The sequence below is a fragment of the Streptomyces sp. ATCC 21386 genome (assembly GCF_018728545.1).
GTDB lineage: Bacteria > Actinomycetota > Actinomycetes > Streptomycetales > Streptomycetaceae > Streptomyces.
On record NZ_JAAVVL010000001.1, the window covers coordinates 4,077,618 to 4,308,303 of the forward strand.

The window sequence follows — 230,686 nt, forward strand, 5'->3', positions numbered from 1 at the left end:
GGAGTGAGGGGCGTCTCGTCCGTGGGCGGGGGAGGAGCGGACCCCGTGGGTGACGACACGTCGTCCGTGGGGGAGGAGCCTCCGCCCGAGGCGGTCGTGCCCGGGTCCGTCGGCGTGGACCTGTCGTCCGTCGGCGGTCCTCCCGGCGGCGATCCGCCCGACGACGAGCCGTCCGAGGACGAACCACCCGTGTCCGAGGGCTCTGTCGGCCCCGGATCCGTGCCCGAGGACCCGCCGTCGGAGTCCGACCCACCGTCCGTCGTCGCGCCACCGCCCGGTCCCGAGCCGCCGTCCGTGCCCGGTGCGGACACGGATCCGTCGGTGCCGTCTCCCGACGGCCCGCCCGGCCACTCCACGTGCAGGGCCACCGGGGCACCGAACTCCAGCCGGGCGCCCGGCCCGGGGTTCGAACCGGTCACCGGCGCGTCGCTCGGCGGCATCCCGTCCCCGGCGACCGTCACCGCCAGGCCCCGCTCCGCCATGGCCGCGCTCGCCTCGCCGAAGGTCATTCCGCCTACCTTCGGCACGGACTGTCGCGCACGTGTGTCGAAGGTGGTGTCGGACTCGCCCGTGGTGCCGACCTCGCGGCTGATGCCCCGGTCCGGGTCCTCGACGTCGACGAGCTTGATCTCCTTCAGTTGCTCGGGCGCGGGCTTGACGACGACCACCGCGGCCTGGTCGTAGCTCTCCCACTCCTTGTTGTCGCCCGTGAACGTCACCTTGATGCGGTCCGGGTCCGCGGCGAACGATCGCAACGGATTTCCGCAGCTGCACTTGACGGTCGGCAGCCCCTGATCGTCCACCAATACCGCGATCCCGGCTTCCAGCAGCGCGTCGAAGGGGACGGCCCTGCCCTTTTTGTAGTCGTGGTTCTTCACGAGGGTGTCGTGGCGCAGCAGAACAGGTGTGAGGTCGTCGAGATAATCCGGGATGCGGTCGACGCCGACGCCGACGATCCGGGCCCACTGTTGAGCCTTTTTCTTGTTCTCGGGATCGGTGAGGAAATCTTCCAGCTTGCCGACGTCACAGACCTTCGGTTTCCGTGTGCCCCCGTACAGTCCGGGGGTGCTGCCCTGCTGAAGGCCGCTGTGCGGCGCGAGTGACCGCAGGTCCGGCTCGTCCCGGCCGAGCCGTTGGCCCTCGTCGAAGAAAGGGGCGAGGGACGGCACCCCCGCGGCCACCGCCGTCACCGCGAGCAGAGACGGGCCCGACTCCCCGCAACCGCCGAGGACCAGTACACCCGCCAATAGCAAACATGTTCGCAAGCGCGCGCGAATTGTCATGACCGCTCCCCCTTGCGGTTTCCCCCGTCACCTCGCAGAGCGTATGCGAGGCTCGCGCATCATGCTACTGAAGGGCAAAGCCTTTCCGTCAAGAGAAATAGAAAGGGGCACGTTTCTGTGGCCAAAGAAAAGAATGGGAGCACAACTGGCAAGAAAAAGAAATGAGACTCAGCGACCACGTGCGTTGAGTGAGGCGAGGTAGGCGTTGTACGCCTCCAGCTCCTTGTCGCCGTCCCGGTCGGCCGCGCGGTCCGTGCGCCGGGCCTGCCGCTGCTCGGAGTTGTACCACTGGAAGAGCAGCGCCAGCAGCACGAGCACCGAGGGGATCTCGCTGAAGGCCCAGGCGATGCCGCCGGCCGCGTTCTGGTCGGTCAGGGCGTCGATGCCGAGGGAGGCGGGCGGGTTCTCGTACGTCTTCACCATCGGCGCGGACGCCATCATCAGCGCGATGCCGAAGAAGGCGTGGAACGGCATGCCCGCGAACAGCTCCAGCATCCGCATCAGATACCCGGGCCGGTGCGGGCCCGGGTCCACGCCCATGATCGGCCAGAAGAAGAACAGCCCGACCAGCAGGAAGTGCGTCATCATCACGATGTGCCCCGGCGTCGACCCCATCAGGAAGTCGAACAGCGGCGTGAAGTACAGCCCGTAGAGGCTCGCGATGAACATCGGGATCGTGAACGCGGGATGCGTGACGATCCTCATGTACCAGCTGTGCAGGAACATCAGCAGCAGCTCGCGCGGCCCCTTCCGCCCCTTCCCCGCCACCGGCAGCGCCCGCAGCGCCAGGGTGATCGGCGCCCCCAGCAGCAGCACGATCGGCGCCAGCATGCTGATCACCATGTGCTGCACCATGTGCACGCTGAACATGACCATGCCGTAGTCGTTCAGCCCGGTGCACGTCACGAGCATCACCAGCAGCACACCGACGACGAACGCGACCGTACGACCGACGGGCCACTTGTCCCCCCGCCGCACGAGCCGTACGACGCCCCAGGCGTACAGCCCGAGGCCCACCAGGCACGCGATCAGGAAGAACGGATCCGCCGACCACGAGAGCCCTCGCCCGAGAGTGAAGGGCAAGAGCCCCGTCCCGTGCCCGCTGTGATCCATCCGCCGGCTCCTGTTTCGTGGGGGTTGAGCGCTGTACGTCCGCCCCCAGACTAGAACCGCCCCCGGTCGCCTCGACGACCGGGGGCAGAGCAGCGACCGTAAGGGGCGCGGGGAACTGCGCGATCAACCACGAACGTCCCGCACCCCGCCGATCATCTGTTGGACCGAGCTCTCATCGGGCGCCCTAGAGCACACACTCCGCTTCCGCGTACCGATCCTCCGGCACCGTCTTCAGCGTCTCCACCGCCTCCGCGAGCGGCACCATCATGATGTCGGTCCCCCGCAGCGCGGTCATGTGCCCGAACTCACCCCGGTGCACGGCCTCCACCGCGTGCCACCCGAACCGTGTCGCCAGCACCCGGTCGTACGCGGTCGGCGTACCGCCCCGCTGCACATGCCCGAGGATCACCGGCCGCGCCTCCTTGCCGAGGCGCTGCTCCAGCTCGATCGACAGCTGACGCGCGATCCCGGCGAACCGCTCGTGGCCGTAGATGTCCTTGCCGCCCTCGTCGAAGTCCATCGACCCGGCCCTCGGCTTCGCCCCCTCCGCGGCGACGACGATCGCGAACCGCTTGCCCGCCGAGAACCGCTCGGCGACCTTCGTGGTCAACTCCTCGATGTCGAAGGGCCGTTCCGGTACGACGATGGCGTGCGCGCCGGCCGCCATGCCGGAGTGGAGCGCGATCCAGCCGGTGTGGCGGCCCATGACCTCCACGACCAGGACGCGCTGGTGGGACTCGGCGGTGGTCTTCAGCCGGTCCAGCGCCTCCGTCGCGACGCCCACGGCCGTGTCGAAGCCGAACGTGACGTCCGTGACCGCGATGTCGTTGTCGATGGTCTTCGGTACGCCCACGACCGGCAGGCCGCTGTCCGACATCAGCCGGGCCGCCTTCAGCGTGCCCTCACCGCCGATGGGGATGATCGCGTCGAGCCCGAGTTCCTCGACATGGCCCTTCGCCCGTGCCACCCCGTCCCGCAGGTGCGAGGGCTGGACCCGGGAGGAACCGAGGATCGTGCCGCCGCGGGCCAGGATGCCCGCCACGGCGTCCAGGTCGAGCTTGAGGTAGTCGCAGTCCAGCAGACCTTTCCAGCCGTCCCGGAAGCCGATGACCTCGTCGCCGTGGTCGACGACGGCGCGGTGCACGACGGACCGGATGACGGCGTTCAGCCCAGGGCAGTCGCCGCCGGACGTGAGGACACCAATACGCATAGCCCGAATACCTTCTCGACGTGGGCCGGGGACCGGACCGCACTGTCCGGCTGGAATCCCCGCCACCCTACCGGCGGCAGGGGGCGGGGCCGTAGCGGGCGTCCGCCTGCTGGACGGCCCCGCACAGGTGAGCGGAGCCCTGGTCAGAAGGGCTTTCACAGGTGAGCGGGAGCCCCTACGGATGGGCCTTTCGCACGAGCGGTGCTGAACCGTTTCTCAAGGGCCCCGGCCCTCGCCCGGACGCGCTACGCGGGCTGCTGGGCCGCCGAGATCCGCTCGTCGCGCAGCGCCTCGAACCAGCGGTCGTCGGTCGGCGGCAGCGCGTTCACGTCCAGCGCCAGCTTCAGCAGCAGGTCCGCGATCTGCGGGTTCCGCGCCAGCACCGGCCCGTGCATGTACGTACCGAACACGGTGTCGTTGTACGCGCCCTCCGTGCCGTCGCCCGTGCCGTTGCCCTTGCCGAGGCGGACCTGTGCGAGGGGGCGGGGCGGTACGACGAGGCCGTGGTGGAGGGGTTCACGGTGGACGGGGACCGGGTGCGGGTGTCGGGGAGCGGGTTCTTCGCGCGGTGTCTGCAGCACGAGTGCGATCACCTTGAGGGCCGGGTGTATGTGGACCGGCTGTCGGGGTGGCGGCGTGCTCGGGTGTTGCGGAAGGCCGCGCGGGCGCCGTGGGGGCGGTGAGTTCGAGGGCGGGCGCAGGCTCGTTGTGGCTGGTCGCGCAGTTCCCCGCGCCCCCGAAGGGGCGCGTCGCCCGACCATGTGATCAAGTGACCCTTTCAGAAACCCGGGCCGCCGACCTTGTCGCCCGCGGCCGCCAGGCGGCCCCAGAGGAGGTCTGCAAGGCTGCGGACCAACTCCGCCCTGGTGAGGGGGCGTTCGCCGAGCCACCAGTCGCCCGCGGCGTGCATCATGCCGACGATGCCGTGGCCCCATACACGTGCCAGCTGGCGGCTGTCGGGGCCGAGGTCGAGGCGGTCCTCGATGACCGTGCCGAGTTCCTCGCCCATGCGCCGCAGGAGGGGGGCCGAGTGCTTGCCGACGTCGAAGCCCTGGTCGCCGGGCTGGCCGCCCTCGGCGGGGTGCATGAGGAATCGGTACACCTGGGGGCGGGCCTCGATGGCCGCCAGATAGGTGTCGAGGGTCGCCTCGACGCGTTCACGGCGCTCCGCGGGGGCGTCCAGCGCGGCCCGCAGGGAATCGAGGAGCGCATCGGTGTGCCGCTGGGCGAGGGCGGCGTAGAGTCCGCCCTTGTCGCCGAAGTGGCGGTACAGAATCGGCTTGGTGATGCCTGCTTCGGCGGCGATGGCGTTCATCGACGCTCCGGGGCCGTCGCGGAGCACGACTCGGTCCGCGGCCTCCAGCAGCTCGCGCCGACGGCGGTCGGCGGACCGCTCCTGGTCGGTCCGCTGCGTGGTGTCCATGAGTCTCTCCCCCAGATGCTGATGACGGTGACGCCTTGCGCAAACTAACACTGATCGGCGTTACCCGATCGAACGGGCTACCGAGCACTGCTCGGGAGTTGACTTTTCCTACCGACCGGTAACAGACTCAAGTTACCGCAGGTAACATCTTAGTGCAGTGCTGGAGGCGCGTCATGGCCGAGTTCACCATGGAACTCAACGAGGAACAGCGAGAGGTCCGCGACTGGCTCCACGGATTCGCCGCCGATGTGATCCGCCCCGCGGCCGCCGAGTGGGACGAGCGCGAGGAGACCCCCTGGCCGGTGATCCAGGAGGCCGCCAAGGTCGGCATCTACTCCCTCGACTTCTACGCCCAGCAGTACTTCGACCCCACCGGCCTCGGCATCCCCATGGCCATGGAGGAGCTGTTCTGGGGCGATGCCGGCATCGCGCTGTCCATCGTCGGCACCGGCCTCGCCGCCGTGGGCGTCCTCGCCAACGGCACCGAGGAGCAGATCGGCACCTGGATCCCCCAGATGTACGGCGACGCGGGCGATGTCAAGGTCGCCGCGTTCTGCTCCTCCGAGCCGGACGCCGGTTCCGACGTCGCCTCCATGCGCACCCGCGCGGTGTACGACGAGGCAAAGGACGAGTGGGTCCTCAACGGCACCAAGACCTGGGCGACCAACGGCGGTATCGCCAACGTCCACGTCGTGGTCGCCGTGGTCGACCCCGAGCTCGGCTCCAAGGGCCACGCGTCCTTCATCGTCCCGCCGAACACGCCCGGACTGTCCCAGGGCCAGAAGTTCAAGAAGCACGGCATCCGGGCCTCCCACACCGCCGAGGTCGTACTGGAGGACGTCCGCGTCCCCGGCTCCTGCCTCCTCGGCGGCAAGGAGAAGCTCGACGAGCGGCTGGCCCGGGCCCGTGAGCGGGCCAAGGCCGGGGGCGAGCGCGTGAAGAACGCGGCGATGGCCACGTTCGAGGCCTCCCGCCCGGCCGTGGGCGCCATGGCGGTGGGCACCGCCCGTGCCGCGTACGAGGTCGCCCTCGACTACGCCAAGACCCGTGAACAGTTCGGCCGGCCCATCATCGACAACCAGGGCGTCGCCTTCCAGCTCGCGGACATGCGGACCTCCGTCGACGCCGCGCGGCTGCTGGTGTGGCGGGCGTCCTGGATGGCGATCAACGGCAAGCAGTTCACGGCGGCCGAGGGGTCCCAGTCGAAGCTGTTCGCGAGCGAGACGGCGAAGAAGGTGACCGCGCAGGCGATCCAGATCCTCGGCGGCAACGGGTACACGCGGGAGTACCCGGTCGAGCGGATGCACCGGGACGCGGCTATCTACACCATCTTCGAGGGTACGAGTGAGGTGCAGCGGCTGGTGATCGCCCGCACCTTGTCGGGGATGCCTCTTCGGTAGCGCCGTGGGGGGACTGTCTCGGTCGGGGTGCGGGTGGTTCGTGGTTGTTCGCGCAGTTCCCCGCGCCCCTGAGGGACGCGGGCTGCCGTCAAGTGCTGACGACACGTGCCCCCCGACAGGAGTGCTCAATGACGCGTACGGCCGGTGAAGTGCTCGAAGACATGACCGCGCGGCTCGCCCCGGGACCCGATGCCAATCCACTGCTGCCCCTGATCGCCTCCGGGGTCGCCGGTCTCGACACGCTCGCCGCGCTCGCCATGGAGCAGCGGCTGGTGATCGCCGCGGATCTGCTCTCCTTCCGCCGTCTGGCCGAGCGGTCGGCCGCTGAGGAGCCGGCCTGCGCCCCCTTCTTCGAGATGCTCGCGGAGGGGGAGGCGGTGGCGGCTCAGCGGCTCGGGGCGTTCGCCGAGGCGTGCGGGGTCGGTGGGGCCGAGGTGGGTGACGCCCTGGTGGTTCTCGAACCCGGTCAGCTGCGGCAGCCCGAGGCGCGGGTCGATGTCCGCGAGGACGTCGCCGACGCACCGCTCGCCCTCGCCCCGGGTCGTGGTCACGTCGAGCAGGCCGAGGCCCGGCTCACGCTGGCCGAGGTCGTTGACGAACTCGTGGCCGAGGATCTGGTACCCGGCGCAGACGGCGAAGACGATCGCGCCGTTGTTCACCGCCTGGTACAGATGCCGGTCACGGCGCAGGCGCTCGGCCGCCAGCCGCTGCGGCCGGTCCTCGCCGCCGCCGATCAGATAGATGTCGCCGGACGTCGGGATCGGCTGGTCACTGCGGACGTCCAGCCGGGCCACGTCCAGGCCGCGCTGCCGGGCGCGGCGCTCGACGACGAGGACGTTGCCCTGGTCGCCGTAGGTGCTGAGCAGGTCCGGGTAGACCCAGACGACCCGCAGACTGTTGTCGCTCATGTAAGTCGGTGCCCCTCGGAGTCGTTCGTGCTCGGTGCTCAGTTGCCCACGCGACGGCGCAGGTCCTGGAACGCGGTGTAGTTCGCGATGACCTCGATCCGGCCCGGCGGGCACATCTGCACCGCCTGGTCGAGGGTGTCGCAGACCTGGAAGTGCTGACCCGCCACTTCCAGACGCACCGCGAGGTCCAGCTTGCGGTCGCCGAGCACGAAGATCGGGTGGCCGGTCAGCCGGGTGTAGTCGACGTCCCAGAGCCAGGAGGTGTCGGTGCCGTCGGCGCCGCGCGCGTTCACCGACAGGATCACCGGCGACGGCGGCGGGTCGATCAGCGAGAACGTCTCCAGCCAGCCCGCCGGGTTCTTGGCGAGCAGCAGCCGCAGATCCCGCTGCATGAACTGCACCACGTCGTACCGCCCGGCGACCGCCTGCACCTGGTACATGCGTTCCAGGGCGACCTGCGGCGGCACCCCGAAGACGGCGGCGGTCGCGGCCGACGAGGCGGCGTTGGCCTTGTTGGCGCGACCCGGCAGCTGCAGATGGATCGGCCAGGCCGAACCGTGCGGGTCGAGGACGTGGTCACCGGAGAGCGCCCAGCTCGGCGTGGGGCGGCGGAAACCGCACTCGCCGCAGAACCAGTCGTCACCGGGGCGCTGCATCACACCACCGCAGGACGGGCAGGACCAGGCGTCGTCCTTCCACATCTGGCCGACCGCGACCCAGACCACGTTCGGCGAGGACGAGGCCGCCCACACGATCAGCGGGTCGTCGCAGTTGGCCACGACGACGGCCTTGGTGCCGGCCAGGCCCTCCCGCCACGCCTCCGCCATCATGCGGGTCTCGGCGGCACGGTCGAGCTGGTCGCGGGAGAGGTTGAGCAGTGCGATGCACTTGGGGTCGGTGTCCCGCGCGACACCGGCCAGGTACTTCTCGTCGACCTCGATGACCGCGAACTTCGAGTCCGAGTTCCCGGCGAGCGCCGAGGTGATGCCCGCGGGCATGTTGGCGCCGAGCGCGTTGGAGACGACGGGGCCCGCGGCCCGCAGCGCCTCGGCGATCAGCCGGGTCGTGGTGGTCTTGCCGTTGGTGGCGGAGACCAGGACGACGTCCAGGCTCTGCGCGAGCCTGGCGAGGAGGTCGGGGTCGAGTTTCAGTGCCACCCGGCCGCCGATCACAGATCCGCTACCGCGTCCCGCGGCACGCGATGCCGCCGCGACCGCCTTGCCCGCCGTCACGGCCAGCTTGGCCCGCGGCGTGAGCGGGTCCGAGTTGCCTGCCATCAGTTCTCGATCCTCCTTGCGTACAGCGCCGCGCCCAGTCCCGGCAACGTGTGGACCAAAGACTATCGAGATCCACTCACGCGCCCGAATCTCGACCGGGCCGTAACCCTGGTCGGACCGGCGATATCAGGTCTGAACGTACCCTTGCGGCCATGCGAAGCGGCTCGATTCCCGGCGCCCGAGGGCGCGTTCTCCCCATGACACTGCTCGGGGACCCCGTATTGCAGGCGCCCTGTGAAGAGGTGACGGAGTTCGGGCCCGAACTGGTGCGGCTTGTGGAGGACATGTTCGCGACGATGTACGACGCGCGGGGCGTGGGGCTCGCCGCGAACCAGGTGGGCCGGGGGCTGCGGGTCTTCGTGTACGACTGCCCGGACGACGAGGACGTACGCCATCTCGGCCATGTGGTGAACCCCCGGCTCGTCTCGACCGGGGGGATCGTGCTGCGGGGGCCCGAGGGTTGCCTGTCGCTGCCCGGCCTGGAGGCGGGGGTGGAGCGGGCGTTCGCCGAGGCGTGCGGGGTGGACGAGGGGAGGGCGGCGGCGTACGAGCCGCTGCCCGGCTGCCAGGCCTATCCGTCGTACGTCGCCCGGCTCGCGCTGGGCGCGGCCCCGACCGACGTGGTGCTCGCCCTCAGTGCCAACTTCTCTTCCTGGGGCGGCTATTGCGCGACGATCGCGAAATCCCTCCGCGATCACTACGCCTTCACCGACGAGGCCTGCGGCTTCTTCGACTTCTTCGCCGAGCCGGCCCCGGAACTGGAGGAGCGGGCGAAGGGGGCGGTACAGGCGGGGGCGGACACGGGGCGGATCGACGAAGAGGCGGCCCACCGCTACGGCCGACTGCTGCAGAGCTACGAATCGATGTTCTGGACCACACTGGCGCGCCCCTGAAAGGGGCGCGGGGAACTGCGCGACAAGCCACGACGTACCCGCAGACGCGTACGGTCGCGAGGGCTACGGTGCGCGGGCGAAGCGGCCCTAGCCGGAGGCGGCCCCGCTGCTGTGCGCGATGCACGCCACGTCGATCCGGTCCGCGAGCTTCGCCAGCTCGATCGTCAGAGCCGCCACCGTGTCCTCGTCGAGTTCCTCACCCGCCTCCACCAGGTGCAGCCAGCGCCCGCCCACCGTCCGCAGCAGCTTGCTCACATCGGCCGCAGACACCTGCAGGGTCCCGCGGTCGTCGACGATCAGAGGCAGAGTCACTTCGCGGTTCACAACGGGGATGGTAGCCGCGGAACGCTCACGCCCCGTGCCATACGGTGGTGATGTTGCAGAACTCCCGGATTCCGTGTCCGGACAGTTCACGCCCGTATCCCGACCGCTTGACCCCGCCGAACGGGAACGCCGGGTGGGAGGCGGTCATCCCGTTGACGTAGACGGCGCCGGCGTCGAGGTCGCGGACGAAGCGGTCCACCTCTGCGGGGTCCCGGGTCCACACGTTGGAGCTCAGCCCGAAGGGCGTGTCGTTGGCGATCGCGATCGCCTCGTCGAGGTCGGCCACCCGGTACAGCGTGGCGACGGGACCGAAGGTCTCCTCCTGGTGGACGCGCATCTCGGGGGTGATGTCGGCGAGGACGGTCGGCGGGTAGAACCAGCCCGGCCCGTCGGGGCGTTCGGCACCGCACAGCACGGTGGCACCGCTCTCCACGGCCTCGTCGACCAGTTCCTCCAGGTCCTTGCGGCCGCGCTCGCTGGAGAGCGGGCCGACGTCGGTGTCCTCGTCCAGCGGGTCGCCGACCTGCAACGCCTGCATGGCCTCGACGAACCGCTCGGCGAAGGCGTCGTAGACGTCGTCGTGCACGATGAACCGCTTGGCGGCGATGCACGACTGTCCGGTGTTCTGCACCCGGGCCGTCACCGCGATCCGGGCCGCCTCCTCGACGTCGGCGGACGGCATCACCACGTAGGGGTCGCTGCCGCCCAGTTCCAGGACGGTCTTCTTGACCTCGTCCCCGGCGACGGAGGCGACCGCCCGGCCGGCCGGCTCGCTGCCGGTGAGGGTCGCGGCCTTCACACGCGGGTCGCGCAGGATGTCCTCGACGGCGCCGGAGCCGACGAGCAGGGTCTGGAAGCAGCCCTCGGGGAAGCCCGCCCGGCGGAAGAGGTCCTCCAGGTAGAGCGCGGTCTGCGGGACGTTGGAGGCGTGCTTCAGCAGGCCCACGTTGCCCGCCATCAGGGCGGGCGCGGCGAACCGGATCACCTGCCAGAGCGGGAAGTTCCACGGCATCACGGCGAGCACCGGGCCGAGCGGGCGGTAGCGCACCAGGACCCGGGAGGCGCCCGAGTCCTTCACGTCCGCGTCGGACGGCTCCACGTCGGTGAGCAGCACCTCGGCGTGGTCGGCGTACCAGCGCATCGCCTTCGCGCACTTGGCGGCCTCGGCGCGGGCCTGCTTGACGGGCTTGCCCATCTCCGTGGTCATCGTCCGCGCGACGTCCTCGGCGTCCTCGTCGAGGAGGTCGGCGGCCCGGCGCAGCAGCCGGGCGCGCTCCGCGAAGGACGTGGTCCGGTAGGTGCGGAACGTGGCGTCGGCGGTGGCGAGGCGGTGCTCGATCTCCTCCTCGCCCAGGGCGTCGTACGTCTTGAGGGTCTCGCCGTTCGCCGGGTTGACCGTGGCGATGGGCATGCTGGCCTCCTGCGTGGGCTGTCCTTCGACCTTCCCGCGCGACGGCGCACGCCGCAACGCGGACTCAGGACGAGTGCTCCAGGAGACGGTCGAGAAACTCCGCCTGTGCCGGGACGATCACGGCTCGCGCCCGCTCGACGGTGAGCCACTCCACCCGGTCCAGCTCCGGGAACTCCTGGAGCTGCCCGGACCTCGGCGGCCACTCCATGCGGAAGGTGCCCGGCACGACGGTGGCCGGGTCGAGGTCCGCCTCGATCGCCCAGGCCGTCACGATCTTGCCGTTCTTCTGGCGTACCTCGCCCAGCGGTACGGCCTCCCCGTCGGGCGGGGCCAGCCCCAGCTCCTCCTGGAACTCCCGGCGGGCCGCGTCCCAGGCTGGCTCGTCCGGCTCGTACTCGCCCTTGGGCACGCTCCACGCGCCCGCGTCCTTGTGCGCGAAGAACGGGCCGCCCATATGGCCGAGCAGTACCTCGACGCCGTGCTCGGTGCGGCGGTGGAGCAGCAGGCCGGCACTGCGCTTGGGTGTGGTCAACGTGTCACCTCGGGGTGTGCGGCGAGCAGGGTCTCGACCGTATCGGCTTCGGCGGGGGTCTTGTCCTCGCGATAGCGGATCACGCGGGCGAAACGCAGGGTGACACCGGCCGGGTAGCGGGTGGAGCGTTGCAGGCCGTCGTAGGCGATCTCGACGACGAGTTCGGGGCGTACGGTCACGCCCCAGCCGTGCTGCTCCACGGCCAGCTCCGTCAGCCGTTCGGTCTGCCAGGCCAGCAGCGCGTCGGTCATGCCCTTGAAGGTCTTGCCGAGCATGGCGAAGGAGCCGTCGGCGGTGCGGGCGCCGAGATGCAGGTTGGAGAGCCTGCCCGTGCGGCGGCCGTGCCCCCACTCGGCGGCCAGGACCACCAGGTCGAGGGTGTGCACGGGCTTGACCTTCAGCCACGAGGCGCCGCGCCGGCCCGCGCTGTAGGGGGCGTCGAGAGCCTTCAGCACGACGCCCTCGTGTCCGCGTTCCAGCGTGGCGGCGAGGAAGCCCCCCGCCTCGTCGAGGTCGCCGGGGCCGTTCACCAGGGTGCGCCGGACGCGCATCGGCTCGGGGACCAGGCGGGCCAGCTCGGCGTGGCGGTCGGTGAGGGGCAGGTCCAGCAGGTCCTGGCCGTCGACGGAGAGCGCGTCGAAGAAGACCGGCGAGACGGGTACCTGCTCGGCCACCGTCGCCACGTCCAGCCGGGAGCCGACCCGTCCGGCGGTCTCCTGGAAGGAACGCGGCCGGCCGTCCTCGTCGAACGCGATCACCTCCCCGTCGAGGATGAACCGCTCGCCCCGCAACTCCAGTGCGGCGGCGGTGAGTTCGGGCAGCCGGTCGGTGATGTCGTCCAGCGTGCGGGTGTAGAGGCGCACCAGGTCGCCGTCGCGGTGGACCTGGACCCGGATGCCGTCGAGCTTCTCCTCGACCGCGCACGCGCCCAGCTTGGCCACGGCCTCCGCGACGGAGGACGCGCTGTGCGCCAGCATCGGCTGGACGGGTCGCCCCACGGTGAGCCGGAACCCCTCCAGGGCCGACGCGCCCTCCGTCAGCAGTGCTTGGGCCACAATCTGGAGCGAGCCGGCCAGCATCACCGCCCGGCGTACGTCGGCGGCGGGCGCCCCGGTGGCGCCGGCCAGCCCCTCCACGGCCAGGGCGTCCAGGGCGCCCTGGCGGACCTCACCCGTGAGCAGGCCGAACAGATAGCGCTGCTCCTCCTCCGTGGCCGCCGCCAGCAACTCGCCTACCAGGCGCCTTCGTTCGGCTTGCGCACCGGTGCCGGCGACCGCGCCGATCACCGTCAGCCGGGCGTCCACCTCGCGGACCGTGAGGGTGGGGGTGGTGGCCGGCAGGATCTGCTGGTCCAGGACCTTCCAGCCGATACCGAGTCTGCCCTGGGGCAGCCGGCCCGCGAGGTACGGGATGACGATCGGGACGTCCGCGGCGTCGGCGTCCCGGAAGAGTTCGGCGAGCAGGGCGGTCTTGCGGGACCGGGCCGAGGTGGCGGCGATCTCTTGCGACACGCGGGCGAGCCGGGCGAAGAGCATGGAGTCATGGTCCTACGGAGTTGGGCCGGGCGCCTATGGGGGAGTGGTTCGGGTGCGTTGGCGGGTGCGGGTCCGGTGGGGCTTCTCGCGCAGTTCCCCGCGCCCCTGAAGGGCTTACGGCCCTTCAGGGGCGCTCGATCAACCCGCGTCCAGGTCTGCCATCAGGAGGTCTCCGTTGATCGTGGCTCCCGCTCGGTAGCCCGAGGAGGCCGCGTTGATCACCTGTTCCGAGAAGCCCATCGCGTTGCCGGCCGCCCAGACTTCGGGGATCGAGGTTCGGCCGGTCGGGTCGACCACCGGGTAGGCGCCGAACGGGGTCTCGGTCAGCTCGGCGCCCAGTTTTTCCAGGAGGGTCGTCTGCGGGACCGGGCGGGGGGCGGTGAAGAGCACCGAGCGGGCGTGGGTCGTGCCGTCGGCGAGCCCGACGCCGGTGAGACGGTCGTCCGCCACGACCAGGCCCGCGACCTCGCCGGGGACCACCCGGACCCCGGCTGCCGCGAGACGGCGCAGGTCGTCGTCGGAGAGGTCGGATTCGGGGACGGTGTGCAGGAACAGGGTCACGTCCTTGGACCACTGGGAGACCATCAGGGCCTGGTGGACGCTCAGCGGGGTCGTCGCGAGGACACCGAAGGGCTGGTCGCGGACCTCCCAGCCGTGGCAGTAGGGGCAGTGGAGGACGTCCCGGCCGAAGCGTTCGGCGACGCCGGGGACGTCCGGGAGTTCGTCCTTCAGTCCCGTGGCGACGACCAGGCGCCGGGCGCGCACGGTCCGGCCGTCCGCGAGGGCGACGGTGAAGGTCAGGCCGTCCTCGTCCCGCGTCACGTCGGCCGCCCGGCCCCGGACCAGTGCCACGCTGTAGCGGGCGATCTCCTCCCGGCCGACGGCCAGGAACTCCGCCGGGGACATCCCGTCCCGCGACAGGAAGCCCTGCATGTGGGCGGCGGGCGCGTTGCGGGGCTCGCCCGCGTCGACGACCAGGGTGCGGCGCCGGGCCCGGCCCAGGACCAGGGCGGCGGAGAGCCCCGCCGCACCGCCGCCGATGACGATCACTTCGTACTGCTCGGCCATGTCGTGCTGCTCGGTCATGGTGACCACCTCCACGGCCGACGGTCGCGCGCGCACTGCCGTATTGACAAATGTCTTTGCCGAAACTGCAATGAAGGAATGACCGGTACGAGTGACACGAACGAGAGTGCGGGCGGCACGGACGAGGTGCTCGCCGGAGTCGGGCCGCGGCTGCGGCGGATCCGCAAGGAGCGGGAGGCGACGCTTGCCGGGCTGTCGGAGGCGACCGGTATCTCGGTGAGCACGCTGTCCCGGCTGGAGTCGGGGCTGCGCAAGCCCAGCCTGGAGCTGCTGCTGCCGATCGCGCGGGCCCACCAGGTGCCGCTGGACGAGCTGATCGGGGAGCCGCCGGTCGGCGATCCGCGGGTGCGGTCCAAGCCGATCCAGCGGCACGGGCGCACGTACTGGCCGCTCACCCGGCAGCCGGGCGGCCTCCAGGCCTTCAAGGTGCGTGTCGAACCCCAGGGGCGACAGGAACCGGAACCGCGCACCCACGAGGGCTACGAGTGGCTGTATGTGATGTCCGGCAAGCTGCGGGTCGTGCTCGGCGAGCACGATGTGGTGATGGTCGCCGGGGAGGCCGCCGAGTTCGACACCCGGGTCCCGCACTGGTTCGGTGCCGCGGGGGAGGAGCCGGTGGAGTTCCTCAGTCTGTTCGGGCCGCAGGGGGAGCGCATGCATGTCCGGGCCAGGCCCGCACGGTCGTGACGCACGCTACTGCGCCCGGACTGTTCCCCGGAGGGCAAGCGACCGCTTAGTATGCATGCGGCAGTCGGCCCCGGGCCGACGAAGCAGTCCGGAGCAGTCCGTGGAGGCACCGCATGCAGGCATGGCAAGTGCACGAGAACGGCGAGCCGAGCGAGGTGATGCGGCTCCACGACGTGGAGCGGCCCACCCCCGGTGACGGTCAGGTCCTGCTGAAGGTGCGCGCCGCGAACATCAACTTCCCCGACGTGCTGATGTGCCGGGGGCACTACCAGGTCCGGCCGCCGCTGCCGTTCACGCCGGGCGTGGAGATCTGCGGGGAGACGGAGGACGGGCGCCGGGTCATCGCCAACCCGGCGCTGCCGTACGGCGGCCTCGCCGAGTACGCCGTCGCCGACGCCGCAGCTCTGTTGCCGGCACCGGAGTCGCTGGACGACGCCGAGGCTTCGGCCCTGCACATCGGCTACCAGACGGGCTGGTTCGGCCTGCACCGCCGGGCCCGCCTGGAAGCGGGGGAGACCCTGCTCGTCCACGCTGCCGCCGGAGGGGTCGGCAGCGCGGCGGTGCAGCTCGGCAAGGCGGCGGGCGCGACGGTCATCGGTGTCGTGGGCGGCGCCGACAAGGCCGTCGTGGCCCGGGAGCTGGGTTGCGACGTGGTGATCGACCGACGGAGCGAGGACGTCGTCTCCGCCGTGAAGGAAGCCACCGGAGGCCGGGGCGCGGACGTGATCTACGACCCCGTGGGCGGCGAGGCCTACACGCAGTCGACCAAGGTCGTCGCCTTCGAGGGGCGCATCGTGGTCGTCGGCTTCGCGAGCGGGACGATCCCCAGCCCCGGCCTCAACCACGCCCTCGTCAAGAACTACTCGATCCTCGGCCTGCACTGGGGCCTGTACAACACCAAGAACCCGAAGCTGGTCCAGCACTGCCACGAGCAGCTCACCGAACTGGCGGCCCGGGGCGTCGTCAAGCCGCTGGTGAGCGAGCGCGCACCGCTCGACGGGGCCGCGGCCGCCGTCCAGCGCGTCGCCGACGGTGTGACCACCGGCCGGGTCGTCGTGGTGCCCTCGCTGGAGAACGGAGCCGCCGCATGACCGACGCGAGTGACCTCAGGCGCCGCACCGCCGAGTTGCTGGCCGCGTACCCGCCCGCCACCACCGACCGCCTGGACTTCCTGCGTGCCCGCTTCGACGCCGGACTCGCCTGGGTGCACTACCCCGAGGGCCTCGGCGGCCTCGGCGCCCCGCGCTCCCTCCAGGCCGTGGTGGACGCCGACCTGGAGGCGGAGGGCGCCCCCGACAACGATCCGCGCCGTATCGGCATCGGCCTCGGCATGGCCGCGCCGACGATCCTCGCCTACGGCACGGAGGAGCAGAAGCGGAAGTTCCTGCGGCCGCTGTGGACCGGGGAGGAGGTCTGGTGTCAGCTCTTCAGCGAGCCAGGCGCCGGATCGGACCTGGCCGCGCTCGGCACCCGGGCCGTCCGCGAGGGCGACGGCGACTGGGTGGTCAACGGGCAGAAGGTGTGGACGTCCAGCGCCCACGTCGCCCGCTGGGCCATCCTCATCGCCCGCACCGACCCGGACGTGCCCAAGCACCGGGGCATCACCTACTTCATCTGCGACATGACCGACCCCGGCATCGAGGTCAGGCCCCTGCGGCAGGTCACCGGCGAGGCCGAGTTCAACGAGGTGTTCATCACCGACGTCCGCATCCCGGACGCGCGCCGCCTCGGCGAGATCGGAGACGGCTGGAAGGTCGCGCAGACCACCCTCAACAACGAGCGCGTCGCCATCGGCGGCATGCGCCTGCCCCGCGAGGGCGGCATGATCGGCCCGGTCGCCAGGACCTGGCGCGAACGCCCCGAACTGCGCACCCACGACCTCCACCAGCGGCTGCTCAAGCTCTGGGTCGAGTCCGAGGCCGCCCGCCTCACGGCCGAACGGCTGCGCCAGCAGCTCGTCGCCGGTCAGCCCGGCCCCGAGGGCGCCGGCATGAAGCTCGCCTTCGCCCGTCTCAACCAGGAGATCAGCGGCCTGGAGGTCGAACTCCGGGGCGAGGAAGGCCTGTTGTACGACGACTGGACCATGCGCCGCCCCGAACTGGTCGACTTCGTCGGCCGGGACGCCGGCTACCGCTACCTCCGATCCAAGGGCAACAGCATCGAGGGCGGGACCACCGAGGTCCTGCTGAACATCGTCGCCGAGCGCGTCCTGGGCCTGCCCGGCGAGCCGCGCACCGACAAGGACGTCGCGTGGAAGGACCTGTCCCGATGACGACACCGAGCGCACAGCCCGACCTCCTGTACTCGGAGGACGAAGAAGCACTCCGGGCGGCCGTCCGCGACCTGCTGAGCGACCACTGCGACCCGGCCGGTGTCATCGCCCGCGTGGAGTCGGACGCCCCGCACGACCTTGAACTGTGGAAGCTGCTCGCCGACGGCATGGGCCTCGCCGGGCTGCTCGTCCCCGAGGAACTCGGCGGCCAGGGCGCCACCCACCGTGAAGCCGCCGTCGTCCTGGAGGAGTTGGGGCGGTTCGTCGCCCCGGTGCCGTACCTCACCAGCGCCGTCGTCGCCACCGAGGCGCTGCTGGCCGCCGACGCGCGCGACCTGCTCGGGGAACTGGCGTCGGGACGGCGGATCGGCGCCCTGACGGTCGCCCTGAACGTCTCCGCCGGCAGCGCCTACCAGGTCGTACGGTACGAGGACGGTGCCCTGCACGGGCGGCTGACCGGCATCGCGGACGCGGCCGTCGCCGACGTGCTGCTGGTGCCCGCCGACGACGGGGGCCTCTACGCGGTCGACGCCACCGCCGCGACCATCTCCCCGCAGGTCTCGCTGGACCTGACCCGGCCGGTGGCCGAGGTGACCCTCGACGGTGCGCCGGGCCGCCTCCTCGGGGACGCCGAGCCCGCCGTACGCCGCGCCCTGCGGGCCGGGGCCGGGCTCCTCGCCTCCGAACAACTCGGCCTCGCCGAATGGACGTTGACCGAGACGGTCCGCTACCTCAAGGACCGCAAGCAGTTCAACCGGCCCGTCGGCGGCTTCCAGGCGCTCAAGCACCGCCTCGCGCAGCTGTGGCTGGAGGTCGTCAACCTGCGGGCCACCGCCCGGAACGCGGCCGACCAGCTCGCCACCTCGGGCGACGACGCCGACCTCGCCGTGGCCGTCGCCCAGGCCTTCGCGGCACCCGTGGCCGTCCACGCGGCCGAGGAGGCGCTGCAACTGCACGGCGGGATCGGCATGACCTGGGAACACCCGGTCCACCTGTACCTGAAGCGGGCGAAGGCCGACTCGATCGCATACGGCACCGCGGGCTCCCACCGGGCCGCCCTGGCCGAACTGGTCGACCTCCAAGCCCCCTGACGTACAGCGGAAGAAGAGCGTGGAGAAGCCCGCCCCACCTGGGGCGGGCTTCTCCACGCGCGCCCCGCGGCCCGGTGAAAACGGGTGAACGCACGACGGCGGTCCGGCCAACTCCCCGCACGGACCTGCTCATCGGCCCCTTCCGGCTCGCATACTCGCTGGGTCCGCAACCGGCCCAACCGGGAGGCAGAGCATGGCCCTCACCACCCGCCGCAGAGCCCTCACCACCCTCGGCGCCGCCCTCACCGGCGCCGTCGCCCTGCCCGCCACCAACGCGCTGGCCGGCGAACGGCAGCACCGGCCGCGCCCGTTGTGGCGGGCCCACGCGCACAACGACTACGAGCACCCGCGGCCCGTCCTCGACGCCCTCGACCACCGCTTCGGCAGTGTCGAGGCCGACATCTTCCTCGTCGGCGACCAGCTCCTCGTCGCCCACGATCCGGCCGACCTCGACCCCGCCCGCACCCTCGAAGCCCTCTACCTGGAGCCGCTCGCCGCACGGGTGCGCGCCAACCGGGGGTCGGTGTACCGGGGGCACCGCAAGCCGTTGCAGCTCCTCATCGACATCAAGACCGAAGGCTCGTCCACGTACCTCGAACTCGACCGCCTTCTGCGGCGCCACCGGCACCTGTTCACGACGTACGCGCACGGCCGTGTGCACCCGGGCGCGGTCACGGCCGTGATCTCCGGGGACCGGGCCGCCCGGGTGCCCATGGAGACGCAGACCGTGCGGCGAGCCTTCTACGACGGGCGGCTCGCCGACCTCGCGTCCACGACGCCCGCGCCCGCCTCCTTCATCCCGCTGATCTCCGACAACTGGCTGCTCAACTTCACCTGGCAGGGCGTGGGTCCCTTCCCGGTGGCCGAGCGCGAAAGACTCCGGCAGATCGTCTCGACGGCGCACGGGCGAGGGCAGCGGGTGCGGTTCTGGGCGACGCCCGATCTGGCGGGGCCGGCGCGGGACGCGCTGTGGGGTGAGTTGCTGGCCGCGGGTGTCGACCACCTCAACACCGATGACCTCGCGGGTCTTGAGGCGTTCCTGGACGCACGCGGGGTGGCGTAGGCGCGACAAACCCCGACGCGCTCGACACCACTCGTTCGGCGGACGGCTCCGCCGCACGGGCGAACCCTCCGCTGCGCCACACTTGCGGCCGAATGCCGCGAAATGGGCGTGGCGGAGGAGGTTGACGATGGCCGTTTCCATCTCTGTGGTGGTGTTGCTCGCGATCCTGACGGTGGTCTTCATGCGTAACGGCGCGCTGAAGTTCTCGCACGCTGCGGTGTGCGTGCTGCTGGGGTTCTCCATGGCGAGCACGAGCCTGGCGCCGACGATCCACGACGGCCTCACGGCCACGGCGGACATCGTCAGCAGTGTGAAGCCGTGAGGGTGCGTCGTCGGCTGCGGCTGAGTGGGGGCTGGTCGCGCAGTTCCCCGCGCCCCTGAAGGACCCCGGGCGCGCCCCGCTCACGCCTTGGTGAACACGCCGATGCCGTTCGGGACGGCCCGCTCCGTGCCGTCGCTGGGGTGGTTGCGAACGGTGACCGCCGTCGTCCCCGGGGCGCGGGCCACGAGCGTGGAGGAGCCGCCGCCGTCCAGGCTGAACGCGTCGACCGCGCCCAATCCCCGCATGGTGGTGGCGACTTCGGCGATGGTCAGCCCGGTGCGGTAGGCCGCGGCACCGTCCAGGGCGAGCAGCAGCAGGCGGCGGCCACCGTCGGCGACACCCGCGGCCGTGCGGACCGCCGAGGTCGTGGCGTCGAGGCCGGGCAGTGGCAGGCCGCCCCGCAGGACCGGGTAGCCGCCGAGCGCGAAGGCGTACGGCGTGCCCGTCGAGGAGACGAGGAGGTGCCGTACCTCCACCGCGTCACCGGGGGCGAGCTTGCGCAGCTGTTGCGCGCCCGCCTCGCGTCCGACCAGGACGGTCGCGCCGGCGGCGATCGCCCCGCTGCCGGGGGTACCTGCCGTACCGACCACGCGGCCGTCCTCCACCAGCACCTCGTGCGTGTCGGTGCTGCACGGCGCGGCCCGGTCGGTGTCGGTGCCGCAGACCGCGCGCATCCGGGAGACGCTGCCCCAGTCCGACGTGAACGCGCCCACGGAGCCGACCGGCAGGGCGTACTGGTTGAGGCCGCGCAGCGGCAGATCGCCCTCGGCGGTGGTGACGGAGCCGTCCAGGGCGATGCTGTCGAGGCGGGCCGTACCGTCGGCGGTGACACCCAGCACGTCCGTGGTGCCGGTGCCCGGCGGCAGGGCCGGACCGAAGCGCTGCCCCTTCGGCACGGCGGCCTTGAGCGCGTGCCCGGCGGCGATCGCGGGGCCGACCGGCGCCCCGGTGGCGGCGACGCCGGGATGCTGGGTCTCGGTGATGTTGAAGAAGTCGCCGTTTACCCCGGCCACGGCACCCGCCGCGGTGGCCAGCCGGGACACCGTCGCGCGCGAGGCCACCTTCCCCGGGTACAGCAGCCCGACGCCCACCTGGGGATGGCTCAGGTCGACGCTCAGCACATGGGCGTGCGTCAGGCCCTTGGTCGCCTGGATGTCGAACTGGCTGTACTCCACGCCTGGTGCCACCGCGACGGCCCTGGGCGCGCCGCCGGCCGGCGGCGCACCCACGAGGGCAGCCCCGGCCAGCACGCTCCACGCCGAGAGAACCGTCAGTACCGTTCTGAACCGTCGAGCACGACGTGTCACGGTGCCCCCTGATGTCTCGCCAAATGTCCCAGGACTCAGGGGAAGTGCACCAGACGACTACCGGCCGGGCGGGGGCTCCGCCTCGACGACGCGGGAACGGATGAGAAAACGCACCCCTTTGGGTGCCTCCAGCGAGAACCCGCTGCCCCGCCCCGGCACGACGTCCACGATGAGCCGGGTGTGACTCCACACCTCGTACTGGCCGCGGGACATCCAGAACCCCACCGCCTCGTCGACCCCGTCCACGGTCAGCTCCGCGAGGAGGACGTCGGAGTTTCCTGTGCGGAACTCGCCGTCGGGATAGCACATGGGGGCGCTGCCGTCGCAGCAGCCGCCCGACTGGTGGAACATCAACGGGCCGTGGGCCGCCCGCAGCCGCCGGACGAGATCGGCGGCCGCGGGGGTCAGCTCTACGCGCGGGACGACATCCATGCGCACAGTGGACGCCCCGCCAGGTTGCGAGGACGTTGCGTGTCCCACAGCTCCGCGGTCCGCTCGCCCATGGCCCGCTCGGCCACGTACCGGGCGCCCTTGAGGAACGGTTGAGCCGTCCGGCTTCCTGTCTCGTGTGCGGGGGAGGCCGTCGGCCCAGCAGCCGCCGCACGGGGAGAGGTTGCCGTCGGGCGGCGCGCATTCCGGTCGGAGGGACGGAACTTCCGACCGGAGGCCAGTGGCCGAGAATCGACCCTCGGGCCGCGAAGGGAACGGTGCAATCCGCTCGGGTCGTGGCCGCGTCGGCCGTTGACACGTGTGCGCAGGTCAGCGTGGTGCTGTCACAGCAATACATCGATTTCGTTGTTCACTTGACTACCGGGCGTCACACGCGATTGGCTCCGCCCAGCGAAAGTCGGCCAGTCATCGCACGTCATCGCGGTGATGGCGGCTTACTCAGCTCTCCACAGACGTCCCACCCCGGTCGCACAGCGAGGTGCCGCGCCCCCATGAACCCACCCCCCGCGCCCCACAGAATCCGCACGGCGTTCCGTGCCACGGCGCTCGCCGCCGCCGTCTGTCTGACCGTCGCCGGCTGCTCGGTGTTCGGCGGCTCCCAGGCGGATTCGGACAGGGGAGCGTCGGGACCTTCGGGCGGGATGAAGATCGCGCTGATCACGCACGGCGCCGAGGGGGACGCCTTCTGGGACCTGGTCCGCAAGGGCGCGGAGGTCGCGGCGGCGAAGGACGGTGTCGAGCTGACCTTCGCCAGCGACCCCGACCCGGCCGGCCAGGCGGAGCTGGTGCGGGACGCGATCGCCGACAAGGCCGACGGCATCGCGGTGACCCTCGCCAAGCCGGCGGCGATGCGCGGCGCGGTCGCCGAGGCCCGCGCCGCCGGGATACCGGTGGTGGGCCTCAACTCCGGTATCGACGCCTGGCGGGCGCAGGGGCTGCTGGCCTTCTACGGCCAGGACGAGAGTGTCGCCGGCCGGGCCCTCGGCGACGAACTCGACGCCCGCGCCGCCAAGCACGCCCTGTGCGTCATCCACGAGCGGGGCAACGTCGCCGTGGAGGCCCGCTGCGCAGGTGTGCGCAAGACCTTCGCCGGGCAGACCGAGAATCTCTACGTCGACGGCACCGACCTGGACTCGGTGACCGACTCCATCGCCGCGAGGCTCCGTCAGGACCCCACCATCGACGAGGTCGTGACCCTCGGCGCCCAGTTCGCGCTCGCCGCCGTGGACTCCGTGGACGATGCCGGCAGCAAGGCCGAGGTCGCCACCTTCGACCTCAACAAGGACCTGGTAGAGGCGGTCAAGGACGGTGACGTCCAGTTCGCGGTGGACCAGCAGCCCTACCTCCAGGGCTATCTCGCCGTCGACGGACTCTGGCTCCACCGGACCAACGGCAACACCAGCGGCGGCGGAGTCGCGCCCGTGCTCACCGGCCCGGCGTTCGTCACCAAGAAGAACATCGCCGGCATCGCCGGGTTCGCGGCGAAGGGCACCCGTTGACACCGGCAAACGGAACCTTCCGTTCGGACATGACCGCGGCCCGGAAACCAAGCATCCGGAACGGTCGTGTAACGGCGACCCCAAACTTACGGCCACCCCTGCGACGTGCGTTCACTGGTGCGGATAACATCCTGCGCATCCCCAGTGCGCCCAACTGACAGGTGTCCACCCGCCACCCGCGCACCCCTGCCGCCCCCGCCCCCGATCCCTTCCGCTCTCCGCCAACCGCCCAAGGACGACGATGCCCCCACGGACCGGCGCCCGGCGCCGTCTCGGCTCCATACGTCTCTCGCTGATCCTCCTTGCTCTGATCCCCAGCGTCACGCTGGCCGCGAGCTGGGGTGTGACGACGACCCAGATGTTCTCGGAGGGCCTGCGACTGCGGACGCAGACCGGCCTGAGCAAGTCGACCGGTGCGATGGGCACCGACGCGGCCCTCGCCCTGCAGCGCGAGCGCGCCCTGTCGGCCGCCTACATGGGGGCCCGGGGCAGCTCCATGACAGCTTTGGAAAAGCAGCGCCGGGAGACCGACCGGGCGGTCGCCAAACTCGACCGTCGCGCCGGTGAGATCGAGGACGCCCCCGCCCGCATCGGCGATCAGCTGTACGCGGTCCTGGGCGCGTCGAACAGCCTGGAGTACTACCGAGACCAGGTGGACCACCCCACCGACATCACGCCCGAGCAGATCCTGGACCACTACAGCTCGATCATCGACGGCCAGATCCACGCCTTCCAGGCGCTCTCCCAGGTCGACGACGGCGATCTCACCTCGCAGGCCGGTCCGCTCGTCACCCTCGCGCAGGCCGCGGAGCTGGTCTCCCAGGAGGACGCGATCCTCACCCTCAACTGGCCCTCGGGCCGGTTCGACGAGCCGACCCGGGAGCGCTTCGCCCAGGTGGTCAGCGCCCGCCGCTGGCTCGTCGACAACCAGCTCGTCCCCTCGCTGGACGGCGAGGTGAAGAGCTACGTCGAGCGGATCGTCCAGGGCCGGGACTGGCAGCGGCTCCAGGCCATCGAGGACCAGGTCCTCGGGGCCCGTCCCACGGGTACCGGGGCCGCGCGGAAGGCCGAGCTGCCGGACGCCAAGGCCGGCTGGGACGCCTCGATGGCGAAGCTGTCCGTCCAGTACGAGGAGTTGATCCGCAGTCAGACGCAGGCGCTGCTGGACCGCAGTGGTGAGGAGGCGCGCGGGCTGCTGATCACGGCCGGTTCGCTGAGCGCCGGCGGGCTCGGCGCGCTGCTGCTGTGCGTCGTGATGTCCTGGCGCATCACCCGTTCCCTGTCCCGGCGGCTCACCGGCCTGCGCACGGCCACCCTGAGCCTCGCCGAGCACCGGCTGCCCGACGTCGTCGCCCGCCTCGACCGGGGCGAGAAGGTCGACGTGGACGAGGCCGCGGCACCGCTCGACTACGGCACCGACGAACTCGGCCAGGTCGCCAAGGCGTTCAACGCCGCCCAGCGCACCGCCGTGCACACCGCCGTGGAACTCGCCGACACCCGGCGCGGTTTCCAGCGCGTCATCCTCGGCATCGCCCGGCAGAGCCAGAACCTGGTCAACCTCCAGCTCTCCAAGCTCGACAAGCTGGAGCGCCAGCACCAGGACCCGGAGATCCTCAAGGGCCTGTACGAACTGGACTCCACCGCGAGCCAGTTGCGCCGCTACGAGGAGAACCTGGTCATCATCAGCGGCGAGCGCCCCGGCCGCAGCTGGACCGAACCGGTCGCGCTGATCGACATCCTGCGCAGCGCCGTCGGCGAGGTCGCCCAGTACCAGCGGGTGGAGGTGCACACCGACGACGAGGTGTGGATCGCGCCGCCCGCCGTGGCCGACGTCATCCACCTCCTCGCCGAACTCATCGACAACGCCACCTCCTACTCGCCCGCGCCCAGCCCGGTGAGCGTCCGCGCAGCGATCGTCGCCAAGGGCCTCGCGCTCGAGGTGGAGGACCGGGGGCTCGGCATGTCCGAGGAGGACTACGCCTCGTTCAACGCCCAGCTGGCGGTGCCCCCGCAGTTCGACGTGGTCGCGCTCGCCGAAGACCTCCGGCTCGGCATGTTCGTCATCGCCCGGCTCGCCAACCGGCACGGCATCACCGTCACCCTGCGCGCCTCGCCGTACGGCGGCACCACCGCGATCGTGCTGATCCCGGACGAGATCGTGGTGCGCGAGGCCCCCGTCCCCGACGAGGACGGCACCGAACCGGTCGAACCGCCGTCCCGTACCTCGCTGATGGCGGCCCGGGTCGCCGCGACGGCGGAGCCCCGTACCGAATCCGTACGGCAGGACACGGACCGTACGCCGGAGGAGCGATCCGCCACGCACGCGCGGGCCGCCGAGGCCGTCGAGGGGGCGAACGGGACGCGGCCGGCCCCCACGGGCAAGCCGCGGGCGGACAGGCCCCGGGGCGGGAAGAAGGGCGGCCTGATGCCGTTGCCCCGCCGGATACCGCAGACCAGTCTGGCGGCGGAGCTGAAGGAGGAGGCGGGGCCCTGCCCGGACGACGACGCCGACGACTTCACCGCCGAGCGGGCCGCCTCCTCGCTCGCCGGGTTCCAGCGCGGAACGCTCCAGGCACGTGACGACGACGCGGAACCCGATCACGCAGCAGGGGAGGAAACCGCATCCGAAGACCCAGGAGACCGAGTCCCCGCCTCCGGCACCTGACGTCCCCACGACTCCCTCCCCGCAGACCGCTCATTGAAGGACACACAGATGACACGCCCCATCCCCGCCACCCACAGCCAGCTCGACCAGCTGCTCACCGGTTTGGTGGACCGGGTCGCCGAGGTCGACCACGCCGTCGTGCTCTCCGAGGACGGACTGGTCGTCAGCAAGTCCACCGCGTTCCTGCGTGACGACGCCGAGCGGCTGGCGGCGACCGCGTCCGGCCTGATGAGCCTCAGCAAGGGCGTCAGCATGGACTTCCGCGGCGGCCCCGTCCGCCAGTTGCTCATCGAGATGGGCAACGCCTTCCTGATCCTCACCAACGCCGGACCCGGCGCCAACCTCGCCGTGCTGACCCGGCAGGGCGCCGACGTCGGCGTGGTCGCGTACCAGATGAACATGCTGGTGAAGAAGATCGGCGAGCACCTCAGCGCCGCCCCGCGCGCCGGTGTCGTCGCGGCCGACAGCGGCGAGTGAGGTGAACGGAGGCGACGCGGCGGGCCGGCTGGTTCGCCCGTTCACCCTGACGGGCGGCCGGACCCGGCCCGCCCGTGGCGACTTCACCCTCATCACCATGGTGACGGCCGTGGACCCGCAGCCGGCCGGGGGCGCCCGGCCGCAGCCGGAGCAAGCGCGGATCGTCAGGCTGTGCGCGAAGCCGATCGTGGTGGCGGAGCTGGCCAGCAAGCTCGACCTCCCGGTCAGTGTGGTCGCCATCATGCTCTGCGACCTGCTGGAGGCGGGCCGGATCAGCGTCCGCCAGCCACGGCTGATCGCCCGCGCCCCCGACCTGGACCTGCTGAAGAAAGTGAGGGACGGCCTTGGCCGGCTCTGACCCCACCGCACAGGGCACCGCGGCACCGGACACGGTGAAGATCCTCATCGCCGGCGGCTTCGGCGTCGGAAAGACGACCATGGTCGGGTCGGTCAGCGAGATCGTCCCGCTGCGCACCGAGGAACCCCTCACCACCGCCGGGCTCGGGGTCGACGACCTCGACGGCATCCCCGAGAAGAACGCCACCACGGTGGCCCTCGACTTCGGCCGGATCAGCATCGGCCAGGACCTGGTGCTCTATCTCTTCGGCACGCCCGGACAGCAGCGGTTCTGGTTCATGTGGAACGACCTCGCGATCGGTGCCCTCGGCGCGGTCGTCCTCATCGACGTACGCCGCCCCGAGTCCAGCTTCGCCGCGATCGACTTCTTCGAACGCCGCAAGATCCCCTTCGTCGTCGGCGTCAACGGCTTCTACGGCGAGCACCCCTACGAGCCCGACGACATCCGCGAGTCCCTGGCCCTCCCCGAGAACACCCCGGTCCTCCTCTTCGACGCCCGCGAACGCACCTCGTGCCGCGACGTCCTGATCGCCCTCCTGGACCGACTGATCGCGGCGTCGGCCCGCTGACGCCCCGGACCGGCCGTGTCGGAGCGCAGGAGCGCTCCTAGGGACGGACCTCCTCGCGCACCATCCCGGCCACGTGCTCGGTGATGGTGTCGAGGATGTCGGTCCACGCCGCGTCGTCGCCGAGGACCAGGAAGTTCAGGGTGAGGCCGTCGGTCATGGCGGCGAGGTAGCGGGCCAGGACCGGGACGGGCACGGTCAGTTCGAAGCCCATCGACCTGCGCAGCTGCTCGATGAGATCGGCGTAGGTGTCCTGGTACATCTCGTACTGGCGCCTGGCCAGGTGCTCGAAGCCGGGCTCGCGCAGGGCGTACTGGGTGAGTTCGTAGGTCAGCATGTGCTCGCCCGGGTGGGCCGAGACATGGTCCCAGTAGGCCTGGAAACCGGCCCGGACGGTCTCCCTGAGGGTGTCCCGGGGCCGGATCGCCTCCCGTACGAGGGTGACGTAGTGCCCGGCGATGGTGGTGATCACGGACTCGATCAGTTCCTGCTTCGACTCGAAGCAGTAGTGGAAGACGCTCAGTGACACGCCCGCCTCGGCCGCGATGGACCGGGTCGTCGTCCTGGGGACGCCGTCCCGGGTCATCGCGCGGATCGCGGCCTCGGTGAGCTGTCTGCGCCGCTCGGCCGACGGCAGGCGTGCCATGTGCGTTCCTCTTTCCCCCGTGGTGCGCGGTCAGCCGCTGTAGACGCCTACCTCGTAGAGGGAGTAGCCCCAGTCGGTGCCGCGCTCGGTCCCCAGCATTCGAACATATCTGGCCGGCACGGCGGTGAACCCGGCTGTGTCCAGACCACCGTCGCCGGAGGTCGTGGACCACACGGTCTTCCAGGTCGAGCCGTCGGTGGAGACGTCGATCCGGTACGCCTTGCCGTACGCCCGCTCCCAGTCCAGCGTGACCTTCTTGATCACGCGCGACGAGCCGAGGTCGAGCTTCAGCCACTGGCTGTCGCTCCAGTCGCTCGCCCAGCGGGTGGAGCCGTCGCCGTCCACGGCCCGGCCGGGCTGGTAGCTGGTGAAGGGGTTCGACTCGGACGCGCTGGCCGTCGCCGTCGCACCCTTGGCGAGGTTCACGCCCGCCTGGTGGGCCTCGGAGGCACCCCAGGTGCCCAGGTAGGACTCGGCGCCCTTGAACAGGTCGTCCACCACGCCCTGGCCGCCGACCAGCCGGATGTCCTCGATCCAGTCCGGCACCATGCCCACATGGGCGGCACCGTCGGTGTTGTAGTTCCAGGTGCGCTGACCCGTGGTCTGCCTGTCGATCGTCGAGCCGCCGTCGACGCTCTTGAAGGGGTACGTCACGGGGTTGGAGGTGTTCGCGCCGCGCGGGGCGGGGTGGTCACCGATGCCGTTGAAGTCCGTACCGAAGCCGTAGCCCACGTCGTACTTGGCCCGCAGCGCGTCGGTGCGCTTCGCCTCCTCGCTGAACTCCGCCGATCCGTGCATGTACTGGGCGACGAAACCGCCGAGGGAGTAGACCCGCTCGGTCCAGTTCAGGTCCATCCAGCTGTGCGAGGACAGCACGCCCGGGTAGGACGCGGCCTCGAACATGTCCAGCACCTGGCCGGTGGCCTTGACGCTCATGTGGTCGATCTCGAGCATCATCTTGCGCTTCATCATGCCCTGCACGGCGTACTCACCGAGATCGGTCAGCCCGCGCACGTTGCACTGCGCGTTGTCGTCGTACTCCGGCACCTCGGTGCCCTCCGGCAGGTCCTTCTCGGCCTTGGTCGCCGCGTCACCGATCGGGTTGTCCTTCTGCGGGCCCTTGCACTTCTCCGTCTGCCAGAACGTGCCGGTCGACAGGAACTGCCCGACGTTGATGGCCGTACCGAGCCCGTGCTCGTCGAAGCGGACGCCGCACAGGGCGTTGTCGAACTTGTGGCACAGGAACATGCTGCGCACACCCAGGTCGTACAGCTCGTCCAGGCCCTCGTCGATGTCCTCCTTGCTGCACTGCGGGATGTCGAGGATCTGCTTGCAGCCGAACGGCTCGGAGGTCTCCACGCCCAGGACGACGGCGAGCTTGCCCTGCTTGATCACCTCACGGGCCTGCGCGCTGTCGGTGACGATCCGGAACCAGCCCTTGCCCGTGCCGCCGTACTGCGCGTCGATGTACGCCTGGAGGTCGTACGTCAGCTTCGCCTGGAGCCGGATCGAGGTCATCTCGTCGCAGCTGCGGTCCTTGAACGGGTAGACCGAGCAGATCATCCCGTTGGTGACCAGGTCGTTGACCAGCACCCGCTGGCCGCCGCGCCAGGCGCGCTCGATCCAGGCGTAGTAGTTGGCCTGGTGGGTCATCGAGTCGTACGCCGGCCAGTCCTTGAACGTCGGGTAGCCGACCGGGTCGTGCTTGCCGTCGCCGCCGTGGGTGATGTAGTCGAAGATCGCGAGGGTGCCGTCCGGGTAGTGCTCGGGGCAGTCCTTCAGGGCGTCCGCGATGCCGGACGTCGAGAACACCTTGCCGCAGATGAGCCGGCCGCCGAACGCCTCGTTGGAGAACAGGTGGTTGTGCGCGTCGACGAACCCGCGCACGTCACCCGCCGCATCGGTGCCCTTGAACGGCTCGCCCGTCACGTTGATCTGGGAGTCGGGCGACGGTCGTGAGGTGGGCAGCCACCATTCGCCGGTGGCGGCCGAACTCGACGACGGGCTGAGCAGCATGCCCATCGTGGTCAGGAACAGCGCCAGCACCATGAGGGGTCTGCGGCTGCGATGGGCGCGTGGAGTCCTGGTCATACTCACGTCCTCGGTCGGGGGTGCGCGGTCGATCGGCCAGACCGTTCCGGGACACGGTGAACATTCACGACGCCTCAGGCCCGCCCGGGGCGTGTTTGTCATGGCTGGCACAAGCGATGTGACGAGAATCGCCACTGCGGTGATCCGAGTCAATAGTCCGGGACGGTTGACCTGGAGGCGCCCTCCGCCCTACGGCGGGGCGACGCGTCGTCGTATTCCCGTGCGGGGGCCGGGGATTGCCGGGCGGGGGTGGGGGAGCGCCGCGCGGCGGTGTGGGAGTTCGCGTGCGGAGTCGGGGGCTGTCCGAGGTGGTCGCGGCCTCCGCCCTGCGCGACGGGTGTCCACGTTCAGGAAAGCGGGCGTACCGACTGCCGGATCAGCAACTGCGTGCTCAGCACCACGTGGTCGTCGCCGCCCGGACGCTCCACGCGCTCCAGCGCCGACCGCACCGCCGTGCGCCCCGAGACCTTTCTGCCGGGGCCTGCGATCAGTGCGATGCTTCGCCGGCCGGGACCGCGGTGGGCGCGATGCCGTCGGTGATGTCGGCGGCGTCGGTGGGGCCGGGTGCGGCGGGGAGCGGGGCGGGGGTGCGGCGGCGGCCCGCCAGGCGGCAGCCCAGGCAGTCGACGTGGCCGCCGCGGGCGGAGCGGTCGCGGACCCGCAGGCTCCACTGGTCGCGGGGGCGCGGGCCCGGGGGCTTGCCCCAGCCGGAGAGGTGCAGGACCCAGGTGACGACGAGAGCCGCGACCGAGACGACGGCGCCCAGGGCGAACCCCGGGGCCCAGCCGCACACGCCCAGCCCGAGGGCCGTCGATCCCACGGCGCCGATGGCGGTGCCGGTCCAGCCGGCGACGGTGTGGCCCTCGTCGTACAGGCTCATGGTGTCTGCTCCCCTCGAGCGCGGGGGCGCGCCACGGCATGCCGTGGCCACGCCGTGCGGCCGCGCCCCGTAAGATGTCTTAGTGAGTAAGGAATCTAGCCCGCCCCGGAGGTGATTTCAATGCAGGCCGAGCGCCGCCCCACCGTTCCTGACGCGATCGGTGCCATGGACGGCCTGGTCGCGACGATGATCGTCGGTCAGCAGGAGTTCGCCCGGAAGCTCGGGCTGAGCGTCACCGACCTCGTCTGCTTCGCATACGTCCTGGAGGCCGGGGACGCCCCGGTCACCGCCGGTGACCTGGCCATGCGCGCGCACGTCACGACGGGGGCGGTGACCGGTGTCCTCAACCGTCTGGAGCGGGGCGGCTTCGTGACCCGGCAGCCCGATCCGGCCGACCGGCGCCGGGTCCGGGTGATCGCGGTCCCGGACGCCGCGGAGCGGGTGGTGGCCGTCTACGGACCGTTCTACGCCCGCCTCGCCGAACTCTTCGCCGACTACTCGCCCGACGAACTGGCCCTGCTGGTCGACTGGTTCGCGCGGGCGGGTGAGTTGGCGCGGGGGTATCTGGACGAGTCCCGCTAGTACGGCCCGTCGGCTCGGCCTGCTCCCTCGGGCCTCGGAGGGCTCTGTGGCCGTGGAGCCCGTGTGCCACAGTCCGCGCGCGATGGCTTGACGTGTACGCGTTCAGATGGGTTCATGGGAGCGCTCCCATGAATGCTGGTCACTCCCCACGCCACCCCCCACCCATACACCCGCCGTCCGACACTCTCGGCGCTCACCCCCACCTGGAGCCGCAGTGAGACCGACTGGCAGCACCCAGCGCAGGAACCCCCTCGGCAGCCTCCTGGCCGGCCTCGCGAGCCTGGTCGCGCTCGCCCTCCTCGGCGTCCTCGCCCCGGCCGTCGCCCTGGCGCAGTCGGCCCCAGACGTCCGGGCCACCGGCCTGCACATCAGCGACGGCCGGCTGCTGGAGGCAAACGGCAACGACTTCGTGATGCGCGGCGTCAACCACGCCCACACCTGGTACCCGAACGAGACGCAGTCGCTGGCCGACGTCAAGGCGCTGGGCGCCAACACCGTCCGCGTCGTCCTCTCCGACGGTCACCGCTGGACGAAGAACAGCCCGGCCGACGTGGCGAACGTCGTGGCCCAGTGCAAGGCCAACCGCCTCATCTGTGTCCTGGAGGTGCACGACACCACCGGACACGGTGAGGAGGCCGCCGCCGGCACCCTCGACCACGCCGCCGACTACTGGATCGGCCTCAGGGACGTCCTCGCCGGCGAGGAGGACTACGTCATCGTCAACATCGGCAACGAGCCCTGGGGCAACACCAACCCCGAGGGCTGGACCGCGCCCACCAAGGCCGCCGTGCAGAAGCTGCGGGCCGCCGGCTTCCAGCACACGATCATGGTGGACGCGCCGAACTGGGGCCAGGACTGGCAGGGTGTCATGCGCGCCAACGCCCAGTCCGTGTACGAGGCCGACACCACCGGCAACCTGATCTTCTCGATCCACATGTACAGCGTCTTCGACACGGCCGCCGAGATCACCGACTACCTGGGCGCCTTCGTGAACGCCGGACTGCCGCTGCTCATCGGTGAGTTCGGCGGACCCGCCGACCAGTGGGGCGACCCCGACGAGGACACCATGATGGCGGCCGCCGAGCAGTTCGACCTCGGCTATCTGGCCTGGTCCTGGAGCGGCAACACCGATCCGGTCCTCGACCTGTCGATCGGCTTCGACCCGACGCGGCTCAGCGCCTGGGGCCAGCGCATCTTCAACGGCCCCAACGGCATCGCGCGGACGGCGAAGGAGGCCACGGTGTTCGGCGGCGGCGCCCCCGGTGACACCCAGGCGCCGAGCACCCCGGGCACCCCGGCCGCCTCGGCGGTGACGGCGACCTCCGCCACGCTCTCCTGGACCGCCGCCACCGACGACGTCGGCGTCGCCGGCTACGACATCGTCCGGGTGAGCGGCTCCACCGAGACCGAGTTCGCGGCCTCCACCACCAACTCCGTCACCCTCACCGGCCTCACCGCCGACACGGCGTACACCTTCGCCGTCTACGCCCGCGACGCCGCCGGGAACCGGTCGGCGCGCTCGGCGACCGTGAACGTGACCACGGACGAGGGCGGCAACACCCCCGCCGGGAACTGCTCCGTGACCTACCGGGCCACCAACGAGTGGCCCGGTGGCTTCCAGGGCGAGATCGTCATCCGCAACACGGGCGCCACCGCCGTCAGCGGCTGGACCCTGGCCTTCGCCTTCGCCGACGGCCAGAAGGTCACCAACATGTGGGGCGGGACCGCCACGCAGAGCGGGAGCGCGGTGAGCGTCAAGCCCGCCTCCTACACCTCCACTGTCCCGGCCGCGGGATCCGTGACGGTCGGGTTCATCGGGAGCAAGGGCACGACCAACACGGCGCCGACGGCCTTCACGCTCAACGGGGCCGTCTGCGGGACCAGTTGACCTTGTTCTGGACGGGTGACCGTGCTTGCGAGGCGTCGGTTCCTGCCAGGTGGCCGTTCCCTCGCGAGGTGACCGGCGGGGGCCTGCTCGCGGCCCCCGCCGGTCACGTCAGCGTCGTACGAGCGTGACCCGGTAGGCCCGGGTCCGTGAGCCGTCCTCGCTCGTCACCGTGACGACGGCGGTCGTCCGGGCGACGCGGTCCACCGTGACGGTCGCGTACGGATCGCGCGGCGTCGCGGTGACCTTCGCCCGGCCCGGGTCGTCGGTGGCCACCCGGTAGGCGGTGGTGTCGGGGTCGAAGGTCCCGATCGGCCGGCCGGCCACCTCGACGGCGGTGGCGGCGGCGTCCGAGGAGACGCCGGGGCTCTTGGCGAACACCTCGATCTCGCCCATCGTGATGTAGCCGCCCTGACGCGCGGTCATGACCACGCGCACACCGGTCACCGGGCCCGCGTCGAGCGGGACGCCGATCACCGGGTCGCCCTCGGTGCCGACCGCCACGGTGTCGCCCGCGTCGGTCCACGGCCCGTTCCCGGCGGCCTGGACCTGCACCTTCAGCCTCTCCGGGAAGGAGACATTGGTCCCGTCCCGGTGGAAGTGCGCGACGACCCGGGTCAGGTCGCGGGCCTCCGGGAGCCCGAAGGTGATGGTGTCGGACGGATTCTTGGTGCCCGACCGCCAGTTGGACCAGGCCTTCTCCGCGGTGGTGCCGTTGCGCAGCCGCTCGGCGGAGTAACCGCTCTCGGTGTAGGTGGCGCCCACGGAGACCTTCGGGTCGGTCGCGATGTTGCTCTGCGTCGCCTCGGTGACCTGGACCCGGACCGTCGCCTCGACCGTGGTGCCGCCGACGACCTCGGCGCTGCCCGGCAGGGTCACCACCCCCGCCTCGTCGAACGCCCCCTCGGGTGCCGCGTCCCAGCGCACCGGCAGGGTGGTACGGCCGCCGTGCCGGCCGACGCCGACGACCGTCGCCGGCAGCTCCGGGGCGCCGCCCACGTACGTCTTGGCGCGGGCGGGCAGGGTCGAGGCGATCGTGTCGACGGTGACGAGAACCTTCGCGGGGTGCTTCCGGCCGAGGGCGTCGGTCGCCTCACCCGTCACCCGCACCGTCCCCGGCTTGCGCCATTTCCGGTCCGACGGCAGCTCCCACACCACAGGCACGCTGCCGCGTGCGCCGTCCCGGAACACCGGGGTCACCGTCTCCGGCAGTTTCGGCCGCAGCCCGGGGACGGTGAACGCCTCGGCCCGTTCGGTGCGCAGCACGGTCTCGTCGGTCACCGTCCAGCGCTGGTTGGCGGCCGAGGTCGGGGTGTACGTCGACACTTCGGCACCGTCGGCCGAGGACTGTCCGGTGACGTCCACCAGGCGGCCGGTGGCGACGTTGACGAAGGTCCAACTGCCGTCGCCCGTGGTCGACATGATCCACTGGGCGGCCGCGGAGACCGCGCCGTCGGCCGGGTCCTCCAGGACGGCCTGATGGTCGCGGACGGCGAGCCGCCCGCCGGTGACGGCGTTGGTGAGGGCGTACCGCTCGCGGTTGTCGCGGCCCGGGGTCAGCTTCCGGGCCGACCACAGCTGCCGGGCGCTCGCGGCGTCGGTGGTGCGGATGACGACGCCGGTGCCGTCCTCCGACGGGGTGAGCGACTTGCCGCTCTGGGCGCCCTGGAGCCGGTACACGTGGCCGGGCTGGACGAGGGCGGCGTCCTTCGCCACCCCGCTGACGCCGTCGACCAGGAAGGTGGTGACGGACTTGGCCGGCACGTCGAGGGTGGCGGCACGGTCCTTCACCCGCACCGGCGTGCCCTCGACGAGGGCCCCGTCGGCGCTCGTCACGACGGGGGTGACGGTGGCACGGGAGGAGACCTTGCCGAAGCGCGAGAGGTCCAGGGTCACCGAACGCCCGGTCGTGCCGCTGTTGACGTGGACCACGGAGGCCGCGCGGCCGGACTTCCTGACGGCGGCGACGCTGGAGGGATCGTCGACTTTCACGAAGCGGTCGCCGGGACGGATGTGGTGGGTGAAGTTGCGGATCGTGTGGAACTTGGAGTTGGCCCGGACGGGGCAGGTCTCCAGGGTGTCCGTGGCCGTGCAGTTGAACGGTACGTGGATGCTTCCCCAGTTCTTGCCGGCGGCGGCCTGCGGGATCGAGTCCTCGACCGGCTGCCAGAACACCCAGGCGGAGGGCTCCAGTTCCCGCATGTCGTCGACCATGCGGGTCGCGATCCCGAGTCCCGGTTCCATGCTCGTGAAGTCGGTGCCGGTGCCCCAGGTGCCCTCGACCTCGCTCATCCAGAGCTTTTTGTCGGCGCCCTTGGCGATGTCACGGGCGCTGGTGCGCATACCGGTTCCGTAGGTGTGCACGTTCAACTGGGGGACCGCAGCGCGCGCGGAGGCGTCGTACGCGTTCCAGTTCTGCGTGAAGATCGTGGGGTTGGTCTCGTCCATCGCGGAGATCTCGGCGTCGGTCGCCGCTCCCCGGAGCGCCTTGTCGAGCGCGAGGACGACCTTCTGCTGGAGCGCGGGGCCCGCGTGCGCGCCCTCCTGGCGGCCTCCGGTGGGCTGGCCGTTCGCGCCGATCTGGGTGCCCCAGTAGTTGGTGTTGGGCTCGTTCAGCGGGGCGATGGTGTCGAAGTCGATGCCGTGCCGCTTCTCCATCTCCTCGGTGACGCGCACCAGATACGTGGCGAACTCGTCGACGCGGTCGGCCCGGATCTGGTCGGTGTTCGCGTCGAAGCCGCCGGAGACATAGCCGCTGACGGTCTGGAACCAGGGCGGCGAATTGCTGAACGCCTCCCAGGTGTCGACCTTGTCCTTGATCTGGTCGACCCACCAGCGCTGGCCCGAGTCGGCGTCCCAGTCCCAGTGGTCGGGGTTGTTCGGGTCCCACCACTCCATGTCCTGCCGGGTGGTGCCCTCGGGGGCCTTCCAGAAGCCCTCCATGGTCGCACCGGTCTTCATGTAGTCCTTGCGGACGTCCGGGGCGTTGCCGCCGCCGATGTTGTAGCGCGCGATGGTGAGCCCGAGGCCGTCCTCGCCGAACAGCATGTCGACGAGCCGTCTTCGGATGGGCTCCGGGTAGTTCCCGGTCGCGTTGGCGAACCAGACGAGGCTGGTGCCCCAGCCCTCGAACTCCTGCTGCCGGTACGACGGGTCGATCCGCACGGTGACCGCGCTCGACGCCGCCGGGGTCGACGTGGCCGCGCTCGCCGGGGGCGCGGCCATGAGACCCGCGCCGAGGACCAGGGGGACCGTGGCTGCGAGAGCCCGGGCGATGCGATGTCGTGGGGTCACGACACTCCTTCCACAACACAGAGGCGAACGCGATCTCGTTGACATGCCCAAAACACGTGCTTAGCATTCAGGAAACTGAAAGCGCTTTCTAGCCCTTGTGTGCACGGATTCACGCGAATTCGCACGACCCAGGAACGTCCCCCACTCGTCCCGGGAGGAACCACATGAGGTCGTCGTCACGCGTCGTTTCCGCACCACGGGCTTCCGTCGTGGCCAGGGCTTCCACCGAAGCGCGGTCGGCGCCCCTGGCGGAGATCTCCCCCCGGCTTCACGGCCGTCGCCGCACTCGGCCGGAACGGCACCGCCGGTCCAGCGGAACAACGTCTTCACCGGCCCCGGCGCGCGAGACCAACGGCGCCGTCGTCGAACCCCGTACGTACCACGCCTGCACGCCGGACCCCGCCGCAGACGTCCCGGCCCTCGTACGGGCCGGGGCAGGCACCGGAAGGATCGGTGCCTGAACTCCCCACCCCCCCCACGAAAACAGGAGACCCCCATGAACTCACCCCGCAGGAAGGTGGTCATAGCCGCGCTGGCCGCCGCGCTGCTCGCCGGACCCGGCGTCGCGCAGGCGGCCCCACAGGCCGGGCCCGTGCCCGGCGAGCGGGCGGCGGCAGCCACCATCACCTGGACCCTCGTGCGGGCGAGCAACCCGACCCAGGACCAGCAGTCGGCGTACACCGCCATCACGGCCGCCATGAACGCGGCCGTCGCCCGGTACAACAACCTCAGCGACCTCGGCAAGACCATCACCGTCCGCTACGAGCCGGGCGTCCCCACCGCCGACGGCAACATCAACGGAACCATCCGCTTCGGCTCCAACCGCAGCTACATGAAGGAGCGGACCGCGCTGCACGAGATCGCGCACACCATCGGCGTCGGCACCAGCGCGGGCTGGTCGCGGCTGGGCGGCAGCGGCACCTGGACCGGCACGCGGGCCACCGCGCTGGTCCGGCAGTACGACGGGGCGAACGCGAAGATCTCCACCGGGGGCGGCCACTTCTGGCCGTACGGGCTCAACTACGACAACGAGTTCTCCGGCACGGCGGCCGACCGGCACGTCCGTATCGTCTCCGCGATGGTCGGCGACGGGCTCTGACTCCCCTGAGGGCAGCGGCGGTTGGCGCCCGGTGACAAAGGCGCGGACGGTGGCTGCGTTGTTGTGAGCACGGGGCGGTCGGGCCGCGTTCGCGGTCCTACCGCCCCCAGCATGAACACGAGCCATGGCCCAACAACCGCTGGACTTCGCCGAGCAATACTTCCCCGCCAAGCTCGTCACCGACCTCCAACTCGCCACCTCACCGCAGGTGGAGCGCCTCGTCGTCCACCCGGACGGCCTCACCGCCGACCCGACGCTCACCGTCCTCGCGGGCGACGGCCTGCTCGCGGGGCGCGTCCCTGCGGACCTGGACCCCGTCGTCGCCGACGGCTACCAGCACCTGGACGTGCTCACCGCCGCGCCGGTCCAGAACGACGGCCGCCCCGAGCCCGTCTCCACCAGCCTGACGGAGTTCGCGAGGAACCCCGAGTAGTTCCCCGTGTGCCGGCGGGCAGGATGCCGTCACGGACGGGTCCTGCCGCTTGCCGTCTTCGACTCCCACCCCGTTGCTGTTGCTGCCGATGTCGCCGTAGTCGTCGCCGACGTCGAGTCCGGTCCGTCATGATTCTGGGGCTACGAGCATGCGGGAAGGCAAGGGGAGACGATGACCGACGACCGCAAGACGACCGTGCCCGTGTGGACGCTGGCGACCGCTGACGTCCGGGTGCCAGGGTTGACCGCGGGCGAGGTGATGACGGCCGAGCGGCTGGCCGAACTGCGCGGAGTGCTGGCCGTCATGGCCGACGAGCCGATCGTCACTCTTGAGGCGCATCCACTGCCCGACAAGATCGACCGCGGCCGTGGCATCCCGCTCGACGCCGCGAGCCCCTTGGCCCAGCACCTGTCGCAGTTCATCACGCAATCGGCGCGTAGCTCCCTCACGGCGGCCAGAGCCACCACTTCCGGCGAGAACCTGTACCGCATGGTGGTCCCCGCGAAGGTCGCCGCCCAACTCGGGCAGGGGATCCTCCGCCCGATGGCGTCGAAGGCGGTGGCCGGTGGCATTCGCGGTCCGCTCATGGACACGGCCGGCAAGATCGCCGGCGGTGCGACGTTCGTGCCGGTCGGAGGAGCGGCGGCGGTCGGCACGGCCGGCGGGGCCGGTGCGACCGCCGGTGCCGTGGCCGCCGGCGGCACGGTGCTCACCGTGGCCGCTCCGCTCGTGCTCATGGCTGTGGCGGTGGGGGTGAGCGCGCACGCCGACCAGAAGCGTCAGCAGGCCATCGGACACATCACGGAACTGCTGGAGCAGCTTCAGCAGGACAAGCTCGACGACGAGCACAGTGCGCTGGGCGGCTGCCGTGCCGCCATCGACAAGGCCACGGCCATTCTGCTCGACCAGGGCAGGCTCGGTGTCTCGCTGGGACTCGACTCGGCGGTGCACACGATCGACACGGCGCTCAGCAAAGCCGACCTGCGTCTGTCCCGCTGGCGGAGCGCGCTCGACGGACTGCCCGAGGGCGAGGCCGTCGAACTCGGCACGCTGACCGAGTCGTTCCCCGGAGTCGAAGACCAGGGCGGGACGTTCCGCACCCACGTCGAACTCGCTTCCCTGGCGATCGCGTTGATGCGACGGGTCGTGGTCCTCCAGGCCGTCGAGCACGCCCAGGGCGAACCCGGCAACCTCTTCGAGAACTTCACCCGTGCGCTCAAGCATGATCAGCAACGCCTCGACGAGTTGGAGTCGGGCATCGCCGGTGTCCTGGTACGCCTGTCGGCACTGGAACTGGGCCGTCCGAAGAAGCGGCCGGTCTTCACGGCAGGTGACGTCGATCGCCTCATGAGTGCCGCCCACCGCATTCATCGACTGGGCGACGGCGTCACGCTCGACAGCCGCACGACGGACCTGGCGATCGACATGGCCCGCGACAAGGACGGCTCGGTGCTCGTGTTCCCCGCGCTGGCCGCGTAGGCGCGAGCACGCCGCCGTGAGGAAGGCCCAGGAGGATCTCCTCCTCCCGGGCCTTGTCTCTGACTGTGACCGCCGACTGTGGCGGGGGCCTCAGACCTTCGTCGCGGCGAAGGCTGCCGCCGCGTCGGCGTTCGCGGAGCAGCCGAGGTGGGCGCCCAGGGATGTCGTCACCTCTAGCGTGACAGCCACCTTTGAAGTGGCTTACGAATATGGCAGCGCAGGAGTGGCCGACCGGACCGATCCCCGCTCTGTTTGCGGGAGATGAGTCCTCCGGGGCCCGGGTTGGTCCGTGGGTGACAAGGGTCCGGCGCGACGTTCAGCGAACCTGTCGGCGATCCACCGGATCAGGTCACTTCCCGTAGTAGGCGTTGTAGATCGAGATCGTCGACTTGTTGCCCTTCTTGTCGGCGATCTCGGCGTGGAACGAGATCCCCTTGCCCTTGGCCGGGTTCGTGACCGCGATCCTGCCGTTCTTGACGGTGACCTTCTTCCAGGTCCGGCCGTAGTCGTACGACACGTACACCGACAGGGACTTCAGGTTCGAGCCCGCTGCCGAGCCCTGGACGGTCACCGGGACGGAGACCTTCTTGTTCGCCGGGGCCCTGCTGTCCAGGCCGACGGCCGCGTCGAAGCGGATCGAGGACGCGGGCAGCTTGGCCAGGTCGGCCTTCTTGGAGCGGAAGGTCCAGCTGGCGTCGACGCGGGTGGAGGCCGCGGCGACCTTGGCGCTGCGCTTGACCGAGGTGGTCAGTTTGTACGCGGCGTCGCCGGCCGGGACCTCGAAGATGCCGGCCCCTTCCAGTGGGTCGCTGTTCGAGCCGACCTTGGTGCCGTTGCGGTAGAGGGTCGTGGTGGCCGACGAGTAGAACGAGGAGCCGGAGTGGGTCTTGCCGTCGGTGAACAGCGGCAGGGAGCCGTAGATGTCGTTGCCCTCGCGGTAGATACCGAGGCTTGAGCCGACGCGCGGGCCGAAGACCGCCGTGTTGAAGGTCTGCTCGTAGCTCTTGCCGGCCTTGAAAGTCTGCGGGGTGCCGAGCGTGTAGAAGGCCTCGACGATCGGATCGCCGGACTCGTCGACCCCGCCGTGCTGCTCGAAGTCGAGTTTCCACTTCGCCCCGCCCGCGGTGGACAGGCGCAGCGTGCGCGTGCCGGGCAGCGTCTGCTGGACCTCGGGCACAAAGGTGCTCGTACTGCCGGGCAGCTCGCCCCAGGCGTGGATCGCGCCCTTCTTGCCGCTCGACGAGGCGCCCAGACCGGTCTTCACCGTGGCCAGTTCACTCGCCTTGTAGTGCTTGGTGTAGCCGGTGGCGAGCTGCTTGACCTTGCCGCCGGCGAGGGTGTCGTACTCCTCGGCGGGCTTGGTCCAGTGACCGCCCCACTGCTGGAACAGGGTGCCGTCGGTGACCTGCGGGCCGACGTGCGCGGTACGGAAGTTGGCATATGAGTCCAGCCACCAGCCGAACGAGCGGCTGCCGTCCGGCACGCCGACGGTGTACAGCGGCATAGCGGCCTCTGGCTTCGCCTCCGCGTCGGGCACGGTGATGTCCACCGGCTCGGCGGTCCGCGCGTCCACCGTGATCGTGGCCTTCTCGGTGATGCTCAGCTTCGGCTGCGTCACCCAGTCGAAGCCCTTGGCGGAGTCGTCCGGGTCGACGGAGACGGACGAGTTGAAGATGTAACCGCCCTTGGGAACACGGACCTTGACGGTGCCGGACTCGTCGTAGGGCGCATACCACTTGCCCTGTGCCAGTCCGGAGACACCGTCCAGGCTGGTGCCGTAGTACTTCGCCGGATTGCCGTCACGGCCGAGGAACTTCAGCGTGACGTCGTACGACTCCACCTCGCGCTGCACCGTCGCCGCCGTTCGTACGCTCTGGCCGCCACCGGTCGCGGTGACGTACGCGGAGTAGGCGCCGTCGACCGTGCCGCCCAGCTTGGTGTCGACCGTGAGGTCGGCGGAAGCCGAGCCGCCCGCCGGGACGGTCAGCGTCTTCGCGCCGAGCGTGAAGAAGCCGGCCGGTGCGGCCTGCCCCTTCGGATCGGTGCCCGCCACCGCGAGGGTCAGCGTGACGTCGGTCGTCCCGAGGTTCTTGTACGTGAGCTTCTCGGTGACCGGCGTGTCGTCGGTGTGCGGCCACTGCTGGAGGCCGAAGCTCACCGACGACGGGTCGGCGACCACGGTCTGCTCGATGGCCTCGTCGATCTGGATCCGGCCCGAACCCTGCTGGAACGGCGTGTAGGCGCCGCCCTTGGCGGAGCCGGTCAGCACGCCCTTGAGCTGGGTGTACGTCCAGTCGGGGTGCTGCTGCTTAAGGATCGCCGCGGCGCCCGCGACATGCGGGGTCGCCATCGACGTACCCGAGATGCTCACATAGCCGGCCGGCTTCTCGCCGACCGCCTTGGCTATGACACTGCCCGGGGCCGAGGCTGCCGTGATGTCCACGCCGGGCGCGGTCACGTCGGGCTTGATCTGTCCATCGAGGCCGGGGCCCATGCTGGAGAGCCCGGCCAGCTTGTCCTCGTCGTCGACCGCGCCCACGGTGAGCGCGGCTTCCGCGCTGCCCGGAGAGCCGATCGTCTGCTCGGCCCCGTCGTTGCCCGCGGCGATCGTGAAGAGGGTGCCCGTCTCCTTGGACAACTTGTTGACCTGTGCCTCAAGCGGATCGATGTCGGGAGTGTCCACGTCGCCCAGGCTGAGGTTCACGATGTCGGCGCCCTGCTCGACCGCCCAGTCCATACCGGCGATGATGCCGGAGTCGTCGCCGTAGCCGTCGTCGTCGAGCACCTTGCCGCTGAGCAGCTTGGCTCCGGGCGCGACGCCCTTGTACTTGCCCGCGGACCCCGCGGGAGACGCAGCACCCGTACCGGCCGCGATGGACGCCACGTGCGTGCCGTGGCCGTGCCTGTCGATCGCGTCGGCGGCCGTGGAGAAGTTCTTCTCGGCGACGACCTGACCCTTGAGATCGGCGTGGGTCCCGTCGACACCGGTGTCGAGGACGGCGATCTTGACGCCCTTGCCGTCGTACCCGGCGGCCCACGCCCCGCCGGCGCCGACCTGCGGGACGGACTTGTCGAGGCTGGCCTTTCGGACCCCGTCGAGCCACACATGGGCGACACCGGAGGCGGTCCTCGCGCCGTCGGACCCCGCGTCGGTGACCGCGGCCCACAGGTCGGGCGCGTCATCCTTGGGCGTCAGCACCGCGTCCGCGTTCAGCGACCTGAGAGTCCTGCGCACCTCGGTGTCACCCGCGTCACGGATGTCCGCCTTCGCCGCAGCGGCCGCGCCGCGGTAGCCGACGATCAGCTTGAGTCCCTGCTTCTGCGCCTTGCGGTTGGCCGACTTGTTGAGCTCGGTGACGTCGAAGAGCCGCTGGTCGAGCTTGCCGGTGGCGATCAGCCGCGCGGCATCGGCCGGCACGACGAGGGTGTGTCCTTCGGCCTTGCGGATCTGGACGGGTATCCCCTCACGGCCCTTGGCCCGCTCCAGGCCGATGACACGGCCCTTGGCGTCGACGACGACACGGTCGCCGGTGATCAGGGTGATGCGGTGTTTGGGCGCGGTCCGCACGGCCGAGGCGCCGGCCGGGTCATCGGCTGCACGCTCGGCCTCCGCCGACGCCGGGCCGGTCATGCCCGCCGCCAGGGCCACAGCTGCCGCCGTGGCGATCGTGGCCGTGCACGCTCTTTTCACTTGTCTGCGCAAGTCTCCCCCTGGAGGCTGTCTGCGAACTTGTCGTCTTCCGGGTGTAATCGCTGGTCTTCTGCTGGTCAGGCGTACATGTGCCGCCGCCCGCTTCGCCATGGACGCGGCGTTCCTCGTGTCGGCTCGTAAGGGAAAGGGGTTCGCTCTCGCCCGCCCGCTCGGCCTTCCCCTTCGTTCCTGGCCGCGGCGGGGGAACGTTCAGCAACGGACACGTGCGGCAAGGCCTTTCAGCAGTGGCGAAGACACTCCGTCAGCGTGCCGGAACCTCGTTGACCGGATGCTGATCCAACCTGACCGGCCGATCAGGAAGGCGGCCCGACGCTGTGCAAGGCTGCACCGCATGCGCATCCTGGTGGTCGAAGACGAGGTGGACCTTGCCCACACCCTGCACACCGGCCTGACCGCCGAGGGCTACAGCGTCGACCTCGCCCACGACGGGCGACAGGGCCTGTGGATGGCCCGGACCGGCGAATACGCCCTGGTCGTACTGGACTTGATGCTGCCCGGACTCAACGGCTACAACGTCTGCGCCCAACTGCGCCGAGAGGGCAACGCGACCCCCATCCTGGTTCTCACCGCCAAGGACGGGGACTGGGATCAGGCAGAGGCCCTGGACACAGGGGCCGACGACTACCTGGCCAAACCCTTCTCCTACATGGTGCTCGTCGCACGGCTGCGGGCCCTGCTCAGACGAGCCGCCGCGGTCGCACCACCCGTCCTTGCCGTGGGCGACCTCTCGCTGGACGTCGCCGGCCGGATCTGCCGCCGGGCCGGGGCCCGGGTGGAACTCACACCGCGGGAGTTCGCCGTGCTGGAGGTGCTGGCCCGCCGGGCGGGCCAGGCGGTCTCCAAGGCGGATCTGCTGTATCACGCGTGGCCCGACGAAGCCTGGGATCCCAACCTGGTGGAGGCGCGCGTCAGCGCACTGCGCAAGAAGGTCGACGCCGCCTTCCACCGGCAGTCCCTGCAGACCGTGCGGGGTACCGGCTACCGATTGGTGGACGACCGTGAACGCGACTGAGCCGCGACGCCGCCGGTGGCCGGCCGTGAAGGCGGCCTGGCCGCGACGCCGCTGGTGGCCGCGTTCGGTACGAGCCCGCACGGCCCTGGCCGCCGCCGTCATCCTGGCCGGCATCGGCTGGTGGGTACACCACGACGTCTACCGCGCGAGCACAGGGATCGCCCAAGGCCAGACGCAGAAACAGTTCCTGGCTCTCGTCGATCAGCTGGAGAAGGGCGCGGTTCCCGCTCGCCGAAGCACCGTGCCGTACGAGATCGTCGCGACCGGGCGACGGGCCGCCGTCGCCTACGGCGGAGGCATGGAGGAGTTCGATCCCGGCACCCGCCATGTGCTGCCCGCCCCACCGAAGGCCGAGTCGCCCGCCCCACCGGACGAGGGGCCGAACTGGGGCTATACGACCCGTCCCGTGCGCCTGCCGGCGCGCCCCGGCTCCGCACCCGGGGACCGGTTCGGCAAGGACGGCGGAACCTACCAGGTCATGTACGACGATGTCAGGGCCGATGAACTGAGCAGCGGCACGGTCGCCGCTCTGGGTGTCGCCGCCGACGCCCAGCTGCGGGTCTATGTGGTGGTGCTCCCGCACGCAGCCGAGGACATCGCCGGGACCATCACCGAGGCCACCGACCGCCTGCTGCTGCGGGCCGGGCTCGTCAGCCTCGTACTGATCGCCGCCGTCGCCTACTTCGCCGTCCGCATCGCGCTGCGGCCGGTCGAAGCCATCCGCGTCCTCACCGCCTCGGTCACCGCGAACGACCCCCGCGAACGCGTCACCGTCCCCGACACGGGGGACGAGATCGCCGCCCTGGCCTCCACCATCAACACCACCCTCCAACGCCTCGACGACGCCGCCGCCCAGCAGCGCCGCTTCGTCGCGGACGCCGCCCACGAACTACGCAGCCCCCTCACCACACTGCTCGCCAGCCTGGAAGTCGCGCTCGCCTACCCGGAACGCACCGACTGGCCCGCCGCGGCCACCACCGCCGCACGGCAGACCCGCCGCCTCCAGGCCCTCGCCGAGGACCTGCTGCTCCTCGCCCGCCTCGACACCCGCACCCCCGCAGCCGGCCCCGACACCGTCGACCTGACAGCCCTCGCCTCCCGGCTGACCGAGCAATACCCCCTCGCCGAACGGCCGCTGACCCTCACCTGCGACAGCACCGCCCCCGCACACGTACACGGAAACCCCGACGAATACGAACGACTGCTGCGCAACCTCATCGACAACGCCGCCCGCCACGCCACACACCGCATCCAGATCACCGTCCGGAACCAGAACGGCCGGGTCGACCTCACGGTGCACGACGACGGACCGGGCGTGCCCGCCGAAGACGCCGAGCGCATCTTCGAACGCTTCGTCCGGCTCGACGACGCCCGCTCCCGCGACCACGGCGGCACCGGCCTGGGCCTCGCCATCGCCCGCGACCTGGCCCACCGCCACCAAGGCACCCTCACCCTCACCCCCCGAACCCTCGGAGCATGCTTCCGGCTAAGCCTCCCCCAAGCCCCCACCGCAGCCGAGGAATAGCGCGCTCCACCCAGGCAGCACTGGCCACCCGACGAGACACCGGTGGCCGGCCAAGCCGCAGCGAGGGCGGACAACACGGAGAGGGGTGGACCGTGAGGTTCACGGCGGGCTCGCCCTCGGACTCACCACACAGCTCCGCAACCGCCAACAGATCCCGACCGGCGGCCGTCCGTCAGGTCGGCGGCTCCGCGAGGAACTCCCGGGCGCCACGCAGCCGGGTGCGCAGACCCCGGCGGGTGACGCGGCTGTCCAGCCGGACGCCGAGGGCTCCCCGCCGGGCGCCGTCGACCTGGCGTCCGGCGGGCAGCCGCGCCGGATCCAGGCCGTCGCGGCGGGCGACGAGAACGCCCAGCTCGTGCCGGGTGAGGGCGTCCGGCCCGGCGACGTGCCGCACGCCGACCACCTCGGACGCGGCCAGTTCCAGGAGCGCGGCGGCCAGATCGGCCACCTGCACCGGACAGCGCACCACATCCGTGAAGAGCACGCCGTCGCGGGCACCCGCCACGAGATCGTGCACATGCCGTTCGTGCACCGACAGCGAGCGGCCGTCCCCGATGATCAGCGAGGTCCGCACCACGACGGCGTCCGGCGCCAGCAGCCGGACGCCGGTCTCCGCCGCCGCCTTCGCGGCACCGTACGGCGTGACGGGGTCCGGGAGACACGTCTCGTCGTAGTGGCCGGCGTCGCCCGAGAACACGGCGTCGCTCGACACATGGACCAGTCGGCAGCCCCGCCCGGCCACGGCCGCCGCCACACGGACCCCGCCCTCGGCGGTGACCTCCCAGTCCGGGCCGCCGCTCGACGCGTCGACGACGACCGAGGGAGCAACCCGCGTCAGCACCTCGGTCAGCCGCGCGGGGTCCCGGAGGTCGAGTGCGTGCCAGGAGACGTCCGGCGGCACGTTCCGCCGGGTGCCCGGCGGGCGGGTGGCGTAGGTCGCGGACGTCTCGTGGCCCGCCGCCACAGCCCGGCGCGCCAACTCGCTGCCGAGGAAACCGCTGCCGCCGATGATCAGAAGCCTCATGGCGGGCAACGGTAAGCCCCCGGACGTCCTTCAGGACTCCTTGCCGCGGCCGCTCAACGCGTTGCGCATCCGGTCGACGAGGCCGAGGCCCGGCGCGAGGATCCTGTTGGCCGGCGGCTTGACCGGGGCCGCCGGGTGGGGGCGGGTCGGCGCCAGCTTCTTGGCGCGGCGGACCTTGTCCCCGAGGTCGGTCAGCACCGAGGCGGAACAGGCCTTCGCCAACTGCGGGAAGAGATTGCTCTCCTCGTCCCGCACGTGGTGCCGGACCTCGGCCATCAACTGCGTGATCAGCCGGTCGAACTCGGGGTCGTCGGCGGCGCGCCGCTCCAGCTCCTTCATGGTGCGCTCGGCGGCGGTGTGATCCGCCAACTCCCGGTCGGCGACCGCGTCCCCGTTGCTCAGGTGCTCGCGGACCGCCGGGTAGAGATGGGCCTCCTCCGCGACGGCGTGCCGGACCAACTCGATGGTGACCAGGTCGGCGAATTCCTTGCGCTTCGGGTCGCCGGAAGGCAATTCCTCGATTTTGCCGAAGAGTTCCGCCACCTCCCGGTGGTCCGCCTTCAGTTCCTCGATCACGTCTCCGCCGTGTGCCATTACCGTCGCTCCTTGCCTGCGCGTCCCGGCGTTCCTTCCGGTCCGGACCTGTGGAGGTCAGTGAAACCCTCACCGTCCCGAATGCGTCGTATTGGCGTCCGGTGAGTCAGTGCGGCGCACAGGTGTGGCCCAGGACACGTCCATTCCGTGGCCTGCGCCATTTCAGGGCGACCGGCGCACGACTACGTTTTGCCACGCGTTCCCCAGCACCCACGGATGGCCCAGCGTGCTCGCAGATCTCTCCCCCCTCATAGCGGCGACCACCCAGTGGCTGACGCGCGCCTACCCGGCGGGCGGCGGCGCGCTGGACGGTGCGCTCTGCGAGGCACAGGCCCGGCAGGCCGTCACCGTCGCCGCCTGGATCCGCTATCCCACACCGATGGACGCGGCCCTCGTCGGCATGGCCGGACCGGGCGGCTCCGCCCGGCTCGACTGGATCACCGGCGCCGACGAGACCTCGGCCCCCGACGAGTACGCCTGGCGGACCTGGGTCGACGAGGTCGTGGCCAGCTGGGCGGCCTGCCTCCTGGCCGATGCCGAGCTGGCCCACGCCGCCGTGGACGCCCTCGACGGGTCCCCGCACACGGCCGGACCGCCCGCAGCCTTCCGCCGCCTCCTCACCCCGGACGACCTCGACCGGCGGGCCGCCGCCCTCCTGCGCCACCCCGACCTGCTCGCGCCCGTCGCGACGCTGCACCACACGGGGCTGCTCGACGCGCTGCGACCGGGCCGGGCCCTGTCTGCCTGAGCCCAGCCGCGTCCGGCAGCGGGGCCGCGTCCGGCAGCGGGGCCGCGTCCGGCAGCGGGGCCGCGTCCGGCAGCGGGGCCGCGTCCGGCAGCGGGGCCGCATCCGGCCAGCCAGGCCGCATCCCCGCAGTCCCGCCGCCTCGCCTCGGGGCGCGTCACCAGTGCAGCGGCAGCCCCGCCAGGTGGGTGTCCAGGAGGCCGGAGATGATCCGGTGGTCGTGGAGCGAGGGATGCCAGTCACAGCCCAGGAAGTCCAGGCCCGGATCGTCGTAGTACCAGTGGCTCACCCGGCCGTCGCCCCGCCGGCCCCGCTCCTCGACGATCCGCGCGGTGGCGTCCGCCAGCGCCGTGGTGTTCCACAGGCGGGCGGCGGCGACCACGAGGAACGTCCCGCGCCCGTACCGGGCGCGCAGTTCGTCGAGGAACCCGTGGTAGGCGCTCTCGTAGGCGGCGACCAACTCGGCCGTCGTGCTCCAGCGCTCCCCGGGGTTCAGGGGCGTCGAGAAGTCGTTGATACCGAGCCCGACCACGACCACCTGCGGACACCAGCCGCGCGGCCTCCGCCAGACGTCACCCTCGACGTTCAGCAGCGCCCGGTCGTAGTACGTGCGGAAGTCGGTTCCGGGCTCCCCGCCGTTGTAGTTGCGGACCATGCCGCGCCCGGAGAAGGCATTGGTCTGGAAATCGGCGTCCAGCCTCCGCGCGGTGAGCGCGCCGAAGGCCAGATCGGCATTGCTGTTCCGGTGGACCCCGCCGGTGCCGGAACAGTCCCGGATCTCGGAGACATTGCCGTAACCGGCGGTGTACGAGTCGCCGATGAACTCGATCTGCCGACGCCGCGCCCGGGGGCTCGGGAGGATCACGCCGCCCCGGGCCGCGACGAACCCGCCGAATCGGCCGGCCGCCCACGGACTCTCCGTGCGCTTCACGACCCGTACCCGGTGGATGCCGTCGGCGAGACCGTCGACCCAGGAGACGGTGCGGCCCGGGGTGACGAGCGTGGCGACGGTCGCCCCGTCGACCTGGACGTCGTAGTCGTTGTCGGCGTCGTCGAGGACCACCCCGACGCCGGTGCCGTGGAACCGTCCCTCGAAGGAGACACCGGGCCAGCTGTACCGGACGCTCCCGTCGGCGGCCCGCCTGACCCGGCCCACCGTGTGGAAACGGGCCGCCGGGGCATCGGCGGCCCGCGCGGGGGACACGGCCGGTGACACGACGGTGGTGACGAGACCCGCCGCCGCTGCGGCGACCATCGACCGTCGGGACAGGTGGCGCGGTGTCGTCTTCATGACCGTCCCTTCGACAGGGTTCCGGGAGCGCTCCCATGGCGTGAGCGCTATCGAAGGTGACCGCCCCGCGGGCCACCGTCAACCCTCGTGACGACATCCGTCACACAGCCGACCGGTGCGCCCGCAGGCCGTCAGGACGTCGTCAACTCCGTAAGGTCCGCCAGCAGTTCGGAGACGGCCACCCGGTCGCTCTCGCCGAAAGACGACGTGACGTACGAACGCCGCAACTGTTCCGCCACCAGGGGCGCCACCGCCGCGCCGATGCCCTCGGCGACGGTGGCGACCGTCGGCGTCGACCATCCGTCGTGGCTCGGCGCGGCCACCCCACCCAACTGCCGGCTCTGCCGGGGGTCGTCGAGCGAGCAGATCGAAGCCGTGGGGCGCCCGCGCTGGGCGACGTGCACCTCGATGTCGAACAGTGCCACGGTCGCCAGGGCGGCGGGCACTGGTCCCCGTGCCGCTATCGGTATCGCGGAAGTGATGCGAACGCGTGTGCATGTCATCGCTGATCGGGGTGGTGGCTGCGGGATCGGGGGGGGCGTTTGTGCGGCTGTCGTACGTATGGTCCTTCACGGGGTTCGGGACGACATTGATGTTCCGGCCGGGTGCCTGAGGGGGCGAGATGGCGGGTCCTTCAGCCGGAACCCGCGCCGCGTGTAGTTGAGGGTCGCCAGCGCCTCGCGCTCGAACTTCCACTTCGGCATCCCCGGGACATCTGGCGCGCGTACGGCCATCTTGTCCAGGGCGCTCCAGACCCGGTCGTTGGCGCCGGGCTTGGCGAAGTGGTCGCCCCGGGCCGTACCCGAGGCGCGCTCCTCCTCGATCAGTTCGCGGAAGACGTCGGACGCCCCGTCCACGACAACGGGGTCGGGGAACGCGCCTTTGAACACGACGATTCCGGGGCCATCAAGAACACCTCACGGAGGCCTTCACGGGGGCCTTCGGGGAGGGGCACAAGGGGCGAGGAACGCGTGGCGTGCGGCGGGCCCGTGTCGTCGCCCGGCCGGGCACCGTCGGCGTCGTAGCGTGGGCCGGGCAGGTGGCGGTCGAGCCAGAGGCGGCGGGATGTGCTGGAGTGCGACGGCCGACCTCGTGGCGGGTGCCGGTGTCGCCGCGGTCGGGGTGACCGGTGTGGCGCTGGCGCGCGACCGGCGGGATCTGCCGCTCGCCGCGCTGCCGTTGCTGCTCGGCGCCCACCAGATCGTGGAGTCGGTCGTCTGGTCCTCGGGTGGCGGCAGCGGACCGGCGACCGTCGCCTGGGCCGTCGTCGCCCTGCCGCTGCTGGCCGTGTGGGTGCCGGCGGGCGTGTGGTGCGCGGCCCCGGCGAGAGCCCGCCCCCGGCTGGTCGTCCCGCTCGCCGTCGGCGTCGCGACCGCCGTGCCGCTCGCCCGGACCCTCGCCACCGGCCCGGTGACCGCAGAGATCCGCGGCCACACCGTCGGCTACACGATCGACCTCTCCCACCCGGTCCTCCTGGTCGCCGGCTACTTCCTCGCCACCGTCGGCTCCCTGCTCCTCTCCGGCGACCGGCGGCTCGTCGTGCTCGGCGCCCTGGCCGCCGTCGGAGCCGCGGTCTGCTGGGCCCTGTGGCGGCTGGAGTTCATCTCCACCTGGTGCGCCTTCGCGGCCCTGTGCTCGGTGGTGCTGCTCGGCTGGGTGCGCGCCCGTGCGAGAGCGCCCTCGCGGCTGCACCGCAGCGCCTGACCTGACCTGACGTGGGACGGGGTGGCGTGGCGTGACCGGACCTGGGTGGGCCTCGATGATCCTTGGTGAATCATTCATCCACCGAGCTGTTGACTTTCGGCTCGACCAGCCAGAGGATTTCGGAGGTGACACACTCCGCCGCCGGGCCCCTCGGCCCGGTTCTCCCCGCGGCCCTCGACGAGGCAGCCCACCGCTGCCTCGTCGCGGGCTTCGACGGTACGACGACCGTCCCCGACACCCTGAAACGGCTGATCGACCGCGGCCTGGGCGGGGTCATCCTGTTCACCCGCAACATCCGTGACGCCGACCAGGTCCGCGAACTCACCTGCACCCTGCGGACATTGCGGCCGGACCTGCTGATCGCCATCGACAACGAGGGCGGCGGCATCGGCCACCTGGTCGCCGCGGGCGCCCCCGAGGTGCCCGGCTCATGGGCGCTCGGTGCCGCCGACGACCCCGGCCTGACCGCCGCGTGCGCCGACGCCCTCGCCGGGCACCTGCTCTCGCTCGGGATCACCGTCTCGTACGCTCCCGTCGCCGACGTCCAGAGCCGGTCCGAGAACCCGATCGTGCGCACACGTGCCTTCGGCGGCGACCCCGAGCTGGTCTCCCGGCATCTGCGCGCCTGGATCGGGGCCACCGAGTCGCGCGGCGTGGCCTCCTGTGCCAAGCACTTCCCCGGCCACGGCGGGACCGTCACCGACAGCCATCACGAACTGGCCGTGGACCCGCGGCCGTACGAGCGGCTCGACCTCGCACCCTTCCGGGCCGCCGTCGGCGCGGGCGTGCCCATGCTGATGAGCGCCCATGTGGTCTTCCCGGCCCTGGACCCGGAGCTGCCCGCCACCCTCAGCCGGAGGATCCTCTCCGACGTGCTGCGCGGCGAACTCGGCTTCGACGGCGTTCTCGTCAGCGACGCGCTGGAGATGAGGGCCATCGCCGACCGATATGGCGAGGCGGCCGGCGCCCGTCTCGCGCTCGCCGCCGGAGCCGACCAGGTCATCGTGGCCGTGCCGGATCTGGAGGTCACCCTCGCCTGCCGGGACGCCGTGCTCGACGCGCTCGGAGCGGGCGACCTCACGGAGGAGCGGGTGACCGAGGCCGCGGAGCGGGTACGGCGGCTCGCGCTGCGGTACGCGGCGCCGTGCCGGCCGGGTGCCGTGGCCGCGTGGGACGCGCACGCCGGGCTGACGGCGGCGCGGCGGGCCGTACGGAGCGGGGGACCATTGCCGCGGCCGGTGCCGGGCGCGCATGTCGTCGACTGCTTCCCGCCGCCGCACCCCGCCCTCAACTGGGGCGGTGAAGACCTGCTGACCGAGGTCCGCGCGCTCGACCCCACCGCCACAGGGACGGCGGTCGCCGGGGAGCCGGACGACCTCGCGGCGGTGGCGGGGGAGGCGCTGCGGGCCGCCGAGGAGGGGCGCCCGCTGGTCCTCGCCCTGTGCGACGCGGAGCTGTACGCCTGGCAGGGGCGCCTCCGGGACGCCCTCTTCGCGGGGCGACCGGACACGCTGGTGGTCTCGACCGGGCTGCCGGAAGCGGGCGATGAGCTTGCCGCGCATGGGAGGGGGCGGGTGAACCTGCGGGCACTCGCCGAGGTCCTGGCGGGGCGGACGGACTGAGCGAGGCCGGTTCCCGGCGGGGGGGACTCCGCGGTGGACGGGCCCCCGGTCCGGTAGGGGCTTCTCGCGCAGTTCCCTGCGCCCCTGGAACGCACGGGCTGCGCCCCGTGCGTTCCAGGGGCGCAGAGGGCTCATGGCCGTCTGGCATCCCCGCCCGCGCCCCCTTATTTCCCTTCGATCAGCTCCGTGATCCCCCGTGCCGCGAGATACGTCGTGTCCTCCGCGTGCTCCGCCAGGACCACCGCCGGGCGGGTGCCCTCCTGCCGCAGGCGCATCCACGCGTCGAAGAAGGCTCCTCCGGGGCCCGACACCGAGCGGGTCGCCGGTGAGCAGTCCAGCACCAGCGCCGTCGTACGGGGAGCCGGCGGGACGGCGGTCGTACGGAGCTCGGCGACCGTCGTGGACAGGGCCTCGGCGATCGGTTTGGGGCGCCCGGTGGAGTCGAACAGGCCGAGCGTGTACTCCAGTTCGGGGAAGTCGGCCAAGGCGCGGTCCACGTCGTGGGAGCACCACCAGGTGACGCCCCACAGGTGGGTGCAGCCCGCCGCGTTCAGCAGGGTCGCGCGGGCGAAGTCGGGTGCGTCGGGCGCCGGGATGTGCGGTTCGGGGGCGCCGGTCTCCTGGACCCAGACCGGGCGGGCCGGGTCGGTGGCGTAGGCGGCGGCCAGCTCCGTGCCGTACTCCGCGAGGTGGTGCACCTCGGGTGAGCGCGGGCCGTAGCGCCGGGCGCAGTCCGCGGAGAACACCCAGGGGTGGACCGTGGTGAGGTCGCCCTTGCGGGCCGAGGCCTCGGGGGTGAACGGGTGGTCGTCGCCGTACCAGGCGGCGTCGTACGCCGAGTGGGTGACAAGGCCCCCCGCCTCGCCGAGCCCGTCCCGGGCGGCGCCGAGGAGGGTGTCGAGGTAGTGGTCGACCTCGGCCGCGGTCACCGGGTTGTGCTCGACCAGGTTGTTGAGCTCGTTGCCCAGCTGGAGGCCGATGAGGCGGGGGTGGCCGGAGAGGGCGCGGCCGAGCGTGCGCAGCAGCAGCGCCTGGGCCTCGATCGCCTCGGGGTCGGTGAAGACGTTGCGGTGGTGCCAGCTGCGGGTCCACTCGGGGTAGAAGTCGAAGCTCGACAGGTGGCCCTGGACGCCGTCCACGAGGACGTCGAGGCCGCACTCGGCCGCCAGATCCACCAGCCGGACGAGCTGGTCCACGGCCGAGGCCCGGACCAGGGTGCGGTTCGGCTGGAGCAGGGGCCACAGGTGGAAGACCCGGACATGGTCCAGGCCCAGCCCGGCGATCTGGGCCAGGTCCTCGCGTGCGGCCCCCGCGTCGAAGTCGTGCCAGGCGTGGAACCAGCCCTTGCGTGGGGTGTAGTTCACTCCGAAGCGGAGTGCGGGCGTGAGCGAGGGTGGCGTGCTGATGGCGTCCTCCTCAAGAGATGGACCTTGTCTCCGGCGAATGTATCAACCACCATGGACGACAATGAATAGTGATTTGAACCAAGCTTCCGGGGGTCGGGCCGTCGGGACCCGAGCCCTCGGGAACCGAACCTCCGGGACTCACCCGGCGCGCGACCCCCGGTCGGCGTCCGGTCCCGGGCCGGTGGCGGATGAGCGGTCGGCGCCCGGCGCGTGGGCGGACACCGGCGGGTGGGCGGACACCGGCGGATGGTCGGGAGCGAACGGGTGGTGGTCCGTGGCCGACGGGTCTCCGGTGCCCGGTCGGTGGTCGGCGGTCGACGCTCGGCCGGCCGCCAACGCACGGCCGGCCACCGAGGCACGGCCGGCCACCGATGCGGCACCCGCTGCCCCCGGGTGGTCGGCCGCCGGTACGGCCCGCGCTGCCGACGCGGCTCCGGCTGCTGGGGTCGCCCCGCCCGTCCGCGCGTCCCCGGGCCCGGCCGCGTGCACCCCCATCCCCACCCCCACCCCGACCGCCCACGCGACCCCGCCCGCCGCCACGCCCGCCCCCGTCTACGTGGTCGGCATCGACGCCGGTGGTACCCGTACGCGTGCCGTTCTGGCGGAGCTCGGCGGCGGGGCGGTGATCGGTGAGGGGGCGGCGGGGCCGGGCAACTCGTTGACGGTGCCCGGGCCGCTGCTCGCCGACCACCTCGTCGAGGCCGTCGCGCGAGCCGTGCCGGAGGCACTGCGCGGACGGGTGGTGGCGGTGGCGGGCGGGTTCGCCGGGGCCGGTCACCAGGGCCAGGGCGCCGACGAGCCCGGCCGGCTGCGGGCCGGGGCCGCCCTGTCGGCCGCGCTCGCCCGGCTGGGTGTCACCGCCGCGTCGGTGGGCGTGCACAGCGACATCGAGACGACGTTTGCCGCGGCTCCCGGCCATCCCGCCGACGGCCTGGTCCTGGTGGCCGGTACCGGCGCGGTCGCGGCCCGGATGACCGGCCGGGTGCCGACCGCGACCTCGGGCGGCGACGGCTGGCTCCTCGGGGACGACGGCGCTGGCTTCTGGATCGGCCGCGCGGCCGTACGGGCGGCCCTGCGCGCGGCCGACGGCCGCGGCGGGCCCACCGCGCTCGTCCGCGCCCTGGGCCGGGACCTGGGGTTGCCGGAGGACGTGCTCCCGCCGGAGGGCTACGGGGCGAGCGGTGCCGCCGGGTGGAGCGCGGAGCGGCGGACCGCCTACCGGGCCAGGCTGCTGCCCGCCGTCATGGACCGTGCGCCCGTCCGGCTCGCCGACCACGCGCCCATGGTGGTGCGCACCGCCGAGGACAAGGACGCCGTGGCCGTCGGGATCCTCCGGCAGGCCGCGCGGCACCTGGCCGACACCGTCGCCGCCCTGGCGCCCCGCCCCGGCGAACCCCTCGTCGCCACCGGCGGTCTGCTCGCCCCCGAAGGCCCCCTGCTGCCGCCGCTGACCGAACGCCTCGCCCCCCTCGGACTCACCGTCACCCCGGTCGCGGACGGCTCCCCCGGCGCCGTCGCCCTCGCCCGTCTCGCCCACGGCCGGAGCGGCTGACCGGACGGGGCACCCGCCCCGGCGCCGCACGGGGCCCCATCACAGGCCCGCGCACCTCCCTCGGCCACCAGCCCACCCCGCCGACAAGGACCACTCATGCCCCCACAGGACCAGCCGCTCGCGCCGGCCGCCTCCCCCGCGCAGCCGCCGTACCGCGACCCGTCCGCCCCCGTCGAGGCGAGGGTCGCCGACCTCCTCTCCCGGATGACCCGGCGCGAGAAGGTCGGGCAGCTCAACCAGCGGATGTACGGCTGGGACGCGTACCGCCGCACCCCGGCCGGGGACTTCGCACTCACCGAGGCCCTCTCCGCCGAGACCGAGCGCTTCGCGGGTCTCGGCGCGCTCTACGGTCTGATGCGGGCCGACGCCTGGTCCGGCGTCGGCCACGGCGACGGGCCCGGTGCCGCGGACAGCGCCGACCTCGCCGACCTGGTCCAGCGGCACGTCCTGGAGCGCAGCCGGCTCGGGATCCCCACCCTCTTCGTCGAGGAGGTCCCGCACGGCCACATGGCCCTCGACGGCACGGTCCTGCCCGTCAACCTGGCCGTCGGCGCCACCTGGGACCCCGGCCTCCACGAGCGGGCCGCCGCGCACGCCGCCGCCGAACTCCGCGCCCGTGGCGGCCACGTGGCCCTCGTCTCCGCACTCGACACCGCCAGGGACCCGCGCTGGGGCCGTACCGAGGAATGCTTCACCGAGGACCCCCACCTCGCGGCCCGCCTGACCGAGGCCCTGGTCAGAGGCATGCAGGGACCACCGGGTGCACAGGCGGCCCCCGGCGCTCGGCAGACGCCCGGCGCTCAACCGCCCCCCGGCTCGCACGCGGCGCCCGTCCCGGAGCGCTTCGCCGACGACCGCGCCCCCGTCGTCCTCAAGCACTTCGCCGGGCAGGGCGCCACCGTCGGCGGCCGCAACTCCGCCGAGTCCGAACTCGGCCCCCGTGAACTGCACGAGATCCACCTCCCGGCCGCCCTCGCCGGGGTCCGCGCGGGCGCCGCCGCCGTCATGGCCGCCTACAACGAGGTCGACGGCATGCCCTGCTGCGGCAACCGCGCCCTCCTCACCGGGCTGCTCCGCGAACGCTGGGGCTTCGACGGCCTGGTCATGGCCGACGGCCTCGCCGTCGACCGCCTCGCCCGCATCACCGGCGACAAGGTCTCCGCCGGCGCCCTCGCCCTGGACGCGGGCGTCGACCTCAGCCTCTGGGACGAGGGCTTCACGCACCTGGAGGAGGCCGTGGAGCGCGGCTTGGTCGCCGAGGCCGCACTGGACGCCGCCGTCGCCCGCGTCCTGCGTCTGAAGTTCCGCCTCGGTCTGTTCGAGAACCCCTACACCCGGCGTGCGTCGCTCCCCGAGCGCACCGGACGCGCCCGCAGCACCGACCTCGCCCGCGCCTGTGTCACCCTGCTGCGCAACCCGGAAGGCACCCTGCCCGTCGGCCCCTCGGCACGCCGGATCGCCGTGCTCGGGCCGCACGCCGCCACCACCGGCCACCACCTCGGCGACTACACCGCCCCTCAGCGCCCCGGCACCGGCACGAGCGTCCTCGACGCCCTGCGCCGACTGGCCCCACCAGGCACGGACGTCCGTCACGCCGAGGGCGCGGCCCTGACCGGCGCCGACCGCTCCAAAATCCCTGACGCGATCGCCGAGGCCGCCGCGGCCGACCTGGCCGTGCTCGTGCTGGGCGGCAGCAGCGCCCGTACCCCCGGCACGGAGTTCGACGCCAACGGAGCCGCGCGGACCGTGGTGTCGGAGATGACCTGCGGGGAGGGCGTCGACCTCGCGGGTCTACGGCTCGGCGCGGCGCAGGAGGCCCTGCTGGACGCCGTCGTGGCGACGGGCACGCCCACCGCGGTCGTCCTGATGCAGGGCCGCCCGCACGTGCTGCCCGACACCCCGTCCGCGGCGCTGCTGACCGCCTGGTACCCGGGCCCGTGGGGCGGCGAGGCGGTCGCCGAGGTGCTCCTCGGCCTCGCCGAGCCGGCCGGCCGGCTCCCGGTCTCCGTCCCCCGCTCGGCCGCCCGGCTCCCCGTCCACTACAACCACAAGGACACCGAGTACGGCGGTTACGTCGACGGGAGCGCGGAGCCGGCGTACTCCTTCGGGCACGGGCTGTCGTACACGACCTTCGACCACGGCGCGCCCAGGGTGTCGGGGCGCACGGTCGAGGTGGACGTCACCAACACCGGGGACCGGTACGGGCGTTCGGTCGTGCAGGTGTATCTGCGCAGGCTGATCACCCGCACCTGGCCGCGCACCCTCGAACTGTGCGCGTTCGAGGGTGTCGGCCTGGCGCCGGGGGAGAGCCGTACCGTCTGCCTGGCGTTCGAGGTGCCCGCGGGTACCGACGTCGTGGAGATCCGGGTCGCGCGGTCCGCGCGGGAGGCGCTGGACGTCGTGCCCGTCGTCGTGGACCTCCGAGGCGTTGGTGGACCTCAGAGCTTGACGGCCCCGGAGGACACGCCCTTGTAGAACCACCGCTGGGTGATGACGAACAGCACCAGCACCGGGATCACGGAGATCACCGAGCCCGCCATCACCATCCGCTGGTCGTAGCCGAAGGAGGAGGACGTGAGGCGGGACAGGCCGAGGGTCAGGGTGAAGTGGTCCTCGGTGCGCAGCACGATCAGCGGCCACAGGAAGTCGTCCCAGGCGCTGATGAAGGTGTTGATGGTGACGACCAGGATCGCGCCCCACGCGGACGGCAGATAGAGATACCGGAACCGCTTCCACTCGCCCGCCCCGTCCAGCATCGCCGCGTCCTCCACCTCGCGCGGCACGGCGAGGAACGCGGCCCGCATGATCAGGACGTTGATGGCGGCGACGAAACCGGGCAGCCAGACGCCCACCAGGTTGTCGACGAGCCCCAGGTCACGGATGCTCAGGAACAGCGACACCATGATCGACTCGAAGGGGAACATCATGGACGCCATCAGCAGCACCCAGACCAGCTTGCGGCCCTTCCAGCTCGGCTTGGAGAGCATGTAGCCGGCGAGCGTGGAGAAGACCAGCTGGCTGGTGACGGACAGGACCACGACCACCAGGCTGTTGCGGATGTACGTCCAGACCGGGACCTGCGCGAACACCTCGCGGTAGGCGCGCAGCGTCGGATCGTGCGGGAAGAGGGAGGCGTTCTCGCCGAACACGTCCTCGCCGACGCCCTTCAGCGACGACAGCAGCTGCCACAGCAGCGGGCCCACGGTGATGCCGAGGACGAACAGCAACAGCAGGTAGCGGACGACGAGTTCGCGGGGGCGGCCGTAGTCCCTCCAGCGCGGCATCAGTCGCCGCTTCCCGACGGGGGCCGGGGCCGTGGCCGTCCGCGGCTCCTTCACGGCGGTGGTCACGACTCGTCCTCCTTCGTCAGTCGCTGTGCGAGCAGCGTGAGGCCCAGGGTGAGTACGAAGAGGGCGACGCTGACCGCCGAGCCGTAGCCGGCGTTGCCGGTGAGCGGGTCGAGGGCGACGTCCCGGATGTAGAAGGGAAGGGTGCGGTCGGCTCCGCCGGGGCCGCCGGTCGCGCCGCCGAGCATGTAGATCTCCGTGAACACGCGCAGCGAGCCGATACCGGTGAGGGTGCCGACCAGCATCATCGAGGTGCGCACGCCCGGCACGGTGACGTGCCAGAAGCGGCGGACCGCGCCCGCGCCGTCGACGGCGGCGGCCTCGTGCAGTTCCTTGGGGACGTTCCCCAGCGCGGCCAGGTAGAAGATCATGTACCAGCCGAGGCCCTTCCACAGGGTGAGCCCCATCGCGCACAGCAGGATCAGCCAGGAGTCGGACAGGAACGGGATCGCCGACCTGATGATGTGGGCCTTCTGCAGCCAGGTGTTGACCAGGCCCTGGTCGCTGAGCAGCCACTGCCAGCTGAGGCCCACGACCACGCTGGAGGCGAGGACCGGGGTGTAGAACGCGGAGCGGAAGAAGCCGATGCCGGGCAGGTTCTTCTCCACCAGCACGGCCAGCATCAGCGGGAGCAGCACCATCAGCGGGACCACGATCAGCGCGTACAGCACGCTGTTGCGGGTGGCGAGCCAGAAGTCGGAGTCGCCCAGCATCCGGGTGTAGTTGTCCAGGCCCACGAACGAGGCGGCGCCGCCGAGCGGCCTGGCGTCGGTGAACGACAGCAGGAGCGTGTTCAGGAACGGGTACAGACCGAAGACGCTGATGCCGATGATCGCGGGGGACATCCACAACCACGGCAGCCACCAGCGGCGGTACAGCGCGGCGCCGCCCGCGTCGGCGGAGGGGCCCGGTTTGAGGGACCGCAACAGGCGGCGCCGGCCGGTCGGTTGCCCGGGGCGGGGGTCGCGGGCGGAGACCGCGACCCCCGATCCCTTGGTGGGGGGAGAGAGGGTGGTCATACTCAGCTGCCCTGCTCGATCAGCTCGTTGGCCTTCTTCTGGGCCTCGTCCAGGGCGTCCTGGGCGCTCTTCTTGCCCTGCATGGCCAGCTGGATCTGGGCCGTGATGGCGTTCAACTCACCCGGTGTGAGGGCTATCTCGTCGGCGGTCGAGGTCTTGCGGTCGCTCGCGACGATCTTGCGGGCCTCGGCGAACGGGTCGTCGCCCTTGACCGACTGGAAGAAGGGGTCGTCCAGGGAGGCCGTGGTGGAGGGGAAGATGACGACGTTCGGGTCCTTCGCCCACTCCAGCTGGTTCTTCGCGTTCGTGAGGAACTGTGCGAAGGACAGCGCGGTCGCCGCGTTCTTGCTGGTGGACGCGACACCGATGTACTGCGGGGCGCCGACGGTGTGGCCGAGGTCGTCCAGCATGAAGCGGGCGACACCGGTCTTCTTGTAGACGCTCGGGTTGTTCTGCTGGATGAAACGCAGGAAGTTGGGGTTCGTCGGGCCGTAGACCAGCTTGCCCTGGCCATAGACGTTGGCCGGGTCCTGGGTGGAGGAGAGCGAGTCCCTCGGCATGCCGCCGGCCTTGTAGAGCTTCGTCATCGCCTCCACCCACTGCGCGGTCTTCGGGTCGTCGGCGAAGGTGAACTTCTTGCCGTCGGAGGAGAGGACCTTGATGTCCATCTGCTGCCAGTCGGCGGGGATGCGCAGCTGCGGGTTGGCGAGGAAGGCGTAGTACTTGCCGTCCGATACCTCGGCTATCTTCTGCGCGTCCTCGAACAGACCGAGCACGGTCGTCGGAGGTTTGGCCGGATCGAGGCCCGCCTTCTTCATCAGATCGGTGTTGAAGGTCTGCACGATGCCGCCGGAGTACCAGGGGAGCACGCTGTGCACCTCGGTACCGGACGCGTCGGCGTACATGCTCGACTTCCACAGGTTGGGCACGAACGGCTCGCCGGCGCCCGGGGCCTTCTTGTCCAGGTCGAGCAGATAGCCGTTCTTGGTGAGCGCGATCGCCGTGTTGACGTTGATGTTGACGACGTCCGGCAGCGTGCAGCCCTGCGCGTCCGCGACCAGGCGCTGGGTGAAGGTGGCGTCGCCCGGGTCGTCGACCCACTTCACGGTGGTGTCCGGGTGGGCCTGCTCGAAGGCCTTGATGACGCCGTTGAAGTAGCCGCCGAAGTCCTTCTTCAGATTCGTCGTCTGGAAGGTGATCGTGCCCTTGACGTCTCCGGTGAGCTTGCCGGATCCGACGTTGCCCCGGTCGACCTTGCAGCCGCCGGCGGTGGCGTCCCCGCTGTCGGATCCCCCGCCCGACAGGCCGCACCCCGCGGCGGTCAGGGTGAGGGCGATGACGCCCACCACACATCCGGTCAGTCTTCTCGCGCGCATGTCGCCTCCTGCGATCAGTCAGCTGCTGGGTCGAGCTGCTGGATGGAGCTGCTGGTTCAAATCACCAACTTGGACTTCGATTGATGAAAAGGTGGACCAGAATTCATCGGAGGTCAATGCCTGGCCGTGTTGCTTTTCGGTTCCAGGGCGTCTCCGACGGGTCCGGCGCCGGTGGACATGTTCAGTGCCGGTGCTCGTGGTCGGGGTGTGAGGGGTCGCCCGGGTGCTCGTGCCCGGGCGCGTACTCCACGTCGGCCCGCGCCACGTCCAGCCAGTCGAAGAAGGCCTGTCGGCCGAGGGCCCGCCGCAACTCCCGTACGACGTCGTCATGGACCTCGTCGTACGGCAGGAAGTCGCCCGGCTCCGCCCCGCCGTACGGGTCGACGCCGCGCCGCAGCGCCTGCGGGGTGAGGAAGCGGTCCGGATTGCGGTCGTAGTAGTCCCGTACGGCCTCCTCCGGCACCCTCTGTTCGGCCTCCAGCGCCGCCAGCAGGGTGCGCGCGGCGGGGGAGTGGGCGAGCGTCACCGCGATGATGCTGCCCAGGTCGGCGACCTCGGAGCCGGACACCGCGAGCGGACGGGCCGGTGTCTGGCCGGGCGGCGGCGCGAGCCCGCGCGCGGCGCACGCCCGCCGGGCCAGCTCGTCGGCGACGACCACCTGGGTGGCCCACCGCCGCCGCTGCCGCTCCGCCCGCGCCTGCCCCTCGGGCCGGACCTCCCGATCCCGCGCGGGCACCACCGCCAGCACGAGGTCCACCCGCTCCCGGGCGACCGGCTCACCACCGACGAGCGCGGCGGGCACGCTGTCCACCGTCCGTCCGTTCACGGCCCCACCTCCAAAGCGACCGCCTCCGAGTAGGCCACGCAGCCGTGCCAGCCGGCCTTCGCCATCAGCCAGTACGAACCCGCAGGCACCGCCGAGCCGTCGATCTCGATCAGGCACTGCGTGCTCTCCCCGGCGGCCAGGGCGAAGCCCTGGAGGCCCGGTGCGACGCCCGCCCATGTCCCCCACGACGACACCGCCCAGAGGGCTCCGCCCACCGGCCCCCGGGTGGTGTTCCGCAGGCGCACCGGCACCCGCGCCCGCTCGCCCCGGCGCACCTCGACCCGGTCGACGCCCAGCTCCATCACCAGACTCGGCCCGGTCCGCCCGTCCGGCTCGCCCCGGACCGCCGCGCCGGGCACGTCCAGGGCGACCACGTCCTCGAACGTCTGACCGTCGTGCGTGAGCCGGGCGGCCAGCGCGTAACGGCCGGGCACCGCCCCCGGCGGGGGCGTCACGGTGACCTCGGTGAGCGAGAAGCCGCCCGCGCCGAGCGTGTACGGCAGTTCGGCGGGCTCGGCGCTCCAGCCGGGCGGCACCTCCAGGGCGACCGTGCCCGATGCCGACGCGTCGGTGAGCTCGGAGGAGATCCGCACCGTCGCCGTGACCGGGCCGTCGGCGGTCAGCGCGGCCGGCGAGAGGTAGACGGCCACGGGCATGTTGCCCCGGGGCGCCGGACCGGAGTTGTGCAGCCAGTAACGGGTGTGCACGGGCTGGGCGGGCTCGTGCGCGGCGACACCGGAACCTTCACCGGGGGGCGTGCACGCGGGCGGGAGCTGCTCGGTGGGGCTCCCGTCGCCGGGGGCGCCGCAGGAGGTCCCGGCGGCCCGTACGGGCGGCGCGGCGGCCACCGGCGAGGCCAGCACGGTGGCCACCTCGAACCCGGTGAGGTCCAGCTCCAGCGCCCCGTCCGCGCCGGGAACCAGCGCCTCACCGGGCCGTTCCAGGACGTCCGCCCGTCGGCCCCCGGCCCACGCCGCGGGCCCTGTCACCCGCGCCCGCACCGGCCGCCCGTCCACCTCGTGCGCCCGTACGACGACCTCGCGCGCCGGGTCCACGGGCGCGGTGCCGCCCCGGGCCAGCGGCGACCCGGCCGGTTTCAACGCGTCCAGGACGACCCGGCCCTCGGGCTCCAGCGCCAGCAGGGTCACGGTCCTCGGCAGACCGGTCGCCGTCCCCGCGGGCTCTCGCAGCCGTGCCGTGAGCGGATGCTCTGGCGTGCGCAACCGCCCCGTGAGCGGATGGTTGAAGGCGTGGCCGGCGCGCGGCCAGCCCAGCTCGCGCCAGTCGCCCTCGCCCGCGACGACCGCGTACTCGAAGGTGTGCGACCAGCGCTGGAGCTGGAAGCCGGAGCCGTCGGGCGCGGTGCGGCGGGGCGGGTCGACCCAGATGCCGGAGGGCCAGCCGGTGCAGGAGCGCATCAGCGACATGTGGAGGTCGCCGCAGGAGGTGACGACACAGCCCGGGGTGCCCCGGTTCAGGATCGCGAAGCCCCGCCCGTCCCAGGCGTCGCCCGGCGGCAGCGCTTCGCCGCCCCCGGCCGCGGTGGCCCGTACGGTCGCGTCGTCGAGGTCGGCGATCAGCGCGTCCACGGCCTTCGCGTCGTCCTCGGGGCGGGCGCCCGCCACCACGAGCAGGGGCAGCCGTTCCAGGTCCCGCAGGTCGGCGCCGGGCACCCATTCCTCGCGCAGGGAGGCGCGGGGCGCCACCCACACCGCCGCCAGACCGTCCTCGGCGAGTTGGCGGCGCAGCTCGCGGGCGGCCGCCGGGTCCCAGCCGAGGACCTCGGCGACCATGGCGTTGCGCTCGGGCCCACCCACGGCGACCCGGATGTCCGGCAGATTGGAGTCGACCTCCAGATCGCCGTAGCGGGGGCCGCCCGCGATCGTCGAGGTGGCCGTGACGCCGGTGCGGACCAGGGCCGCGGCGAGCGGTGTGCCCAGCTCACCGGCGGCGTCCCAGTCCCCGAAGACCAGTTCGGCGACGCCGATGGACCGGTGGCCGAGCAGGGCGCCGGTGTCGTCGTGGACGGCGACGCGGGCCGTGGAGCCGAGCCCGAACCAGGTGTTGGCCGGGTTGTCGAGCGTCCACGGGAATTGTTCGCTGTCCACCTCGACGAAGCCGAAGCCACGCCCGACGACCGCGTCCGCGACCTCGTGCACCGGCAGCCCGCCGCGCACGTCCGAGGGCCAGCGCACCCGGATCAGCCGGTCGGCGCCGTCGTAGCCGTCGACGGTGGTCGTCACGTCCAGCCGGTCGACACCCGTCCACAGGGTGAGCCGCTGGGTGTACCGGAAGAGGCCCAGGTCGGCGCGGACGGTGATGCGGGAACCGGCGGGAGAGTGCTCGACATCGATGTCAGCCGTCACGTCCCGGCTCCGGGCGGCCGTGGTGCCGGTCGGGGTGAGGTGCCAGGGGCCCTCGCCGAAGCGCGGGTGCCTCGGGTACTCCTCCTGCACCACCAGCTCGTTGCCGATGTCCCCGGGCCGCAGCAGCTCCCGGCCGCCCCCGGCTCCGGCGAGCGCGCGCAGACTGCTGACGCCGCCGCCCCGCGCGGGGTCGACGGTCACCTCGTAGAACTCGTTGCGGATCGTCGTCCCCTCGCCGGCCGTCCAGCCGGGCACCGAACCGTCCGTCAGCGAGAGCGCCTTGAGGCCCATGCCGGGCACGTCCGGTACGACGACGCTCAGTTCGCCGTCCTCGGACACGGCGGGCAGCGGCAGGCCGGTGTGGTCCAGCGGGATCCGGCCCGGGTCGGCTACGGTCAGCACGTCCCTGCGCCGCCAGGTCGCGGAGTTGAGGACGACCAGGTCCGCCCCGTCGCCCGGCAGCGGCGCGACCCGGTCGGCGAGCGCCTGGGTGGCGTCGGCGTGCACCTCCCGTGCCAGGTCGTACAACTCCCGCCAGCCGGTGAGCAGATCGATGTACACCTGGTCCGACTCGGAGCCGGTGATGGCGTCGTGATGGGCGCCGTAGATCAACTGCCGCCACGCCTTGTCGAGGGCCGCGTCCGGGTAGGGGTGCCCGGTGGTGAGGGAGGCGAGGGTCGCCCAGGCCTCGGCGTCGGCGAGGAGCGCCTCACCGTACCGCTGGGCCTGCTTGGTGTCGATGTAGGAGACGTCCTTGCCGGTGTAGACCGGGTTCATGTCCCGGGTCTGCGGGGAGGCCGTACGCCCCTCCTGCTCCAGTTCGGCGCGGACGGCGGCGAAGAAGTCCCGGGGGACGCCGCTGACGAACCGGGGCCAGACGTACCGCTCGTTCCAGTCGCGGTGGATGCCCATCACCCAGCGGCACGGCGGGGCGTAGTCGCCGCCGACCGGCAGCAGGACGTTCCGGGTGAGCGCGACCTTCTTCAGCCCCCGGAAGAGCTTGAGCGCGGCGGCCTCCGCCTCGGGGAGCGTGGGTGCGTTGTCGATGGCCCAGCCGGCGCCGTAGTGGTTGACCATGTAGGCGGTCAGCAGGCCGCGTCCGGAGGGGGCGATCCAGCTGAACTCCGCCGGGAACTGCATCCGCCGCGGATCGCGCGGTTCCTCCCCGAACACCGACAAGGTCGGCCCCCACTGGTGGAAGGGCCCGCGCGCCCAGGAACTCGACGTGATCCCCGCGTCCGCCATCAGCCCCGGGAACTGCGGGTCGTGCCCGAAGGCGTCCAGCTGCCAGGCGGTCTCCGGCGAGGCCCCCATGATCCCGCGCTGGAAGCCGTCGCCGTACAGCGCGTTGCGCACGGTCGCCTCGGCGCCGGTGAGGTTGGTGTTGGGCTCGTTGTAGGTGCCGCCCATGATCTCGACGCGGCCGGCGCGGATCAGCTGCCGGAGGAAGGCCCGCTCCTCGGGGAAGGCGTCCCAGTACGGCTTGAGGTAGTCGACCTCGGCGAGCACGAAGGTGTACGCCGGATCGCGCCGGGCCAGATCGCAGTGGGCGCGGACGAGACTCATGCCGGACTGGCCGCGCGAGTCGAAGGTCCGCGCGGGCAGGCCGGTGACGGCCGGGTCGTCGGCGACGTCCCAGGTCTCGGTGTAGGCGGCCTGCGTGTTCCACCAGACGGGGTCGTAGTGGAAGTGGCTGACCATGAACATGGTCCAGCCGGGCTCGGCGACCGTGAAGCCGGCGGTCCGCCGGGCCACCACGTCCCCGTCGGCGGCCGTGACGGTGATCTCCCGCTGGTCGCCGGGGGTGAGTCCGTCCGTGGCCACGGGTATCTCGGCGCGTACGGTGCCGTCTTCGCCGACGGTGACCTCGATCGGCCCGGCCGTGCGGACGCCCGGGCCTTCCACGCTCAGCCGGACCGGCCGGCCCGCGTCGTGCTCGACGTCCACGGCGACCACCTGGTGCGGCTGGTCCTCCGTCCCGACGAAGAGCTCGGTCGACTCGACAGAGATGACGCGCATGGGGCTCCTACGAGTGCTCGGGGAGCCCCATCCTGGCAGCGCGGGGTGGTTCAATCAACCATGCATCGGAATATTGGTTGATTCATCCATGCATATTCGCTCGGCCGGGCGGTCGCGCCGTGCTCCGGTCAGCGGCTGCGCCGGGACTTCACCGCGTGTGCTCCCGCGATGTGGTCGGTCAGCGCCAGGGAGGCGCTCGCCCGCTGGTAGGAGAGCTGGCCGACGCGGACGTAGAGGCAGTCGATGAGCATCAGCACGGAGTGGCGGGCGCCGATGCTGCCGGTGCGGAAGCTGGTCTCCGACGACGACGCGATCAGCCGGATGTCGGCGGCGCGGGCCAGCGGTGAGCGGGGATCGGCGGTCAGGGCGATGGTGGTGGCACCGCGCTCCCTGGCCAGTTCGAACGGCTCGATCACCTCCCGGGTGGCGCCGGAGTGGGAGATACCGATCGCCACGTCCGCCGGGGTCAGCAGGGCGGCCGACGTGGTCGCCGCGTGCACCTCGGTCCAGCCGCGCACCGCACAGCCGATGCGGAACAGCCGGGTCTCCGTCTCCTGCGCGACCGCGCCGCTGCCGCCGACGCCGTACACGTCCGTGCGCCGTGCGCGGGCCACGGCCTGTGCCGCCCGCTCCACGGAGTCCAGGTCGATCCGGTCGATGGTCTGCTGGATCGCCCGCAGATCGGCGGTGCCGACGACCTGGACGACCCGCTCCAGGCTGTCGTCGGGGGAGATGTCCGGGCCGATCTCGGCGCTGCCCCACTCCGAGGACTCGCCCCGGCCCCGCTCCTGGGCCAGCTCGATCAGCAGGTGCTGATAGGAGTCGAGGCCGATGGCCCGGCAGAACCGGGTCACGGTGGCCTGGGAGGTGCCGGTGCGCCGGCCCAGTTCCGCGGCCGAGCAGTGGGTGACGGCGGCCGGATCCTCCAGGATCAGCTCGCCGACCTTCCGCAGGGAGCCGGCCAGCCGGGGCAGCTCGGTGCGGATCAGGGTGGTGACATCGGTCGAGGGCATGCAGAGAAGGTATCAGCCACCCGTCGGCGCACCGGCTGAATACCAGGACCGGTCTTCGCGTCCGCGCTCGGGGGTGAACTGCGCCATTGCCCCGGATGCCGCGCCTGTGATTCAGTGATTCACTGATAGGTGCGTATGGGGTGGTTCAATCCACCAGTGGGGAGTCTCAGGATGTCCGTCGAGTCCGCCAACGAGTCCGTGACCGAGCCGGTGAGCGCCGACCGCTTCGCGCGCGAGGGCCTGGCCGTCCTGCACCGTCTCACCGAGTCCGCGCGCGCCGACGTGAGCGCCGCGGCCACGCTGATCGCCGACTGCGTCCGCGAGGACGGCGTCGTCCAGGCGTTCGGCACCGGCCACTCCCAGGCCATGGTCCTCGAACTCGCCGGCCGCGCGGGCGGCTTCGTGCCCACCAACCGGATCCAGATGGCCGACCTGGTCCTCTTCGGCGGCGACCACCCCAGCGGCCTCGACGACCCGCTGCTCGAACGCGAGCCCGGCATAGCGGTCCGCCTCTACGAACTGGCGGCCCCCCGCCCGCAGGACCTCTTCGTCGTCGTCTCCAACTCCGGCGTCAACAACGTCATCGTCGAGATGGCCCTGCACGCCAAGGAGCGCGGCCACCGCCTGCTCGCCCTCACCTCCCTCGCCCACACCCACTCCGTCCCCGCCACCCACCCCAGCGGCAAGAAGCTCGCCGACCTCGCCGACGTCGTCCTCGACAACGCGGCCCCGCGCGGCGACGCCCTGCTGGAACTCCCGGGCGGCGGCGCGGTCTGCGCCCTCTCCACCCTCACCGGCGTCATGCTCGTCCAGATGACCGTCGCCGAGGCCGCCGCCCAGCTCCTCGCCTCCGGCGACCGCCCCCCGGTCTACGTCTCCGCCAATGTGCCCGGCGGCTTCGAGGGCAACCTGGAACTGGAGAAGCGGTACGCCGGCCGCATCCGGCGCACCGCCGGCTGAGGCAGGGCAAGTGCGCCGACACGAACCATCCCGGGACCGACCGAGTGGGGTTACGGGCCGTCAACTCGTGGAAACATAGAGTTTTCGAGTTGGGGGAGGCCAGTGTGATGGTGCAGAAGATGACAGAGAAGGACCTGCCGGAGGCAATCCGTCGGCTCTTCGAGTCGAACAACTACCGAGTCCGGACATCGGTCCACGTTTACGGAGCCGAAGTCGACCTGATTGCCGAACCCAAGGGCGACGCCTTCGCATCTCTGATCTACATCGAAGCGACTGTGCAGCATGTGGACAACACGAAGTACGGCAAGGACCTCTCCAAGCTGGCAATGATTCAGCGGAAGGACCCCAGGGCGCGTCTTCTGATCATTTCCTCCGTGGGGTTCACGGCATCCGTCTTGGAGCGCGCCGCGGAGACCGGGGTGGAGTGCCTCACCTACGAAGAGCTCTTCCGGAGGTTCGAGAAGTTCGAGCCGTACATCAGCTATGTCACCAATGCCCATGCCAGTCCGATCGCCAAGGAACTCAGCTACCTCAGCGACATATACCAGCCTCATCGCTTCCGGGACGGAATGGGTACCCACTCCGCAGTGCAATGGCTGGAGCAGTGGCGCGGGGACATCAGTACGTCGGGTCGCTGGCTCGTCACTGTCGGCGAGTACGGCACGGGGAAGACAGCCCTGACGAAGGTGCTTCAGTATCGCTGGACGCAGGACTACATCCGTGATCCCTCTCTGCCCATCCCCTTCCGCATCGAACTGCGCAACTTCACCCGCCAGTTCGATGCCCGCGGTCTTCTGCACTATTTCCTCGACCATAACGAACTTGGCCATGTGCCGATCGATTTTGCCTTCTCTCTGATTCGCAGCGGCAGGGTGGTGCTGCTGCTCGATGGATACGATGAAATGGCCCAGTACCTCAAGTCGCGGGAACGTCGGGAGTGCCTGAGGGCGCTGGCGGAACTCGCCGACGGCGGTGCCAAGGGAATCTTGACGAGTCGGCCCAACTACTTCACCGAGGCCGAGGAACTGCAGGTCTTCGATACGTTGTACCGCTCGCTTCGTACGGAATACTTGCTAACTGCCTCCGATGAGGAGCAGATAGAGCAAGAAAAGCAGATCGACGAGTTCATCAGGAAGAGTTTCCTTGAGCGCTCGGAAAGGTCCTTGCAGGATCTGGACCGGGCGCAGACCCGGGCACTCGTCGAACGCCAGCTGCACGATGACCCGGAAGGCCAGAGGGCTCTCTTCGAGATCCTGGATCGGGTGTTTCGTGAGGAGGGCGGGAAGGACGTATCTCTGTCGGGGAAGCCCGTCATCGTCAGCTACCTCTTGGAGGTGGTGGAGCAGCTCAAGGCGGACAGAGTCTCGGAGATTCCGGAGAAGATCACCGAGTGGTATGTCTACAAACTCATCATCGGCAAACTGATGATGCGTGACCTGCAGAACGGTGGCGAGCTCGCCCCGGAGCACCGGCGTCGCTTCCTGCAGTCGCTGGCTGTCCGTCTGTCAGAACGTGATGCGCCGTCCGCGGATGAGGCGACCATGCGGTCTCTCATCAGAAGTGTGTTCAGCTCAGAGATCCGCAGGTTGGGGAGGGGCTCCTCCGGTGACAATCCTGAGGACGTCTACTTCAACGACCTGCGCCGGTCGTCGACGCTCACGAGGTCGTCCCTCACCCAGGACCGAGGATGGGCTTTCTCTCACAACTCGTTGCGTGAGTTCCTCGTCACCGAGTACATGCTCAACAAGTTGGTTTCGGAGAAGCCACAGAGCGTCAATGTCCCGATCTCCGAGGCGATGCAGCTCTTCGCAGCGACGCAGGGCAAGAAGGACATCGAAGGACAGTTGACGGCGCTGCGCAACGCCTGGCTGTCGCGCAGTACGATGCCGTCGTTCGGTGCGCTGCTCGCCCTCCTTTGGGAAGCGGGCTGCAAGAGTGCAGGACGGCAGGGGAGTCGGAGTCCGGTCCGCTCCTTCCTCGAGTACTGCAGCGCGGAGACGCGTAACTTCAGCGCTGTCCCGCTGCGCAAACTGAACTTCTCCACTCCCGGTGTCACGACCGATCTCAAGGGCTTCGACATGAGCTCCACCGAGATCTCGGAGTGTGTCTTCGAGAAGGCCGACTGCGCCGGAGTGAACTTCTCGGACTCGATCCTCGAATCCACCTCCTTCAAGGATGCCGATCTGAGCGGGGCTCGCTTCACCAATTCCGACCTGATCGACATCGACCTGACCCGAGCAAAGGTTGCCGGTGCGGATTTCCGCAGGATCTCTCGGGACTCCACCATTATCGTCACCACAGGGGATTCCACGGTGGCCGAGATGCTGACCGAGGCGCACGCTATCGGGTACCTCAACTACCACGGCGCTCAGACCGACGAGGTGGGGAGTTACTACGCACTGCAGTACCACCCGTACTTCTTCATCGTCGAGAAGATCTGCACCAAGATGAAAGAATCCAGCCCGAGGCAGCGCCAGGGCGTCGAACAGCGCGGAGTCGCGCAGCGCAACGTGCCGTTCGCCCGCCGGTTCATAGCCGAGATGGAGCGGTGCAATTTCATCTCAGCGCCCGGCGGGCGACTCAACCAGCTGGTCCTGACGCCCGAGGGACGCAACGCCTTCGCCAGATTCGTCGACCATAGCGAGGTCCCGGAAGAGATCGAGCGGTTCCTGCGGGAGAACCCCTGATCCGTGTCCGTCTACCCCACCGGTACGGGCGTCACTGCCGCCGCCAGCGGGTATGCCGCTGTCTTCAGTGACGCACCGACCGTGCCGGTCGCCGTCGCGATCGGCACCAGCTCGCCGGCGTCGGCGGTCGTGACATACGCGGTGGACCCGTTCCAGTCCAACGCGACGTCGAACGCGGACCTCCCGACGGTGATCCGCTTGCCGGGTGCGCCCGTCACGGTGTCGACCGGTGTGACGTGGTCCCCGGTGCTGGGGCTCACCCACAGCGTCCGGCCGTCCGGCGACAGCGCGAGCCCGTACGCCTGACCGGAGACGAGCAGTGTCGGCTCGGTGTCGTTGCTCGCCGTGTCGATCGGAGTGACCGTCGACCCGCCGGAGTTGGACACGTACACCGTCTTCCCGTCCGGCGCGGCGACGACGTTGAAAGGGCGGGGGCCGACCGGGATCGCGGCCCCGGCCCTTCCGGTGCCCAGGTCGACCGGCGAGACGGTGTTGTCGTGGATGTTCGCCACGTACAGCGTGCGCCCGTCCGGGGTGATCGCCATGTTCTCCGGTCCCGACCCGACCGCGACCGTGGCGCCCGCCCGGAGCGTGTCCGTGTCCACCGGCTGCACCGTGCCGTCCGTGTAGTTGGCGACCCACAGGGTGCCGCCGTCCGGTGTCAGCGCGAGCCCGGCGGGGACACGGCCCACCCGCACGGTGGCGGTGACCTCGCCGCGCGCCACGTCGATGACGCTGACCGAGTTCGAGCCCTGGTTCGCGGCGTAGGCGGTGCGGCCGTCGGCGCTCACGACCACTTCCCCGGGGTTCGCGCCCACGGCGATGTCCGTGCTCCTCCCGGACGAGAGGTCGATGGAACTGACCGAGGCCCCGCTGAAGTTGGCCGTCAGCGCCCTCGACGACCCGTCCCCGTCGGTGACCTGGACCGGGATCGCCCGGTCGAGGACGCCCGAGCCGGACACGACGACGGAGTGGACGCCCTCGGTGACCCCCGTGAGGGTGATCTCGGCCGAGGCACTGCCTCCCGCCGGGACGGTCACGGTCCCTTCGGCGGGCGTGGCCGTCACCCCGTCCGGCACGTCGAGTTTCCAGGTCACCGTCCGCGCCTCGGCGGCGGAGGAGAAACGGAGGGCCACCGACCCGGAGGCCCCCGGCTTCAAAGAGAGCAAGCCCGGGGCGAAGGACGTGTCGACGCCCGGGTCCGGCGCGTGCCGGAGCATCGCCTGGTACAGGAACTGGTCCATCACCCCCGGCGACACCTGCTGCGGTATCGCGTCCAGCGCCTTGCGCTCGCTCCGCAGCCGGTTCCAGTACCTCGACACCGCGTCCGCGTCACCCCGCTCGCCGGCCAGCAACAGGTCCACGGCCGTCAGCCCGGCTGTGCCGTAGGAGCCGAGCTTGTCCAGCCAGGGCGAAGTCTCCTTCAGGAAGCCGGGGTTGGCGAGACGGGCGCGCAGCCGCGCGGGCGTGACGGCCATGTCCGTGAAGTACGACCGCAGCGCGGCCGCCGTCTCGTCGAGGCCGCCGTCCTCCTCGTACGCCTCCTGGAACGCGGCGATCAGCTTGGCCAGTGTGGGGGCCTCGGTGGCGTCGAGCTGGGAGGAGTAGCTGTTCTCCGCGAAGATCCGCAGCCACGGCGCCGCGCCCGGCCCCGCCAGATCCCGCACGGAGGCGAGGAAGGCGGCCCGGGGGTCGTACGCGTCCGCGTTCCACAGGTAGGCCGCCGACGTGAACAGCGCGAGCTTGCTCGCCTCGGCCTGCACCATCGGGTTGGCGGTGACACCGACGGACTCGCGCGCCACCCCGGCCTCCCGGCCGGTGTAGGGGCCGAGCAGGAGACGGCTGGTGACGTAGTCGTTGACCGGGTAGTTGTCCCAGACCAGGATCGGATGGCCGTAGACCTCACGGGCCTGCCGCAGCTGCGCGGCGGTGATCGTCGGAGCGATCACCCCGACACCGGTCCACTCCACGACCACGTCCGGCTCCAACCGCTCGCGCAACGCCTTCTTGTACGGGGTGTCCGCGAGGTCCGAGTACTCGGTGGGGACCATCTCCAGCGGGTCGAGCCCGGTGCGTCCGGCGGAGAACTCCTCCCACACCCGGTTCAGCAGATGTGCCTGCGCCGCGCCGGCGGCGCCGCCCCCGCTGCCGAAACGCTCCTCGTCCGCCGCGCAGTTCCACTTGGTGTAGCTGATGTCGTCCAGCGGGATCGCGAAGGACCGCACCCCGATGTCGTACAGCGAGGCGAACTTGCGGACCAGGGCGGTGATGTCACCGGCCGAGGAGTAGCAGACCGACAGGCCGGGCGAGAGGGCGTAGGTGAAGCGGACGTGGTTGGCGGCGGCCCGGTCGACGAGTTCGCGCACCTGGGCGAGTCGGTCGGCCGGGTATTCGTCGCGCCACCGCTCCCGCAGATACGGGTCGTCCTTGGGGGAGTAGACGTACACGTTCTGCTTGGTGCGGCCGTAGAAGTCGAGTTGGCTCAGCCGTTCGGCGTGGGACCAGGGGGTGCCGTAGAACCCCTCGACGACACCGCGCAGTGCGGCCGTCGGCCAGTCCCGGACGGTCACCTCGGGCAGGTGCCCGCCGGTGAGGAGTTGGCGGAGGGTCTGGGCGGCGTAGAACGTGCCGGTGGTGTCGGTGCCGGAGAGGGCGAGCAGGCTACGGCCGGAGCGGCGTCCGGAGGCCAGGACGTACCCCTCGGCGGGCAGCCCGGCCGGGGATCTGACTCCGAGCCGCCGCAGCGCGCTCTCGGTCGCCGGGTTCTCGTCGGGCCCGCCGACGTAGACGGTGAGCCCGGCGGCGGGCGGCCGTTTCCCGGCCGGCACGGTGACGATCCGGTCGGCACCGGCGGCCCGCAGCGCGGCCTCGACGACCCTGCGCGCGGAAGGGTCGGTGCGGGGCCCGACCACCTCCACCACCCGGTCGGGAACGGCGAGTCGACGTCCGTGGCCCTCGATGTGCCGGGGCGTCGGCCACACCTCGGGCACCGGCGGGCGCTTCGCGGAAGACGGCGTGGACAGCGTGGACGGTGCGGACGGTGGGGCGGCGTCCGCCGGGAACGAAGGAAGGCTCAGGCTCAGAGCCAGCAACAGCGCCCAGGGGAGACGCCGGGGGCGTGGGAGGAAAGAGGTGATTGAAGCCATCGGAAGAGGCTAGAGCTGCTGAATCAAGCATTCAAGAGCCCGGAGGTGGCGGCGGCGCTGATCGACGCGCCGGCAGCGTTCCACGCGACGGGCGGGGAACCCGCGCCCCGGCGACGGACGATGCCGAGCCGTATCCGCTCGGCCGGTTGGACGCCGGGGTGGGCGGAGGAAGCCGACGCGGCGCGCGGAACGGTCATATCGTGCTTTCGGGGCGCCGTGCCCTCGCCCTCCCCTGTCCGGTGTCGCCCCGAACCGTGAGGACGTGGACGTATGAGCGCGCATCCCGCCGTCTCCCGTGAGGAGTTCGACGCACTCTTCGCGGCGCTCCGTACCTGGGGTCGCTGGGACCGGGCCGATCGTGGCGCATGGAACCGGGTGACCGAGGACCATGTGCGGCGGGCCGTGGCGGGAGTGCGGTCCGGCGTGGTCGTACCGATGGCACTGCCCTGGAACACCCGGTCGGGCCCGGGCAACCTCAAGCCCGCCCTGCACCACATGACCGACCTCGGCGACGTGGAGGGCCCCGAGCCCACGACCCACAAGGACTTCATCGCCGCCGACTACCACGGCAAGGCGGTCACCCATCTCGACGCCCTGAGCCACATCGCCTACGCGGGACTCCTCTACGACGGCAGGCCGGCCCGTGAGGCCATCGACGCCGCGGGCGCCCGGTTCGGCGCGGTGTCGGCGCTCGGCCCCCTCGTCACGAGAGGGGTCCTCCTGGATCTCCCCGCCGTGCTCGGCGTCCCCTGGCTGGAGCCGGGACACGCGGTGCGCGCCGGGGACGTCCTTGCCGCCGAGGAGGCGCTCGGCGTGACGGTCGGCGAGGGTGACGCGGTGCTGCTGCGCTCCGGGCACGTACGCCGCCGCGCGGAGCTCGGCGCCTGGGACCCCGGTGCGGCGAGTGCGGGGTTCCACGTGGACGCCGTACCCCTGCTGGCCGATCGGGGCATCGCGCTGCTCGGCGGGGACGGGGACAGCGACGTCAGGCCCTCTCCCGTGGCGGGTGTGCACTCGCCCGTGCACGCCCTCGCGGTGGCCGCGATGGGGGTGCCGCTGCTGGACAACATGGACCTGGAGGCGCTCGCCGCCGCGACCGCCGAGGCGGGACGGTACGAGTTCCTGCTCGTCGTGGCGCCGCTGAACGTTCCGGGCGGCACGGGTTCCCCGGTCAACCCGGTCGCCGTCCTGTGACGCAGGGCCCCGGTCACCAAGCGTGACGAGGTCCGTGAACCGTGACTCGTGTTGCTGATGCCCGTATCCTCGTCAATGCCAGATATTTCCGATAAGCGGATTGTCCAGGGCGCGAGTGAGGCCAGCGTGGTGCGGTCCGACGGCGAGCCAACAGGGCGTGCGACAGACGGCACGGGTCCCACCCTTTTCCGTGAGCGGTTTCTGCAGGGGGAGCCGCTGGAGTCGGGCGTGCGCGCCACGATCCTCGACTCCTGGCGGCGGTGCCGGTCCCTGGGGCTCTCCCCGGAACGCTCCGACCTTCCTTTCCGCGACGACTTCGACCGCGAGGACCGGGTCGCCCGTGCCGCCGTGCCGGTCGTCGACCGCCTGGAGTCCACGTTCGCCGGCAGCGCCATGAACATCTCCGTCGCCGACGCGAACGGCACGGTCCTGCTCCGCCGCTTCGGTGAGGCCTCCCTGGCCCGAGGGCTCCCGGACATCCAGACCGTGCCGGGGTTCGTGTTCGCCGAGCGGTTCGCCGGCACCAACGGCATCGGGCTGGCCCTCGCGGAACGGCGGCTCATCCGGGTCTACGGCGCCGAGCACTTCGCCGATCGCTCCCAGGGCAGCGCCTGCCGCGCGCTTCCCGTGCGCGACCCGCTCAGCGGCCGGATCGAGGGCGTCCTGTGCTTCGGATATCCGCGCGACTTCGAGAACCCGGCGCTCACCACCGTGATCCGCAAGGCGGCCGCCGCCATCGAGCGGCGGCTCCTCGGACAGAGCTCCGCACGTGAACGTTCCCTGCTGCAGGCGTATCTGGACGCGGGGGTCGAGGCCGACGCAGGCCCGAACCGCGTCGTCGGCGTCGACGAACTGGCCCTCGGACTGCGCCCCGTCGACCGGGCGGCCCTCCTGGAGAAGGCCGCCGAGCTGATATCGCGCGCACAGCGGGCGGCCGTCGAGGTCTCCCTCACGGACGGCCGCCGTGTCACGCTCGTCAGCCGCCCGATGACCAGTGCCTCCGGGGTGGAGGGCATCGCCGTCGAGGCGGTCCTGCACGCCTCCTCCCCGCCGGAGGGCCGCACCGCCCCGCGCGGGGTCGAGCCGGTACTGAGCCTCGCCACAGGCCCCGCGAGCCCCCTCACTCCCCTCGCACCCGTCGACCCCTCGGTCGTCCACCGTGTCCGCGACACCTCGCTCGTCGTGGCCTCCGGCCCGCTCACCGTCGTACCGGCCCCCGGTCACCTGCGCGAGGCCACGCCGCCCGCGATGCCCGGGTCGGATGGTGAGGCCGTCGCCGCGGAGGGCCACGCCTCCGACACCCCGGCGGAGGCCCTCACCCCTGCCGCCTCGGCGGAGGCCCTCACCCCCGGCGCCCCGCTCACCGGGGAGGGCCCTCCTCCCGCCGCCGACGGCCTGCCGCACGCCCCCGCACCCCCGCACACCCACGTACCCCCGCCCACCACCGACGGCCTGCCCGGTGACCGTTCCGGTCCCCAGGCGTCGGAGCGGGGTCTGCTGATGGTGGGGGAGCCCCACGTCGGTGGCTACGCCCTGGCCGCGCGCCGTCGGCTGGAGCTGCTGTCCGAGGCCAGCGCCCGGATCGGCACCACGCTGGACGTGCGCCGCACCGCCCAGGAACTCGCCGAGACGGCGGTCCCGCGCGTTGCCGACTTCGTCACCATCGACCTGGCAGAGCCCGTGCTGCGGGGCGAGGAGGCCGCCGACCCGCGCAGCGATCTGCGGCGCACGGTGGTCCACGGCATCCGCGACGACCTCCCCTTCAGCCCGGTCGGCAAGCAGGTCGACTACGGCCCGGCCGTCCCGCAGCTGCGCTGTCTGACCAGCGGTGAGGCCGTGCTGGAACCGGACCTGAGGACGGCGGCGGGGTGGCTCGCGCAGGACCCCGAGCACACCGAGCAGCTGCTGGGCCACGTCCACTCCCTCATCGCGGTGCCCCTGGTCGCCCGGGGTGTCGTCCTCGGCGTCGCCGCCTTCTACCGCGCCCAGGACCCCGCCCCCTTCGGCGACGACGACCGGTCACTGGTCCAGGAACTCGCCACCCGGGCCGCCCTGTCCATCGACAACGCCCGGCGCTACACCCGCGAACGCACCATGGTCCTGGCCCTGCAGCGCAGCCTGCTCCCGCAGGGACTGCCCGACCGGGACTCCGTGGAGGTCGCCCACCGGTATCTGCCCGCCGAGTCCGACGTCGGCGGCGACTGGTACGACGTCATCCCGCTCTCCGGGACCAGGATCGGACTCTTCGTCGGCGACGTCGTCGGCCACGGCTTGCTGTCCGCCGCCATGATGGGCCGCGTCCGCACCGCCGCCCGCAGCTTCGCCGAACTCGACTTCCCGCCCGACGAGGTCCTCACCCACCTGGACAACCTCGTGGGACGACTGGACCGGGAGGACCCCGTCTCCGACGGCGGCGGCATCATCGGCGCGACCTGTCTGTACGCCGTCTACGACCCGACCTCGCAGCAGTGCACCCTGGCCCGCGCCGGCCACCCGCCGCCCGCCCTCGTCCGGCCCGACGGCACCGTGACGTTCCCCGAACTGCCCGCCGGGCCCCCGCTCGGCCTCGGAGGTCTGCCCTTCGAAGCCGTCGACGTCCAACTGCCCGAGGGCAGCACCCTCGTCCTCTACACCGACGGCCTCATCGAGGACCGCGAACGCGACGTCGACCTGGTCCTGGACCAGCTGCGCGAGGCCCTCGCCCACCCCGAACACACCCCGGAGGAGACCTGCCGGCTGGTCCTGGACACCGTCGCGTCCCCCCACCCCGGCGACGACATCGCCCTGCTCGTCGCCCGCACCCACGCCTTCGACCCACGCCGCGTCGCCACCTGGGAGCTGCCCGCCGACCCGGCCCGCGTCAGCGAGGTCCGCGCCGCGGCGCTGAGGCAACTGGCCGAGTGGGGCCTCGACGAGGCCGCGTTCGCCGCCGAGCTGGTGCTCAGCGAGCTGATCACCAACGCGATCCGGCACGGCGCCGGGCCCATCCGGGTACGGCTGCTCCGGGACCGCGCCCTGATCTGCGAGGTGGCCGACACCAGCAGCACCGCCCCGCACCTGCGCCGGGCGGCCACCACCGACGAGGGCGGACGCGGTCTGTTCCTGGTCGCCCAGCTCTCGCAGAGCTGGGGCACGCGCTACACGGCGGAGGGCAAGGTCATCTGGGCCGAATGCGGGCTCGACAGCGCCTGAGGCGAGCGGCCCGGCAGCCACGACCAGCCGGGGCGGCCCGACCTCAGCCCGGTCGGCGACGGCACCACATATCGCCAACGGTGCGAAAGGCGCGAATAAAGCGAAACGGGCGGTTAGCATCGCTCGCGCAAGTCGAAGTCGGAAGAACTCGCCAGGCCGACCCCCGGAGCTGTCCGTGCACGACGCTCACGACACCTCTGCGCAGCCCACCCCGCCCGGCGGGGCGGAGCCGCTGGTGCGTGTCCGTGGCCTCACGAAACGTTTCGGCGGCACCCTCGCACTCGCCGGGGTCGACCTCGACGTCCACGCGGGCAGCGTCCTCGCGCTCCTCGGCCCCAACGGAGCCGGGAAATCGACCCTCATCAAGATCCTCGCCGGAGTCCACCACGCCGACTCGGGCCGGATCACCGTGGACGGGCACCCGCTCGGGACCCACGCCGCCACCCACCGCATGTCCTTCATCCACCAGGACCTCGGCCTCGTGGAGTGGATGACGGTCGCCGAGAACATCGCCCTGAGCACCGGGTACGCGCGCCGCGCCGGACTGATCTCCTGGCGGCGCACCGGGGACCGCTGCACCGAGGCCCTTGCGCTCGTCGGCGGCGCCGTCGATCCCGACGCGCCGGTCGCCCGCCTCGGCCCCGCCGAACGGTCACTGGTCGCCATCGCCCGCGCCCTGGCCACGCGGGCCCGGCTCATCGTGCTCGACGAGCCGACCGCCCGCCTCCCCGCCCCGGACTGCGCCCGCCTCTTCCGCGTCCTGCGCGCCCTGCGCGACCGAGGCCACGGCATCCTCTACGTCAGCCACCGCCTGGACGAGGTGTACGAGGTCGCCGACTCCTTCGCCGTCCTGCGCGACGGCCGACTCGTCAGCCAGGGCTCGACGGCGGGGCACAGCCCCCTGCGCCTGGTGCGCGACATCACCGGTGAGGAGCCGGCGGGCCCTCGCCCCGCAACGGCACCCGGGCCTGCCCCGGTGCCGTTCGCCGCCCCGGCGGTGCTCGCCCTCGACGGCGTACGGACCTCCGGCGCCGGACCCGTCGACCTGGAGCTGCGTGCCGGGGAGGCCCTGGCCCTGGTCGGGCTCTCGGGCGCCGGACACACGGAGCTCGGCCGAGCCCTCGCGGGGGCCCGCCCCCTCCTCGGCGGACAGATCCTGCTCGACGGCAGCCCCTACCGGCCGCGAACCGTCACCGACGCCGTCGCCCGCGGTGTCGCTCTCGTCCCCGGCGACCGGCAACGGGAAGGCTGCCTGCCCGAACTGACCGTACGGGAGAACCTCCTGGCCAACCCCCGCGCGGGGGACGGGCCCACACCCCGCTGGATCGCCCCCCGCAGGGAACGCGCCGCGGCCGCCGCCCTGACCGAACGGTTCTCGGTGCGCCCCCGTGACAGCGAGACGACCATCACCACCCTGTCCGGCGGGAACCAGCAGAAGGTCATGATCGGCCGCTGGCTCAGGACCGGACTGCGCCTGCTGATTCTGGAGGAACCCACGGCGAGCGTCGACGTCGGGGCCAAGGCCGCGATCCACCGCCTCCTGGACGAGGCACGGGCCGGGGGCCTCGCGGTCCTGCTCGTCTCCACCGACTTCGAGGAGGTGGCGGGCGTGTGCGGGCGCGCTCTGGTCTTCGTCCGGGGAGCGGCGACCGCCGAGCTGAGCGGCCCGGCCCTCACGGTCGCGGGCCTGACCCGGGCGGCCTCGGCCATGCCCCCCTCCGGCACCGCGACGCGTCCGTGACCGCCCCGCCGTCCCCGCCCGCACCGCGCCCGCGCCGCCGGCGCCCCTCGCACCGGCTCGGCGCCCGAGGCGGCCCCGGCGGGCACCTCGTCGGCGCCTACGGTCTCCTCGGGCTGACCGTCCTGCTCGTCCTGGTCTTCTCCCTGACCCTGCCGCGCACCTTCCCCACCCTGGACACCCTCGACGCGATCCTCTCCACCCAGTCGATCCCGGCCGTCCTCGCGCTCGCCGCCATGGTCCCCATCGTGACCGGCGCGTTCGACCTGTCCATCGGCTACGGCCTCGGACTGGCGCACGTCATGGTGCTGTACCTCGTCGTCGAGGCCGACTGGCCCTGGCCGCTCGCCTGTCTCGCCGTGGTCGTCGGAGGGACGGTGGTGGGCGTCCTCAACGGCGTCATCGTCGAGTTCGGCCGGATCGACTCCTTCATCGCCACCCTCGGCACCGGCAGCATGATGTACGCCGTCACCGGCTGGATCACCGACGGCGGCCGGATCGTCCCGGGCCCCCAGGGTCTGCCGCCCGCCTTCACCGACCTCTACACCTCCACGTTCCTCGGGCTCCCGGTCCCCGCCTTCTACGTGCTGGCGCTCGCGGTCGCCCTCTGGCTGGTGCTGGAGCGGCTGCCGATCGGCCGCTACCTGTACGTCGTCGGCTCCAACCCGCGCGCCGCCGACCTCGTCGGCATCCCCGTCCGCACCTACACCGTCTGCGCCTTCGCCACGTCCGGCCTGATCGTCGGATTCGCGGGGGTGCTGCTCGCGGCCCAGCAGCAGATCGGCAATCCGAGCGTCGGCCTCGACTATCTGCTGCCCGCCTTCGTCGGAGCCCTCCTCGGCTCCACCGCGATCAGACCGGGCCGTCCCAACGCCCTCGGGACCCTCGTGGCCGTCGCCGTCCTCGCCGTCGGCCTCACCGGCATCGCCCAGATGGGCGCCGACTTCTGGACGGTACCGCTCTTCCACGGCGGCACCCTGCTCCTCGCCGTCGGCCTGGCCGGCTACACCGCCCGCCGCCGGATGCGCACCGGCGCCTTCGCGTCCCGCACCGCCCCCGCCGCACCCCCGGACGCGCCGCCCGCACCGCCCCCGGACGGCCCCCCGAAGGACGGCGCCCGATGAACGCCCTTCCCTCCCACGCCCACGTCCCCCACCCCGGCCCCGGACCACCCCTGACCCCGGCCCGGACCGTCCCGGCCCCGGATCCCCCGGCCACAGACCCCGGCAGCGTTTCCCCGCTCGCCCTCCGCGAGGAGTCCCCGTGCACCACAACCGCAAGGCCCGCTCCGGCGCCCGCCGCGCCCGTCGTACGGCGGCCGCCCTGCTGACCGTGGCGGTCAGCGTCGTGCTCGGCGGCTGTGAACGCGGGTCGTCCGGCAGTCCGGAGGACTCCGCCACCGGCGCGAGCGGCTGCCCCGCGGTGCAGGCCAGGGCCGAGGCCGCCGTCGACCGGGCGGAGCGCGACGACGCTCCCTGGAACGGCCCGACCACCGGGCCCAGGGCGGTGACCGGCAGGACCCTCGTCTACGTCGCCCAGACCATGACCAACCCGGGAGTCGCGGGCGCCGCCGAGGGCGTACGGGAGGCCGCGCGGGTCGTCGGCTGGGACCTGCGGGTGATCGACGGCGGAGGCACGCCCGCCGGCATCCAGGCCGCGATGAGCGAGGCCGTGGCGCTGCGCCCCTCCGGCATCGTCATCGGCGGGTTCGACCCCAACTCGACCTCGCAGCAGGTCACCCGGGCCGAGCAGGCCGGCATCCCGCTCATCGGCTGGCACGCCGTGGCCGCCCCCGGCCCCAGCAGGCGCCCGGCGCTCTTCACCAACATCACCACCCAGGTCGAGGACGTCGCCAGGATCAGCGCCCGCTGGGTCATCTCGACCTCGAACGGCGATGCCGGGGCCGTGATCTTCACCGACGCCTCCATCCCCTTCGCCAAGAACAAGTCGGACCTGATCAGGAAGGAGCTCGCCACCTGCGCGGGTGTGGACCTGCTGGCCTACGTGAACATCCCGATCCCCGACGCGAGCAGCCGCACCCCCCGCGAGGTCTCCTCGCTGCTCTCCCGTTTCCAGGACCGGTGGACCCACTCGGTCGCCATCAACGACCTGTACTTCGCCGACGCGGCCCCCGCCTTCCGCGCGGCCGGCAAGGACGGCTCGGGCCCGCCGTTCAACATCGGTGCCGGGGACGGCGACCCCTCCGCCTTCCAGCGCGTCGACAGCGACCAGTACCAGGCGGCCACCGTCCCCGAACCGCTCACCCTGCAGGGCTGGCAGATCGTCGACGAGTTCAACCGCGCCTTCTCCGGCAGCCCCGCCAGCGGCTATGTGGCGCCCGTCCACATCAGCACGGCCGACAACAGCGAGGGCGCCACGAGCTGGAACCCGTCGGGCTACCGGGAGGGGTACCGGAAGATCTGGGGCAGGTGATGCCGCCGGGACCCGACGACAGGGCTCCGGCCGGACCGTGGCGGCCCGCCGGTCACAGCCGCAGGACGATCAGCGCGGTGTCGTCGGTGTTGCCGGCCGGGGGCAGCAGATCCGCCAGCAGGGCGTCGGCCAGCGTCTCCGGGTCCCGCTCGCGGTGGTCGGCGAGGGAGGCCGCGAGGCGTCGCAGACCGCTGTCGATGCTCTCCGTACGGCGCTCGATCAGTCCGTCCGTGTACAGCACCAGGGTGGAGCCCTCGACGAAGGACGTGCGGGCCTGGGGCCGTGGGACCTGGACGGGGCGGGCGGCGAGCGGCGGGTCGGTGGCGCCGTCGAGGAAGGTGACGGTGCCGTCGGGACGCACCAGCGCGGGCGGCGGATGGCCCGCGCAGCTGTAGGTGATGGTGTGGTCGGTCCAGTCGATGAAGGTCGTCACGACGGTGGTCGACTCGGCGCCGTCGACGGAGCGGGCGTAGCGGTCGAGGGCCTCCAGCGCCTGGGCCGGACCGTCCGCGACGCGCGTGGCCCCGCTCAGGGCGCTGCGCAACTGTCCCATGGCGCAGGCGGCGGCCAGACCGTGGCCGACGACGTCGCCGACAGCCACCGCGAGGCTCTCGCCGTCCAGCCCGACCAGGTCGTACCAGTCGCCGCACACGTTCAGCGCGCCGATGGCGGGCCGGTAGCGCACGGCGGCGTCGTGCGACCCGGTGGGGCCGGGCGGGGGCAGCATCGCCGCCTGCAGCGCCAGCGCCACCTCGCGCTCATGGGCGTGCGCCGTGCGCAGCCGCTCGTTGACCTCCTGCAGTTCGCGGGCGCGGGTGTAGAGCTCGGCCTCCAGCACCCGGGCCCGGCCGTCCTCGCCCGGACCGAGGGCACCGCCCCGGACGTCCTCGCCGGCGCCGCCCCGGGCGCGGATGAGTTCGGTGACCTCCTCCACGCGGTGCACGATCAGGACCACCTTGCCGTCGGCGCCCAGGACGGGGGCGTTGACCGGGCTCCAGTAGTGCTCCTGCCAGAGGCCGGGCCGCTGCGGGTCCTCGATGTCGTAGCGGAGCAGCGCCATCGTGTCGCGCTCCCCGGTGGCCACCGTGCGCAGCATCGACGCCTCCGTCTCCCGCATACCGGCGGCGGCCGGTTCGTTCGGGTTCTCGGGGAAGACGTCGAAGATGTAGCGCCCGAGCAGCTGTTCGCGGCTGCGTCCGGCCAGCCGCAGGAAGTCGTCGTTGGCGTCGGCGTACACCAGATCGGGCGTGAGCAGCGCCACCATGCCGGGCAGGGCCCGGAAGACCTCCGCATAGTCGATATGCGGTTCCCTCATGTCCAGCCTGCCTTGGCGCCGAGCGTCGGTGTGTCGTTCCACGATAGGCGCGAACCGGCGGCCGGACCCGCCGCTCCGCGGCACAGGTACCGGAACCTTCCGGATCCGCCACGTGGGTGTCCCACGAAAGAGTGGTGCGCGCCGCGGACCGGCCCGATCCGCTCGCCTCCCCGGGGCGGCGGATCGGGCCGTGGCGACCCGTCAGAAGATGCCCGGGCCGGGGGTCAGGACACCCTGTGGGTCGAAGCGGGTCTTCCATGACGCGAACCGCTCCCAGTCCGCGCCGTAGTGCGCCCGCCAGTCGGCCGCCGTGAACGCGCAGGCGCCGTGCGGGTAGCGCACTCCGCCGACGGCCGCCGCGTCCTGGTAGAAGCGGTAGTTGCGGTCCGTCATCCGGGAGGCGAAGTCCGGGTCGGGGCCGGACCGGGCGGCGTCGGTGAGCACGCTGACCAGCCAGACCCAGGGGCCGCCGGTGGCGTCGGGCAGCCGCAGCAGCGGTCGGCCGTAGCTCGCGCGCAGCATCGGGAAGACGAGGCCGAAGCCGGTCGGGCCCAGGTCCTCGGGGGTCAGTGACGCGAACACCGACGCGACGTACTCCTCGACGGCACCGTCCGGCAGGAAGAGGTCCGACCAGGGCTTGACCTTCGCGTCCCAGTCCAGGTTCGCCGCGAACGCGTCGTACATGTCGGTGACCAGGGATATGTACTCGAGATAGGTGTAGTCCTCGAAGGCGGCGGAGGCCGCGGCGGGGCTGAGCCCGCGCAGGAGGTGGGACGCGTCGGGGGAGTCGCCGGGGTTGTGGAAGACGGTGGCCCACAGGACCAGGGGCTGCGCCGTGCCGGGCTGCGGAATGCTGCCGAGCGAGTCGAACTCGCCCCGGTTCGCCAGCACTCGGATGTCCTGGAAGAAGGTCGGGATGTCGGGGTAGCCGATCCGGTAGGTGCGGGCCAGCCGCTTGGCCGGCACCAGATCGACGGTGGCCCGGGTGATGACGCCGCACTGTCCGAGTCCGGCGAGTGCCGCCTCGAACAGGTCGCTGTTCTGCGTGTCGGTGCACCACGTCGACCGGCCGTCGCCCGTGACCACCTGGAGCCGCCGGGCGTGATCGACCTGAGCGCCGACCCGGTAGGACGACATCATCCCGATGCCGCCCATCGACAGGGTCCCGCCGATCGTCGTCCTGGTGTAGCTGGTGATCGACGCCGGGGTGAGGCCCTCCTCGTACGCGGCCTCGATCAGGTCCTTCCACAGCACACCGGCGTCGACGTCGGCGCCGTCCGGGCCGATGGAGTGGATCGTGTCCAGTGACCGCATCTCGACGACCAGGCCCCCGCTCACGAGGGGTTGGCCGAACATCGCGTGGTGGGCGCCGGCCGGGGCGACCGGGATGCCGTGATCGGCGCAGAAACCGACCATCTTCCTGATGTCGCGCACCGATCCGGGTCGCAGCACCGCGCACGGTGTCCGGAACACGATGTTGCCCTGGTCGTGCGCGTTCGCCGCGAGCGACTCCGCGTCGAAGACGAGCGTCCCGTCGAGGGACGGGGCGGCGGCGAAGGAGGCGCCGTCCGCTGCCGCCGCCTCGGTCACCCACTGCCGGGTGAGCAGATCGAAACCGGCCACGAGCGCCAGGGTTCCGGCTCCGAACCTGGCCAGGAACTGCCGTCTGCCGACGGAACCGCTGGGTCTTTCTGTCATGACAGCCTCCGTGATGTCGACGCGGCGGATCGTCGGCACGCCGCGCCGGGTCTGTCGTCCTGCCGGGGGTGGGAGTCGGTGCGCGACCGGTGCTCGACCGAACCGGCGCGCTGACCCTCCGTGATCCTCATCACCAAGAGCGATCTCCCCCTGACAATCCGCTTACGGCTCATCATGACTTCTCGCAGGTCCCTCGCGCGATGGAATCAGGCGAGCCGGAGGAGCTCGCCGGGGCGGTGGGAGCGCTCACAGAAGTGGATTTGGCGCGAGGCGCGACAGAAAACCCTATTCGGCCTTACTCGTGTGAGCGTCGCAGGGCTCAACCCGCTCAGGGGCGGCCCAGGTTGACGGCCCGTCACCAGGTCGAGTGATGATACGATCACCGCACTTACCGAACGGACGGATAGGTGCAAAAGGAGCACCTCTCGCCATTCGTGGAGGCCTGGGTGGCAACCCCGGAGTGGCTGGCCTTCGGTCTGTGTGAATTGACGGAAATTCAGTAGCTGGCCATCGGCCGCCTGAAGAGGGTCTCATGACGCAATACATACAAAATCCGGCGCTCTGGGCACTCATTGTCGTAACCCTTGCCGCCGTCGCCCTGATCATTCGTCAGCGACGGGCGGCGCGAGCATTACGACAGGAGATCGCAGGGCTCAGAAATCACTACGGTGAATTGGAGAGCCAATACTCGGATTCCGTCCGCGCGGCCCAGCAGGAAGCCGAAGGTGAGACGAGGACGGCCCTGAAGTCCGCGATGCGGACCCTCCAGGGTCTCGCCGCCGAGCAGCAGCGCATCATCTCCGGGCTGCAGCGAAAGTACGGCGACTCCGTCATGCTCCAGGACCTCCTGGAGATCGACCACATGAACGCGCAGTTCGGCCGGCGTGCCCAGTCCATCGCCGTGCTGTGCGAGGGCTGGCTCGGCCGCCACCGCGACGTGGCCTCGGTCTACGACGTGGTCCGCAGCGCCCAGGGCAGGATCCGCCACTTCCAGCGGGCCCACATCCTGTCCAAGGTCGACTTCGGCGTCACCAGCCGGGCCGTCGAACCGGTGGCGCTGGCCCTCGCGGAGCTCCTCGACAACGCGACCAGCTACTCCAGCCCGGACACCGTCGTCGAGATCAACGTCCGCTCCGTGCCCAAGGGCGTCTGCATCATCGTGGACGACGCCGGTGTCGGCATGAACGAGGAGGAGAAGGCGAGGGCCGAGAAGCTCCTGACGAGCGAGCGCGTCACGGGTGTCTCGGGGCTCGGCAACCCTCCGCAGTTCGGCTTCGCGGTCATCGGCGTGCTCTGCGAGCGGTTCGGCTTCACGGTGTCGGTGGACTCCACCTCCCCCTACGGAGGTGTGCGGGCGGTCGTGCTGCTGCCCGACGAGCTGCTCACCGCGATGCCGGAGCCCAAGCAGCCCGCGGCGCCGGTGGATTCGGCCCCGCCGCGGGAGGTCCCGGCCCCCGTGGAGGTCGGGTCGTCCGCGTACGACGCCGCCCCCGAGTCCTCGCTGCCCGTGGGCACGACCGAGGACGGTCTGCCCAAGCGGCGTCGCAAGCGGCCGATGGCCCTGGTCTCCAACGGCCCGTCCGCCGCCCCGGCTCCGCGGCGCCGCAGCGAGGACACGGCAGCGATCATGGCCGCCTTCAAGCAGGGCACGGACGCCGGTCGCGCCACTCACCCGGAGGCGGGGGAGCGGTCGAGCGGCCCCCATGACGCAAGCAGCGAAGGGCACGAGGTCCAATGAACAACGATCTTTCATGGATGCTTGACAGCGCCCTGGAGATCCCCGGAGCTCTCCACGCGGTTCTGGTCTCCTCCGACGGGTTGCTGAGGGCCCGTTCGAAGGGAGTGGACAAGGACGACGCGGACAAGGCCGCCGCCGCGATGAGCGGTATGCAGTCGCTGAGCCGGTCGCTCGCGTTCTTCTGCTCCCGTTCGGATCTGCGCTGGCAGCAGACCCTGGTCGAGTTCGACGGCGGCTGGATCTTCCTGATCTCGGCCGGGGACGGCGCCTACCTCGCGGTGTCGGCCTCCTCCGACGTCGACATGGCCGACATCACCTTCCGGATGCAGCAGCTCGTCGGACAGCTGGGCAAGGTCATGACCGCTCCGCCCAGGGAGAGCAGCGTGGTAGGGCCATGACCGATTCCGACAGGCATGAGCTCGAGGCCGCCGAGTTAGTACGGCCGTATGTCATCACCGGTGGCCGCAGCCTCCCCGGCGAGAGTCAGTTCTCCCTGATCACGCTGGTCACGGCGGTCGCCGACCAGCAGCAGCGACCCGCGCGCCTCTCGCCCGAGGAGCAGGACCTGCTGCGTCTGTGTGTCGGCGGTTACCTCTCCGTCGCCGAGATCGCGGGGCACATCCAACTGCCGGTGGGAGTCGTGAAGATCCTGCTGGCCGCGCTCTCCGAGGCCGGCTATCTCGTCACCCGTCCGCCGGAGACCCGTGCTCCCGTCGCCAACCTGAAGATTCTCGAGGAGGTGCTCAATGGTCTCCAGTCCAAGTTTGGATGAACGGGCGTACGTCCCGGGCGGAGAGACGCAGACCGCCGTGAAGATCCTGGTGGTCGGGCACTTCGCGGTGGGCAAGACCACGTTCATCGGGTCGATCTCCGAGATCTCGCCGCTCTCCACCGAGGAGACGATGACGCAGGCGGGCGAGGCGGTCGACGACCTCAAGGGCGTCCAGGGCAAGACCACCACCACGGTCGCCATGGACTTCGGCCGACTCACCGTCAGCGACCGTGTCGTGCTGTATCTCTTCGGCACACCCGGCCAGCAGCGCTTCGTACAGATGTGGGAGGACATGGCACGCGGCGCCCTCGGGGCGCTGGTGCTGGTGGACCCCGAGCGGCTGGCCGACTCCTTCGCCGTGATCGACCTGATCGAGCAGTACGGACTCGACTACGCGATCGCGGTCAACCATTTCGACGGTACGTCGATACGTGATGCGAGGGCGTTGCGCGAAGCGCTTGATCTCCTCGACGACACCCCCATCGTCACCTGCGACGCGCGGGACGAACGGTCGTCGGCCGAGGCTCTGATCACGCTCGTCCGCTACTTGATGGACCGCGCCCGTTAGGAGCAGAGCAGACATGACCCCCGACCCCACCTTTCCCTCACCCCCGCCCGGTTGCCCGGCCCACGGCAGCGGACTGCGCATCCCGCTGTACGGACCGGAGTACGCGGCCGATCCGCAGGCGTACTACGCGTACATGCGGCACTACGGTCCGAGCGCGCCGGTCGAGATCGCGCCCGGTGTCGACGCGACCCTCGTCACCGACCACGCCGCCGCGCTGAAGCTGCTGCAGGACCCCGGCAACTTCCGCAAGGACGCACGCCGTTGGCGGGACGTCGCCGAGGGCAAGGTCGGCCCGGACAGCCCGGTCGTCCCCATGCTGGGCTACCGTCCCAACGCGATGTTCACCGACGGCGCCGAGCACGCGCGGCTCCGGCAGGCGATCACCGACAGCCTGGCCAAGGTCGACTCCCGCCGGATCAGCGACATGACCAAGCGGGCCTCCGACTACCTCCTCGCCCAGGTCTCCGGCCGCGGCTCCATCGACCTGATGAACGACTACGTCAAGCAGTTGCCGCTGCTCGTGTTCAACGAGCTCTTCGGCTGCCCGGCGGACATCGGCGACCGGGTCGTCTTCGGCATCTCCGGGGTCTTCGAGGGCGTCAACGCGGAGAAGGCGAACCAGGTGCTGGGCCAGGCCGTGTTCGAACTGGTGGCCCTCAAGCGCGCCCGGCCGGCCGACGACGTCACCTCGTACCTGATGCGGCACGAGGCGCGCCTGACCGACGAGGAACTGGTCCACCAGCTGATCCTGCTCCTCGGCGCGGGCGCCGAGCCGCTGCGCAACCTCATCGGCAACACGCTGCACCGGCTGCTCCTGCACGACCGGTACGCCGACGGCGGGCTGATCGAGGAGGCCATCGACGACACGCTGTGGGAGAACCCGCCCATGGCGAACTACGCGCCGCACTACCCCGCGGCCGACATCGAGTTCGGCGGGACCAAGCTGCGGGCGGGCGATCTCGTCCTGGTCAGCATGACGGCCGCCAACACCGACCCGGCCCTCGTGGCGGCCGGCCAGACCGGCGGCAGGCGGGCCCACCTGTCCTGGAGCGCCGGCCCGCACGCCTGCCCCTCCAAGGAACTCGCCCGGCTCGTCACCATGGTGGCCATCGAAAACCTGCTGAACCGCCTGCACGACATCGAACTCGCGGTCCCCGAGGACAGCCTGACCTGGCGCCCGGGCCCCTTCCACCGCGCACTGGCCGCGCTTCCCTGCCGCTTCACCCCGCAGGTCGTCCAGCGCCCGAACCCGCCCCGCGCGACGGAGCCCTCCGCACGCGAGGAGAACGCCCCGGGGGGCCGGAAGGCGGAGCGTGGCGTGTGGGGCTCCTTCCTGCAGTGGTTGAAGGGGTGACGCAGACAACAGTCTGTGACAGCTGGGACTGCATGAGGGTTCAACCAAAGGGGTAGTAACGCGGCGGCATTCGTGGTGACCATTGAACAAAGGGAGGTGTCGTGGACCACATATCCATCGACGCCGCTTCTGCTCGACATCCGGATCTGATCCGCCGCTCCCTGCGAGACATCGACTTACCTCGCGCGGAGACCAGGGGCGTGACCCGCCACCGGTCGCCGCGACACGAGATACCCGCCCAGGCCGGCGGGTATCTTTCTGTGTCCGCGCACACCCTCCGTCGCCGGGGCACAGCGGCCGCGCCCGCGCGCTCCGAGCAGCGGCGGGAGACGTGGTGAGCCCCCTCGGGTCCGGCCCCGGGGACATCCCCGGGGACCGGACGCTCGGTGCTCTGGTGTCCGGCCAACTGCTGCGGCTGTGCGAGGCGTCGGGGCTCGGCAGTGGCGACGCGCGGAACTACGCGCGTCTACTGACCGATTCACTCGGGGCGGTGGCCGAACGGCCCCTGAACCTGCCGCCCCCGTCCCTCAGTTTCCTGTCCGACGACTCCACCCCGGTGGAGTTCTCGCTCTCCCTCACGCCGGAGGCGCCCCCGGCGATCAGGGTGCTGCTGGAACCGGGATGCGGGGCCGGCGGGCTGCGGGACAACGGCCGCGAAGGTCTGCGCGCCGTCCGTGCGATGGCTCGGCGCTGGGGCTTCGCCACCGACCAACTCGACGTGCTGGAGGACCTGTTCCTCCCCACCGACCCGCAGGGCCTCCTGGCGCTGTGGATCGCGCTGGAGCTGCGTCCCGGTGGCGTCCCCAAGATCAAGGTGTATCTGAACCCGTCGGCGTCCGGCGAGGAACGGGCCGCCGAGACGGTGCGGACCGCCCTGGACCGGCTGGGCCACCGGCACGCCTTCCACGCGCTGCCGCCGGCCGACGGCTATCCGTTCTTCGCGCTCGACCTGGGGGACTGGGCGGCACCCCGCGTGAAGATCTACACCGCCCACCGCGACCTGGCGGTGAGGGACGTCGGCGGGCTGTGCCGGATGGAATCCGGCCCCGACCGTACGACGTTGGAGGAGTTCCTCCGCACGGCGGGCGGTTTCGCGGAGGAAGGGGAGGGCTTCCGGGCCCGGCCGGAGGCCCGGTTCGACCGGCGGCCGGTCCTGTCCTGCCATTCCTTCACCCGGACGACCGGAGGCCCCACCGGTTTCACCGTCCATGTCCCGGTCAGGGACTACGCCCGTGACGACGCGGAGGCACTGCGCCGGCTCGGGGCCGTCCTCGGCCGCCACGGGATCGACCCCGGCGCACTCGACCGGCCGCTGGCCGCCGTCACCGGACGCCCGCTGACGGACGGGGTGGGGCTCGTCGCGTACGTGGCGCTCGCCCACGAGCGGCACAAACCGGCCCGGGTGACCGCGTACATCTCCTCGGAGGCCTACGCCGTCCGCCCGCCGAACGGCCGCCCGTACAACGATCACGAACCATTCAGCACCACGTCAGGAGCAAGAACCCCCATGGAGCCCTACCGCATCAAGGTCGTCGAGCCCATCGCGCTCACCACGCGGGAACAGCGCGAGGCGGCGCTGGAACGGGTGCACTACAACCTCTTCGACCTGCGCGCCGAGGAGGTGACCATCGACCTGCTCAGCGACTCGGGAACCGGCGCCATCTCGGCCGCCCAGCTGGCCGCGGGCATGGAGGGCGACGAGTCGTACGCGGGCTCGCGCTCCTTCTACCGCTTCCACGAGACCGTGACGGAACTGACCGGCTACAAGCACATCCTGCCCGCACATCAGGGGCGCGCCGCCGAACGCATCCTGTTCAACACGCTCCTGGAGCCGGGCGGCATCGTCCTGGCCAACACCCACTTCGACACCACCCGGGCCAACGTCGAGCTCTCCGGGTGTCAGGCCCATGACATCCCGTGCGCCGAGGCCCGTGACCTGGACAGCGAGGTGCCCTTCAAGGGCAACATCGACCTGGACAGACTCCGGCAGACGCTGGAGGGCCCGGACGGCTCGCGGGTCCGAGTGGTGATCATGACGATCACCAACAACGGCGGCGGAGGCCAGCCGGTCTCCATGGAGAACCTGAAACAGACCGCCGAGATCTGCCGCCGGCACGGCGTCCCGATGATCCTGGACGCCGCGAGGTTCGCCGAGAACGCCTGGCTGGTGACCCGTCACGAGGAGGCCTACCGGGGGCACACCCCGCGCCAGGTCGCCGAAGAGGCGTTCCGTCTCGCCGACGGCTGTGTGATGAGCGCCAAGAAGGACGGCATCGTCCACATCGGCGGCTTCATCGGGCTCAACGACCCCGAACTCGCCGAGAAGTGCGAACGCCTCCTCATCGCCACCGAGGGCTTCGCCACCTACGGCGGTCTCGCCGGCCGCGACCTCGACATGATGGCCACCGGTCTGCTGGAGGTGACCGAGCCCGCCTACCTCGCCGAGCGCGCCGACGTCGCCTCCCATCTCGCCGACCGCGTCCGCGCGGCGGGCGTCGACCTGCTGGAACCCCCGGGCCTGCACGCCCTCTACCTCAACGCGGGCCGTCTGCTCCCGCACATACCGCCCCACCACTACCCGGGCCACGCCCTCGCCTGCCGCCTCTACCTCGAAGGCGGCATCCGCTCGGCCGAGCTCGGTTCCCTCTACCTCGGCGAGGAGGACGAGGACGGCAACCCCGTCAAGAGCGCCCCGTACGAACTGGTCCGGCTCGCGCTCCCGCGCCGCGTCTACACCCGCAGCCACTACGACCACGTCGGCAGGACCCTGGAACGCATCGCCAAGGAGAGTGAGTCCGTCCACGGCTACCGCATCGTCGAGCAGTCCCCGATCCTGCGGCACTTCCGCGCCAAACTGCAGCCGGTGACCGGCTGAGCCGACGGTGGTCGCCCCGCGCCGTGCGGGGCGACCACCGCCGGGCGCGATGTGCTCCACCCTTCCACCAGGGCGCCCAGGGTGTCAGGCGTCGTAGACGTGGAAACCGCGTCCGCTCTTGCGGCCGAGGTGGCCGGCGGCGACCATGCGGCGCAGAAGGGCGGGAGGCGCGTACAGCGGCTCCTTGAACTCCTCGTACATCGACTCCGCCACGGACTGCGCCGTGTCGAGGCCGATCAGGTCGAGCAGGCGCAACGGCCCCATGGGGTGGGCGCATCCGAGTTCCATGCCCCGGTCGATGTCCTCCGGCCGCGCGGCGCCCGACTCCACCATCCGTACCGCGCCGAGCAGGTAGGGCACCAGGAGGGCGTTGACCACGAAGCCGGAGCGGTCGGGCGCCTGGATGGCCTCTTTCCCCAACTGCTCGGTCAGGCCGCGGGTGCGCCGCACGGTTTCCGCGCCGGTGGTGAGAGCGGGAATGAGCTCGACGAGCCGCTGTACGGGCACGGGGTTGAAGAAGTGCATCCCGATGACCTGCGCGGGTCGCTGGGTGACGACGGCGAGATCGACGACGGGGATCGAGGAGGTGTTGGTGGCCAGGACCGCCGCGGGGTCCTCGACCGCCTTGTCCAGGGCGCGCAGGACGTCGGCCTTGATGTCGCGGTTCTCGGCGACGGCCTCGACGACGAACTGACGGTCGGCCATGTCGCCGAGGTCATGCGTGAAGGAGAGCCGGGCGAGGGCCTGCTCCCGCTGCTCCTCGCCGAGCTTGCCGCGCCGTACGCCTCGGTCCAGGGACGCGGTGAGCCGGCGGCGGCCTGCCTCAACCGCGTCCGGCGTGGCCTCGGCCACGCGGACGTCGATGCCGCGGAGGGCGGCGACTTCGGCGATGCCGGAGCCCATGAGGCCGCAGCCCACGACGCCGAGCCGGGTGACGGGATCCATCCGAGGTCCTCTCTGACGAGCCGCTACACGGTCCACGGGCGGGATCACACGTTGCGGCGGTACTGGCCGCCGACCTCGAAGAACGCCTCGGTGATCTGCTGGAGCGAGCAGACCCTGGCGGCGTCCATGAGGACGGCGAAGACGTTGCGGCCGTCCATGGCCGCGTCCTTGAGAGCGGTCAGGGCCGTGTGGGCGTCGTCGCGATGGCGGGACTGACAGGCGCGCACACGTCGCAGCTGGGACTGCTTCTCGTCCTCGGTCGCGCGCGCCAGCTCGATGACACCGGGCTCGGCCGTGTCGGCGTGGGCGTTGCGGAAGGTGTTGACGCCGATGACGGGCAGGCTGCCGTCGTGCTTGCGCTGCTCGTAGAGCATCGACTCGTCCTGGATCCGGCCCCGCTGGTAGCCGGTCTCCATGGCACCGAGGACGCCGCCGCGTTCGCTGATCCGCTCGAACTCCAGCAGCACCGCTTCCTCGACCAGGTCGGTGAGTTCGTCGATGACGAACGAGCCCTGCAGCGGGTTCTCGTTCATGGCCAGCCCCCACTCCCGGTTGATGATCAGCTGGATGGCCAGGGCCCTGCGGACCGAGTCCTCGGTGGGGGTGGTGACCGCCTCGTCGTAGGCGTTGGTGTGCAGGCTGTTGCAGTTGTCGTAGATCGCGATGAGCGCCTGCAGCGTGGTGCGGATGTCGTTGAAGTTCATCTCCTGGGCGTGCAGGGAGCGGCCGGAGGTCTGCACGTGGTATTTCAGCTTCTGGGAGCGCTCGTTCGCCCCGTACCTGTCCCTCATCGCGACGGCCCAGATACGGCGGGCGACCCGGCCGAGGACGGAGTACTCGGGGTCCATGCCGTTGGAGAAGAAGAACGACAGGTTCGGGGCGAAGTCGTCGACGTGCATGCCTCGGGCGAGATAGGCCTCGACGTAGGTGAACCCGTTGGCCAGGGTGAACGCCAGCTGGCTGATGGGGTTCGCCCCGGCTTCGGCGATGTGGTAGCCGGAGATCGACACCGAGTAGAAGTTGCGGACCCGGTTCGTGATGAACCACTCCTGGATGTCGGCCATCATCCGCAGCGAGAACTCGGTGGAGAACAGGCAGGTGTTCTGACCCTGGTCCTCCTTGAGGATGTCGGCCTGCACCGTGCCGCGTACGTTCGCCAGCGCGTGCGCGCGCAGCTCGGCCGCCTCGTCCGGCGACGGATCGCGTCCCTCGGCGGCTCGGAACCTGTCGGTCTGCTGGTCGACGACGGTGTTGAGGAAGAACGCCAGGATGGTCGGCGCGGGTCCGTTGATGGTCATGGAGACCGAGGTGGTCGGAGCGACGAGGTCGAAGCCGTCGTAGAGGGCCTTCATGTCGTCCAGCGTGGCCACCGACACACCGGAGGTGCCGACCTTGCCGTAGATGTCGGGACGTTCGTCCGGGTCGCGGCCGTAGAGCGTCACCGAGTCGAAGGCGGTCGACAGCCGGGTGGCCGGCTGCCCCTCGGAGAGCAGCTTGAACCGGCGGTTGGTGCGGAACGGATCGCCCTCGCCGGCGAACATCCGCGCCGGGTCCTCGCCGTCGCGCTTGAAGGGGAACACCCCGGCCGTGAAGGGGAAGTGGCCCGGCAGGTTCTCCCGGCGCCAGAAGCGCACCAGTTCACCGTGGTCGGTGAACCGGGGCAGGGCGACGCGAGGGACCTTGTTCCCCGACAGGGACTCGCGGGTCAGCCGGGTGCGGATCTCCTTGTCCCGGACCTTCACCACCTGCTCGTCGCCGGAGTAGGAGGCGATGACGGCGGGCCAGGCGCCGATCTGCTCCCTGACGTCGTGCGGGAGCCGCTTGACGGCGTCGTCGAGCAGCGCCCGGACGTTCCCCGCGTCGGAGCCCGCCTCGACGAGCTCGGCCTCGACCGCCTCCAGTCGCTGCACCCGCCGGGCCGCCTCGGCCAGCCTCCCGGTGTCCGCGTGGTACGTGCGGACGGTGTCGGTGATCTCGGCGAGATAGCGCACCCGGTCGGCCGGCACCACCTGGCGGATGCCCGAGGAGTGGCGCACGTCGGCCGGTGCCAGCGCGCCCTCGGACAGCGGCAGCCCCTTGTCGGCCAGGTCGGTCCGCAGGTGCTGGTAGAGGGCGGTGACGCCGTCGTCGTTGAAGGTCGCCGCCGAGGTGCCGTACACCGGCATGTCCTCGGGCCGCTTGTCGAACGCCTCCCGGTTGCGGACCAGTTGGCGGCCCACGTCGCGCAGGGCGTCCTTGGCGCCGCGCCGCTCGAACTTGTTGATCGCCACGACGTCGGCGAAGTCGAGCATGTCGATCTTCTCCAGCTGCGAGGCGGCACCGAACTCCGGCGTCATCACATACAGCGAGGTGTCCACGAACGGCACGATCGCCGCGTCGCCCTGGCCGATGCCCGGCGTCTCGACGATCACCAGGTCGAACCCGGCGGCCTTCACGACGTCGATCACGTCGGACAGGTGCTCGGGCAGCTCGTGGCTGCCGCGGGTGGCCAGACTCCGGAAGAACACCCGGTCCCCGTCCAGGGAGTTCATCCGGATCCGGTCACCGAGCAACGCGCCGCCGCCACGGCGACGGGTCGGGTCGACCGCGATCACCGCGGTCCGCAGCTTGTCCCGCTGGTCGACCCGGAAGCGGCGCACCAACTCGTCGGTCAGTGAGGACTTGCCCGAGCCGCCGGTACCGGTGATGCCCAGCACCGGTACGACCCGGTTCGCGGCGGCGGCACGCACCCGCTCCAGGAAGTCGGGCGGCAGCTTGCCCAGTTCGGCGCCGGTGATGGCGCGGGCGATCGCGAACCGGTCACCGGCGAGCACGGCGGCCACGTCGGCCGGCCGGTCGTCCCAGAGGTCGAAGTCGCAGTCCCGCACCACCGAGTTGACCATCCCGGCCAGGCCCATCCGCTGCCCGTCCTCCGGGGAGAAGATGGTCACCCCGCTCCCGCGCAGGCGGGCGATCTCGGCGGGCACGATGACACCGCCTCCGCCGCCCACCACCCGGATGTGCCCCGCCCCCTGCGCACGCAGCGACTCGACCAGGTACTCGAAGTACTCGACGTGCCCGCCCTGGTAGGAGGAGACCGCCACACCGTGCGCGTCCTCCTCCAGCGCCGCGTCCACGACCTCGCGCACCGACCGGTTGTGTCCGAGGTGGATCACCTCGGCGCCCTGGGACTGGAAGATCCGCCTCATGATGTTGATCGAGGCGTCGTGCCCGTCGAACAGAGCAGAAGCGGTGACCAGGCGGACGGGGTGCACGGGTCGATGCTGATCGCTCATGAGGGCCTTCCCGGGCAGGGTGGGGTGTGCAGGACGAAGCGCTACGAAGAAATACTAGGACGTCCTAGTAAATTGCCGGGGGTGATCGCTGTCACAGATCGAGGACGAGCCGGGGCCCGCACGAACGGGAGACGCAGATGAACATGGTGTCCCCGGCCGCCCGCTCCTCCTCGGTCAGCAGCGCGTCGCGGTGGTCGGGCGTGCCGTCGAGCACATCGGTCTCGCACGTGCCGCAGGTGCCTTCCCGGCAGGAGAAGTCGACCGCGACGCCCGCCTCCTCCAGGGTTTCGAGCACCGAGCGGTCCGGGGGCACGGTGAGGGTGAGCCCGGAACGGGCGAGTTCCAGCTCGAACGCCGCGGCCGGGGCGGCTTCGTCCGCCGGTGCCGGCGGGGCGAACCGTTCGACGCCCAGCGCGCCGGGCGGCCAGCCCGCGCACCGCTCCCGCACCGCCCGCAGCAGGGGTTCGGGACCGCAGGCGTGCACGAGGGTGTTCTCCTCGGGCTCGCCGAGGTGGGCGGCGAGATCCAGCAGACCGTATTCGTCCTGCGGACGGATGAGCACACGGTCCCCGTACGGGGCGAGGCGGTCCAGGAACGCCATCGAGGTGCGGGTGCGGCCGCCGTACAGCAGATGCCAGTCGGCCCCCGCGGCCTCCGCGGCCTCGACCATGGGGAGGATGGGCGTGATGCCGACGCCGCCGGCGATGAACAGATGGCGGGCGGCGGGCCGCAGCGGGAAGTTGTTCCGTGGTCCGCGGACCCGCACGGTGTCGCCTTCGCGCAGACGGTCGTGGATGTACGCGGAACCGCCGCGACCCTGCGGCTCGCGCAGCACGGCGATCTGCCACGCCCCACGATCGGCCGGGTGTCCGCACAGGGAGTACTGACGGATCAGACCGCCGTGGCCGCCACCGTCGCCGGATGTGCTGAACGCGCCGTTCTCGCTGTTCAGGAGCACGTCGATATGGGCGCCCGGTGTCCAGGAGGCCAGCGGACCGCCGTCGGGGCGGCGCAGGGTGAGGCAGACCACGCCGTCGGCGGCGACGGTACGGCTCGCCACGGTCAGTGTCGTGTCGACGGGGGGCAGTCGGTCGTTCATGGGGATCGGCTCCGGGTTCAGGCGGGTGTCGGTACATGCAGCAACAGCGCGTCGCCCTGGCCGCCGCCCCCACACAGGGCCGCCGCTCCGCTGCCGCCTCCGCGCCCGCGCAGTTGCGCCGCGAGGGTCAGCACCAGGCGGGCCCCGGTCATGCCGACCGGGTGCCCGAGCGCGATCGCTCCGCCGCCCACGTTCACCTTGTCCAGGGGGATGTCCAGCTCCCGCAGCGACGCCAGGGCCACTCCCGCGAACGCCTCATTGATCTCGAACAGGTCCAGGTCGGCGGCCTTCAGCCGGCCGTCCCGGGACAGGGCGTCGCGGACCGCGCCGGCCGGCTGCACCAGGAGCGAGGGATCCGGGCCCGCGACCGTGCCGTAGGCGCCGATCTCGGCGAGTGGCGTCAGGCCCTCCCACCGGGCGCGTTCCGCGCTCATCATGACGACGGCGGCGGCGCCGTCGGAGAGCTGGGACGAGTTGCCCGCTGTGATGGTGCCCGCGCCGGAGAAGGCCGGCCGCAGGCGTCCGAGCGCCTCGGCGGTGCTCCCGGGCCGCACGCCCTCGTCGGTGTCCACCACCGTCTCTCCCCGGCGTCCGGCCACGACGACCGGGGTGATCTCCTCGGACAACGCGCCCGACTCCTGGGCGAGGGCGGCTCTTCGGTGGGACAGCGCGCTGTACTCGTCCTGCTCCTCGCGGGTCAGGGCGAACGGCTGCTGGTAGCGCTCGGTGGCCGCGCCCATGGAGACGCCGTCGAAGGCGCAGACGAGCGCGTCGCAGTCGAGGGCGTCCTCCACCGGGCTCGAACCGTACGTCCAGCCGGTGCGGGCTCCGCGCAGCAGATGAGGAGCCCCCGACATGGACTCCATGCCGCCGGCGACGACGACCTCATGACGCCCGGAGGTGATCATGAGGTCGGCCAGGGCGATGGCGTGCAGACCGGACAGGCAGAGCTTGTTGACCGTGCTCGCGGGGACGGAGAACGGGATGCCGGCGCGGATCGCGGCCTGCCGGGCCGGGTTGGGGCCGGCCCCGGCCTGCACGACATGGCCCATGACGACCGCCTCGACGGCCGCCGGATCCAGGTGCGCGGCGGCCAGGGCCGCGCCGATGGCGTGGGCGCCGAGGTCGACCGCTGACAGGTGGCTCAGGGTGCCCATCAGCTTGCCGATGGGTGTCCTGGTTCCGGCGACGATGACGGATCCGGGCATGGCCGGGACCTCCTTGGGTGATTCAGAGGGATCCGGCGGCCGCGTCGACGGCGCGCTCGGTGATCAGATGGGCCGTCTCGTTCACCGAGTGCAGGACGAGCCGCCCGCCCGGCATCCGCCGAACCCGGCTGACCGAGGTGTAGCCGGGGTGGAACCAGAACATCGTGGGCAGGCCGAGCATCGTCGCGAGATAGGTGTTGATGATTCCGCCGTGGCACACGGCCGCGACCCGTTCGCCGGGCTGGGCGTCGAGGACGGTGTTCATGGCGCGCACGGCACGCGCGCGGAAGGCGTCCCAGTCCAGGTCCGGCACGAAGTCCTCGTACCGTCCCTCGGCGAGCGCCACCGACCGGGGGTCGTCCCGCTGTATCTGCTCGGGCGGCGTGTAGGGGTGCGAGACGTCGGTGTCCCATTCCCGCAGGTCGTCGAGGACGGTGGCGGTCATCCCGGTGAGCCGTTCCAGGGGCGCCACGGTCTCGCGGGCACGCCGGAACGGGCTGGAGTAGAGGGCGTCGATGTGCTCGTGCGCCAGCCAGGCGGCGACGCGCTCGGCCTGGGCCGTGCCCTCCGGCGACAGCCCCGGGTCGAACACGCCCGCCAACGGGAGGCCGTGCCGGACGAGGAGGAGTTCGGTCATGAGTGATCCTTCGAGCGAGGAAAGGCGTACGGGCCGGGAAGCGGGAAGGCCGGGAAGCGGGAGGGGGCGGGAAGCACGACGGGGCCGGCGTGCTCAGTCGGCGTGCTCAGCCGGCGATGGTCCGTTCCGAGCCCCAGTAGGGGCGGCGCATCGCGCGTTTGTCGAGCTTGCCCATCGCGTTGCGCAGGAGCTCGGGCACGAACTCGTAGGTCTTCGGGCACTTGTAGGCGGCGAGGCGTGCGCGGCAGAACAGGTCCAGCTCGTCGGTCGGCGGCTCGTCGGCCGCCGCCACGACCAGGGCCCGCAGGGACTCACCGAAGTCCGGGTCGGGCACGCCGATGACCGCGGCCTCGGCGATCGCCGGGTGCTGCCGCAGCACGGCCTCGCTCTCCGCCGGGTAGAGGTTGACCCCGCCGGAGACCACGACGTCCGCGGCGCGGTCGGTGATGAAGATGTAGCCGTCCGCGTCGACGAAGCCGATGTCGCCGAGTGTGAAGACACCGGGGGAGAGGTAGGCGGACCTGGTCTTGTCCGGGTCCGCGTGGTAGCGGACGCCCTGGTCCTCGGGCGCACGGAAGGCGAGCAGCCCGTGCTCGCCGGGCGGCAGTTCCCGGCCGTCGTCACCGGTGACCAGCACCTCGAACGGGGGCCGGACGCGTCCGACGGATCCCGGGTGGGCCAGCCATTCGGCGCTGCTGATGCGGGCCACGGTTCCCGCCTCGCTGGCACCGTACGACTCCGTCAGCACCGGACCGAACCAGTCGATCATGGCTCGCTTCACGTCCGGTGGACACGCGGAGCCGGTGTGGGAGACCTGCCGGAGGCTGGAGACGTCGTACCGGGCGCGGACCTCGTCCGGAAGGGCGAGCAGCCGTTGGAAGTGGGTGGGCACCATCACCGTCGAGGAGACGCCCCACCTTTGCACCACGTGGAGAAACGCCTCCGCGCCGAACCTGCCCAGGACGACCACCGGTTGCCCCGCCGCCAGGTGCCGCAGCGAGGTCAGCGGCGCGTTGTGCTGCAGGGGGCCGCACACCAGGTGCGGTCCCGGAGGGAACCCGGGACGGGCGGACATCGCGGCGAGATAGGCGGAGGAGTCGGCGACCCGACCGCTCACCCAGCGCACCTCGGTGCCGCGCGCCCGGCCGGTGGTGCCCGAGGTGTAGACGAGCGGAGGACGGGCGGGCCGGTCCGTGGGAAGGGTGCGTCCGGTGGGTGCGGCCGCCAGCCACAGGTCCCAGTCGAAGGCGTGCCCGATCGCGGTGGTTCCGTGCGTCACCAGCGGCAGGCCCAGTTCCCGGGCCGCGTCGAGGGCGGCTCCCGCGCCGGCGGGTCCGGCGATGATCCCGGTCACGCCCGCGTCGATGATCTGGTCGACCAGCTCCCCCGAGGTGAGGTTCCGGGACGTGGCCACGGTCCCGACCCCGGCCCGCAGGCCGGCGAGATGGGCCACCAGCGTGGGGATCGCGTTGTCGCCGAGGACGGCGATCCGGTCGTCGGGGCCGGGGGCGAACTCCAGCAGCCGTGCCGCCGCTCGCGCGACCTGGTCGACGAGTGCGGACCAGCACAGCACGTTCAGGTCGTCCGCGAGGGCGGGCTCGTCCGGTGTCTCCTGGGCGCGACGGTCGAGTGGCAGCAGCGACATGGCTCCTCCGGCGGCTCCTCGGTCCTCTCCCGATTCGAGGGGAGGACGGATGCCGAGACTGTAGCGTTTATCAAGAAAGTGCGGAACACTCTGGTCCCAGAAGGAGCCATTACCGCATGTTCCAAAGGTGTGTGCGAGGAGTGCTCCGCTCTCTCTTACTCAATCTTTCGTCTGGTAAGTGCCCGAGGAGGAGCCATGTCACAGCCCGATCCGGACGCATGGCGCACACAGGTCCGGCAGTGGCTGGCCACCGTGCTCGAACCGGCCCGGACACCGCAGTCCGCCGGGGCGGCCGCCGACCTCGCCGTGTTCCACAACCTCCCGGAGGACGAGGAACGCCTGCTGCTGGAACGCTGCCGCGCCTACCAGCAGGCCCGCTTCGACGCCGGTTATCAGGCGCTGACCCTCCCCGCGGACAAGGGCGGCGCGGGCCTGACCGCCGCCCACGTGGCGGTCTTCGCCCAGGAGGAGTCCGCCTTCGAGGTGCCGCCGTCCACCGAGCTGATCAGCGTCACCGTGCGCCTGGTCGCGATGGCCGTCTCCCTGTTCGGCACGGCCGGGCAACGCGACCACTACGCACGCGCGTTCCTGCGCACCGACCTGCTGGCATGCCAGCTCTTCAGCGAGCCCGCCGCCGGATCCGATCTCGCCGCCCTGCGCACCCGCGCCCGGCAGGAAGGCGACGACTGGGTGGTCGACGGGCAGAAGGTGTGGACCTCGGGCGCCCAGTTCGCCGACTACGGTCTGCTGCTCGCCCGCACCGACCCGGACGTCGTCAAGCAGGCCGGCATCACCGCCTTCCTGGTCCCGATGGACGCGCCCGGCGTGGAGGTGCGTCCCATCCGTCAGATGAGTGGCGGCGCCTCCTTCAACGAGGTCTTCCTGAGCGGCGTACGCGTCCCGGACCGGCTCCGGATAGGGCGCCCCGGCCAGGGCTGGGAGGTCGCCACCGCCACCCTCGCCTTCGAGCGGACCGCCTCCGGCAGTGGCAACCGCCGCAAGGGCGGCACTTTTCCGGACGTCCTCGCCCTCGCCCGCTCCCTCGGCCGCACCGGGGACCCGCTGGTCCGCCAGCGCCTCGCCGACCTGTACATACGGACCGCCCTGAGAACGGCCACCGTCGACCGGGTCGCCAGGACGAGCGCCGCCGGCGGCCGGCCGGGCCCGGAGGCGTCGTTGACCAAACTCATGGCGTCCGAGCTCATGACCCGCACGGGACAGGTCGCCGCCGAGCTGATGGGAGCCCGGATCAGCGCCGACACCGGGGAACCGGGCACCTTCGCCTGGACCCAGCACCTCCTCGGCGCCCCCGGCTACCGGCTGGCCGGAGGCACCGACCAGATCCAGCGCAACCTGATCGGCGAGCGCGTGCTGAAGCTGCCGCCGGAGCCGCGGGCGGACCGGGCGCCCTTCTCACAGTTGCCCGGTGACTGAGGGGCCTGTCCTGGTGCCTGCGGGACCGGGACGCGTTCTGCCCATCACGAAGGTTCTGCCAATCACGAAGGAGTGACATCGATGGATCTGGGACTGACGGGCGCGAAGGCGCTGGTGACCGGGGCGAGCCGGGGAATCGGCCGGGCTGTGGCAGCCACCCTGGCGGCCGAGGGATGCTCGCTGGCGCTGTGCGCCCGCGGCGAGGAGGGGCTGGCCAAGGCCGCCGCCGAACTGCGGGCCGAGGGGGCCACCGTGTTCGCGGAAGCGGTGGATGTCACCGACCCGGCCGCCCTCGCGGGCTTCGTGGAGCGGTCGGCAGCCGAACTCGGCGGCCTGGACCTGCTGGTGTCCAACGTGTCGGCGGGCAACGTGAAGGGCCCCGAGTCGTGGGAGGCCAGCCTGCGCGGCGACCTGATCCCGTTCGCGGGACTCGTCGAGGCGGCCCTGCCGCACCTGGAGGCCTCCGACCGGGCCGCGGTCGTGGCCATCGGCACCACCAACGCCTCCGACACCGCGCGTCCGGCCGGGGCGAACTCCTACTCCGCCCTCAAGGCCGCCGTCGTCCAGCACGCCTCGGCCCTCGCGCACGCCCTCGCCCCGAAGGGCATCCGCGTCAACACGGTCTCGCCCGGCCCGATCGACTTCCCCGGCGGCGCCTGGGAGACCGTCCGCACCAGCCGCCCCGAGGTGTACGAGGAGGTCCTCGCCAAGCTGCCGATCGGCCGTTACGGCACCGCGGAGGACGTGGCCGCGGCCGTGGCGTTCCTGCTCGGGCGGAGCGGCTCCTTCTGCGTCGGGGTCAACCTCGTGGTGGACGGCGGGCTGCTCACCCGCGTCCAGTACTGAGCCGTGACGGGCCCGGCCGGCCGCCTGGACGCCGTACTGGTCTGCGGCGGCCGATGGCACGACTTCGACCACGCGCGGCTGCGGCTGCTGGAACTGCTCGGTGAGCATCCGCGCGTGCGCACCACGGTGTACCAGGACTACGCCTGCGAGGCCGCCCTCGACGAGGCCGACCTGCTGGTCACCTACACCTGCGACGTCCGGCCCCGCCCGGCTCAGCGGGCCGCCCTGGCGCGGTTCGTCGAGCGGGGCGGTCGCTGGCTCGCCCTGCACGGCACCAACGCGGTGATCGAGCCGTCGACGGGCGGCGGGCAGCGTGTGTTCACCACGCCACGGCTCCTCGGCGACCTGGCGCAGGTGCTCGGCAGCCAGTTCCTGGCCCATCCGCCGATCGAGCCGTACCAGGTGCGGGTGACCCGGCCGGACCATCCGCTGGTCGCCGGGATCGGGCCGTTCACGGTCACCGACGAGCTGTACGTGTGCGAACTGCACGGGGAGTTGGACGTGCTGCTGCACGCCGAGTACACGGGACCGTGCCGCGGTTTCGCCGAGGGCGACTCGGCGGCCCTCGACGACGCGCCCCGACCGGTGCTGTATCTCAAGCGGCACGGAGCCGGCGAGGTCTGCTACTTCACCCTCGGTCACTGCAGGGGGCGCTACGACGTGCAGGACCTCGGGGTGGACGACACGGGGCGCGTGGACCGGGGCCCCTGGCAGACACCGGAGTTCCTGACGGTGCTGCGGCGGTGCGTGGAGCGGACGGTGGGTGTGCGGGGGGCGGCCGACGGTTGAGCGCGGCGGGGGGCGGCCGAAGGATGCCGCCCCCCGCCGCCCCCACCCGTTCCCATTCCTGGGAGCCGCGCCCCCAGACCCCCGCTCCGGCCCTGCACGGGCCTTGTCCTCAAACGCCGGACGGGCTCACTGGGCCTTGCGGCAGTACCACCGCGCGGCCGCCGATCTCCCCGGCGTGCAGACGCGCGTACGCCTCGGGCGCCTGCTCCAGCGTGAAGGTCTCGACGTGGGCGGACACGACACCCTGCCGCGCGAGTTCCAGGACATCCATGAGTTCCGTCCGGCTGCCCCAGTAGGGGAAGGCGGCCGACACCTCGAACGGCAGCCCGCCGCCGAACCCGACGGGCAGCGTGCCGCCGCCGAGGCCGACGACGATGACATCGCCCTCCACCGCCACCGACGCGGCGGCCACCGCCAGGGTCGCCTCGGCTCCCACGAAGTCCAGGACGACCTCCGCTCCCGTACCGCCGGTGAGTTCCCGCAGCCGCGCGGCCGCCTCGCCGTCGGAGAGCAGCACCTCATGGGCCCCGACCTCGCGTGCCAGCTCCAGCTTCTCCTTGCCCACGTCGAGGGCGACCACCCGGGCAGGGGTCAGCGCGCGCAGCAGCTGCACGGCGAGGTGTCCCAGACCGCCCACACCGATCACCACCGCCGTGCTGCCGGGCAGCAGCTTCGGCAGTGATCTGCGGATCGCGTGGTACGGGGTCAGTCCGGCGTCGGTGAGGGGTGCGGCCTGGACGGGGTCGACCCCGTCCAGCGCAACCAGGTGGCGGGCCGAGTCCACCAGCATGTACTCCGCCAGGGCACCGGGCCGGCCGAGCCCCGGCGGCGCGATGCCGAGGCCGGCCGCGTACGCGCAGCAGTTCTCCTTGCCCTCGGCGCACTTGCGACAGCGCCCGCAGCCCCACGGGCCGTACACCGCCACCGCCTCGCCCTCCACCACGGCGGTGACCCCGGCGCCCACCGCCGCCACCGTCCCGACACCCTCGTGACCGAGTGTCATCGGCAGCGCGTAGGGGAACTGCTGCTCGGGCCAGCCCATCACCGCCAGGTCGGAGTGGCACAGCCCCGCCGCCGTCACCTTCAGAAGCACCTGGCCCGGCCCGGGTTCGGGCATCGGAACCTCCACCACCTCGGGGGCGTGCCCCACCCGTCGGTACTGAACGGCTTTCATCGTCGGACCTCCTCGATGGTGGTTTCCTCCTGACGGGTCCCCGTCCGGCGGCGCAGCACGGCGGGCAGGGCGACCCTGCCACCCGTGAGGACCAGCGCCACGATGAGGACGGACCCGGTGAACAGGCTCGCGGCCCACTGCGCGCTGGTGGCGAGCCCGAGCCCGGTGATGCCGGTGCCGAGCAGCAGGACGGCGAGGACCGTGCCCCAGGCGTTGAAGCGGCCCGCCCGCAACTGCGTCGCCCCGACGAACGCGGCGGCGTACGCCGCCAGCAGGTACGGGGTGCCCGCCGTGGGAGATCCGGAGCCGACCGACGACGCGAAAACGACGCCGGCGAAACCGGCGAGCAGCGCGGAGGCCACCAGGGTCAAGAAGCGCAGCCGGCCCGTGCGCACCCCCTGCAGCCGGGCGGCGTCCGCGTTGAAACCGGTCGCGTACAAGCGGCGCCCGGTGGCGGTGTGTTCCAGCAGGAACCAGATGGCGACGGCGGCGAGCAGCAGATACAGCACCGGCAGCGTGATGCCGCCCGCGTCGAGCTGGGCGATGCTCGCGAACGGCTCGGCGAGCAGCTGCACACCGGTGATCGAGCTGTCGTTGGTCACCATGGTGATCAGGGACTGGATCAGCGCGCCGGTGGCCAGGGTGGCGATGAACGAGTCGACGCGCAAGGCCACCACCACGATGCCGTTGACGACACCGATCAGCAGTGCGGCGGTCATCGCCAGGGCGATCGCCGTGCCGGGGCCGAGCCCGGCGGAGACCATCAGATAGGCGGTCAGCACGCTGGTGAGCGACATGGTGTAGGCGACCGAGAGGTCGAAGACCCGTGCGGCCAGCGGCGGTACGACGCTGAGAGCCACCAGGCCCGCCACGGCGTTGCCGTTCAGGACCTGCTTGACCGTGACGGCGGTCGGGAACGTGTCCGGCGCCCACACGGAGAAGAGTACGACGATGACCAGCCACACGTACACGGCGCCGATGTTCCGGAACGACAGGGCGGCCACCGCCCGCCGGACCGCCGGCCCCGGTGCGGACACCCTGGATCTCTCCGGTGCGGACGGCGGGAGCTCCGCCGCCCGGGTCGGGGTGGACGTCATGTCACTCGGTTCCTTCCAGGACACATGTCACTCCGTTCCTTCCATGGCGTGCACGAGCGCGGACTCGGTGATGTCCCGGCCGCTGATCTCCCGCGCGATCCGGCCGTCCCGCACCACCAGGACGCGGGTGCACAGCGCGAGCAGGTCCTGGGTGTCGGTGGAGGACACGATGACGCCCATGCCCTCGTCGGCCTGCCGCTCTATCAGGTCGTACAGCTGCAGACGGGTGGCGATGTCCACGCCCGCCGTGGGTTCGCACAGCGCCAGCACCGGCGGGCGTTGTGCCAGACAGCGGGCCATCACGACCTTCTGCTGGTTGCCGCCGCTCAGTGTGGTGATCCGCGCCCCGCGGCCGGCCGTCCGGACACCGACCCGCCGGATCCACTCCTCCACCAGGGCGGACTCGCGGTGTCGGCGCAGCCGCCCGGAGCGGGCGCGCAACCGGCCGAGGAGCGGCAGGGTGAGGTTCTCGCCGACCGAGAAGTCGCCGATCACGCCCTCGCCCGCCCGGTCCGCGGGAACCAGGGGAAGGCCCAGACCGTCGGCGTCGCGCGCCCGGGTCCACCGCTCGGAGCGGCGGGGCAGCCGCAGCCTGCCGCTCACCCGCCCGGGATGGGCCCCGCACACCGCGTACGGCACGATCTCGTGGCCGGAACCGACCAGGCCCGTGATGCCCAGACGCTCGCCGCCGGCCAGGTCGAAGCCGACGCCCCGCAGGGGCCCGGCCCACAGGTCCCTGACCTCCAGCACCGGGTCGGCGCGGCGCGAAGGGGGCGGGGGACGGTGGTCGGTCTCCATCTCCTCGCCCGCCATCAGCTCCGCCAGCGCACGCGGGGTGAGCCCGGCGACCGGGCGGGTGGCGATCCGGCGTCCGCCGCGGATCACGGTGACCCGGTCGGCCAGCGCGAAGATCTCGTCCATCCGGTGCGAGACGTACAGGACGCCGGCGCCCGCGTCGCGGACCTCTCGCACGATGTCGAACAGGCGGGCCACCTCGCCGGGCGGCAGCACGGCGGTCGGCTCGTCGAGGACCAGGACACCGCGCCGGCCCTCCCAGCCCTGCAGCGCGGCGGCGATGGCCACCACCGTGCGCTGGACCGGGGTCGCCGTCGCCAGCGGTCGGCGCACGTCGATACCGAGGCCGAACCGTTCCACGAGGGCACGCGTGCGCCGCTCCATCTCGGGCCAGCGGATGTTGCCGAGGGCGGTGCGGGCGAAGCCCTGCCGCAGCGCGAGGTTGTCGATGGCGCTCAACTCGCCCACCAGCCCCAGCTCCTGGTGGACGAAGCGCAGCCGGTCGTGCCGGGAAGCCGTGACCTGGCCGAGGTCGAAGGGCTCACCGTCGAGTTCGGCCACGGCGCCGGGCTCCGCGTGGTGGTAGCCGGCGAGGATCTTGATGAGGGTGGACTTGCCGGAGCCGTTGGGCCCGATCAGGGCGTGAATCTCGCCCGGCGAGACCTCCAGGTCGACGTCCTGGAGGGCCTGGGTGCCGCCGAATCGCTTCGACAGGGCGGCCACCCGGAGCACCGGCCCGGTCAACTCAGCCCCCAGAGCGCTTTGAACTGCTCCTGGTAGTCCTCGACGATGGGGAAGTCACCGTCGGCCGAGGGCAGGTTGTCCTTGGTGACGAGCATGTTGGGCAGTACGGCCTGCTGGTCCACGTCCATGGGCTGGCCGGTGAAGTGCCGCGCCAGCGCGTCGGCCTGGAGCCAGGCCGTCTCGTGGGAGTTGAGCGCCATCGCGCCGTCCGTGAGACCGCTCTGGATGTACTGGTAGTTCTGCGCGTCACCGACGTTGACGACGATGTGCTTGCCGGTGATCCCGGCGGTCTTCAGCGCGGTCGGCACGCCCACGTTGAGCAGGCCGAGCGAGAACACGACGTGGGTCACCTTCGGGTGCGACCGGAGGTACGACACCACGCGGTCCGGCATGTCCTTGCCCACGGCGGTGATCGGCACGTCGACGTTGTCCAGCCCGCAACCGTCGCACCACTTCTTGTACTTGGCGGCGAAGGAGTCCTTGACGGGCTTGAGGATCGTGTACGCCGGAAGGTCGAAGTAGACGGTGTTCGCCTTGGCCTCACTGTTCGACACCACCCAGGAGGCGAGCATCTCGCCCTGCACGCCGACGTCGTCCGGCCCGTTCTTGAGCAGGGAGATGCCGTCACCCAGCAGGTCGTCGGCGTTCGACTGGATGACGGGGATCTCGGCGGCCTTCAGCCGGGCCAGCTGCTTGGCGTAGACGGCGCGGGGGAAACCGGAGGCGACGACGGCGTCCGGCTTGTCGCGCAGGGCCTGTTCGTAGGCGGCCTGGACGGACTCCGGGGTGCCCTGGGTGGCGATCTGCTTCACCTCCCAGCCGAGTTCCTCGGCGGCCTCGGTGAAGAAGTCGGCGAGGTCCTTGCAGGACTGGACGCCGCAGAGAATGAAGTCGATCTCCTTGCCCTTGGGGATCTTCTTGCCGACGGGCTGGGTCACGGGGATCGCGGTCGGGCGCTCGGAGTACTGCGCCAGGGCCTCGCGGGCCGCCGTCAGGCCGGGCGAGTCCGGCGCGGCCGCCTGCGTCGAGCCGGTGGCGGGTGTGCTGCCGCCGCCGCATGCCGCCAGGGCGAGCAGTGAGGCGGCGGAGAGGCTTGCGGTGAGGGCACGGCGGACCGCGCGACGGGGTCTGGAACTCATCGTCGAGTACTCCCGAGAGGTGTCGCCTGCGCTGCCCGACCCACGTCGCTCCCGCGTCCGCGATGGTCGGGCTCCGGTCAGGCGGATCGATTCTGTGTCGCCCCGGGGCGAGGACGCCGCGGCGCTGGAGCCGGGACGGCAAGGGCCGTCCAGCTACGGAGAAACTTTTGAGGAACTACAGCCTCAAGTGGGTCGGAGTGTGACATGTCCCAGCGGCCTTGGGGAGAGGGCCGCCCCAAGAAATTCCGGTCCCGGCGGCGAATGTCGTGGTGGGGGAGGAAGGCGTAAGAGTCCGTCCCGCGGTACGAGTGTTGCTCCACGCCGTCACCCGTAACTACACTCACTCTAAAGTTTCTGCCGGAGGAGAGATGATGGACGAAACATCGGAGCTGGGCACCGCGCGGTGCCCCGGGCCCAGCGTCCAGGACTACCTCGACCAGGACAGCCGCCCCGTTCCCCCCGCCCTCAGGTTCGAGCGGAACGACCACCTCGGCAGCGAGGACATCGACACCGCCCGCTTCACCTCCCGCGAATGGGCCGAGCGGGAGATGCGGCAGGTCTGGCGGCGCGTGTGGCAGTTCGCCTGCCTGGAGAGCGAGATTCCCGAGGTCGGCGACCACGAGGTCTACGAGATCGGCGACGACTCGCTCATCGTCGTCCGCACGGCGCCCGAGGAGATCCGCGCCTTCGTCAACGTCTGCCTGCACCGCGGACGCAAACTGCGCACCGCGGGCGGCAACGTCGGCGAGTTCCGCTGCTCGTTCCACGGCTTCACCTGGAACCTCGACGGCACGATGCGGACCCCGCCGTGTGCCTGGGACTTCCCGCACGTCAGCCCGGAGAAGTTCGCCCTCCCGGAGGCCCGGGTGGCCACCTGGCGCGGCTTCGTCTTCATCAACATGGACCCCTACGCCGAGTCCTTCGACAGCTACCGCGGCACCTTCGACGACTACTACATCTGGCCCCTGGAGAACCGCTACAAGTCCCTGCACATCGGCAAGGTGCTGCCCTGCAACTGGAAGGTCGCCCAGGACGCGTTCATCGAGTCCTTCCATGTGATCGCCACCCACCCGCAGATGCTGCCGTGGCTCGCCGACGCCAACTCGCAGTACGACGTCATGGCGGACCAGCCGAACTGGAGCCGGATGATCAACATCCAGGGCGCGCCCAGTCCGCACGTGGCGGACTCCGTCACGGAGGAGGACGTCCTGGAGACCTTCTACGACTCCCGCGCGTTCTACTCCGCCGCCCAGGGCCGTGACCTGGTGCGGCAGGAGGGCGACGAACTGCCGGCCATCCCGCCCGGCGGCACCGCCCGCAAGGTCCTCGCCGAACGGATGCGCGCGCAACTGGCGGCCACCTCGCGGCAGGACTTCTCGAACACCCCCGACACCGAACTGCTGGACGCCATCAACTACCTGCTGTTCCCCAACTTCAACCCCTGGGGCGGCGCCAAGTCGAACATCATCTACCGGTTCCGTCCCCACGGCCTCGACCCCGACTCCTGTACCGCCGAGATCATCTTCATGTCGTCCCCGAAACAGCCCGGCGAGCTGCCGCCACCGGCGAAGATCCGCTGGGTGCCGGAGGACATGCTCTTCGCCGACATCCCCGAACTCGGCGTGCTCGGCCCCGTCTTCGACCAGGACTGCGAGAACCTGCCCTACGTCCAGCAGGGCCTGAAGGCCATGCGCAAGCCGGGCATCACCCTGTCCAACTACCAGGAGAGCCGCATCCGCCACTTCAACCGGACCCTCGACCGGTGGATGGAGAAGTGACCCACCGGGTGTCGGTCAGACCCTCCGGCGTCGAGCTCGAAGTCCTCGACGGCGAGGACCTGTTCACCGCCGCCCGGCGACTCGGATACCGCTGGCCCACCGTCTGTGGCGGCCAGGGCACGTGCCGCCTCTGTTTCGTCCGGGTCGACGAGGGCGCCGAGAACTGTTCCCCCGTGGGCCCGCTGGAGCGCGAGGGCATCGAGTCCCTGCGCCGGCCGGTGGACGGCACGACCAGACTCGCCTGCCGGCTCCTGGTCGAGGGCCCGGTGACCGTGACCAAGAGCGGCGTACGCCGCCGAGCGCAGGAGTGAGGCCCCCATGTCCAAGCAAGTGATCCACCCACTGACCGGGCATGTGTACCGGCTCACCGAGGACGGACTGGTCGAGGTGACCGACCCCCGAACGGGGGCACAGGGCGTCTTCGACTTCCAGGCCCGGTGGCAGTCGGGCGAACTGCGCCACGCCGACCTCCAGATGGCCGGCTGGGTCGGCCGCCTCGCCCAGCGGCGCACACCGCCGCAGCCCGAGGCCTGACCCCGTGACGCCCCGCACCACCCGGGTGGTCTGTCTGGTGCGCCGACCGGTCGGTGAGCCGCTCCCCGGTGACTTCGCCGTCGAGGAACGCCCGCTGCCGCCCCTGGAGGAGGGGCAACTGCTCGTGCGCAACCTCTACATGAGCGTCGACCCGTCCATGCGCGGCCGCCTGGAAAGCACCGAGAAGCACTACACGCACAACTTCACCCCGGGCGCCCCGCTCGACGGCCGTGCCCTCGGCATCGTGGAGGAGAGCCGCTGCGCCTCCGTACCGCCTGGCACCTACGTACGCCACCAGCTCGGCTGGCGGGAGCGGGCGGTGCTCGACGGAGGGGACGTGGACGGCGCCGGTCGCATCGACCCCGAACTCGCCCCGCTGCCCACCTGGTTGGGCCTGCTCGGCCAGACCGGCTTCACCGCGTACGTCGGCCTGACCCGGATCGCGCGGCTGCGTCCGGGCGACACCGTCCTCGTGTCGGCGGCGGCCGGCGCGGTCGGCAGCGCCGCCGGTCAGTTCGCGCGCCTGCTGGGCGCGGACCGCGTCATCGGGACCGCCGGAGGGCCGGACAAGTGCGCCCTGCTGGTGAAGGAGTTCGGCTACGACGCGGCCGCCGACCACCGGGCCGGGCCCGTGCGCGACGCGCTGGCCCAGCTGGCGCCCGACGGCATCGACGTGTACTTCGACAACGTCGGCGGCGAACAACTCGCCGCCGCGCTGCACGCGCTGCGCAGCGGTGGCCGGGTCGCGCTGTGCGGCATGATGTCGCAGTTCGGCGGCGACCGGCGGTCCGCGGACATCAACCAGCTGATCCAGGCGGTCCTCAAGCGGCTGACTCTGCGCGGTTTCATCGTCCGTGACCACGACGACCTGCGGCCGGAGTTCGAGCGACGGGTCGGGGGCTGGCTCGCCGAGGGCCGGATCACCGCGCGCGAGACGGTCGTGGACGGCCTGGAGAACGCCCCGGGGGCCCTGCTGTCCCTGCTCGGCGGTGGCAACGTCGGCAAGATGCTGGTACGGCTGGGGGACTGACGGACAGGACAGGAGAACGGCGCCCCCTTCCGGGGGCGCCGTTCAGCGCATCGGGCCGTTCAGCGCATCGGGCGGGTCCGGGCGACCGTGTGGGCCTCCAACGAGACCCCCACCCGGGTCAGTCCGGCCGAGGCGGCCCTGAACTCCTTGATGTGGGCGGTGCCGAAGTGCTCGTCGAGGGCCTGGTGCGAGACCCACCGCTCGTACACCCGGATGCGCCGTTCGTCGACGGGGTCCGCCGTCATGGCGTAGTCGAGACAGCCCGGCTCCTGCTCGCGGGTTTGCCGGCCCAGTGCGACGAGATGCCGCAGCATCTCGTCGCGGTCGCCGGGCTCGTAGTCCATCCAGCCGGCGACGATGATCTCCTCGGCCACGGGCCGTCTCCCTTCGCGGTCGTGCCCGCGGGCCCGTCGCCTCCGCGGGGCGGAGGCGACGGGCCCGCGGAGTGGTCAGGTGCCGAGCGAGGCGGGGACACCGTCCACGGTGACCGTGCCGCGGTCGCCGTCGACCGTGATCACCATGCCGTCCCGCAGCTTCCGCGTCCCGCCCTCGACGGAGATCACCGCCGGGATGCCCAGCTCACGGCAGACCACCACGGCGTGGCTGTTGAGTGCGCCCACGTCCACGACGGCCGCCCCGGCGACCAGGAACAGCGGGGTCCAGGCCGCGTCCGTGATCGGCGCGACCAGCACCTCGCCGGGCTCCAGCGCCTCGCACGAGGCCGGGTCGGTGACCACCCGCACCGTTCCGGTGTAGGTGCCGTGGCTGCCGCCCACACCCGCGAGGACATCGCCCTCGACGGCCGCCGGGGTCCGCTCCTCGGCACGGCGCGGCCAGGTGTCGATCTCGGTCTGCGCGTCGTCGGCGACGAAGAACGGTGGTTCCAGCTCGTGCAGACCCGCGTACTCCTGCAGCCGCCGCGCGATCACGGGGCGGAAGGACTCGGGGGCGGTGACGTAGTCGTCGAGTTCGGTGTCCAGCAGCATCATCACGTCCTCGGGCCGGGCGAAGAGCCCCGCCTCGACGCCGCGGCGGCCGAGTTCCCGTACGGCCATGCGGATCTCGTTGACGACGGTGACGCAGTTCGCCTTGGTCCGCTCCCGGGCCGGGATCCACACCTGGGAGGCGTGCATACCGGCGTCGAACATCGGCCGCGCGTCCTCGGGCAGCGCGGCCCGGATCTCCCGCGCCGTCTCCTCACGCCCCTCGGAGAGCCGCTTGCGGCGGGCGGCCGGGGAGTCGTCGTCGGGACTGTGCCGGATCCGGTCGACCAGGGCCAGCACCTGCACGGGCGCCGCCTCCCAGGACAGCGCGTGGATGTCCCACTCGTTGGGGCCCCGGTCGCCGGACTCGGCCAGGAACTCCTCGAAGGAGTCACGGAACGCCTTCACGTCACCGGTCGCCCCGTCCAGCTCCTGCTCCACCGCGGCCGGGCCCCGGTCGAACAGCGCGCTCAGCTCGGCAGAGGCCGCCACCTGACGCGAGAGGGTCCACAGCCCGGTCGAGGGCGAGGCGGAGTCGACGTCGCCGAGACCACCGATCAGGTCGAGCATGGCGCCGGGACGGTCCACGCTCGCGCACAGCGGGCCGAGGATCGCGGGTCCGACGGACGCCGGCAGCGACGACTCGACGTGCCGCTGGAAGGTCGTCTCCACCTCGTCCAGCAACGACCGTACGTGCGCCACCAGTTCGGCTTCGGACAACCGCGCCAGATCGGGGCGCGAGCGGCGCAGGGCGCGCAGCCGCTCCCGGTCGGCGTCGGCCTCGGGGAACCCGGCCTGGCCGAGCATCCGCTGCAGCGTCGCGCCCGCCTTGGCGGTCAGCTCCTCGTCCCGGTCGTCCGGGTGCGGCACGTACACCGGTGTGTCGGAGCGCTGACCGACGAAGGCCGTGTCGATCTGGTCCGCCGTCTGTCCCATGCGGATGCCGAACAGCCGCATGTGGGACAGGTTGAGATAGAAGTGGCCGCCGAACATGCCGACGAACGGCGGGCGGTCACCGGTGACCTCCTCCTCGCGGTAGATGCCGAACCCGACGAAGCCGCGGCGCCAGCCCTGCAGGCCGCGCCCCCAGACGAGGGTCCAGCCCAGGGGGCTCGCGGGGTCCGGCAGGGTCTCGCCCGCGTTGGCCCGGGTGTAGTGCGGCAGCCGCTCACTGCGCTGCCAGTCCGTGATCCAGCTCTTCATGACCGGGGTCTCCCGCTGTCCGTACCCGTGCCTGTCCCTGCCCGTCCCGCGCTCACCACTGCGCCGTTCCGCCGTCGACGCTGATCAGCGTGCCGGTGATACCCGCCCCGGCCTCGCCGGCGAGAAGCGAGGCGACGGCCGAGATCTGCTCCACGGTGGTGATCTGCTTGGTGGCCGCGTGCTCGGCGAAGCGGTTCAGCCAGACCTCGTAGGTGATGCCCTCGGCCTCCGCCGCGGCCGGGCCGGCGGCCCGCATGAGGTCGGTGTCGACGGCGCCGGGGCAGATGGCGTTGCAGGTGATGCCCTGGGTGCCGTATTCGAAGGCCGTCGCCTTGGTCAGTCCGTGGATGGCGTGCTTGTTGGTGATGTAGTGGCTGATCGCGGGCTTGTTGGCCTGCTTGCCCTCGACCGAGGAGATGTTGATGATCCGGCCCCAGCCGCCCGCCAGCATCTTCGGCAGGGCGCGGCGGGTGCCGTAGAAGTAGGCGTTGAGGTTCAGGTTGAGGGCGTCGTGCCAGGCCTCGTCGCTGAGCTGGTGGACCGGGGCGAAGCCCGAGGTGCCGCCGGCGTTGTTGACCCAGATGTCGAGTCTGCCGAAACGCTCCGCGGCGAAGTCGGCGAGGGCCTCGATGTCCTGCTGGCTGCTCGCGTCGCAGGGGTGGAAGACGGCCCGGTCTCCGGCGGCCATCTCCTCCAGGGCCTGCTTGCCCTTGAGTTCGCTGCGGCCGCTGACGACGACCGTCGCGCCGTCGGCCAGGAACCGTTCGGCGATGGCGCGGCCGATGCTGCGCGTGCTGCCCGTGATCACCGCGACACGTCCGTCGAGGCTGCCCGTAGCCACCATGGTGTTCTCCCGCGAGTGTTGTTGGTTCGTCACCTGGTGGCTCTTGAGGCTGCTGTGGCGCCCGTGTCCAGGTGTCGGTGAATGGTGCGGTGGAAGTGCTGGAGTCCGGGCTCGTTGCGTCCGAAGACGAAGTCGGTCCCGTCGAGGGCCTTCAGCCCCTGCTGGACTCCGTAGGTGGTCGCGTAGTCCTCGTCGCGGACCACCTCGTGGAACCAGGCGCCGAACCGGTCGGCGGCCTGGCGTTCCTCCTCGGTGACCGCCGGTTCCCGCAGCAGGATGATCTGCTGGGTCACCGACTCGGTCGCCGTGCGGGGGAGCACCAGGGAGACGGCGATCTTCTGGCGCCAGCCGCCGGCGATGGCGAGGCCCGGGAAGAGCCAGTAGATGGGGCCGACGCACTCCCCGGGGTCGCGCCGGTCCGGCGGCAGCTCGACTGCCTGCGCGATGGGGCGCAGGGCCGGTGCAATGCGCTGGTGGGGGCCCCAGGTGTCGTGGGCCATCATGTTCGACAGGTTCGTCTCGAACACCGTCTTCGGGTGCAGCGAGGCGAAGTGGTACGTCTCCAGGTATCCGTCGAGCGTGACCTTCCAGTTGGGGCTGGTCAGCTCGGAGGTGGAGTAGTGCTGGCACTCCGCCAGCCTGAGGCCCTCCAGCAGGGGCTGCAGATCGCCCAGCCATTCGTCCAGGTCGGGCTCGGCCGCCGGGTCCAGCGAGACGAAGACGATGCCCGCGCGTTCCCCGGCCGGGAGCCGGACCAGGCTGCGGCCCTCGCGCGGAACCTCGCCGAAGGTCTTCTCGGCGTACACGCCCCGCAGTTCGCCGGCCAGGTCGTACGACCAGGAGTGGTAGGGGCAGGTGAGCCGCCGGGACACCCCGCAGCCGGGTTCGAGGAGTTTGGCGCCCCGGTGCCGACAGGCGTTGATCATCGCGTGCACGGTGCCCTGCCGGTCGCGTGTGATCAGTACGGGGATGCCGAGCACGTCGATCGCCTTGTACGTGTTCGGCCCCGGAAGCTCGCAGGACATGGCGAGCGGCAGCGGGACGCTGCGGTGGACGGCGTCCATCTCGCGCTGCCAGCGGTCGGCGTCGAGGTAGTTGGCCACGGGCTCCGTCCACTGGCCGTCCGACTCGTGCGTCGTGTTGCCGCGGTAGTGCGCCATCACACGCTCGACGAGTTCGGCCGCCTCGCGCCGCATCGCCACGGACGCGGCGTCGGTGGACCGGTCCTGGCTGATCCACGACGTGTATTCGGGGGCCGAGGGGGAGGCGGGAGCCGCCGAGGCCCGCGGCCCGCGGTCGGCGTCTGTCTCCCGTATCTCCGGCGAACTGGTCTGGACCACGATGTCCTCACAATCCTCCCAGCCGTGAGCCGGTGACCGGCTTCGGAGTGCGACAGCTGGGCTGTGTCCGAAACGACAACAGGACTTAGTGTGCTCTGTCAATAGAAAGTGGCGAAGTGGCCGCTCGGTGGCCCGTGGGGGTGGGTGCGATGGTCATGACCCTGCCGTTCGAGGTGGGTGTGGTGGTGCGGGACCTGGAGCTGATGGAGCGCTTCTACGGCGAGGTGTTCGGCTGTCGCGCCGAGCGCCGCACCCGTGTGCCGGAGTCCGTCGGGGTCCCGGCCGGGCTGGGCGGCGAGCTGACGGTCGTCTGGCTGCGGGTGCCCTCCGGGGGGTGCGTCAAGTTGGTCCTTCCCCGGTCGGTGCCGGTCTCGGCCCGCGCGGAGACGCTGCCGGCCGGGCGCCTGGGGCTGTCGTACCTGACCTTCCATCTCGACGACATCGACGCCGTGGTGGCGGCGCTGCCGGCCGCGGGTGCCAGGCCGCTGTCGGACCCCGTCGTCGTCCGGGCGCGGGGCCGGCGGATCAGCTTCTGGGCGGATCCGGAGGGCAACGTCGTGGAGGTCGTGGACGAGCGGGCCGACATCGCGGGGCAGGACCATAGTAATTAGAGAAGGTGTTCAGTAAGGTGCCCCGTGCTGGTTACTGTAGACCGGCACAAGTAAGTCCGATTGCTTGGCAACCTCCCTCGGGCGAAGGGGCGGACGATGGCTCAACGAGCATCAACGGCATCGAAGAAATCCACGCAGGTCAGCGCGCAGGTGATCAGGGATCTGCATGAACGCATGGTGCGCATCCGGCTCTTCGAGACCGAGGCGGGAAAGCTCATGGAAGCGGGCAAGCTGCCCGGTTTCCTGCACCTGTATGTCGGCCAGGAGGCCGTGGCTGCCGGCGTGATGGCGGCCCTGCGCGACGACGACCAGATCACCTCCACCCACCGGGGCCACGGGCACGCCGTGGCCAAGGGCGTCGGATTCCGCGAGATGTACGCCGAGCTGTACGGCCGGGTCACCGGCGCGTGCCTCGGCCGCGGCGGGAGCATGCACATCAACGACCTCGCCCGGGGCATGCTCGGCGCCAACGGCATCGTCGGCGCAGGCGTCCCGATCGCCGTGGGCGCCGCCTTCGCCGCCCGGTACAAGGGCGAGGACAGCGTCGCCGTCACCTTCTTCGGCGACGGAGCCACCAACATCGGCGCCTTCCACGAGGGCGCCAACATGGCCGCGATCCTCGGCCTGCCCGTGGTCTTCGTCTGCGAGAACAACGGGTACGCGGAGTTCACCCCCCAGTCCGGGCACATGCTCCTCACCGACGTCGCCGACCGGGCCGCCGCCTACGGCATCCCCAGCGTGATCGTCGACGGCATGGACGCGGTCGCCGTGCACCGCGCCGCGACCGAGGCCGTCGCACGGGCCCGGGCCGGCGAGGGCCCGATGATGATCGAGGCCAAGACCTACCGCTACTTCGACCACCAGGGCGTCAAGGGCCTGCGTCATCCCTACCGCTCGGACGAGGAGGTCGCCGAGTGGAAGGCCCGCGACCCCATCGACCTCATCGAGGCCCGGGCCGTCGCCGACGGCACCGCGACGCGGGCGGAGCTGGACGACGTACGGCGGCGTACGCGTGAGGAGATCGCCGAGGCCATCGCGTACGCCGAGGCGAGCCCGCTGCCCGACCCCGCCGACCTGCTGCTCAACGTCTACTCGGGATGACCGCCATGACCACCACCGAAGCACCGGCCCTCGCCACGCGGAAACTCACCTACGTCAAGGCCTTCAACGAAGGTCTCGCACAGGCCATGCGAGAGGACGACAACGTCTTCGTCGCCGGCGAGGACGTGGCCGGATACGGCGGAGTCTTCCGCATGTTCGACAACCTGCTCGACGAGTTCGGCCCCCGCCGCATGATCGACACCCCCATCTCCGAAGCCGCCCTGGTCGGCCTCGGTGTGGGAGCCGCCGCCCGGGGGCTGCGCCCCGTCGTCGACCTGATGTTCATGGACTTCATCGGTGTCTGCCTCGACCAGATCGTCAACCAGGCGGCCAAGATGAAGTACATGTTCGGCGGCTCGGTGTCCGTGCCGCTGACCATCACCACCGCCTCCGGCGCGGGCCTCGGCGCCGCCGCCCAGCACAGCCAGAGCCTGGAGGCCTGGCTCGCCCACGTGCCCGGACTCAAGGTGGTGATGCCGTGCGACGCGTACACCGCCAAGGGCCTCACGGTCTCGGCCATCCGGGACGACAACCCGGTCGTCGTCATGCTCAACAAGGTCCTGCTCGGCAGTACGAGCGAGGTGCCCGAGGAGATCTACGGCATTCCGCTGGGCCGGGCGCACACCGCGCGCCAGGGCTCCGACGTCACCGTGATCGCTCTCGGTCGCATGGTGGGCGAGGCGCTCGCGGCCGCCGACGAACTCGCCACCGAGGGCGTGGAGATCGAAGTGATCGACCCCCGCACCGTGCAACCGCTGGACACCGAGACGATGTTCGCCTCCGTCCGCCGCACCAACCGCGTCCTGGTGGTCCATGAGGCCGTCACCTTCGGCGGCCTCGGCGCGGAGATCGCAGCCCAGATCCAGGACGCGGTCTTCGACCACCTGGACGCGCCGGTCCTGCGCATCGGAGCCCCCTTCTCCCCGGTGCCCTTCTCTCCGGTCCTGGAGAAGGCGTACGTGCCCGATCGCGCCCGCATCGCCCAGGGCTGCCGGCGCCTCCTCGAAAGGTCGTGACCGACGTGGCGGTCGAGGTTCTGCTCCCGAAGATCGGCCTGACCATGCAGGAAGGCACGATCGACGAATGGCTGGTGCCCGCCGGCGCGGCCGTCGCGGAGGGCGAGGCGCTGCTGCGGCTGGCCACCGACAAGGTCGACGTGGACGTCGAGGCGGAAGCCGGGGGACTGTTCCACCCGGTGGTCCCGGCGGGCGCCACCGTCCCGGCCGGGGCCCTCATCGGCTGGCTGCTGGCCGAGGGCGAGCAGCCACCGGACCCGGCGGGTGCGCCGATGCCCGCCGGGTCCGGGACCGGCCTGGAGCCGGCCGCCGTGGCCGGTTCCGCCGCCGGTCCCGCCGCCGTGGCACCCTCCGCCGACGGTGCCGGTCTACGTGACCGGCTGCCGGTCTCGCCGAACGCCCGGCGGGTCGCCGCGGCCGCCGGCGTCGACCTCACCGCCGTACGCGGCACCGGGCCGGGTGGCCGGATCGTGTCCGAGGACGTGGAGGACCTCCTCGCCGCGCGCCCCGCCGACGACCTCGCCGCCCCGGCCCCGGCGAACGGCATCCCCTCCTCGCCGCTGGTCCGCAAGCTGGCGAAGGAGCGGGGCATCGACCTCTGCGCCGTCAGCGGCACCGGGCCCGGCGGCCGGGTCCGCCGGGCCGACCTCGACGCCGCCGCCCCGCCGCCCCGCCGCCGGGACGAGGCTCCCCGCCCCGGCGACGTCCTCCCGCTCACCGGAATGCGCGGCACCATCGCCCGCAGGATGCACGCCAGCCTCCAGGAGATGGCACAGCTGACGCACGGCTACGAGGTGCGGATGGACGCCGTGGTGTCCCTGCGGGACCAGCTCAAGCAGGAGTGGACCGACAGCGAACCCCCGGTGCCCAGCCTCAACGACTTCCTGCTGAAGGCCGCCGCCCTCGCCCTGCGCGAGCACCCGCTGCTCAACGCGACGGTGCGGGAGGACGGCGTCCATCTGCTCGAAAGCATCCACCTGGGCTTTGCCGTGGCCGTCCCGGGCGGTCTGATGGTCCCCGTGATCGAGGACGCGGTGGCGCTGCCGCTGCCCGAGATCGCCCGCCGGTCGAGATCCCTGGCCCAGGCCGCGCGCGAGGGCCGGATCTCCCCCGCACAGCTGGACGGAGCCACCTTCACCGTCACCTCGCTCGGCGGATACGGCGTCGACTTCTTCACCCCCGTGATCAACCCCGGCAATGTCGCGATCCTCGGGGTGGGCCGGCTCAGGGACGGCGTCGAGTGGGCGGACGACCGGCCCCTGCGGACACGGGTGCTCACCCTGAGCCTGACCTTCGACCACCGTGCCGTCGACGGTGCACCCGCCGCCGAGTACCTGCGCACGGTCGGTGAGTTGCTGCGCAGGCCCCTGCGCCTGCTGGTGTGATCCGAGGCCGAGAGGCCGCGGCCTATGCCCCCGGGTCGGCGATCCGGTCCGCGAGAGCGCCGACCTCGCGGACGAAGTAGCGGTGCCCCAGCGACCGGTAGACGTCGTCGCCCCGGACCTGCGAGATCGCCGCGGTCTCCAGCAGCGCCAGCAGGCCCAGGCCGATCACCGCCGCCTCGGCGTCGGAGACGGACTCACGGGCCTTGCGGATCAGGCGCACCAGCTCGTTCAGCAACTCCGTACGGCTCTCCTGGCGCAGCGCCTCCGCTTCCTGGCTCATGCCCGCCGACGACACGAAGAACACGGTGGCGGCGGAGCGGTGCTCGCCCAGCCAGGCCAGCAGCGTGGTGACCGCCGCCCCCACGTCCGAGCCGGGCTCGTAGGCCGCCGTGAGCGCCTCCAACTGCTCGCGCAGCCCGGACGCGAACCCCCGCATGGCTTCCGACAGGACCTGGTCCTTGGAGGAGAAGTGGTAGTACACCGCCGCCGAGGTCATCTCGGCGCGAGCGGCGATGTCGGCCACCGTCACCTCGTCCGGCGGCTGGGTGGCGAACAACTCCGTGGCCGCCTCGATCACCCACTGCTTGCGCGACGGGCGATGGGCGGCGCGGGTTCCGGATGTCGTCATGGTGTCAAGTATGCCGTCACCTGGGTCTTCAGGAGGCACGCAGGTTACTGGAATTACGTGGGTGGGACGGCCGGAGTTACTGGATAGAATCATCAGTACCCAGGGCCCGAGGACGCGGGGGCCACGGCAGTCGGCAGGGAGCATGATGGCCACCACGAAGAACGCCAAGCAGCCCGCCCACCGGCCCTCGCGGCGGCAGCACATCATCGGCGCCGCCGTGCGGGTGTTCGGCCGCAACGGCTTCGCCGAGACCAGCATCCAGGACATCGCCGACGAGGCCCAGGTGGTGCCCACAGCCGTCTACTACCACTTCGACGGCAAGGACGAGCTGCTCGAACTCGCCATGCGCCGCGTCTTCGACCAGCTGAACGAGGTCGTGGAGGCGGCCCGGCCGGCGACCGAACCGGGTGACGCGGAGAGCCTGCTCCGTGTCATCGACGCCGTGTGGGAATGGGTGGAGCAGAATCCGGACGAGGCCCGCCTGTACCAGGTCCAGGTCGCCTCCGCGAGCGGCAACGTCAAGGCGCTGCGGGACGAGTTCGAACAGCGTCACATCCAGCGCGGCTACGACTATCTGCCCGAGGGCACCACACGCAACCCCAGAACGGCGAAGGCGCGGCACGCCGCGCAGGCGCTCGCCGTCCGCACGCTGATCAGCACGACCATGCTCGTCACCGCCCTGCGGGCGGAGGGAGGCCCCCTGTCCCAGCTGCCCTCCCGGGCCGTACTGGAGGCGGTCAGGTCGCTGGCCCTGCGCATCGTCGCCGCCGAGCAGACCCCCACGAAGCCGGCCGTGGCACGCGTCTGAGGCGGCGGTCAGGACCCGCGCACCTCACCCCGCAGGAACCCGCACCCTCACACCGTCAGGACCGAGCACGCGCTGATACCGGGCGCCCCGTACACATGGGTGAAGCCCACCCGGGGCCCGCCCGGCACCTGCACACCGGGCGCCCTGCCCTGCAACTGCCGCACGACCTCGTGGAACTGCCGCAGCCCCGACGCGCCGACGGGCTCCCCGCCCGCCAGACAGCCGCCGTCGGTGTTGACCGGAATCCGGCCTGTGGGCTCCGTGGCCCCGGCGGCCAGCAGTTCCTCCTGTTCACCGTGGCCGCACAGCCCGGTCTCCGCCAGGTGGATCAGCTCCGATCCGCTGTCGGTGTCCTGCAACTGGGCGACCTGGACGTCCGTCGGCCGCACCCCCGCCGTGCGGAAGGCCGCCCGCGCGGCGTCGACGCTGGGGCTGTGGTGCGGCCCCGGCGGCAGCCAGGGCGAGAACACCTCGAACGAACCGAAGCGCCGGGTCCGAAACGCCAGCGACGCCAGTCTGACCGGCCGCTCGCACAGATCGAACGCCCGGTCGCCGAGTGCGAGGACCAGCGCCGCCGCGCCCTGCCCGGGCGAACAGAACATGTACTGGGTGAGCGGGGGACTGACCTCGGCGGAGTCCAGGATCTCCCGCTCCGTCAGCGGCTTCCGCCGCCAGGCCAGGGGGTGGTGCGAGCCGTTGCGGAAGGCTCGCGCGGCGACCGTCGCCAGTGCCCGCTCCGAGATCCCGTACTCGTACAGGTACCGCTGGGTCTTCAGCGCGAAGAACTGTGTCGTCAGCATCATCCCGGTCTCGGCGTACCACTCGCCCAGCCCGTAGCGCGCCGCGGAGACATGGAACGCCCCCCGCTCGTGCTTGTCGAACCCGACCGCCAGTCCCAGGGAGGCCTCGCCCGCCCGGAGCGCGTTGGCCACCGAGAGCACCGTGGAGGCGCCGGTCGCGCAGCCGTTCTGCACGTTGACGAACGGCACGCCGGTCAGGCCCAGACGGCCCACCAACGTGTCGGGCTTGCCGGACACGTCGGAGCCGCCGGCCGCGTAGCCGATGTCCTCCCAGACGACGCCCGCGTCGGCCAGCGCCTCGCGCACCGCGTGCTCGGCCATGTCCATTGCGGTGACGCTCTCGTCGCGGCCGAAGGGACGCATGCCGCATCCGACCACGTAGACCTCCTTCGCGCGGCTCACCGCGCGGCCTGCCCGTCGGGTCGGAAGGCGAAGGTCAGTACCTCGGTTCCGTCCTCGTCGTGAAACGCCGGGACCGTGATGAGCCGGACCGGCAGCCCGATCCGGATCTCCGTGCGGGGCACCGCCAGCCGCGTCTCGACCAGCACCGCACCGAGGTCCACATAGCCGACGTGGTACGGCTGGTAGCCCCCGGTCGGCGGCCGGTACGGCGGCTTCGGTGGGAACGCCTGGAGCGTCCACGACCAGATCCGGCCCCGCACCGGCAGCACGTGCGCGGACATGCTTCCGGCCGGACACCGGGGGCAGGAGGTCTGCCGGGGGAAGACGACCGTGCCGCACCGGCCGCAGTGCGCTCCCACGAGCCGCGCCGGATCCACGCTGTCGAACAGGTTCTCGTCGATGAGTCTGGTGGTCCTCATGCGCCCGCCTTCCACGTCACCAGCCCAGCAGTCCGGCAAGCCGTTCCCGATGGTGTGCGGCGCCGCCCAGCAGGACCGCGTCCGACTGGGCGCGCCGGAAGTACAGGTGCGCGTCGTGCTCCCAGGTGAAGCCCATTCCGCCGTGGAACTGCACGCACTCGGCGGTGACGGAGACGAACGCCTCGCCGCACCACGCCTGGGCCACCGCCGCAGCTTCGGCCAGCGCCTGCGGCGATCCGTCCGCCCGGACCGCGCGGACCACCGCCGACCGGGCGGCCTCGACCTGGAGCAGCATGTCGGCGCAGGCGTGCTTGACGGCCTGGAAGCCGCCGACGGCCCTGCCGAACTGGGTCCGTTCGCGCACGTGCGTCACCGTCATGTCCAAGGCGGCCTGTGCTCCGCCCAGTTGCTCGGCGGCCAGAGCCACCAGGGCCACGTCCAGGGCGCGGGAGACAATGTCCGCCCCTTCGCCGCCGACGGTCAGCGGCCGTGCCCGCGCCGCGGAGAAGGTGACCACCGCCTGACCCCGGCTGAGGTCCAGAGTGGGCACCCGGCGCACCGTGACTCCCGGCTCACGGGGGTCGGCCAGGAACACGTCCACACCGTCGGGCCCGGCCGCGGCCACCACCAGCGCCTCGGCGTCGGCGCCGTCGAGGACGAACGGCGCGGTCCCCTCCAGCAGCGGGACGCCGCCGCGCCAACGGACGGCCACCGGCACGGCATCCGCCCGCCACGCCCCGTCGGGCGCGGCCACCGCCAGCGCGTGCACGGTGCCCTCGGCCAGCGCCGCCGACGCCTCGTCGGCGGTACCGCAGCCGGCCAGCACCTGCCCGGCCAGCACGGTGGAGGAGAGCAGCGGCACCGGTGCGAGTGTCCTGCCCAACTCCTCGCAGACCGCGGCGATCTCGGCAAGGCCGCCGATGCCTCCCACCGCCTCCGGCAGGCCGAGCGCCGCGAGGCCGACCTGCCGGCCGAGGGTGTCCCACAACCCGGCGTCGATGCCGGGCGCATCCTCGGACAGCCGGCGTACGGCGGCGGTGCCTCCGGCATCCGCGCACACCGACCGAACGGTCTCGCGCAGGTCCGCCAGCTCTGTCTCCGACAGGGCCGCCGCCCCGGTCATGGTGCTCGTCATCGTGTGCTCCCGCTCTCGTCGCGCCGTTCCGCGTCCCCCCGGCGGCCCAGGGCACTGTGCGCGGCCGCCATCCGGGCCACCGGCACGCGGTGCGCGGAACAGGAGACGTAGTCGAGGCCGAGGTCGTCGCAGAACGCGATCGACTCCGGATCCCCGCCGTGCTCACCGCACACGCCCAGCTTGATGCCGGGCCGCACGTCCCGTGCCCGCTCGGCGGCGAGGCGGATCAGGGCCCCCACCCCGTGCGGGTCGAGTTGTGCGAACGGGCTGGCGGTCAGGAGCCCGCGTTCCTGGTACGTGACGAGCACCTGCCGTTCGACGTCGTCCCGGGAGAACCCGTAGGTCAGCTGCGTGAGGTCGTTGGTCCCGAAGGAGAAGAACTCGGCGTGCCCGGTGAGTTCACCGGCGAGGAGTGCGGCCCGCGGGGTCTCGATCATCGTGCCGAGCCGGTACGGGACCCGCACCCCGGTGCGGGCGGCGACCGTGTCGGCGGCGCCCCGCACGTACGCGGCGGCGGACGCCAGTTCCTCCGGCAGGCTGACGAGCGGGATCATCACCTCCAGCTCCGGCCGGACCCCGGTGGCGGCGACATCCGCCCAGGCGGCGAAGAGGGCCTCGGCCTGAGCCGGGTAGAGCCTCTCGTGCAGCAGGGCCAGCCGCACACCGCGCAGCCCGAGCATCGGGTTCGCCTCGCGCAGCGCGGCGGCCCGCCGCTCCTCGTCCGCGTCCAGGGCCTGCCCGGGGGCGGGCAGGAACTCGTGCAGCGGGGCATCCAGCAGGCGCACGGTCACCGGACGGTTCCCGACCGCGGCCAGCAGCGCGCGGAAGTCCTCGTGCTGGGCACGCTCCAGCGCCGACAGCGCCTCGTCGCGGGCGGCCGGGTCGGCGGCCAGGAGGACGCGCCGGATCAGCGGCAGCCGCTCGCCGAGGAACTGGTGCTCCGTACGGCACAGCCCCACACCCTCCGCGCCCAGGGCCAGGGCCGTGTCCACCTCGGCGGCCGTGTCGGCGTTGACCCGCACGCCCAGCCGGCGCACGCCGTCCGCCCACTGCAGCAAGGTGGACAGTTCGGGTGGCGGTCCGGCCACACTGACGCGCAGCGTCCCCGCGTACACGGCGCCGCTACGGCCGTCCAGCGAGATCGGGTCGCCCTCACGCAGCAGCCGCTCCCCGATGCGGACCGTCCCGGTGGCGAGGTCCACGCGCAGCCCCTCCGCGCCGCACACCGCCGGTGTGCCGGCGCCCCGAGCCACGACGGCGGCATGCGAGGCGATACCGCCACTGCCGGTCAGCACGCCGGCGGAGACCAGCATCCCGGGGACGTCCGCCGGGGTCGTCTCACCGGCCACGAGCACGACCCGCGTGCCGTGCGCGGCCAGTTCGAGGGCACGTTCACTGGACAGCACGACAGCTCCGGTCGCCGCCCCCGGGGACGCGGGCAGACCCCTCGCCAGGAGCTCCTCCCCACCGGTCAGGCGTAGTTGCGGGTGCAGCAGTTCCTGCACCTGTGCGGGAGTGATCCGCCGGACGGCCTGCTCACGGCCGAGTGCCCCGTCACGGGCCAGGTCCGTGGCGAGGCACACCGAGGCCCGCAGCGGCGGGCGGAGCTGCGGGGAGGCGGCGAGCAGGGAGATCTCGTCGTCGCGCACCTCGAAGTCGACCGACACCGGCGCGCGCAGATGCCGCTCCAGGGTGAGCAGGGAGTGCTCAAGGAGCGCGGTGCCACCCGCGAGCCGGTCCAGTGGCTCTCCGGTGTCCGGGGGCGGGGCGCTGCGACGCACCCCGCGGAAGAACGAGCCCTGCGGGGCGAGACGCCCGGTCTCGGGGTCGCGGCTGGTCGCCGTGCCGTAGCCGGAATGGTCGGCCGGCCCGATGCGCAGGGCCTGGACATGCAGGGCGACGCCCAGGTCGGCGGGGAGCCGCTGGGCTCGGCGGGATCTTCTCGCACGCGGTGAGTCCCACCGGGCGAGGAGGGCACGGGCGGCCAGCGCGAGCTGCCCCGCCGGCTCGTCGGGGAACGGGACGGACCCGTGTTCCGCCACCAGCGACAGCAGCACATCCACCCGTGCCCGGGGCGTCGGCGTGTCCAGGAGCGCGTCGTCGAGCAGAGCGCCGGGCACGGCGAGGGCGTACTCGGCGATCATGCGCACGGTGCCGGCCCACACCTCGTACAGCGCGTCCGCACGCCCGATGAGGGCGCACAGGTCGTCGGCACGGGCAGGAGCGACGCCGAGACAGGCCAGGTCGGGCGGCAGTCCGGCGATCTCGGTCGGCGCGCTCGCCGACAGGCGCAGCAGCAGCGGCCGGGACGTGTCCTCGATGCGCCGGCCCGAAAGCTGTTCGACCAGGTCGACGGCGGCTCGGGCGGTGTCGGGATCGCACAGCGACCCGGCGGCGCCGGCGGGCACGGTGAGGCCCGGCACGACCGGCAGACCCAGGGCCACCAGGCGGTCCATCGCCGCCCCGTGCGCGCCCAGTTCGTCGGCTTCGAGGCCCCGGGTGCGTCCCTGACCGTAGGGCACCAGGAGCCGGCCGGCCGTCCCGGACGGCGCGACGGACCCCCGGGACTGTGCGAGCGGCCCCGCCTCGCGGTCGGTGACGCTCACCCCCCGCTCCCGGTGACCAGCTCCTCTTCGAGTGCCTCGTCCTCGGCCCTGCTGATGCCCAGGACGAGCAGCAGCTCCTGGTGCAGCCGCATCCACACGGTGTGGTACGAGTCGCACAGCGGCGAGGCCAGCCACTGCTGCGCGCCGTCGTCGAAGCGGTCGAGGGCCTCCTCCAGAGCCGTCAGGTACCGTCCGCTGCCCGTCAGGCACCGCTCAAGCCTGCGCAGCACGGGCTGAATCGCCTCGTGCACGTCTTCCAGCGACTCGCGCACCCCGGCGTCGTAGACATCGTCGGAGTGGTCGTTGACCGAACCGTCAGGGCGGCACTGCCACGCTGTGCACACGTCACGGATCTTGCGGTTGACCGGCAGGAACGCCTTGTACGCCGCGGTGATCCGGTCCTCCTGCTCGGAGCCCGGGGGCACCCGCAGGATCCGTGCGGCGGCGGTCTTGGCGCGCTCGGTCGGCAGCACCACCGGTCCCTTCACCATCGCCAGCCCGGCGTCGACCAGGGGGCGGTGCTCGGACTCCGGTCGGCCACGCCACATACCGCGCAGAACGAGGTCGAGGACACCTTCGGTGAGGGTCTCGTCGAATGCGTCCGGAAGGTCCACGGCAGCAGATTGCATCGCCACACCATTTCCCCGGTTCTGTGGTGACCGGTTCCTCGGTTCTGTGTTGCCCGGAGGTTACGCCCCGGCGGGCATGTTAGTGAAGAGGGACTCAAGAAACACTTTCCGTCTGCCTGGCTCCCGCCCGGCCGTCATCCGCCTTCGGACGGCTCCCCGCGGCGAGGAACGACGCCATGCGGTCCTGCGCCTGACGGCCGTCGGCCAGGACGGCGATCAGCCGCGCCTCCTCGGCCAGACGCAGGCGCAGCTCCTCCCCGGCGCCGACGCGCAGCAGACCCTTCGAGGCCCGCAGCGCGTCCCCGGCGCCGGCGGCCAGATCGGCCGCGATCCGACGCGTCGCGTCGTCCAGCTCCCCGTCGTCCACCGACCGGGAGACCAGGCCCCAGCGTTCGGCTTCGTCGCCGGTCAGGACGCGATTGGTGAGGATCAGGTCCGCCGCCCTGCGGGGGCCCAGCAGGCGTGGCAGGAACCACGAGGCCCCGCAGTCCGGCGTGAGGCCGATCGCCGTGTACGCCAGCCGGAACCGCGCCGACCGGGCCGCCACGACGATGTCACCCACCAGGGCGAGGCCGATGCCCCCTCCTGCGGCCGCGCCGCGCACCGCCGTCACCAGCGGCACCGGAAGTTCGTACAGGGCCTGTATCGCGGCGTGCGCGGCGCTCGCCACGGCGTGCACGTAGCTGCCGGTCCGCGCACCGCGGCCGGCGAAGGCGCGCAGGTCACCGCCCACGCAGAAGCTGACGCCCGTCGACCGCAGCAGAACCGCGCCGCCCGGGTCCGCGGCCACTTCGACGGCTGTGTCCCGCAGCGCCTCGGCCGTCCCCAGATCCAGGGCGTTTCCCCGGCCGGGATCGTCCAGCCTCAGCTCCACGACTCCGTCGGCGTGCCGGACGATCCTGACCGGCTCAGTACCTGCGAGGACGCTCATCACGCTTCTCCTGCCGTCTTCCCGTCGCCGGGTGCTTCCCGGCAAGATACTGAAGACGCTATACAGTTTCTAGAACGCGGCGGGCATCGATGCCCGTACGCCCGGCGGCGGGAGGCCATGTGCCCATCCAGTTCGATATCGATCCGTCTGTCGCGCAACTCGCCGCGTCCACCACCGAGTTCGTCCGCGAGGTCGTCATCCCGGCCGAGCGCGAGTGCGGCGGGTCCGTGCACGACGCCCCCGAGGCGCTACGGGAAACTCTCCAGAAAGCCGCTCGGGAGGCGGGGGTGTTCGCCCCGCACGTACCGAGGCGCTGGGGCGGACACGGGCTCGACCTGCGCGGCCAGGCGGTGGTGTTCGAAGCGGCGGGCTACTCGCTGCTCGGACCGCTGGCGCTGAACTGCGCGGCCCCGGACGAGGGCAACATGCACCTGCTGGAGAAGGTGGCCACCGAGGAGCAGAAGCAGAGGTACCTGGCTCCGCTCGCCGCGGGCGAGACCCGCTCCTGCTTCGCCATGACCGAACCGGCCCCGGGCGCCGGCGCCGATCCCCGCGCCCTGCGGACCACCGCGACCAGGGTCCCCGGCGGCTGGCGCATCGACGGGCGCAAATGGTTCATCACCGGCGCCCAGGGTGCCGACTTCGCCATCGTCATGGCCCGGACCTCCGGCGGCCCGGGCGACCCGGGCGGCGCCACCATGTTCCTGGTCGACGCGGACACCCCCGGCATGCGTCTGGTCCGGTCCATCGAGACCCTGGACGAGTCGCTCTTCGCCGGGCACAGCGAGATCCTCTTCGAGGACTGCGTGGTGGGGGAGGACCAGGTGCTCGGCGCGGTGGATCACGGCTTCGAAGGCGCCCAGGTCCGGCTCGGCCCCGCACGGACGACCCACTGCATGCGCTGGCTGGGAGCCGCCCGCCGCGCCCAGGACGTCGCACTGGAACGGGCCGGCAGCCGGATGGCGTTCGGCTCCGCGCTGGGAGACCTCGGCATGGTCCAGCAGATGCTGGCCGACTCCGAGATCGACATCGAGGCGAGCCGCGCCCTGATCCTGCGCACCGCCTGGGCGCTCGACACCGGCTCCACCGCCGCCTCTCAGCTCACCTCGGTGTCCAAGACCTTCGTCGCGGAGGCGGTGAACCGGGTCGTGGACCGGGCGGTACAGATCTGCGGAGCGCTCGGCATCTCGGCCGCCGACGCCCCGCTGGCCCGCCTCTTCAGGGAGGTCCGGCCGTTCCGGATCTACGACGGCCCCTCCGAGACCCACCGCTTCGCCATAGCGCGCCGCGCGGTACGGCCCTACCGACAGCCGCGCCCGACCGTCGCACGACCTGACATCGTCGCGTGACCGGGGCGGGCTCGGCCTTCCGCCGAGCCCGCCCCTGCCGGCTCCCTATCGGAGCCGGACTCGTCTCACGCCGTCAGCGTTGCAGTGTCAGCAGACCCGGACGGTAGGGCAAGAGGCCGTAGTCGCCGCCGGAGTTGGGGTTGCGCCCCTGGTAGAGCAACTGCAGATTGCAGGGATCGACGGTCATGGTCTGATCCGCGCTGGTGCGGAGCAGTTCGCCATGGCTGATGTCGTTGGTCCAGGTGGCGCCACTGTTGGCCTTGCCGGCGAAGGGGTTGCTCTCGGTCGCGGCCTGGGGTGTCCAGGAGCCGTTCAGGCTGGTCGCGGTGAACGAGCGGAAGTAGCGCTGCTCGGTCGCCCCCCGGGCCTCGACGATCATCAGGTACTGGTTGCGGTCCTTGACCTTGTAGACCTGCGGTGCCTCGAAGAGGTTCTTCACCGTGTCGCTCATGATCGTCGTGTACGAGGAGCCGAAGCTGCCGGGGAAGTTCCCGATCGGCATGCTCGCCCGGTAGATCTTGCCGTTGTCACCGGCGAAGAACAGGTACATGTTCGTTCCGTCGCCGATGATCGTCTGGTCGATGGGGCCGGTTCCGGAGTCGGAGATGCTTCCGGTGAAGAGTGGCTGCGGTGCTGACCAGCCGTTCGGGTTGGTCGGATCGGTCGACGTCCGGTAGTTGAAGGCGGCCGCGCCCCACTGGTAGGTGAGCACCCAGATGTTCTTCGGCGCGAAGTAGAAGAGCGAAGGTGCGACGGTGCCCGACGACATCGTGTTCTGGCTTGCCGAGGCCATCTCCGACCAGTTGGTGAACAGGCCGAAGTTCATCGAGCCCCACGCCTTGCCCGTCCCCGCGGCGCCGTGTGTCGTCGCGTAGACGAGCTGCTTGCCGTTGTAGGGGGCGACGGTGAAGTCCTTGAGCGAGGCCCACCCGGACTTGGGCTGGGCCAGCGCGCCCGTGGACGACCAGCGGTACGACGACGGAAGGTCACACTGGCCGGGGGTGCCGGCGCCGACCTTGACGAGCTGCCACTGCTGGTTGGTGCCGCCCCAGTCGTCGTACTGGACGACGTTGGCGTTGTCCGCGGTGGAGGAGCCCTGCACTTCGAGCGCCTTGTTGCTGTGGCGTGAGATGAGCCGGACGTAGCCGTCCGAGCTGTCGGCCAGCCGCCACTGCTGGTTGGTGGCGTTCAGGTCGGTCCACTGGACGACCGAGCCGCCGTTGGAGGTGGACCAGTTGTAGAGGTCCAGCACCTTGCCCGAGTGGCGGGACTTGATGCGGTAGTAGCCGCCCCCGGCGTCGACGAACTGCCACTGCTGCTGGCTCTGATCGTTTCTGGTCCACTGGGTGATGCGGGCGCCGTCACTGGTCGCCATGTTGTATACGTCCAGGGCCTTGCCGCTGTTGCGGTTGACCAGCACATACGAGGCGTTGGGATCGACGGTCGCCGCGCTCGCGGGCTGGGCGCCGAGGAAGGTGACCACCAGCAGCAGAGGCGCTAGAGCAGCGAGTAAGCGTCTCACAGGGACCGGGGAGGGGCGGCGAAACCGCATCAGGGGGGCCTCCTTAGGGGCGGAGTGAGGTGGCGCCGATGAACCGCGGAGCGGCCGTATCGAAGGCAGGAGAGCTTCGAAACATTCGAAGCTATTCCCGAACCTTGTCGGCACAAGCTAGGAATGCAAAGCCCTCCGGTCAACCCCTGTCGCCGATCTGACCACAAACCGATCCTCTTGTTTCGGGCGGCACGGGTCGACGCTCCGCAAGGGATCACCCCGGACGCCCGCGGCGCCGCTCGCCCTGGCGAAGGTCGCACTGAGCGGCGGAAGGACCGGCCGGCCGCGGTGACGCACTCGAAAGTTGCGGGCAACGGACGGAAACTTTCTCGTTACCGAGTATTGACGATCCACCGTCAATCGCTCAATCATCCCTCTCTGGGCGACCGGACGCAGTTCGAGATGCCGAACCGTCTCGACCCGGGATCGCCCGTGGCCGCACGCAAGAACCACGCCCCCCACAGATCAGCGCATCGCGCCACCCGCACCACCCCGCTCCGTCCCGGCGAGGCTCGCACCAGGGCATCCGGGCCCTTCATACGTGACCCCCACCGCTGAACCGCGATGAAGTGCCCGCGCCACAGCGCTGCCCCGCCGTGCCCCACCCGACGGCGGACCGGGCGCCGTCCCGGCACCGCGGCTGCAGGCGTGGTCCGTGCTGCGCGGGTTCCGGCCCGCCCCACGGGTCCGCCGCGCCGGCACGACCGCCGCTTCCCCGAGCTCCCGCCCTATCCGCGTTATCCGTGACAGCCGCTTTGGAGGAGAGCCATGGGCTTGTACGCCCTTCCCAGACACCAGGTCCGCCGGAAGATCCGCGGCCTGCAGCTGGCGTTCGTCGCCGGCGTCCTCGGTACGGTCGCCGCGCTGGTCCCGCCGCAGCCCGCACACGCCGCCGAGAGCACGCTGGGTGCCGCGGCGGCGCAGAGCGGCCGCTACTTCGGCACCGCCATCGCCTCCGGCAGGCTGGGCGACTCGACGTACACGTCGATCGCGAACCGCGAGTTCAACATGGTGACGGCCGAGAACGAGATGAAGATCGACGCCACCGAACCGCAGCGGGGCCAGTTCACCTTCGCCGCCGGTGACCGCGTCTACAACTGGGCTGTGCAGAACGGCAAGAAGGTACGCGGGCACACCCTTGCCTGGCACTCCCAGCAGCCCGGCTGGATGCAGAGCCTCAGCGGCAGCAACCTGCGCCAGGCGATGATCGGCCACATCAACGGCGTGATGGCGCACTACAAGGGCAAGATCGCCCAGTGGGACGTCGTGAACGAGGCCTTCGCCGACGGCAATTCGGGAGCCCGACGCGACTCCAACCTGCAGCGCACCGGCAACGACTGGATCGAGGTCGCCTTCCGCACCGCGCGCGCCGCCGACCCGGCAGCCAAGCTCTGCTACAACGACTACAACGTCGAGAACTGGACCTGGGCCAAGACCCAGGCGATGTACAACATGGTCCGGGACTTCAAGCAGCGCGGCGTGCCGATCGACTGCGTCGGCTTCCAGGCGCACTTCAACAACGACAGCCCCTACAACAGCAACTTCCGCACCACCCTGCAGAGTTTCGCCGCCCTCGGTGTCGACGTGGCCATCACCGAGCTCGACATCCAGGGCGCCTCGGGCACGACCTACGCCAACGTGACCAACGACTGCCTGGCCGTGCCGCGCTGCCTCGGCATCACCGTCTGGGGTGTGCGCGACTCCGACTCCTGGCGGCCGCAGCACACGCCGCTGCTGTTCAACTCCAACGGCAGCAAGAAGCCCGCCTACACCTCCGTCCTCAACGCACTCAACGGCGGCGCCACCACGCCCGCTCCGGGTTCCGGCCAGACCAAGGGCGTGGGCTCCGGCCGCTGCCTCGACGTGCCGGGCTCCTCCACCACCGACGGCACCCAGGTCCAGCTCTGGGACTGCCACAGCGGCACCAACCAGCAGTGGACGGCCACCAGCGCCGGCGAACTGCGGGTCTATGACAACAAGTGCCTGGACGCCGCCGGCACCGGCAACGGCACCAAGGTGCAGATCTACTCCTGCTGGGGCGGCGACAACCAGAAGTGGCGCCTGAACTCCGACGGGACCATCGTCGGTGTCCAGTCCGGGCTGTGCCTCGAGGCCGCCTCGGGCGGCACCGGCAACGGCACCCAGATCCAGCTCAACTCCTGCTCGAACAGCAGCAACCAGCGCTGGACCCGCAGCTGATGGGGCCTGCCGCAGACGAAAGGGTGAGTCGATGAAGACCCACGGTGCCGCCTCCGGCGCCCCTCCACGGAAACACCGCTGGTGGTCCCGAGTCGCCGCCGTGGCGGCGGCCACCCTCGCGGTCGGCCTGCTCACCGCGGTCGACCCGCCGCCCGCCGCGGCGGCGACGGTGGACACCAACGCCTGGTACGCCCTGGTCAATCGCAACAGCGGCAGGGCGCTGGACGTCGCCGGCTCCTCCACCGCCGACGGCGCGCGGGTCAGCCAGTGGACGCGCCACGACGGGAACAACCAGCAGTGGCAGTTCCTGGATTCCGGCGGCGGCTACTACCGCCTCAAGGCCCGCCACTCGGACAAGGTCCTGGACGTGGCCGGCGCCTCGACCGCGGACGGCGCCGCGATCCAGCAGTGGACCGACCACGGCGGGGCCAACCAGCAGTTCCGCCTCGCCGACTCCGACGCCGGACACGTCCGGCTGATCAACCGCGGCAGCAACAAGGCCGTGGAAGTGCAGGGCTCCTCCACCGCCGACGGCGGCAACGTCGTCCAGTACGCCGACTCGGGCGGCGCCAACCAGCAGTGGCAGCTGGTCAAGCTGTCGACCGGCGGCGGCGGCGGTGGCGGCTGCGGCAGCGCACCGGGGCTGTCGAGCGGTACGCACACCATCCAGAGCGGCGGCAAGAGCCGCAGCTTCATCCTCAGGGTCCCGGCCAACTACGACAGCAACCGCCGCTACCGGCTGATCTTCGCCTTCCACTGGCGGGGCGGAACAGCCAATGACGTCTCCTCGGGTGGCAGCAGCGGCAGCGCCTGGTCCTACTACGGCCAGCAGGAGCAGTCAAACAACACCGCGATCCTCGTCGCCCCTCAGGGCCTCGGCAACGGCTGGGCCAACTCCGGCGGTGAGGACGTCACCTTCGTCGACGACATGATCCGGCGCATCGAGGCCGGCCTCTGTGTCAACCCCGCACAGCGTTTCGCCACCGGGTTCAGCTGGGGCGGCGGCATGAGCTACGCCCTCGCGTGCAGCCGGGCGAACGTCTTCAGGGCCGTCGCGGTCATCTCCGGTGCCCAGATCAGCGGATGCAGCGGGGGCAGCCAGCCCATCGCCTACTTCGGGATCCACGGCATCAACGACTCCGTCCTCAACATCGGGCAAGGACGGTCCCTGCGCGACAAGTTCGTCAGCAACAACGGCTGCACCCCCCAGAGCCCGCGCGAGCCTGCGTCGGGCAGCCGCACGCACATCACCACCACCTACGCGGGCTGCCGTGCCGGATACCCGGTCCAGTGGGCCGCGTTCGACGGTGGCCACATCCCCGGTCCGGTCGACGGCTCCTCCGGTGAGAGCGGCGTGACCACCTGGACCAAGGCAGAGATCTGGAGGTTCTTCGCACAGTTCCAGTGACACACCCGCACCATGGAGTGGAGCCGGGGCGATCCTGGCTCCACTCCCTCGGCGTCTGTCCCGGGTCGGACGACGGTGAGGTGCACGAGGCGCACTCGCTCGAGCGTCGCGCGGCGAGCGCGACGCGGTGGGACGAGCCAGGGGGCGGTTCGCGGGTCTCTTTCGCCACTCGGCGCGCAAGCCGGGCTCGGCCGGCAGCGGGCTGAGCGAGGGGCGCCTGACCGGGGGACTTCTTCGTCTTCCGCTGGTACGGCAGCCGCACCGTTTCGGACCGCCGCACCGACCGTGCACGAGACGGGCTCGGTCGCCGACAGCGGGCCACACCGCTAGGGGGCAACCGTCCGCGGGCCTTCGACACGCAGCTCTGCCAGCGCCGCAACGTGGTGGAACGCTGCTTCAACCGCCTGAAGCAGTGGCGCGGCATCGCCACCCTCGACAGGACCGCCGAGTCCTACCAGGCAGCCGTCACCCCCCGCATCGCTCCTTGATGTGGGGGGTGACGGCTGCAGACCACTCCTAGCGGGCCCTCACGCCCTCCGGGGTCCGCAGCGGCAGCGAGCGCGCGCCGGTCATCTCCGGAGAGGGCATGAATACCGGCGGATTCCCCGGATCCGTCTGGAACACCGGGAGGCGGTCGAGCAGGATGTTCAGGGCGATCCGGCCCTCCAGCCGGCCCAGCGGGGCGCCCAGACAGAAGTGAACCCCCCGGCCGAAACCGAGGTGCGGATTCGGGTCGCGCGTGACGTCGAACAGCTCCGGCCGCTCGAACTGCGCCACATCACGGTTCGCGGCGGAGAGCGAGACCGCCAGCACCTGCCCCGCCTCGATCCGCTCCCCGCCGAGTCGCACCTCGGAGGTGGTGGCCCGGAAGACGGACGAGAGGGGCGCCAGACACCGCACCGACTCCTCGATCGCCCCGGGCAGCAGCCTACGGTCCCGACGGACCCGCTCCAGCTGTTCCGGCTCGTCGTCGAGGCAGAGCATCGTGTTCCCGAGCAGCATGGTGGTGGTGATGTGCCCGGCGGCGAGGAGGAGCGAGGTGAAGTTGGCGACCTGGGCGTCCGTCAGCCGCTGGCCCTCCACCTCCGCTTGGACAAGCTTCGTCAGCAGGTCTTCCCGGGGCTTGGTTCTGCGCTCCGCGGCGTGCTCGTGGATGTACGCCTGCATCTGCGCGTTGAGCTCAAGTCCTTCCGCGACCATCTGCCGGAGCTCTTCCTCGTCGGAGACCAACGAGACGGTGCTCTCGTTCGAGAACATCTTGTCCACCCACTCCCGGAACAGCGGCCGATCGCTGCTCGGTACGCCCAGCAGTTCGGTGATGACGATCACGGGGAGCGGGAAGGCGAGATCCTCGACGAGGTCGAAGTCCTCCTTGCCCTCGATCTCGTCGAGGAGCTGGTGGGTGATGTCGGCTATCCGCGGCTCCAGACTGGAGATGATCTTCGGGGTGAAGGCGTGGCTGACGATCCGGCGCAACCGGCCGTGGTCCGGCGGATCCATCCGGACCAGGTTGCCTTCGAGCGCCGAGACGTCGACATCGTCGCGGACGAAGTACTTGGTGATGTCGGAGGTGAAGGTCGCCGGGTCGCTGAGGACTTGGACCGCCTCGGCGTAGCCGTAGATGTTCCACATCCCTGTTTCTTCGTCGTAGCGGGCCGGCCGTTCCGGTCGCTGTCCCCGCAGCCAGGGGTGCTTCGGCTGGATGTTCCAGCGGTCGGCGAGAAAAGGCATGAGCTTCCCTTCTTCGAGAGATGGTGGTCGGCCGAGACCAAGGCCGATGTCGACGTGAGGGCCGGGGGCGAGATCAGCCCCGTCCGCCGGGGCGGCGATCACGCCGCGACAGGGGTGGCCTCTGCGCCGGTCCGGGCCCGCGCCGTAGGAAGCGGAATGTCGAAAAGAGAAGGTCAGGCAACGTTTCCGTACCTCTCTCGGTGAAGGTTGAGGATCACTGACCCAGGATTTCGCGGTTCGCGCGACCCCGTGCGCTCCGGGCACTCTCCAGGGAACGTAATCGGCCGCAGACGCTAGGTAACGCCCTGTTCCCCCACAAGCCCCCGGAGGTCGTTCAAGCCACACGGGCGCGATGGCCGAAAATCTAGTTTCATGCTGAAAGTGGCGACAGGTCGCGCCGCCCTCCTTGTTCGGTCCGACCTGGGATTCGATCCTTTTATCTTGAACTATCAACACTCCGGCGGGGGGCCGATGAGCATCGGTGATCTTGAAAGTGGACGGCTGGAACGGCGCATGATGTTGTCCTGAAAGTGCCAACGCCATATCCAAGCCACAACTTGACGAGGTCTTGACTCCTGAGTGATACACGCATCAGGCTTACGGAAGCCACTGAAGATCCGCTCGATGGAGATAATCAGGTGTCTCACACGCGAAAAGCTTCTCTGGTGTCGATGCCCTGGAACAGTGCGATACGCCCATCGATTCAGGTGGGGATATTACGTTCGGTCGCCGAGGCCGAGGGATGGCAAGTGGATTCCCGTTACGCCTACCTTGATTTCTATGGGCTCGCCCGGAAGACGCTCGGCTTCAGTGACGCGGAATGGTCCGATGCCTATGAGCTGGTGTCGGAGAGTCTTTACCACATGGCGGTGGGGGACTGGATCTATGCCTGCCGGGATGCCGGCCCCGAGGCCCGGGCGGCGTACTTCGACGAGTTGCGGGGCAAGCGGGTGGACGAGGAGACCATCGCGCTGATCGATGCGCTGCGCGAGGTCGCCGACCGGCATGTGGAGGAGACCGCGGAGGCCCTGCTGCGGTCCGCTCCGGATGTCATCGGCTTCACCAGCATGTTCAGCCAGAACGGTCCTACTCTGGCGGTGGCCGGGAGGCTGCGGGAGCGTGGGTATGCCGGGGTGATCGTGCTGGGCGGCAGCAACTGCGAGGGCCCGATGGGCCGGGCTCTGCTGGCGAACTATCCGGCGGTGGACGCGGTGGTCGACGGTCCGGGGGAGGATGCGTTCGTCGCGCTGCTGCGGCAGGTGGACGGCGGTGGGCCGGTCACCTCGCAGGGGCGGCTGGTCACGCGGCGGGAGGCGGGTGCGCCGCCGGGTGAGGTGGGTGTTTCGGCGGATTCCCTGCGGGTTCCGATGCCGAACTACGACGGTTTCTTCGAGCAGTTGCGGCAGGCCGGGCTGCATCATCTCGAGGCTGACATCACGCTGCCCGTCGAGTTCTCGCGGGGCTGTTGGTGGGGTGCGAAGACGCACTGTACTTTCTGCGGTCTCAACGGTGCCACGATGGCCTATCGCAGCAAGCATCCCGACACTGTGGCCGATGAACTCCGTCATCTGATGGACCGTTACGGTGTGCTGGACTTCTTCGCCGTCGACAACATCCTCGATCTGAAGTACCTGGACACCGCCCTGCCCATGGTGGAGAAACTCAACACGGATCATTCCATCTTCTTCGAGGTCAAGGCGAACATGGAATGGGCCGACATCAGGAACATGCGCCGGGCGGGTGTCCGTTCGGTGCAGCCGGGGATCGAGAGCCTGAGCACCGAGGGACTGCGTCTGCTCAAGAAGGGAGCCACCGCCTTCCAGAACATACGCTTCCTCCTCGGCTGCGCCGAATACGGAGTGAGAGCCGACTGGAACATCCTCACCGGCTACCCGAAAGAGACACCCGAGTCGATCACCGCGCAACTGGATGCCGTCTCCTCCCTCTCCCACCTGACGCCCCCGCATATAACCCTGATACGGTTCGACCGTTTCAGTCCGTATGTGGAACATCCGGAGTCCTATGGACTCACGCTCTCGCGTCCTCTTCCGGGATACCGGTACGTCTATCCCGACCTGTCACCCGAGGACTTGTGGGACGTCGCCTATCACTTCGAGGGCGACTTTCCCGACGACGAGAGCAACGCCGCCGTCCGGCGCCGGCTCGCCGCGCGTGTGCGGCTCTGGCGGAACCACCATCACCAGGCCCGTTTCACCTACCGGCTCGGCTTCGACTCCGTGGTCCTGCACGACCACCGCCCCGGACTGCCGCAGCGTGAAGTGTTCCTCCGGGACACCGAGGCCCGCCTCTACCGGGCCGTCATCGGAGGAACCCGGTTCCGAGACCTCCAAGGGCAGGAGTGGACAGGCGAACGCTGGGACCAAGCCCTGGAAACGCTCCGTACCTGGCAGCGTGAGCGGTGGGTGTACATCGAAGGCACGAAGGTCATCGCACTCGCGGTCCGCGATCAGCCCTCGGCCTACCGCACCCCACCGCTCAAGGGCACACCCCGACTCGCCCGCAACCCCGTCCCTCTCACCCTCACCACCCGGAGGGAAAGGAGGCCTATCCCAGCACTGAACGCCGGCACGGAAGAGTCATAGGCAGAAAGTCAAGACAGAACGAACAGCTACGAAAGGACTCCGATATGGGCCCCGCAGTTGTATTCGACTGCATGACGGCGGACTTCCTCAACGACGACCCCAACAACGCCGAGCTGAGCGCGCTCGAGATGGCAGAGCTCGAGTCGTGGGGCGCCTGGTCCGAGGACGGCGAGTCCGTCCAGTAACGCCTGGCTCTCGGCAACACCAGGCGTGAAGTCGGCGAGACAGGAACGGAGAAGGGGCGATGATCGAGGGATCAGTGGCTGGCTGCGCAATGCGTGACATCGCCTACCACTCGTACCGGTCAGAGCGAACGGTGACGGTTCGGTGCACGGTGGAGCCCGCCTCGGGCGCGACGCCGGCCGAAGGGTACGGCACCGCGACCACGGAGGCCGTCGCACGCAAGAAGGCTCTGTCGGAGGCCGTGGAACGGCTCATGGCCTGCACCCCTTTCTCTCTGGTCGCCCGTCCGCCGGCGACACGCACCTGTCGGGGCCCGGACTCCCGGCACTGGTCAGGCGGGTTACGCGGCGCACCCGAGGGGTGCATGCTGCGTGCCTACGAGCCGCTGACGGCAGACCGGCCCCGGCAGGTACCACTGTTCTGGTCGTCACCATGGGTGGCAGGCCTGGAACTGAGGTCGTCGAGCCTGACGGCGCAGGCAGCCCGCCTGTCGTGCACGGTGGGCTGGGCTGCCTCGCCGTCCCCCGAAGCCGCGCTGCACAACGCGCTCTTCGAGTTGGCGGAGCTGCTGAACTACAGCGCCTTTCTCTATCGCTGTCTGACCCGTCCTCCGGGGCAGGTGCCGGATGCCGATCCAGCAGGGAGCGGAAAGGCGGACGGCGACTCCTGCGCGCCGCTGACCGTGCCCATCGGCTACGTCGCCCGGACGCCCACCGTCCTCGCCGTGTCGAGAAGCGCCGGCCGGCTGATGCCCGCCACCGGCATCGGATCCGGTGCCACACAGGCCGAGGCGACCGACCGGGCCCTCCTGGAACTCGCCCAGGCCGAGACGCTGTGGCAGGCCAACACCACTGCCGAGGCAGCCGAGCGCCACTTCCTGCGACGGTTCGAGCGATGGCCGCTGCTGAGACGTTGCGCCACCCTGGAGTTCGACCTGCAGGCCGATGACGTGCCCCACCCCACCGAGCCTTTCCCTTCGCCCCTGCAGGAGCTTCAGAGCAGGGGCATAGCGGTGTGGGCCGATACCGGAGCAGTCGACGTCTCCGGCCCAGGGATGCAGCGGACCCGGATCCACTACGCGCACGTGGTGTCGGATCCACAGCCGCTCCTGGGACTTGTCCGCGCGGGCATACCCGTATTCGACACGGCAGAAGTGAGGAAGATCCTTGACCGGTCACGTCGGACAGGACCTGCTGTCCACAGCCCTTCTGAGTGGAGCACTCACGGAGGATGTCCCGCCGGAGCGTGAGACTCCCCTCGCCAAGGCCCTCGGCGCTGTCTCCGAATGGCTCGACTCCGAGAAGCTGACCGCCGACATCTGGAAGCACGGACTCGACGCGACGCCCACCTACGAAGTGCAGTTGAAGGACAGCGACGGCACGCTGTGCTCACGAAGCTCCGGCAAGGGCCTGGGGTACCGCAGCATGGCGAGCGCGCTCTTCGAGAGCGCGGAGCACTACCACCTCGACTGGCGTCGCGACCCAGGGGTGTCCGACGTCGGGTTCCTCTCCGGGCGCGACATCGCCCGGCAGCCGACCGCGCGGCACTCCGCGCTGCTGCAGCGCCTCGGCGGCGCCCTGCCCGACTCCCAGATCCTCACCCGTACCTATCGGCCCGTGGCAGAGGCCCTGGGTGAGCCGGCCGACGGGAAGGAGCCGCACCGGCAGCCGGTCTTCCTGCGGGACGGGGGATACCGCAACTGGCCGCACCCTGACGACGACGGGGCCTTCAAGACGCTGTGGCACTACACCTCCAGCGTCGGCTACGCCGCGGGGGCCACGCTGCACGAAGCACTCGTCCACGCCATCAACGAACTGATCGAGCGCGATGCCTGGTCGTACCAGCTCGCCTGCTCGTACTTCGGCCTGGACAGGGGCGGCTCCGGCATACGCGTCGTCGACCACGACTCCCTGCCCGCCGATCTGCGGAAGCTGGTCGGCGACGTCGAGGAAGTACGAGGCGCGCCGGTCCTCATCGTCTCGATCACCTGCGACACGGGAGTGCCCTCCTACGTCGCGTGCAACGCCGACAGCCACGAGGACATCCGGCTGATCGGCAGCGGCGCGTCACCGGTACAGACGTACGCGCTGCAACGTGCGCTCCTGGAGTACCTCCAGGTGTGCACCATCTTCGAGCACGGCCCCGTCGACGCGGAGCGCGAGGCGAACCAGATCCTCACCGCCCTGGCCCGCTACCCCCGCCACCGTGCCGCGGCCCGTTTCGACATCCACGCCCTTCCCCACGAGCGCGTGGAGTTCAACGCCCACGACGGACTGCCCGCCACCGCCTCGCCCGAGCAACTCCTACGACACCTCATCGGTCAGCTGGATCGCCTGGGCGTGGACGTCCACTACCGCGTCCTGACCCGGCCCGGCTCCGTCACCGTCGTCGATGTCGTCGCCCCGGGCCTGGAAATGCTGGACAAGGCCCGCGCCGGCTACCCGGTCCTGCCGACCGGGCGACTGGGCGAGCTCCTGCTGCCCCGAAAGGGTGAGCACACGTGAAACTCGCCCTCGTGGCGCCCCCCTGGAACAGCCTCTACCGGCCCTCGATCCAGATCGCCACCCTCGCGGCGCTGGCCCCCGAGGGAGGCGGGGATCCCATCACACCGGTGTACGGATACCTCGACTGGTTCGAGTTCGCCGTCACCTCGCTCGAGTACGACCCGCAACAGTTCATCACCGTGTACGACACGATCGGCGAGGAGCTGTACGGGATAGGCGTCGGCGACTGGATCTTCGGTGGCGCGCTTCCGGCCGCCGAAACCGTGGACGAGACCACCGCACGGGCGCAGTACGCGGCCTTCCTCCGCGAGCAGGGAGTCGCCGACAACCTGGCGGACTGCATTCTCTCGCTCCGGGAGATAGCCCCCCGCTTCACCGCGGAACTCGCCGGGCGGCTCCTCGCCACCGGCGCCGAGTGCTTCGGCTTCACCACCTCGTTCAGCCAGCTGGTCCCGGCCCTCGCCATCGCCCGAACCATCAAGGACCTGGCACCCGACCGACTCGTCCTGCTCGGTGGGGCCAACTGCGACCGGCCGATGGGCCAAGCCGTCATGGAGGCCTACCCCTACGTCGACGCGGTGGTCCAGGGCGAGGGCGAGGGCGCGGTCACAGCGATCTCCGCAGCGAAGAGCGTGGAGGACCTGGCCACCGCACCCGGACTCGTCCTGCGGCACGAGGGGGCGCTGCGCGTCTCGTTGCCCATGGTCCAGCCGGCGGAGTCCGCCCCGGTGCCCCGGTACCAGGAGTACTTCGAGCGCTTGAACTCCCTTCCGTGGAGCGACCTGATCGCCCCGCACGTGGCCATGCCGTTCCAGATGTCCCGGGGCTGCTGGTGGGGCGAGAAGATGCAGTGCACGTTCTGCGGGGAGAACGGCAGCGGCATGGTCTACCGGAGCAAACCCGGCGGACAGCTCACCGAGACCCTGCGACAACTGACCGAGCGCCACGGCGTGTTCAACACCTACGCCGTGGACACGATCCTGGCCAAGAAGGACAACGGCCTGGCGGCCCTCGCAGACGCGGAGGTCGACATCACCACGTTCTTCGAGGTCAAGGCGAACCTGGGCCCCAGGGAACTCGGGGAGATGCGGGCGGCGGGCGTCGTCATGGTGCAACCGGGCATCGAGAGTCTCAGCACCGGCGCCCTGAAACTGCTGCGCAAGGGCGCGACCGCACTGCACAACCTGCGTTTTCTCATCCTCTGCGACGAACTGGGGATCGACGCCCAGTGGAACCTGCTCTCCGCGATGCCCCACGAGTCCTCCGAGATGCTGGAGGAGCAGCTCCGGCTGATTCCCTTCATCACGCATCTGGCGCCTCCGTCGACGGTGAGCAAGATCCGCGTCGATCGGTACAGCCCCTACTTCGAGAAGCCCGACGAGTTCGGTATCAAGCTCATCGGGCCGGAGAAGAAATACCGGTTCATCCATGCCGATCAGAAAGTCGACCGGACGGCGCTCGCCTACTCGTTCGAACATGAGGAGGCTGACCGGGAGACGGATGCGGCCACGATGCTGTCCCTGAGGCGCCGCCTGGGCGCGCGCGTAGGCCTGTGGAAGAAGCTGCACGCGCAGTCCCGCTTCTCCTTCCGGCACGGACCCGAGATCACCGTCGTCCACGACCACCGGCCCCATGTGGGATCGGGCAGGCACGTCCTGAAGGGCGCCGAGGACCAGCTCTTCCGTTCCCTCGTCCACGGCGGGCGAGTGGAGCAGGCCGTCAGCCAGGCGAGCGAGATCACCGGGACTCCGGAAGAAGCCGTACGCACCACCGTGGACGCGTGGGCGGAACGCGGCTGGATCCATCTCGAGGGCAGGCGGGGGCTGGTACTGGCCGTACGGGACGGCATGCGGGACGAACTGGGCCGCGCGGTCGAACTGAGGGGGCAGGGTGCGGGACTCTGACAGCCGTACGGGAACGGAGCGCTTCGAAGTGGTCTCCCGGGACGGCACCGTCGTGCGCGGCGTACACCGGCCCGGCCCGGGGGAGACCGTCGTCCTCGTGCACGGCATCGCCATGGACCATCGCATCTGGTGGGAGTCGGGCTTCCTCGACGGACTGCCCGGGGCCCACATCGTCGCCCTCGACCTGCGGGGCCGCGGTGACAGCCCGCACGTCGGCACGCCGGAAGGCCATGGCATGGCCCGCTACGTCGACGACCTCCGCGCTGTTCTCGACCGGTTCGGCCAGGAGCGGTACACCCTGGTCGGCACCTACTTCGGGGGGCGCCTCGCCCTGCACGTCGCCGCGGCGGACACCCGGGTGACCCGGGTGCTGTCGTTCTGCGCGCACGGCGAAGGGGTCGACATACCCCCTGGGGCCGTCGAGGACGAAGCCTCGGCCATCGAAGGGCCGGACGGACAGACGTATCTCCGTGACCACTTCACCAAGGCCGGCGCGCCGCCATGGATGGTCGACGCCTGTGACCGGGTCGACCGCGGCGAACTCGCGGCGGCGACGCGCGGTCTCCTGCACGGTTCGCACCACCAGGCCGAGCGCGGCCGTCCCGAGCAGGACCTCGTGCTGATCACCTCCGCGAGCGACACCGAGATGGAGACGTTCCGGGCGAGCGAGAAGCGGCTCGGTGCCCGCCTCCTGCTCGTCGAGAGTCCGACCCGTGTCCAGGCCGCCGCCCATCTCGGAGACGTCGGCCGGCAGGTGGCGGAACTGCTCGGCCCCGCCGGGGATGTCGCGGACGGAGGGACGAGGCCGCGATGACCATCCCCGTCGAGGACACCCAATGGCGGCATCGCAGGGGGCTGCTGCCCGACGGTGACCCGCTCGTCTCCGCTCTGCGGGAACTGGCGGGCCGGGACCGCACCCACACCATCCGTTCCGTCGCGCTGATCGACGCGCGGACCGGCGACGTCACTCCGCCGCGTGATCTGCGGGTGGCCGACGGGCGGATCACCGGATGGAGTCCGGGGCCCCCGGCCGACGAACGGAGCGCGCGCCCGGACTGGTACGCGGTCCCGGGATTCGTGGACGCCCACGCCCATGTGTCCTCGGTCTCCGACCTCGTCGGTCTCCTGGTCCACGGGGTGACCGCGTACCGCCAGATGTGGGGGGAGCCGGCGCACCTCTACAGCGTGGGTGTCCTCCGGGCCCGCAACGCGGTCCTGCCCCGGGCCTGGGTGACGGCCGGCCTGGTCGACGGCCCGAACTCCCGTATCCCCGAGGCGGTCACGCTCGTGGACGGGGCGCAGGCCGCCCGGGACGTGGTGGAGGATGTGCTCGCCTACGGGTTCGACGGCATAAAGATCTACGACGATCTGGAGCGTCCCGCGTTCGACCTGTTGGTCCGGGAGGCGGAGCGCGCGGGCGTACCCGTCGTGGGGCACGTACCGGAAGCGGTCCCGCCCGGTGCGGCGCACCGGGTCATGCGGTCGTCCGAGCATCTCTACGGGATCGTGCCGAACGTGTTCCGGCTGCCGGCCGCCGACCGATGGAGCGTGCTCGCCGACGCGCTGGAGCGCTGCCGGAGCGACCGGCACGCACTCACCGCAGACGTGGCCGGTCATTTCGTCTGTCCGACGCTCACCGCGTGGCGGGCCCGGACCGGGGAGGTCCGCTTCACCCAGCCGTCCAGAACGGCACTGCAGACAGCGGTCCCGAGCAGGAGGCGGGCCTGGTACGCCGCTGCCCGGAACGCCCTCGAACTCGATCGCGCCGAAGCGGAGAGGCGCAGCGCGTTGATCGACCGACTGGGCCTGGTCGCCCGCGACGTCGTCGAGCGGGGCGCCCGGCTGCTCGTCGGAACCGACTGCGGAAACCCCTTCGTCCTCGCGGGGCCCTCGTACCACAAGGAGATGGCGGAGCTCTCCCGGGCGGGGTTCGGTTTCGGCGCGATCCTCCGGGCCGCGACCGCCGATGCCCATGAGGTCATGGGCCGGCGGGACGAGCCCGGCACAGGTCTGGCGGACCTGGTCCTCTTCCGCGAGTCCCCTGCCGGGGACACCGCGCGGCTCGCCCGGCCCGACGGAGTGCTGATCGACGGTGTCCTCCTCGACAGCGGCGACCTCGACCGGCTGTGGAGCCTCCGGCTCCAGGAAGCGGGACTCGATCCCTCCGTCTGGAGACGGGGCGACCTCAATCCTCCGGTGAACCGAACCCAACAGAAAGAGGTAACGTCCCATGCAGGCTGAAGGCTCCCCCACAGCGAAGGGGAAAACCGGGCCTGACCCCGTGGACTTCAATTTCTTCAGCGCCCCGGCAGAGTACCGAAAAGCCGCTGAGGAGCACGCGCACGAGGGTGCTTTCTACAGCGGGCACGGGGACGGATTCTGGGTCCTCACCAGCTACGAAGGAATATGCCAGGCCTTCAAGGACGAGGAACAGTTCACCGTCGGACGGGTCAGCGCGGCCGAGGGTGCCGAGGAGGACCGCTGGATCCCGCTGACCATCGAGGGACGTCAGCACACGGAATGGCGGCGCAAGCTCGCCGCGTGGTTCACACCCCAGCGGGTACGGGAACTGACCCCGCAGATCCGTGACAACGCACGGCGCCGGATCAAGGAATTCTTCGAGCAGGGCGAGATCTCGTTCAACGAGGACTTCGCCCGGCCCTATGTGATGGAGAACCTGATGACCGCCGTGGGCTGGCCCCTCGACGGTCTCGACCGGCTCCTGACGATCAACCGCGCGATGATCGACTCACGGTACGCACCCAACCCTCGTGAAGCGGCGTACGAGGAAACGGGTATTCCGGCAGTGGAGAAGTACGCCCGGGAGCACGTCGAGCGCAGGCGCGCCGAGCCGGCCGACGACCTCACCACCGCGACGTTCTCCTGGGAGATCGAGGGTGCCCCCATCACCGACGACGACCGGGTGTCGCTGCTGAGCGTGCTCTTCCTGGCCGGGGTGGACTCGACGGTCAACCACCTGGCCAACGCGATCCAGTTCCTCGCCGTCCACGAAGAGCACCGGCAGCGTTTTCTGACCTCCGCGGACACCCGTCCGGTCGCGGTGGAGGAGTTCCTGCGGGTGAACTCCTGCATGTACCCGGGCCGGATGGCGGCGCACGACGGCGCGGGCGAGGTGGCCGACCGCGGACAGACGGTGCTCCTTCCGCTCTCGCTAGCCAATCACGATCCCGAGGTCTTCCCCGAGCCGGGACGCGTGGACTTCGACCGGGAGCGGAACCCGCACATCGCGTTCGGCACGGGACCCCACCAGTGTCTCGGAGCGGCGCTGGCGCGGGCGCAGATGCTCACGGCCCTGGAGGAGTGGCATGCGCTCATTCCCCGCTACGGTCTGCCGTCCGCTGCCGGCGCTCCGGACCTCCCGTTCCTCCGCAATGCCTATGACCTGAGGATTTCCTGGTGAGGAGGCGGGGGGCACTGCCATGCTGGTGACGCTCGTTTCCATGCCCTGGAACAACGTGAGGCGTCCGTCGATCCAGATAGGAACGCTGCGTTCGGTCGCCGAGGCCGAGGGATGGCGGGTGCATTCGAATTACGCCTACCTCGATTTCTATGGGCTCGCCCAGGAGACTCTGGGATTCAGTCGCGCGGAATGGTCCGATGCCTATGAGCTGGTGTCGGAGAGTCTTTACCACATGGCGGTGGGGGACTGGATCTATGCCTGCCGGGATGCCGGCCCCGAGGCCCGGGCGGCGTACTTCGACGAGTTGCGGGGCAAGCGGGTGGACGAGGAGACCATCGCGCTGATCGATGCGCTGCGCGAGGTCGCCGACCGGCATGTGGAGGAGACCGCGGAGGCCCTGCTGCGGTCCGCTCCGGATGTCATCGGCTTCACCAGCATGTTCAGCCAGAACGGTCCTACTCTGGCGGTGGCCGGGAGGCTGCGGGAGCGTGGGTATGCCGGGGTGATCGTGCTGGGCGGCAGCAACTGCGAGGGCCCGATGGGCCGGGCTCTGCTGGCGAACTATCCGACGGTGGACGCGGTGGTCGACGGCCCGGGGGAGGATGCGTTCGTCGCGCTGCTGCGGCAGGTGGACGGCGGGGGGCCGGTCACCTCGCAGGGGCGGCTGGTCACGCGGCGGGAGGCGGATGCGCCGCCGGGTGAGGCGGGTGCGCCGCCGGGTGAGGTGGGTGCTGCGGCGGATTCCCTGCGGGTTCCGATGCCGAACTACGACGGTTTCTTCGAGCAGTTGCGGAAGGCCGGGCTGCATCATCTCGAGGCTGACATCACGCTGCCCGTCGAGTTCTCGCGGGGCTGTTGGTGGGGTGCGAAGACGCACTGTACTTTCTGCGGTCTCAACGGTGCCACGATGGCCTATCGCAGCAAGCATCCCGACACTGTGGCCGATGAACTCCGTCATCTGATGGACCGTTACGGTGTGCTGGACTTCTTCGCCGTCGACAACATCCTCGATCTGAAGTACCTGGACACCGCCCTGCCCATGGTGGAGAAACTCAACACGGATCATTCCATCTTCTTCGAGGTCAAGGCGAACATGGAATGGGCCGACATCAGGAACATGCGCCGGGCGGGTGTCCGTTCGGTGCAGCCGGGGATCGAGAGCCTGAGCACCGAGGGACTGCGTCTGCTCAAGAAGGGAGCCACCGCCTTCCAGAACATACGCTTCCTCCTCGGCTGCGCCGAATACGGAGTGGTTCCGGTGTGGAACATTCTCACCGGCTTCCCGAACGAGACACCGGACTCGTTGCTCACCCAGCTCGAGGTGGTGCCGTCACTCAGCCACCTCGAACCACCGGACAACGACGTTCTCGCCGTGCACTTCGACCGTTTCAGTCCGTATGTGGAACATCCCGAGTCCTATGGACTCACGCTTTCGCGTCCTCTTCCGGGATACCGGTACGTCTATCCCGACCTGTCACCCGAGGACTTGTGGGACGTCGCCTATCACTTCGAGGGCGACTTTCCCGACGACGAGAGCAACGCCGCCGTCCGGCGCCGGCTCGCCGCGCGTGTGCGGCTCTGGCGGAACCACCATCACCAGGCCCGTTTCACCTACCGGCTCGGCTTCGACTCCGTGGTCCTGCACGACCACCGCCCCGGACTGCCGCAGCGTGAAGTGTTCCTCCGGGACACCGAGGCCCGCCTCTACCGGGCCGTCATCGGAGGAACCCGGTTCCGAGACCTCCAAGGGCAGGAGTGGACAGGCGAACGCTGGGACCAAGCCCTGGAAACGCTCCGTACCTGGCAGCGTGAGCGGTGGGTGTACATCGAAGGCACGAAGGTCATCGCACTCGCGGTCCGCGAACAGCCCTCGGCCTACCGCACCCCACCGCTCAAGGGCACACCCCGACTCGCCCGCAACCCCGTCCCCCTCACGCTCACCGGCACGGTGCGGAAGTCCGGCTGAAACACGGCGGGCCGTCGCTCACGTCCCTCGCGGCTCGTTCGTCCCGGACAGGGACCTCAGCGTCTCGAGCAGCGTGCGCACGGCGAAGCCCGTACCACCGTGCGGAGTCTCGTCGTACGGGGCCTCGTTGTTGAACGCGGGGGCCGCGATGTCGAGGTGGGCCCAGACGGTTTCGGGGGCGATGAAGTCCTGGAGGAAGAGGGCTGCCTGGACCGTGTCGCCGTGGCGGTGGGAGCAGTTCACACGGTCGGCCACCGCGGAGTGCAGATGGCGCCGTTCGTGCGCGAGGAGCGGAAGTCGCCACAACGATTCCCCCGCTCGGTCCGCGGCTTCGAGGATCGTGGCAGCCAGACGGCTGTCGGGGGAGAAGAGGGAACCGGTCCTGGTGCCGAGCGCATGGGCGGCGGCCGAGGTGAGGGTCGCCACGTCGATCACGAGGTCGGCGCGGTGCGGACCAGGACGGGTCGCGCGGACCAGGACGTCGGCCAGGACCACCCGGCCCTCGTTGTCGGTGTGGGTGATCTCGGTGGTCGTACCGTCGAGGTGTGTCACGACGTCGCCGACGCGCAGCGCCGCGCCGCCGGGCATGTTCTCCGCCAGCGGCAAGTAGGCGCGGACCGGCACCGGCAGGGCCAGCCGGGGCAGAGCGGCGAGCGCTCCGACCACCGCGGCGGCGCCCCCCATGTCGGCCTTCATCGCGTGCATCTCGTCCGACGGTTTGAGGGACAGCCCACCGGAGTCGAACGTGATGCCCTTGCCGACCAGGCCGACCGTGGGCGCCGAGGAACCGTCCGGCGGCGTGTACGCGACCTCCACGTACCGGGCCGGTTCGCGGGAGCCCCGGGCGACGGCCTCCAGACCGGCGAGGCCGAGTTCGGCCAGCGCATGGTCCTCGTAGACCGTGCAGGTCAGGCCGTTGGCGTCCGCCATGCTCGCGATCCGGCGCGCGAAGTTCCCGGGGGTCAGCGCGCCCGCCGGGCAGTTGACGAGATCGCGGGCCAGGCAGGTCCCGTCGGCGACGGCCAGCGCCTCGGCCACGGCCTTGTGCTCAGCCGTCGAGGGGGTCGCCACGGTCACTTCGGCCAAGGGCCTCGCCGACTTCCCCGAGCGGAACTCGTCGTATCGGTAGAGGGCGAGCGCGGCCCCCTCGGTGACGGCGCGGACCCGGTCGGCTGCCGGGACGTCGCTGTCGTCCGGCAGAGCGAGATCGAGGCGCAGGCTGCGGGCCGGCCCGACAGCCCGTACGGCGGCGGCCGCCGCCGTACGGAAGGCGGTGGCCGTGGCGGAACGGGCCGGCCCCAGACCGACGTTGAGGATGACCGAGCGGCCGTCGGATGACGGTTCGGCGACGACCTGGCCGGGCCGGGCCACGAAACCGCGGCGTCGACAGAACGCGTCGGCGGGCGCGCCCGCGTGCCAGCCCCGCGCGGTGACATCCGCGGCGGTGCGGGCATCGCCGGCCACGACGCGCACCATCGTCAGACGCGCTCGTACATGGTGCCGGACTCGTTCCTGCGCAGCAGACCCTCGTCCACGAGGGCACGGCGCAGAGTCACCCAGTCGTCGAACCATTCGCCGCAGATGGCGTTGACCTTGGCCTCGGAGTACGCCACGCCGGGCTCGAACGAGTCCTTCACCACGGCCAGAACACGACCGCGTACCTCCGCCTTGCCCGGAATGGACGTGATCCGGCCTCGGCGGAAGTAGGAGCCCGCCCCGTCGCCGCCGCCCCGGCCGGAGACCCTGACCTCGGCCTGGACCGCGAGCCGGAACGTGTCGTCGAGCAGCGTGTACGCGTGCTTCTCGCTGTCGAAGGCGGCGATCCGGCCGGCCGTCAGCTTCTGCAGCGCCGCGGCGGCGGCCGCTGGGCGGAGCTTGGCCAGCTCGGCGACCTCGGCCACGGAGGTCGCGCCGAGGGCGAGGGCCGCGTAGGCGGCGCGCCGGTCGTTCTGGGCGAGGAGTCCGACCAGGTCGCGGCAGGAAGGCGAATGGTCCTCGATGGGGGCCGTGTTCATGGTGTCCGTTCCGTCGTCGTTCCGGGGCGCCGCTCGTCGCAGGAGCCTCGGGCGGTCTCTACAAGTACCGCGAGCCGGGAGAGGCGTCGAAATCGGTTTCTGGCGAATGAGTACGTTTTCGGTCAGGCCGTCGGCCCGAGGACGTTGCCCGGAGGGTGAGGGGACGGGACCGCCGAGCCCGTCCGCCCGGGGATCTCCGTCGCTTCCTCCCGGCGCATTCGCACCACCGGAAATCGAGATGCGCCCGATCGGCATTCATCCGCCCCGTTTCCCTGCTCATCGAAACAGGGGAGATGTGTCGAACACCGGGCCCAGAACAATCTCCCCGGGGATATGGTCGCGAGAGTCACCGGACAGCCTGATCGATCACTGACGCCTTGTCAAGGCAGAAAAGGTCCCCTAGGGTCTCGATCAAATGAGGACGCTGACGGAATGCATTTCTCCTCGGCATTGCGAAGAGTTTCCGCCAATATCCCCGTCCCGAGTTTCAGAAGGGCGAAATGATGCTTGACCTGTCCTTTTTCCGGCCGTTACCGCTCCGAATGCAGGACATGCCGGTCCGACGGGGCCGGACATGAAGGTTTCCCTGACCGGCGCGGCCGAGACACTGCTCGCCCCTCTCTACGCACGAGCCCTGGACGCCCGCTCACCCCATCCCCTGCTCGGCGACCACACGGCCTCCGCGCTCGTCGACAAGCTCGACTACGACTTCGGCCGCCTCGGGATGCGGCAGTCGAGTGCCGTCGGCGTGGCCCTTCGCGCCCGTCACTTCGACCGCCGGGTACGGGAGTTCCTCACCGCGCACCCACGGGCCAGGGTCCTCCATCTCGGCTGCGGCTTGGACAGCAGGGTGCAACGCATCGCACCGGGGCCGACGGTGCACTGGTACGACGTCGACCAGCCGGAGGTGATCGAGCTCCGCAAGGAACTGTACGAACCCCTGACGGATCATGAGACCGTCGCCGCGTCGGTGACCGATGCCGACTGGCTCGCCGACATCCCCACGGACCGGCCGGTCCTCGTCGTCGCCGAGGGCCTCACCATGTATCTGGCCGCCGACGAAGGGCCGCGCGCGCTGCGCAACCTCGTGGACCGCTTCTCCCGCGGTGAGATGGTGTTCGACACCTACGCCCGGTTCGCCGTCCGCTCCACACGCTCCATGGCTCTGTTCCGCCAGACCGGCGCCCGGCTGGCCTGGGGCGTGGACGATCCCCGCGAACTGGAGCGCGAAGTGCCGGGACTGCGGCTGGTCGAAGCGGTCAGCGCCTACGCCACCGCCGCCGGCGTCGACCTCCGCCATCTGCCGCGGGGCCTGCGGATCCGGCTCGGGCTGAGCACCGCGGTCCTCTCACGGCTTCCCGTACTGGGAAGGGTCGGCCATGTCTCCCGGTACGCCTTCGGGACGGCCGGCACCTGAAGCGGGAACGCATTTTGAGACGGAACCAGGCGTACCGGTACGCCTGGGCACCGCGCCCGGCCGGGCAAGGTCCCCTCAGGGGCGGAGGGATCCCGCCATCGGGACACCGGAGAGGCTCGACGGCCCTGCCAAACTGACTCGGTGCTGATCCGATACCTCCTCTCCCATGGGTTGTCGCTGCTCGGGAACACCGTGGCGGCCATCGCCCTTCCCTGGCTGGTGCTGCTGCGCACCGGCGACGCCGCGGCAGTCGGACTGGTGGCCGCCGCGAGCGCGCTGCCGATGCTGGTGTCCGCCGTGGCGGGAGGAGTGCTCATCGACCGGGTCGGCCGCCGTCGGCTGTCGATGGGCGCGGACCTGGCCTCCGCCGTCTGCGTCGCGGCACTGCCGATCGTGGACGCGGTTTCTGGGCTCACCGTCGCCTGGTTCGTGGTCCTCGGTGTGGCCGGAGTCGTCTTCGACGTGCCGGGGATGACCGCCAGGGAGGCGCTCGCGTCCGATGTGGCCGCCGCCACCGGAGTCGGCATGGAGCGTCTGGCCGGGCTGCGGGAGAGCATCAGCGGAGGCGTGGTGATCCTCGGGCCCGCCGCGGCCGGGGCGCTCATCATGATCGCGGACCCGACGACCGTCCTGTGGATCACCGCGGCGTGCTCGGCCCTCGCCGCGCTCGTCACGCTGACCCTGCCGAAGCACATCGGTCTGCAGTCCGCGCCCTCGCCCGAGGGCGGCGGCCTTCGCGCCGATGTCGCGCGGGGGTTCAGGGTGCTGCGCCGTGACCGGGTACTGACCGCGATCACCCTGGTGTCGGCGGGCAGCGCGGTCGTCCTCGCACCGCTGGAGAACCTCGTCCTGCCCGTGTATCTCGTCGGCGAGGGATCGCCCGGTGGCTTCGGACTGGTCGTGTCCTGTCTGGCCGTGGGCGGGATCGGCGGAGCGGGCCTGTACGCCGCCTTCGGCTCACGCTGGTCACGGCGCACGGTCTTCGTGACGGCTCAGATCTTGTCCACCATCGGTACCGCGGGACTTGCCCTGCTCCCTCCGGTGCCGGTGATGCTGGTGGCGGCCGTGCTCGCGGGCATCGGGGCCGGACCGATGGCCTCCTTGTTGCTCGTCCTGGTCACGGAGCGGATCCCGGAGGAGGTCCGGGGCAGGGTGCTCGGTCTGCAGAACGCGGTGTCGATGACGGCCATCCCGCTGGGCACCCTCGGTGCCGGCCTGCTTGTCGAGTGGATCGGGCTGCGGCAGACCGGAGCGCTTCTCGCGGTGTCGTGGGGTGTGGTGGCCCTGTCGGCCGTGGCCCTTCCGGCGCTGCGGCAGTTGGACGCGGGAAAGAAGGACGACGGGACGGCCGAGGCAACCGCCGAACTGGCCGACCCGGCTGTGACCGAACGGTAAGGGCCTTCGACGAGGCTGTCGTGCGGAGAGGCCGCCGCGGAGGTCGAGCGAAGGTCGAGCGGACGGCGGTCCGCGCCTGGGGGACGTCGGTCCGCGCCGAGGGGACTCGGCGCGGACCGGCTCGGACGTCAGCGGGTGAAGTCGGCGGCTGTCATGGAGTGTTCGCCGTTCTTCCGGTGCGGGCCCGCCCGGCGCCCCGCGCCGAGAGGGGACCGCACCGACGGATTCAGCGCCGTCGCATTTTGATGGCGGCCAGGTCCGAGGACCTGGAACGCAGATCCTGGCAGTCGGCGCCGAGCCGGCGGATCGCCGAGGTGGCGAGTTCCTCGGCCTTCGCCAGGACGAGGCGCTCGGTGTCGTCGTCGCCGACCGGGATCAGCACGCGGAAGGTGAACGTCTGCGGCGGCAGCTCGTAGGTGACGGTTCCCTCCTCGGTGAACCGGGCGCTCAGCACGCCGTGGTCGTCCGCCTGCGCGACCAGGGCGGCCCGCTGTTCCTCGTCGAGGGGTGCGAACTTGCCACGGGTGATGACCTGATACGTCGAACGGCTCATGCCGGGGGTCTCCAGATGTGGTTCGTGGTGTGGTGGCGGCGTTCGTGCGGGGAGTTCGACGGCCGTACGCCCTGCCCCGGCCCGGCGAGGGTCTCGTCACGCCGACGGTGGCAGGAGCGCTGCGTCTCGGGCGGCTCGCCGAAGGTCTCCGTCCGGGTCCGGCGGTTCAACGTCCGGACCCCGGCCGATGGTGATCGCCCCTTCCACCGGCCATTTCGGATACATGATTGTATCCCTATACGGTCTTGTAGCTGAAGCTGTGGTCACGCGGCTCCCTCGGGCCACCAGTCGCGCTCGCCCGCGCAACGCGCCAGCAGGTACTCGCAGTAGCGCCCGCGCAGGGCCGCCGCGTCGGCGCCGTTCGCGGAGTCGAGGGCCAGCAGGAAGTCGTCCGGAACCAGTGCGAGGACCTCCTCCAGGCGAGCGGCGGTCACGAGTTCCGCCAGTTCGGCGTCGAGTTCCTTGAGCGCCCGCGCGCCGAGGTCGGCCGCCTGTGAGGAGAGGACGTGCGAGCCCAGGCCGTAGTCCCGGTTCGCCCAGCCGTCCACCGCGGGCCACGAGTGCTGGAAGACCAGCGCGGCGCCGTGGTCGATCGCCCACAACTTCCGGTGCCAGACGAGGAGGTTGGGGTTGGACCAGGTGCGGTCCACGTTCGCCGTCAGGGCGTCCAGCCAGTAGATCCGGGCGGCCTCCTCGGCCGGCGCCCGCCACTTGATGCCGTCGTAGTCCACCGATCCCGGCAGGAAGTCCATGCCCAGGTTCCGGCCGGTGCTGGCGAGCAGCAGTTGCCGCACCTCCTGGTCCGGTTCACTGCGGGCGAGTTTGCCGCCCACGTCGAGGAGCACCAGATCGGGTACCCGGACGCCGAGGCGTCGGCCGAGCTCGCCGACCACTATCTCCGCGACCAGCGCCGCGCTGCCCTGCCCGGCTCCTCGGAACTTGACCACGTAGGTGCCGTCGTCGTCGGCCTCGACGATGCCCGGGAGCGAACCGCCTTCGCGCAGTGCGGTCAGGTATTGCGTGCCTTTAACCTCTTGCAACATGTGGATCACCCTATCCGGGGCCGGAACGTGATTCACGGAGGCAGGTGAATTCTCGCCATCGTCGTCGGCCCGCAGGAATGAGGAAGTGGCACCGACCGGGCCTCTCGTGGCTGATTGCAGGGGGCACCTTCCCGTGTCGGAGGCGGTTCTGCTCGATGATTACCGGCCATCCAGCCATGGAGCGCTGAACATATGTACGGGCCGTCGGCAGCTGTTTCTCCTGGCGAGTGCCGTCGGCGGGGCATGGGCTTCACAAGGTGATCCGGCCTGCCTCTGGCTGAAACTCTGCTCCGACATATCCGGAAAAATGCGTCGGACGGCTGGAACTCCATCATTCCCAGCGGGAATTCAATTCCCCCTGTCTGAAATTCCTCGCGAGCCTCGATTCAAGGGACTGCTCGGTGGTGCCGAGGTGCTACGGCAGGCAAATGAATGCTGTAGACAGGCAGATCATCCGTACGTAGTATCCAGCCTGGCCTGAAGGGAGAGGTGCGGGAAGGCGAACCCGGCCGCCCGCTTCTCCGTTCTCTGTAATCGGATCGGTATTCAGTCCATTTGATATCCGGGGGAAATGCATGCCCGACCCCACCGTGTGGAACGTCGTGCGCGATGCGGGAGACGACACCGACATCGTGCTCGCCGCCGACTTTCCGGTCACCGGCCGGAACGAAGGAGGATTCACTGATCTCACACCCGGTCTGAACCTCGACTGCGCGCTGTGGCAGACCGTCGCTCCGGTCCGCAGCCCCGAACACGACGCCCTGGACGAGCGGTACCTCCAGCCCTGGCTGTCGGAGGTGAGGGCCAGCGGGCGCAACGTCCGGGCAGTGCTGGGGTACTGCGCCGGCTCCGTGTTCGCCGGTGTGCTCGCCGAGAAGATCGCCGCTCGGCAGGACACCGCCCCTCACGTGATCGTCTTCGATCCCGAGCTGGTCGACGTCCCGACCGTCCACCTCCAGTTCGGACGCGTCATCGGCAACATGACCACCGTCCTCACCCCCGAGGAGACCGGCGAACTGTCCGACACCGCGGAACGGCTCGCCGCGAAGCCCGACGTCACGCCCACCGCCTTCGCGGCCGGACTCCACGCCGCCTTCCGGCCGATCGGCACCGGGGCGCTGCGCCGCGCCGGACTGGACGAGGACTACGCCGGTGAACTGGTCTCGCTCGTCGGATCGTTCATGGCCTACCTCGCCACCGCCGCCGGCCTCGACCCACGCCCTGGCTGGCGACGCGCCACGGTCATGACCTCCGCCAGCGAACACAGCGGACTGAACCGGATGCGCACCACGCCCGGCATCGCCCCCATCGAGGTCGCCGGTGAACGGCGCTTCGACGTGGCACACCAGGACCTGCTGCGCACGCCCGCCGTGGCCGCCTCGGTGGCGGACGTCTTGGCCGGCCCGACGGGAGACACGGCGTGACCCCCGGCCCCCCGGCCGGCCAGGTCCCCGCGACCCGCAAGGAGAGCACGCTCTGGCTGCTCGACGAACTGGTCCCCGACAACGGCGCGAACAACCTCTCGCTCGCCTTCCGTGTACGCGGACGCCTCGACCCCGCCGCCACCGAGAAGGCACTGCACCTGTTGCCGGAGCGCTTCGAGGTGCTGCGGACGGTCTTCCACCGGGACGGCGCGGACCTGACCAGATCCGTGCTCCCCGCGGTCGCCGTCGACCTGGAGGAGGCCGCGCACCGGGGCACCGACGAGGACGAACGGGCCGTCCTGACCGCCTTCGTGGCCAGGCCCTTCACCCCGGACGGCAGCCCCCTCCTGCGCGCGCTGGTCCTGCACGGCCCGGACGGCGACACCTTCTGTCTGGCTCTGCACCACGCCGTGTCGGACGTCCAGTCGACGGCCGTCCTGCGCGCCGGATTCGTCTCCCTGTACGAGGCGCTCGTCGCCGGGGAGAACCCCGACACCACCCCCGTGCCGATCTGGCACGAGCCCGAGGCGTCCACCGAGAGCCGCCGCTACTGGCACGACCGGATGGCAGGCTTCCACCCCTCGGGCCTCGAACTCGGGTGCGAGCAACGGGAGCAGTCGGTCACCACCCTCCGCGGCGACGAGGTCACCCACGTCCTGTCGCCCGAGGCCCACGCCGTGGTGCGCCGCCTCCAACGCGAACTCCGCGCACCGGAGTCGGTGGTGCTCCTCGCCGCCTATGCGGTCCTCCTCGCCGGCCACGGAGCCGGCCCCGACCTCACCATCGGCTCCCCCGTGAACACCCGCCCGCGCGAGGCGGTCGACACGGTCGGCTATCACAGCAACCTCGTCACCCTGCGCCTGCCGCTCGACCGGGACGCGACCTTCCGGGACCTCACCGCACTGACCCGCCGCACCTTCATGGAAGCGATGGCGCACAAGGACGTCCCCGCCGACGACGTTCTGGACATGGTCCGGCGGGACAGCTCCGGGTGGCGCAACGGCCTCTTCAAACACGTCTTCAACTACGTGCCGTTCACCGACGCGCAGCGCACCTTCACCCTCGCCGGCGAAGACGCCGAACTCCTGGTCGTGGAGAACGGGTTCAGCCAGTTCGACCTGGAATTCTTCGTCTCGGCCAACCGTGACTCGGCCACCGTGCGTGCCGTGTTCTACACCGGGGTGCTGCACCGCGCGGATGTCGAACGCATGGTCCGCCGCTACGACGCCCTCCTGGTCTCGCTCGGCACCGCCGCGGACTCCCCGCTCGCCTCGCTGCGCATCTGGTCGCCGCAGGACCACGCCGTCGTCGACGCGGCCAACGCCACCGAGCGCACCATCGACCTCCCTTCCGTGCTCGACGGGTTCGCCCGCCGGGCCGCCGCCCGGCCCACGGCGCCGGCCGTCCTCGACGGCGACCGTACGACGACGTACGGCCGGCTCTGGTCCGCCGCCGTCGAGACCGCCGCACGCCTGACCGCGGCCGGGGTACGACGCGGCGACGTCGTCGCGCTGCTGCTGCCGCGCGGCGCCTCCCTCGCCGCGTCCGTCCTCGGCACCTGGCTGGCCGGCGCCGCCTACCTCCCCCTGGACCCCCACCACCCGGTGGAGCGGCTGACGTACCAGCTCGACGACGCGGGCGCGCACACCGTGATCGTGGGAGAAGGGAACGAACCGCCGGGGGGCCGGGCCGGTCTGACCGCCGTCGACTGGGACGCCGTACCCGAGACGCCGGTGGACGTGGCGGCGGCAGCGGCCGCGGAACCCGACGGCCTGGCCTACGTGATCTACACGTCCGGCTCGACCGGTCGGCCCAAGGGCATCCCGATCCGGCACCGCAGCCTCGTCAACCACATCGTCGACTACGCCGACCGGTTCGGCGTGGCCGGCTCCACCCGCCCCACGGGATGGCTGAGCACGTACAGTTTCGACACCTCCGCACTCGAACTGATGATGCCGCTGCTGCACGGCGGGCACACCGTGGTCCTCCCGGACGAGGCACGTACCGACGGCGCCGTGCTGGCGGCGGCCGTCACCGCCCACGACATCGGTCTGCTGCAGGCCACCCCGACCACCTGGCGGCTGGTCGCCCGCGATGCCGCCGCGACACTCGCCGGACGCACCCTCCTCACCGGCGGCGAACCGCTGCCCGGCGAACTGGCCGCCACCCTGTGCGCGGCCGGCGCCGAGCTGTGGAACGTCTACGGCCCGACCGAGAGCACCATCTGGGCGACCGCCGGCCGCGTCGATGCCGACCACGAAGGCCGGGTGCACGTCGGCGCGCCCGTCGCCAACACCCGGATCTTCATCGCCGACGCCCACGGCAGACCGCTCCCGGTCGGCGTGCGGGGCGAACTGTGCGTCGCGGGCGTCGGCGTGGCCTCCGGCTACCACCGGCGGCCCGAACTGACCGCCGAACGCTTCGGCGACCACACCGAGTACGGACCGTTCCACCGCTCCGGCGACGTGGCCTGCTGGCGGCCGGACGGCCACATCGACCTGTACGGCCGCGTCGACCGCCAGGTCAAACTGCGCGGCAACCGGATCGAGCTGGCGGAGGTCGAAGCGGTCCTGCTCGACCACCCCGACGTGGAGGCCGCGGCCGTCGTGGTCGTCGGAGACCCCGGTGGCGACGGCACCCTGGCCGCCTTCGTCCGGGTGCCGCACCGCCCCGAGGCCGTCCACGAACTCTGGGACCACGCCCAGCGCAAACTGCCCCGCTCGGTCGTCCCGCACCAGTTCATCGCCGTGGACACGTTCCCCCGCACCGGCAGCGACAAGGTGGACCACCTCGCCCTCGCCGAACGGGCGGCCCGGCACCGTGGCCCCGCCCTCGGCGCCGACACCGCCGTACGGGGCGACGACGGTCCGACACTGGCCCTCGTCGGCCTCTTCACCGAACTGCTGGACCGTCAGGACCTGGACGCCGGCTCCCACTTCTTCGCCAACGGCGGCAACTCCCTGATGGCGGCGACGCTCGCCCAGCGGATCAAGGAGATCACCGGCGTCCGGCTGGCGCTGTCCGACGTGTTCGAGACCCCGACCCCCGCCACCCTGGCCGACCGGCTGCGCCGGCTCGCCTGACGGACCCGGAAGAGAGAGACCCCCATGGAAATCCTCAAGCTCGCCGTCAGCGGATGGTTCGCCCGAGCCCTCGCGGTCGCCGCCCGGCTGGAGATCGCCGACATCCTGGACGGCGGATCCATGTCCTCCGCCGAACTCGCCAAGCGCACCGGGACCGACCCGGATGTCCTGCACCGACTGCTGCAGATGCTCACCGTCCCCGGCGTCCTGGTCCGCGACGGCGAGGAGTTCCGGCTGGGCGAGCAGTTCGCGCCGCTGCGCGCCGACCACCCCTTCACCCAGCGGCACTTCACCATCCTCGCCGCCGAACTGTACGACGACGCCTTCGCCGGCCTGCTGCACACCGTCAAAACGGGCCGCTCCGGCTTCAAGGAGGTGTTCGGGGAAACCCTCTACGAGTACCTCGAACACCACCCCGAGTCGGCCGAACTGTTCGACCAGGGCATGGTCGATCTGGCCGCCCCGGTCGCCCAGTGCCTCCTCACCGTCCACGACTTCACCGGCGCGAGGACCATCGTCGACGTCGGCGGCGGCAGCGGCGGCGTGCTCCCCGGCCTCCTCGCCGCCCACCCCGCCCTCCAGGGCACCGTGGCCGATCGCCCGAGCGTCTGCGAACGCGGCCGGCGCAATCTCGCCCGGGTGGCCGACGAAGGAGTCCGTGCCCGGATCAGCTTCACCCCCAGCGACTTCTTCGCCGAGGTCCCCGCAGGCGCCGACCGCTACCTGCTCAAGAACGTGCTGCACGACTGGACGTACGACAACTGCGTCCGGGTCCTGCGCACGGTCGCCACCGCGATGGCGGACAGCCCCGCGGACGCCCGGCTGCTCGTGATCGAACCGCTGGTGGAGACCGACCTCGACAGCTGGCGGGCGGTGTTCCAGGCCGTCGCCTGCGACGAGGGCACACTCGGCCTGGACGAGCCGGCCCTGCGCCGCGCCCTGGACGAGGCCGGCCTGACCGTGGAGTCCGTCGCCCCGCTGCCCACCGGGCACAAGGCGATCGAGTGCTCCCTGCGTGCCTCCTGATGCTCGCACCGGTCTTCCTCTTCGCGGGCCAGGGCTCGCAGTACCACGGCATGGGCAGATGGCTGTACGGGGCCGACACCGTGTTCCGCGAAAGCCTCGACCGCCTCGACGCGGTGGTGCGCGAGACCCGCGGCGACTCGGTGATCGAGGCGATCCACCACGGCGGCCACGGGCCCGAACGCCCGATGACCCGCTTCGCGCTCACCCAGCCGGCGATCTTCATGGTCGAGTACGCGCTGGCGGACATGCTCAGGTCGCACGGCTTCGAGCCCGCCGCGGTGCTCGGCGCCAGCCTGGGCGAGGTCGCGGCGGCGGCCGTGGCCGGGGTCGTCGACCCCGAGGAGTGCCTGCGCTCCCTGCTGCGCCAGGTCGAGCTGTTCGAGGCGGAATGCCCCCGAGGAGGCATGCTCGCGGTCCTCGCCGACGTCGAGCTCGCCCGCCGTGACCCCGTCCTGGCGGCGGCGCACGTGGCCGCGGTCAACTCGCCGGAGAACTTCGTCCTGGCGGGGACGGCCGCCGACCTGGACCGGATCGAGCGGCACCTGAACGCCGCCGGCACGCTCTGCCAGCGGTTGCCCGTGAGTTTCCCCTTCCACTCACCCCTGATCGACCCGGTGGAGGGGGCCTTCAAGGACCTGATCGGCTCCCTTGCCGCGCGGCCGGCCAGGATTCCGCTGATCTCCGGCACCACCGGCGCGACCGTGCAGATACCCGACCCCGCTCATCTGTGGCGGGTGCTGCGGGAGCCGTTCGACCTCACCCGGGCCCTGGGGCCGCTCCTCGCCCGCGACGACCTGCTCTTCCTCGACCTGGGGCCGTCCGGATCCACGGCCAACCTGGTGCGGGCGGCCCTGCCGGCCGGCAGCGGGTCCCGGGTCCTGCCACTGCTGTCCCCGTACGCCCGCGACGAGGTGCTGTACCGGGCCGTTCTGGACGCCCGCCCCCTCCTCGCCGCCCCCGCACGACGAACCGAGGTGAACCCCGTGACCGCTCCCGCGGCGACCCAGGACCCGCCCGTCGCCGACGCGAAGGCGCTCGACGTCTACGTCTTCCCCGGACAGGGCGCACAGGCCAAGGGAATGGGACGGGAGGTCTTCGACCGCTTCCCCGACCTGGTCGCCCGCGCCGACGACGTCCTCGGCTACTCCCTCCGGGAGCTGTGCCTCGAGGACCCGGGCCGCAACCTGCGCGACACGCGCTACACCCAGCCCGCGCTGTACGTCGTCAACTCCCTCACCTGGCTGGCGGCCTTGGCCGAGGGCGGCCGGCTGCCGGACTACGTCCTCGGACACAGCCTCGGCGAGTTCTCCGCCCTGTTCGCCGCAGGAGTGTTCGACTTCGAGAGCGGGCTGCGCCTGGTCACCGAGCGCGGCCGGCTCATGGGAGAGGTCAGCGGCGGCACGATGGCCGCCGTGTCCGGGGTCGACGCCGCGCTCGTCGAACGGGTTCTCGCGGACAACGGACTCACCGAGATCGACATCGCCAACTACAACGCCCCGACCCAGACGGTGATCGCCGGTCCGGTGCGGGAGGTCGAACGGGCCCTGCCCCCGCTGAAGGAGGCCGGAGCCCGGTGCGCGCCACTCAACGTCAGCGCGCCGTTCCACAGCCGGTACATGGCGGCGGCGGCCGAGGAGTTCGGGCGCCTGCTGGACGCCACGCCGTTCGCCGCCCCGAAGATCCCCGTGATCAGCAACGTCGACGCCCGGCCGTACGAGGCGGGAGAGGTGGCCGCCACCCTGCGCCGTCAGATCGCCTCGCCGGTGCGCTGGACCGACAGCATCCGGCTCCTGATGGGACAGGGCGACCTCCGGGTGCGAGAGCTCGGCCCCGGGCAGGTGCTGACGAAGCTCGTCGCCCGCGTCCGTGCCGAGGCGACCGCGCTCCCGGCGGCACAAGCGCCCGTGACCGCCGCCGCACGGCGACCCGCGACGGACCGTACCCGGACCGCGAGCGCACCGGCGCGCGCCGACTCCCTGGGGTCGGACGCCTTCCGGCGGGACTACGGTGTCCGCCTCGCCTACGCCGCGGGTGGCATGCGGCAGGGTGTCAGCTCCGTCGCCCTGGTCTCCCGGATGGCGCGGGCCGGTCTGCTGGCCTACTTCGGTGCGTCGGGGCTCACGGCCGCCGACGTGGCCGCCGCGGTGACCCGGATCCGCGAAAGCGTCCCGGCCAGCGCGCCGTTCGGCGTCAACGTCACGCACGACCCCTTCGACCCGCGCGCCGAGGCCGACCTGGTGGACGTCCTCATCCGCCACGACGTCCGTTTCGTGGAGGCCGCCACCCACGTGGAGGTGACCCCCGCCCTCGTACGCCACCGCCTGACCGGTGCGCGCGTGTCGCCGGAGGGCACGGTGCACGTGCCGCGCAAGCTGCTGGCGAAAGTGACCCGGCCTGACGCCGCCCGCCTGTTCCTCTCCCCGCCGCCCGCTCCGCTGGTGCGGCGGCTGGTGGCCGAGGGCCTGCTCACAGCCGAGGAGGCGGCGGCCGGGGAGCATGTCGCGCTGGCGGACGACGTCTGCGCGGTGGGTGACGCGGGAGACCACTGCGACCACGCGGGCCTGTGGGCGCTGCTGCCCGCGCTGCGCCTCCTGCGCGCGGAGATCGGCGGCGTCGCCGAACACGTACGCGTCGGGGCGGGCGGGGGCATCGGCTCCCCCGAGTCGGCCGCGGCCTGCTTCGTGCTCGGGGCGGACTTCGTCGTCACGGGCTCCGTCAACCTGTGCACGGCCGAGAGCGGGATGAGCGCCGCGGCCAAGGACCTGCTGCAACACGCCGATGTGCACGACACCGCGTTCGCGCCCCACGGGGACCTGTTCGAACTGGGCGGCAGGGCGCGGGTGCTGCGCCGGGGTGTCCTCTTCCACGCCCGCGCGGGCAAGCTCTACGACCTGTGGCGCAACTACGAGTCCTGGGACGCCGTGCCCGCCGCCGTGCGGTCCAAGGTGGAGCGCGACTACCTCGGTGCCTCGTTCGACGACGTCCACACCCGCCTCGGCGGCCCGGCCGACGAGGCGCTCGACCCCAAGCGGCGCATGGCGCTGGTGTTCCGCTGGTACTGCGCGCAGGCGAGCACTTGGGCGGTCGAGGGGACGCCGGACCGTGTCGCCGACTACCGCATCCCGTGCGGGCCGGCGCTGGGCGCGTGCAACCGGTGGCTGGCGCACACGCCGCTGCGCGCGTGGCGGGACCGGCACGCCGACGAGATCGCCGACCGCCTGATGACCGGGGCCGCCGCGGTGACGGGCTCACCGGTCTGAGATCGCCACGACGGACCCGACCCTTACCGCGGACCCCGACCAGCCGCGGCCGCTGAAGCACACGCACCCCGGCCGCGACGCCCATCCACCGCCCGGGCGTGGGCCTCGACCGGATCGAGGGTGACCCCGCGCCCTCCGCGCTGTTCGAGGAACTCCCGGACCCGCGGCCGGCCGCCGACCCGGCCGGAACCGCACCGCGCCACCCGCCGCCGACGCGGCGGCTCCCCGTGCATCCGACCTCCGGAAGAGAGAAACGATGAGCGACACCGTCCCCACCGTCGAGAATCTGCCCATGACCCGGGGCCGCTGCCCCTTCGACCCCGCCGCCGACCTCGCGGACCTGCGCAAGGACCACCCCGTCGCGCGCATGGTCTTCCCGGACGGCCATGTGGGCTGGCTGGTCACCGGCTACGACCAGGTCCGCCGGCTGCTGGCCGACCGCCGGATGAGCTCACGGGGCGACGCGCTGCGCTCGCCGATCCCGCTGCCCATGGCCGCGGACCGCACCGAGGTGGCGCCGGGCATGTTCACGGCGATGGACCCCCCTGAGCACACCCGGTACCGCCGCAAGGTGGCCGCCTGGTTCTCGGCACGCCGGACCAGGACACTGGAACCGCGACTGACCGCCCTCGCCGCGAAGCACCTGGACGCCATGACCACCCAGGCGGGCCCCGCCGAACTGCTGACACAGTTCGCCGAGCCGATGGCGGCGTCGACGATCTGCGAACTGCTCGGCGTACCCGTCGAACAGCGCGAGGACTTCGCCAAGGCCGTCAAGGCCCTGTTCACCGTGCACTCCAGCGCCGAGGACGCCATCGCCGGATGGCAGGCCGTCGGCGGTCTGCTCTACGGGCTGATCCAGGCCAAGCGGGCCGAGCCCGCCGACGACCTGCTCAGCACGCTCGTCGCCGAGGGCGACCTCAGCGACGAGGAACTGGTCACGGTGGGCAGCGTGCTGCTGATCGCCGGCTACGACACCAGCGCGAACATGATCACCCTGGGCACGTTCGCCCTGCTGGAGCACCCCGACCAGTTCGCCGCACTGGCCGCCGACCCCGCACTGATACCGAACGCCGTCGAGGAACTCCTGCGCTACCTGACGGTCGTGCACGCGGGCTCCATTCGCGCAGCGGGCGAGGACCTGGACTTCGACGGTCACCGGCTGGCGACCGGCGACGCGGTCTCGCTGTCGCTCGCCGCCGCCAACCGGGATCCCGCGCTGTGCCCCGACCCGGACCGGCTCGACGTGACGCGTGAGCCCGTGCCGCATCTGGCCTTCGGACACGGCATCCACCAGTGCGTGGGCCAGCAACTCGCCCGGCTGGAGCTGAGGGTCGCCTTCAAGTGCCTGCTCGGCCGGTTGCCGGGACTGCGCCTCGCCGTACCGGCGGAAGAGATCCGCACCCGCGCGGACATGATCATCTACGGCGTGCACGAGCTGCCGGTGACCTGGTGAACGGAGAGGACATGCTGCTCCGAGAGATGCTCAAGTCCAAGATCCACCGGGCCACGGTCACCCAGGCGGACCTGCACTACGTCGGCTCCCTGACCATCGACGCCACCCTGATGGCCGCCGCGAACCTGTGGCCCGGCGAGAAGGTGGACGTCGTCGACATCGACAACGGCGCCCGGCTCAGCACCTATGTCATCGAGGGCGAGGCCGGCAGCGGGGTCATCGGCGTCAACGGCGCCGCCGCCCGGCTCATCGGTCCCGGCGACCTCGTCATCATCATCTCCTACGCGTCCATGAGCGAGGAGTACGCCCGCACGTACGAGCCCAGCGTGGTGTTCGTCGACGCGGAGAACCGGCCCGTCAGGACGGGCTCCGACCCCGCCGAGGCGCCGGACGGCCTCGGACTGGTGCGCGGCGACACCGTCAGCCCGTGACCGACCCCACCTCGCCGATCGGAGACCGCAGATGAGTACGACCCCGGACGTCATGACCGCCTTCACCAGCGGCCTCGCCGACCTCAACCTCGACGAGGACGGCACGCCGCGCAGCGGCGAGAAGGCCGCCGGCATGAAGTCGGCCAGTGCCACCATCTACGACATGGCCGCCACGCTGTCCGGCAAGGGCGACCTGTGGAACTGGGGCATGTACGACGCCGATCTCGTCGAGGAGATCCGGGCCCGGGTGCCCGGCTTCGGCGAACCCTGGACGGACGGTTTCAGCGAGCAGCTCTACTTCCTCGCCCTGCGCGACCTCCCGATCGACCTGGACGACTACGCGGGCCGGGAGGTGCTGGAGGTCGGCTGCGGCATGGGGGAGGGGCTGAACTTCCTGTCGAGGGTCGTCCCCGGCGCGCGGATGACCGGCCTGGACCTGTCGCCGAAGGCCGTCGCACGGGCGACGGCCACCCTCTCCCGGGGCGACGCGCTCCGCTTCGTCCACGGGGACGCGGAGGATCTGCCGTTCGAGGACGGCTCGGTGGACGTGCTCGTCAACATCGAGAGCTCGCACACGTATCCCGATCTCGGCAGGTTCCTGCGCGAGGCCGCACGCGTGCTGCGTCCCGACGGCGTGCTGAGCCACATCGACGTCTTCACCCGGCAGCGCTCCGCGACCATGCGGCGTGCGGCGGCGGCGACCGAGGGCCTGGAGTGGGTCGCCGACCACGACATCTCGGACCGCATCCGCGCGGCGGTGCGCCGCCGGATGGCGCCGGGCAGCCATTTCCGCACCACGCTGAACCGGCGGCGGATGAATCCGCTGATGCGGCAGATCGTCGCGCACAGCCAGATCCTCATGTTCGGCGGCATGTTCGCCGGCTATCAGCCGCCTCCTGTGATCAAGGTGCTCAGCAAGCTGGGCGTCGTACCGTGGATGAGCGGACTGCCGATGGAGAGCTACCGTCACCAGATCGCCGTCCGCCGATGACGCCGCCGGCGCGAGGGACGGGGGGAGAGGCGGGCGCACGGCTGTTCGCCGTCGCCGCCGACAGCGAGGACCGTCTGCGCGCGTGCCTGGCCGCGCACCTGGAGCGCGTCCGCGCCGGACGAGACCTTCCGTCGCTGGCCCGTTACTGCCACGACGCCCGCCGGGGCGCGGCCGGCCCTCACCGCGTCGCGTTCGCCGTCGATTCGTACGCCGAGCTGTACCGGCAGCTCGACGAGGTGTGCGCGGGTGAGGCTGAGCGCATCCCGCCGGAGGTCACCGCCCGGCGTCCCAAGGTGGTCTTCGTCTTCGCGGGACAGGGCGCCCAGTGGCACGGCATGGGCCGTGAACTCCTCGCCGCCGAGCCGGTGTTCCGCCGGACGATGCACCACTGCGACCGGCTGGTCCGCGAGTTCGCGGGGTTCTCCCCGGTGGAGCAGCTGGGGCTGGACGCCCACGCGGGCCGACTGGACGAACTGGACGTGCTGCAACCGACGATGATCTCCTTGCAGATCGCCCTGGCGGCGCTGTGGCGCAGCTGGGGCGTCGCACCGGACGCGGTGGTCGGGCACAGCATGGGAGAGATCGCCGCGGCTCATGTCGCCGGCGCGTTGTCGCTGCGCGATGCCGTCATGATCGGGTGCCGCCGCAGCGCACTGTTGCGCCGCATCGCCGGAAAAGGGGCGCTGGCCCTGACGGAACTCTCGCCCGCCGAGGCGCGCGCGGTGGCCGAGGCTGCCGGCGGTGGCATCAGCGTCGCCGGGGAGAACAGTCCTCGGTCCACCGTGCTGGCGGGCGACACACGGTCGCTGTCCGCGCTCGTCGAGGAGCTGGACCGACGGGACGTCTACTGCAGGGTGATCAAGGGGACGGTCGCCTCGCACAGCCATTACGTCGAGGAACTCCGTGAGGATCTCCACGCCGCGCTGGACTCGTTGGAGCCGACGCCCACCCGGGTGCCCATGTACTCCACCGTGACGGCGGAGCCGGTGCCCGGGACCTCTCTCGGTGCCGCTTACTGGATGCGTAACCTGCGCGAACCGGTGCGACTGTCCGCCGCGGTGGAGAACCTGCTCGCCGCCGGGCACGAGGTGTTCGTCGAGGTCAGCGCACATCCCGTGCTGCTGAGCCCCATCCGGCAGACGCTGGAGCACGGGGAGCGGCAGGGGTGGCTGCTGCCGTCCGGCAGACGGCGGGCGGAGCGCCGGTCGCTGCTCTCCTCGCTCGGGACGCTGTACGTCTGCGGTCGCGAGCCCGACTGGTCGGCTCTGTCCCCGGCCGGGGCGCCCACGGCCCTGACCCCGTATCAGGCCGCCGTGCTGGACGCCGTACGGATGCCCAGGCCGGAGCCGGCCGCGGCGGCGAGCCGGTAGGGGCGACCAGGACCGACGGACTCGGGCCTCGCGTCGGTCATGACGCGAGGCCCGGTGCCGTCAGGGGGTGGTGACGGGTGCGGTGAGCCGGTACCGGCCGGACTCCCGGTGCAGCAGCCCGAGGTCGACGAGGACGCGCCGCAGGGAGGCGACGTCCAGGGCGCCGTCCTCGCACCACGGCCGCAGCCGGTCTGTCACCGTGCGCTCGTCGTACACGTCGTCGGCGGCGAAGGTGGTCTGCGCGACGTGACGCAGCACCGTGCGACGGGCGTCCTGGTCCGACTCGTCGGGCAGGTTCACCAGGACACCGCCGCGGACGAAGCCGCGCAGCCGGGGGTCGGGCTGTTCGGCCGCGGCCTCCTCCTCCTGGCGGCGGGCGGCCGTCTCCGCGGCCGCCCGCAGGGCGTCGTCGCCGAGGCCGAGCCTGCCGCGGCCCTCGGGCACCAGCAGCCCGGCCCGGGTCAGGCGTCCGATGGCCGGGGCCGCCTGCGGAGCGCCGAGCCCCGAGGCCGAGAGGATCTCGGCGGAGGTCGACGCGCCCAGGGCGACCGCCGAGAAGACACGGCGCACGACCGGATCGGCCATCAACAGGGTGAAGTCATCAGGTGTCATGAGATGTTCGCGTCCTTCCCGGTGCCCGCCCGCCCGGCGCCCCGCGCCGCACGGGCCGGCCCCCGAAGGGTCAGCGTCCCTTCCGTCGGATCTTGATGCTGGCCAGGTCCGTGGAGACCGAACGCAGGTCACGGCAGTCGGCGCCGAGTGCGCGGATGGTCGCGGTGGCGCGTTCCTCCGCCTTCGACAGGACGAGGCGCTCGGTGTCCTTGTCGGTGGCCGGGATCAGGACGCGGAAGGAGAACGCGTACAGCGACCGGTCGTAGGTGACGGTGCCCTCCTCGGTGAACCGGGCACTGAGCACCCCGTGGTCGTCCGCCTGCGCGAGCAGGGCGGCCCGCTGTTCGTCGTCGAGGGGCGCGAACTTGCCCTGGGTGATGACCTGGTAGGTCGTACGGCTCATGCCGGAAGTCTCCCGATTGGCTCGTGATGTGAGGGCGGCCGGCCGGTCGGGCGGTGCCTAGAGGGTCTGCTGCCGTCGTTCCCGGTGGTGCGGCAGGAGGAACAGCAGACCTGTGACCGGTACCAGGCCGCCTGCTGCCCAGTACAGCGTCTCGCTGTAGGTGGACACAAATGTCTTGGTACGGATCTCGCCGAGTGCGCCGTCGATCGCCTCCCGGCTGCCGGGGTCGCTGTTCTCGACGAGGGTGACGCAGCTGGGCGGCACCTTCGTCAGGTCGTTCTGGCCGAGCGAGTCGGTCGCACAGGTCTTGATGGCCTCTGCCTCCCGGGGCGCCACGGACCGCACCGTGGGGACGACCCGGTCGGCCTGGGGTGCGGCGTTGCCGGCGAGCGCGGAGAAGAAGAGGCTGCCGATGACCGCCACGCCGAGGGCGGCGCCGAGCTGCCCGGTCGCGTTGATGACACCGGAGGCGGCGCCCGCTTCCGTCGGGGCGACCTCCCGCAGGACGAGCGCGGTCAGCGGGGGCATGAGCAGACCCATGCCGGAGCCGAGCAGCATCATGGACGGGACCGCGTGCCAGGAGGTGATGTCCGGGCCCGCGTACGTGGCCATCCACGCGTACGTGGCGAGACCGCCGAGCATCATCAGCGCGCCCGCCAGCAGGCAGTAGCGGCCGTACAGCGGGGAGAGCTTGCGGACGGCGAGGCTGCCGACGAGCGGCACGCACACCGAGAACGGGATCGCCGTCAGGCCCGTGTGGAGTGCGGACCAGCCGAGGCCGCCCTGCAGATAGAGCGTCCAGCTGAGGAAGAACCCCGCGGGAATGGCGCTGAAGAGCAGCTGCACGCCGACGCCGGCACCGAAGGCGCGGACCTTGAACAGGGACAGACTCAGCAGGGGCGAGCCGTCCTTGCGCGTCTTGTGGCGTTCGTACACCACGAACAACGCGAGGACGGGGGCGGAGGCGACGAGCGCGACGATGCTCCATGCGGGCCAGTCGAGTTCGCGCCCGAGCGTCAGGGGCAGCATGAGCAGCAGCAGACCGACGATCGCCAGCAGCATGCCGATCATGTCCAGCCGCTTCGCGTGCGGGGAGTTCGACTCCCGCATCCACTTCCAGGCACCGATGAGGGCCGCCAGGCCGATCGGCAGGTTGACCACGAAGATGCTCCGCCAACCGAGGCCCAGCGGGCTCCAGTCGACCAGGGCGCCGCCGAGGAGGGGACCGGAGACGATGGCCAGTCCCACCATGCTCGCGTACAGGCTGACGACCCGTCCGATCTCCTGGGGGGCGAAGGTGACGTGGATGATCGCCAGCACCTGGGGAACCATGACGGCGGCGGTGAGGCCCTGCAGCATCCGGGCCGCGACCAGCATCTCGGTGCTCTGCGCGGCGGCGCACAGGGCCGACGCGATCACGAACCCGGCGACGCCGGTGAGGAACATGCGCTTGCGGCCGAAGATGTCACCGAGCCGGCCGCCGGTGATCAGCAGGACCGCGAAGCTCAGCGTGTAGCCCGCCGTCATCGCCTGTACGGCGACGGCCGATGCGCCCAGGTCGCGCTGGATGCTGGGGATCGCCACGGTGATGATGTTGACGTCGAGCAGGTCCATGAAGGTGGCGACCAGCAGGACGGTCAGCGCAAGCCACCGCTTCGGATCGGGCGGGGGCGCGTCGGGGACGACAGGCGGTTCGGCGGTCGCCGACCGCTCCGTCTGCCCTGCCTTGCTCATGGGTTCTTCTCCAGGTTCTCGAGTGGTGGCGTCCGGCTGGTCTGCTCGACGAGCCGTTCAGATGCAGAACTGTATCCCAATGCATCCCTGTATCTGAAACGAGATTTCAAGGGGATCCTGCTGCCGTACGCCGACGCGGGCACGAGAAAGGGCTGCCACCTTCCCCCTGGGGGCGGTGGCAGCCCGTGGGCGACCGGGATCAGCCGGTCGTCCGTAGCGGTACGCGGAAGCGGTTGATGGCGTCGATGTGCTGGGCGCGCTTGGCGTGGTCGCGCACGCCCAGGCCCTCCTCGGGGGCGAGGCAGAGGACGCCGACCTTGCCCTGGTGGAGGTTGCGGTGCACGTCGTACGCGGCCTGCCCGGTCTCCTCCAGGGAGTAGACCTTCGACAGGGTGGGGTGGATCTTGCCCTTGGCGATGAGGCGGTTGGCCTCCCAGGCCTCGCGGTAGTTGGCGAAGTGGGAGCCGATGATCCGCTTCAGCGACATCCACAGGTAGCGGTTGTCGTACTCGTGCATGTAGCCCGAGGTGGAGGCGCAGGTGGTGATGGTGCCGCCCTTGCGGGTGACGAAGACGCTCGCGCCGAAGGTCTCGCGGCCGGGGTGCTCGAAGACGATGTCGATGTCCTCGCCGCCGGTGAGTTCGCGGATGCGCTTGCCGAAGCGCTTCCACTCCTTGGGGTCCTGGGTGTTCTCGTCCTTCCAGAACGTGTAGCCCTCGGCGTTGCGGTCGATGATCGCGTCGGCGCCCATGGCCCGGCAGATGTCGGCCTTCTGTGCGCTGGAGACGACGCAGATCGGGTTGGCGCCGCCGGCGAGGGCGAACTGCGTGGCGTAGCTGCCGAGTCCGCCGCTGGCGCCCCAGATGAGGACGTTGTCGCCCTGCTTCATGCCGGCGCCGTTGCGGGAGACCAGCTGGCGGTAGGCGGTGGAGTTGACCAGGCCCGGTGCGGCGGCCTCCTCCCAGCTGAGGTGGTCGGGCTTGGGCATCAGCTGGTTGGACTTGACGAGCGCGATCTCGGCGAGCCCGCCGAAGTTGGTCTCGAAGCCCCAGATCCGCTGCTCGGGGTCGAGCATGGTGTCGTTGTGGCCGTCGGAGGACTCCAGCTCGACGGAGAGGCAGTGCGCGACGACCTCGTCACCGGGCTTCCAGGAGTTGACGCCGGGGCCGGTGCGCAGGACGACGCCCGCGAGGTCGGAGCCGATGATGTGGTACGGCAGGTCGTGCCGCGCGGACAGTGGTGACAGTCTCCCGTAGCGCTCCAGGAAGACGAAGGTCGGCAGCGGCTCGAAGATCGACGACCAGACGGTGTTGTAGTTGACCGAGGAGGCCATGACGGCCACCAGGGCCTCGCCCGCGCCGAGCTCCGGCAGCGGGACCTCGTCCAGGCGGATCGACTTGCGCGGATCCTTGTCCGCGGTGGCGAGCCCGGCGAACAGGTCGGTGTCGCTCTTGTGCAGGGTGACGGCCCGGTAGGTCTCGGGAAGGGCGAGTGCGGCGAAGTCCCGCCGAGTCGCGTCCCCGCTCAGGATGGCACTGACGATGTCCTGCATACGATCCTCGGGAGTCGAAGGGGCTACGGCGGCCCGGCAGCGCGAGGTCAGCGCACCAAGCGGTTCATCAACCGGTCGAGTTCGGCCGTCGGGTCGGCGGTGAGACCACCGTGCACCTGGCCCGTCTGGACGACGGCGCTGCGGGGCGCGGTGAGCCAGCCGAAGCGGGAGCGCCGACTGCCCGCCGCGGCAGGGCCGGCCGCCGCAGCGCCCTCGCAGATCGCGCGGATCGCCTCCAAGGCGTCCATGACGCGGTCGAGATCGACCGAGGGGTCCAGCGCGCGCAGGCGCGCGGCGTCGACGTGCACCGCGGCGCCGAGGAAGTCCGCCTCCCTGCAGTAGAGGAGGGCGCCGACGTTGATCCGCTCACCGCGGTCGACGCGGGGGACGGCGTGCAGCAGCGCGTAGTCGAAGCCGAGGGACGGCGTGGGGTGATCGGTCATGCGGCTGCCTCCGGCCACCAGGCGCGTTCGCCCGCGCAACGCGCCAGCAGGTACTCGCAGTAGCGCCCGCGCAGGGTCGCCGCGTCGGCGCCGTTCGCCGAGTTCATGGTCAGCAGGAAGTCGTCCGGAACCAGTGCGAGGACCTCCTCCAGGCGAGCGGCGGTCACGAGGGCCGCCAGTTCGGCGTCGAGTTCCTTGAGCGCCCGCGCGCCGAGACCCGCCACCGGCTCGGACAGGACGTGCGAGCCCAGGCCGTAGTCCCGGTTCGCCCAGCCGTCCACCGCGGGCCACGAATGCTGGAAGACCAGCGCGGCGCCGTGGTCGATCGCCCACAACTGCCGGCGCCAGATCAGGAGGTTGGGGTTGGACCAGGTGCGGTCCACATTCGCCGTCAGGGCGTCCAGCCAGTAGATCCGGGCGGCCTCCTCGGCCGGCGCCCGCCACTTGATGCCGTCGTAGCCCACCGATCCCGGCAGGAAGTCCATGCCCAGGTTCGGGCCGGTGCTGGCGAACAGCAGGTGCTGCACCTCCTGGTCCGGCTCGCGGCGGGCGAGTTCGGGATCCACGTCGAGGACCACCAGTTCGGGCACCCGGACGCCGAGGCGCCGGGCGAGCTCGCCGACGACTATCTCCGCGACCAGCGCCGCGCTGCCCTGCCCGGCTCCTCGGAACTTGACCACATAGGTGCCGCCGTTGTCGGCCTCGACGATGCCCGGGAGCGAACCGCCTTCGCGCAGAGCGGTGAGATATTGCGTGCCTTTAACTTCTAGGAGCATACGGATCACCTTATCCAGGGGTGGAATGGTGATCCATGCGGGCGGATTGATTCCCGCCATTCTCTCGGCTTCAGGCGGTCGGTCCGGCTTGTTTCAGGGGGCAACGGGTCCTTCGGGCACAGTCGGCGTCCAGCGATTTCCAGACATTTCACGAGGGTGGCGAATATCCGTCGCCGGTATTTCGGTCGGTCGGGTTCGAAGGCGCGCTGAAATGTTCAAAGGTAAACTTACTCAGCGCTCCATGGTGCGGTCCCGAGGAGCGGTCGGTGAAATCCAGCCATTCCCCGGCCGGTGGTGAACGTGCTCGACAGGAGGGTGTCTCATTTGGTGTGGCGCGGGCCTTGGGTGAACTGGGGTTTCGGTGATGGGCCGCGCGACAATCTCCAGGGCTACAGCCTATGGGGAGCGCCAAATGAGATGACCTGTAACCGTCCTTCCCGGCGCCGCGGCGCAGTCTGCCCCGGAGGGGACGGGTCCGCCGTGGCGGTCTGGTCCGGCGTGCGGCGACCAGGTGGGGCAGTGCCTGAGGGGGGCTCTGAGGGCATGGTGATGGGGCTGGTTTCGGAGACTCGATCGGCAGGGCCCCGCGCGGCGGAAAGTGGCCCTCGTCGACGGCCTGTCCAAGCCGGAATCCGGCCCGTGAATTTCCGCCCCGGATGAAGATGTACCTTGCAGAAGTTGTCATGGTCGATCAAGATGCTGCTGTCGCGACGCTGCCTCCGACTGTGAAAAGTCGGTTGGTCATCGCGTGACCGATAGTTCTTTCCAAAGGCTCACTGTCATGGCGTTTCAGCGCACTGTACGGAGCCTGTACGGAGCCTGTACGGCAATGCATCGCAAGGGGGATGTGATGATTCAGCGCTGCCTTCGGTCGAGCCCGCATCCAGGTCGGGGAACCCGCAGTTCCATGCCGCGATTCCGGCCGGACCGTGTGTCCGCATGCTGACGCGGCCGACTGTTCTGGGACTTCCCGCGCTCTCCGTCGGAGGTCTTTCCGAGAACTGGCTGTTGCGTGAGGCGGGCGACCTCCACTGGTCCCTCATCGGCGAGCACTTCGACGTCCCCGTGGCCGACCTCACCGACGCGGACGGCACCCGTCTCCTGCCCGCGTTCGTCCGTGCCCGCGTCACCGCCGGAGACTCCCTGCGGTCCTTCGCCGAGCACGACGAAGGAGAGCTGAGCGGCAGTCTGACCGGCCTCGACGACCACACCTTCGTCAGTGACATCCGCTTCGCCACGGCGACGGCACACCTCGACGTCCGGCTGCTCACGGTCTTCGTCCGCCGCGTCACCGGCAACTGGCTGGTCCCCGGCACACCGCGGCACGAGGGCCGTGGCCCGGTGGCCCGGCCGACCGACGAACACCTGGAGTTCCTGCGCGAGTTCCGCACCCGGTCCGGTCCGGTCCCCGACGGAGCCGGGCTGTTCAGCGACACCTACGAACTCAATCCGTTCGCGGACGTCAACGCCGCAGGGCTGCTGTACTTCGCCTCGTACCCGCACATCAACGACCACGGCGAACGCAAGTACGTGAAGGCGCACGCGCCGGACGGGGAGTGGGCCGCCGAGGCCGTCACCCTCAGCCGGGACGTCGTCTACCTCGGCAACTGCGGCCTGGACGACACGGTCCGCTACCGCCTGGACGAGTGCCGGCCTGAAGCGGACGACCGCGTGGTCCTGACCTCGTCGCTGCTGCGGGAGCGCGACGGACGACCGCTCGCCCGCCTGCGGACCGTCAAGCGGCTTCTTCGGCCGAACGCCTTCGCGGTCCTGTGGCCCGCCGGGAACACGGCCGTGGCCCCTTCACCACCGCCCCGCCCCGGAAGGGACGTCCACGCGCCGACGGCCTCCGTGCCCGACGACCTCGACGCCAGGCTGCTGGCCCTGATGGAACGCGTGCTCGGGCAGCCGGTCGGCTCGCTGGGCGCGGACGACGACCTGCGCCAACGCGGACTGGACAGCCTGTCGCTGACGGAAGCCGCCGTCCGGGCCGGCGACGAGATCGGGCTGGAAATCGATCCCAGCACCATGTTCCAGGCTTTCACGGTCGCCGCCATGACCCGGGTGCTGCGCGGCGAGCACCCGGATCACGGCACCACCCTCCCGGCGGCGGCCGTGACCGCGCGGGACACGGGGGCGCCGATCGCCGTGATCGGCATGGCGGGCCGGTTCCCCGGCGCGCAGAGCGTGCCCGAACTGTGGGACCTGCTGGGCAGGGACGAGGACGCCGTCCGTGACATCCCCCTCGACCGATGGGACACGGCCGCCCACCCCGGCCTCGTGGACAAGGCGGCCCTGCTCGACGACATCCGGCGCTTCGACCACGAGTTCTTCTCCATCAGTCCGCGTGAGGCCGTGCTGATGGATCCTCAGCAGCGGTTGCTGCTGGAGGTGGTGTGGGCGACGGCCGAGGACGCCGGACGGGATCCGACAACGCTGTCGGGCAGCCGCACGGGCGTGTACGCGGGTGTGTGCCACTCCGACTACGCCGCGGTCCTCGCCGAACACGCCGGCCGGGACGAGCCGCACCTCAGCGTCGCGGTCTCCCCTTCCCTGGTCGCCAACCGGGTCTCCTACGCCCTCGGGCTGCGCGGCCCGAGCATCGCCGTCGACACCCTGTGCTCGTCCTCCCTGGTGGCCGTCGCACAGGCCGTCGCGGCACTGCGCGCGGGCGAGTGCGACCAGGCGTTCGCCGGAGGCGTGAACGTGCTGTGCGACCCGGCCCGGCAGCACGCCTACCAACGCTCCGGTGTGCTCAGCCCACGCGGCCTCTGCCGCACCTTCGACGACGACGCAGACGGATACGTCCGCGGCGAGGGCGTGTGCGCCCTGCTGCTCAAGCCACTGGACCGCGCGCTGGCCGACGGCGACCGCGTCCACGCCGTGATACGCGGTGCGGCCGTCAACCACGGCGGGCAGGCGCAGTCCTTCACCGCGCCCAACCCGGACGCCCAGGCCGACCTGCTCGTGGCCGCGTACAACGAGGCCGGCGTCGACCCGGCGACCGTCGGCTACCTCGAGGCGCACGGCACCGGCACGCGCCTGGGCGACCCGATCGAGTTCTCCGGTATGGCGACGGCATTCGAACGCCTGTACCGCCAGTGGGGCCGTCCCCTGCCGGCCGAACCCCACTGCGGTGTCGGCTCGGTCAAGACCAGCATCGGTCACCTGGAGGCCGCCGCCGGGATCGCGGGAATGATCAAGGTGATCCTGGCCATGCGCCACCGGACACTGCCCGCCAGCCGCAACGTGCACCGGCCCAACCGCATGATCAGGCCCGACGGGACCCCGCTGCGGCTCCAACTCCGGCGCACGGCCTGGGAGGCGCCCGCGGGCGGCGGGCCGCGCCGGGCAGGGATCAGCTCCTTCGGCATGGGCGGGACCAACGCCCACGTGGTACTGGAGGAGGCACCCGACGCGGCAGCCGTCCCGCCCCCGTCCGGGCCGGTCGCCGTTCCCGTCTCGGCCCGCACACCGCAGGCCCTCCGGCAGGCCGTGGCCGCCCTGCTGGACGCGGTCCGCGCTCCGGACGCCCCGCCGCTGGCGTCGATCGCCCGCACGATGCAGACCGGACGGGCGGCCCTGCCCCACCGCGTCGTCGTCGAGGCGGCCGACCTGGAGGAACTGGCCGACAAGCTCGCCGCCGTTCTCGACGGCGCCGAGGCGTTCGACCACGCCTGCGCAGCCCCGGAACCGGCCGCGCGACCCGAGCGGGCCGTCTCGGCCGCTCCGCCGGTGTCGCTGCCGACCTACCCCTTCAGCCGCGACCAGCACTGGGCCGGACCCGCCGCGGGGGCCGAGTTCCTCACCACCGCGTGGCAGGACGCCCCCGTGCCGGCCGGTGACGCGCCCGCGCCGGACGGCGTCCACGACGGCCGGCTCCTGGTGGTCACCACCGATCCGGAGCTCGCCCGCACCGTGCTCGGGCACCAGGGCGTCGTGCATGTCCTGGGGGATCCGCCACCCGAGCCGAGCGGACTGGCCGGTGTCGTGGACCTCGTCGACTGGTCGGCCCCCGGCACCCACACCACCGAGCGGATCACCCTGCTGCAGCGGGTGCTCGCCGCGAACCCCCGGACGGGCCTGCGCTGCGTGCACGCCAGCGGCACCGAACGGTCCGTTCTCGCCGGCTTCTACCGCGCGCTGGCCGGTGAGTTCCCCGGAGTCCTCGGGCGGACCGTACGCGTGGACGGCACCGTGGCCCACCTCGCGGACGCCGTCGGGGCCGAACTCTCGGCGACCGACCGGGAGACGGAGGTCCGCTACGAGGGGACGCGCCGCCGTCGTCCGGTGGCCGTCTTCGCCCCCGCACCGGACGGCGACGATCCGCTCACCGGCCTCGGCGAGGGCCCGGTGCTCGTCACCGGTGGACTGGGCGGCATCGGGCTGCGGCTCGCCGCCCATCTGGCCGACCGCGGGGCCCGCCACATCGTGCTGGTCGGCCGCTCCCGGATGCCGGTCCGGAACCAGTGGGCCGCCCTCGCCGCCGACCCCTCCACGGACCCGGCCCTGCGTGCCCGGCTCACGGCGCTGCTGGCCCTGGTCGAGCGCGGCGTCACGCTCACCGTGCGCACCCATCCCCTGGACGACGTCACCTCGCTGCGCCGGCTGATCGGCCGGGTCAGGAAACAGTCCGGCCGGATCGACGCCGTCTTCCACTGCGCCGGGGTGATGGACGGGCCCACGTCCTTCCTCTCGCGCACAGCCGAGGACATCTCCCGGGTACTGCGACCGAAGACCGACGGCCTGCGCGTCCTGTGGTCGGCCCTCGGTGCCGAGCCACCGCGGCTCCTGGTGCTGTTCTCGTCGGTGGCCGCGGCCTCGCCGGGGCTCGCCGCCGGCCATCTGGACTACGCGGCGGCGAACACGGCGCTCGACGACTTCGCCGCCGCCCGCACGGGCGAGACCGGCTGCACGGTGCGTGCCCTGCGCTGGCCGCTGTGGCGGGGTGTCGGGATGGGGACCGACCGGACCAGCGCCGCCGGAGCGCTGGGCCTGCCCGACCTGGACACGGACCACGCACTGGAACTGCTGGACCTCGCCCTGCGGCTGCCCGGCGAACCCGTGGTCCTGCCCTGCCGGACGGAGCGCGCGTCGGTGGACGTGGACGACCTGTTCCGGGCACCGCTGCGCACCCCTCGGGCGGGGGCCGAGGCGGTGGCCGGGGCCGGGGCGGAACGAGTGGTGTCGCGTCCGGCACCGGTCGCCCCACGTGCCGGTGGCGTCGGGACCGCACCGGCGTCCCCGCCCGCCGTCGGCGCCGGGACCGTACCCGACCGCACGCCGGGCGCGGCCCTCGGTCTCGACCGGCTGGTCGCCCTGGTGGCCCGTACGACCAGGGTCGATCCGACGCTGCTGCGTCCCGACACCGTGCTCGGCGACGTCGGTGTGGACTCCCTGCTGATGGCGGAACTGGTCCGGGAACTCGAGACGGAACTCGGCCGCCCGGTCGACCCGAGCCTGCTCCAGGAGCACCCGACGCTCGCCGGACTCGCCTCCGCGCTCGGCGCCCCCACGGCGTTCCGCGCACCCGCGCCCGCCGGGCGGCCCGCGCGCGCCGACGCGACGGAGCCGGCGCCCGACGGCAGGCCGGTGCCCATCGCCGTGATCGGCATGGGGTGCCGCCTGCCGGGAGCCGAGGACCCGCGGCAGCTGTGGGAAGCGCTGCTCGCGGGACGCGACCTCGTCACCGAGGTGCCGGCCGACCGCTGGGACGTGGCCTCCCTCTACAGCCCGGCCGGCGGGCCGGGACGCAGCCAGAGCAAGTGGGGTGGGTTCCTGGACGACGCCGCGCTCTTCGACCCGGAGTTCTTCGGCTTCGACGACGAGGAGGCGCGGCACCTGGACCCCCTGGCACGCAAGGCACTCGAGGTCTCCGCGGAGTGCCTGCGCGACGCCGGCTACCGCGAGGACGAACTGCGCGGCAGGCCGGTGGGGGTCTTCGTCGGCGCCCGCACCGGCAACCACCGCACCCACCTGCAACCCCCGCGACGGCAGTACATCGCCGGTGTCAACCAGAACTTCGTCGCCGCGCACATCTCGCACTTCCTCGACCTCACCGGACCCAACCTCGTGGTCGACAGCGCCTGTTCCTCCTCGCTGGCGGCCATTCACCTGGCGGCGCAGAGCCTGGCGACGGGCGAGTCGGCGCTGGCCCTGGCCGGGGGAGTGGACCTGCTGTTCGACGAGGAGCCCTACCTCATGCTCAGCGCCGGCCAGGCGCTGTCCCCGACCGGCCGGTGCCGCGCCTTCGACGAGTCGGCCGACGGTCTCGTGCCCGGCGAAGGCGCCGGGATGGTCCTGCTCAAGCGGCTCTCAGACGCCCGGCGCGACGGGGACCGGGTGCTCGCCGTGATCGAGTCCTCGGGCGTCAACAACGACGGCAGGACCATGGGGCACACCACCCCCAACGGGCGCGCCCAACGCGCCCTGGTCTCCGGCGTACTCGCCCGCGGCCGCATCGACGCACGCACCCTCGGGTACATCGAGGCGCACGGCACCGGCACGATGATCGGCGACCCGATCGAGCTCCAGGCGCTGACGACCGTCCACCGGACCTACACGGACGACCGCGGCTACTGCGGCATCGGCAGCATCAAGAGCACGATGGGCCACCTGCTCAGCGCGGCCGGCGTCGCCGGGTTCATCAAGGCCGTACAGATCCTGCGGCACGGCCGGCTCGTGCCCACCCTGCACTGTCCGCGACCGAATCCGCGCTTCGCCTTCGCCGAGTCGCCGTTCTTCCCCGTGACCCGGGTCATGGACCTGCCGCCCGGCAGCCGGGTGGGGGTGAGCGCCTTCGGTTTCGGCGGCACCAACGCCCATGTCGTCCTGGGGCCCGGCACGCCCGGTGAGCCGGGCCGGCCCCCGCTGCCCCCGCCCGTCTACCGCCCCAGACGCTTCTGGCACCTGCCCGCTCCGGTCGGTCCGGCGCAGGGGTCCGTGCGCTCGGCCCGGCTCGATCTCGTCCTCACGTAACCCGGTCCTTCCTCACGCGCCCCGGCGCGCTCGTTCGCACGCCCGCCCGCGCGCCGGACCGTGATCAGGCTCCGCCGCACCGCCGATCACCAGGAGAGAACACGTGGACCGTCGGTCCGTACGCTGCGTCTTGCACCTGAAACGGGACAACCCGATCGTCGAGGACCATCGGGTGCACGAGGTGCGCACCCTGCCGGGTGTCACCTTCCTCGACATCGTCCACCGGGTGCTGGCCGAGCGCGGTGTCCCGCTGGACGAGACCGAGCTGAGCGACGTGCTGTTCGTGCAGCCGGTGGTGACCACCGACTCCTTCGACCGCGAACTGTCCGTCCGGCTGGAGCCCGACGGTGCCGTGTTCCGGGTGACGGCCACCAGCCGCCGCACGCAGGACGGCACCCCCCTCGACGACTCGGTGACCACCCACCTCCGGGCGACCCTGCGCGCCGGCCTGCCCCCGCTCACCGGCGTCCTCGGTCCCGCGCCGTCCGGCACGCCGCGCGAGGTGGGCGAGGTCTATGCCGTCGGCCGGTCGGCCGGGATCGAGCACCGGGACTTCATGCGGTGCACGGGCACCCTGCGGGCGACGGCGGGCCGCGTGCGGTCCGAACTGGCGCTCGGCGAGGAGGCACGGGCCACGGCGGCGGACTTCCTGCTCCACCCCGCCCTGCTCGACGGTGCGACCATGCAGGCGTACGCGCTCGCGTTCGACGGCGCGGAAGCCGACGGTCGCCCGCTCATCCCGCTGCACATCGAGGCCTTCCGCGTCGGCCGCACCCTCGGCGACGCCTGCACCGTCGACCTGCGCCTCGGCCCGGCCGGAGCGGGTGACGACGTGATGAAGGCCGACATCGACCTGTTCGACCGGTCGGGCGCGATCGCCGCCCGGTTCACGGGTCTGACCTTCAAGCGGGTCCGCTCCACGGCCGCCATGACGCGCCTCGCCGCGTTCACGCCGCCCGTGGAGCCGGAACGGGGCACGTCCGCCGCGACCGCCAGTCCCAGCAGTCTCGGCAGCCCCACCAGCCTTGGCAGTCCCATGGTCCCCACTTCTTCTGCGGGTTCCGCCAGTCCCGCAGTCCCGGTCGCGGGCGGTCCGACGACCGGACTCCGGGCGGAGATCGTCGACCTGGTGCGCAAGGCCGTCGGCGACCCCGCACTGGCGGTGGACACCGATCGCGGGTTCTACGACCTCGGACTGGACTCGACCCACCTGCTGGCGCTGGTCCGCGCCTTGGAGGAGCGCTGGGACATACCGCTCTACCCGACCCTGCTGTTCGAGCACCCGACGGTCGACGCCGTGTCGGCCCATCTCGAAGGGCTGCTGCCCGAGGACCGGCGCCCCCGGTCGGCGGTCGTCGCCCAGGCTCCGGTGGACGACATCCCCGCCCGCACGCAGTGCCTGACCGGGGTGTGGCAGGAGGCACTCCGGCCCACCGCACCGGCCGTCGGAACGCTGCTCGTGATCGGCGACCTCCAGGTCCGCACCGGACAGATCACCGTGCGCCGCGGGGCGGCCTTCCGCCGGATCGCACACGGCGCTTACGAGCTGCGCCCCGATGCGGCCGACGACCTGCGGCTCCTCCTCGCCGACCTCGGCGCCCCGCCCGACGCCGTCCTGCATGTCGCCGAGCAGGACCGCGCCGACCTCCCCGCGGCCGTGGAAGCGGCCTGCCGCGAGGTGCTCACCCTGGCGCAGACCCTCGGGGACCGACCGCAGCCGATCGTGCACGTGGGGCCCGCACCGGTCGCCGCCGCCGTGGCAGGGCTCGCGCGCACCGTGCGCCTGGAGCAGCCGCGTCCAGGGATCACGGCCGTCGAGTGCGACGGTCAGGCCGACCCGGACGCCCTGCTCGCGGAGTTCGGCGACCACGACGAGGTCTGGGTGCGGCACACGCCGGGCCGCCGCCACGTCCGCCGCTACCGCGAGGCGGACCCCGGCGGCGCGACCCCGGTCCGGCGCGGCGGGGTGTACCTCGTCACCGGCGGGGCGGGCGGGATCGGACGCCGGCTCGCCGCGTGGCTGACCGAGCGGGGTGCCACGGCCGTCCTGACCGGGCGCTCCCCGCACCCGCAGCCGACGCCCGGCCGCTACGTCCGCGCCGACGTGACGGTGCGGTCCGAGGTGGACGCCCTGATCACGGGCATCCTCGACGAGCACGGCCGACTGGACGGCGTGATCCACGCCGCCGGAGTGCTCCGGGACGGTCTGTTCGCCGCCAAGCCGACGGCGGACCTCTCGGCCGTACTCGCCCCCAAGGTGCGCGGGACCGTGCTGCTCGACGAGGCGACCCGCCACCTGGACCTCGACTTCTTCGCCGTGTTCTCGTCGGTCACCGGCGTCGCGGGCAACACGGGCCAGAGCGACTACGCCGCCGCGAACGCCTTCCTGGACGCCTACGCCCGCGAGCGCGGACTGATCTCCTTCGCGTGGCCGCTCTGGGCCGAGGGCGGCATGCGCACCGACGCGCCGGCCGAGGCGCTCTTCCGCCGTCAGGGGCAGGTCCCGTTGCCGACCGAGGACGCCCTTGCCGTGTTCGTGGAGGGGCTCGCGGCCGCCGGCACCGAGATCGTCGTGCTCCACGGCGACCCCGAACGGGCCCGCGAGGCACTCGGCCTCTGCGCGGCGGACACGCGCGCGGCCCACGGCGACACCGCGCGCCCGGGGAGTGGCGGCACTACTCCGCGCCGAGGTCGCGACCTGCCGGACGACGACCGGGACATCGCGGTGATCGGCGTCGCCGGCCGCTATCCCATGGCCGACGACCTCGACCAGTTCTGGAGCAACCTGCGGACGGGACGGGACTGCGTCACCGAGATCCCGGCCGAGCGGTGGACGGCGGCGGGCTTCTACGAGCCACGGCCCGCCTCCGGGCGTTCGTACAGCAAGTGGGGCGGATTCCTCGACGGCATCGACGAGTTCGACCCGGCCTTCTTCCGGATCACGCCGCGCGAGGCCGAGGGCATGGACCCCCAGGAGCGGCTGTTCCTGCAGACCACCTGGCACGCCCTGGAGGACGCCGGCCTCACCGCATCCGACGTGGCCGGGCGCCCGGTGGGTGTCTTCGCCGGAGTGATGTTCGCCCAGTACCAGATGCTCGGACTGGGTGCCGAGGAGCGGCTGCCGGTACTGCCCACGTCCTTCTCCTCCGCCGTCGCCAACCGCGTCTCCCACTTCCTCGACCTGCGCGGCCCCAGCCTGGCGCTGGACACGATGTGCTCGTCGTCCCTGACCGCCCTGCACCTGGCCTGCGACAGCCTCAGGTCCGGCGACAGCGAACTGGCTCTCGCCGGCGGTGTGAACGTCATCGTGCACCCCTACAAGTACCTGCACCTGAGCCAGGTGGGCTTCGTCTCCTCCGACGGCCGTTGCCGCGCCTTCGGCGCCGGCGGGGACGGTTACGTGCCCGGCGAGGGGGTCGGGGTCGTCGTCCTCAAACCCCTGGCGCGCGCCCTGGAGGACGGCGACCGCGTCCTCGGCGTCATCAAGGGCAGCGCCGTCAACCACGGAGGGCGCGCCGGCGGATTCTTCGTACCGAATCCCGCGGCCCAGGCCGACGTGATCCGGCGTGCGCTGGACAAGGCGGACGTGGACCCCGCATCGGTCGGCTACATCGAGGCCCACGGCACGGGCACCGCGCTCGGTGACCCCGTCGAGATCGGCGCCCTCGCCCAGGTCTACGGCGACGCGGGGTGCCGGGTGGGATCGGTGAAGTCCGGCATCGGCCACCTGGAACCGGCCGCGGGCATCGCCGGGCTGACGAAGGTGCTGCTCCAGCTGCGCCACCGCACCCTGGCCCCGTCCCTGCACGCCGACCCCGCCAATCCGGGCATCGACTGGGACGCGGTGAACCTGCGGGTGCAACGCGCGGCGGAGCCATGGCCCGCCGGGGGCGCCACCCCGCGCCGCGCCGCCGTCAGCGCGTTCGGCGCGGGCGGGGCCAACGCCCATGTCGTCGTCGAGGAATTCCCGCAGCCGTCGGTGCGGGACACGAGCGCGGCAGGGCCGCAGGTCGTGCTGCTGTCCGCACGAACCCCGCAGGCCCTGCGGGAGCTGGCCGCGCGGTACGCGGACCTGCCGCTCGCCGACCGGTCTGCGGAGATCGCCGAACTGGCCGGAGCGACCGGGGCAGACCCGGACACCGAGCTCGACGAACTCGGCCTGGACGCGGACGATCTGCGCAGGCTCGCGCTCGCGCTCGCGGACCGCTTCCCCGGTGCCGTGCCGCTCGTCGACGCCCGCTCCACACCGGCCGGCCTCGCGGCGGCCCTGGCGGCCGACGGCGGATCGGACACCACGCTCGCCGACATCGCCTACACCACCCAGATCGGCCGCGAGCCGATGCCGGAACGGCTCGCCGTGGTCGCCTCCGACCTGGACGAACTACGCCGCACGCTACGCGCCTTCCTCGACGGCTCCACGACGGCCGGATACCGCGGCACGGTCACCGGCACCGGCACCGAGCCCGCCCCGGACTCCACCGACCCCCACGCCATGGCGCGCAGCTGGGCGGCCGGGGCGACGCCCGACTGGCGTGCGCTGCACCGCGACAGGAAGGCACGCAAGGTGGCACTGCCCCCCTACCCGTTCTCCCGCGTCCGCTGCTGGGTCGACGCCACGCCGGCCGAGCCGGCGTCCCGGCCCGTCCCCGAGGCACCCGCCTCGCCCACCGCCCGACCAGCGGTCGACCAGCCGCCCGGCGACCGGGTGACCGAGGCGGCGCCGTTGGACGTCCCGGTCTGGCAGGTGTGCCCGGCACCCCCCGTCCCCGCCCCGCCGACCGGACCGGTCGTGGTGCTGCACGCGCCCGGCCGGGCGGGCCTGGCCCGTGAACTGGCCGCCCGTCACCCCGGCGCCGTTCTCGCCGAGTTGGGCGGACCGGTCCCCGTGACGCCGGGCCAGGTGTACGTGCTCACCGGGGCCACCGGCGCCGACGCGGCCGAGGCGGGCCGGGTGACGCGCACGGACGCCGCCGAGGCGGACCGGGTGACGCGCGCCGAGGCCGCCGGCGTCAGGGCACTGGCCCGTCACGCGCGCTCGTGGTCCCGCCTGCCCGCACTCCACTGGGTGATCGTCACCACCGGCGCCGCCCCGGCCCCCGGCCGCGGTGTGAGTGATCCCTATGCCGCCGGAGCGGTGGGCTTCGCCCGCGTCCTGGAGAACGAACACCCCGGCTGGTCCGTCGCCGCGATCGACCTCGACCCCGCCCATGCAGCCGCCGAACTCCTCGCACCGGCGCCCCGCGGGACCCGGATCGCCTACACCGGGACCGTCCCGCACACCCAGGTGCTGCGTCCCGCCCCGCGCTTCGGCGGCCCCGTCCCGCTCCGCCGGGGCGGCACCTACGTGATCATCGGGGGCGCGCACGGGATCGGCGCGGCGATCGCCCGCCGGCTCGTCGCGGAGTGGGAGGCGCACGTCGTCCTCATCGGTCGCCGGGAGCCGCCCGGCATCGACCTCGGCGACCACATCCGCTACGTACAGGCCGACGCCACCGACGCGGTCCGGCTGGCGGCCGTCCTCGACGAGGCGGGTCCCGTCCACGGTGTCGTGCACGCGGCGCTGGTCCAACGGGACCGGTTGGTGCGCCACCTGTCCGACACCGACCTGACGGAAAGCCTGGCGGCCAAGTCGGGTGTGGCCGCGGCCCTGACCGACGCCCTGCGCGGACACGACCTGGACTTCCTGGTCTTCTTCTCCTCCGCACAGTCCTTCCTCGGCGATCCCGGACTGGCGAACTACGCCGCCGGCTCCACCTTCCTCGACGCCTACGCCCACGCACTCGACGCCCGCCTGCCCTACCCGGTCCGCGTGATCGACTGGGGCTTCTGGGGCACAGTCGGCGCGGTGGCCGGCACCCACCACGAGCGGCTGACCGCGGCCGGGTTCCGGTCCATCACACCCGAGACCGGATTCGCCGCACTGACCGAGGCGCTGCGGCGGCCGGCACCGCAGACCGTCGTGGTGCCCGGCACCCGGGAACTGCGTGAACGGCTGGGAGCGCCCCGCACCACGGACCTGGGCCCGGTGGACGACTTCCACGACCTGAACCGGCGGATGACGGCCGTCGCCGGCAGCGCGCTGCTCGCCCTGCTCGACGAGCTGGGCGCCTGGAACGGGCCGGACCCGGACGCCGAGGAGATCGCCGGCCGCACCGGCGTCGCGCTCCGCCACGAACGCCTGCTGCGCACCCTGCTGACCATGCTCGCCGACGCCGGCCTGCTCGAGACCGCCGACGGCCGCTACCGCCCGGCCCCGGCCGCCCTGGCCGAGGCACGCACCGGCGGCCACGCCCGGCGCCTCGACGAACTCGCCCAGGCGCACCCCGGGTCCGCGGTCTTCGTCCGGCTGCTGGCCCTGTGCCTGGAGCACTACCCGAAACTGCTGCGGGGCGACCTGCTCGCCACCGACCTGCTCTTCCCCGCGTCGGGCACCTCCCTCATGGAGAACGTCTACCGGGGCAACCCCATCAGCGACCTCTACAACGACCTGCTCACCGAGCGCCTCGTCGAACACGTCGAGCGGCGCCTGACCGACCTGCCGGACGACGCCGAGGTGCGCGTCCTGGAGGTCGGCTCGGGCACCGGCGGCACCTCCGCGGGGCTGTTGCGCGCGCTGAGCCCGTACGGGGCACGGGTGGAGTACTGGTACACCGACCTGTCGGTCACCTTCCTCGCCCACGGACGGCGGGAGTTCGGCGAGCGGTACCCCCAAGTTCGGTTCAAGCGCCTCGACCTGGACTCCGATCCCGTCGCCCAGGGCTTCCCCGCGGGCGGATTCGACCTCGTCGTCGGCGCGAACGTCCTGCACGCCACCGCGGACGTGGGCCGCGCCGCCCGCCACCTGCGCGAGGTGCTGCGCCCCGGGGGGGAACTGCTGCTCAACGAGCTGACCACGGTCACCCTGCCCGCGACGGTCACCTACGGACTCTTCGACGGCTGGTGGGCCCACACCGACACCGCCGTGCGGCTGCCGGGATCGCCGCTGCTGGACGTGCCCGGCTGGACCGGGCTGCTCACCGAGGCGGGCTTCGACACCGTGTCGGCGACACCGGACCCCTCCCGGACCACCCGCAACTTCCAGCACGTCGTGGTCGCCAGGGCCGACGGCCCCGCTCCACCCGGCGGCGAACCCGGCGCCTCGTTCACCGACGCCCTCCTGGCCCTGACGTCGGACGCCTCGGGCATCCCCCTCGGCGACCTCGACCTCGACCGTCCCATCGGGGACTACGGGTTCGACTCGGTGAGCTACAGCCTGCTCGCCGGCCGGCTCAACGACGCGTTCGGCCTGGACGTGACCCCCGCGCTGTTCTACGAGACGCCCACCCTGCGCGATCTGGCCGACCGTCTGGCGCGGGAGGGAGCGGAGCCGCCGCGCGGCCGGCACGCCACCACCACGCCGCCCGCCGACACGAGGGAGCCGAAGGCCATTCGGCTTCCCGGCCCCGCACCGGCCCCGGCGGGGGAGCCCCCGGCCGGCCGCTCGGCGGAGCCGGAGGGGATCGCCGTCATCGGCATGTCCGGGCGGATGCCCGGGAGCCGAGACCTGGACGAGTTCTGGGAGCACCTGGTGGCGGGCCGTGACCTGGTGACCGACGTGCCCCCGGACCGATGGGACCCACGCGCGGTCCCGGACGGCGTGCACGCCCACCGCGGCGGCTTCATCCACGACGTCGACATGTTCGACCCGTTGTTCTTCGGCGTCTCGCCGGCCGAGGCCGAGGGCATGGACCCGCAGCAGCGGCTGGTGCTGCAGGGTGTGTGGGCGGCACTGGAGGACGCCGGACTGGCCCCGGGCGCACTCGCGGGCTCGGACGTCGGCCTGTTCGTCGGGGTCGGGTCCAGCGACTACGAGGAGGTGCGCAGGGCCGCGGGAGTACCCCTCGACGCCCACGCGGCCACCGCCACCACGCACTCCATCCTTGTCAACCGGGTCTCCTACCTGCTCGACCTGCACGGGCCCAGCGAACCGGTCAACACCGGCTGCTCCAGCTCCCTGGTCGCGATCCACCGGGCCGCGGAGTCGATCAGGTCGAAGGAGTGCGACATCGCCGTGGCCGGCGGCATCAACCTCCTGCTGTCGCCGCACAACCACCTCCTGCTCAGCGAGACCGGGATGCTCAGCCCGGCGGGCCGATGCCACACCTTCGACGCCCGGGCGGACGGGTTCGTCCGCGGCGAGGGCTACGGCCTCGTGGTGCTCACCGCCGCGAGCCGGGCCCGTCGCCACCGCGTCCGGGCCTGGCTGCGCGGCACCGCCGTCAACCACGGGGGACGGTCCCGGTCACTGACGGCACCCAACCCGGCGGCCCAGGCGGCGATGATCGTACGAGCCCACGAGCGTGCCGGGACCGACCCGGCCGCGGTGGGCTACGTCGAGACCCACGGCACCGGTACCGAACTCGGCGACCCGGTCGAGATCAACGGGCTGCGGCTGGCCTTCGAGGAGATGTCGAGGCGACAGGGCACGTCGCCACCGGCGGAGCCGCACTGCGGAGTCGGCGCGGTCAAGGCCAACATCGGCCACCTGGAATCCGCCGCGGGCGTCGCCGGAGTGATCAAGGTCCTCCTCGCCCTGGAGCACGGCGTACTGCCGCCCGTGGCCGGCCTCCGTGAGCAGAACCCCCATCTGCGTCTCGACGACACCCCCTTCCACCTGGTCCGCTCGGCGCAACAGTGGCCGCGTCCGGCCGACGGGGCGCGGCGGGCGGGCGTCAGCTCCTTCGGGTACGGCGGCGTCAACGCGCACGTCGTCCTGGAGGAGGCCGAGCCCACGCCGGAGCCGCGGCGCTCGCCGGGGCCCTGGGTCTTCCCGCTGTCCGCCCGTACCCCGCAGGCGCTGCGCCGGTACGCGGCCGCACTCCTCGCCGACCTGGAGCGGATCCCGAACCTGGCCGACGCCGCGTACACGCTCCAGCACGGGCGGGACGCCATGGCCGAACGGCTGGCGGTCACCGCGGGGGACCGGCAGACGCTCGCCGCCGCCCTCGCGGCCGCCGCCGAGGGCGCAGACCACCCCGCGCTGGCACGACCCGACGGCACCGCACCCGCCGACCGCTGGACCGCCGGGCAGCCGGTCGACTGGCCCGACGGCGGCATGCTCGTCCCGCTGCCCACCTACCCGTTCGAGCGCCGCCGTTGCTGGGTCGGCTCCCGCGAGCCGGAACCCGCGGCCGCCGCCCCGGCGGGGATGTACACCCCCCGCTGGCAGCCCGTCGCGGACGCGGCCGACCGCGGCCCGGTCACCGGCCCTGTCTGGGTGCTCGGCTGCGACGGCTTCCCGGCGGCCGACGTCCACCACATCGACCGGGTGCCCTGGGAGACCCTGCCGGCCCCGGCCGCCGTGCACGTCGTGGTCGGCGCGGGCGAGACCGGCGTCCTCGACCTGTTCCGCGTCGTCAAGCACCTCCAGTCACGCCCCGGCGCGGCCGGCGAACTCGACCTCACGGTCGTGACACGCGGTGCGCTCGAAGTGGACCGCGCACCCGCCGATCCGATGGCCGCGGCCGCGCTGGGGCTGGCCAGGTCGGTGCGGCACGAGTGTGAGCGCTGGCGAGTCACCACCGTCGACATCGGGCCCGACGACCCGGCCGCCGTCCGGGCCGCCCACCCCGGCGACTACGCGCTGCGGGCCGGGCGGTGGTACCGGCAGGTGCTGCGCCCCCTGGACGACGCACCCGCCGCACCCGCGCTGCGGGACGGAGGCACCTACGTGATCGTCGGCGGCACCGGCGACCTGGGGCTCGACATCGCCGAGCAGCTCGTACGACGGCACCGGGCACGGGTCGTCCTGGTCGGGCGCACCGCGCCGGACGCTGCCAGGGCCGCCCGGATCCGGGCCATCGACCCGTCCGGCGGCGCGGTGGAGTTCCTCGCGGCGGACGCCGCCGAACCGGCGCGGCTGCGCACCGTGTTCGACCGCGTCGGCGTCGTGCACGGGGTCGTGCACTCGGTGACCGTGCCGAGCGACCGGTCACTGGCGGCCATGGACGAGGAGTGGTTCACCCGGGGGCTGACCGCGAAATGCCGCACCACCGCCGCGCTCGCGGAGGCTCTGGGTGACCGGCCGCTCGACTTCCTCGCGGTGTTCTCGTCGGTCCAGTCCTTCCTCGGCAACCCCGGTCAGGCCGCCTACGCGGCCGGATGCACCGGCCAGGACGCCGTCGGGCGCGCGCTCGACGCACAACTGCCCTACCCCGTCCGGGTCGTGAACTGGGGGGCCTGGGCGGGCTCCGCGCTCACCGAGCGCCATCGCGACCGGCTGGCCGCCGCGGGAGTCCACCCGCTCTCACCGAAGGCGGGATTCGACGCGCTGAGCCAGGTGCTCGGCCGACAGGAGGTTCAGGTGGCAGTGGTCTCCGGCACGGACGACTTCCTCGCCCGCCTCGGTGTCACGGCGGCCGACACGGACCCTCGTCCGTCCACGCCCCCGGGCGCGGCCCCCGCCGGGGAACCGTGGCGCGCCGCCGTGGCCGGCGAACTGCTGGCACTGCTGCGCCAGGTGGCGGGGATCCGGCCGGGCGAACTCGCGGCCGACGACCCGCTCAGCCGCTTCGGCTTCGACTCGATCATGTACACGAGGCTGAGCCACCAGGTGAACAAGCGCTGGGACCTCGACCTGACTCCGGCCGCGTTCTTCGGCGTGGCCACCGCGAACGAACTCGTCGACAGGATCCTCGACAGCCACGGGCCGGCCATCGCCGCGCACCTGGCCGGGACCGCGCCCCCGGCGGCGCCGCCCTCCCAGCCCGCTCCGGTCCCGCAGGCGCCCGTCGCCGCCGCACCCACGACGGTGCCCGTAAGGGCCACCACCACGGCCACGGCTGTGACCACCCCGTCGCCGGCCCCCGGCGATTTCGGCGCCGTCGCGATCGTGGGCATGGCCGGCCTGCTGCCGGGGTCCGACGACCTGGACGAATTCTGGGAACGTCTGTCGAAGGGTGACGACCTGGTGGACGAGGTTCCGGCGGACCGCTGGGACTGGCGGCGCCTGCACGGGGAGCCGGAGCCCGGGAAGTTCCGGACGACGGCCAGGTGGGGCGGGTTCCTGCGCCGGATCGACCTGTTCGATCCGCAGTTCTTCGGCATCTCGGCGCGCGAGGCCGTGGCGATGGATCCACAGCACCGACTGGTGCTGGAGACCGCGTGGACCGCGATCGAGAACGCCGGCATCCGCCCCTCCGCGCTCGCCGGCACGGACACCGGCGTCTTCATCGGCAGCAGTACCTACGACTACTTCGAGGTGCAGCACGCCCTGGGGGTTCCGCTCGACGGGTACAACACCGTGGGCCGGGCGCACGCGATCATGTCCAACCGGGTGTCCTACCTGCTGAACCTGCACGGTCCCAGCGAGACCATCGACACCGCCTGCTCGTCCTCGCTCGTCGCCGTCCACCGGGCGGCCGAGGCGATCCGGCACGGCGACTGCGAGGTGGCGCTGGCGGGCGGCGTGAACGTCATCGCCTCGCCGACGCTGTTCGTCGACATGAGCCAGGCCGACATGCTGAGTCCGGACGGCCGGTGCCGCACCTTCGACGAGCGCGCCAACGGCATCGTCCGTGCCGAGGGCGTCGGCGTGGTGGTTCTCAAACGCCTCGACACGGCGATCGCCGACGGCGATGTGATCCACGCCGTCCTGCGGGGCAGCGCCGTCAACCACGGCGGCCGCACCAACTCGCTGACCGCGCCGAACCCGCACGCGCAGGCCGCCTGTGTCGTCAAGGCGCACCGCCGCGCCGGAGTGGACCCCCGGACCGTCACCTACGTCGAGACCCACGGCACCGGAACGGAGCTCGGCGACCCGGTCGAGACCGAAGGACTCAAGGCGGCCTTCGCCCAGCTGTACGTCGATCACGACGCCGTGTGCACGGAGCAGCACGTGGCGCTCGGGGCGGTGAAGACGAACACCGGCCACCTGGAGGCAGCGGCCGGCGTCACCGGACTGATCAAGGCGCTCCTCGCGATGCGGCACCGGGAACTGCCCGGGAACGCGCATCTGAACACGCTCAACCCACATCTGCGTCTGGACGGCAGCCCTCTGCGGGTGCTGCGTGGCCGGGAGCCGTGGCGGCGGGTCCGCACACCCGACGGGGCCGAGGCGCCGCTGCGCGCCGGAGTGAGTTCGTTCGGGCTCGGTGGGGTGAACGCCCACGTGGTGGTGGAGGAGTTCCGGGAGGAGCAGGCCGCAGGGACCACCGGTGCCCAGCTCTTCGTCCTCTCGGCCAAGGACCCGGAGCGCCTGCGGGCATACGCGCGCCGCCTCGCCGCCTGGGCCGGCCGTCACGAGGAGGTCGGCCCGGCCGCGCTCGCCCACACCCTGCGGACCGGCCGCGACACGTTCGCCGAGCGGCTCGCGATCGTCGCCGACTCGCTGCCCGCGCTGGTGGCGGGCCTGGAGTCCTGGCTGGCCGGTGACACGGCCGCCGGTGTGTTCGCGGGCGACGGCGCGGACGCCACCACGGCCCTCCTGCTGGACGGGCCCGAGGGCCGCAGGTACCTCGGGGCGGTGGTGGACGCCGGCCGGCTGGACAAGGTCGCGCGGCTGTGGGTGGGCGGCGCCCCGATCGACTGGGCGGAGCTGTGGCCGGGGACGCCACCGCGGCGGGTGCCCGCTCCGACGTACCCCTTCGCCCGGGAGAGCCACTGGCTGACCCCCGGCGCGAGGTTCGACACCGTCCAGGCCGCGGAGGCGGGCCTGATCGCCGACTCGGAGCCCGATCCGGGCGCCGACCTGGATCCCGATCCCGATCCGGGCTCCGACACCGACGCCGGGTACGGGGCGGCGACTGCCGTACCCGACGTACCCGACGGGCCGTCCCGTACCGCGCCGTCCGCGCGGGCCCAGGCCGCAGAGCCCGACAGGCCGACCGTACCCGCCCAGCGCACCGCGCCCCCCGCCTCCGCCCCGTCCGTGGTGGACCCGGCGCCCGACCAGGGCGACCCGGAGAGCGTCGTGCGGGAGCACGTGCGCGCCGTGCTGGCCGCCCACCTGGGCACCCGGCCCGAACGGCTGCCCGTGGACCGGGTGCTGTCCGATGCCGGGGTGGACTCGCTGGGACTGCGGCGGCTCGGCCGACGCCTCGGTGCCGACTACGGCGTGGCCGTTCCGGCCCGGATGTTCGGTGTGGCGCAGACCGTACGAACGCTGAGCCGGGCCGTGTTCGAGACGTACGGGCCGCTCCCGGCGAGCGAGCGGAGCGGACCCGGACCGGCCCTCGCGCCCGCTCCCCACAGCGTTCCCGCACCCGCCGCCGACGGGGCCCCCGCACCCCCCTCGAACGCATCCCCGGCCCCCGCCGTGGAGGGAGTCGCCGCTCTCCTGGCCGGCCTGCGCGACGGCACCGTCCGCGTGGACGACGCCCTGGCCGCACTGAAGGGAGGGACGGCCCGATGAGCACCGAACTGCGCGAACTGCTGACGGCGATCGCGGCGGGAGAGGTCCCCGACGACGTGGCCGAACTGCTGGTACGGGGCCTGGTCGAACCCGTGTCCGCGCCGGAACCCGAGCCGGCGGCGCCGACGGCCCCGGTGGGACCGTACCCGCTCAGCCGCGGACAGGCCGCGCTGTGGGCGATCCACGCGAACAACCCGCGGGCCGTGTCGTACAACCTCCCGCTGGGCCTGTGGCTCGGCGACGGCATCGCCCCCGACCGGGTCGCCGAGGCCCTGACCGCCGTGGTGCGGCGGCATCCGCAGCTGCGCATCGTCGTCCGGCCGACGGACACCGGACCGGTGCAGGAGACAACCGGCCGCCCCGCCGAGGTGACCCGGCTCGACCTCGGCCATGTGACCGACACGGAATTCGCCGAGCGGGTCCGGGCCCTGGTGCGCCGCCCCTTCGACCTCGGGCACGACCCGCTGTACCGGATGTGGCTCATCACGGCGCCCGGTGGCGCGACGCTGCTCCTGCTGGTGTTCCACCATCTGATCACCGACGGCGTCTCCAGCCACCTGCTGCTGCGCGACATCGTCGCCTGCCACGACGCACTCGCCGCCGGGCGTCCGCTGCCACCGGTGGAACCCGCGGCGCCGTACGCCGAGTTCGTGCGGTGGCAGCGGACGATGCTCGCCGGGGAGGAGGCCGAACAGGACCGCCGCTGGTGGCTCGACCGCCTGGCCGGTGCCTCGTCCACGCCGGTGCTGGACGCGATCGCCGACCGGCGCCGGGTCGCACCGGCCTCCCACACGTCGGGCGCGATGGTGCAGACGCGGCTGCCGGACGCCACCTGGACCGCTGTCCAGGACACGGCCCGCGCGGCCGGGGTGACGCCCTTCGCCGTCGTGTTCGGTGCCTTCGCCGCGCTGCTGCACCGCCACTCCGGGCAGCGCGACATCAGCGTGATGGTGCCGACCGACGGCCGCCCCTCGCACCGCTTCGACCGCACCGTCGGCTACCTGATCAACCCTGTGGTCCTGCGCCTGGAGTGCGCCTCCGACCAGAGCTTCACCGAGCTCGTGCACGAGGTCCGCACCCGCATGGCGCAGGCCGAGGACCACAGCGCGTACCCCTTCGCCTCGGTCGTCGACGGCCTGCGCCGTACGGCGGACGGCGCGACGGCCTTCGACATCGGCTTCTACCTCCAGCAGGGAGTCGGCGGCGACCAGGACATGGCGGCCGGGCAGACCGTCTTCCGCGACGCCCTCGACCTGACCCAGGAGGGCGAGAACGACCTCGTCGTCGAGGTGGTCGTACGCGACACCGGGACGCTCGTGTACGTCAAGTACGACCCGGAGCGTTTCGACCGCCCCACCGTCGAGCGGCTCTCCGAGCACTACCGGCTGCTGCTGGAGGCGGTGACGGCCGACCCCGACCGGCGTGTCGGCGACCTCGAACTGGCCACCCCCGGCGAGCGGCGCCTGGTGCGACGGGCCAACGCCACCCGGGCCGACCGACCGCGCGACGTGACCGTCGCCGACCTGGTGCACACCCGCGCCGAGCACAGTCCGCTGCGCACGGCCGTGGTCGACGCGGTGGGATCGCTGACCTACGCCGAACTCGCCGGCCAGGTGCACGCCCTCACGCGGGTCCTCACAGCCAGGGGAGTCCGCCCGGGTGACCTGGTCGGCGTCCTGGCGGACCGCCGCGCCGCGCTGATCGTCGCGCTCCTCGCGGTCCACGCCGCGGGCGCCGCGTACGTCCCCCTCGACCCGGACTTCCCGCCCGCCAGACTCGCCCATGTCGCCACCGACGCGGGCCTCGCGGCCGTGGTCCTCGACCCGGACCTCGCCGACCGGCTCCCCGCAGGCGCACCGGGCACGCGCATCCCGCTGACCGGTCTCGAACCCGCGGCCCGGCCCGACCCGGTCGCGTGCCGCGACACCGACCTGGCATACGTCCTCTACACCTCCGGATCGACCGGAGAGCCCAAGGGCGTCGAGGTCGGCCACGGCAACCTGGTCAACCTGCTCACCTCGATGGCCGAGCGTCCGGGCTGCGCCGAGGACGACACGCTGCTGGCCGTCACCACCGCCGGCTTCGACATCTCGGGCCTCGAACTGCTGCTTCCCCTGACCCGTGGCGCCACGGTCCACATCGCGCCCACGGAGGTGGTGCGGGACGGGTTCGCGCTGGGCGACCTGATCGAGGCGTCGGGCGCGACGATCGTCCAGGCCACACCGGCCACCTGGGAGATGCTGCTGCACGCCGGGTGGACGGGACGGGTGCGCAGGCTGCTGTGCGGCGGGGAGGCGCTGACCGCCGAGCTCGCGGACCGGCTGCTGGACCGCTGCGACGAGCTGTGGAACATGTACGGACCCACCGAGACGACCATCTGGTCCTCCACGCTGCCGGTGCGCCGCCACCGGCCCGTGACCGTGGGCACCCCGATCGCCAACACCACGTTCCGCGTGGCCGGCCCCGACGGCGTGCCGTTGCCGTTCGGCGCGGTGGGCGAACTGCTGATCGGCGGCGAGGGCGTCGCCCGCGGCTACCGCGGCAGGCCGGAGCTGACGGCCGAGCGCTTCGTGGCCGACCCCGCGAGCGGTGAGCGGCTGTACCGGACCGGTGACCTGGCCCGGTGGTCGGCCGAGGGGGAGATGGTGCTGCTCGGGCGCGCCGACCGGCAGGTGAAGCTGCGCGGCCACCGCGTCGAACTCGGCGAGACGGAGGCCGCCTTCCGCCGCACCGGCGAGGTCGGCGACGTCCGCGTGGTCGTCCGCGAGGACCTGCCAGGACAACCGCGTCTGGTCGCCTTCGTGACGGCCACGGCGGACGCGGCGCAGGCCGCGGCCCGGCGCATCGTCTCCTGGCTGCCCGACTACATGCTCCCCTCCCGTACCGTGCCCCTCGCCCGGTTCCCCCTGACCCCCAACGCGAAGGTCGACACCGGACCGCTGACGGCGCTGCCGCTCGACGAACTGGTCCGCCTCTTCGGCCACGCCGAGCGGCCCGCCGAACCGGCCCCGCCGAAGCCGTCCACGGTTGACGGCGGCCTCCTGGCACGGCTGCGGGAAGCGACGGCCGCCGTCGCCGGACGCGGCGCCGAGGACATCCCCGTCGACCGGCCGCTGGGCGAGGCCGGCTTCGACTCCATCGGCTTCACCCGGCTGGCGGTGGCCCTGCGGGAGCGGTTCGGCATCACGGTGCGGCCCACCGTCTTCTACGCCCACCCGGACCTCACCTCCCTCGCCGCCTTCCTGGCCGAGACGCACCCCGGGGTGGGCGCCACCCCCGCGCGGGTGTCCGCAGCACGGGTCGCCGGACCGGCTCCCGACGCCGAGCGCGGCTACCCGCCGGTGGCGGTCGTCGGGATCGGCGGACGGCTGCCCGCCTCGGCCACCCTGGACGAGTTCTGGGACCACCTCGCCGCCGGACGCGATCTGACCCGGCCGTATCCGATGGAGCGGGGTTTCTCCGAGCGAATCTTCCCGGAGAGCTTCCGGGGTTCCTTCGTCGACGACGTGGACGCGTTCGACGCGCCGCTGTTCCGCATCTCCCCCCGTGAGGCGGCGCAGATGGACCCGCAGCAGCGGCTGCTGCTGCACGCCGCGCACGAGGCCGTGCTGGACTCCGGCCAGGTCCCCGCCGCGCTCGCCGGGAGCCGCACCGGGGTCTTCGTCGGACTCAGCGGCGCCGACTACCTGAGCCTGCTCGGACCCGGGTCCCCCGAGATGGGCGACCACTTCCTGCTCGGCAACGTCGCCTCGATCGCCGCCAACCGGATCTCCTACCTGTTCGACCTGCACGGTCCCAGCGCCGTCTTCGACACGGCCTGCTCCAGCTCCCTGGTCGCCGTCCACCGCGCGGTGCGCGCCCTGCACCTCGGAGACTGCGACCTGGCCCTGGCCGGCGGCGCGAACCTGCTGCTGTCGCCGCACGGTTTCACCGGACTGCGCCGCGCCGGGATGCTCAGCCCGGACGGCCGCTGCAAGACGTTCGACCAGCGCGCGGACGGTTACGGCCGGGGCGAGGGTGTGGTGCTCCTGGCGCTCAAGCTGCTCGACCGGGCGCTGGCCGACGGCGATCCGGTGCACGGCGTGCTGATCGGCTCGGCCGAGAACCACGGCGGACACACCCATTCGCTCACCGTGCCCAACCCGCAGGCGCAGCGCGAGGTCGTGCTCGCCGCACACCGGGCCGCGGCGGTGCCGCCGGACACCATCGGCTACATCGAGGCGCACGGCACCGGCACCCCGCTCGGCGACCCGATCGAGATCGACGCCCTCAAGGGGGCGTTCGACCGGCTGTACGCCGACTGGGGGATGCCGATCGTCCCGGAAAGGACCGGTATCGGGTCGGTCAAGACGAACATCGGCCATCTGGAGGCCGCCGCCGGCGTCGCCGGCATCGTCAAGGTCCTGCTGGCGATGCGTCACCGCACGCTCCCCGGGCTCGTGGACCTGCGGGTGCCCAACCCGATGATCGACCTCGGCGGCAGTCCCTTCCGGCTCCAGGCCGAGGCACAGACATGGCAGACACCCGACGGCACGCCGGCCCGAGTCGGCGTCAGCTCGTTCGGCATGGGAGGCAGCAACGTGCACGTGGTCGTCGAAGAGGCGGGGAAGCGTTGATGGACAGCATCACCGAGGACGGCGCCGGTCGACTGATCGTGCTGTCGGCCGACGGCCGCGAGCAGTTGGACCGGTACCGGGTGGAGCTGGCGGGGTGGCTCGACGCCCACCCGACCGCCTCCCTCGACAGCGTCACGCACACGCTGCGGGTCGGCCGGGAACCGCTGCGGGAGCGGTTCGCCGTCGTCGTGGCGAGCGTCGCGGAACTCGCGGCGCGGCTGCGCGACGGTGAGGGCGCCGTGACCGGCACCGCGCCGGGCGACGCCGCAGGCGCCCACAGCGGCGACGGCGCCGCCGGCACCGACGACCTGGGGCTGGCCGCCCGCCTGTGGGTCGCGGGCCAGGACGTCGTCTGGCCAGAGCCGCCCGGCGGCCGCCCGGCCCGGCTGTCCCTGCCCCACCCGCCCCGGTCGACCCGCCGCTACTGGATCAGCCCGCCCGCCGCCCTGTCCACCGCCCCGGCCGACCCGCCCGGCGTCCCGACAGGCGCCCTGGCCGCCCCGTCCGGCGTTCCGGCTGCTTCGTCCGGCGCCCTGGCCGCCCCGTCCGGCGTCCCCGCCGCCCCGCCCGGGGCCCCCGCCGAACGGCTGCTGACCGGCGCGGAGTTCTACCTGCGTGACCATGCCCTGGGCGCGGTGAAGATCCTGCCCGCCGTGGCGGCGCTGGAGTTCGCGGTCGCCGCCGCCGCGCGGCTCGGGCACGGCCGCGCGACCGGCGTCGAGAACGTCCTGTGGGCTCGCCCCGTGCTCGTCGAGGACGAGCCGGTACGCCTGCTCCTGAGCCTGCGACCGGGCCCCGACGGCGTGTCCTACGAGGTACGGCAGGACCACGGCACCGCGGCGGGCGCGCTCTGCTCCACCGGGACGCTCCGCTTCGACCCCCCTCCCGCGGCACCCCACCTCGACCTGGACGCCGTGCGGGACCGGCTTCCACGCACGGCGTCCGCCGACGAGTGCTACGGGGTCTTCGCCGCGCTCGGCGGCGGCTACGGCCCGAGCCTGCGAGGCCTGCTGTCGGTGCGCTCCACACCCGGCGAGGCACTCGCCCACGTCGCGGTGCCGGCCGCCGCGGACCTCCCCTTCAACGACTTCACCCTGCACCCGTCCCTTCTCGACGCGATGCTGCAGGTCTGCCTGTGGACCGACGAGGATCCGTCGGCCCCCCGCCCCCGGCGGCTGCCGTTCTCGGTGGACGCGGTCGACATCCTCGGCCCGATGCCCGAGCAGGGCCACGTGCACGCCGTCGCCACCGCCACGGGCCACGACGTGGCACTCGCGGACGACCAGGGACGTGTGCGCGTGCGGCTGCGCGGTGTCGTCACCCGTCCGGTCGACGGTGCCGCGGGACTCGACGGGGCCGTCGCCACGCACCTGTTCGCCCAGCGCTGGCACGCGGCCCCGGCGCCCGTGGACGGCCGGGCGACGACGCCGCACGTCGTGCTGCTCGGCGGCGGAACGCTCCCCGGTGCCGAACCGGCCACCGAGGACACCGTCTTCCCGTGCCGCGAGGAACTCCTCGTCGTCCGCGCCGTGGACGGCGACCCGCTGCCCGGACTGCTGCGGCTGTTCCGTGCCTGGACGGAGCAGCCGGCCCGGCGGCCGGTCAGGGTGCTGCACGTGTTCCGCCCGAGCGGCGGGCCCGAGGACGCGCGGACGTACGCCCTGGACGGATTCGCCCGCGCGCTCGCCCACGAACACCCGGACTTCCGCGTCGCGGTGGTCGACGCGGGCCCGGCCGACCTCGCCGACATCGTCGAGGCCGAGGCGCGAGGCGCGCACGAGTTCCGGGTCCGGTACACCGCCGACGGCCGGCAGGCGCCCCGGTGGGAGAGCGTCGAGCCGGACGCGGCCCCCCTCGCCCCGCGCGGCACCGTCCTGGTCACCGGCGGCACCGGCGCCCTCGGCCGGCACCTCGTCACGCACCTGGGGGGCACCGCGCGCTACGTCCTGACCGGCCGCTCCGCGCAGGCAGACCTCGCCGACCTGCGCGGGGCGGGCCTCGATGCGCACTACCTGCCGGCCGACCTCGGCGCCCCCGGGGCCGCCGCCGACCTCGTGGAGCGTGTCCACACGACGTTCGGGCCGATCCACGGTGTGCTGCACCTCGCCGGGGTCACCCGCGACGCCCTGCTCATCCACAAGACCGACGAGGACAGCGCTGCCGTCCTGGGGCCCAAGGTGCGCGGGACCCTCGACCTCGACCGGGCCACCGCCGGCGATCCGCTCGACTTCTTCGTCACCTTCTCCTCCATGTCCGGTGCCGCAGGCAGCCCCGCACAGACCGACTACGCCTACGCCAATCGCTTTCTCGACGCCTTCACGGCATGGCGGCGCGGCAGCGACCGGCCGGGCCGCAGCCTCTCCGTGCTGTGGTCGCTGTGGGCCGACGGCGGCATACGCGTCGACGCCGACGACGCCACCGCGGCCCGGATGGCCCGCCAGGTCGGGTTGGTGGCCCTGCCGACCGACGCGGCCCTGGCCGCCTTCGACCGGGCGCTGGGGCACGACGGCGACCACGTCCTCGTGGCGCACGGCGATCTCGCCCGCCTGCAGGAGGTGCTCGACGCGCCGGCACCGGAGCCGACCGCCCGTCCCACGCCGGTGAGCGCACGGCCGCACACCGCGACCGCGGCCGAGGACCTGCTGCGTGACGTCCTCGCCGAGGTGCTGGAGTTCCCGCCGGAGGAGATCGGCGCGGACACCGCCTTCGAGCAGTTCGGCATCGACTCGTTGCTGATCATGGACCTGACCCGCCGGCTGGAGGAGCACTTCGGGTCGCTGCCGAAGACGCTCTTCTTCGAGTACCAGAACCTGCGCTCCCTCGCGGAATGGTTCACCGAGCAGCACGGCACCCGGATCGCGGAGCTGAGGCCGACGGCCGTTTCCCCAGCCCCCGCCGCCGACACCGCCGTACCCATCGACAACGCCGCGCCCACCGACGACGCCGCACCCGTGGGCTCCGCCGTGCCCACCGCCTCCGCCCCGGCGGTACGTCAGGGCAGTGCGGCGCCCCCCGCCGCGGCCGGGCCCGTGCCCATCGCCATCGTGGGGATCGCCGCCCGGTTCGCCGAGTCGGACACGCCGGAGGAGTTCTGGGCCCATCTGAGGGCGGGCCGGGACCTGGTCACCGAGATTCCGGCGGACCGGTGGGACTGGCGTGCCTACGACCGTGCCACCCCGGCGGACCGGGCCGCCCGCTACAGCCGGTGGGGGAGCTTCCTGCGCGGTGTCGACCGGTTCGATCCGCTCTTCTTCGGGGTGTCGCCCCGCGAGGCGCAGATCATCGACCCGCAGGAACGGCTGTTCCTGCAGACCGCCTGGCACGCCCTGGAGAACGCCGGACACACCCGCGCGGACCTCGCCTCCCGACGCGTCGGTGTGTACGTGGGGGCGATGTACGGGCTGTACCAGCTCCACGAGGCCGAGGACGGCCGGATCGGTGCCTCCTCGCACGCGTCGATCGCCAACCGCGTCTCCTACACCCTGGGCCTGACCGGCCCCAGCCTGGGCGTGGACACGATGTGCTCCTCCTCGCTGACCGCCATCCACCTGGCCGTGCGCGACCTGCGGTCCGGCGACGCCGACCTCGCCGTCGCGGGCGGGGTCAACCTGCACGTCCACCCGTACAAGTACCGCTTCCTCGGCCAGGGCGGCTTCACCTCCAGCGACGGCAGATGCCGCAGCTTCGGCGCGGACGGCGACGGCTACGTCCCCGGAGAGGGCGTCGGGGCGGTCCTGCTCAGGCCACTGCCGGACGCGGTCCGCGACGGCGACCACATCCACGGCGTCATCCTCGCCTCCGGCGTCAACCACGGCGGGCGGACCAACGGCTTCACCGTGCCCAGCCCCGTGGCCCAGGGCGACCTCGTCGCGCGGGCGCTGCGGGAGGCCGGCGTCGACCCGGCCTCGCTCGGCTACCTGGAGGCGCACGGCACCGGCACCGCCCTCGGCGACCCGGTGGAGATCCGCGGCCTCGCGCGGGCCCTGGACCGGGCGGGCCTGCCGGAGCGGAGCCTGCCGATCGGGTCCGTGAAGTCCAACATCGGCCACCTGGAGTCCGCCTCCGGCATGGCAGGGCTGTGCAAGGTGCTGCTGCAGATGCGGCACGGCGAACTCGTGCCCTCCCTCCACGCCGACCCGCCGAACCCGAACATCGACTTCGACTCGACCCCGCTGCGCGTGCAGCGCGACCTCTCCCCGTGGCCGCGCACCGGTGACACCCCCCGGCGCGCCGGTATCAGCTCCTTCGGTGCCGGCGGAGCCAACGCCCACCTCGTCGTCGAGGAGTACCTCGCGCGGCCGTCGCCCCGGAACGAGGACGAGGACGAGGCCGGGCCGTGGCTGTTCCCGCTGTCCGCCCGGACACCCGAGCGTCTGACGGCGCTCGCCGCCCGGCTCGCGGACGCACTGGGCGGCGGTGAGCGGCACCGCCTGGCGGATGTGGCGTTCACCCTCCAGCGGGGGCGCGAGGAGTGGGCGGACCGGATGGTCGTCCTGGCCTCCACCGTCACCGAACTCGTCACCCGGCTGCGGGGAAAGGACCCGGACGGGGTCTGGACCGGCAGCGTGCGCGGCCGCGCCCCGTCCCGGGCGACGGTGCCGGCGAGCGGCGACCCCGAGCACCTCGCCGCCGCCTGGGTGGCCGGGAACGCGGTCGACTGGCCGGCCGGCGGCGGGCGGCGGACGCCGCTGCCCGGATATCCCTTCGAGGAACTGCGCTGCTGGCTGACGGACACCATCTGGTCGCCGCCCCAGGGCAGCACGCCGGAGCCGGCGCACCCCCTCCTGGACGCGATCGATCCGGCCGACAGCCTGGACGGACTCACCCACCGGACGACGTTCGGCCCCGAACACCCCCTCATCGAGGGGCACCGGGTCGGCGACACCCGCCTGTTGCCCGCCGCGGCCGTCCTGGAGATGGCCCGTGCCGCGGCCGAGGCCGCGGGAGCCGGACAGCGCGTCCGGCTCTCGGGCGTGCGGTGGCTGCGCCCCTTCGTGGTGACCGACACCGAGCGTCCGACCAGGACGCGGCTGCGTAGCGGCGACACCGGCCTGGTGTTCGACCTGCGGGACGGCGACGGCGCCCTGCTCGCCGAGGGCCGCGTCGAAGCCCTGACCGCGCCGACCGCGCCGACCGCGCCGACCGAACCGACCGCGTCTGCCGCGCCGGCCGCGGACACGTTGGACATCGACGCCGTCCGGGGCCGCATGACCAGTCGTCACGAGGGAGCCGACCTCTACGCCGACCTCGCGGCTGCGGGACTCGTCTACGGCCCCGTCCTGCGGGCCGTCGAGTGGGTCGCCGCCGGCGACGGTGAGGCCCTGGCGCGGCTGCGGATCCCGGCCGAGGCCGCCCGCTTCGCCGACTGCGCCCTGCACCCCTCGGTCGTCGACGGAGCCCTGCACGCGTTCGCGGTCCTGCGTGACCGCACCGCCGGTCCCGCCATGGTGCCCTTCGCCCTCGGCGCCGCCGAGGTGCACGGCCCGGTGACGGACCTCGGCTACGCGCACGTACGGACGGTCGGCGCCGACCGCTACGACCTGACCCTGACCGACGCCACCGGAGGCGTTCGCGTACGGCTCCGCGACCTGTCCCTGCGTCCCGCCCCCGGCCGCGTCGCGGCCCCGCCGCCCGCGGCCTCCGCGGCACCGGCCGAGCCCCGGGCGGCGCTGCCGGGCACCGGCGCGGACCTCCCGGGGAGCACGGTGGTGTCGGCGGACCACCTGATGTACGTTCCGCGCTGGTCCGCGCTGCCCCTGCGGCCCTCGCCGCCCGCCGACGGCAGGCGGCCCTCGCCGCCCGCCGACGGCACCGTCTGGCTCGTGCGGTCCCCGGAGTCCGCCCGCCTCGCCGGCGTCCTGAAGGAGCGTCTGGGCGGCACCGTCGTCGAGCTCGACCCCGACCGGATCGCCACCGCGACCGGCCGACCCGGCCACGTCGTCCTGCTGGCCCCCGGTGCCGGTGCCCGGACCGACGACGTCGACGCGCTGGAAGCGGCCCAGGACCGGGGCGTCCTGTCCCTGTTCCGGCTCGCCAAGACACTGCAGCGGCTCGGCTCCGCCGTCCGGCTCACCGTTGTCACCGAGGACGCCCTCACCACGTCCGGGGAACCGGTCGGCAACCCGTACGCGGCGAGCCTGCACGGACTCGCCCTGTCGCTGGCCCGGGAACACCCCCGGTGGCGGGTGGCCGTCGTCGACCGGACCCGCGCCGACGAGCCGTCCGCCGACGTGCTCGACGTCCCGGACGGCGGCCCGTACGCACTGCGCGGCGGAGTGCTCCACACCCGCAGGCTGGTCCCGGTCGAGGCGACGCCGCCGCGTGAACGCTTCCGGCACGGTGGCGTCTACCTGATCCTCGGCGGAGCCGGAGGCATCGGCCTGGAACTGACCGAATGGCTGGTGCGCACCTACCGGGCGAAGGTCGTGCTGCTGGGCCGCAGCGAGTTGGACGCCGTGCGGCGCGACCGGCTGCGTCGCGTCGACCCCGACGGCACCCATGTCTCCTACCACAGGGCCGACGCCACGGATCCCACCGCGCTGCGCGAGGCGGTCTCCCGCACCCGGGCCGCCCACGGTGCGCTGCACGGGGTCTTCCACGCCACGATCGTCCTGCGGGATCGGACGGTCGCCACCATGACGGAGGAGACCTTCCGCGCGGTCCTCGACGCCAAGACCCGCACCTCCGTCGCTCTGCACGCCGCGCTCGGCGGCCTGACGGACCTGGACTTCGTCCTGTTCCTCTCTTCCGCGGTGGCCCTCTCCGGCAGCGCCGGCCAGGGCAACTACGCCGCCGGATCGACCTTCCAGGACGCCTTCGCCCATCACCTCGACGGGCTGCTGGACGCCCGGGTCGCCGTGATCAACTGGGGTTACTGGGGGACCGTCGGCATCGTCGCCGACGAACGCCACCGCAGCCGGCTCGCGGCCACCGGAATCCACTCGATCACCCCGCAGGAGGGGATGGCGGCCGTGCACGCCGTGCTGGGCCGCCCGGACCGGCAGGTCGTCGTGGTCAAGGCGGACGCCTCCGCGCTGGCCGCCGTCGGCGTGGAGCCGTCCCCGGCCGTCCCGGCGGACGGCTCGGGGACCACCGGCCGCGGGACGCCCCCGGACGACCCGTCCCTGGTGCCCGCCCTGGCGCAACTGCCTCCGGTCGCCCGGCTGCTGACCGAGGCGGACGACACCCGCCTCACCGAGATCATGTGCGGCTGGCTCTGGACGCTCTTCCGGCAGGAGGGCGTGTTCCTCACGCCGGCCGAGCGGTGGACCACCGAGGCGCTCGCGGACCGGCTGGGTGTCGTCCCCGCGTACGGCAGGCTCTTCGCCGAACTGCTGCGGCAGCTGACCGCCGCCGGCTTTCTCGACGAGCGCGACGGGCACCTCGTCCCCGCCGGACGCCCGTCCGCCGAGGATCCCGAGGGCGACCTGGTCGCCCTGTGCGAGCGGCGACCGGCCCTGAACCGCTTCGACCGTCTGCTGGTCCCGTGCATGCGCAACCTGTTCGGCGTGGTGCGGGGCGATGTCCGCGCCACCGACCTGATGTTCCCGGGCGGATCGACCGCCCTGGTGGAGGGCGCCTACCGGGGCAGCCCGGTCGTCGACCGTGCCAACGACCTCGTCACCGGCGCGGTGATGGACCACCTCGACCGTCACGAGGGTCCGGTCACCGTCGTCGAGATCGGGGCGGGCACCGGTGGCACCACCGCGAGCCTGCTCCCGGCGCTGGCCTCCACGGGCACGGACGTGACCTACGTGTACACCGACGTCTCCCGCGCCTTCCTGCAACACGGCCGGGAACGCTTCGCCGCCGCACACCCGTTCGTCCGGTTCGAGCAGCTCGACATCTCGCGCGACCCGGCGACGCAGGGCTTCCGGCCCGGCAGCGCCGACCTGGTCGTGGCTGCCAACGTGCTGCACGCGACCGCCGATCTGCTCGACACCCTGCGGGCCGTGGCCCGCCTCCTCAGGCCCGGCGGGCGGCTGGTGCTCAACGAGGCCAGCGGCAACGTCCTGACCGCCACCCTCACCTTCGGCCTGCTCGACGGATGGTGGCTGCACCGGGACGCCGAGCTGCGCCTGCCCGGTTCGCCCCTGCTCTCCGCCCCCGGCTGGCGCCGGGCCCTCGCGCTCGCCGGGTTCGCCCGCAGCCGCGCCCTGCCGGCCGACGAGGGAATGACCCAGCACGTGGTCGTCGCCGAGACGACCCCGCAGACCGCCCGGGAAGCCGTGCCGGAACCAGCCCAGCGGCAGCCGACGCACGCGGCACGACCCCCGGTGACGGCGGACGACGACACCGACGCGCTCGCCGAGGCCGCCCGGGAGTACGTCAAGGACGCCTTCGAACAGATCCTCCAGGTCCCGCGCGACCGGCTCTGGCTCGACGAGACCTACGAGAACTTCGGCATCGACTCGCTGACCGTGCCCCGCATCGTCGACCTGCTGTCCGAGCGCATGGGAGAGTTGCCCGCGTCCCTGCTGTTCGAGTACCCGACGATCCGCGAGGTCGCCGACCACCTGACCGAGCACCACGCCGACCAGGTACGGCGACTCCTGCCGGAGGCACCCGCCCCGGCGCCGCAGCCGACCGCGCGGGCCGCGGAGCATGCGACCGGGCATGCGACCGAGCGGAGGCCGGCGCAGCACCCCGCGGTGGACCACCGCATCGCCGTCATCGGCCTCGCCGGCCGTTATCCCCTCGCCGACGACCCCGAGGCGTTCTGGGCGAACCTGCGTGCCGGCCGGGACTGCGTACGCGAGGTGCCGGCCGACCGGTGGGACCATCGCGCGCAGACCGCCGCGGACGGACAGCGGGTCAGCCGCTGGGGCGGCTTCCTCGACGGCATCGACGAGTTCGACCCGCGGTTCTTCCAGATGTCGATGCGGGAGGCCGAGCTGACCGACCCGCAGGAACGGCTGTTCCTGCAGACCTCCTGGCACGCGGTGGAGGACGCGGGCTACACCCGCGCCCGCCTGCGCGACAGCCGAGTCGGCGTGTACGTGGGCGTCATGTACGGGCACTACCAGCTCTTCGAGGACGAGCGGGGCCTCGCCGGAGGCATGGGATACGCCTCCATCGCCAACCGGGTGTCGTACTTCTTCGACTTCCACGGCCCGAGCCTGGCTGTCGACACGATGTGCTCGTCCTCGCTGACGGCCCTGCACCTGGCCTGCGAGGCCCTGACCGCCGGACAGGCCGACTACGCGCTCGCCGGCGGTGTCAACCTCGCCCCGCACCCGCGCAAGTACCGCCAGCTCGCGGCCGGCGGCTTCACCGGGGAGAGCGGGCGGTGCCGCAGCTTCGCGGCCGGCGGCGACGGCATGGTGCCCGGTGAGGGAGTCGGCGCCGTCCTGCTCAAGCCGCTCGCGGCGGCCGAGCGCGACGGCGACCGCATCCTCGGTGTGATCCTCGGCAGCGCCGTCAACCACGGTGGCAAGACGGGCGGGTTCGCGGTGCCGAGCCCCGCCGCCCAGAGCGAGGTCGTGGCGCAGGCGCTGCACACGGCCGACGTGGCCCCGGCGAGCATCTCCTACGTGGAGGCGCACGGCACCGGAACCGCACTCGGCGACCCGGCCGAAGTCGCCGGTCTGGTCCGGGCGTTCGGTGACCTGCCGGCCGGATCGGTCGCCCTCGGCTCGGTGAAGTCCTCCGCCGGCCACCTGGAGTCGGCAGCCGGCATCGCCGCCCTCACCAAGGTCCTGCTGCAGATGCGGGCCCGCGAACTGGCGCCGTCCCTGCACGCGGACACCCTCAACCCCGCCGTCGACTGGAGCACCGTACCGTTCCGCGTCCAGCGGGAACTCGCGCCGTGGACGGGCGCCGAGCCGCTGCGCGCGGGCATCAGCGCCTTCGGCGCCGGCGGTTCCAACGCCCACCTCGTGGTCGAGGAGTACCGGCAGGCCCCGCGGCCCGCGACCGCGGCGGGACCGGCCGTCTTCCCCTTCTCCGCACGGGACGCGCAGGCGCTGCGCCGTGTCGTCGCACAGATGCTGGACAGGCTGAGGCCGGCCGGCACCGGCACCGGCCCGGAGGACCTCGCCGCCGCGGTCGGCGTCCCCGTCACGGCGGTGGACGAGCCGCTCGACGAACTGGGTCTGGACCCCGCCACGATCGTCCGGCTCATCGGCCTCGGCGATCCGGTGCGGCCCGGCGCCGTGCACGGCGGCACGACCCTGCGCGAACTGGCGGCCCGCACCCCCGGCGCCCCGGACATCGACCTCGGACGGCTGGCGTACACGCTGCAGACCGGCCGCGAGGCGATGGCCCACCGGTACGCCGTCGTCGCCCGGTCGGTCAGTGAACTCACCGGCGCGCTCGCGGACTTCCTCGCGGGCCGGCCCAGCGGGTTCAGCGGCGTCGTGACCACGGAGCCCGGTGCGGCCACGGCGCCCCCCGCGACCGATCCCGACGACGTGGCGCGTCGCTGGGTCGCCGGCGCGGTCTGGGACTGGGCGGCCGCCCACCCGGGCCCCGTGCGTCCGCTGCCCCTGCCGGGATACCCCTTCGCCCGGACCCGCTGCTGGATCGACGCCGTCGCCCCCGCGGGCCCGTCGACCGGGCCGGCCCGTCCACGGGGCTCCGGCGTGCTGGACGGGGTCCTACGGCTCCTGGGCACGGTCAGCGGCTACCCGGTGACCGACCTCGACCCGGCGGCCTCCTTCCAGGAGCACGGCCTGGACTCGCTGAGCCTGATCCGTCTCGCCGACGACATCTCCCACACCCTCGGCGTGCCCCTGGGCCCCGACCAACTGCTCGCCACCCCCACCCCGAAGGCACTCGCCGACTGGCTGGAACACGAGCATCCGGAGGCTGTGGTCCCGTCCGCCGCCCTGGCACCGGCCGGGCAACCGGACGTCGTCACCTCGTCCTCGCACCCGGACTCGGAACCCGACTCGGAACCGGGCCCTGACCTGGATCCGGACCGGGTCCCTGACCGGGCCCCGGTCCCGGTCCGGCCGGACGAGCGGCATGCCGACGACCCGGTCGTGATCGTCGGTATGGCCGGGACCCTCCCCGGCGCGAGGGACCTGGACGAGTTCTGGGCCCGCCTGCAGGAAGGCGGTGACCTGTTCACGGAAGTACCCGCGGACCGCTGGGACAGCCGGGCGCACTACGGCGACCCGGCGCGCCACCCCGACCGGACCCGGATCACCCGCGGCGGCTTCATGCCGGACATCGACCGGTTCGACCCGCTGTTCTTCGGCATCTCCCCGCGCGAGGCCCGCTGGATGGACCCCCGCCAGCGGCTCATGCTGCGCACGGTGTGGACCGCGCTGGAGGACGCCGGCATCGACCCCGCCCGCCTCGCCGGAACCGACACAGCTCTGTTCGTCGGCGTCGGCTCCTCGGAGTACGCCGAGCTGGTGCAGCGCACCGGCACCGCCACCGACGCGTACTCCTCGACCGGCCTGACCCCGTCCATGCTCGCCAACCGCATCTCCTACCACCTCGACCTGCGCGGCCCCAGCGAACCCGTCGACACCGCCTGCTCCAGTTCGCTCGTGGCCCTGCACCGCGCGGCGGAGGCCCTGCGCCTCGGCCACTGCGACACGGCCCTCGCGGGCGGCGTCAGCCTCATGCTGTCGCCGGTGACCTTCGCCTCCCTCGAACGGGCGGGGATGCTCAGCCCGGACGGTGTGGGCCGGGCCTTCGACAAGGACGCCAAGGGATATGTGCGCGGCGAGGGCGTCGGCGCCGTCGTGCTCAGACGGCTCAGCCGCGCCCGTGCCGACGGTAACCCGGTCCTCGCCGTCCTGCGCGGCACCGCCGTCAACCACGGCGGACGTTCCGGTTCGCTGACGGCGCCCAACCCGCGCGCCCAGGCGGAGGTCGTCGTACGGGCCCACCGCGAGGCGGGCGTGGACCCGGCGACCATCGGCTACATCGAGACCCACGGCACCGGGACGGTCATCGGCGACCCCGCCGAGACCAACGGCCTGCGCCAGGCGTTCGCCGAGCTGTACCGCGCGTGGGGCCACACTGCCCCGGCCGCACCGCACTGCGCCCTGGGCGCGCTGAAGAACACCATCGGCCACCTCGAACCCGCGGCGGGCATCGCGGCGGTGCTGCGCGTGCTGCTGTCGATGAGGCACGGGCGGATCACCGGCGACCCGCACGGTCCGGAGCTCAACCCCCACCTCGCCCTGGAGGGCACGGCGTTCGAGGTCGCGGCAGGCGGCCGCGACTGGGCACCCCACGCACCCGGCGTGCCGCGCCGCGCCGGGGTGAGCTCGTTCGGCTACGGCGGGGTCAACGCCCACGTCGTGCTGGAGGAGTACCCGGCCGACGAGCCGGTGTCGTCGCTCGGCGGCCCGGACGTCCTCCCGCTCTCCGCCCGCGACCCGGAGCGGCTGCGCGCCTACGCCCAAGCTCTGTTCGACAGCCGGGACTCCTGGGCGCACGACCTCGCCGGTACGGCGCACACCCTCCAGACCGGCCGCGGCGAACACGCCGAACGCCTCGCGTTCGTCGCCGAGTCGGGAGAGCACGCGGTGGCCACCCTCCGGCGCTTCCTCGACGCGGACACCTCCGGCATCCACCTCGGACACGTCGACCGGCACGCCGACCGGACACCGTACGACGGGCACGACGACGACAAGACCGCCGCCGCCTGGGTCCGCGGCGCGACGATCGACTGGGCCGCCCGCCGGACCCGCCCACCGAAGCGGCGGTCCCTGCCGACCTACCCCTTCGCCGCCGAGCGGTACTGGTTCACCGATGCCCCTTCCGAGCCTCCGGCGCCACCGGGACCTGCCACCGGCGACGCCCCACCTGTCAGCCTCTTCACGGCCGGTTGGCTGCCCGAACCCGTGCCGCCCCCGGCGCCGTTCACCGGCCGGGTACTGGTCTTCGGCGATCTGCCCGTGCCCGGAGCCGTCCATGTGCGGGCCGGCTCCGCGTACCTCGACCATGGCGCCTCGGTCACGATCCGCCCCGGCGAACCCGACGACTACGCACGGCTGCTCGCCACCCCGGCGGACCGGATCGTGCACCAGTGGCCCCTGCTCGAACCGGACCGCGCGGATCTCGGCATCGAGTCCGCCTACCTCCTCGTGCGGGCCATGACCGCCTCCCGTGCCGCGTCCCGCATCCAGGTCCTGGTGCCCGACGGGGCCATGGCGGAGGCCTGGGGCGGGTTCGACACCTCGCTGCGCGCCGCGCTGCCCGGCACGGCCTTCGGCGTCGTCCGCGTCACCGGCCAGGTCGAACAGGCCGCCCTGCTCTCCGAGGTGACGGCCGAACGGCTCTCCGCGAGCTCGGTCCGGCTCACGGCCGACGGCCGCAGCGTGCGCGTACTGTCGCAAGCCGCCGCTCGGCCCGTCCTCCCGTCGCCGCTGCGTGCGGACGGCGTTTACCTGGTGACCGGCGGCGCCGGCGGCCTCGGGCTGCTGCTCGCCCGCGCGTTGCTGGCGCGGGGGGCCCGAGTGGCCCTCACCGGCCGGTCGCCCGCCACGGACCGCGCCCGGGATCTCGCCGGGCTGCGCGCGCTCGGCGACGTGGAGTACTTCCAGGCGTCCGTGGACGACAGCGCCGCCATGCGACGGGTGGTGACGGCCGTCAAGGACAGGTGGGGCGCGCTGCACGGCCTCTTCCACCTCGCCGCGACCGCCTCCCGAACGCCGCTGCCGGGCAAGGACCTCGCGGAGTTCCGTGCCCACCTGCGGGCGCGCGTCGAGGGCAGCCGTGTCCTCGACGAGGTGACCCGCGACGAACCGCTGGAACTGTTCGTCCTGTACTCGTCCCTGGCCGGTTGGCTCGGCGACTACGGCCTCGTGGACTACGCGGTCGGCGCCCGCTACCTCGACGGCTTCGCCGAGGAACGCGAGACGCTGCGCGCGGCCGGCCACCGCAGCGGCCGCACGGTCTCGGTCGACTGGCCGATGTGGCGAGCCGGAGGCATGCACGTGGACGCCGAGGACGAGCACCGCTACCTCGCCGGCACCGGCTTCCGCTACCTGGAGGCCGACGAGGGCGAGCGGATGCTCGACCTCGTGCTGCGCCTGGGGCGCCCGCAGGTCGCCGTGCTGCCGGGGGAGCCGGCGCGTATGCGTGAGCTGGTCGACGCGATGCGGATCCGGGAGCCCGTCCGCCCGCCCCTCCCGGCGACGCCACCCGCTGCCGGGCCGTCGGCCGTCATCGAACTGACCGGCCGGCTCCGGACGTTGATCGCGGAGCTCGTCGGCCTGGCGCCCGAGGCACTCGACCCGGAGGCAGGGTTCGGTGAATACGGCCTGGACTCCTTCGGGCTCCAGTCCCTGTCCGTGCGTCTGGAGGAGTGCCACGGCGTGACGGTGCCGACGACGACGCTGTTCGGCGCCAACACGATCGACAAACTCGCCCACCACCTCTTGGCCGAGCATCCGGCCTTGCTGGAGCCGGAGCCGAGGATGGCGACGGAGCCGGGGCTGAGGCCGGAGCCAAGGACGGAAACGGAGCCAGAGCCGAGGACGGAGCCAGAGCCAGAGCCAGAGCCGGAGCCGAGGACGGCACCGGCCACGGGACCCGACACACCGGCCACGGGACCCGAAGCACCGGCCACTGGCCCCGACGCGCCGCAGATCACCGCACCGCCCCCGGCCTCCCGTACCCACGGCGCGCCCGCCACGGCTAGCGCCGCACCGCTCCTCGACGGTGCCGTCGCCGTGATCGGCATGGCCGGGCGGTTCCCGGGTTCGCCGGACCTGGAGTCGTTCTGGCGCAACCTCGCCGACGGACGGGACCTGATCACCGAGACCCCCTCCGACCGGTGGGACTGGCAGGAGGTGGCCCGCCGCTTCGGAGGCACCGCCCGGTGGGGCGGCTTCCTGACCGACGTCGACCGCTTCGACGCCCGCTTCTTCAGGATCTCGCCCGCCGAGGCCGAGGTGACGGACCCGCAGCACCGTCTGTTCCTGGAGCAGACGTGGGCGGCGCTGGAGGACGCCGGCTGCCGGGCCGACCGGCTCGCCGGCCGCCGCGTCGGCGTGTTCGCCGGCGTGCAGTTCAACGACTACGAGGCGATGGTCCTGCGCGGCGAGCGGACCAACCCCCACTCCGGCACCGGGCTGGCCCGGACCATGCTGGCCAACCGCGTCTCGTACCTCCTGGACCTCAGGGGCCCCAGCGAGAGCATCGACACCGCCTGCTCCAGCTCCCTGGTGGCACTGCACCGCGCCGTGCGCGCACTGCGCACGGGAGAGAGCGAACTCGCCATCGCCGGCGGCGTGAGCCTGGTGCTGTCACCGCAGACCGTGGTCGCCGGCAACCAGCTCGGCGTGCTCTCCTCCGACGGCCGCTGCAAGGCGCTGGACGCCCGCGCCGACGGATACGTCAAGGGCGAGGGCGTCGGCGTCCTGGTGCTCAAGCCGCTCGCCCGCGCCCTCGCCGACGGCGACCGGGTGCACGCGGTGATCCGCGGCAGCGCGGTCAACCACGGCGGACACGCCTCCTCGCTGACCGCGCCCAACCCACTGGCCCAGGCCGACCTGCTGGTCGACGCGTACCACGACGCCGGGGTGCCGATCGAGACCGTCTCCTACACCGAACTGCACGGCACCGGCACCGCGCTCGGCGACCCGGTGGAGATCGACGGCCTGGTCCGCGCCCGGCGGACCCTGACCGCGGGCCCGGCGACCCCGTGCGGCATCGGCACCGTCAAGAGCAACATCGGCCACCTGGAACCCGCGGCGGGCATCGCCGGCGTGATCAAGGTGGTACTGGCCATGCGTCACCGCGCGCTGCCGCCCACCCTCCACCTGCACACGCTCAACCCGCTGATCGACCTCACCGGCACGCCGCTGCGGCCGGTACGCGAGACGACGCCGTGGGCACCCACCGACGCCGCCGGAGCCGCCCTGCCCCTGCGCGCCGGCGTCAGCTCCTTCGGCTTCGGCGGCGTCAACGCGCACGTGGTCCTCGAAGAGGCGCCCACCACGACACCGCCCATCCCGCCGCGGGGCGAGGAAGGCGAGGTGTTCGTGCTGTCCGCCCGGGACGAGGACGCGCTGCGCCGGTACGCCGCGTCGATGGTGGAGTTCCTCGACGCCGAAGCACCGCCGCTGTCCTCGGTCGCGTACACCTCCCAGGTCGGGCGTGTCCCGATGGCGGTACGGGTCGCCGTGGTCGCCGCGTCGACCACCGAGCTGCGCGCGCGGCTGGCGGCCTTCCTCGACGGCGAGCGCGCCCCTGGCGCCGCGCCCGGCGATCACACCTGGCTGACCGAGCCGGAGGGAGCGAGCTACCTGGCGCGGCTGGCCAGGGAGGGCAGGCTGGAGCGGATCGCACAGCTCTGGCAGGACGGCGCCGACCTCGACTGGAACGCGCTGCGCGCCGACCGGCCACCGCTCACGTCCCTGCCGACCTACCCCTTCGCTCGCGAGCGCCACTGGCTGCCCGACGGCCCGGGTACGGACGTGGCGCAGGACGCGCGGGAGTCCCAGCTGCTCCTGGTGAAGGACTGGGAGGCCGCGCCGCTGCCCCCGGCCGACCTGCCCGACGGTCTCCTGGTGCTGGTGAGCGCCGAGACCGAGCCGCTCGCCGCCACGGTGTTCGGCCCCGGGGCCACGGTGGTCCGGCTGGACGCCGACGACGAGACGGCCATCGCGCGGATCACCGGCGCCGCCGGGCGGGCGGCCGCCGTGATCGACATGGTGGACGTGTCGGAGGTTCCGCTCGCGACCGTGCGCGTCGACTGGCCCCGGGTCGAGCTGCTGCGCGACCTGGTCGCCGCCCACCGAACCGGGGGTTTCAGCTACCTGCACCTCACCCGCGGCCTGACGACGTTCCGAACCACGCGCCCGACGCTGCGCGGCGCGGCGTTCGCGGGCCTGGTGCGGATGCTCACCGCGGAGTACCGCGGCGTGTTCGCCCGCACCCTCGACCTCGACACCCTGGAGCCGGCCGCGGTGCGGGCGGCGGTCGCCGCCGAGCTCGCCGCGACCGACCCGGTGACCGAGGCCTGCGTCAGGGCCGGGGTACGGCATCGTCCGGTGCTGCGCCCGGCGGCCGGCCCGGCCCCGGCGTCCGCCGACTGGTCGGCGGACCTCGCCGGCCGCACGGTCGTGATCACCGGCGGGACGGGCGCGCTGGGCCGCATGGTCGCGGCCCGGCTCGTCGAGCGGGGCGCCGACCGGCTGCTCCTGCTCGGCCGCTCGCCCCTGCCCCCTCGGCACGAGTGGCCCGCCCTCGTCGCGGACCCCGCCACCGCCCCGGCCCTCGCGGCGCGGCTGCGCGACCTCACGGCGCTGGAACGCCCCGGGGTGCGGGTGTCGATCGAGAGCGGACCGCTGGAGCACATCGCCGAGACCCTCGACCGCGCACGGCGCGACCTCGGCCCGATCGCCGGGATCGTGCACTGCGCCGGGCTGGGCGTGATGCGCGACCCCGCCTTCGTCGGCAAGCGCATCGAGGACGTCCGGCGGGTCCTGGAGCCGAAGACGGCAGGACTCCAGGCCGTCCTGGACGCGTGCGCGGACGACCAGCTGCGATTCGTCGTGCTGTACTCCTCCGTCGCCGGCCAGGTGCCCGCCCTGGCCGTCGGCATGAGCGACTACGCGCTGGCCAATTCCGTGCTGGACCGGGTCGCCGAGTACCGGGCCGCCACCGGCGGACCCGTCGTCAGGTCGCTGCAGTGGCCGAGCTGGCGGTCGGACGGCATGCCCGAGGTCGACACCCCGGCGTACCGGGACCTCGGGCTGCGGACGCTGGACGCCGGGACGGCGCTGGCCCTGCTGGACCGGGCCATGAGTGAGCCCGACCCGGTCGTGCTGCCGTGCGCCGTCGACGCGAGGCGCTTCGACGCCACCCGGCTGCTCACGGTCCGCGCGCCCGAACGCCCGGCCGGCACCCCGGCGGGGCCCGCGCCCGGACCGGCCCCGCACGCCGCCTCGTCCGACGACGGCCTCGTCGCCCGGGTGACCGAGGTGATCGCCGCGACGCTCCGCCTGGACCCCGCGCGGATCGGACCGGACGAGGACTTCGCCGATCTGGGCGTGGACTCCATCATGGTCGCCCAGATCCTCGCCGGGCTGGAGCGCGAACTCGGCGTCGTGGCGGAGCCGTCCGCCGTCCTGGAGAACCCCACGGTCACGCTCCTCGCCCGAGTGCTGCGGGACCAGGTCACGCCCGCGCCGCGCTCGGCCCCGCCCGGCGTTCGGCCCCGGCCCGCCCCCGAGCCCGCCCCGGAGGACGCCACGGCCGCGGAGCCCACCGGAGCGTCCGGCCCGCCCGCCGAGGCCGCGACGCCCGTACCGGCATCGGCCGCACCGTCCGAGGCCGTGGCCGCCCGGAGGGACGACATCGCCGTCATCGGCATCGCCGCACACTTCCCCGGCGCACCCGATCACGCCGCGTTCTGGCGGAACCTGGTGTCCGGGACGGACTCGGTGACGGAGGTACCGGCGGCGAGGTGGGACCCCGACCGCTTCTGGCGGCCCGAACCGCAGCCCGGGACCACCGTCAGCAAGTGGGGTGGATTCCTCGACGGCATCGAGGACTTCGACCCCGAGCACTTCCGCCTCGACCCTGACGCCGCCTCGCACATCGACCCGCTGGTCCGGCAGGTCCTGGAGACCGGCGCCGAATGCCTGGCCGACGCCGGACTCGTCCCCGAGCAGGTCGCGGGCCGGCGCGTGGGCGTGTTCGCGGGTGCCCGTGCGGCCAACTTCGGTGCCCACCACGGCGAGGCCGGACCGCACTCGATCAGCGGCATGGCGCAGAACTTCATCGCCGCCCAGCTCTCCCACTACCTCGACCTCCGCGGCCCGGCCGTCGTCGTGGACACCGCCTGCTCCAGCGCTCTCGTCGCGGCGCACCTGGCCGCGCGGAGCCTGCGCTGCGGGGAGTCGGACCTGGCGTTCGCCGCAGGCGTCGAGATCCTCCTCGACGAGGTGCCGTTCGTCGGCATGAGCGGAGCGGGCGCGCTGTCGCCGACCGGCCGGTGCCACACCTTCGACGAGCGGGCCGACGGCATCGTCCTCGGCGAGGGCGCCGGCATGCTGCTGCTCAAGCGCCTGCCCGACGCGCTGCGCGACGGGGACCGCGTCTACGCGGTGATCGAGGGCAGCGCCGTCAACAACGACGGCCGCACCATGGGCATCACCACGCCGAACCCGCGCGCGCAGCGGGACGTGATCGAAGCCGCGTGGGCGGACGCCGGCGTGCGGCCGGAGCACATCGGCTACGTCGAGGCACACGGTACCGGCACCATGATCGGTGACCCGATGGAACTCAAGGCGCTCACGGACGCCTTCCGCGCCTCCACCGACGAGATCGGGTTCTGCGGCGTCGGCAGTGTGAAGACCAACATCGGGCACACGCTCAGCGCGGCCGGTATGGCGGGTCTGATCAAGGTCGTCCTGTCCGTCCACCGCGCCCAGCTGCCGCCGACCCTGCACTGCGCCACCCTCAACCGGCGCTTCCGGTTCGAGGAGTCCCCGCTGTTCCCCGTACGGGACCCGCGGCCTTTCACCGGCCGCGAGGGAACACGCCGGGGCGCCGTGAGCTCGTTCGGGTTCGGCGGCACCAACGCCCACATGGTGGTGCGTCAGGCCCCCGACGGCCATGTGCCCGTACGTGCACCGCTGGACCCGCCCCGCTACCGGCGGCGGCGGTTCTGGTTCGACACACCCGGACCCACGCCCGCCGAGGCGCTGCGGCCCGTGACGGCGGACTCCCCGCCCGACCTGTTCTTCGAGCTCGAGTTCTCGGCCGTGCCGGAAGGGGAGAAATGACAGCCTTGGATGGTCTGACCTGCACCGTGGTCGTGCGCGGGACCGACCCGGTGCTGAGCGACCATCGCGTGCACGGCACGCGCATCCTGCCCGGCGTGTCGTTCCTCGACATGATCTACCGGATCCTGCGCGCACGCGGCGTCGACACCACCCGGGTGGAGTTGCGCCGGGTGCTGTTCCGCAACCCGGTGGCAGCCGCGGCGGAGTTCGACACCGCGTTGCGGTTCGCCTTCACCGGGGACGGCGACGGCTACCACGTGTCGGTCACGGGCACCCGCCGTCCGTCCGGCGAGACCGAACCGGTCCTGGACTGCCGGCTGCTCCCGGACGTGCCCTTCCCGGCGGAGTCCACGGACCTGACCGCCCTGCGCGCACGAACACCGGACACCACGGACATGGCGGACCTGTACGCGACCGTGCGACGCACCGGTATCGAGCACGGGGACTTCATGCGCGCGCACGGCACGCTGCACGTCGGCGAGGCCGAACTGCTGGCGGACCTGTCCCTGGGCCCACAGGCCGCGCGGTACGCCGACTACTTCCACCTGCATCCGGCCGCCCTGGACTCCTCGACGCTGCTGCCGACCCGGTTCGCCACCGCCGGAGCCGCGGCGTCCGCGCGACCGTACATCCCCATGCTCATCGACTCGTTCCGGGCACGGGGGCCGGTCGGGGCACGGACCCTGGTGCACGCCACCCCGCCCCGTCCGGCCGGCCCGGACGGCGACCTGACGACATGCGACCTGCGCTTCCTCGACCCGCAGGGCGGCCTTTTGCTGTCCTTGCGGGGCCTGACGTCGAAGCGGGTACGCGACGAGGACGCCATCACCCGGCTGAACGGCGCCCCGCACCCTCGGGAGTCGGCCGAGACCGTGGTGCGCGGGCTGCTCGCCGGGCGCCTGGACCACCCGGAGTTCGACGAGACGGCCGGATTCTACGAACTCGGCCTGGACTCCACGGCCTTGCTGGGCATCGCCGCGGACCTGGAGCGGGCGTACGGTACCGACTTCTCGCCCACCCTGCTCTTCGAGCACAACACCTTCGCGTCGCTGGTCGACCATCTGCGCGGCCACCGGCTGCCTCCCGCCACGCCGTCCCCGAGCACGACGCGCGAGACGGCCGGAACGACAGCCACAACCACAGCGGCAGCCGGAGCCAGTGGCGGAACCGGTGGCGACGCCCGGGAGGAACCGCCCGCCGAGGTCGTTTGGTTCGAGCCGCACTGGCGTGCCGCGCCGCTGTCGCCGGCGCCGACACCGGCCTCCGTGCTGACCGTCGACACGTCGACCGCACACGACTGGCCGGCCCTGCTCGCGACGAGCGACGCCCGCGATGTGCTGTGGACCCCGGCCGACCCGGAGGACCTGGAGGCCGAGGCGGTGGCGCTCACCGGGTTCGCGGCGGCCGTGCTGCGCGCCCGCGCGAACGGGGTCCGCCTCGCCTACCACCTCCCGGCCGACGCACCGGCAGCGGCGGTCGCGGGCCTGTTCCGCACGCTCCGCAGGGAACAGCCGGGCGTACGGGCCGCCGTGGTTCGCTCGCCGCACGTGTCCGACGCCCTGGCGGAGCTCGCCGCGGGCGCCCCCGACACGGACGTACGGTACGAGGCGGGGGAACGTCAGGTGCTCGACGTCCGGCCGATGCCCGCCCCGCCCGGTCCGGGCCGCCCGGCCAGGCTGCGCGAGCGCGGCGTGTACCTGATCACGGGCGGACTCGGCGGCGTGGGCCTCGCCCTGGCCCGACACCTCGCGCGCACGGCGCGGGCCCGCCTGGTGCTCTGCGGGCGTACGGCCGCGCCGTCGCCGGTGACCGACGAACTGACCGCTCTCGGAGCCGAGGTCGCCGTCCTCGCCGTGGACGTCACCCGCGCGGCGGACGTGCGCCGTGCCGTCGACGACGCGCTCACCCGCTTCGGCGCGCTCCACGGTGTGGTGCACGCCGCCGGTGTGCTGCGCGACGGACTGATCGCGGGCAAGAGTGCCGAGGACGTGCGCGCCGTGCTGGCGCCCAAGGTCACCGGGGCACGCCACCTCCACGAGGCCACCCGGCACCTCGGGCTGGACTTCCTGGCGCTGTGCTCGTCCACGGCGGCCGCCTGGGGCAACCCCGGCCAGGCCGACTACGCCTGCGCCAACGCCTTCCTCGACCGCTTCGCGGAGAACCGGCCCGGAGTCGTGTCGATCGGGTGGCCGGGCTGGGCGGACGGCGGCATGCCGCTGGACGCCACCACGCTGCGCGCGATGGGCCTGACGGCCATGGACACGGCGACCGCGGTGGACATCCTGCTGCGTGCCGTCGGCAGCGGCAGGCCGCACCTCGTCCCCCTGGTGGGGTCGGCGGCCACGATCACCGAGCGGTTCGCACCGTCGACCGCGGTCCCCGGCGCGGCCCCGGTGCCCAGCGCCGCCGCGGTTCTCAGCGCGGCCCCGGTGCCCGGCGCCGCCGCGGTTCTCAGCGCGGCCCCGGTGCCCGGCGCCGCCGCGGTTCCCAGCGTGGCCCCGGTGCCCGGCGCCGTCCCGGTGTCCCCGCACACCGTCGTCCCGGCGTCCGCGCCGGACGACGACACCGCCGACGACGCGACCGAAGCGATCGCCATCGTGGGGATCGCAGGCCGCTATCCGATGGCCCGCACCCTCGGCGAGTTCTGGGAGAACCTCCGCGACGGCCGCGACTGCGTCACCGAGGTGCCGGCCGACCGCTGGGACCACCGCGCGATCCACACCGACGTCAAAGGGGTGCCCGGCCGCTCGTACGGCCGATGGGGCGGCTTCCTCGACCGCGTCGACGAGTTCGACGCCGGGTTCTTCCACATCTCCCCGAACGAGGCCGCCGTACTGGACCCCCAGGAGCGGCTGTTCCTCCAGGAGGCGTGGCACGCCTTCGAGGAGGCCGGACACGCCCCCTCGGCCTGGCGCGGGCGGGCCGTCGGCGTGTTCGCGGGCGTGATGTACAACCAGTACCAGCTGTACGGCGTCCGAGAGGAACCCGGCCTCGTGCCCTCGTCGTTCAGCGCGTCGATCGCCAACCGCGTCTCCTTCTTCCTCGATCTGAAGGGGCCGAGCATCGCGCTGGACACCATGTGCTCCTCGTCGCTGACTGCGATCCACCTCGCTGTCGAGGCGATCCGGCGCGGCGAGTGCGAGGCCGCCCTGGCGGGAGGCGTCAACCTGCACGTCCACCCCAACAAGTACCTGCTGCTGAGCCAGTCGTCGTTCCTGTCCACGGACGGCCGCTGCCGGGCCTTCGGCCAGGGCGGGGATGGCTATGTGCCCGGGGAGGGCGTCGGCGTGGTACTGCTGCGACCGCTGCGCGACGCGCTGCGCGACGGCGATCACGTCCACGCGGTCATCCGCGGCACGGTCCTCAACCACGGCGGCCACACCGGCGGCTTCTCCGTGCCCGACCCCGCCTCCCAGGCCGCGCTCGTGGCGAGGTCGCTGGCCGGGGCGGGCGTCGACCCGGCCGACGTCGGCTACGTCGAGGCGCACGGCACCGGTACCGGGCTGGGCGACCCGATCGAGATCGCCGCCCTGGAACGGGCTTTCGGCCAGGCCGGCGCCGGGCGCGGCCCCTGGCCGGTGGGGTCGGTCAAGTCGAACATCGGCCACCTGGAGTCGGCGGCGGGCATCGCCGCGCTCAGCAAGGTCGTCCTGCAGCTGCGCCACCGGGAACTGGTGCCGTCCCTGCACGCCGAGCCGCTCAACCCGGCGGTGGACTGGGCCGGTTCGAGGTTTCGCGTGCAGCGCGCCACCGAGCCGTGGGTGTCCCGTGACGGCGCGCCGCGGGTCGCGACGATCAGCTCCTTCGGCGCCGGCGGCGCGAACGCGCACATCGTGCTGGCCGACCACCCCGCCCCCCTGACCGCGCCGGAACCGGCCCGGTCCCGGCTGTTCGTGCTCTCGGCGAGGGACGGCACCCGGCTCGACGAGACGGTCACCGAGCTGCTCGCGCACCTGGAGCGGGCCGGTGCCACCGACGTCGGTGCCGCCCTGGAGAAGGTCCTCATCGAGGTGGTGGGCTTCCCCGCCGACCTCCGGGAACCGCTGGCCGAACTCGGCCTGGACTACCCCCGGCTCACCCGACTCGCCCGTCGCGTCGAGGAAACCTTCGGCGTACGGGTGCCCGTCGACGGGGGTACCACGCCCCAGGCCCTGGCGGACCGGATCGCCGCCGCGGCCCCGACGGTCGACCCGGCGGCACTGGCCTTCACGCTGTGGGCCGGACGCGACCACCTCGACGAGCGGCTCGCCGTCGTCGCCACCACGACACGGGAGTTCGCCGAGGCCCTGCGCACCGGAACGGGTTGTCACCGCGGCCGGCGCGGACGCTCCCCGGCCCCGCCCGCCGGGGACGACCTCGACAGCCTGGCGCGAGCCTGGGTCGAGGGCGCCCGCATCACCGTCCCGGGACCGGACCGCCCCCGCCGGCTGTCGCTGCCCGGCTACCCCTTCGCCCGCGAACGCCACTGGATCACCACCGCCCGGGCCGTCGAGCGGCACCGGCCCGAGCCGGCCGAACTGGTCGATCTGCCCGACCGGGACGTGTTCACCGCGCGGATCTCCCCACAGGGGCAGCCCTGGCTGTCCGACCACACCGTCGACGGCACGGTGCTCGTCCCCGGCACGTACTTCGTCGACCTGGCCCTGCACGCCGGAGCGCGCCTGGGCCGACCCCGCGTCGCCGAACTCGTGACCCACACACCGCTGCCCTCGTCCGAAGCGGACCTGCGTCTGGTCGTCCGGCCGCCCGCAGCGGACGGACGACGGGACTTCGAGGTCCACGCCCGCGTCCCGGGCGCCTCCTGGACCAGCCACGTCACGGGCACACTCACTTCCGCCACCGAGGACACGCCGAGCACACCGCCCCTGCCCGCCGACGCCGAGGAACTCGACGTCACCCGTCTCTACGACACCCTGACCGGATACGGCCCCGCCTTCCGGGGCCTGCGCCGCGCCTGGCGCACCCCGGACGCGGTGTGGGCGGACGTCGTCGTACCCGACGGGGACCCCGGGCCCCACGCCCTGCACCCGGTGCTCCTCGACGCCGCCCTGCACACGCTGGCCCTCACGGCCACCCTCGACGGCACGCGGCCGCACCTGCCCTTCGCCTGGTCCGGAGTACGCGTGCACGTCCCCGGCGCCACCGAGGCCCGCGTGCGGGTCGCCCACCGCAGGGACGACACGGTCGAGATCCGGCTCACCGACCCCACCGGCCGGTTGGTCGCGTCCGTGGACTCGGTCACCCTGCGCCCGGCCGGTGGCCCCGCCGACCCGCTCCACCATCTCGAGTGGGTGCCCGTCGACGTGCCCGAGCCCGCTCCGCGCACCCGCTGCGCGGTCCTCGGACCGGACCACGACGGGCTCGGCGCCGCCCTGGAGGCGTCCGGCGCGGAAGTGGTCCGGGCCCGGGACCTGTCCGCGCTCGCGGACGTCCCGCCGGTGATCGTCCTGCCGGTCGCGTCCGAGGGGACGACGGCCGAGGCCGCCCGGGCGCTCGTCGGCCACGTGCTCGCCCGGCTGCAGGAATGGCTGGCCGACGAGCGCCTCGCCGCCGCCCGGCTGGTCCTCGTCGCCGCCGACCCCGACCTGGCCACCGCCGCGGCGTGGGGCCTCGGGCGCTCCGCCCAGTCCGAGCACCCCGGACGGCTGACGCTCGTCGCCGCGCACGACCTCACGGTGCTGCCCCGCGCGCTGGGCTGCGACGAACCCGAGCTGTCGCTGCGCGACGGGCGGGTGCTGGCCCCCCGCCTGGTCCGCACCCGGGCCGCCGAGCCCACGACCGGGGCACCCCGCCGCGGCACGGTCCTGGTCACCGGCGCGAGCGGCGCCCTCGCCGGGCCGGTCGTCCGTCACCTCGTGGAGCGACACGGCGTGCGCGAGGTGCTGCTGACCAGCCGCACCGGCCGGACCCCGGCGGATCTGGCCGGGCTGGACTGCCGCATCGAGTCCGCCGCCTGCGACGTGACCGACCGCGCCGCGCTCGCGGCACTTCTGGCCGGCCGGAACGTGACGACGGTGCTGCACGCGGCGGGAGTCCTCGACGACGGGGTGGTCACCACCCTGGACGCCGAGCGTCTCGACCGCGTGCTGCGGCCCAAGGCGGACGGCGCGATGAACCTGCACGAGCTGCTGCCCGACGCCGAACTGGTGCTGTTCTCCTCCGTGGCGGGTGTGCTGGGCGGCCCGGGCCAGGGCAACTACGCCGCGGCCAACGCCTTCCTCGACGCCCTCGCCCGGGACCGGGTGGGGTCCGGCGGGCGCGCGGTGTCCGTGGCCTGGGGGCCGTGGGCGGTCGACGACGGCATGGTCGCCGACCGCGCCCGGCTCACGCGCGCCGGCATCGAGCCGCTGCCGACCGAGGCCGCGCTGCGCCTGCTGGACGCCGCCCTCGCCGCGGAGCACCCGGCGGTCGCTGCCGTGCGGTTCGCCCCCGGCCCCGCCACCGCCGTACCGAAGATGCTGAGCGGCCTGGTGACGCCGACGGCATCCGCCCCGGCCGCGCGGGCCGACCTCGCGGATCTGGGACCGGAGGAGCGGCGTGCCCGGCTGTCGGCGCTGGTCCGTGGGCAGGCCGCGGCCGTGCTCGGTCATCCCGACGCCGCCGCGATCGAACCCGACCGCTCCTTCCAGGAACTCGGGTTCGACTCCCTGAGTTCCATCGAGTTCCGCAACCGGCTCGGCGCCGCCCTGGGCCTGTCCCTGGAAGCCACGCTCGTGTTCGACCACCCCACCCCGGCCGATCTGGCCGCTCACCTCGACACCCGGTTCGCCGACGCCTCGCCGGCGGAGGACGACCTGCCGACCCTGTTGGCGGCCTTCGACCGGGTCGCCTCCGCGCTCACCGCCTCGGCGAGCGACGACACGACCCGCGAGCGCGCCACGGAACACGTCCGCGACCTGCTCCGGCGCCTTTCGCCGCACACCGCGCCGGGATCCGACCCCCTCGAAACCGCGACCGACGACGAGGTGTTCGCCCTGATCGACGCCGAACTCGGCACCCCGCTGCCCGGACCGGAGGACCGCACCCGATGAGCAACGAGGACAAGCTGCGCGACTACCTGCGGCGGGTCACCGCCGAACTGCGGTCGACACGCCGGCAACTGCACGACGTCCAGGAGCGGGCCGCCGAACCGATCGCCGTCGTCGGCATGGCCTGCCACTACCCCGGGGGCGTCGAATCGCCCGAGGACCTGTGGACACTGGTCGCCCAAGGTCGCGACGGCATCACCCCGTCCCCGCCCGGCCGCGGCTGGGACCTGGACACCCTCTACCACCCCGACCCGGACCACCCGGGCACGACCACCGTCCGCGAAGGCGGCTTCCTGCACCACGCGGCCGAGTTCGACGCCGCGTTCTTCTCCATCTCCCCGAAGGAGGCCCTCCACACCGACCCGCAGCAGCGGCTGATCCTGCAGACCGCCTGGGAGGCCGTCGAACGGGCCGGCTTGGACCCCACCGGTCTGCGGGAGAGCCGCACCGGCGTGTTCACCGGGGTGATGCACCACGACTACCCGGGCGCCCAGGGAGCGGGCAGCGTCGTCTCCGGTCGTGTCGCCTACCAGCTCGGTCTGCGCGGTCCCGCCATCACCGTCGACACCGCCTGCTCGTCGTCACTGGTCGCCCTCCACCTGGCGGTCCGCTCCCTGCGCCGCGGCGAGAGCGACCTGGCCCTCGTCGGCGGCGCGACCGTGATGGCCACCCCCACCGCCTTCGTCGAGTTCAGCCGCCAGCGCGGTCTGGCGCCGGACGGCCGGTGCAAGCCGTTCGCGGCCGGCGCCGACGGCACCGCCTGGTCCGAGGGGGTCGGTGTACTCGTCGTCGAGCGGCTCTCCTCGGCCGTGGCCGCAGGCCACCGCGTACTGGCCGTCGTCCGCGGCACCGCCGTCAACTCCGACGGCGCCAGCAACGGCCTCACCGCGCCCAACGGCCCCGCCCAGCAGCGCGTCATCCGGGACGCCCTGGCCGACGCCGGCCTGACCCCCGAACAGGTCGACGCGGTCGAGGCACACGGCACCGGCACCCCGCTGGGCGACCCGGTGGAGGCACAGGCGGTGCTCGCCGTCTACGGCGGACGGCGGCACACACCGCTGCGCCTGGGCTCGGTCAAGTCCAACCTCGGGCACACCCAGGCCGCCGCGGGTGTCGCCGGAATCATCAAGATGGTCATGGCGATGCGGCACGGCATGCTGCCGCGGACCGCGCACATGGACGCGCCCACCCCGTACGTCGACTGGTCGGCGAGCGGCGTGGAACTCCTGCCCGACGACGTGCCGTGGCCCGCCGACGGCTATCCCCGCCGTGCGGCGGTGTCGTCCTTCGGCGTCAGCGGCACGAACGCCCATGTGGTGCTGGAGGAACCGCCGCCTACCGGCGACAAGAGGTCGGCCGGGGACGAGATGCCGGCCGAGGACGAGAGGTCGGCCGGCGACCGGAATCCGCCCGCGGTGGACACGCCGGGCGCGGCCGACACCGCCACGCCGGGACCTTTTGCCTGGCCCCTCTCCGGCCGGACCGTCGCCCACCTGCGCGCCCAGGCCGCGGCGCTGGCCGACTTCCTGTCCGACCGCCCCGAAGTCCCCACGGCGGACGTGGCCTTCTCCCTTGCCACCACCCGTGCCGCGCACGAACACCGCGCCGTCCTGCTCGGCGCCGACCGCCCCGCACTGGTCGCGGCACTCGGCGAGCTGGCCGAGGGCCGGGCATCGGCGGCCGTGGTGGAGGGTGTCGCGGGCCCGCCGGGCGGAACGGCGTTCCTTTTTCCCGGTCAGGGTTCGCAGTGGCGCGGGATGGCCATGGGCCTGCTGGAGACCAGTGAGGTGTTCCGAGAGCGGCTCACCGCCTGCGAGTCCGCGCTCGCCCCGTACACCGACGTCGACGTCGACCTGGCGGCCGTGCTGCGCGGCGAACACGACCTCACCCGGGTCGACGTCGTCCAACCCGCCCTGTTCGCCGTCATGGTCGCCCTCGCGGAGGTGTGGCGTTCGCTCGGCATCCGGCCGGCCGCCGTCGCCGGGCACAGTCAGGGGGAGATCGCCGCCGCCTGTGTGGCCGGAGCGCTCACCCTGGAGGACGCCGCCCGGGTGGTGGCCCTGCGCAGCAGGGCGCTGACGGCCATCTCGGGCCGTGGCGGCATGGTGTCGGTGGGACTGCCGGCCGACCGGGCCAGGGAGCGGCTGCGGCGTTTCGACGGACGGCTGTCGCTGGCGGCCGTCAACGGGACCGAGTCGGTGGTGGTCTCCGGGGACACGGACGCGCTGGACGAACTCCTGGCCGCCTGCGAGGCCGACGGCGTACGGACGCGGCGCGTCGACGTCGACTACGCCTCCCACAGCGGCCACGTCGAAGACGTCCGCGGCGAACTCCTCGAAGCCTTGGCGGCGGTGACCCCGCGCACCCCCGACATCCCCTTCTACTCCTCGGTGGAAGGCCGCTGGATCGACGGCGACGACGCTTTCGACGCCGACTACTGGTACCGCAATCTGCGGGAGACGGTCCGTTTCGACGAAACGGTCACCGCCCTGGTGGAGCGGGGCTGTACGACCCTGCTGGAAGTCAGCCCGCACCCGGTGATCACGGGCGGCGTACAGGAGACGGTCGATGCCCTGGGCGCCGATGTGGCGGTCGCACACACGCTGCGCCGCGACGAAGGGGGCCCCGCACAGCTCCTCGACGCGCTCGCCCACTTGCACGTCGGGGGCGCGAGCCCCGACTGGACGGCCGTGTGGCCGGGCGCCCGCCGCGTCGAGCTGCCCACCACGGCGTTCCTGACCCAGCCGTACTGGCTGCGCGGCGCCCCCGGCGAGGGCGAGGCGTCCGT

Annotated in this window: 141 protein-coding genes and 6 pseudogenes (1 of these 147 running past the window's edge); 79 read left to right on the forward strand and 68 right to left on the reverse strand. The window is 72.0% G+C overall.

Going from position 1 to position 230,686, the window contains the following annotated elements; all coding sequences use genetic code 11:
- The 4 genes and pseudogenes from GWK25_RS17900 to GWK25_RS17915 form a co-directional block, all read right to left on the reverse strand.
- The coding region (locus GWK25_RS17900; protein WP_215451339.1) for a PASTA domain-containing protein at positions 1-1,247 on the reverse strand (1,247 nt) is incomplete at its 3' end.
- Between the two features lie 204 nt (positions 1,248-1,451).
- Positions 1,452-2,396 carry a cytochrome c oxidase assembly protein gene (locus GWK25_RS17905; RefSeq protein WP_215451343.1) on the reverse strand — a complete coding sequence of 315 codons (945 nt, stop codon included), beginning with the start codon at positions 2,394-2,396 and terminating at the stop codon, positions 1,452-1,454.
- Between the two features lie 184 nt (positions 2,397-2,580).
- A complete protein-coding gene (locus GWK25_RS17910; protein WP_215451346.1) occupies positions 2,581-3,606 on the reverse strand; it encodes a 6-phosphofructokinase in 1,026 nt (341 codons plus the stop codon).
- A 245-nt stretch (positions 3,607-3,851) separates the two neighbouring features.
- A pseudogene (locus tag GWK25_RS17915) lies at positions 3,852-4,091 on the reverse strand (glutamine amidotransferase); the annotation flags it as partial.
- On the opposite strand from GWK25_RS17915, the pseudogene GWK25_RS17920 reads away from it, so the two are divergent.
- A pseudogene (locus GWK25_RS17920) lies at positions 4,086-4,289 on the forward strand (peptide deformylase); the annotation flags it as partial. The pseudogenes GWK25_RS17915 and GWK25_RS17920 sit on opposite strands and share 6 nt — an antisense overlap.
- Positions 4,290-4,384: 95 nt before the next feature.
- On the opposite strand, the gene GWK25_RS17925 reads toward GWK25_RS17920, so the two are convergent.
- Positions 4,385-5,029: a TetR family transcriptional regulator gene (locus tag GWK25_RS17925; RefSeq protein ID WP_215451349.1), complete on the reverse strand. Its 645-nt coding sequence runs from the start codon at positions 5,027-5,029 to the stop codon at positions 4,385-4,387.
- A gap of 173 nt (positions 5,030-5,202) precedes the next feature.
- Between GWK25_RS17925 and GWK25_RS17930 the strand changes: the two genes are divergently transcribed.
- A complete protein-coding gene (locus GWK25_RS17930) occupies positions 5,203-6,429 on the forward strand; it encodes an acyl-CoA dehydrogenase family protein (protein ID WP_215451353.1) in 1,227 nt (408 codons plus the stop codon).
- 422 nt (positions 6,430-6,851) lie between these two features.
- Here the strand turns inward: GWK25_RS17930 and GWK25_RS17935 are convergent.
- Positions 6,852-7,337: pseudogene (locus GWK25_RS17935) on the reverse strand (glutamine amidotransferase); the annotation flags it as partial.
- Between the two features lie 38 nt (positions 7,338-7,375).
- Positions 7,376-8,614 carry a MurT ligase domain-containing protein gene (locus GWK25_RS17940; protein ID WP_215451357.1) on the reverse strand — a complete coding sequence of 413 codons (1,239 nt, stop codon included), beginning with the start codon at positions 8,612-8,614 and terminating at the stop codon, positions 7,376-7,378.
- Positions 8,615-8,811: 197 nt separating this feature from the next.
- Here GWK25_RS17940 and GWK25_RS43520 point away from each other — a divergent pair, with 197 nt between their 5' ends.
- Positions 8,812-9,507, forward strand: a complete 696-nt coding sequence (locus GWK25_RS43520; RefSeq protein ID WP_251828901.1) for a peptide deformylase — start codon at positions 8,812-8,814, stop codon at positions 9,505-9,507.
- An 87-nt stretch (positions 9,508-9,594) separates the two neighbouring features.
- Here the strand turns inward: GWK25_RS43520 and GWK25_RS17955 are convergent, their stop codons facing one another.
- From GWK25_RS17955 to GWK25_RS17975, 5 genes are all read right to left on the reverse strand, one after another.
- On the reverse strand, positions 9,595-9,831 hold the full coding sequence (locus tag GWK25_RS17955; RefSeq protein ID WP_037704958.1) for a DUF6213 family protein: 237 nt from the start codon (positions 9,829-9,831) through the stop codon (positions 9,595-9,597).
- Between the two features lie 25 nt (positions 9,832-9,856).
- Positions 9,857-11,242, reverse strand: coding sequence for an NADP-dependent succinic semialdehyde dehydrogenase (locus tag GWK25_RS17960; protein ID WP_215451361.1), 1,386 nt, complete (start codon positions 11,240-11,242; stop codon positions 9,857-9,859).
- Positions 11,243-11,306: 64 nt separating this feature from the next.
- Positions 11,307-11,774, reverse strand: a complete 468-nt coding sequence (locus tag GWK25_RS17965; protein ID WP_215451364.1) for an NUDIX domain-containing protein — start codon at positions 11,772-11,774, stop codon at positions 11,307-11,309.
- On the reverse strand, positions 11,771-13,309 hold the full coding sequence (locus tag GWK25_RS17970; RefSeq protein WP_215451368.1) for an ATP-dependent DNA ligase: 1,539 nt from the start codon (positions 13,307-13,309) through the stop codon (positions 11,771-11,773). Before GWK25_RS17970 ends, GWK25_RS17965 begins: the two co-directional genes overlap by 4 nt.
- Before the next feature lie 138 nt (positions 13,310-13,447).
- Complete coding sequence (locus tag GWK25_RS17975; RefSeq protein WP_215457415.1) at positions 13,448-14,377, reverse strand: NAD(P)/FAD-dependent oxidoreductase; 930 nt, start codon at positions 14,375-14,377, stop codon at positions 13,448-13,450.
- A gap of 96 nt (positions 14,378-14,473) precedes the next feature.
- Here GWK25_RS17975 and GWK25_RS17980 point away from each other — a divergent pair, with 96 nt between their 5' ends.
- The 6 genes from GWK25_RS17980 (at position 14,474) to GWK25_RS18005 (ending at position 19,830) form a co-directional block, all read left to right on the forward strand.
- The gene (locus GWK25_RS17980) at positions 14,474-15,082 is read left to right on the forward strand and encodes a helix-turn-helix domain-containing protein (protein WP_215451371.1); all 609 of its coding nucleotides are present in this window, start codon (positions 14,474-14,476) and stop codon (positions 15,080-15,082) included.
- A gap of 113 nt (positions 15,083-15,195) precedes the next feature.
- The gene (locus GWK25_RS17985) at positions 15,196-16,173 is read left to right on the forward strand and encodes an NADPH:quinone oxidoreductase family protein (RefSeq protein WP_215451374.1); all 978 of its coding nucleotides are present in this window, start codon (positions 15,196-15,198) and stop codon (positions 16,171-16,173) included.
- Positions 16,170-17,354: an acyl-CoA dehydrogenase family protein gene (locus GWK25_RS17990; RefSeq protein WP_215451376.1), complete on the forward strand. Its 1,185-nt coding sequence runs from the start codon at positions 16,170-16,172 to the stop codon at positions 17,352-17,354. The genes GWK25_RS17985 and GWK25_RS17990 overlap by 4 nt, the downstream gene beginning before the upstream one ends.
- Positions 17,351-18,445, forward strand: coding sequence for an acyl-CoA dehydrogenase family protein (locus GWK25_RS17995; RefSeq protein WP_215451380.1), 1,095 nt, complete (start codon positions 17,351-17,353; stop codon positions 18,443-18,445). Before GWK25_RS17990 ends, GWK25_RS17995 begins: the two co-directional genes overlap by 4 nt.
- 193 nt (positions 18,446-18,638) lie before the next feature.
- Positions 18,639-19,508 (forward strand): phosphatidylinositol-specific phospholipase C/glycerophosphodiester phosphodiesterase family protein, encoded by an 870-nt coding sequence (locus GWK25_RS18000; protein WP_215451382.1) that lies wholly within the window; start codon positions 18,639-18,641, stop codon positions 19,506-19,508.
- 127 nt (positions 19,509-19,635) lie between these two features.
- The gene (locus tag GWK25_RS18005; RefSeq protein ID WP_215451386.1) at positions 19,636-19,830 is read left to right on the forward strand and encodes a hypothetical protein; all 195 of its coding nucleotides are present in this window, start codon (positions 19,636-19,638) and stop codon (positions 19,828-19,830) included.
- A gap of 80 nt (positions 19,831-19,910) precedes the next feature.
- Here the strand turns inward: GWK25_RS18005 and GWK25_RS18010 are convergent, their stop codons facing one another.
- Entirely contained in the window at positions 19,911-21,080 is a 1,170-nt protein-coding gene (locus tag GWK25_RS18010) for a phosphodiester glycosidase family protein (RefSeq protein WP_215457416.1), read from the reverse strand.
- Positions 21,081-21,194: 114 nt separating this feature from the next.
- The gene (locus GWK25_RS18015) at positions 21,195-21,569 is read right to left on the reverse strand and encodes a DUF779 domain-containing protein (RefSeq protein WP_215451404.1); all 375 of its coding nucleotides are present in this window, start codon (positions 21,567-21,569) and stop codon (positions 21,195-21,197) included.
- A 509-nt stretch (positions 21,570-22,078) separates the two neighbouring features.
- Here GWK25_RS18015 and GWK25_RS18020 point away from each other — a divergent pair.
- The 5 genes from GWK25_RS18020 to GWK25_RS18040 all read left to right on the forward strand — a co-directional run bounded on the left by GWK25_RS18020 (position 22,079) and on the right by GWK25_RS18040 (position 27,154).
- Positions 22,079-23,086 (forward strand): substrate-binding domain-containing protein, encoded by a 1,008-nt coding sequence (locus GWK25_RS18020; RefSeq protein ID WP_215451407.1) that lies wholly within the window; start codon positions 22,079-22,081, stop codon positions 23,084-23,086.
- 241 nt (positions 23,087-23,327) lie between these two features.
- A complete protein-coding gene (locus GWK25_RS18025; RefSeq protein ID WP_215451408.1) occupies positions 23,328-25,751 on the forward strand; it encodes a nitrate- and nitrite sensing domain-containing protein in 2,424 nt (807 codons plus the stop codon).
- Between the two features lie 48 nt (positions 25,752-25,799).
- On the forward strand, positions 25,800-26,228 hold the full coding sequence (locus tag GWK25_RS18030; protein WP_020114533.1) for a roadblock/LC7 domain-containing protein: 429 nt from the start codon (positions 25,800-25,802) through the stop codon (positions 26,226-26,228).
- Position 26,229: 1 nt separating this feature from the next.
- Positions 26,230-26,586 carry a DUF742 domain-containing protein gene (locus GWK25_RS18035; protein WP_215451411.1) on the forward strand — a complete coding sequence of 119 codons (357 nt, stop codon included), beginning with the start codon at positions 26,230-26,232 and terminating at the stop codon, positions 26,584-26,586.
- A complete protein-coding gene (locus tag GWK25_RS18040; RefSeq protein WP_184896929.1) occupies positions 26,573-27,154 on the forward strand; it encodes an ATP/GTP-binding protein in 582 nt (193 codons plus the stop codon). Before GWK25_RS18035 ends, GWK25_RS18040 begins: the two co-directional genes overlap by 14 nt.
- 37 nt (positions 27,155-27,191) lie before the next feature.
- Here the strand turns inward: GWK25_RS18040 and GWK25_RS18045 are convergent, their stop codons facing one another.
- From GWK25_RS18045 to GWK25_RS18055, 3 genes are all read right to left on the reverse strand, one after another.
- Positions 27,192-27,797, reverse strand: coding sequence for a TetR/AcrR family transcriptional regulator (locus tag GWK25_RS18045; protein WP_215451412.1), 606 nt, complete (start codon positions 27,795-27,797; stop codon positions 27,192-27,194).
- A gap of 30 nt (positions 27,798-27,827) precedes the next feature.
- The gene (locus tag GWK25_RS18050; protein ID WP_215451413.1) at positions 27,828-29,888 is read right to left on the reverse strand and encodes a discoidin domain-containing protein; all 2,061 of its coding nucleotides are present in this window, start codon (positions 29,886-29,888) and stop codon (positions 27,828-27,830) included.
- 487 nt (positions 29,889-30,375) lie between these two features.
- Entirely contained in the window at positions 30,376-30,768 is a 393-nt protein-coding gene (locus GWK25_RS18055) for an HGxxPAAW family protein (RefSeq protein WP_215451414.1), read from the reverse strand.
- Positions 30,769-30,888: 120 nt separating this feature from the next.
- On the opposite strand from GWK25_RS18055, the gene GWK25_RS18060 reads away from it, so the two are divergent.
- Both GWK25_RS18060 and GWK25_RS18065 read left to right on the forward strand, forming a co-directional pair.
- A complete protein-coding gene (locus tag GWK25_RS18060; protein WP_215451415.1) occupies positions 30,889-31,350 on the forward strand; it encodes a MarR family transcriptional regulator in 462 nt (153 codons plus the stop codon).
- A gap of 214 nt (positions 31,351-31,564) precedes the next feature.
- Complete coding sequence (locus GWK25_RS18065; RefSeq protein WP_215451416.1) at positions 31,565-33,238, forward strand: cellulase family glycosylhydrolase; 1,674 nt, start codon at positions 31,565-31,567, stop codon at positions 33,236-33,238.
- A gap of 108 nt (positions 33,239-33,346) precedes the next feature.
- On the opposite strand, the gene GWK25_RS18070 is transcribed toward GWK25_RS18065, so the two are convergent.
- A complete protein-coding gene (locus tag GWK25_RS18070; protein ID WP_374200618.1) occupies positions 33,347-36,529 on the reverse strand; it encodes a glycoside hydrolase in 3,183 nt (1,060 codons plus the stop codon).
- A 496-nt stretch (positions 36,530-37,025) separates the two neighbouring features.
- On the opposite strand from GWK25_RS18070, the gene GWK25_RS18075 reads away from it, so the two are divergent.
- From GWK25_RS18075 to GWK25_RS18085, 3 genes and pseudogenes are all read left to right on the forward strand, one after another.
- Positions 37,026-37,628, forward strand: coding sequence for a hypothetical protein (locus tag GWK25_RS18075; RefSeq protein ID WP_215451418.1), 603 nt, complete (start codon positions 37,026-37,028; stop codon positions 37,626-37,628).
- Between the two features lie 118 nt (positions 37,629-37,746).
- Positions 37,747-38,061 (forward strand): annotated as a pseudogene (locus GWK25_RS18080) (hypothetical protein); the annotation flags it as partial.
- 171 nt (positions 38,062-38,232) lie between these two features.
- A complete protein-coding gene (locus GWK25_RS18085) occupies positions 38,233-39,540 on the forward strand; it encodes a hypothetical protein (protein ID WP_215451419.1) in 1,308 nt (435 codons plus the stop codon).
- A 349-nt stretch (positions 39,541-39,889) separates the two neighbouring features.
- On the opposite strand, the gene GWK25_RS18090 is transcribed toward GWK25_RS18085, so the two are convergent.
- Positions 39,890-43,231, reverse strand: coding sequence for a S8 family serine peptidase (locus GWK25_RS18090; RefSeq protein ID WP_215451421.1), 3,342 nt, complete (start codon positions 43,229-43,231; stop codon positions 39,890-39,892).
- 352 nt (positions 43,232-43,583) lie between these two features.
- Here GWK25_RS18090 and GWK25_RS18095 point away from each other — a divergent pair, with 352 nt between their 5' ends.
- Together GWK25_RS18095 and GWK25_RS18100 are read left to right on the forward strand one after the other, a co-directional pair.
- The gene (locus GWK25_RS18095; RefSeq protein ID WP_215451422.1) at positions 43,584-44,264 is read left to right on the forward strand and encodes a response regulator transcription factor; all 681 of its coding nucleotides are present in this window, start codon (positions 43,584-43,586) and stop codon (positions 44,262-44,264) included.
- 25 nt (positions 44,265-44,289) lie between these two features.
- Positions 44,290-45,789, forward strand: a complete 1,500-nt coding sequence (locus tag GWK25_RS18100) for a cell wall metabolism sensor histidine kinase WalK (protein ID WP_215457417.1) — start codon at positions 44,290-44,292, stop codon at positions 45,787-45,789.
- 172 nt (positions 45,790-45,961) lie between these two features.
- Here the strand turns inward: GWK25_RS18100 and GWK25_RS18105 are convergent, their stop codons facing one another.
- Both GWK25_RS18105 and GWK25_RS18110 read right to left on the reverse strand, forming a co-directional pair.
- Positions 45,962-46,813, reverse strand: a complete 852-nt coding sequence (locus GWK25_RS18105) for a sugar nucleotide-binding protein (RefSeq protein ID WP_215451423.1) — start codon at positions 46,811-46,813, stop codon at positions 45,962-45,964.
- 30 nt (positions 46,814-46,843) lie between these two features.
- Entirely contained in the window at positions 46,844-47,407 is a 564-nt protein-coding gene (locus tag GWK25_RS18110; protein ID WP_215451425.1) for a hemerythrin domain-containing protein, read from the reverse strand.
- Between the two features lie 226 nt (positions 47,408-47,633).
- Here GWK25_RS18110 and GWK25_RS18115 point away from each other — a divergent pair, with 226 nt between their 5' ends.
- Complete coding sequence (locus tag GWK25_RS18115; protein ID WP_215451428.1) at positions 47,634-48,155, forward strand: hypothetical protein; 522 nt, start codon at positions 47,634-47,636, stop codon at positions 48,153-48,155.
- 154 nt (positions 48,156-48,309) lie between these two features.
- On the opposite strand, the gene GWK25_RS18120 is transcribed toward GWK25_RS18115, so the two are convergent.
- The 3 genes and pseudogenes from GWK25_RS18120 to GWK25_RS18130 all read right to left on the reverse strand — a co-directional run.
- Positions 48,310-49,443: an SGNH/GDSL hydrolase family protein gene (locus GWK25_RS18120; protein WP_374200619.1), complete on the reverse strand. Its 1,134-nt coding sequence runs from the start codon at positions 49,441-49,443 to the stop codon at positions 48,310-48,312.
- 131 nt (positions 49,444-49,574) lie between these two features.
- Entirely contained in the window at positions 49,575-49,868 is a 294-nt protein-coding gene (locus GWK25_RS18125; protein ID WP_215451429.1) for a hypothetical protein, read from the reverse strand.
- Between the two features lie 207 nt (positions 49,869-50,075).
- Positions 50,076-50,357, reverse strand: a pseudogene (locus GWK25_RS18130) (hypothetical protein); the annotation flags it as partial.
- Between the two features lie 151 nt (positions 50,358-50,508).
- Here GWK25_RS18130 and GWK25_RS18135 point away from each other — a divergent pair.
- Both GWK25_RS18135 and GWK25_RS18140 read left to right on the forward strand, forming a co-directional pair.
- On the forward strand, positions 50,509-51,147 hold the full coding sequence (locus tag GWK25_RS18135; RefSeq protein ID WP_215451430.1) for a DUF6629 family protein: 639 nt from the start codon (positions 50,509-50,511) through the stop codon (positions 51,145-51,147).
- A 125-nt stretch (positions 51,148-51,272) separates the two neighbouring features.
- Positions 51,273-52,769, forward strand: coding sequence for a glycoside hydrolase family 3 N-terminal domain-containing protein (locus GWK25_RS18140; protein ID WP_215451431.1), 1,497 nt, complete (start codon positions 51,273-51,275; stop codon positions 52,767-52,769).
- Positions 52,770-52,933: 164 nt separating this feature from the next.
- Here GWK25_RS18140 and GWK25_RS18145 read toward each other — a convergent pair whose 3' ends face one another.
- Positions 52,934-54,175, reverse strand: coding sequence for a glycosyl hydrolase (locus GWK25_RS18145; protein WP_215457419.1), 1,242 nt, complete (start codon positions 54,173-54,175; stop codon positions 52,934-52,936).
- A 274-nt stretch (positions 54,176-54,449) separates the two neighbouring features.
- Between GWK25_RS18145 and GWK25_RS18150 the strand changes: the two genes are divergently transcribed.
- Positions 54,450-55,727, forward strand: a complete 1,278-nt coding sequence (locus GWK25_RS18150; RefSeq protein ID WP_308404254.1) for a BadF/BadG/BcrA/BcrD ATPase family protein — start codon at positions 54,450-54,452, stop codon at positions 55,725-55,727.
- A 96-nt stretch (positions 55,728-55,823) separates the two neighbouring features.
- The gene (locus GWK25_RS18155) at positions 55,824-58,202 is read left to right on the forward strand and encodes a glycoside hydrolase family 3 N-terminal domain-containing protein (protein ID WP_215451432.1); all 2,379 of its coding nucleotides are present in this window, start codon (positions 55,824-55,826) and stop codon (positions 58,200-58,202) included.
- Here the strand turns inward: GWK25_RS18155 and GWK25_RS18160 are convergent.
- The 6 genes from GWK25_RS18160 to GWK25_RS18185 all read right to left on the reverse strand — a co-directional run bounded on the left by GWK25_RS18160 (position 58,166) and on the right by GWK25_RS18185 (position 67,693).
- Positions 58,166-59,077: a carbohydrate ABC transporter permease gene (locus GWK25_RS18160; RefSeq protein ID WP_374200620.1), complete on the reverse strand. Its 912-nt coding sequence runs from the start codon at positions 59,075-59,077 to the stop codon at positions 58,166-58,168. The genes GWK25_RS18155 and GWK25_RS18160 overlap by 37 nt on opposite strands.
- Positions 59,074-60,093: a carbohydrate ABC transporter permease gene (locus GWK25_RS18165; protein ID WP_215451434.1), complete on the reverse strand. Its 1,020-nt coding sequence runs from the start codon at positions 60,091-60,093 to the stop codon at positions 59,074-59,076. The genes GWK25_RS18160 and GWK25_RS18165 overlap by 4 nt, the downstream gene beginning before the upstream one ends.
- 2 nt (positions 60,094-60,095) lie before the next feature.
- On the reverse strand, positions 60,096-61,469 hold the full coding sequence (locus GWK25_RS18170; protein WP_215451435.1) for an extracellular solute-binding protein: 1,374 nt from the start codon (positions 61,467-61,469) through the stop codon (positions 60,096-60,098).
- Positions 61,470-61,650: 181 nt separating this feature from the next.
- Positions 61,651-62,295 carry a peptidyl-prolyl cis-trans isomerase gene (locus GWK25_RS18175; RefSeq protein WP_308404255.1) on the reverse strand — a complete coding sequence of 215 codons (645 nt, stop codon included), beginning with the start codon at positions 62,293-62,295 and terminating at the stop codon, positions 61,651-61,653.
- Positions 62,292-66,680, reverse strand: coding sequence for an NEW3 domain-containing protein (locus GWK25_RS18180; RefSeq protein WP_215451437.1), 4,389 nt, complete (start codon positions 66,678-66,680; stop codon positions 62,292-62,294). The genes GWK25_RS18175 and GWK25_RS18180 overlap by 4 nt, the downstream gene beginning before the upstream one ends.
- Before the next feature lie 128 nt (positions 66,681-66,808).
- Complete coding sequence (locus GWK25_RS18185; RefSeq protein ID WP_215451438.1) at positions 66,809-67,693, reverse strand: MurR/RpiR family transcriptional regulator; 885 nt, start codon at positions 67,691-67,693, stop codon at positions 66,809-66,811.
- 171 nt (positions 67,694-67,864) lie between these two features.
- Here GWK25_RS18185 and GWK25_RS18190 point away from each other — a divergent pair, with 171 nt between their 5' ends.
- Together GWK25_RS18190 and GWK25_RS18195 are read left to right on the forward strand one after the other, a co-directional pair.
- A complete protein-coding gene (locus tag GWK25_RS18190) occupies positions 67,865-68,653 on the forward strand; it encodes a sugar isomerase domain-containing protein (protein WP_215451440.1) in 789 nt (262 codons plus the stop codon).
- Between the two features lie 107 nt (positions 68,654-68,760).
- Positions 68,761-71,340 (forward strand): pentapeptide repeat-containing protein, encoded by a 2,580-nt coding sequence (locus GWK25_RS18195; protein WP_215451441.1) that lies wholly within the window; start codon positions 68,761-68,763, stop codon positions 71,338-71,340.
- 11 nt (positions 71,341-71,351) lie between these two features.
- Here GWK25_RS18195 and GWK25_RS18200 read toward each other — a convergent pair whose 3' ends face one another.
- On the reverse strand, positions 71,352-74,486 hold the full coding sequence (locus GWK25_RS18200) for a beta-N-acetylglucosaminidase domain-containing protein (protein WP_215451443.1): 3,135 nt from the start codon (positions 74,484-74,486) through the stop codon (positions 71,352-71,354).
- 270 nt (positions 74,487-74,756) lie between these two features.
- Here GWK25_RS18200 and GWK25_RS18205 point away from each other — a divergent pair, with 270 nt between their 5' ends.
- The 5 genes from GWK25_RS18205 to GWK25_RS18225 all read left to right on the forward strand — a co-directional run bounded on the left by GWK25_RS18205 (position 74,757) and on the right by GWK25_RS18225 (position 83,043).
- Positions 74,757-75,680, forward strand: a complete 924-nt coding sequence (locus GWK25_RS18205) for a cyclase family protein (protein WP_215451444.1) — start codon at positions 74,757-74,759, stop codon at positions 75,678-75,680.
- A gap of 126 nt (positions 75,681-75,806) precedes the next feature.
- Positions 75,807-78,872 (forward strand): SpoIIE family protein phosphatase, encoded by a 3,066-nt coding sequence (locus GWK25_RS18210; protein WP_215451445.1) that lies wholly within the window; start codon positions 75,807-75,809, stop codon positions 78,870-78,872.
- A gap of 175 nt (positions 78,873-79,047) precedes the next feature.
- A complete protein-coding gene (locus tag GWK25_RS18215) occupies positions 79,048-80,613 on the forward strand; it encodes a sugar ABC transporter ATP-binding protein (protein ID WP_215451446.1) in 1,566 nt (521 codons plus the stop codon).
- Positions 80,610-81,734, forward strand: a complete 1,125-nt coding sequence (locus GWK25_RS18220; RefSeq protein ID WP_215451447.1) for an ABC transporter permease — start codon at positions 80,610-80,612, stop codon at positions 81,732-81,734. Before GWK25_RS18215 ends, GWK25_RS18220 begins: the two co-directional genes overlap by 4 nt.
- A 139-nt stretch (positions 81,735-81,873) precedes the next feature.
- Positions 81,874-83,043 carry a substrate-binding domain-containing protein gene (locus tag GWK25_RS18225; RefSeq protein WP_215451449.1) on the forward strand — a complete coding sequence of 390 codons (1,170 nt, stop codon included), beginning with the start codon at positions 81,874-81,876 and terminating at the stop codon, positions 83,041-83,043.
- A gap of 52 nt (positions 83,044-83,095) precedes the next feature.
- On the opposite strand, the gene GWK25_RS18230 is transcribed toward GWK25_RS18225, so the two are convergent.
- A complete protein-coding gene (locus GWK25_RS18230) occupies positions 83,096-84,358 on the reverse strand; it encodes a PP2C family protein-serine/threonine phosphatase (RefSeq protein ID WP_215451450.1) in 1,263 nt (420 codons plus the stop codon).
- Positions 84,359-84,559: 201 nt separating this feature from the next.
- Positions 84,560-86,056 (reverse strand): FAD-binding protein, encoded by a 1,497-nt coding sequence (locus tag GWK25_RS18235; RefSeq protein ID WP_215451453.1) that lies wholly within the window; start codon positions 86,054-86,056, stop codon positions 84,560-84,562.
- Between the two features lie 532 nt (positions 86,057-86,588).
- On the opposite strand from GWK25_RS18235, the gene GWK25_RS18240 reads away from it, so the two are divergent.
- The 6 genes from GWK25_RS18240 (at position 86,589) to GWK25_RS18265 (ending at position 93,363) form a co-directional block, all read left to right on the forward strand.
- Positions 86,589-87,794 (forward strand): sensor histidine kinase KdpD, encoded by a 1,206-nt coding sequence (locus GWK25_RS18240; RefSeq protein ID WP_215451456.1) that lies wholly within the window; start codon positions 86,589-86,591, stop codon positions 87,792-87,794.
- Positions 87,791-88,192: a roadblock/LC7 domain-containing protein gene (locus GWK25_RS18245; protein WP_086748649.1), complete on the forward strand. Its 402-nt coding sequence runs from the start codon at positions 87,791-87,793 to the stop codon at positions 88,190-88,192. The genes GWK25_RS18240 and GWK25_RS18245 overlap by 4 nt, the downstream gene beginning before the upstream one ends.
- A complete protein-coding gene (locus GWK25_RS18250; RefSeq protein ID WP_215451458.1) occupies positions 88,189-88,566 on the forward strand; it encodes a DUF742 domain-containing protein in 378 nt (125 codons plus the stop codon). Before GWK25_RS18245 ends, GWK25_RS18250 begins: the two co-directional genes overlap by 4 nt.
- Positions 88,541-89,134 (forward strand): ATP/GTP-binding protein, encoded by a 594-nt coding sequence (locus tag GWK25_RS18255; RefSeq protein ID WP_215451459.1) that lies wholly within the window; start codon positions 88,541-88,543, stop codon positions 89,132-89,134. The genes GWK25_RS18250 and GWK25_RS18255 overlap by 26 nt, the downstream gene beginning before the upstream one ends.
- 13 nt (positions 89,135-89,147) lie before the next feature.
- Entirely contained in the window at positions 89,148-90,488 is a 1,341-nt protein-coding gene (locus tag GWK25_RS18260; RefSeq protein WP_215451461.1) for a cytochrome P450, read from the forward strand.
- A gap of 334 nt (positions 90,489-90,822) precedes the next feature.
- Complete coding sequence (locus GWK25_RS18265) at positions 90,823-93,363, forward strand: tryptophanase (RefSeq protein WP_215451462.1); 2,541 nt, start codon at positions 90,823-90,825, stop codon at positions 93,361-93,363.
- Between the two features lie 84 nt (positions 93,364-93,447).
- Here the strand turns inward: GWK25_RS18265 and GWK25_RS18270 are convergent, their stop codons facing one another.
- From GWK25_RS18270 to GWK25_RS18295, 6 genes are all read right to left on the reverse strand, one after another.
- Complete coding sequence (locus GWK25_RS18270) at positions 93,448-94,308, reverse strand: 3-hydroxybutyryl-CoA dehydrogenase (protein WP_215451464.1); 861 nt, start codon at positions 94,306-94,308, stop codon at positions 93,448-93,450.
- Between the two features lie 44 nt (positions 94,309-94,352).
- A complete protein-coding gene (gene icmF / locus GWK25_RS18275; RefSeq protein WP_215451466.1) occupies positions 94,353-97,583 on the reverse strand; it encodes a fused isobutyryl-CoA mutase/GTPase IcmF in 3,231 nt (1,076 codons plus the stop codon).
- Between the two features lie 91 nt (positions 97,584-97,674).
- Entirely contained in the window at positions 97,675-98,682 is a 1,008-nt protein-coding gene (locus GWK25_RS18280; RefSeq protein WP_215451469.1) for a PDR/VanB family oxidoreductase, read from the reverse strand.
- A 17-nt stretch (positions 98,683-98,699) separates the two neighbouring features.
- On the reverse strand, positions 98,700-99,890 hold the full coding sequence (locus tag GWK25_RS18285; RefSeq protein ID WP_215451470.1) for an acetyl-CoA C-acyltransferase: 1,191 nt from the start codon (positions 99,888-99,890) through the stop codon (positions 98,700-98,702).
- Between the two features lie 22 nt (positions 99,891-99,912).
- The gene (locus tag GWK25_RS18290; RefSeq protein WP_184897012.1) at positions 99,913-100,527 is read right to left on the reverse strand and encodes a histidine phosphatase family protein; all 615 of its coding nucleotides are present in this window, start codon (positions 100,525-100,527) and stop codon (positions 99,913-99,915) included.
- Positions 100,528-100,633: 106 nt separating this feature from the next.
- Positions 100,634-102,172, reverse strand: a complete 1,539-nt coding sequence (locus GWK25_RS18295) for an AMP-binding protein (protein WP_215451471.1) — start codon at positions 102,170-102,172, stop codon at positions 100,634-100,636.
- Positions 102,173-102,367: 195 nt separating this feature from the next.
- Here GWK25_RS18295 and GWK25_RS18300 point away from each other — a divergent pair, with 195 nt between their 5' ends.
- The 3 genes from GWK25_RS18300 to GWK25_RS18310 all read left to right on the forward strand — a co-directional run bounded on the left by GWK25_RS18300 (position 102,368) and on the right by GWK25_RS18310 (position 105,241).
- Positions 102,368-103,606, forward strand: a complete 1,239-nt coding sequence (locus GWK25_RS18300; RefSeq protein ID WP_215451472.1) for an acyl-CoA dehydrogenase family protein — start codon at positions 102,368-102,370, stop codon at positions 103,604-103,606.
- A gap of 81 nt (positions 103,607-103,687) precedes the next feature.
- The gene (locus GWK25_RS18305) at positions 103,688-104,452 is read left to right on the forward strand and encodes an SDR family NAD(P)-dependent oxidoreductase (protein ID WP_215451475.1); all 765 of its coding nucleotides are present in this window, start codon (positions 103,688-103,690) and stop codon (positions 104,450-104,452) included.
- Between the two features lie 3 nt (positions 104,453-104,455).
- Positions 104,456-105,241 (forward strand): ThuA domain-containing protein, encoded by a 786-nt coding sequence (locus GWK25_RS18310; RefSeq protein ID WP_215451477.1) that lies wholly within the window; start codon positions 104,456-104,458, stop codon positions 105,239-105,241.
- Positions 105,242-105,350: 109 nt separating this feature from the next.
- Here GWK25_RS18310 and GWK25_RS18315 read toward each other — a convergent pair whose 3' ends face one another.
- From GWK25_RS18315 to GWK25_RS18330, 4 genes are read right to left on the reverse strand one after another with little or no spacing between them, the layout of a single operon-like run.
- The gene (locus tag GWK25_RS18315) at positions 105,351-106,415 is read right to left on the reverse strand and encodes an NAD(P)-dependent alcohol dehydrogenase (protein ID WP_215451479.1); all 1,065 of its coding nucleotides are present in this window, start codon (positions 106,413-106,415) and stop codon (positions 105,351-105,353) included.
- On the reverse strand, positions 106,412-107,512 hold the full coding sequence (locus GWK25_RS18320) for an ABC transporter permease (protein WP_215451481.1): 1,101 nt from the start codon (positions 107,510-107,512) through the stop codon (positions 106,412-106,414). The genes GWK25_RS18315 and GWK25_RS18320 overlap by 4 nt, the downstream gene beginning before the upstream one ends.
- Positions 107,513-107,539: 27 nt before the next feature.
- The gene (locus tag GWK25_RS18325; RefSeq protein WP_215451482.1) at positions 107,540-109,051 is read right to left on the reverse strand and encodes a sugar ABC transporter ATP-binding protein; all 1,512 of its coding nucleotides are present in this window, start codon (positions 109,049-109,051) and stop codon (positions 107,540-107,542) included.
- Positions 109,048-110,190 (reverse strand): substrate-binding domain-containing protein, encoded by a 1,143-nt coding sequence (locus tag GWK25_RS18330; protein ID WP_215451483.1) that lies wholly within the window; start codon positions 110,188-110,190, stop codon positions 109,048-109,050. Before GWK25_RS18330 ends, GWK25_RS18325 begins: the two co-directional genes overlap by 4 nt.
- 371 nt (positions 110,191-110,561) lie before the next feature.
- On the opposite strand from GWK25_RS18330, the gene GWK25_RS18335 reads away from it, so the two are divergent.
- The 4 genes from GWK25_RS18335 to GWK25_RS18350 are packed head-to-tail and all read left to right on the forward strand — an operon-like array spanning position 110,562 to position 113,532.
- Positions 110,562-111,968: an SRPBCC family protein gene (locus GWK25_RS18335; protein ID WP_251828904.1), complete on the forward strand. Its 1,407-nt coding sequence runs from the start codon at positions 110,562-110,564 to the stop codon at positions 111,966-111,968.
- 8 nt (positions 111,969-111,976) lie between these two features.
- Positions 111,977-112,279, forward strand: coding sequence for a 2Fe-2S iron-sulfur cluster binding domain-containing protein (locus tag GWK25_RS18340; protein ID WP_308404256.1), 303 nt, complete (start codon positions 111,977-111,979; stop codon positions 112,277-112,279).
- Between the two features lie 7 nt (positions 112,280-112,286).
- Entirely contained in the window at positions 112,287-112,502 is a 216-nt protein-coding gene (locus tag GWK25_RS18345) for a transposase (RefSeq protein WP_184897032.1), read from the forward strand.
- A gap of 4 nt (positions 112,503-112,506) precedes the next feature.
- Positions 112,507-113,532, forward strand: coding sequence for an NADP-dependent oxidoreductase (locus GWK25_RS18350; RefSeq protein ID WP_215451487.1), 1,026 nt, complete (start codon positions 112,507-112,509; stop codon positions 113,530-113,532).
- A gap of 59 nt (positions 113,533-113,591) precedes the next feature.
- Here GWK25_RS18350 and GWK25_RS18355 read toward each other — a convergent pair whose 3' ends face one another.
- From GWK25_RS18355 to GWK25_RS18370, 4 genes are all read right to left on the reverse strand, one after another.
- Positions 113,592-113,906, reverse strand: a complete 315-nt coding sequence (locus GWK25_RS18355; RefSeq protein ID WP_215451489.1) for a putative quinol monooxygenase — start codon at positions 113,904-113,906, stop codon at positions 113,592-113,594.
- Positions 113,907-113,981: 75 nt separating this feature from the next.
- The gene (locus tag GWK25_RS18360; RefSeq protein WP_215451492.1) at positions 113,982-115,718 is read right to left on the reverse strand and encodes a PEP-utilizing enzyme; all 1,737 of its coding nucleotides are present in this window, start codon (positions 115,716-115,718) and stop codon (positions 113,982-113,984) included.
- 52 nt (positions 115,719-115,770) lie between these two features.
- Positions 115,771-116,595: an SDR family NAD(P)-dependent oxidoreductase gene (locus tag GWK25_RS18365; protein ID WP_308404257.1), complete on the reverse strand. Its 825-nt coding sequence runs from the start codon at positions 116,593-116,595 to the stop codon at positions 115,771-115,773.
- On the reverse strand, positions 116,592-117,902 hold the full coding sequence (locus GWK25_RS18370; RefSeq protein WP_215451494.1) for an aromatic ring-hydroxylating dioxygenase subunit alpha: 1,311 nt from the start codon (positions 117,900-117,902) through the stop codon (positions 116,592-116,594). The genes GWK25_RS18365 and GWK25_RS18370 overlap by 4 nt, the downstream gene beginning before the upstream one ends.
- Positions 117,903-118,057: 155 nt before the next feature.
- On the opposite strand from GWK25_RS18370, the gene GWK25_RS18375 reads away from it, so the two are divergent.
- The 4 genes from GWK25_RS18375 (at position 118,058) to GWK25_RS18390 (ending at position 122,015) form a co-directional block, all read left to right on the forward strand.
- Entirely contained in the window at positions 118,058-118,513 is a 456-nt protein-coding gene (locus tag GWK25_RS18375) for a VOC family protein (RefSeq protein ID WP_251828905.1), read from the forward strand.
- A gap of 96 nt (positions 118,514-118,609) precedes the next feature.
- Positions 118,610-119,614 (forward strand): thiamine pyrophosphate-dependent dehydrogenase E1 component subunit alpha, encoded by a 1,005-nt coding sequence (locus GWK25_RS18380; protein WP_251828906.1) that lies wholly within the window; start codon positions 118,610-118,612, stop codon positions 119,612-119,614.
- A gap of 5 nt (positions 119,615-119,619) precedes the next feature.
- Positions 119,620-120,630, forward strand: a complete 1,011-nt coding sequence (locus tag GWK25_RS18385; RefSeq protein WP_215451497.1) for an alpha-ketoacid dehydrogenase subunit beta — start codon at positions 119,620-119,622, stop codon at positions 120,628-120,630.
- Between the two features lie 5 nt (positions 120,631-120,635).
- Positions 120,636-122,015 (forward strand): 2-oxo acid dehydrogenase subunit E2, encoded by a 1,380-nt coding sequence (locus tag GWK25_RS18390; RefSeq protein WP_215451498.1) that lies wholly within the window; start codon positions 120,636-120,638, stop codon positions 122,013-122,015.
- 22 nt (positions 122,016-122,037) lie between these two features.
- Here the strand turns inward: GWK25_RS18390 and GWK25_RS18395 are convergent, their stop codons facing one another.
- Positions 122,038-122,643 (reverse strand): TetR/AcrR family transcriptional regulator, encoded by a 606-nt coding sequence (locus GWK25_RS18395; RefSeq protein ID WP_215451499.1) that lies wholly within the window; start codon positions 122,641-122,643, stop codon positions 122,038-122,040.
- 145 nt (positions 122,644-122,788) lie between these two features.
- Between GWK25_RS18395 and GWK25_RS18400 the strand changes: the two genes are divergently transcribed.
- Positions 122,789-123,451 carry a TetR/AcrR family transcriptional regulator gene (locus GWK25_RS18400; protein ID WP_251828907.1) on the forward strand — a complete coding sequence of 221 codons (663 nt, stop codon included), beginning with the start codon at positions 122,789-122,791 and terminating at the stop codon, positions 123,449-123,451.
- Between the two features lie 47 nt (positions 123,452-123,498).
- Here the strand turns inward: GWK25_RS18400 and GWK25_RS18405 are convergent, their stop codons facing one another.
- The 6 genes from GWK25_RS18405 to GWK25_RS18430 form a co-directional block, all read right to left on the reverse strand.
- Complete coding sequence (locus tag GWK25_RS18405; RefSeq protein ID WP_215451503.1) at positions 123,499-124,653, reverse strand: thiolase family protein; 1,155 nt, start codon at positions 124,651-124,653, stop codon at positions 123,499-123,501.
- Positions 124,650-125,072, reverse strand: a complete 423-nt coding sequence (locus GWK25_RS18410) for a Zn-ribbon domain-containing OB-fold protein (protein ID WP_215451506.1) — start codon at positions 125,070-125,072, stop codon at positions 124,650-124,652. Before GWK25_RS18410 ends, GWK25_RS18405 begins: the two co-directional genes overlap by 4 nt.
- A gap of 16 nt (positions 125,073-125,088) precedes the next feature.
- Positions 125,089-126,207: an acyl-CoA dehydrogenase family protein gene (locus tag GWK25_RS18415; protein ID WP_215451510.1), complete on the reverse strand. Its 1,119-nt coding sequence runs from the start codon at positions 126,205-126,207 to the stop codon at positions 125,089-125,091.
- Positions 126,204-128,813: a putative PEP-binding protein gene (locus GWK25_RS44295; RefSeq protein WP_215451512.1), complete on the reverse strand. Its 2,610-nt coding sequence runs from the start codon at positions 128,811-128,813 to the stop codon at positions 126,204-126,206. Before GWK25_RS44295 ends, GWK25_RS18415 begins: the two co-directional genes overlap by 4 nt.
- Complete coding sequence (locus GWK25_RS18425; RefSeq protein ID WP_215451514.1) at positions 128,810-129,427, reverse strand: hypothetical protein; 618 nt, start codon at positions 129,425-129,427, stop codon at positions 128,810-128,812. Before GWK25_RS18425 ends, GWK25_RS44295 begins: the two co-directional genes overlap by 4 nt.
- A 109-nt stretch (positions 129,428-129,536) precedes the next feature.
- Positions 129,537-130,373, reverse strand: a complete 837-nt coding sequence (locus tag GWK25_RS18430; protein WP_215451517.1) for an enoyl-CoA hydratase/isomerase family protein — start codon at positions 130,371-130,373, stop codon at positions 129,537-129,539.
- Positions 130,374-130,492: 119 nt separating this feature from the next.
- Here GWK25_RS18430 and GWK25_RS18435 point away from each other — a divergent pair, with 119 nt between their 5' ends.
- Positions 130,493-131,722 (forward strand): acyl-CoA dehydrogenase family protein, encoded by a 1,230-nt coding sequence (locus tag GWK25_RS18435; protein WP_215451520.1) that lies wholly within the window; start codon positions 130,493-130,495, stop codon positions 131,720-131,722.
- A gap of 73 nt (positions 131,723-131,795) precedes the next feature.
- On the opposite strand, the gene GWK25_RS18440 is transcribed toward GWK25_RS18435, so the two are convergent.
- Positions 131,796-133,274: a non-reducing end alpha-L-arabinofuranosidase family hydrolase gene (locus GWK25_RS18440; RefSeq protein WP_215451522.1), complete on the reverse strand. Its 1,479-nt coding sequence runs from the start codon at positions 133,272-133,274 to the stop codon at positions 131,796-131,798.
- A 768-nt stretch (positions 133,275-134,042) separates the two neighbouring features.
- Here GWK25_RS18440 and GWK25_RS18445 point away from each other — a divergent pair.
- On the forward strand, positions 134,043-135,473 hold the full coding sequence (locus GWK25_RS18445; RefSeq protein ID WP_215451524.1) for an endo-1,4-beta-xylanase: 1,431 nt from the start codon (positions 134,043-134,045) through the stop codon (positions 135,471-135,473).
- A 31-nt stretch (positions 135,474-135,504) separates the two neighbouring features.
- Positions 135,505-136,881 carry an RICIN domain-containing protein gene (locus GWK25_RS18450; protein WP_251828908.1) on the forward strand — a complete coding sequence of 459 codons (1,377 nt, stop codon included), beginning with the start codon at positions 135,505-135,507 and terminating at the stop codon, positions 136,879-136,881.
- A gap of 516 nt (positions 136,882-137,397) precedes the next feature.
- Here the strand turns inward: GWK25_RS18450 and GWK25_RS18460 are convergent.
- Positions 137,398-138,612, reverse strand: coding sequence for a cytochrome P450 (locus GWK25_RS18460; RefSeq protein WP_215451526.1), 1,215 nt, complete (start codon positions 138,610-138,612; stop codon positions 137,398-137,400).
- A 671-nt stretch (positions 138,613-139,283) separates the two neighbouring features.
- Between GWK25_RS18460 and GWK25_RS18465 the strand changes: the two genes are divergently transcribed.
- The 9 genes from GWK25_RS18465 to GWK25_RS18505 all read left to right on the forward strand — a co-directional run bounded on the left by GWK25_RS18465 (position 139,284) and on the right by GWK25_RS18505 (position 151,193).
- A complete protein-coding gene (locus tag GWK25_RS18465; RefSeq protein WP_215451527.1) occupies positions 139,284-141,215 on the forward strand; it encodes a RiPP maturation radical SAM C-methyltransferase in 1,932 nt (643 codons plus the stop codon).
- A 44-nt stretch (positions 141,216-141,259) separates the two neighbouring features.
- Positions 141,260-141,400, forward strand: a complete 141-nt coding sequence (gene botA / locus GWK25_RS18470) for a bottromycin family RiPP peptide (RefSeq protein WP_215451530.1) — start codon at positions 141,260-141,262, stop codon at positions 141,398-141,400.
- 89 nt (positions 141,401-141,489) lie between these two features.
- Positions 141,490-142,647, forward strand: a complete 1,158-nt coding sequence (locus tag GWK25_RS18475) for a YcaO-like family protein (protein WP_251828909.1) — start codon at positions 141,490-141,492, stop codon at positions 142,645-142,647.
- Complete coding sequence (locus GWK25_RS18480) at positions 142,565-143,902, forward strand: YcaO-like family protein (protein WP_215451535.1); 1,338 nt, start codon at positions 142,565-142,567, stop codon at positions 143,900-143,902. The genes GWK25_RS18475 and GWK25_RS18480 overlap by 83 nt, the downstream gene beginning before the upstream one ends.
- Positions 143,899-145,806, forward strand: coding sequence for a RiPP maturation radical SAM C-methyltransferase (locus GWK25_RS18485; RefSeq protein WP_215451537.1), 1,908 nt, complete (start codon positions 143,899-143,901; stop codon positions 145,804-145,806). The genes GWK25_RS18480 and GWK25_RS18485 overlap by 4 nt, the downstream gene beginning before the upstream one ends.
- The gene (locus GWK25_RS18490) at positions 145,793-146,620 is read left to right on the forward strand and encodes an alpha/beta fold hydrolase (RefSeq protein ID WP_308404258.1); all 828 of its coding nucleotides are present in this window, start codon (positions 145,793-145,795) and stop codon (positions 146,618-146,620) included. Before GWK25_RS18485 ends, GWK25_RS18490 begins: the two co-directional genes overlap by 14 nt.
- On the forward strand, positions 146,617-148,047 hold the full coding sequence (locus tag GWK25_RS18495) for an amidohydrolase (RefSeq protein WP_215451541.1): 1,431 nt from the start codon (positions 146,617-146,619) through the stop codon (positions 148,045-148,047). Before GWK25_RS18490 ends, GWK25_RS18495 begins: the two co-directional genes overlap by 4 nt.
- Before the next feature lie 40 nt (positions 148,048-148,087).
- Positions 148,088-149,227 carry a cytochrome P450 gene (locus tag GWK25_RS18500; RefSeq protein ID WP_215451543.1) on the forward strand — a complete coding sequence of 380 codons (1,140 nt, stop codon included), beginning with the start codon at positions 148,088-148,090 and terminating at the stop codon, positions 149,225-149,227.
- 19 nt (positions 149,228-149,246) lie between these two features.
- The gene (locus GWK25_RS18505) at positions 149,247-151,193 is read left to right on the forward strand and encodes a RiPP maturation radical SAM C-methyltransferase (RefSeq protein WP_286014535.1); all 1,947 of its coding nucleotides are present in this window, start codon (positions 149,247-149,249) and stop codon (positions 151,191-151,193) included.
- Between the two features lie 18 nt (positions 151,194-151,211).
- Here the strand turns inward: GWK25_RS18505 and GWK25_RS18510 are convergent, their stop codons facing one another.
- Both GWK25_RS18510 and GWK25_RS18515 read right to left on the reverse strand, forming a co-directional pair.
- The gene (locus GWK25_RS18510; RefSeq protein ID WP_308404259.1) at positions 151,212-152,657 is read right to left on the reverse strand and encodes a leucyl aminopeptidase; all 1,446 of its coding nucleotides are present in this window, start codon (positions 152,655-152,657) and stop codon (positions 151,212-151,214) included.
- Positions 152,658-152,671: 14 nt separating this feature from the next.
- Entirely contained in the window at positions 152,672-153,208 is a 537-nt protein-coding gene (locus tag GWK25_RS18515) for a DUF2087 domain-containing protein (RefSeq protein ID WP_215451551.1), read from the reverse strand.
- Between the two features lie 574 nt (positions 153,209-153,782).
- On the opposite strand from GWK25_RS18515, the gene GWK25_RS18520 reads away from it, so the two are divergent.
- Positions 153,783-154,625: a class I SAM-dependent methyltransferase gene (locus tag GWK25_RS18520; protein WP_215451553.1), complete on the forward strand. Its 843-nt coding sequence runs from the start codon at positions 153,783-153,785 to the stop codon at positions 154,623-154,625.
- Positions 154,626-154,766: 141 nt separating this feature from the next.
- Entirely contained in the window at positions 154,767-156,020 is a 1,254-nt protein-coding gene (locus tag GWK25_RS18525) for an MFS transporter (RefSeq protein ID WP_215451555.1), read from the forward strand.
- Positions 156,021-156,246: 226 nt separating this feature from the next.
- Here GWK25_RS18525 and GWK25_RS18530 read toward each other — a convergent pair whose 3' ends face one another.
- The 3 genes from GWK25_RS18530 to GWK25_RS18540 form a co-directional block, all read right to left on the reverse strand.
- The gene (locus tag GWK25_RS18530; protein WP_215451557.1) at positions 156,247-156,573 is read right to left on the reverse strand and encodes a DUF6204 family protein; all 327 of its coding nucleotides are present in this window, start codon (positions 156,571-156,573) and stop codon (positions 156,247-156,249) included.
- Positions 156,570-156,743, reverse strand: a complete 174-nt coding sequence (locus tag GWK25_RS18535; protein WP_215451559.1) for a hypothetical protein — start codon at positions 156,741-156,743, stop codon at positions 156,570-156,572. The genes GWK25_RS18530 and GWK25_RS18535 overlap by 4 nt, the downstream gene beginning before the upstream one ends.
- A 93-nt stretch (positions 156,744-156,836) precedes the next feature.
- The gene (locus GWK25_RS18540) at positions 156,837-157,616 is read right to left on the reverse strand and encodes a HipA family kinase (RefSeq protein ID WP_215451562.1); all 780 of its coding nucleotides are present in this window, start codon (positions 157,614-157,616) and stop codon (positions 156,837-156,839) included.
- 575 nt (positions 157,617-158,191) lie between these two features.
- Here GWK25_RS18540 and GWK25_RS18545 point away from each other — a divergent pair.
- The 8 genes from GWK25_RS18545 (at position 158,192) to GWK25_RS18580 (ending at position 170,657) form a co-directional block, all read left to right on the forward strand.
- Positions 158,192-159,040, forward strand: coding sequence for a hypothetical protein (locus GWK25_RS18545; RefSeq protein ID WP_215451564.1), 849 nt, complete (start codon positions 158,192-158,194; stop codon positions 159,038-159,040).
- On the forward strand, positions 159,037-162,123 hold the full coding sequence (locus tag GWK25_RS18550; protein WP_215451566.1) for a non-ribosomal peptide synthetase: 3,087 nt from the start codon (positions 159,037-159,039) through the stop codon (positions 162,121-162,123). Before GWK25_RS18545 ends, GWK25_RS18550 begins: the two co-directional genes overlap by 4 nt.
- Before the next feature lie 24 nt (positions 162,124-162,147).
- Entirely contained in the window at positions 162,148-163,149 is a 1,002-nt protein-coding gene (locus GWK25_RS18555; RefSeq protein ID WP_215451571.1) for a methyltransferase, read from the forward strand.
- Complete coding sequence (gene fabD / locus GWK25_RS18560; protein ID WP_215451583.1) at positions 163,149-166,409, forward strand: ACP S-malonyltransferase; 3,261 nt, start codon at positions 163,149-163,151, stop codon at positions 166,407-166,409. Before GWK25_RS18555 ends, fabD begins: the two co-directional genes overlap by 1 nt.
- Positions 166,410-166,665: 256 nt before the next feature.
- A complete protein-coding gene (locus GWK25_RS18565) occupies positions 166,666-167,865 on the forward strand; it encodes a cytochrome P450 (protein WP_215451610.1) in 1,200 nt (399 codons plus the stop codon).
- A 14-nt stretch (positions 167,866-167,879) separates the two neighbouring features.
- Positions 167,880-168,296 (forward strand): aspartate 1-decarboxylase, encoded by a 417-nt coding sequence (panD, locus tag GWK25_RS18570; RefSeq protein ID WP_215457428.1) that lies wholly within the window; start codon positions 167,880-167,882, stop codon positions 168,294-168,296.
- Positions 168,297-168,327: 31 nt separating this feature from the next.
- Entirely contained in the window at positions 168,328-169,287 is a 960-nt protein-coding gene (locus GWK25_RS18575; RefSeq protein ID WP_215451645.1) for a class I SAM-dependent methyltransferase, read from the forward strand.
- Complete coding sequence (locus tag GWK25_RS18580) at positions 169,284-170,657, forward strand: acyltransferase domain-containing protein (RefSeq protein WP_215451660.1); 1,374 nt, start codon at positions 169,284-169,286, stop codon at positions 170,655-170,657. The genes GWK25_RS18575 and GWK25_RS18580 overlap by 4 nt, the downstream gene beginning before the upstream one ends.
- Positions 170,658-170,717: 60 nt before the next feature.
- Here GWK25_RS18580 and GWK25_RS18585 read toward each other — a convergent pair whose 3' ends face one another.
- The 6 genes from GWK25_RS18585 to GWK25_RS18610 all read right to left on the reverse strand — a co-directional run bounded on the left by GWK25_RS18585 (position 170,718) and on the right by GWK25_RS18610 (position 176,177).
- Positions 170,718-171,269, reverse strand: coding sequence for a DUF2087 domain-containing protein (locus GWK25_RS18585; RefSeq protein WP_215451663.1), 552 nt, complete (start codon positions 171,267-171,269; stop codon positions 170,718-170,720).
- A gap of 70 nt (positions 171,270-171,339) precedes the next feature.
- Positions 171,340-171,672 (reverse strand): DUF6204 family protein, encoded by a 333-nt coding sequence (locus tag GWK25_RS18590; RefSeq protein WP_215451664.1) that lies wholly within the window; start codon positions 171,670-171,672, stop codon positions 171,340-171,342.
- Positions 171,673-171,729: 57 nt separating this feature from the next.
- Positions 171,730-173,406, reverse strand: coding sequence for an MFS transporter (locus tag GWK25_RS18595; protein WP_215451667.1), 1,677 nt, complete (start codon positions 173,404-173,406; stop codon positions 171,730-171,732).
- Between the two features lie 199 nt (positions 173,407-173,605).
- Positions 173,606-174,958 (reverse strand): crotonyl-CoA carboxylase/reductase, encoded by a 1,353-nt coding sequence (gene ccrA / locus GWK25_RS18600; protein WP_215451693.1) that lies wholly within the window; start codon positions 174,956-174,958, stop codon positions 173,606-173,608.
- 47 nt (positions 174,959-175,005) lie between these two features.
- Entirely contained in the window at positions 175,006-175,401 is a 396-nt protein-coding gene (locus tag GWK25_RS18605; protein WP_215451695.1) for a DUF3037 domain-containing protein, read from the reverse strand.
- The gene (locus GWK25_RS18610) at positions 175,398-176,177 is read right to left on the reverse strand and encodes a HipA family kinase (RefSeq protein ID WP_215451696.1); all 780 of its coding nucleotides are present in this window, start codon (positions 176,175-176,177) and stop codon (positions 175,398-175,400) included. Before GWK25_RS18610 ends, GWK25_RS18605 begins: the two co-directional genes overlap by 4 nt.
- 939 nt (positions 176,178-177,116) lie before the next feature.
- Here GWK25_RS18610 and GWK25_RS18615 point away from each other — a divergent pair.
- The 6 genes and pseudogenes from GWK25_RS18615 to GWK25_RS43535 all read left to right on the forward strand — a co-directional run.
- Positions 177,117-183,155 carry a beta-ketoacyl synthase N-terminal-like domain-containing protein gene (locus tag GWK25_RS18615; protein WP_215451697.1) on the forward strand — a complete coding sequence of 2,013 codons (6,039 nt, stop codon included), beginning with the start codon at positions 177,117-177,119 and terminating at the stop codon, positions 183,153-183,155.
- Between the two features lie 130 nt (positions 183,156-183,285).
- On the forward strand, positions 183,286-196,545 hold the full coding sequence (locus tag GWK25_RS18620) for an SDR family NAD(P)-dependent oxidoreductase (protein ID WP_251828911.1): 13,260 nt from the start codon (positions 183,286-183,288) through the stop codon (positions 196,543-196,545).
- Complete coding sequence (locus tag GWK25_RS18625; protein ID WP_215451702.1) at positions 196,542-201,161, forward strand: non-ribosomal peptide synthetase; 4,620 nt, start codon at positions 196,542-196,544, stop codon at positions 201,159-201,161. The genes GWK25_RS18620 and GWK25_RS18625 overlap by 4 nt, the downstream gene beginning before the upstream one ends.
- Positions 201,161-220,870 (forward strand): SDR family NAD(P)-dependent oxidoreductase, encoded by a 19,710-nt coding sequence (locus GWK25_RS18630; protein ID WP_215451703.1) that lies wholly within the window; start codon positions 201,161-201,163, stop codon positions 220,868-220,870. The genes GWK25_RS18625 and GWK25_RS18630 overlap by 1 nt, the downstream gene beginning before the upstream one ends.
- On the forward strand, positions 220,867-227,901 hold the full coding sequence (locus tag GWK25_RS18635; protein WP_215451707.1) for an SDR family NAD(P)-dependent oxidoreductase: 7,035 nt from the start codon (positions 220,867-220,869) through the stop codon (positions 227,899-227,901). The genes GWK25_RS18630 and GWK25_RS18635 overlap by 4 nt, the downstream gene beginning before the upstream one ends.
- A 2-nt stretch (positions 227,902-227,903) precedes the next feature.
- Positions 227,904-230,686 (forward strand): annotated as a pseudogene (locus GWK25_RS43535) (type I polyketide synthase) (its annotated part continues 6,544 nt past the right edge of the window); the annotation flags it as partial.

What these genes read in the sequence shown, in the direction of transcription:
- GWK25_RS17905 (WP_215451343.1), bottom strand. Translation starts at nt 2,396, where the DNA reads ATGGATCACAGCGGGCACGGGACGGGGCTCTTGCCCTTCACTCTCGGG.
- GWK25_RS17910 (WP_215451346.1), bottom strand. Translation starts at nt 3,606, where the DNA reads ATGCGTATTGGTGTCCTCACGTCCGGCGGCGACTGCCCTGGGCTGAAC.
- GWK25_RS17925 (WP_215451349.1), bottom strand. Translation starts at nt 5,029, where the DNA reads ATGGACACCACGCAGCGGACCGACCAGGAGCGGTCCGCCGACCGCCGT.
- GWK25_RS17930 (WP_215451353.1), top strand. Translation starts at nt 5,203, where the DNA reads ATGGCCGAGTTCACCATGGAACTCAACGAGGAACAGCGAGAGGTCCGC.
- GWK25_RS17940 (WP_215451357.1), bottom strand. Translation starts at nt 8,614, where the DNA reads ATGGCAGGCAACTCGGACCCGCTCACGCCGCGGGCCAAGCTGGCCGTG.
- GWK25_RS43520 (WP_251828901.1), top strand. Translation starts at nt 8,812, where the DNA reads ATGACACTGCTCGGGGACCCCGTATTGCAGGCGCCCTGTGAAGAGGTG.
- GWK25_RS17960 (WP_215451361.1), bottom strand. Translation starts at nt 11,242, where the DNA reads ATGCCCATCGCCACGGTCAACCCGGCGAACGGCGAGACCCTCAAGACG.
- GWK25_RS17970 (WP_215451368.1), bottom strand. Translation starts at nt 13,309, where the DNA reads ATGCTCTTCGCCCGGCTCGCCCGCGTGTCGCAAGAGATCGCCGCCACC.
- GWK25_RS17975 (WP_215457415.1), bottom strand. Translation starts at nt 14,377, where the DNA reads ATGGCCGAGCAGTACGAAGTGATCGTCATCGGCGGCGGTGCGGCGGGG.
- GWK25_RS17980 (WP_215451371.1), top strand. Translation starts at nt 14,474, where the DNA reads ATGACCGGTACGAGTGACACGAACGAGAGTGCGGGCGGCACGGACGAG.
- GWK25_RS17985 (WP_215451374.1), top strand. Translation starts at nt 15,196, where the DNA reads ATGCAGGCATGGCAAGTGCACGAGAACGGCGAGCCGAGCGAGGTGATG.
- GWK25_RS17990 (WP_215451376.1), top strand. Translation starts at nt 16,170, where the DNA reads ATGACCGACGCGAGTGACCTCAGGCGCCGCACCGCCGAGTTGCTGGCC.
- GWK25_RS17995 (WP_215451380.1), top strand. Translation starts at nt 17,351, where the DNA reads ATGACGACACCGAGCGCACAGCCCGACCTCCTGTACTCGGAGGACGAA.
- GWK25_RS18000 (WP_215451382.1), top strand. Translation starts at nt 18,639, where the DNA reads ATGGCCCTCACCACCCGCCGCAGAGCCCTCACCACCCTCGGCGCCGCC.
- GWK25_RS18005 (WP_215451386.1), top strand. Translation starts at nt 19,636, where the DNA reads ATGGCCGTTTCCATCTCTGTGGTGGTGTTGCTCGCGATCCTGACGGTG.
- GWK25_RS18015 (WP_215451404.1), bottom strand. Translation starts at nt 21,569, where the DNA reads ATGGATGTCGTCCCGCGCGTAGAGCTGACCCCCGCGGCCGCCGATCTC.
- GWK25_RS18020 (WP_215451407.1), top strand. Translation starts at nt 22,079, where the DNA reads ATGAACCCACCCCCCGCGCCCCACAGAATCCGCACGGCGTTCCGTGCC.
- GWK25_RS18025 (WP_215451408.1), top strand. Translation starts at nt 23,328, where the DNA reads ATGCCCCCACGGACCGGCGCCCGGCGCCGTCTCGGCTCCATACGTCTC.
- GWK25_RS18030 (WP_020114533.1), top strand. Translation starts at nt 25,800, where the DNA reads ATGACACGCCCCATCCCCGCCACCCACAGCCAGCTCGACCAGCTGCTC.
- GWK25_RS18045 (WP_215451412.1), bottom strand. Translation starts at nt 27,797, where the DNA reads ATGGCACGCCTGCCGTCGGCCGAGCGGCGCAGACAGCTCACCGAGGCC.
- GWK25_RS18050 (WP_215451413.1), bottom strand. Translation starts at nt 29,888, where the DNA reads ATGACCAGGACTCCACGCGCCCATCGCAGCCGCAGACCCCTCATGGTG.
- GWK25_RS18055 (WP_215451414.1), bottom strand. Translation starts at nt 30,768, where the DNA reads ATGAGCCTGTACGACGAGGGCCACACCGTCGCCGGCTGGACCGGCACC.
- GWK25_RS18060 (WP_215451415.1), top strand. Translation starts at nt 30,889, where the DNA reads ATGCAGGCCGAGCGCCGCCCCACCGTTCCTGACGCGATCGGTGCCATG.
- GWK25_RS18075 (WP_215451418.1), top strand. Translation starts at nt 37,026, where the DNA reads ATGAACTCACCCCGCAGGAAGGTGGTCATAGCCGCGCTGGCCGCCGCG.
- GWK25_RS18085 (WP_215451419.1), top strand. Translation starts at nt 38,233, where the DNA reads ATGACCGACGACCGCAAGACGACCGTGCCCGTGTGGACGCTGGCGACC.
- GWK25_RS18095 (WP_215451422.1), top strand. Translation starts at nt 43,584, where the DNA reads ATGCGCATCCTGGTGGTCGAAGACGAGGTGGACCTTGCCCACACCCTG.
- GWK25_RS18105 (WP_215451423.1), bottom strand. Translation starts at nt 46,813, where the DNA reads ATGAGGCTTCTGATCATCGGCGGCAGCGGTTTCCTCGGCAGCGAGTTG.
- GWK25_RS18110 (WP_215451425.1), bottom strand. Translation starts at nt 47,407, where the DNA reads ATGGCACACGGCGGAGACGTGATCGAGGAACTGAAGGCGGACCACCGG.
- GWK25_RS18120 (WP_374200619.1), bottom strand. Translation starts at nt 49,443, where the DNA reads ATGAAGACGACACCGCGCCACCTGTCCCGACGGTCGATGGTCGCCGCA.
- GWK25_RS18135 (WP_215451430.1), top strand. Translation starts at nt 50,509, where the DNA reads ATGTGCTGGAGTGCGACGGCCGACCTCGTGGCGGGTGCCGGTGTCGCC.
- GWK25_RS18155 (WP_215451432.1), top strand. Translation starts at nt 55,824, where the DNA reads ATGCCCCCACAGGACCAGCCGCTCGCGCCGGCCGCCTCCCCCGCGCAG.
- GWK25_RS18165 (WP_215451434.1), bottom strand. Translation starts at nt 60,093, where the DNA reads ATGACCACCCTCTCTCCCCCCACCAAGGGATCGGGGGTCGCGGTCTCC.
- GWK25_RS18170 (WP_215451435.1), bottom strand. Translation starts at nt 61,469, where the DNA reads ATGCGCGCGAGAAGACTGACCGGATGTGTGGTGGGCGTCATCGCCCTC.
- GWK25_RS18180 (WP_215451437.1), bottom strand. Translation starts at nt 66,680, where the DNA reads ATGCGCGTCATCTCTGTCGAGTCGACCGAGCTCTTCGTCGGGACGGAG.
- GWK25_RS18185 (WP_215451438.1), bottom strand. Translation starts at nt 67,693, where the DNA reads ATGCCCTCGACCGATGTCACCACCCTGATCCGCACCGAGCTGCCCCGG.
- GWK25_RS18190 (WP_215451440.1), top strand. Translation starts at nt 67,865, where the DNA reads ATGTCCGTCGAGTCCGCCAACGAGTCCGTGACCGAGCCGGTGAGCGCC.
- GWK25_RS18195 (WP_215451441.1), top strand. Translation starts at nt 68,761, where the DNA reads ATGGTGCAGAAGATGACAGAGAAGGACCTGCCGGAGGCAATCCGTCGG.
- GWK25_RS18200 (WP_215451443.1), bottom strand. Translation starts at nt 74,486, where the DNA reads ATGGCTTCAATCACCTCTTTCCTCCCACGCCCCCGGCGTCTCCCCTGG.
- GWK25_RS18205 (WP_215451444.1), top strand. Translation starts at nt 74,757, where the DNA reads ATGAGCGCGCATCCCGCCGTCTCCCGTGAGGAGTTCGACGCACTCTTC.
- GWK25_RS18230 (WP_215451450.1), bottom strand. Translation starts at nt 84,358, where the DNA reads ATGAGGGAACCGCATATCGACTATGCGGAGGTCTTCCGGGCCCTGCCC.
- GWK25_RS18235 (WP_215451453.1), bottom strand. Translation starts at nt 86,056, where the DNA reads ATGACAGAAAGACCCAGCGGTTCCGTCGGCAGACGGCAGTTCCTGGCC.
- GWK25_RS18240 (WP_215451456.1), top strand. Translation starts at nt 86,589, where the DNA reads ATGACGCAATACATACAAAATCCGGCGCTCTGGGCACTCATTGTCGTA.
- GWK25_RS18245 (WP_086748649.1), top strand. Translation starts at nt 87,791, where the DNA reads ATGAACAACGATCTTTCATGGATGCTTGACAGCGCCCTGGAGATCCCC.
- GWK25_RS18250 (WP_215451458.1), top strand. Translation starts at nt 88,189, where the DNA reads ATGACCGATTCCGACAGGCATGAGCTCGAGGCCGCCGAGTTAGTACGG.
- GWK25_RS18255 (WP_215451459.1), top strand. Translation starts at nt 88,541, where the DNA reads ATGGTCTCCAGTCCAAGTTTGGATGAACGGGCGTACGTCCCGGGCGGA.
- GWK25_RS18260 (WP_215451461.1), top strand. Translation starts at nt 89,148, where the DNA reads ATGACCCCCGACCCCACCTTTCCCTCACCCCCGCCCGGTTGCCCGGCC.
- GWK25_RS18270 (WP_215451464.1), bottom strand. Translation starts at nt 94,308, where the DNA reads ATGGATCCCGTCACCCGGCTCGGCGTCGTGGGCTGCGGCCTCATGGGC.
- icmF (WP_215451466.1), bottom strand. Translation starts at nt 97,583, where the DNA reads ATGAGCGATCAGCATCGACCCGTGCACCCCGTCCGCCTGGTCACCGCT.
- GWK25_RS18280 (WP_215451469.1), bottom strand. Translation starts at nt 98,682, where the DNA reads ATGAACGACCGACTGCCCCCCGTCGACACGACACTGACCGTGGCGAGC.
- GWK25_RS18285 (WP_215451470.1), bottom strand. Translation starts at nt 99,890, where the DNA reads ATGCCCGGATCCGTCATCGTCGCCGGAACCAGGACACCCATCGGCAAG.
- GWK25_RS18290 (WP_184897012.1), bottom strand. Translation starts at nt 100,527, where the DNA reads ATGACCGAACTCCTCCTCGTCCGGCACGGCCTCCCGTTGGCGGGCGTG.
- GWK25_RS18295 (WP_215451471.1), bottom strand. Translation starts at nt 102,172, where the DNA reads ATGTCGCTGCTGCCACTCGACCGTCGCGCCCAGGAGACACCGGACGAG.
- GWK25_RS18300 (WP_215451472.1), top strand. Translation starts at nt 102,368, where the DNA reads ATGTCACAGCCCGATCCGGACGCATGGCGCACACAGGTCCGGCAGTGG.
- GWK25_RS18305 (WP_215451475.1), top strand. Translation starts at nt 103,688, where the DNA reads ATGGATCTGGGACTGACGGGCGCGAAGGCGCTGGTGACCGGGGCGAGC.
- GWK25_RS18315 (WP_215451479.1), bottom strand. Translation starts at nt 106,415, where the DNA reads ATGAAAGCCGTTCAGTACCGACGGGTGGGGCACGCCCCCGAGGTGGTG.
- GWK25_RS18320 (WP_215451481.1), bottom strand. Translation starts at nt 107,512, where the DNA reads ATGACGTCCACCCCGACCCGGGCGGCGGAGCTCCCGCCGTCCGCACCG.
- GWK25_RS18330 (WP_215451483.1), bottom strand. Translation starts at nt 110,190, where the DNA reads ATGAGTTCCAGACCCCGTCGCGCGGTCCGCCGTGCCCTCACCGCAAGC.
- GWK25_RS18335 (WP_251828904.1), top strand. Translation starts at nt 110,562, where the DNA reads ATGGACGAAACATCGGAGCTGGGCACCGCGCGGTGCCCCGGGCCCAGC.
- GWK25_RS18345 (WP_184897032.1), top strand. Translation starts at nt 112,287, where the DNA reads ATGTCCAAGCAAGTGATCCACCCACTGACCGGGCATGTGTACCGGCTC.
- GWK25_RS18360 (WP_215451492.1), bottom strand. Translation starts at nt 115,718, where the DNA reads ATGAAGAGCTGGATCACGGACTGGCAGCGCAGTGAGCGGCTGCCGCAC.
- GWK25_RS18375 (WP_251828905.1), top strand. Translation starts at nt 118,058, where the DNA reads ATGACCCTGCCGTTCGAGGTGGGTGTGGTGGTGCGGGACCTGGAGCTG.
- GWK25_RS18380 (WP_251828906.1), top strand. Translation starts at nt 118,610, where the DNA reads ATGGCTCAACGAGCATCAACGGCATCGAAGAAATCCACGCAGGTCAGC.
- GWK25_RS18385 (WP_215451497.1), top strand. Translation starts at nt 119,620, where the DNA reads ATGACCACCACCGAAGCACCGGCCCTCGCCACGCGGAAACTCACCTAC.
- GWK25_RS18395 (WP_215451499.1), bottom strand. Translation starts at nt 122,643, where the DNA reads ATGACGACATCCGGAACCCGCGCCGCCCATCGCCCGTCGCGCAAGCAG.
- GWK25_RS18400 (WP_251828907.1), top strand. Translation starts at nt 122,789, where the DNA reads ATGGCCACCACGAAGAACGCCAAGCAGCCCGCCCACCGGCCCTCGCGG.
- GWK25_RS18410 (WP_215451506.1), bottom strand. Translation starts at nt 125,072, where the DNA reads ATGAGGACCACCAGACTCATCGACGAGAACCTGTTCGACAGCGTGGAT.
- GWK25_RS18415 (WP_215451510.1), bottom strand. Translation starts at nt 126,207, where the DNA reads ATGACGAGCACCATGACCGGGGCGGCGGCCCTGTCGGAGACAGAGCTG.
- GWK25_RS18430 (WP_215451517.1), bottom strand. Translation starts at nt 130,373, where the DNA reads ATGAGCGTCCTCGCAGGTACTGAGCCGGTCAGGATCGTCCGGCACGCC.
- GWK25_RS18440 (WP_215451522.1), bottom strand. Translation starts at nt 133,274, where the DNA reads ATGCGGTTTCGCCGCCCCTCCCCGGTCCCTGTGAGACGCTTACTCGCT.
- GWK25_RS18445 (WP_215451524.1), top strand. Translation starts at nt 134,043, where the DNA reads ATGGGCTTGTACGCCCTTCCCAGACACCAGGTCCGCCGGAAGATCCGC.
- GWK25_RS18450 (WP_251828908.1), top strand. Translation starts at nt 135,505, where the DNA reads ATGAAGACCCACGGTGCCGCCTCCGGCGCCCCTCCACGGAAACACCGC.
- GWK25_RS18460 (WP_215451526.1), bottom strand. Translation starts at nt 138,612, where the DNA reads ATGCCTTTTCTCGCCGACCGCTGGAACATCCAGCCGAAGCACCCCTGG.
- GWK25_RS18465 (WP_215451527.1), top strand. Translation starts at nt 139,284, where the DNA reads ATGCCCTGGAACAGTGCGATACGCCCATCGATTCAGGTGGGGATATTA.
- botA (WP_215451530.1), top strand. Translation starts at nt 141,260, where the DNA reads ATGGGCCCCGCAGTTGTATTCGACTGCATGACGGCGGACTTCCTCAAC.
- GWK25_RS18475 (WP_251828909.1), top strand. Translation starts at nt 141,490, where the DNA reads ATGCGTGACATCGCCTACCACTCGTACCGGTCAGAGCGAACGGTGACG.
- GWK25_RS18495 (WP_215451541.1), top strand. Translation starts at nt 146,617, where the DNA reads ATGACCATCCCCGTCGAGGACACCCAATGGCGGCATCGCAGGGGGCTG.
- GWK25_RS18505 (WP_286014535.1), top strand. Translation starts at nt 149,247, where the DNA reads ATGCTGGTGACGCTCGTTTCCATGCCCTGGAACAACGTGAGGCGTCCG.
- GWK25_RS18515 (WP_215451551.1), bottom strand. Translation starts at nt 153,208, where the DNA reads ATGAACACGGCCCCCATCGAGGACCATTCGCCTTCCTGCCGCGACCTG.
- GWK25_RS18520 (WP_215451553.1), top strand. Translation starts at nt 153,783, where the DNA reads ATGAAGGTTTCCCTGACCGGCGCGGCCGAGACACTGCTCGCCCCTCTC.
- GWK25_RS18530 (WP_215451557.1), bottom strand. Translation starts at nt 156,573, where the DNA reads ATGAGCCGTTCGACGTATCAGGTCATCACCCGTGGCAAGTTCGCACCC.
- GWK25_RS18540 (WP_215451562.1), bottom strand. Translation starts at nt 157,616, where the DNA reads ATGTTGCAAGAGGTTAAAGGCACGCAATACCTGACCGCACTGCGCGAA.
- GWK25_RS18545 (WP_215451564.1), top strand. Translation starts at nt 158,192, where the DNA reads ATGCCCGACCCCACCGTGTGGAACGTCGTGCGCGATGCGGGAGACGAC.
- GWK25_RS18555 (WP_215451571.1), top strand. Translation starts at nt 162,148, where the DNA reads ATGGAAATCCTCAAGCTCGCCGTCAGCGGATGGTTCGCCCGAGCCCTC.
- fabD (WP_215451583.1), top strand. Translation starts at nt 163,149, where the DNA reads ATGCTCGCACCGGTCTTCCTCTTCGCGGGCCAGGGCTCGCAGTACCAC.
- GWK25_RS18565 (WP_215451610.1), top strand. Translation starts at nt 166,666, where the DNA reads ATGAGCGACACCGTCCCCACCGTCGAGAATCTGCCCATGACCCGGGGC.
- GWK25_RS18575 (WP_215451645.1), top strand. Translation starts at nt 168,328, where the DNA reads ATGAGTACGACCCCGGACGTCATGACCGCCTTCACCAGCGGCCTCGCC.
- GWK25_RS18580 (WP_215451660.1), top strand. Translation starts at nt 169,284, where the DNA reads ATGACGCCGCCGGCGCGAGGGACGGGGGGAGAGGCGGGCGCACGGCTG.
- GWK25_RS18585 (WP_215451663.1), bottom strand. Translation starts at nt 171,269, where the DNA reads ATGACACCTGATGACTTCACCCTGTTGATGGCCGATCCGGTCGTGCGC.
- GWK25_RS18590 (WP_215451664.1), bottom strand. Translation starts at nt 171,672, where the DNA reads ATGAGCCGTACGACCTACCAGGTCATCACCCAGGGCAAGTTCGCGCCC.
- GWK25_RS18595 (WP_215451667.1), bottom strand. Translation starts at nt 173,406, where the DNA reads ATGAGCAAGGCAGGGCAGACGGAGCGGTCGGCGACCGCCGAACCGCCT.
- ccrA (WP_215451693.1), bottom strand. Translation starts at nt 174,958, where the DNA reads ATGCAGGACATCGTCAGTGCCATCCTGAGCGGGGACGCGACTCGGCGG.
- GWK25_RS18605 (WP_215451695.1), bottom strand. Translation starts at nt 175,401, where the DNA reads ATGACCGATCACCCCACGCCGTCCCTCGGCTTCGACTACGCGCTGCTG.
- GWK25_RS18610 (WP_215451696.1), bottom strand. Translation starts at nt 176,177, where the DNA reads ATGCTCCTAGAAGTTAAAGGCACGCAATATCTCACCGCTCTGCGCGAA.
- GWK25_RS18615 (WP_215451697.1), top strand. Translation starts at nt 177,117, where the DNA reads ATGCTGACGCGGCCGACTGTTCTGGGACTTCCCGCGCTCTCCGTCGGA.
- GWK25_RS18625 (WP_215451702.1), top strand. Translation starts at nt 196,542, where the DNA reads ATGAGCACCGAACTGCGCGAACTGCTGACGGCGATCGCGGCGGGAGAG.
- GWK25_RS18630 (WP_215451703.1), top strand. Translation starts at nt 201,161, where the DNA reads ATGGACAGCATCACCGAGGACGGCGCCGGTCGACTGATCGTGCTGTCG.
- GWK25_RS18635 (WP_215451707.1), top strand. Translation starts at nt 220,867, where the DNA reads ATGACAGCCTTGGATGGTCTGACCTGCACCGTGGTCGTGCGCGGGACC.